The following is a 230,686-nucleotide window of genomic DNA, read 5'->3' as shown; positions in this document are numbered from 1 at the left end:
ATTTAAAAAAGCTTCCACCGCAATTTCATTGGCGGCATTCATGGCTGTAGTGGCATATTGCCCCGCGGCAAAAGCATCTATGGCTAATTTCAAATTCGGATAGCGGTTAAAATCTGGCGCTAAAAAGGTTAGACCATTAAGCTGATAAAAATCCAACGGTGCGACACCTGACACAATACGATTTGGATATGCCATGGTTTCTGCAATCGGCGTACGCATATCGGGATTACCCATTTGTGCAATCACCGAGCCATCAATATAACGTACCATCGAATGAATAATGGATTGCGGGTGAATAATCACTTCCATTTCATCCCCACTGGCATTAAACAACCAGCGGGCTTCAATGTATTCCAGCCCTTTGTTCATCATGGTAGCACTATCCACCGAGATCTTTTTACCCATAGACCAATTGGGGTGTGCCACCGCTTGAGCAGGCGTAATGCCATCAAATTCACTTAAATCTGTATAACGGAACGGACCGCCAGACCCCGTCAGCACAATTTTGCTCACCCCCAATTCTTGCAACGGACAAAAACCAATTTTTTGCTGGGCTTCGGGCGGTAAAGATTGGAAAATGGCATTATGCTCACTATCCACGGGCAATAATCGAGCCTGTGATTTTTTCACCGCGTCAATAAAAATCTGTCCACAAGTGACTAAACTTTCTTTATTGGCTAACAACACTTTTTTACTGGCTTGCACCGCAGAAAGCGTTGGTAACAGTCCTACCGCCCCTACAATCGCCGCCATTACTTGATCCGCATCAGGATGAGCTGCCAATTCACAAATCGCTTTTTGTCCGCTTAATACTTGCGTTTTACTACCCAGTGCAGTTAATTTTTCTCGTAATTTTTTCGCCGCACGATCATCATCTAAGGCGGCAAACTGCGGTTGAAATTTCACGCATTGTTGAACCATTAAATCCACATTACGTCCACCTACTAGGGCAAATGCCTGATATTGTTCGGGATTATGTTCGATGACAGAAAGCGTACTAGTACCGATTGAGCCTGTTGAGCCGAGAATGGTGAGGTTTTGTTTTTTCATGGTAAAATCTGCTTATTAAAATAAAGTAAGCAGATTATACAACAAAAAAGCAGATTGTTAAGGTTAGATCACTTCATTCAATGCTTGATAAAAGTTTTCCTGTTCAGCTTGCACAAAAAACGGCAAGCCGATGACCCGATAATTGGCAAAATCATCCCTTATTGGTTTCGCTTTACCATATTTTTCGGTGATCGCTAACAAAAAATCTTGTTTCCATTGATCGTTATCTTTAATATGTTCGCCTTTCGGTTCAATCAAAATTTGATAACATAAATATTGTTCCCGCCCATCAATTGGTTGTTTTTGCTTAGATTTGAGCAACAACAAAAAATCAGGTTGAAAACCTTGCCCATCGTTAAAATCATAAATTTTATAAATTTCTTCATTGCGTAATAAATGCACATCAAATTGTGCGGTTAAATTCGCCATATTTTGCTCAATCAGCTCAATCAAGGCTTGTTCAGAACTGGTTCCAGCAAAATTATCTAACATAAACCAATCATATTGCTCTGCCAGTTGTGGATTGAGTGCATTTTTTTCCACATATTTTTGTTTTGGAGTAAAAATATCCCCTAAACTTTTTGGATTAAAAGTTTGGCTACCAATAAAAGGCGTATCGGTTTGGGCTAACAAGGTTTCCATACGATCTAAGACTTTAAGACAAGCCTGCAATTTATCATCCGCTTGCGGTGCTTTATTGCCTTGCCATAAGATTTTCCAATTTGCTAACACGTCTTGTTGTAATTGATTGCGGCGGGTTAGCCCCAATTTTTGTTGTAAATTGCAAAAATGAAATAACGAATTCACTGCCTTGCCTTTAATATGCAATGCTTTATCAAAAATATGTTTTTCCATATTAGCGATAAGTTGACTTGGTACATAAGTTGCCATTTGCTCATTAATCCGAAGATCCTGATCTTGCTCGGTTTGCCAATCTAAATGGGTTTCGGTAATTTGCTGACTGCATATTTGATAACTAATCATTTCATTGGCTTGTTGCAAACTTTCCACATTATGCTGTTTGGCATTTGGATTGGGGATTTTTCGATTGCCCCAAATTAACCAATTTTGCAAAACTTGGCTATTTTTCACCGCACTTTTTAACGCAAAGGTTGCCAATACTTTATTTTCATTTTCAGTCAAAAAGCCTGATTTACGCAATTCGACTTTAAGCTCAGAAATATAACGGCTTTTTTCATCAAAAGTATAATAAAACAATTCTTCTAAAATCCGTAATTCGTGATTAAGTTCATTATCAAATTTACGTTGATATTTAGGTTTATCTGCAAACTCAAAGGGATAATAACGCACCCCACGCCCAATCAGCTGTTTTTCTTTAATGGTGGTTTCAGGTGTTTTTTTAGTAGAACCACCACTATTTTGCCCTTCATACAATCGCACAATATCAAATAAATTCAACACATCCCAACCTTCGGTCAGCCTATCTACGGTAAAAATCGCTCGCACTGGATTATTGGCGGCTTCTAAATTATTTAATAATCGTTCGGTATCCGCATCGGTTTGTTCCGACTTTTTAGTATTCGTTTTTGAATTGGTAATAATCACATTGCGATCTTGATAATTATTTTTCACCCACTCCGCAATATGCCAACTGGATAAATTTTCTCGCTGCATAAATTGCAAGGCTTGTTCGGTTCGGGTTTTGCCCTGCACATAAATATCATCATTATGTTGTGTCAAACTGTCTTGTAAATGATTTAAAAAATCAAAATCTTGAGCCGAACAATCTTTAACTAACTGCATAAAAAACGCATAATCTTGCCAAGAACTGGCAATGTCTTTACTGCGAAATAACATCACGGGTTTAAAATTGGCAATGTCATATTTCAACGCTACTTGATGACGATACCACGCAAATAATAAGGCGTGTAAAATACGCTCTTTCTTATTCAGTGTAGATGAAATTAAATTAATCTCTTTGGTATGTTTTTTCAAAATAAAAGCTTTTAAATCAAATTGGGTAATGATTTTATCGGCATATTTGGCTTGTACTTCGGCATTTTCTGGAATCGTGGCGGTAAATTCTAATAAGATATTTTGATTATCTTTGCCATTTTTGTGTAATAGCTGATTGATAACCATATATTCCCAGCCTTTCGCTTCAATTTCGCTTTCTTTGGTTTTCCCTGTAATTTCGGTTAAATTAACTTGCTGTCCTTTTTTAGTTTGACTATTTAAATGATGAGCTTCATCTGCCAACATAACCAAATTCAGTTTTTGCAAATCGTTCAATGTGGTTTGGTTTTCTTTTTCGATACGCACATCATTATACAATTTTTGAATAGTGGTAAATTTAATTTCAATACCTTGCGGATTTGGGCTAAAGGCTTCCACTTTTTTAATAGGAATCACCGTTTCACCTTGCATAATTTTCGGTTGAAATAAATATTTCGGGTGCATACTCTCCACAAAATTGCTTTCGGTTTTATCCACAATATTGTTTTGATTCACAAAAAACAGAAAATGGCGATAGCCTTTTTGATAGTAATATAAAATCAAAGCTGCCATAACCAAGGTTTTCCCTGCCCCCGTTGCCATTTGGAACAGTAAATGCGTAGGCTGATTTTTGAGTTCAGGAAATGCTGAAATTTTATTGATCCGCTCAAAAATTAAAAAATTTTGCACCGCACTTTGTTGCCATTCAAACAACGGATATTTTAAATTCTGACTGATAAATTCAGGAATGGCGAATTTCTCATTATCGCCATCATCAATATATACGGTTTTACGATTTTCAATTTCACTCAATAGGGTTTTCATTATTTACTCTCCCCATAAAATGAACGACTAAATGCCTGTTCTGCTTCGCTTAATCCATTGTTTTCATCTGTCATATCGCTATAAGATAAATACAACTGATTTAAATCTAACATCGCCAGCATCATTGATTTTTGCTCATTCAAATCTAACGCTTTAAATTCATCACTTGGTAAAATATTATTGACAAAGTCTTTCACATTGACATTGTATTTTAAGAAATAACGCCGACTAATTTCCATAAAAAGTGCGGTTAAATTCTCAACATTTTTTGTCGCCAAGATTTGTTGTTTTGCTGTTTCGTTTAGACTTGCTAGTTCGCAATACACCAACTCGCCACCGCCTTGCCAGTTTACCGCTTTTGAAATCCCGCCTTGCTCACCAGCGATGACTTTTTTCATTCGATCAAGAGCAATAGTTTCAATATAATCCATTTGTTCAATACCGATATATTGACGTTTCATTTTATGGGCGACTGCGGCGGTTGTGCCAGATCCTAGATGGAAGTCTAGGACGATGTCATTTGGCTCTGTTACCATATCAATTATTCGATATAGCAATGCTTCAGGCTTTTTACCAGTTGGAAAACTCACTCCACCTTCATTTTGCGTATTCTGGAAATCAATATCTTGCCAAAAATCACAGACTAACATTGACCAGTATTCCTTTAAGTTTTTTCCTACAATGATTTCTTTTAATCCTTGTGAAATGGGAGATACCATTTGACCATTAAAGTAAAGTCTTTCCACGCCATTATCTAGCACATTTATGAATATTCTATCTTTAAATTTAGTTCTACTTATTAAATCTATTTCTTTATCTTTGTGCGATGTTAATCGGCAAATGTTATCCTTATATTTAACAATGAATTGTCTTACTTTTTCATTTCTAGGATCTATTTGCTCTAATTTAGAATAAGGAAAACCATTTTCATTTAAAACATCTAATAATTTCAAAAAACAATATTCACCATTTTTATTATCTAAAAATAAACTGTAATGACTATCCCAATTCTCTCTAGCCATATATTGCGGTTTTAAAATTAAATTTTCTTTTTTATAAACTAAGATTGTATCTTTTTGCTTGATAATCTTTTTATCTTTATGAGCTGTTTTTGTTCCACTTGGTGTAGAAGATCGCACGGCAATATTTGCAATAAAACTATCCGTTCCAAAAATTTCATCAGCTAACACTCTCAAATAAGCATCTTCGTTGTAATCGCAATGAATAAAAATCGCCCCATTGTCTGATAATAATTCTTTCGCTATTTCCAAACGATTTTTCATAAATGTTAGCCAAGTTGAACGTAAAAATCTGTCGTTATATTTAAATTCATCACTCCCCGTATTAAATGGAGGGTCAATATAAATCAATTTCACCTTGCCTTTAAATTGTGTCGCCAACGTATGCAAGGCAATTAAATTATTGCCCTTGATAATCAAATTGTCAGTAATATCACCATTTTCATTACGGTTTAATTCAGTTACCACCGTTTCACCGTTAGCATTAATCCGTTTGGCATTGGCGAAGGCTTTCGGGTCTAATAAACGATCTATTTCATCAAAAGCCAGTACTTGATTAAAGAAAATTTCCTGGCGTTTTTGCGTAGATTGTTTAATTTCACCATTTTCTAAATGAAATACGGTGTCCGTGCCTTCTTCTGTGCTTTGTCCACCTGATAAAACACAATCTTTAAAGGGAAAATCCAGCACGACATCTGCGTTTTCTCGCAATAATTTTTGATTGATGCTTAAACCGATACGGTTGGCAAAACGGGTATAAGAATTGTCAATTTTTTGGCTATCTAAAAAGAAGCGGAAATCTTGGCTTTTGAATACGAAAACATCGTTAATTGGCGTGAAAAAATGGCGTTGAAGTTCGGCATCACTTAATAATAATGCCATCACTTTCGGATCGGCTTTGTCGATCAGCTCCCAAAGTGCGGTGCGATTGAGTTCGGTTTTATTCTCATCCGTCCAAAGTCTATCATCAGATTGTAAGGCTTGATAAAGATGAATTTCTAGCGTCTGTCTGTCTGTCTGTCTGTCTGTCTGTCTGTCTGTCTGTCTGTCTGTCTGTCTGTCTGTCTGTCTGTCTGTCTGTCTGTCTGTCTGTCTGTCTGTCTGTCTGTCATTATTAGCCCCTTATTTTAAATGTCAAGTCTCCCTGACAAAATTTAGGGCAATATGATACCTGATTTGCCACCAACAAAAAAGTGGGCATTTCGCCCACTCTACAATAAATTATATCAGATTACAACCCTGCTGCCTTTCTCAATTCCGCCGCCCGATCGGTTTTTTCCCACGGGAATTGCTCACGTCCGAAGTGTCCATAAGCGGCGGTTTGGCGATAAATCGGCTGAATTAAATCAAGCATTTTAATCAATCCATAAGGGCGTAAATCAAAAAATTCACGCACTAGATTAACCAATAATTCATTACTCACTTTGCCTGTGCCAAAGGTTTCCACCATAATAGATGTCGGATCCGCCACGCCAATGGCATAAGAAAGCTGGATTTCGCAACGATCCGCAAGACCCGCTGCCACGATATTTTTTGCCACATAACGGGCAGCATAAGCGGCTGAACGATCTACTTTTGACGGATCTTTACCTGAAAAGGCACCGCCACCGTGACGGGCGGCACCACCGTAGGTGTCCACGATGATTTTACGCCCTGTTAAACCGCAATCCCCCATTGGACCGCCGATCACAAAGCGTCCTGTTGGATTGATGAAATATTTGGTGTCTTTGTTTAACCATTGAGCGGGTAAAACAGGCTTAATAATTTCTTCCATTACTGCTTCAATTAATTGATTTTGTTCAATATCTTCACGATGTTGGGTTGACAATACCACCGCATCCACACCGATAATTTTGTTGTTATCATATTTCAAGGTGACTTGGCTTTTCGCATCGGGACGCAACCAATCTAAGGTACCATTTTTACGCACTTGGGCTTGGCGTTCCATTAAACGGTGAGCATAAGTAATCGCCGCAGGCATTAACACATCGGTTTCGTTAGTGGCATAACCAAACATAATACCTTGGTCGCCCGCCCCTTGATCGAGTGGATTCGCACGGTCAACCCCTTGATTAATATCAGAAGATTGTTTACCAATGGCATTTAATACTGCACAAGATTTTCCGTCAAATCCCATATCTGAATGTTCGTAACCAATTTCACAAATCACTTGGCGTGTAAGGTTTTCAATATCCACCCAAGCGGAAGTGGTAATTTCACCGCCGACCAATGCCATCCCTGTTTTTACATAGGTTTCACACGCCACACGCGCTTTTGGATCTTGTTTTAAAATTTCATCTAACACCGCATCTGAAATTTGATCGGCAATTTTATCTGGGTGTCCTTCGGACACACTTTCAGAGGTAAATAAATAGCTTGACATAATGTTCCTTAATTTTTTCATTTAGAAGTATAGACGGCTATAATACGTATTTTTGCCTAAAAGGCAAGCATTTTATTCTGCTTTCAACTGAAAATAAAAACAGGTAATACACAATTTATCATGCGTATTACCTGTTTTTCATAACGACTAATTTGTTGCAGCCGTAATCACTATTTCCACTTTCCAACTTTCATTGGCTAATTTCGCTTCAATACAAGCTCGAGCTGGAGAATTATTTTCAGCCACCCACTCATCCCAAGCACGGTTCATTTCGGCATAATCATTCATATCCGCCAGCACCACTTCAGCACGTAAAATACGGGTTTTGTCGGAATTGACTTCCGCCAATAAACGATCAATTTCAGCTAATACATCTTTCGTTTGCTCATAGATGGGCTGATTTGGGGTATTGGCTGGAATTTGCCCCGCCAAATAGGCTACGCCATTGTACACGGTTACTTCTGATAAACGCTTGCTAATGTGAAAACGTTGAATTGTCATTTTTACTTCCTTTGATTTGTGTTTTAAATAAAGCACGGCTAAAATAAACGAAAATTTCTTATTTTGTCAATCAATTATTTAACCATGAAATTATTAATCTCTAATCAACATGGTGCCATTGTGATGGCGTTAATGCCATTTTTATATGGTATGTTGCTTTCTCAGCCGATTTGGTTACATGTCTTTCTACTGCTTGCTTGGTTTTCGTTATATTTAATGAGCTACCCTTTTCTTAATTTGTTTAAGGGAAGAAATCTCGCATTATATAAAAAATGGACCATGATTTACGCTGTAGCCTGTTTCATTTTTGTCATTCCAGCACTTTGCTATAACTGGAGAATTTTATATTTTGCTATATTGTTTATTCCATTAAGTGCTGTCAGTATCTATTATGCAAAACAAAAAAATGAACGTGCTTTATTAAATGATCTCAATGCGATTGTTATTTTTGCGATTGCTGGCATGGCAGCCTATTATTTTGCGGAAAACCAATTTGATCAACGGATTTGCTGGGTTGCCATATTACCTAGTCTATTTTTTATCGGCGTGACACTCTATGTCAAATCGGTCTTACGTGAGCGGAAAAACCCTGTTTATTTCATTGCTTCTATTCTTTACCATACAGTATGCGTGATGATTTTTCTGCCTTTTCAACACATTTTATTAGCACTAGCGTTTGTTATGCCATTAATCAGAGCGATTATATTGCCGACTAAAAAACTCTCCACCAAACAGGTAGGGTTAGCCGAAATGGCGATTTCGTTGATCTTTTTTATCCAACTTCTGATTGCCACATTATAGATAGATAAAAAAACCACCCTGATTTAGGGTGGTAGGAAAGTAGTTTAGCTATTATTTATTATATTTCTTTAGGAACTTTATGAATTATCAAGCATTTATCTTGATATTTGAATCATACCTAAAAACATTATAAATAAAAAGCCTAATCCACTTATTTATTGATTAATATCAATTTTTTGGCATAAATTTTAACAATCTATTCGCATTTGTCACTACGGTAATAGATGAACAAGCCATGGCTGCACCACCCACCATTGGGTTTAATAAGGCTCCTAACAAAGGATAGAATACACCGGCTGCCAACGGAATACCCAAACAATTATACACAAAGGCAAAAAATAAATTTTGTTTCATATTACGTAATGTCGCTTTAGCCAGCTGTAACCCATCTGCTACACTGTGAATACTATGTCGCATTAAAGTAAGTTCAGCGGTTTCAATCGCAATATCCGAACCGCTTGCCATTGCCATACTCACATCCGCTTGAGCTAACGCTGGTGCGTCATTAATACCGTCCCCTACCATCACGACTTTACGTCCTTGAGCCTGTAATTGCTGAATGACTTGTGCTTTATCTTCTGGCAATACACCCGCAATAACCTGTTCAATACCAATTTCATCGGCAATCGCTTGTGCCGTTTTTTGTTGATCACCTGTCAACATCACTAAATGATAACCCTGTTGCTGTAAATGTTGTACGGCAGTGACTGTGTCATCTCGCAATGGATCTCGAATCGCAAATATGGCGATAAGTTGATTTTGCTCCGCCAAAAAGATCACCGTTGCCCCTTTTTCGCTTTCTGTCAAAAAATCGGCTTCTGCAATGTCTGTATCTATATTCTGTTGCTGTAATAAAGTGCGATTGCCTAACCACAATTTTTTGCCATGAATGACACCACTAACTCCCAGTCCTTTTAACGTGCTAAATTGGCTGGGTTCAATTAATGTGATATTTTGGGCGTAAGCTAATAAGGCTTTGGCTAAGGGATGATTCGCTCCCTGCTCTAAACTTGCTGCAAATTGCACCGCACTTTTTTGCTCAACACTACCAAAGGTATAAACCGCTGTCACCGTTGGCTCACCTTGTGTCAAGGTACCTGTTTTATCAAACACAATCGTGTCTGCACTCGCCGCTTTTTGCAAGGCATCTGCATCACGAACTAACACGCCTAATTCTGCTGCTCGTCCAATCCCAGCAATAATTGACATCGGTGTTGCCAAACCTAATGCACAAGGGCAAGCAATAATCAGTACGGTTGTTAATACCACGAAAGCATAAGAAATCTGTTGCGTGACCACATACCAAATCAATGCAGAAATGAATGCAATCATGATCACCACTGGCACAAATACACTCGCAATCTTATCGGCTAATTGCCCGATTTTTGGTTTGCTACTTTGAGCTTGTCGCACTAATTTAATGATATTCGCTAAGCGGGTGTGATTGCCAATTTGTTCTGCTTGAAAAAGCAACGTGCCATCTGTCACTAATGTTCCTGCGTTCACCCTGTCACCTTTTTCTTTTTGAACTGGAATCGGTTCACCCGTGAGCATACTTTCATCTACCCACCCATAACCTTGTGTCACAACGCCATCAACACAAACCCGATCGCCCGTTTGTAAACGTAGTCGCATTGCAGTTTGAACTTGACTTAAAGGCAATTCTATTTCACCGTTTTCCGTCACGACTTTAGCGGTTTGCGGGGTAAGATCGAATAACCGTTCCAAGGCTTGTGATGATTGCTGTTTGGCTTTCAGTTCAAGCATTTTTCCAATATTGATTAATCCAATAATCATGGCACTGCTTTCAAAGTAAAGATGACGAGTATTTTCAGGGAAAAAATCAGGAAATAGCACTACCATAAAAGAATAAAGCCATGCGGTCCCTGTTCCTAACGCCACTAAGGTATCCATGGTCGTGGATTGATTACGCAAGTTAAGCCAAGCTCGTTGATAGAAATGCTGACCTGTAAACCAAATCACCGCTAATACTAGCAAGCCAACCACCATCCAATTGAGTTGATTGTCGGCTGTCACTTGCATTTGACCGCCAAAGATTCCCCAAAAGAATAAACCAAAACCGACCACTAACGCCACCGTGGCTTGCCAACGGCGTTGTTGAATTTCCTGTTGCTGTTGAGCTTGCTGTTTGACACGACGCTGGTTTTCATCTTCAACTAATTCTGCCCCATAACCAATATCCAGTACAGCCTGTACTAAATCCTGTGGCTCAACCACCCCTGTCACTAAAGCCGTATTATCGGCTAAATTGACTTGAGCAGAACTCACCCCGGTCAAATTTAATAAGGCTTTTTGCACTTTAGCGACACAAGCCACACAACTTAATCCGTCCAGTAACAAGGTAAACTGCGGTGTATTTTGGGCGATTTTTGCCTGATCATGACAACTTTCTACCACCACAGGATCAGGCTGATGATGTTGTTGTGTTGGTAGATCTATTTTGGGTCGGCAAGTTGGGCTTGATAACCCGCCTCGACAATGGCATCAATTAAGGTTTGAGCAGGAACGTCCCCAATCACCGTTGCTTGTGTTAGGCTCACGTCAGCACGTTCTACTCCAGATATTTTTTCTAAGGTTTGTTTCACGTTTTTTACGCAATGTTGGCAAGAAAGATCTTGCAGATTGAGATTTATACTTGTCATGTTTTTTCTCCATAATAAATAAAAATATCCTACTAGAATACTCTCTTTTAGACGAAAAAATCCAATAAAAAAGCAAATTCACCCCGCACCTTATAAAAAATGTTTAAACTTTCAACTTTTTTTGATAAAGATGACATTTTTCTACGCTTAATAATTTATTTTATCACCAAAAAAGTGTATTCTATAACATATTATGACTTTAAAAACGTCTATTCAGTGCTTACTGAATATCTTCTAACTTCAACCCTTAATATAGGTTAATTTATGTCAAAATTAGTTCTTATCTTAAACTGTGGTAGCTCATCTTTAAAATTTGCTATCTTAGATCCTGTTTCTGGTGACGAAAAATTATCAGGTTTAGCCGAAGCATTCTATCTTCCAGAAGCTCGTATTAAATGGAAAATTCACGGTGAGAAAGGCAACGCAGATTTAGGTGCGGGTGCAGCACACAGTGAAGCCTTAAAATTTATTGTTGAAAATGTATTAACCCAAGAATTAAAAGACAGCATTGTCGCAATCGGTCACCGCATTGTTCATGGTGGTGAGAAATTTACTTCATCAGTTATCGTCACAGATGAAGTGGTGAAAGGTATTGAAGACGCCATTCAATTTGCCCCATTACACAACCCTGCTCACTTAATCGGTATTAAAGAAGCGTTCAACATTTTCCCACATTTAAAAGACAAAAATGTCGTGGTATTTGACACCGCATTCCATACTACCATGCCTGAAGAAGCCTACTTATACGCCTTGCCATACTCACTTTACAAAGAACATGGTATTCGCCGTTATGGTGCGCATGGTACTAGCCATTATTTTGTTAGCCGCGAAGCAGCAAAACGTTTAGGTGTTGCCGAAGATAAAGTGAATGTTATCACTTGCCATTTAGGTAATGGTGGTTCTGTGTCTGCTGTCCGTCATGGTGAATGTATTGATACTTCCATGGGCTTAACGCCATTAGAAGGTTTAGTGATGGGAACTCGTTCTGGTGATATCGATCCAGCTATCGTGTTCTATCTATACAGAAACTTAGGTATGTCAATGGATGAAGTCGAAGAAACCTTAGTGAAAAAATCAGGTTTATTAGGCTTAACTGAAGTGACGAGCGACTGCCGTTATGCAGAAGATAACTATGAGAAAGAAGAACCTGCCAGACGTGCGTTAGATGTTTATTGCTACCGTTTAGCCAAATACATTGGTTCATACATGGCAGTAATTGGTGAACGTTTAGATGCTATCGTGTTTACCGGCGGTATCGGCGAGAACTCTGCTCACGTCCGTGAGATCACCTTAAACCACTTAAAATTATTTGGTTATAACATAGATACTGAGAAAAACTTAGCAGCTCGTTTCGGTAATGAAGGTATTATCACTAAAGATAATACGCCGATCGCCATGGTGATTCCAACCAATGAAGAATTAGTCATTGCACGAGATACTGCTCGTCTTTGTATCTAATTCAACGTACTGCCGATCTCCATCGGCAGTTTGTTTTTGTATGCGATAAAAATTAGGAAATACTATGTCAAGAACCATTATTCTTATTCCCGTCAGTGGCGGTGTAGGCTTAACCAGTGTTAGCCTTGGCTTAATTCAAGCCCTGGAACAAAAAGGGGCAAAAATTGGCTTTATGAAACCCATCTCGCAACCAAGTTCAGGGGAAGATAAACTCGATCGTACTACATCCATAGTGCGTACTAGCACCGGACTAGAAACTGCCGAACCTTTTATGTTGAGCGTAGCAGAAAATCTGATTGGGCAAAACCAAACCAACATATTGTTGGAAAAAATCGTTGAACAACATCAAATCCTAAGCCACAATAATGAAATTGTGATTGTGGAAGGTTTAGTCCCCAATCGCAAACATTCCTATGCTAACAGCATCAACTATTACGTAGCCAAAGCCTTGGACGCGGACATTATTTTAGTTGCTGCCCCGGGCACAGACAGCCCAGCGGAATTAAAAGAACTGGTAGAAGCCTCATCTGCCTCTTTTGGTGGCAAAAATAACCCGAACTTACTCGGTGTAGTTATTAACAAATTTAATGCACCAGTGGATGAAAGCGGGCGCACTCGTCCTGATCTCACGGAGATTTTCGATTCCTATCAACACAGCAAAAACCAAGAAGGTGAGGTTTACCGTCTCTTCGCCACCAGTCCAATTAAAGTTTTAGCCTGTATTCCTTGGTCAGCTGAACTGATTGCCACCCGTGCCATTGATTTGGTGAAACATTTAAACGCTACCATTATCAACGAAGGGGAAATCTCCACTCGTCGTATTCGTGGTATCACTTTCTGTGCTCGTGGTCTGCAAAATATGGTGGAACATTTCCGCACTGGCAGCTTGTTAGTGACCTCTGCAGATCGTCCTGACGTATTAGCTGCGGCAGCCCTTGCCACCACAAACGGCATTGAACTTGGCGGTATGTTGCTTACTGGCGGTTATAAAATTGACAGTCAAATTAACAAACTTTGTCAACGAGCCTTTGAAACCACCGGCTTACCGATTTTCCGTACCGAAGGTAACACGTGGCAAACAGCATTAAACTTACAAAGTTTCAGTCTTGAAGTACCAGTGGATGACAAAGAACGTATTGAAAATATCAAACAATACACCAGCCAACAATTTGATAATGATTTTATTCAAGATTTAGCTGGTGCCTCTGCTCGTGCTCGCCGCATGTCTCCACCAGCTTTCCGTTTCCAATTAACAGAATTAGCCCGAGCTGCGAAAAAACGCATTGTGTTACCTGAAGGAAACGAACCACGAACCATCAAAGCAGCAACTATCTGTGCCGAACGTGGCATCGCCGAATGTGTGTTACTGGCCAACCCAGCGGACGTAGAACGCATTGCCGAGGCCCAAGGTGTTACTCTTGGCAAAGGTATAACGATTATTGACCCAGCCACTGTGCGTTATAACTATGTGGATCGTTTAGTAGAATTACGTAAAGCCAAAGGCATGACAGAAACTTCTGCTCGTGAGCAGTTAGAAGATAATGTTGTGTTAGGTACCATGATGTTAGAAGCTAATGAAGTAGATGGTTTAGTATCTGGTGCTGTGCACACCACAGCAAACACCATCCGCCCACCAATGCAAATCATCAAAACCGCACCAGGTAGCTCAATCGTCTCTTCGATTTTCTTTATGTTACTCCCTGATCAAGTGTTGGTTTACGGTGACTGTGCGGTGAACCCAGATCCAAATGCGGAACAATTAGCCGAAATTGCGATTCAATCTGCCGATTCCGCCAAAGCCTTTGGTATCGATCCGAAAGTGGCAATGATTTCTTACTCAACAGGTACATCAGGCTCAGGTGCTGATGTGGAAAAAGTGAAAGAAGCCACTCGCATTGCCAAAGAAAAACGCCCAGATTTAATCATTGATGGCCCATTACAATATGACGCCGCCGTGATGGAAGATGTGGCGAAATCTAAAGCGCCAAATTCCCCAGTTGCGGGTAAAGCCACCGTGTTCGTGTTCCCTGATTTGAACACCGGTAACACCACCTACAAAGCGGTACAACGCTCTGCGGATTTAGTATCTATTGGTCCAATGTTACAAGGTATGCGTAAACCCGTGAACGACTTATCTCGTGGTGCGTTAGTGGACGATATTGTGTATACCATCGCATTAACAGCGATTCAAGCGACACAATAATGAAAAATTGACAAAATTTAAACCGCATTTTTGGAAAAAAGTGCGGTTTATTTTTATAAAAATTTTCAAAATACGCAAGGAAACCCTATGATCTATTTTTCTGAACAAGAACTCGATAATTTTTTACTTGAAGATATTTATCGTGGTGATTTAACCACACATTGCTTAGATATTGGAAAAAAATCTGCTCGTATGTCATTTACACGTAAAAAAGCAGGTGTGGTAGCGGGTATTAATGTCGCATTACGTTTATTAACCAAACTGCATATTCAAGCTAATGCTTTTGTTCAAGATGGCGATGAAGTAACAGCGGGAACGCTACTTATTCAAGCAGAAGCCCAAGCCGATCAACTTCATCAAGCATGGAAAGTAGTACAACTGGTATTAGAGTGGAGTTGTGGTGTGGCACAATATACCGCAGAAATGGTGCAAAATGCCAAAGCGATAAACCCTAATGCCGTGGTGGCTTGTACGCGAAAAAGCATCCCTAACACCAGAAAATTAGCCACTGCTGCCGTGCTAGCTGGCGGTGGACATATTCACCGTCAAGGACTCAGTGAAACCCTTTTAGTCTTTACCAATCACCGTAATTTATTGGACGAACCAGAGAATTACATTGATATTGTGGCAACATTACGCCAACAAGCCCCTGAAAATAAAATCACCCTTGAAGCGGATAATTTAGCCCAGTGTCAAGCCATGTTATTGGCTAATCCTGATATTATTCAATTAGATAAATTTAGTTCAGATGATGTCAAAGCGGCTTTAGAGCTTAAGCAACAACTCAAATCTAATGTGATGTTATCCGTAGCAGGTGGGGTAAATAAAAATAATGTTGCGGATTTTGCTAAATTAGGTATTGACTTATTTATTACTTCTGCCCCTTATTATGCGATGCCAGAAGATATAAAAGTCATGATTGAGAAAAGATAAAAAAATGTTGTTATTTTATACCGCACTTTTATCAAAAATCGTTAAAAAAGTGCGGTATTTTTTTATGACGTTTACTGACTAACTTGTTCTGCTGCCTGTTCTTCTGTTGCTAATTTATTGTCATACACCTTAACAAACGGCAGATAAATTAACCAAGATACTAAAACACAAGATAATGCCAATGCTGCGGCACGCCAATCACCTGCTGTACCAATAAATGCACCAATACCAGCTGGAGATGGCCAAGGTACATTAGCAATTATTGGATTCACCCAATGTAATTTAATTGACCAATATGCCATAGACGCAGTCACCATTGGCGAAAGGAAAAATGGTATAGCTAAATATGGGTTATATACGATTGGTAAGCCAAAGATAATTGGCTCATTAATATTAAATATGCCTGGTGCAATAGACGCTTTGCCTAAAATCCGTAATTGTTGTGAACGAGCAAGAAAGGCTATAAATAAAGTTAGTCCCAATGTACCACCAGATCCACCAAGGAACACAAAACTATTGTAAAATTCACCAGCAAAAGGAATATTCGCTCCGTTTGCATTAGCTTGCAAATTACTTAATACAATTGGCACTAAAAAGGAACTAATAATATTGGCTCCATGAATCCCCACAATCCATAAGGCATGAATTAAGAAGAAAATCACCATCAACCCTAGCCAACTGTTAGCGATGTCGGTAACAAAAGCAAATGGAATGGCAATCACTTTAAAAATATCTGTACCAAATGCGATAAAGCCACCGTTAATCACTAATACCACTACTGCTACCGCAAAGGCTGGAATTAATGCCGTGAATGAGCGAGCAACACCTTCAGGTACAGCTTCTGGCATCTTAATTACCCAATTACGTTTCACGCAAAAACAGTAAATTTTCACCGTCAACAAAGACATAATAATTGCCGTAAAAATCCCTACCGTTCCCATACGATCAGGTCCACTGCCACCAATTACCCAACCATTAATGGTGGTGGCATCGGAAAATAACTGAATCCGACCATCTGCATAAAAAAGTTCTGGAATACATAAAAAGAAAGCAAATAAAGCAAGTAAGGCACCATTTAACGGTGAAACGTTGATCTCATCTTCCTGTTCATGAATTTTGGTATGGACTCACTTACCACAGTATTCGCTCCCCCTATCTGTGAGAACACGTAACATTGGCAAGCCATGCGAAACAAAGAATGGTAAGATTTTATCATTCAGCATATCAGCCACTTCAATTTCACCATAAGTAATATCATCTTCTTTCTTGCGTTCTAGTGCTTCAACCTGACTTTCAAATAAGATAATTCCTTTCTCTGCAACCAGTTTTTCTAGAGTGGTTAATCGCTGTTTAAAGTTAGCCACATTATGTCTTAACCAAATAAAACACTCGCCACCAGCAGAAACGAAAACGCCTTGTTTACGCAATTCATTACTGACTTGAACTTGCCCAAAGGCTGGATTATCGAGAGCAATTTGAACAACTGCTTATTCAATTTTTTCATCTACTCGATTTTTAAGATTAAGAACACGTCTGCTTTGGTTAAGCAACGCCTCAACACCACCATTTTCAACTGCTTGTTGATAACGATAAAATGTATCTCGACTCATACCCATCATTTTACATGCTTGAGAAATATTTCTTAATTCTTGAGCTAAATTAAGTAAACCAGTCTTTATTCAAACACAATCTCTTCACTCAATTTATTGTAAATTTCAACCTGCGTTTCCACTTGTAATTGATTCACTAACCAACCACGTAATTGTGCTAGTTTAATAAAATCATCAATGCGATTAACGCCATTTATTTCCTTTAAGGTAACCACCACGCCAAACCGAATACCTTCACCATCTCGCTTTCTCAATCGCTCAATGGTTCTTACGCTCATTCCCCATTGCGGATTGTCTGTATTTAAAATAGTTTTAGCTTGTTTCCTTGGTGTAAAAGTTTCGCTAATATGTTTCACATTGTCCCATTTTCTAAATATATTTCTTGCTGAATCTTCTCTAATATAACCCGGAGCATCATCAAAATGTTGAGCATCATTATTAATGGCTTTAATAGTTTCTCCTTTTTTGTTAGATAGCCGCCCAAATACAAGATTGAGTTCTGTATTAGTATAATCAACCCCTTGATTTCTAGAGCATTTTGGAAAATAACACATTGTCGCCTTTGCCACATAAGGATGTTTACCATTGCTAATAGGGACGGGGAAATCATAATTATAGGAATGATATTTTTCCGACACATCAAAGACAATAAATTTAATTTCGTCATCACTTGTTGATAAAATATCTTTAATATTGATTGGCACAATGCCATTCCCAATTAATGTTCTATTATCAAAGGATTTTTGACGATGCCAACCAATCGCAGAATCAATCAGTAATGCTTTCGCTTCTTCACGACTTAATCCCATAATGTGAATAAGATAAGCCATTTTTCTTGCAATCAACGGAGCAGCAAAACTGGTTCCAGCTACTTGCCCTAAACCTAATGGCTCACACACATTAATAAACTTTCCATTACCACCGCCATAATAAGCAACATCTGGTTTCATAAAGAAAGATAAAACAATGCCTTGGCGAGAATAACTTGCTGCTTGATTTTCAAAATCAACCGAATTCACGATAATAGAATTTAACGAATCTGCTGGGGTACCGATTTTCTTTCTACCAGTCGATGAATTAGTTCCTGCCACAATAAAAATCACATCATTTTCAAATTGAATTTCATCTAAAACTGCGGCTTCTGCAGAAATAAAGTTTTCTCGAATTTCATCATTTGACCCCAAAGATAAATTCCAGACTTTAATATCCGTATTTTGAGATACAATTTCTTTAATCTGTTTGATGATCGTAAATGAATTAAAACCACTTTGGAGTGCTACACCAAAATGTCTGACCTGAAATCGCCCACAACCATCATCTAAATTCCGATTTAAATTTGGAGCATCGACAATTAAAGATGATACCGCTGTTCCGTGATTATAATCTCTGGATTCTTTAGGAATATCATCAGAAATCATATCGTGATATTCAACCCATTCGCTAAAATAAACATCTCGTTCAAATAAGGTATCAATCACGCCAATAACAGGTTCATTGGTAGGTGAAGGAATTGGAATTTCGATTTTTTCCACCGCGATTTTGAAATCATCCGGCGATAACATAGAGAAATCTTCCACCGCCATCGCCACTAAATAAGGAATTTTAGTATAGACAAGATTTAAATACTTTTCATCTAACAACACAGTCGTATTATCTAAAATATTCGCTGTAGAAATATCAATCCCAACCTTTTCAAGTAAAACACGAATATTGGTATTGACATCATAAAAAGTAACAATGGCATTTTTAATTTCCGATTGAGAAACTTCTTCTACATCAAACTTCTCAATAAATACAGAATCCCTTAAGATCGCTCTAAAAGCGGTTTTTGAAAGATGATATTTTTCATAAGGTAATGAATTAAATAGTTGTTTATCATCAAATTCTTTATCAGTGAGTTCACCATTAGGAAAAGTATCATTAAATAAATGAATTACATTTTCAGATAATACGATAGTATTATCTAATAATTCTCTAGATACATAATGGGTAATAATATGCTTATCTTTATCTGCATTAAATTTAGCTCCCACAATAGAATCATTAGGTATTTCTTTTGTAGAACTTAAATAACCACTGATTCGATTACTTTTAGCAATGATTTTATTGTAATAAGCACTAAGCAATACGCCATCTAAAAGATTAATTTCTTGCCAAAACGTTCTAACTTTAAGTAATGATTGATGAATGGCTTTTAAATGAGATAGCTCAATTAGCGAATTTGCAGGGACTTTTACTCCGCTTATTCCATTTTTTCGTGGTTCTTGAGTAAATCTTTTTCCCCGTAAGGTTAAAATATTATTCATCTTTAGCTCCATTCAATTCTCGTGAAACACTACTTTTTGATATGCCAGTTAAAATTTCAATTTCTCTTACTGTAAAACCTAATTGGCTTAATTTATCTATGCTTAATGTTTTCCCATGGTGCATTGCTCTTAAAAACCGTTTGAGATAATCACTAGGTTCAGAAGGATCGCTAAATGCCAAAGATGTGCGTATTAAGTTTCTTAAGTCCCCTGGGTTTGGAATTTTCTTAGCCGTTTTTAAGATTTTCTTGAATAATCTTGAATCTTTTGTGGCATTTTTAAATTGTTTTAAGAAATCATTTAAAATAACTTCAGCAACTTCAATCTTGTCATCATCAGAATAACGATCGAAATCAATCGTGGCATCAAATCGTCTAACTAATGCTTTATCCAAATTATCGTAAAGATTAGTTGTGGCAATAATAATAGCTTCTGGATTTAGATTATCTAAAGATTTTAAAAAGGTAGAAGTCACTCTCCCCATTTCTCGAATATCATTTTGATTGATACGATCTAAAGCAATAGTATCGATTTCATCAAATAAAATAACGTAATTATTGAGAAATGGTAACTGATTGATTTCATTAAAAACCATAATGATATTTTTAGCCGTTTGCCCTAATTTGCTATCTATTAAATGGCTAAAATCAACCAATAACAATTCTCTATTGAGTAATCGAGCAACATGCTTAGCACTTTCTGTTTTCCCTGTACCAGGTGAACCAATAAATAAAAATTTATTAATACCAATATGATGATTTATAGCATTAATAATGCCTTTTAAATCATTCATTATCATAGTCGGTAAAGGTAAAGAACCAAGATTTAACTTAACAGGAATGAGATTTGAATTTTCACTTTCTGCTTGTGGAATAAAACGATTGGTTTGAGAAATCAATCCCATAATATACTGAGCAAGTTGTGAATCTCCTGATTTATCAAAATCACGAGCAATATCAACCGTTTGATTTCTAAATTCGATTTCTTTGTTTTCATAGTGATACTTGATTAAATCAAGCACATCTGACTTTTTCATAATAACTTGCCCTATTGTGTATAGGGTACAAGTTTACAATCAAATAGGGACAAGATCAATATATTTTGGGACAAAATTAATTTTAATAAAAGATGATTAAGTGGTGAATTGAAAGCTAATAGATTGGTGAATATTTAAAAATCGGGCAACATTCCATTGCCCGACTATCGTTTCTCTTAAACCATTTCTTTAATGCTTAACATTGCATATTTCCCTATTAAGTGATAGAAATACAGCTATCTCATTTTTAATAAGGAAAACCCTATGAAACCTATCATTTACTTCGCTCCTTGGTATCCCTTTCTTTGCTGAACTTGAGCGTTTAAATGTGGAATATCAAGCGTTAGATATGATTAATGATCGTTTAAATTTTAAAGCTTTTTTGAAGCTACGTGATCATTTCCAGCGTTTGAAAATGCCAAAGCTAACGACTATATTGGCATTCCTGCGTTAGTGTTGGGTGAGCAAGTGATTTTGGATATTGATGAATTGAAAAGGTGTTTGCAAAATAGGTAACAATATGAAAAAACTTGGAATTATTGGCGGTATGTCTCCTGCGAGTACGGCGACTTATTACAGCGACATTAACTGCATTGTTAATCAAACTAAAGGCGGCAATACCACTGCTCCAATCTTACTTTATAGTGTGGATTTTAGTGAAATCATGGCATGCCAAAAATCTGGTGATAGGCAAAAAGCGGGAGCAGGGGGAATTTTAGCTCAAGTGGCTACAGATTTAGAGAAAATTGGTGCTGATGCGGTAATGATTACGACAAATACCATGCACAAGGTGGCAGAGATCAAATTTCCGTGCCATTGATTAATGTGATTGAAGTTACCGCTAAAGCTATTGAGCAACAAGGCTTAAATAAAGTTACGTTACTTGGTACAGCGTTTGTGATGCAACAAGATTTTTATAAATCAGGCTTATCCAAACAAGGCATCACCGCTGTTGTGCCAACGGAACAAGAGCAAGCGGAAATTCATCGTATTATTTTTGATGAATTATGTGTCGGCAAAATCCTGCCTCAATCTAAAGCCTTTTATTTGCAAGTCATCGAAAACCTAAAACAGCAAGGCATTCAAAGCGTGATTTTAGGTTGTACAGAAATAGGTTTGTTAATTCAAAATGATGCCAAATGGTTTCCTGTATGTTTAGTGCTTGCACCCACTCTCAAAATCAAGGACAATACAGCATTAATTTTATCTATTCAAAAACAGACAAAAAATGACCTATCCACAACAAGTAAACAAACGCCGCACTTTTGCGATTATCTCTCACCCCGATGCGGGGAAAACCACGATTACAGAAAAAGTGTTACTGTACGGCAATGCCATTCAAACCGCAGGATCGGTAAAAGGCAAAGGATCGCAGCAACATGCGAAATCCGACTGGATGGAAATGGAAAAGCAACGGGGGATTTCGATTACGACTTCTGTGATGCAATTTCCTTACAACGATTGTTTGGTGAATTTGCTCGATACCCCTGGACACGAAGATTTCTCGGAAGATACCTACCGCACTTTAACCGCGGTGGATAGCTGTTTAATGGTGATCGACAGCTCAAAAGGGGTGGAAGAACGCACCATTAAATTAATGGAAGTGACCCGTTTGCGTGACACGCCGATTATCACTTTTATGAACAAGCTGGATCGTGATATTCGCGACCCGATGGAATTATTAGACGAAGTGGAAAACGTGTTAAAAATCCATTGTGCGCCGATTACTTGGCCTATCGGTTGCGGCAAGCTGTTTAAAGGGGTGTATCATTTATATAAAGATGAAACCTACTTATACCAAACCGGCCTTGGACATACCATTCAAGACGTCCGCATTATCAAGGGATTAAATAATCCTGAATTAGATCAAACCGTGGGCGATGATTTGGCACAACAGCTACGTGATGAATTAGAGCTTGTGCAAGGGGCAAGTAATGAATTTAATCACGACTTATTTATTAATGGCGAATTAACCCCAGTTTATTTTGGTACGGCGTTAGGTAATTTTGGCGTGGATCATTTCTTAGACGGGCTAACCCAATGGTCGCCCGCTCCGCAAGCTCGTCAAGCGGATACCCGCTTAGTAGAAAGTAGCGAACAAAAATTCAGCGGTTTTGTGTTTAAAATTCAAGCCAATATGGATCCAAAACACCGTGATCGCGTGGCATTTATGCGAGTGGTATCGGGTAAGTATGAAAAAGGCATGAAACTTCGCCACGTGCGTCTCGGTAAAGATATGGTGATTTCTGATGCCTTAACCTTTATGGCAGGCGATCGCACCCACGCTGAAGAAGCCTACGCAGGGGATATTATCGGCTTGCACAATCACGGCACCATTCAAATTGGTGATACCTTTACCCAAGGGGAAGATCTGAAATTTACAGGGATTCCGAACTTCGCCCCTGAATTATTCCGCCGTATTCGTTTGAAAGATCCGCTCAAACAAAAGCAATTACTCAAAGGCTTGGTACAACTTTCCGAAGAAGGAGCGGTGCAAGTGTTTCGTCCGTTAATAAACAACGATTTAATTGTTGGTGCAGTGGGTGTGTTACAGTTTGATGTGGTAGTTTCTCGGTTGAAATCCGAATATAACGTAGAAGCCATTTACGAAAATGTGAATGTGGCAACAGCTCGTTGGGTGGAATGTGCTGATGTGAAAAAATTTGAAGAATTTAAATGCAAAAATGAGCAAAATTTAGCCTTAGACGGCGGCGATAACTTAACCTATATTGCCCCAACCATGGTAAATTTAAATTTGGCTCAAGAGCGTTATCCTGATGTGACATTTTTTAAAACAAGGGAACATTAATTTGCAAACGACACCATCGTTAATACAATCAGAACAACTCGCTGAAATAAGAGAGCAAATGTTGAAATTTGCCTTACTTCAACTGCGAGATATGACCATTGCAGAAGATATGGTGCAAGAAGCCTTATTAAGCGCGCTGAAAAATATTGATAGTTTTCAACGTCAATCTGCATTGAAAACATGGATTTTTGCTATTCTGAAAAATAAAATTATTGATTATTTACGTCAAAAAGATCGTTTTGTACTTGAAAGTGACCTTGTGGATGATGATGAAGAAAATAACCCATTTTTCGATCAAAATGGTCATTGGAAAACAGAATATTATCCTGAAAGCTGGCAAGAAAATGCGGTTTATTCAGATGAATTCTGGCTATTATTTGAAACCTGTTTAACCCATTTGCCAGCTAAGCAAAGCCGTGTTTTTATGATGCGAGAATATTTAGACTTTTCTGCGAATGAAATTTGTCAGGAAGTCGATATTACTAGCGGTAATCTGCATATTTTACTGTACCGTGCAAGACTGCAATTACAACATTGTTTAACCAACAAATTAGCGTAAAAATAAAAATGAACTGCTTACAAACTACAAAACTGATTTCTGATGCTCATGAACGAGAGCTTAAATTCAATGAAAAAATCGGTGTAAAAACGCATTTAATTTTGTGTCCCCATTGTCGCAAATTTCAATTGCAATGTGAACAAATGCACCATTTGATGAAAAAATTTGCTAAAAATAAAGCCTGATTCACATTGTCAAAAAAGATAATAGATTTATACTATTCAAAACATTAATAGAAGGAAAAAATAATGGCAATTTTAGTCACTGGTGGAGCGGGTTATATCGGCTCACATACTGTCGTTGAATTATTCAATGCCGACAAAGAAGTGGTTGTATTAGACAATCTGTGCAATTCTTCAGCAAAATCCCTTGCACGGGTTGCTCAAATTACAGGTAAACAAGCCAAATTTTACCAAGGTGATATTTTAGATAGTGCATTATTACAACAAATCTTTGCTGAAAATCACATTGAATCGGTTATCCATTTTGCTGGTTTAAAAGCTGTCGGTGAAAGTGTACAAAAACCCATTGAGTATTATCACAATAACGTAGTGGGTTCATTAAATTTAATTGAACAAATGCGTAAAGCAGGCGTATGGAATTTTGTATTTAGCTCATCTTCTACGGTTTATGGCGATCCTGACGTTATTCCAGTGACGGAAGATTGCAAAGTAGGTGGTACAACTAACCCTTATGGCACATCAAAATTAATGGTAGAACAAATGCTAACCGATATTGCTAAAGCGGAACCGAAATTTAGCATTACGCTCTTGCGTTATTTTAACCCTGTTGGCGCACACGAAAGTGGTTTAATCGGTGAAGATCCGAATGGTATTCCCAATAATTTAATGCCTTATATTGCTCAAGTGGCGGTGGGTAAATTAAAAGAATTATCTATTTTTGGTAATGATTACAATACGCCTGATGGCACCGGTGTACGTGATTATATTCACGTTGTTGACCTTGCCATTGGACACGTTAAAGCGCTTGCTCGTCATGAAAATGATGGTGGATTACATATTTATAATTTAGGTACGGGTGTAGGTTATTCTGTATTAGATATGGTGAAAGCCTTTGAACAAGCGAATAATATCGTTGTTCCATATAAATTTACCCCTCGCCGTGCGGGTGATATTGCCGAAAATTACGCTGATGCAAGCCGTGCTTTAAAAGAATTAGGCTGGAAAGCAGAACGTGACTTGAATGCCATGATGCGAGATACGTGGAATTGGCAGAAAAATAATCCGCAAGGCTATAAAGACTAATTAATCATAAAAGTGCGGTAAAAAACACCGCACTTTTCCATTCGAATTTCATTATATTTTAACTATGCCAAATAAATCTTCCGTTTTCTCACAAATTTTTAGTCGCAATATGCTGATCTGTATTTTTACAGGTTTCAGCTCGGGGCTGCCTTTTTATATTCTAATTTCCTTATTACCGATTTGGCTACGCTCCGAACAGGTGGATTTAAAAACCCTTGGTTATTTCACCGCAGTTACTCTTCCTTTTACATGGAAATTTTTATGGTCGCCTTTGCTTGACCGTTATTCAATGCCTTTTCTGGGTCGTCGTCGTGGTTGGATTTTGGTTTCACAAATTCTGTTATTAATCTCAATGGCTTTATTTGGTTTTATTTCACCCCAGACGAATCAAGGATTAACCTTAATCGCAGGGCTTGCTACTCTTTGTGCTTTTTTCTCCGCCAATCAAGATGTGGTGCTTGATGCTTACCGTCGAGAAATTTTATCGGATGAAGAATTAGGGCTAGGCAATTCCATTCACGTCAATGCTTATCGAATTGCAGGTTTAGTACCGGGGTCACTTTCCTTAATTTTGTCCGATTATCTCCCATGGCAAACTGTCTTTATCATTACTGCTCTGTTTATGTTACCCGGTATTTTTATGACCTTATTTATTAGCCAAGAACCCAAAATTGAGCTAAATTCGCACCGCACTTTAAAAGATAATGTGATTGAACCGTTTAAAGAATTTTTTGGTCGCAAAGGCATTTGGTCAGCATTGGCTATTTTAGCGTTTATTTTTCTCTATAAACTGGGTGATAGTATGGCAACAGCACTGATTTCACCATTCTATTTAGATATGGGTTTCAGCAATAGCCAAATCGGTCTTGTAGCGAAAAATGCTTCACTTTGGCCAATGGTGATCGCCAGTATTATTGGTGGCATTGTTATGCTAAAAATTGGGATTAATAAAGCATTATGGTTATTTGGTATAGTGCAGCTCATTACGATTCTGGGTTTTGCATGGCTCGCCAAACAAGGTCCTTTTGCACAAATTGGTACTTATGAACTATTCGCTCTTAGCTTAGTCATTGCGGCAGAATATATCGGTATTGGGTTAGGAACATCTGCTTTTGTTGCATTTATGGCGAGAGAAACCAATCCGCTTTATACAGCAACACAACTTGCCTTATTCACCAGTTTATCAGCGTTGCCAAGAGCCACCTTAAATACCCAAGCAGGCAGTCTAATTGATTGGCTTGGCTATTACGATTATTTCTGGCTGTGTTTTTGGTTAGCCATTCCGGGTATGGTTTGCTTGATTTGGATTGCGCCTTGGCAACAAAAATCTGCCAATACTCTTTCTTAAAATAAATATCTCACCTGGATTATAGATACCGATAAACAACAGCTAAAAATATTTTTAATATACCTATTCCGCGATGCCAATTTCATTCACAAACTGCGGTACTAATTCGCTGGCTTTTCCCACTCTCACATCAGCAAAATGCGAACGAATCTGACTGGGTTCTAAATTGATTTCAATAGTCTTACATTGAGGGCTGACTTCTTGCACAAAACCTGCGGCAGGATAAACATTGCCCGATGTACCAATGGAAACAAAATAATCACATTCATTTAAAGCCTGATAAATCCGTTCCATTTGTAACGGCATTTCGCCAAACCACACAATATGCGGACGCAAACGGCGTGGCGGTTGGCAACAGGTACAACGATCCTGCTCGGTAACATCCCTTGTCCAATCGTAAATTTCCCCCGACCAATTACACCGTACTTTTAATAATTCACCGTGCATGTGAATCAGATTTCTGGTGCCTGCACGTTCGTGCAAGTTATCTACATTCTGCGTAACAACTAATACATTATCGCCGAATTTCTGTTCTAATTTAGCTAAGGCAATATGTGCCGCATTAGGTTGAATGTCAGGGTTAAATAGCTGACGGCGGCGTTGATTATAAAAACGTTGCACCAATTCGGGATGACGTTCAAAGCCTTCTGGTGTGGCGACATCTTCAATGCGATGTTCTTCCCACAGCCCATCACTGGCACGGAATGTACGAATACCAGATTCGGCGGAAATGCCTGCACCGGTTAGAATAACGATTTTGGGTGGTTTCATTTTCTTTCCTTATGGCTTTGTTTATAGTGAATAAATTATGCAGCCAATAACTCAGGTAAACGATACACCGCGTACACAAAAATCGCTAAAATCACCACTAAAATGACTTTTTCAGCCCCTGTTAAGGTGATTTTACCGTGGAATTTTCGGTTGGAATACAGGAATAATAAAATCCCTGGCACATACAACACCACCGACAATAACAAATATTCCAAGCCTGCTGCATAGACGATCCATAGCCCGTAAACTGATGCCATAAAGCCCGTGAGTTTGATGTACCATTTGGCGTTGGTTTGGATTGCCAACTTGAATAAATATGCCCCAATTAAGAAATAGGGGATTAAAATCATGGAGGTGGAAATCATCAATAAATTGGTGTAACTTTGTTCAAAGGCTAACACCAAAATCAAGCAAAATTGCACCACAAAGCCCGTAAACCACAGGGAGTTAATCGGCGTGCCGTTTTGGTTGAGTTTGTCTAAAATTTTCGGAAATGCGCCGTTTTTTGCGCCACTGTATGGCACTTCGGCGGAGTACATTGTCCAGCTGATATAAGAGGCTAGCACTGACACAATCAAGCAAGCGGTGATAATAATTTTGCCTGTCTGTCCCATCATCACATCAAGCAATGGGCCCATGGACGGATTCGGCATATTGGCGATAACCTCACGGGGTAAAATCCCCAAAGATAAAATGGTGATTGCCACATAAAGCACCAAGGCAATCACAATCCCGAGTACCGTTGCCAAGCCCACATCCGAGCGTTTTTTGGCGTGCGCGGAAAGCACTGCTGCCCCCTCAACGCCCGTAAACACCCAAAGGGTAATCAACATGGTGTCTTTTACCTGATCGCCGACACTATTATTTAAGCTAGTGGCTTGCACGTCTGTGTTAAATAATTCCACATCAAAATACCATAGACCTAAGGCAATAAACAAAATTAACGGGGCGACTTTCACAAAGGTGGCGACCAAATTCACTAAGGCGGCTTCTTTCACCCCGCCTGCAATCAAGACGTGAACCAGCCACACGATAATTGATGAACCAATAAAGGCGGCAATGGTGTTGCCTTGCCCGAACAGCACAAAATTTTCGCTGTCGGTAAACACGCCCAAGCCCTCAAATGCCACAGTTAAATAGCCCACGATCCCAATTGTCGCACACAGCCAATAACCCCAAGCGGACATAAAGCCCATAAGTTCACCAAAGCCTTCACGGGCGTAGGTGTAAATACCGCCGTCTAATTCGGGGCGTAGGCGAGAGATAAAAAAGAATGACAGCCCGAGAAAAATAATCCCCACGCCTGTAATCAGCCAGCCGATAGAAATGGCTTCTGCCCCAGCGACGGCTGCCATATTTTGCGGAAGACTAAAAATCCCCGAGCCAATCATAGAGCTTAGTACCAATGCCGTTAGCGACACTAAGCCGATTTTTTTGTTTGACATAATTGCTTTCCTTTTAGGTTAAATTAGGCTTTTTGATAGCCTTCATAATAATAAGATTGTTCAATTCCTTTAAAAATAATTTCACGATTATCCACATCATCCGTTAAATTGGTTTGCAATAAATACCGCAGTTCCAAATCATTCACAGGGCTACGTTCCATCGCTTGTAAATACAAAATTTTATCCACATTTTGCCAATTTACCACCTTGCCTAAATTTTTCCGCAAGATCAAATCCAACCAAATTCTTGTGCTACGTCCATTGCCTTCCATAAAGGGGTGAGCAATATTCATTTCCACATATTTTTCAATGATTTGCTCAAAGGTGACTTCGGGCATTTGCTCAATTTTGGCTAACACTTCCTTTAAATAAAGCACATTGGCAAAACGAAAATAGCCTTTGGAAATATTATATTGACGGATTTGCCCAGCAAAATCATACAGCCCCGTAAATAAGGTGTGATGAATTTGTTGCAAACCTTTGACTGTGCCAACTTCAAATTGATAGACTTCGCCCGTGTCAAACATTCGATAGGCGTTTTCAAGGCTTTGTTGATCAAGAGATTTCATTATATTTCCTATTTCAAATTCTTCGCTAATACTGCAATATAGTCCACCCCAATGCCACAGCAACCACCGATAATGGTTGCACCGTAATCTGTCCATTTTTTCGCCCATTGCAAATAGGCAAGTGGGGTAAGATCTTGGCGTACTTCATCTAGCCCGTCATTGGCGGTGGCATCTTCAGGTTGCGGTGCAAATGCGTTGGCATAGGCTCCAGTTTTAATATGAAGTGCGGTGTGTTTTTCTAGGGTTTTTCGGGTAACGATTAACGCCTGTTCAATCACTTCGGGTTGGCAACAATTAAACAAAATCGCCTGTACGCCAATTTCGATCATTTTTTCCACCGCACTTTGCACGCTTTCGCCTGAACGTAGTTGCGGTTCGGAAGTCGGTTTGTCATCGGTTAAGGTGAATGACACCCATAGCGGACGTTCATCTTTTGGTAAGAGTTTTTGCACGGAAACAGGCTCAATAATCGCACTTTGGGTTTCACATAGCCAGATATCCACATAAGGAGAAAGCCCATCGATAATGGGTTGAGCAATTTCCGCAAAGCGATCAGGTTGGATTAAATCTGCTCGATACGAGCCGAACATTGGCGGTAAAGATCCTGCGATTTTGGTGGTCAAAACACCTGAATTTTGCACCGCAGTTTGTGCCAGTCGCCCAGCCCGTTCAGCAAGCATTTTGCCATCGGCGTGAAAACGTTGTTCGCCAATATGAAACGGTACCACGGCATAGCTGTTGGTGGTGATCACTTCCGCCCCTGCCTTAATAAATTCTTCATGCACCTGTTGCACAGCGGACGGTTTTTCAATTAACGATAACGCTGACCATTCGGGTTGGCGAAATGGGGCGTTTAATCGCATAAGTTCACGGCTCATACCGCCGTCTAAAATGGTGATAGTCATCATATTTCCTTAAATTTTGTTAAATCCAACGTCTTACCTTTTGTTGATATTGTAAAAAATCTTGCCCGAATTTTTGTTCTAATATACGTTCTTCGGGTTGAATTTGAAAGCGATTTAAATAAGCCATAAAGCCAATAATTACTAAAAAGCCTAAGGCTTGTTGTTGCCAAAAAGTAAAAGCGAGTAAAAAGCAAACTAAACTTAAATACATAGGATTACGGCTAAATCGGTAAATCCCGTAAGTAATCAGATGAACACTTTGCTCAGGGCGATGTGGGTTAATTGTAGTTTTATGTTGATAAAATGGATACAAGCTCGCTATAGCAATCATAATACCCATAAAAATAAAGAGATAACTCAACCAATTAGCTAAAGGCAACGCTATTTTAGGTAGCCCGTAGATAAATACGACTGCCAATAAAAATAAAATAGGTGGGGGAAGTTTAAGTTCCATAAGCATCATTGATACATAAATGTAGGGACGGACCGATGTGTCCGCCTGAAAACTACGCTTCGTACTCAATGGACGGGCACATCGGTCCACCCCTACGAATGGGTTTACACATTAAATCTAAAGTGCATGACATCACCATCTTGTACGATATACTCTTTTCCTTCCAATCGCCATTTGCCCGCTTCTTTCGCTCCGTTTTCGCCTTTGAATTGGATGAAATCATCATAAGCGATCACTTCCGCACGAATAAAGCCTTTTTCAAAATCGGTGTGAATCACAGCGGCGGCTTTTGGTGCGGTTGCCCCCACAGAAACTGTCCACGCCCGTACTTCTTTTACGCCCGCAGTGAAATAGGTTTGTAAATTTAATAAGGCATAACCTGCACGAATGACCCGGTTTAAACCAGGTTCTTCAATGCCTAAGTCTTGTAAAAATTCGACTTTTTCATCATCTTCTAATTCAGCAATTTCTGCTTCAATCGCCGCACACACAGGCACAACGACAGCCCCCTCTTTTTCCGCAATAGCACGCACTTGATCTAAATACGGGTTATGTTCAAAACCGTCTTCATTCACATTGGCAATGTACATTGTCGGTTTTAAGGTTAAAAAATTATAGCCTTTAATCGCAAAAAGTTCGTCTTTATCTAAATTAACTTCACGAATCATTCCCGCATTTTCTAACACAGGCAGGATTTTTTCCATAATGGATAATTCAAATTTAGCCTCTTTATCACCGCCTTTGGCGCGTTTTTGCAAGCGTTGAATGGCACGTTCACAGCTGTCTAAATCCGCTAACGCCAATTCCGTATTGATAATCTCAATATCGTCCGCAGGGTTGATTTTACCTGCCACGTGAACAATATCATCATTCTCAAAACAACGTACAACATGTCCGATCGCATCGGTTTCACGGATATTGGCTAAGAATTTATTGCCTAAGCCTTCGCCTTTACTTGCACCTGCCACTAAACCAGCAATATCCACAAATTCCATAGTAGTCGGTAACACCCGTTCAGGTTTAACAATTTCTGCCAACACATCTAAACGTGGATCAGGCATGGGTACTACGCCCGTATTCGGTTCAATAGTACAAAACGGATAGTTTGCCGCTTCAATACCTGCTTTGGTTAATGCGTTGAAAAGGGTTGATTTTCCAACATTGGGTAAACCCACGATACCACATTTAAATCCCATTTTTTATTCCTTACTCTGCTTTAAAACTGTTTAATCGGTTAGTGGCTTTTACCACACCGTCTTTGAATAATACATCCACACAACGACTGGCTTCGTCAATGGCGGTGTTGATTTTTTCCTGATCTTTAGAGGCGGCTTTGCTTAATACATAACCTGCCACCAATTCTTTACTGCCTGGGTGATCAATGCCAATGCGAATCCGATAGAAATTTTTGTTATTACCTAATACCGCAATAATATCTTTCAGCCCGTTATGCCCCCCATGTCCGCCGCCTTGCTTGATTTTCGCCACGCCACAAGGCAAATCTAGCTCATCGTGTGCCACGAGAATTTCTTCAGGCTTAATCCGAAAAAAATTCGCCAACGCCCCCACCGCTTTACCGCTTAAATTCATAAACGTGGTTGGCACAAGCAACCAGACATCACCAAGTGCGGTGGAAATCTTGGCAGTTTTACCAAAATATTTGTGGTCGTCTTTCAGGCTGACATTATATGAACGGGCAATTTCATTGACCAGCCATTCCCCAGCGTTATGACGAGTTCCCTCATATTTTGCCCCGGGATTGCCTAATCCAACAATTAATTTGATTTCAGACATAGATGATTCCATTAGTCAAAAATAAGGGCATATTATAGCGGAAAATTTACGTTTTTACACGGTATTCTATTTGCCTTAACAAAAAGCCTGACCCGATATGATGAAAGCCCCTAAAAATATTCATTTCTAGGGACCCTCATATTATACTTAATTTAGAATCTCGCGATCTGTTATCTGAACTCAGGACGAACACCCAACGTATGACAAATCGCATAAGTCAATTCGCTACGATTCAAGGTATAAAAATGGAAGTCATTTACCCCCTCGCGAGAAAGTACACGAACCATATCAATGGCAACACTTGATGCGACTAAATTACGGGTAGTTTGATCCTCATCTAAACTATCATACATCTTAGCCAACCAAGTTGGAATTTTCACATTAGTGACACTTGACATTTTCTGTAACTGTTTGAAATTTGTCACAGGCAAAATGCCCGGTACAATTTCTGCATCAATCCCAATCGATGCACAACGATCACGGAAACGTAAATAACTTTCTACATCAAAGAAAAATTGCGTAATCACATGATTCGCTCCAGCATCAATTTTACGTTTTAAATTAATCAAGTCTGCTTGAGCGGATTTGGCTTCAGGATGAACTTCCGGATAAGCCGCCACCGAAATATCAAAATCTGCGACATCACGCAATAATGTGACTAAATCTGATGCATAAAACGGCTTTTTGGCATAACCTTTTGGCTCATCGCCACGCAATGCCACAATACGGCGAATACCACTATCCCAGTAATCTTTAGCAATTTGGCGGAGTTGTTCAGGAGTGGCATCAATCCCCGTTAAATGGGGAGCGGCCTCTAAACCTGTTTGTTGTTTAATACTTTTCACAATGCTATGCGTCCGATCTCGTTCGCCAGAATTTGCCCCATAAGTCACTGATACAAATTTCGGTTTTAAGGTCTTTAAGCGATGAATGGATGTCCACAGAGTTTCCTCCATTTTCTCGGTTTTCGGTGGAAAAAACTCAAATGAAATGTTAATCTTTCCGTCTAAATCTGCAATATGTTGGTTTAGTGTATCAATTTCTTTGGCGTAGCTCATATATTTACTCCATATTATCTGAATTCAATTAATGTATTGAGTTAAAGATAAATTAAAGCAATCACGATTATGCGTCAATTTCAAAAAATTCACATTTTTCATGAATTAAATTCATAAAAAGTCATATTTGTAGTCATCTGGTAAATTCGCTATACTTTTACCTAATTATCCGTACATTTTGGGGAAATAATGAACAAAAAATTTAAATTCTTATTACGTCTTTCGGCACTCGCTTTAGTCGCGGGGGTTGCGGCCCAGTTTTATACCAACTATCAAATCGATCAGACTATTAGTAAATTTCCTTATCAATTAAAGGATCAATTTAATATCACTATTACAGAAAAAAATAGCGATTTTTTTACTCGCGATCTCACTTTTAGCATAGAAGAACAAAATGGCGATAACACGGATTTTATGCACACAAAATTAACCGCACTTCCGTTAATGATTAGTGCGGAATCTATATTTAATTCAAATTTAATTAAGCAGCTCAATGAACAACTTAATATCACTATTGACAAAAATACCATTACTAGTCAATTTTCTGTCTTTAGTGATAGTTTAAGTTCTCGTGTACTTACCGAATTTCGTGATAGCACAAATCAATCGCAAACTTTAGAAAGCCAATTGTCTTACCATACTCAATCCAAATCCATTGAATTACAAACCGAGCTTTCTGCTTTTAACTACGATAAATTATTAAAAATCAGCGAATTAAAAGGTGAATTTTTATTAACCACGGTGGGAGATAATTTATATGATTTAATTAAAGCGGATTTTAAAACCAAGAAAATTGATATAAATTTACTTGATGGTGACGATACGCATTTTGGTTTGGTTAAAGGACATTATATGCTGGATAAAAAAATCAATGATCAACAATATGATTTAAATCAGCAAATTAATCAACAAGGGATTTATGTGTCGAATAAAAATACCAAATCCGATCAAGATAAACCTAGAGCGGAAGATGTAAAGTTAACCTTAAAACGACAAAACATACCGTCCCATGTTACCTTTCCTGAACAATTAAGAAAATTGCAAGCCGAGCAATTTAATTTAACCGAGATGATTAAACAGTTTATTGATTTTGTGTTTAATAATCAGCAAATTGAAACCGAGCTTTCGATAAACCATGTTGTTTATCCTAAGGATGAAACAAACCTTATTGATGCACAAAATATACAGATTGTGTTTTCGTCAAATCATCAAGATAGAAAAAATGCAGCGCAAACGCTTAATCTAAAAGCCAAAAATATCCTATTCAAGCAAGATGATGAATATGCATTTACGGATGTCTCTGGCGAAAATAAGATTTCACATTTAAATTTAGAAAATCATTTGGCTTTTTTAACAACTTATTTACCAAAAAGCTTACAGACGAAAGAAGTTCCACAAAAAGATACACCAACATTCTTAGCCGATTTAGAAAAACTCGCCGAAAATTTCCAAACCCGCCTAGAAAGTGCGGTGAAAATTCAGAAAGTTTCTATCGAAGACAAAGGGCTAGCAGAAAATGTGCAGTGGAATTATGTCGGTCAACCAACAAAAGATGTTTTTTACAGCAAAAATAATCTTTCTTTGGATAAAATAGCTATCAATCAACAACAAATGCAATTTGGTCAATTAAAATGGGATTTTCCACTAGAATACTCATCTTCTCAAGGACGATTTTACCAAGCCTATTTATGTAAATTATATCATGCCATTTGCAGCACAAATTTAATGGCAGATAGTTATATCAATCTTGCGATTAAACAATATTCCAGTACACCAATAACCATTCCTAAAGCTACGCTAGTTGCTAATGTGGACACCTATCCCAGCGCAACTCAAGCATTGCCAATTAGCCTAGATTTAACTGCCGAAATACCGAATAATAATGATAATATATCAATAGATGATATTTTAGAACAAGCGAATAACACTCTTGAACAAGGCACTCTCCAAATTAATGGGACAGTACCGCTTGATTTTGTTAAAGCAGAGAAACCAAACACTGAATTTTGGCAATCTGCCGTACTTGCTGTGAAAATGTTTTTTGCTGAAAAAGAAGATAAATATCAGCTTGATGCCAATATCCATCAAGGTAAGTTAATTTTAAATGGTGAATCTTTTGCGCCAGCATCGGAGACCCCATTACAGAACCAATCAGAACCAAACCATCAAGAATAGATAAGGAAGTGGCTTATGCCATTTCCTTATCTATTTCATCAACTTTTCCAAGCCAAAATGCCGATAAGTATGATTGGTCGCGATTCGTCCTCTTGGAGTACGTTGTAAAAAGCCTTGTTGGATCAAATAAGGTTCTAGCACATCTTCAATGGTATCCCGTTCTTCCCCGATGGCAGCCGCAATATTATCTAACCCCACGGGGCCACCGTCAAACCGTTCAATAATCGATGTTAGGAATTTGCGATCTAAATAATCAAAACCAGCCTGATCAATATCTAACATAGACAATGCCGCATTGGCAATTTGTGCGGAAATCACACCGCGGTTTTTCACATCTGCATAATCACGTACACGGCGTAATAATCGGTTGGCAATCCGTGGTGTGCCACGAGAACGGCGAGCAATTTCAATGGCAGCCGCTTCAGATAATTGTAAATTTAAGCAGTTGGCACTACGTGAAACAATGAACGTTAAATCATCCACCGAATAAAATTCTAGGCGTTGTACAATACCAAAACGATCGCGTAACGGTGAAGTTAGTGAACCTGCCCTTGTGGTTGCTCCGATTAAAGTAAATGGTGGCAGATCGAGTTTAATCGAGCGAGCGGCTGGACCTTCGCCAATCATAATATCCAGTTGATAATCTTCCATCGCAGGATAAAGCACTTCTTCAATAGCGGGCGAAAGACGATGAATTTCATCTATAAACAACACATCATGGGGTTCAAGATTGGTCAGCATAGCCGCAAGATCCCCAGCTTTTTCTAACACTGGACCTGAAGTGGTGCGAATATTCACCCCCATTTCATTCGCCACAATATTGGCTAAAGTGGTTTTACCCAATCCAGGGGGACCGAAAACCAGTAGATGATCCAAGGCATCTTGACGTAATTTCGCCGCTTGAATAAAAATCTCCATTTGCGACCGCACTTGTGGTTGTCCCACATAATCCGCCAATAATTTAGGGCGAATAGCACGATCAACGATTTCATCATCTAATTTTGCCGTAGCACTAATAATGCGATCTGCTTCAATCATTTTTATCTCACTTATAAAGCTGCTTTTAAGGCTGCTCGAATTAGTTGTTCAGAAGACAGATCTTGTTTTGCCACTTTCTTCACCATTTTCTCTGCATCCATCGGTTTATAACCTAAAGCAATCAAGGCTGAAACTGCATCATCTGTAGCTACATTTTCCGTTGCAGATATCCGTTCAACCGCTGGCAAATGGTTACTTTTCACAAAGAAATCCCCTTGCCCCACACCTTTGAATTTGCCTTTTAATTCGACCAACAACCGCTCCGCCGTTTTCTTACCCACACCTGGAATTTTCACTAACTTAGATAATTCTTCGTGTTCAATCGCATAAGCAAATTCCGATACTGACATGGCGGATAAAATCGCTAAGGCTAATTTGGGTCCTACCCCATTGGTTTTGATTAACTCACGGAATAAACTGCGATCTTGTTTATGGGAAAATCCAAACAGTAAATGTGCATCTTCTCGTACCACCAAATGGGTAAATAAAGTACAGTCTTGCTCAATTTCAGGTAGATTATAAAAACTTGTCATAGGTAATAACAATTCATAGCCCACACCTTGTACATCAAGCAAAATTTCAGGCGGGTGTTTTTCGATAAGTTTACCTTGTAAGCGACCGATCATAGCGTTAAATTATCCTTGCAAAAATTTTTGCTTACTATAACCAAAGACTGAACAAAAATCCAGTTAAATTTTTAAGCGAAAACGCCCACGACTATAACGAGTGCGTAAAAGTGCGGTGTATTTTTCTCGAGTTTCTGTTGGAATTGCCGTGTGAGAAACCTGCAAACTATGTTGAATGGTGTGAGCATGAGTAATCGCAATCGCTAAGGCATCTGCTGCATCAGCTTGGGGTTTATCAGAGAGTTTAAGAATACGAGTAACCATATCTTGTACTTGTATTTTATCCGCCGAGCCAATGCCTGTCACCGTTTGTTTCACCAAACGAGCAGCATATTCAAACACGGGTAAATCACTATTTACCGCTGCTACAATGGCTGTACCACGAGCTTGTCCGAGTTTTAAAGCGGAACTTGGGTTTTTGGCTAAAAATACTTCTTCAATAGCAAACATATCAGGCTGAAATTGCATGATAATTTCCGTTACACCAGCATAAATCCGCTTTAAACGTGTAGGCATATCCTCTACTTGGGTACGAATGGCACCACTGCCGAGATATGCTAATGTACGTCCTGTTTGACGAATAACCCCATAACCAGTCACTCTTGATCCGGGGTCTATTCCTAAAATGATTGCCATGTTGCCCTACAACTCTACAAAAATAAAATGGGTGGAGCTCTATCTCCACCCAATCATCATAACTGATTTTAATTATTTATTTAATCGTTTTGTCGCTGTTTTATTAACATTACAAAGTTTCGCTAAGATTTGATCGGATTCAGTACCTTTTTCCACTAAATGAATGGCATCAACACCATTAAAGTTATCTAAGGTTAAACCTGTATCTACATTCCATTCGTATTTATCAGACACAAATGAAACGGTATCTTTGCTGTTATCATCACGCGCCAATAAAATGTTTAACGCTTTTTGACCTTTACCTAAACGCACATTAGCCGCACGCGGATCATTATTTTCGAAAGCATAGGTTGCTGTGACCACTTTGCCTGATTGACAACGATAAACTACCGATTTATTTACAGTTGGTACTTTTTGTACTTTTACTTGCGCTGTACCGTCAATATTTTTTGCCATTTCAGTCGCTTGCACATTCGCTGTATTAGCAGCTTGCTCCATAACTTGAGCTTGTTTTTCAGCTTGCGCAGCAGCTATTTCTTGCTTGCTAGGAGCAGAAGAACAAGCAGCCAATACTACTGTGGCACAGATTGCAGGAATAAATTTGACTAATTTCATAAAAATCTCCTTAATAAAGATAAAAGTAGGTCTGGTCAAAAAGACAATTTCATCCTAGCATAACAAAACTTAGAATACAAATTATATTAAAGTAAGGCAGCCACTTCGTCACTGATTTCGCCGTTGTGATAGACGTTTTGCACGTCATCACAATCTTCCAGCATATCAATTAAACGTAATAGTTTTGGTGCATTTTCTGCATCAAGATCGACACTGGTTGATGGGATCATCGTCACTTCTGCACTTTCAATTTTGAAACCCGCTTTTTCAATCGCTTCTCGCACATCGCTTAAATCTTCCCATGCGGTATAGATTTCAAATGAACCATCTTCTTGCGGTTGAATATCGTCTGCCCCCGCTTCGATTGCCGCTTCGGTCAAAGCATCTTCATCGGCTTCAAGAATTAAAATTAAGCCTTTTTTACTGAATAAATAACCGACCGAACCCTCAGTCCCTAAGTTACCGCCACATTTGGTAAAACTCGGGCGAACTTGTGAAATCGTACGATTGGCGTTGTCACTTAAACATTCCACCATCACCGCGGTGCCACCCGGTCCGTAGCCTTCGTAAACACGAGTTTCCATATTGGTGTCATCGCCACCGCCCACACCACGCTCAATCGCACGATTGATGGTATCACGGGTCATATTGCTGGAAAGGGCTTTGTCCACTGCCGCACGCAAACGCGGATTAGTGCCGACATCGCCGCCGCCGATTTTTGCAGCGGTGACTAACTCACGGATTAATTTGGTAAAAACTTTGCCACGTTGTGCATCTTGTGCGGCTTTGCGGTGTTTGATGTTAGCCCATTTACTGTGTCCTGCCATGTTGTTTTTCCTTTCTCTTTTTTGTTTAATTTTAAATTTGGTTTATTTATTACTTTTTTCTTCGCCAATGTTCTTGTTACTTTTTTGCTTCGCCAAAAAAGTAACCAAAAAAGGCGACCCTGCTTTGCCTTGTTTCCTAAAAATCCTTTCATTTGCTTGACGGAAAATGGCTGAACTCGCTTCGCTCAGACAGACGCCATTTTCCTACAAATGAAAGGATTTTTAGGCGGCAAAGAAGGGGAAACCTTTCTTTGCGTTGTTAAAAGTGCGGTGAAAAAATTCCGTAGGAATTTTCAACGTTGCGTAGCAACGGGAGCAAAGCTCCGAACAATCCTATCAAGGATTGTGAGTAAAATTTTTGGGGTTTTTTATCGCACTTTGAATGTTTTTCAGTTGCCCTCCCCATCCCGTTGGGATAGGTTTGGGGGTGAGTTTTATTTTATTAAATATTTTTCTATCGCCTGTCGATTATTCGGCGATTTTGTTAGCATTGCCGCTTGTTTAGGTTCTAACCATTGATAAGCAAGATGTTCCGTTAATTGGGGAACTCGCTCATCTGGCAATGCCAACAAAAACCAATGTTCTTTGCAATGTGTTACATTCGGGGCATATTTATACCGAAAATGCGGGAAAATTTCAAATGTTATCCATTCATTGCAGTCAAAAAGTGCTAAATTTTCCGTTTTTATATCGATGCCGATTTCTTCTAAAACTTCTCGTGTAGCCGTTTGTTCGGGCGTTTCGTCTTTAGCTAAAGATCCCGTTACCGATTGCCAAAAATCTATGTCGTCTTGCCGTTGGAGCATTAAGACTTTATTACTGTTTTTGGCATAGATGACCACTAAAACGGAGTTAGGATTTTTATATTTCATCTTGATAAAAAGGGCGTATGCAATACGCCCCTACAAATCTACTCTGCTTTCACCACAGCCACCGCTAATTCCGCCAACGCCTGCGGATTGGCAAAACTAGGGGCATCCGTCATCAAGCAAGCTGCTGCAGTGGTTTTCGGGAATGCAATCACATCACGGATATTTTCGGTGCCTGTCAATAACATGGTTAAACGGTCTAAACCGAACGCAAGACCTGCGTGTGGTGGGGTGCCGAATTTTAAGGCGTCGAGTAAGAAGCCGAATTTTTCACGTTGATCTTGTTCATTAATACCTAAAATACGGAACACAGTTTGTTGCATTTTCGGGTCGAAAATCCGTACCGAGCCGCCGCCCACTTCGTAACCGTTGATCACCATATCATAAGCGTTTGCTACGGCACTGGTTGGATCGGCTTCAAGCTGTTCTGGGCTGAAATCTTTTGGTGAGGTGAATGGGTGGTGCATGGCGGCTAAATTGCCCTCATCATCACGCTCAAACATTGGGAAATCGATCACCCATAGCGGTTGCCACTCGTTTAGGCGAGTTAAACCGAGATCACGACCGAGTTTTAAGCGTAACGCACCCAATGCGTCAGTGGTGGTTTGCCATTTGTCGGCACCAAAGAAAATAATATCGCCTGTTTCGGCTTTGACTCTCTCAAGAATCGCTTTTAACACGTCTTCCGATAAAAATTTGGCAATCGGGCTTTGTACGCCGTCAAGTCCTCCGTTCACATCATTGACTTTTAACCACGCCAAGCCTTTCGCACCATAAATGCCGACAAATTGGGTGTATTCGTCAATTTGTTTGCGAGTAATGGTGGATCCGTTTGGTACACGAATTGCTGCCACACGTCCGCCTTTGTCATTGGCTGGAGTTTTGAATACGCTAAATTCCACCTCACGCACAAGGTCAGAAATGGTGACCATTTCTAATGGGTTACGCAAATCAGGTTTGTCTGAACCGAAACGTTCCATGGCTTCAGCCCACGTCATCACAGGGAATTTGCCTAAATCCACATTGATGGTGTTAAGCCATAAACCATGGATCAACTCTTCCATAATGGCACGCACTTCTGGTGCTGTTAAAAAGCTGGTTTCCACATCGATTTGGGTAAATTCAGGTTGACGATCAGCACGCAAATCTTCATCACGGAAACATTTCACAATTTGATAATAACGGTCAAACCCTGACATCATCAGTAACTGTTTGAATAATTGCGGTGATTGTGGCAACGCATAGAATTTGCCTTTATGCACACGGCTTGGCACGAGATAATCCCTTGCCCCTTCTGGTGTCGCTTTGGTGAGCATTGGGGTTTCAATATCCAAAAAGCCGTGTTCATCCATAAAACGACGCACAAAACTAGTAATCTTGGCACGAGTTTTTAAACGTTCCGCCATTTCAGGGCGGCGTAAGTCTAAATAACGGTATTTTAAGCGTTGTTCTTCGGTGTTGTTTTGGTTGAAATCTAACGGCAACACGTCAGAGGCATTGTAAATCGCCAATTCGTGTGCCAAAATTTCCACTTCACCCGTTGCCATATTTTTATTAACTTGATTATCAGGGCGAGCAATCACTTCGCCTTTGATTTGAATACAAAATTCGTTACGCAGACTTGCGGCTTGCTCTAAGGCTTGCGGATATTTCGGGTCAAAGCACACTTGCACAATGCCTTTCACATCACGCATATCAATAAAAATCAATCCACCTAAATCACGGCGTTTATTCACCCAACCGCTTAATATTACTTGCTGTCCGATATTTTCACGGTTTAATGCTCCGCAATAATGAGTTCGCATCATATTAAAATCCTTTGTTCTATAAAGTATGAGAAAAAAATTGTGTCAATTATAGCGGAAAATGTCTGCGGAGAAAAAGATTATTTAAATCTAATAACACAATAGAATTTAGCTATTAACCTATTCATTTTTATGATATTAGATCAAAAGTTAGTGCATTACAAATTCATTTTTGTTATATTGTGCAACCTTATTTTATGGATTTAATACAAGTCAAAGGATTGTCATGTTATTTATCAATATTATATTTACAGTTATTCTGGCTATTCGTTTTTATAGCCTATCCATTTCCATTCGTAATGAAAAAGCATTGATAGCTCAAGGTGCCATTCAATATGGTAAAGCTAACTCTAGCTTGCTTTCTGCTGCTCATATCCTGTATTATGCTTCAGCAATTATAGAAGCAAATTACCGCCATATAGTATTCAATACAACGTCACTCATCGGTTTAATGATCCTTATCACTGCCATTGCAATGTTGTTTTACATCATTTACGAATTAAAAGAGATTTGGACGGTTAAAATCTATATTCTGCCAAATCATAAAATCAATAGGTCATTTTTGTTTAAATATATCCGCCACCCAAATTATTTCTTAAATATTGTGCCTGAATTAGTCGGATTAGCTTTATTTTGTCAGGCATCCGTTACTGCCCTTATCGGTTTACCAATTTATCTTATTATTTTAGTGATACGTATTAAACAAGAAGAAAACGCCATGGCACATCTGCTAAAAAAATAACAATTTATTTGTAGTGGGATAAAACTTCTTCTAAAATAACCGCACTTTTTTGGTTAAACGTAGCAACTATATGAATAAAGATACAATTTTTTCAACCCCTATTGAAAAACTAGGGGATTTTACCTTTGATGAAAATGTGGCAGAAGTGTTTCCCGATATGATCCAACGTTCCGTCCCCGGTTATTCCAATATCATCACGGCAATCGGCATGTTGGCAAATCGTTTTGTCACCGCCAATAGCCATGTTTACGATCTCGGTTGTTCACGTGGTGCCGCTACTCTTTCTGCTCGGCGGAATATCCAACAACCGAATGTCAAAATTATCGGTGTTGATAATTCACAACCGATGGTGGAACGTTGTCGTCAGCATATTAATGCGTATCATAGTGATGTACCCGTAGAAATTTTATGCGATGATATTCGCCATGTAAAAATTGAAAATGCATCTATGGTGATTTTAAATTTCACCTTGCAATTTTTACCTCCCGAAGATCGCCAAATCTTGTTAGAAAAAATTTATCAAGGCTTAAATCCAAACGGCGTATTAGTGCTATCGGAAAAATTCCGGTTTGAAGACGGAAAAATTGATGAATTACTGATCGATCTACACCATCAATTTAAACGAGCCAATGGCTACAGCGAACTGGAAGTCAGCCAAAAACGCACCGCACTTGAAAATGTCATGCGTCCAGATGCAGTAAATACGCATAAAGTTCGGTTAATAAATATCGGATTTTCCCATGTTGAACTGTGGTTTCAATGCTTTAATTTTGGATCGATGGTAGCGGTGAAGTGACCCCGCACTAACGTACGGGGCTAAGCATAGTCACGCCACTCCGTGGCTAATGCTAGATAAGATGCGGAGCATCGTCACAATCGTAGCCCTGTACGTCAGTGCAGGGCAAACAAAAACGCCGAATAACCAATTATTCAGCGTTTTTCTTATTTATCGACATTGACTATTCGTCAAATGAACCTTTATTTTCAAGTTTAATCACTATTTTGACACTCAGCCAAACCGCGAATAAAACGCCAACTACCCAAGCTACATATACCATAGTAATTCTCCTTCTTAGTATGCTGTCGTTTTGTTTTCTTCGATGTATTTAGCATCGATTCGACCAAACATTTTGTAGTATGACCAAATTGTATAAGACAAGGCAATCACGACAAATACTAATGCACAGAACAACATTATTTGTAAAGTTAATTGACTTGAAGTCGCATCCCACATTAATAAACTCATATCAGGGTGTGTAATTGATGGCATAACAAATGGGAACATGGATACACCACAAGTTACGATAATACCCAACATGGTTAATGATGAGAAAAAGAATGCAAAACCGGAACGGTTCGCTTTAGATGCTGCGATATTTAATAACGCACCAATCACGGCTAATGCAGGGAAAATATATAACAACGGAATGTCATTATAATTATTAAACCAGGCGCCCGTTTCAAGTATTACCGTTTTACCTAGTGGTGAAGATACAGCGTGATGATCAACAACGCTAGTGACTACAAAACCATCTTTAAATAATAACCATACGCCAGCAAGCACAAAAGTTACTAAGGTTGCAAATGCCCCCACTTGTGAAATAGTTCTGGCACGATTACGTAATTCTGCAGTCGTTTTCATTTGTAACCATGTCGCACCTTGTGTGGTTAACATAGATAAGCTAATTAAACCACAAAGTAACCCAAATGGATTTAATAATTCAAAGAATCCACCTGTATATTTGATTTGCATAATATCGTTGAATTCAAATGGTACGCCTTGTAATAAGTTACCAAATGCGACACCAAATACTAATGACGGCACAAAGCCACCAATGAACAAACCAATATCCCATGCTTTACGCCAAGTTGCATCTTCAATTTTAGCACGATATTCCAAACCTACTGGACGGAAAAATAATGCAGCTAAAACTAAAATCATGGCAATATAAAAGCCAGAGAAAGATACCGCATAAACAATCGGCCATGCGGCAAACATTGCACCACCAGCGGTTAATAGCCATACTTGGTTACCGTCCCAGTGTGGCGCGATGGTGTTGAGCATGACACGTTTTTCAACTTCTTTCTTACCCGCAAAAGGTAATAACGTTAATACGCCCATATCAAAACCGTCTGTTACACAGAAACCGATTAACAAGACAAGAACTAGAATCCACCAAATAAAGCGTAGAATTTCATAATCAATCATAGTCTAACTCCTACTTATTTAGTTGATTGCTCGAAATAATAGCGACCTGTTTTTAATGCGCTTGGTCCAAGCCGACCATATTTAAACATTAAATACATTTCTGCTACTAAGAATATTGTATATAAGGCACAGAGTAAGCCAATGGAGAACCAAAGATCGCCTGTGGTTAACGAAGAATTTGCCACGCCAACAGGTAATACATCTTGGATCGCCCAAGGTTGACGTCCGTATTCAGCCAAGAACCAACCACATTCAATGCCAATCCAAGGTAATGGTAATCCCCACAAGATACCTTTAAGCAACCATGGACTTTGTTGAACTTTGTTGCGTAAACTTTGTACAAAGGCACCAAAAATCAATAAGGCAATTAAACCAGCGACACCACCCATCACACGGAATGACCAGAATACTGGTGCAACATTAGGAATAGTATCTTGAGCAGCGGCTCTAATTTGACTTTCAGTAGCATCAACCACTTTATCAGTATAGCGTTTTAATAATAAACCATAACCTAAGTCATCACGCACTTCGAGGAATTGTGCTTTAGTCGCCTCGTCAACTTGACCTGTTTTTTTCTGAGCACGTAATTCTTCAAGCAAGCCATAAGCCACAATACCTTTACGCACACGTTCAATATTGCGAGCTTCTAACTCTCTCAAACCAGGATAAGTGCCATCCAGTGAACGGGTTGCAATCATACCACCCATAAAAGGAATAGAAATTTCAAAATCATTTTTACGTTCAGCTTGATTTGGAATTGCAAATAAATGCCAAGATGCTGGTGCTGGTTGGGTTTCCCAATCTGCCTCCATTGCTGCTAATTTAACTGGCTGAGTTTGACCCACTTCATAGCCCGATTCATCACCCATGATAATAACACCTGCAGTTGAAATCAAACCAAATGTAGCAGCAATAACGAAAGAACGTTTAGCAAAGGCAAGATCACGACCTTTTAAGATGTAGAATGCACTAATTGATAATACAAACATCGCCCCAGCTACATAGCCTGCAGATAATGTGTGTAATAATTTATTTTGTGCCGCTGGGTTTAACCATAAATCTAAAAAGCTGGTCATTTCCATACGCATGGTTTCAAAATTAAATTCTGATCCTGTAGGAAATTGCATCCAACCATTTGCCACCAAAATCCACATTGCAGAAAGGTTTGAACCAAAGGCTACGCAATAAGTAGCAATTAAGTGTTGTTTTTTAGATAAACGATCCCAACCAAATAGAAATAAACCTACAAAGGTTGACTCTAAGAAAAAGGCTAATAATGCCTCGATAGCTAAAGGAGCACCGAAGATATCGCCCACATAATGAGAATAATATGACCAGTTAGTACCAAATTGGAATTCCATGGTGATACCAGTGGTAACCCCAAGAGCGAAGTTAATGGCAAATAACTTACCCCAGAATTTAGTCATATCTTTATAAACTTCTTTGCCTGTTACCACATAAGTCGTTTCCATAATGACAAGAATAAAGGAAAGCCCTAATGTTAAAGGAACAAACAAGAAGTGATATAACGCAGTTAACGCAAACTGCAAACGAGAGAGTTCAACAATGTCTAACATCTCACAACTCCTTGTAAATATGCTACAAGATTATATTTATAGATTACTTTACCAACAAAATAAGTAATCACCCCGATTTTTCTTTTAACGATCCCCACACGGCTCACACTAAAAGCAACCTTTTATACCAATTATTTTAACAACGTTCTTTCATTTACCATAAAAAAGCCACTAAAATAATCCAAGATCGCGAGCTATTCTACTACTTTTTATGCGGATAAAAAATAGGAAAAATGTTATGTAGATCACATTTCTAGATCTAAATCAAAAAAATAGCAAATTTATTTGATATTATACAATTGATCTATCGCAAAGTAGATTTATTCTTAACAAGAATTTAACATATGAAATCGTAGAAATAACGTAAAAAAATAAAAGATAAAAATAAATAAATTATTGCCGAAAAAAAGATAGACTTTTCTCTCAATCTCTGATATTTTCACCGCAATTGTGGGTATCGCGTACTAATTTACACCTACGCTGACTTAATGAATCAAAGGATCAACCATAGTATGATTACAATAACAACAAAATTAGCTAGCCTATGCTTAGTGCTTACAGTCGCCTTAATATCTAGTTTTCCCGTTTCCGCTGCTGATGGCAATAAAATACCAGAACAGTGTGAAAAACTTTTTCAAGAAACTGAAAAATTGTTTAACGAAGCACAACGTCAACCGGGTACACACACTCAGTTAAACAAAATTCAAAATAAACTGAATCAAAGCAAGAAACAAATTCTAGAAATGGAAATTGCTACTCAAATCAAAAGTTGTGATCAAGGTTTAGCAAAACTCAGCCAGTTACATAAACCAACGGAAGAAAATGTAAATTAATTTTACCCTGCATTCTCGTGTAGGGCTAATCAATAACGATGCTCTGCATCTCTCTTCGATCTATCAAGCTACGGTGTAGCAATACCATGCGTAACCCCGTACGCAGTGCGGGGGAAATATGATAATAACGACGCAAGCTCAAGAAAAACTACAAGATCTAGTACAAACCCATTTTCCCGTCAAAAACGCCCCCAAAAACACCGCAGTTTTTAAAGAATTAAGCTATGCGGTAGCTATGTCAGATTTTGTATTAGATGTTTTTCAAAAACAACCGCAGTTTTTGGCAGATTGTTTAGAAAAAGTGCCTGAATTACCTGATGGCAATCAATATTTCTCCCGCTTAAATCATGAATTAAATCAAACGAATAACCAAGAACGGTGTTATCAAATTTTGCGTCAATTCCGCAACCGTGAAATGGCGCTGTTGAGTATTTGCCAAAGCCTGAATTTAGGCACCGTGGAACAAATTTTTATCCTCCTTTCGCAATTGGCAGAAAGTCTCATTATCGGTGCGAGAAACTGGCTTTATCAACAAGCCTGTGATGAAATGGGCACACCCACAGATGCTCAAGGTAACCCACAATTGCTTTATATTTTAGGTATGGGTAAACTTGGTGGTTTTGAGCTGAATTTTTCTTCCGATATTGATCTTATTTTCACTTACCCAGCGTCGGGCGAGACCGTTGGTGGACGCAAAGCTATTGATAATCAACAATTCTTCGTGCGACTGGGGCAACGTTTAGTCAATGCGTTAGATCAATTCACCGCCGACGGCTTTGTCTATCGCACAGATATGCGACTCCGCCCTTTTGGTGATAGCGGTGCATTAGCTTTAAGTTTTTCCGCTATGGAAAGTTATTATCAAGAACAAGGGCGAGACTGGGAACGCTATGCCATGATTAAAGGACGAATTTTAGGGTACGATCCACAAGATCCCAATATAATTGCCTTACGCCAACTACTCCGTCCTTTTGTTTATCGCCGCTATATTGATTTTAGCGTCATTCAGTCTTTACGTGAAATGAAAGGTAAAATTGAGCGTGAAGTTCGTCGTCGTGGTTTAGTGGATAATATTAAGCTCGGAGCAGGAGGCATCCGTGAAATAGAATTTATTGTGCAAGTGTTTCAGCTCATTCGTGGCGGACGAGAAATTAGTTTACAACAACATTCTTTACTTAACCTATTACCCGAGCTAGAACGACTAAAACTGCTACCGACACAACAACGACAAGATTTAACTCAAGCCTATTTGTTTTTACGCCGTGTGGAAAATGTACTACAAGCGATTAATGACAAACAAACTCAGTTATTACCAACCGTATCAGAAGATCGTCAACGCTTAGTCTCTGCCTGTGCAAAATTTACACAATTTAATAGTACTCAACAAGCGCAAACTATTTACTACCCAATTTATGACTGGAACAGTTTTTATACAGTTTTACAACAACATCAACAAAAAGTGCGGTGTGTTTTTGATGAATTAATCGGCGATAGCAAAGAAAATAAACCACAATCCAATGAAAATGGTTGGCAAGATTTGCTCGAAATGAGTGATGCGGAAATTGAAAAATTATTGACGGAACAACAAATTCCCGAATCCCATTTTGACGAAATTTTAGACCACTTACACAAATTCCGTCACGAGCTTCAACATCGTGTCATTGGCACCCGGGGACAAGAAACACTGAATCAGTTATTACCACAATTATTTAGTCAAATTTTCGCTCATTCGGCTTATTTAACTCTGTTACCACGTATGTTAAACATTGTGGAGCAAATTCTGTCGCGCACCACTTATTTAGAACTATTATTAGAAAATCCGCAAGTACTAACTCAACTACTGACACTCTGTTCACAATCAAATATGATCGCCGAACAAGTGGCTCGTCATCCGATTTTACTGGATGAATTACTCGATCAAAAAAGTCTGCAAAATCCACCGCACTTTGAGCAATATCCAACAGAATTACAGCAATATTTGCTCCGTTTACCACCTGATGACGAAGAACAAATTATTTACGCCCTACGCCAATTTAAGCAAGCCACCTTACTCCGCATTGCGGCAGCAGATATTTTAGGCGTATTGCCAATTATGAAAGTGAGCGATCATCTCACCTATTTAGCCGAAGCCATTATCACCGCAGTGGTAAATTTAGCGTGGCAACAAGTGACGGCTCGCTTTGGTCGTCCAGCTCATTTAAGTGACAATGAAAAAGGCTTTATCGTGGTGGGCTACGGCAAATTAGGCGGTATTGAATTAGGCTATAAATCCGATTTAGATTTGGTATTCCTGTATGACGGCATACAAGGGCAAACGGAAGGCGGCAAAAAATCCGTGGATAATTTCCAATTTTATTTACGCCTTGCGCAGAAAATTGTCAGTATTTTCAGTATGAACACCAGTGCTGGCGTATTGTATGAAGTGGATCTACGCTTACGTCCGTCCGGCGATGCGGGTCTATTGTGTAACTCTTTCGCTGCGTTCAAGAAATACCAACAAAACGATGCTTGGACGTGGGAACATCAATCTTTAGTGCGCACCAGAGCCGTGTATGGCGAGCCGAAACTGCGCCAACAATTTGAGCAAATTCGTACGGACATTCTTGCCACCCCAAGAGATTTGCAAAAATTAAAAACCGATGTATTGGAAATGCGTGCTAAAATGTATCAACATTTAGCCAATCATAATCCAGCGAAATTTAGTATTAAAACCGATCAAGGTGGTATTACCGATATTGAATTTATCGCCCAATATTTGGTGTTAGCCAATGCTCCAAACAATGCAGCATTAGCTTATTGGTCGGATAATGTACGAATTTTTGAACGCATGGCAGAATTTCAGGTTATCAGCCTAGAAACGGCGGAACAGCTCAAACATTGCTATACTAGCTTACGTAACCGTATTCATCATCTCAATTTACTTGGCGAGAAAACTGTTGTAGATGGCAGTGAATTTAGCGAAGTGCGGTTATTTATTCAACAGATTTGGAAAGAACTATTTAAACAATGACAACCACCGAACAAATAGAAATTGAAATCGCCTACGCCTACCCGAAATCCTATTTTTTAAAAAAATTACAGGTAGAAAAAGGCACCACCGTACAAGCCGCCATTTTGCAATCCGGTATTTTGCAACAATACACCGACATTGATTTGCGTGAAAACAAAGTGGGCGTATTCGCCCGCCCCGTCAAACTAACCGACCCCGTCAACGCTGGCGACCGCATTGAAATCTACCGCCCCTTACTCGCCGATCCAAAAGAAATCCGCCGTAAACGGGCAGAAGAACAGGCGAAAGAGGCAGCGGAGAAGAAGAAATTGGAGAAAGAAGCAAAAGCAGCCAATAGTAATGAGCATTATTTATGATTTGTGAAAATAGCAAGATCGAGTAAAGGGCGTATGCAATACGCCCCTACAATTTTATTACCATAAACATCAACGGTAAAAATAACAAAAATATAACGGTACATTGCATACACTCCAAAAACACAATTAAACCATAAAAAACGTAGGGGCGTATTGCATACGCCCAAAAACACAATTAAATCATAAAAACGTAGGGACGGTATTACATACACCCCAAAAACACAATTAAATCATAAAAACGTAGGGACGGTATTACATACACCCCAAAAACACAATTAAACCATAAAAAACGTAAGGGTGTATTGCATACGCCCAAAAACGCAATTAAACTACAAAAACGTAGGGACATATTGCATACACCCCAAAAACACAATTAAACCATAAAAAACGTAGGGGCGTATTGCATACGCCCAAAAAACACAATTAAATCATAAAAACATAGGGACATATTACATACGCCCTAAAAACGCAATTAAACTACAAAAACGTAGGGCGTATATTGCATACGCCCTAAAACACAATGAAATCACAAAAACGTAGGGGCGTATTGCATACGCCCAAAAACTACGGAGAACAATATGCAATACAACCCCAATATCCATCACCGAAAAACCATTAGATTACAACATTATAATTACGCTGCTGCTGGTTCATATTTCATCACTATTTGTTGTTTTGAAAACCAACCTATCTTTGGCAAAATCATTAATGGCGAAATGATACTCAATGAAAATGGAAAAATTGCACAGCAAGAATGGTTAAATACAGTCAATAAAAGGAAAGGTATTGAAATTGGTGAGTTTATCATTATGCCTAACCATATGCACGGCATATTAAATTTTATCAATGAATTATCAGAATTTGATGATATGATCAAACCACGATTTAATAGCCCTAAAAATAATCTAGGTTCAATCATCCGTGGTTATAAATCCAGCGTTAGCAGTAAAATTGGACTAGGCTATTCCGTATGGCAGCGGAATTATCATGAGCATATCATCAGAAATGAACAATCCTATAACCAAATTGAAGAATACATCATCTGTAATCCTATATTCTGGAAAAAAGATTGTTTTTACATTGAACGATAAAAATCCCCGTCTAAGCAAAACTATCCAAAAATACCAGCAAACTACGCCGTTTATCCGCTGTTAAATGATCCAATAGTAGCTGACACTTTCCCGAATTTCATCTTCCATAATGGGGATAAAATTACGCCGTTTTGTTGGTTGTTCATCGATTCGTCTTAAACCATTTTATCCAACACTTCAAAGGTTGCCGTAGGAAAATGCTGTTGTAAATATTGCTGTAAATAACGTTCTGTTTCTCGATTAATCATTTCATCGCCGAGCGGATAACGATTATAAATAAGCCCTTGCAACTGAATATGATATTGCCGACACACCATTAAATTTAATAAAGTATGATTAATACTGCCTAGTTTACCTGATGTCACTAATAACAGCGGATAATTTTGTTGCTGAATATAATCCAATGTTGTCTCGCTTTGATTATAAGGTACACATAACCCACCCGCGCCTTCTAACAACACATAATCATATTTTTGTGCCAATTTTTCGGTGGCTTGCTGAATAAGTGCGGTAGAAATTTGACAATTTTCTAATTCAGCCGCCAAGTGAGGGGAGCAAGGATAAGCAAATAAGTAGGGGCAAGTCGTACCAACCAAATCATCTTCAGTTAAATCAATACCTTGGATTTTTCGATGTTGCACAATATCATCTGCGATTTTTTCACAACCTGTTTGAATCATTTTTTGCGTAATAACTCGAAAACCTTGCGCTGCTAATTTTTTAGCATACCAACCCGTTGCGATAGTTTTACCCACATCGGTATCAATGCCTGTGACAAATAAAATTTTAGCGGTCATTTTTATTTCCTTTTTTCATCACTAATCATAAAATCGGCTGATAGCTTAATTTCACTTCGCCGTTTTCTAAACTAAAATATTGCTGATAAGATTCACAAAATGCTTGTTACTGTAACTGATTATCAAAGTATGGTTCAATATCACTAATGGCCGGATTCATGATAAATTTCTCTGAGTGTATCTAATAATGCACTGGTTAATTGGGATAGCTGTGATGAACTGATAATAAAAGGCGGCATAATGTAAACCAAGCGACCAAAAGGACGCACCCAAATGCCTTTTTCGACCAATTTAGGCTGTAATTTAGCCAAATCAACAGGCTGTTTCATTTCAATCACTCCTATCGCACCTAATACTCGGACTTGTTGAACACTAGCAAAATCAGCCGCTGGAGCCAGTTCACGAGATAATTGCTGCTCAATTTGCTGAATCTTTGTCTGCCAATCATTGGCTAACAAGAGATCGATTGAAGCACTCGCAATAGCACAAGCCAAAGGATTTGCCATAAAGGTTGGACCGTGCATAAAACAACGGGCTTCACCTTGGCAAATGGTTTGCGCGATATGTTCTGTCGTAATGGTTGCCGATAAAGTCAAGTAGCCGCCTGTGAGTGCTTTGCCTAAACAAATAATATCGGGTAAAATCTGCGTATATTCGGTCGCGAATAACTTACCTGTTCGTCCAAAACCTGTCGCAATCTCATCAAAAATCAGCACAACGCCATATTGATCACACAATTCACGGGCACGCTCTAAATAAGTCGGCGAATAAAAATACATCCCTCCTGCGCCTTGTACCACGGGTTCTAAAATTAAGCCCGCAATTTCACTATGCTTTTCAGACAATAAATCCGCTAAAGGTTGAATATCCGTTTCATCCCAAATCTCATTAAAAGCCGTTTTAGGTTGTGGCAGAAAATACTGCAATGGCAAACTGTTCGCAAATAAGCCATGCATCCCCGTAACGGGATCACAAACAGACATCGCATGCCAAGTGTCGCCATGATAACCTGAACGAATAGTCGCAAATTTATGGCGAGTTTTCTCACCCTTAGCATGTTGATATTGCACCGCCATTTTCATGGCGACTTCCACCGCTACTGAGCCACTATCCGCAAAGAAAATCTTATCTAACGCAGGATAATTGGGATTTTTGGGTAAAATTTTTAATAAACGTTGCGTAAGTTCGCCCGCCGCATCGTGCGTAAATCCACCAAACATAATATGGCTCATTTTCGCTAATTGTGCTTGTGCCACCTGATTGAGTTGCGGGTGATTATAACCGTGCAATGCTGCCCACCAAGAAGACATGCCATCAATTAATTGTTTGCCATTTTTTAATTGAATCATCACACCGTTCGCCTTTTCTACCGCATACATTGGCATATCACTATAAATAGTCGCATAAGGATGCCAAATATGTTGATGATCAATAGCAAGTAATTCATTTTCTATCATATTTAATTTACAAATGTTGTTAGCTTTACATAACATAATGAGAATATTACCATTTTCTTCAGGGCAATCGCACTACAAATTTTGACCCAATAACAACTTTTACGAAACACTGTATTTTACGAATGTAAATAGCCCAATGCATAAAACAACTAAAAAGCAGAGGATTTAGTTAAATTTAAGTATTAATTTATATAGTCTCTGATTGTGATTGTTGAATAATTTCCAATTTTATAACCAGCCTGTTGCAAGCCCAGTCTAAAAAAAGTAACATTCTTAACTAACATAAAATTAAGGAAAGACAAAATGACTAACTATTGCTTACCAAAAGACATCACGCCCGAGATTTTCCTACGGGATTATTGGCAGAAAAAACCGTTAATTATTCGTAATGGCTTGCCACAAATTGTGGGGCAATTTGAGCCAGATGATATTATTGAATTGGCACAAAATGAAGATGCCACGGCACGGCTGGTGAAAACTTATGCCGATGATGATTGGAAAGTGAGTTTTAGTCCGCTTTCAGAACAGGATTTTGACAATTTGCCTGCACGCTGGTCAGTGCTAGTGCAAAATTTAGAACAATGGTCAACGGAACTCGGTGATCTTTGGAATGCCTTTGGCTTTATTCCCCAATGGCAACGGGACGATATTATGGTATCTTACGCCCCAAAAGGTGGATCAGTAGGGAAACATTATGATGAATATGATGTGTTTCTGGTGCAAGGTTACGGGCAGCGCCGTTGGCAATTGGGGAAATGGTGCAATCCGAGTACCGAATTTAAGCCCAATCAGCCGATCCGTATTTTTGATGATATGGGCGAGTTGGTGATTGATGAAGTGATGAACCCCGGCGATATTCTTTATGTGCCAGCCAGAATGTCACATTTTGGCGTAGCAGAAAGCGATTGTTTAACTTTTTCTTTCGGCTTACGTTACCCCAATTTAAGCGATATTTTAGACAATGTGAACAAAGGCTTTTGCCATAACAATCCTGATATTGATTTGTCCGCGTTTTTATTGCCGTTACGTTTAGCTCAAATGCCACAATCTACGGGTAAACTTGGACAGCCTGAAATTCAAGCCATAAAAGCACAATTCATTGAAAAATTCACCCAGTCGCTAGAATTTGATCGTTTATTCCAACAGGCACTGGCTCAAACCGTCACGTCACGCCGTTATGAAATGTTGGTGTCTGATGATATGGCGGATCCAGATGAAATTTTGGATTTATTGCAAAATGAAAGTGTAGTACTGACACAAGATAATAATTGTAAACTGGCTTATCTAGAACAACCAGAACTTGAAATTTACGCCAATGGTGAATGGTTAGATGAGTTAAATCCGTTGGAAAAATCAATACTGAAAGCACTTTCTGACGGCGAAAGTCTTGACTTGTCTGCTATTCAACAGTTGGTAGATGAAGATATTGATATGGATTTGCTGTTAGATAGTATTTGTAATTGGGTAGATGATGGTTGGGTAGTGCTTAGATAAGCGTATAGCTGGATATTTTAGTCATAGTAGATAAAATTATCATGCTGTAGATTCCCTTATTTTAGTTCTAACCGTTGATATTTTATACAAACACCCCATATTATAGATTGATAAGATCGAAATACTTTGACTTTTCATTCATTTAACATTAATTTAACGGTAGTTATTTTTATTACTTTAGAAGGAAAACAGCCTATGCAACAGCAATCCCAAATTGTTTTAGGTGGTCGCGAGCAAAGCGAATCACTACTTCAGACGCATAAAGTGTTACGCAACACTTACTTTTTATTAAGCCTAACCTTAGCCTTTTCTGCGGTAGTGGCTTATATTTCCATGTCATTAAATTTACCCTATCCGGGTATTATTGTGATGTTAGTGGGCTTTTATGGTTTATTATTCTTAACTAATGCGCTAGCCAATAGTGCGGCGGGAATTTTGGCAGTTTTTGCCTTTACAGGATTTTTAGGCTATACCATTGGACCTATTCTTAATGCCTATGTGGGTGCAGGTTTAGGGGATGCGATTGTGTTAGCACTAGGCGGAACAGCTGCCACTTTCTTTGCTTGCTCAGCTTATGTGTTAACAACTAAGAAAGATATGTCTTTCTTATCGGGTATGATGTTTGCTTTATTTATCGTGTTATTAATCGGTATGGTAGCTAACATTTTCCTAAAAATGCCCGCATTGCAAGTAGCGATGAGTGGTTTATTTGTGTTGTTCTCGGCAGCAGGAATTTTATTTGAAACCAGCAATATTATTCACGGTGGCGAAACCAATTATATTCGTGCAACAGTGAGCTTATTCGTTTCAATTTATAACTTATTCATTAGTCTATTAAATTTACTTGGTATTTTCCGTGGTGATGATTAGTTTAACCAATTGGTAAAATAATGATGAAACGTCCCTATTGTGGGGCGTTTTTTTGTTATAATCACAAAAAAAGTAGGGAAATAGTATGCTTGAAGTAAACCAAATTCAAATTGAAACCGATTCAGCGGGTTATCTATTAGACTTAAATCAGTGGAATGAAGATGTGGCGATGGCACTAGCAAAACAAGAAAATTTATTGCTCACCGATGCTCACTGGGAAGTTATTTACTTTGTGCGGTCTTTTTATCAAGAATATAAAACCTCCCCCGCCATCCGCATGTTAGTCAAAGCGATGGCGGAAAAACTCGGGATAGACAAGGGTAATAGCCGCTACTTACAGCGTTTATTTCCTGACGGTCCGGCTAAACAAGCGACTAAATTAGCTGGTTTGCCCAAGCCAGCAAAATGCTTATAAGCTAAACGGCTATTAGTTAAATGAGAATCAATATGATAATGAGAATGATTATCGCTTGACAATATAAAATATATACTTATAATTCGTAGGGCAATTTGGTTCTATGGAACCATGTTGTACATAAATCATGCAAAAGTTTAATTTCATTTATTTAAGGAGAAGCTATGAAAAAACTTGCCAAACTGATGTTAGTTACCCTACTTACCGCGGCTGCAACAAGTAGCTATGCGAAATTTAAAGTAGCCACCACCTTTACGGTGATTCAAGATATTGCGCAAAATGTTGCTGGAGATGCCGCAGAGGTGTATTCTATCACCAAACCAGGAGCGGAAATTCATGAATATCAGCCCACCCCAAAAGATTTGGCTCAAGCACAATCGGCGGATTTGATCCTATGGAATGGGTTAAATCTTGAACGTTGGTTTGAGAAATTTTTTCAGAATATGAAAAATGTCCCGGCTGTGGTAGTGACAGAGGGCATTACTCCTCTTTCCATTTATGAGGGAGAATATCAAGGCAAGCCTAATCCTCATTCTTGGATGTCCACATCTAATGCGTTAATTTATATTGAAAATATTAAAAATGCGTTGATTAAATATGACCCCGCAAACGCCGAGACCTACAATAAAAATGCAGCTACATATATGGAAAAAATTAAAGCTTTAGATGCGCCGTTACGTGAGAAATTAATGCAAGTGCCCGCCGAAAAACGTTGGCTCGTTACGAGTGAGGGGGCATTTAGTTATCTCGCAAAAGATTATGGTTATAATGAACTTTATCTTTGGGCAGTTAATGCAGAACAACAAGGCACACCAAAACAGGTGCGTAAAGTGATTGATGAAGTACGCCAACATAATATCCCTGTAGTTTTTAGTGAAAGCACGATTTCAGATAAACCAATGAAACAAGTAGCCAAAGAAACAGGGGCAAAATACGGTGGTGTACTTTATGTGGATTCCCTTTCCACCGCTGATGGTCCTGTACCAACTTATATTGATTTATTAAAAACAACAGTATCCACCGTTGTACAAGGATTTGAAAAATAATGCAAAATATTACCGCTGCTATTCATGTTGAAGATGTCACCGTTCGTTATAATAATGGACATATTGCGATTCAAAATGTATCGTTCCAACTGGAGGGTGGGACGATCTGTGCCTTACTCGGCGTTAATGGGGGCGGTAAATCCACGTTGTTTAAAAGTATCATGGGCTTGATCCGCTATCAACAAGGTAATATTCAACTTTGCCATTTGCCGGTAGAAAAAGCCCTCAAACAAAACTTGATTTCCTATGTGCCACAAAGTGAAGATGTGGATTGGCAATTTCCGGTGTCAGTGTATGATGTGGTAATGCAAGGTCGCTATGGTTATATGAATTTTCTACGCATTCCCACCGCCCTTGATAAACAAAAAGTCCAGCAAGCGATGGAACGTGTGGATATTCAACATTTGGCAGATCGCCAAATCGGTGAACTGTCCGGCGGTCAGAAAAAACGGGTCTTTTTAGCCCGTGCCTTAGCCCAACAAAGTAAGGTGATTTTGCTTGATGAACCCTTTACCGGCGTGGATGTTAAAACCGAAAATGCCATTGTGGATTTACTCGGTCAATTGCGTCAAGAAGGGCATCTCATTTTAGTGTCTACCCACAATTTAGGATCCGTGCCTGATTTCTGTGATCAGGTGGTGATGATTAACCGGACGGTAATCGCTGCCGGTTCCACCGAAAGTACTTTCAATCAGCACAATTTAGAAACATTATTTGGTGGTGTACTACGTCACGTTAAATTAGCTAACCAAGATTTACATGATGATGAAGATGAACGGGCGGTTACCGTATTAACTGATGATGAACGTCCTGCCGTGTTCTATGGCCAAACTAAAATTGATCCCCCTGCACCGATTCGCAAGAAAGACAAACAGGAACCACCATCATGTTAGAAATATTACTTGAACCCTTTAGCTATAATTATATGGTGAAAGCCATTTGGGTCAGTGCGGGTGTCGGAGGAATCTGTGCATTTTTGTCCGCTTATTTAATGCTAAAAGGTTGGTCATTGATCGGTGATGCACTTTCTCACTCAGTGGTTCCCGGGGTGGCGATTGCCTATTCTTTATCTTTACCTTATTCAGTTGGCGCATTTTTTTCCGGTATTTTAGCCGCACTTTCGATTCTTTGGGTCAAATCCATTACCAAATTAAAAGAAGATGCGATTATCGGCTTTATATTTACTACGTTTTTTGCCATAGGCTTATTAATTGTTTCACTCAACCCGACTTCTGTGAATGTAGAAAGTATTGTGTTAGGTAATATTTTAGGCATTTCGGATGAAGATGCAGTACAAATCGCGATCATTACAGTGATTAGCACGATCTTATTACTGTTATTTTGGAAAAATCTATTGTTGGTTTTCTTTGATGAAATCCAAGCTATTTCGGTAGGCTTATCCCCTTATCGTTATAAAGTATTATTTTTCAGTTTGTTAAGTGCGTGTATTGTGGCGGCATTACAAACCGTTGGCGCAATTTTGGTGATTGCAATGGTGGTAACACCCGGTGCAACGGCTTACTTACTCACGGATAAATTCCATAAACTGATTATTATTGCCGTTTGCCTAGGCATTAGTACCAGTATCATTGGCGCCTATATTAGCTATTTCTTAGATGGTGCTACTGGTGGCATCATTATTTGCTTACAAACGTTGTTATTTTTATTAGCGTTCTTTTTCTCACCAAAATACGGCGTATTGATGCGAAATAAACGACCAAATATACAGGAGAATGCCTAATGGATATGCTTATCAACTGGTTTGCTGAACCTCTTTCTTACCCTTTTATGCAAATGGCATTATTCACCGCTATTATAGTGGCTATTGTGTGTGCTATTTTATCTTGTTATTTGGTATTAAAAGGTTGGTCATTAATGGGCGATGCCATTTCCCATGCCGTCTTGCCGGGTATTGTTGTCGCCTATATAAGTGGTTTGCCATTAATGTTTGGTGCGTTTCTCTCTGGCTTATTTTGTTCTTTAGCCATTGGTTATTTAAAAGAAAACAGCCGAATTAAAGAAGATACCGTGATGGGTATTGTGTTTTCGGGAATGTTTGCCTTTGGTTTAGTGTTATTTGTGAAAGTCGAAAGTGATCAACATTTAACCCATGTTTTATTTGGTAATTTACTCGGTGTTGGATTTAATGACTTTCTACAAATTATGATTATTTCAATTATGATCTTCATGATTATGCTGTTAAAACGCCGTGATTTTTTACTTTTCTGTTTCGATCCAAGCCATGCTCGAGTAGTTGGTTTATCACCACGTGTTTTACATTATGGCTTACTTATTTTATTAGCACTCACTATTGTTGCCGCCATGCAAGTAGTCGGCGTCATTTTAGTGGTCGCCATGTTAATTTCGCCGGGTATCACCGCCTTTATGCTGACCAAAAAATTTGACACGATGATTGCGATTGCCATGCTCAGTTCAGTATTATCAAGCTTCTTAGGCACCTTAATTAGCTTTCATCTTAATGCAGATATTGGTCCTTGTATAATCCTGTTACAAGCGGTTATTTTTGTGTTAGCATTGTTGTATTCCAAATTTAAAATACAACAAATTCAACCTCTGAAAAAGCTAAAAAGTGCGGTGTAAAAAATGCAAAATTTTCAACTCGAACAACTCATTAATCAAAAACTTAATGCTCAAGCCATTTCCGACTATGCACCAAATGGCTTACAAGTGGAAGGCAAAAGCGAGATAAAAAAAATGATCACTGGCGTAACCGCAAGTCTTGCTTTGATCGATCACGCTATTCAACAAAAAGCCGACGCTATTTTAGTTCATCATGGTTATTTTTGGAAAAGCGAAAATCCTTGTATTCGGGGTATGAAAGGTGAACGAATTAAACGTTTGCTAGTCAATGATATTAATTTATACGGCTATCATTTACCGTTGGATATTCATCCTGAACTGGGTAACAATGCCCTACTCGCTCAATTGCTCGGTATTGAAAATTTACAACCATTGGAACAAGGCTCAAACAGTATTCCGATGTGGGGAATGTTGAGAGAATCTGTTGCTGCGCAGGATTTTAGTCAACAAATTGCACAAGTATTAGGCAAAACACCGATAACCTGTGATGTAGAAAAATTTAACCCAAACGCACCGCGGTTAATTCACAAAGTTGGGATTTGTACTGGTGGTGGTCAAGGCTATATTGATCTCGCCTACTCGCAAGGCTGTGATGCCTTTATCAGCGGTGAAATTTCCGAACAAACCACCCATTCTGCTCGAGAACAAGGGATTCATTATTTCGCTTGTGGACATCATGTCACCGAACGTTACGGTATTAAAGCTTTAGGCGAATGGCTTGCAAACGAATATGGTTTTGATGTGGAATTTATAGATATTGATAATCCGGCTTAACACAATCTATCTGATCAGTAAATTCTATCAACCGCACTTACCGATACCGATGTCAAATACAATGATTTGGCAACTCTGTTTTATGTCACAAAAAACGTATAATATTCAATCTATTGAGTATTAACTTAAAGAAATTTCCCTGATAAATCAAAATATTATTTCTCGATAAAATTTGACTTTCGGATAAAAGTATGTTTATTATGAAAACATCTAGTAATTAATAAGCTAATTTCTAGGTAGTTATATTTCAATAAACAATAAACTATACAGAAAAAATAAAAAATAAGGAGAGCATTGTGAGTCAATTCGATAAAAAACGTGAAGAGTTATTAGATGAAATCCGCGATATTTTAATTAATGCGGAAGAACTGTTTGACGAAAAAAGTAAATCTGGCGAAGCTGAGTTGAAAAAACTAAAAGAGAAGTTAAATTCTCGTGTTAGTAATGCAAAAGAAAAATTTGCGAGTTTACAAGAAGATGCTATTGCCAGTGCTAAAGATGCAGTGGCAAGTGCAAAACAAGTAGTAAAACAAACCGATTCTATCGTACAAGACAATCCATATAAAGCGATTGGTGTAGCGGGGGTGATCGGATTATTACTTGGCGTTTTAGTTAGCAAAAAATAATCACGAGATGTTATCATTAGATCTGAGTTGCTTGGCTTCAAGCAACTCAATTTATATTATTTTCTAAGGAGATCTGATGCAAGCCATTCAAAATATCAAAACCGGTGTAAAGAATATTTTCATTACGATGCTTGAATTAGCTCAAGTTCGCTTAGAGATGGCACGTATCGAACTAAGCCAACATACTCGACACTTAGTGTCGGTGCTGATCTCAGTATTAATATTGATCGTATTATTATTTATAGCATTAATGAGTGGACTATTTGCGATCAATACCTATTTCGATGACCCTAGCCAACGCCTGATTGCCTTTTCTAGTATTAGTGGAATTGCGTTATTATTTATTATTATCTCTATTTTTGTGATTTTTAATGGACTAAAAAAACAACGTAGTTTTATGCAAAGCACGCTTAAAGAAGTGAAATTAGATATTGCCACCCTTAAACAACTAGCAAACCATTCTAATTCAAATCAATAGGTGGGAAAAATGAAAGATCAATTAACCGAAGAAAAAGAACTGCTCATCATAAAAGGCGACGCATTGAGAATGAAATTATTAGCGCAGGGGCAACGTACTCAGCAAAATATCGTCTATCCTCTCGCTCAAATTAAACATATGGGCTCCACACTAGCACAACCTGCAATCCGGGCCTTATTTCTTTCGTTACTCAATCGAAAACTGTTATCCATAAAAGGGTTAACTTACTCCGCCCTAGGATTAAGCACCTTATATCTATTAAATAAAAAGAAATAATATTCAGGTCAGCTTTGCGTTCTTGTGTTTTTGTCTTATACTAGACAAGTTTTTCAATCACATTTTAAACATCAATTAGGATAGATTATGAGTTTCTTAACAGGTAAACGAATTTTAGTCACTGGTCTTGCTAGCAACCGCTCCATTGCTTACGGTATTGCAAAAGCGATGAAAGCGCAAGGTGCTGAATTAGCTTTCACTTATTTAAACGATAAATTACAACCACGGGTGGAAGAATTTGCCAAAGAATTTGGTTCAAGTATCGTTCTACCATTAGACGTAGCGACCGATGAAAGTATTCAACACTGTTTTGCTGAGTTGAGTAAAAGTTGGGAGAAATTTGACGGTTTTGTGCATGCTATTGCTTTCGCACCGGGTGACCAATTAGATGGTGACTATGTGAATGCTGCTACTCGTGAAGGCTATCGCATTGCTCATGACATTAGTGCATACAGCTTTGTAGCAATGGCACAAGCGGCTCGTCCTTTGTTAAATAAAAATGCCGCTCTTTTAACCCTATCTTATTTAGGGGCGGAACGTGCGATTCCAAATTATAACGTCATGTGTTTAGCCAAAGCCTCGCTTGAAGCCGCAACACGTGTCATGGCAGCAGATTTAGGTAAAGACGGTATTCGTGTAAACGCTATTTCCGCAGGTCCAATCCGTACGCTTGCAGCATCTGGTATTAAAAACTTCAAGAAAATGTTAGCGACATTTGAAAACACTGCCGCATTACGTCGTACCGTGACCATTGATGACGTAGGCAATTCTGCGGCATTCTTATGTTCTGATTTAGCCTCTGGCGTAACAGGCGAAATCTTGCACGTTGATGCAGGCTTTAGTATCACCGCAATGGGCGAATTAGGCGAAGAATAAACCTAGTTTTTCGTATTTTTGTATGGGCGAACCGATGTGTTCGCCCGTATATTATTTTATAAGACAATAAAAATGTTTCAAAACAATCCTCTACTCTCTCAACTCAAACAACAACTGCACGATAGCAAAGTACGTGTGGAAGGCACGGTAAAAGGTACAGATAAAGCCTATGGTTTCCTCGAAACTGATAAAGAAACCTTTTTTATCTCTCCACCAGATATGAAAAAAGTGGTACACGGCGACAAGATTAAAGCCGTGATCGAAGAAGTGGGTGACAAAAAACAAGCCGTTCCCGAAGAATTAGTCGAAACCCTGTTAACCCGTTTTATCGCTAAAGTGCGGTTTAATAAAGACAATAAATTACAAGTGTTAGTGGATCACCCTAATATTAATCAGCCGATCGGTGCCGTTCAATTAAAAACTGTACCCGAACAATTAAAAGAAGGCGACTGGGTAGTGGCAACCCTTAAAACACACCCACTACGTGATGATCGTTTTTTATTTGCTCAGGTCAGCGAATTTATTTGCCGTGCAGAGGATGAATTTGCGCCATGGTGGGTTACTTTGGCTCGTCATCAACAATCTCGCTATCCCGTGCAAGGACAGGATAGCTATGCTATGCTCGATCAACAAACTCGTGAAGATTTAACCGCACTTCATTTTGTCACCATTGACAGCGAAAGCACGCAGGATATGGACGATGCATTATATATTGAGAAAATCGAGCAAAACGGCGAGCAAACAGGTTGGCGTTTAGTGGTGGCGATTGCTGATCCGACTGCTTATATTGATATTCATTCACAAATTGAACAAGATGCCAAACAACGCTGTTTCACCAATTATTTACCGGGCTTTAACATTCCCATGCTGCCACGGGAATTATCAGACGATCTTTGTTCTTTAATGCCAAATAAAATTCGCCCAGCCTTAGTTTGTTATATTGAAACCGATCTCAAAGGAGAAATCACTAACCAACCTTATTTTGTTTCCGCTTATGTGCAATCCAAAGCGAAACTGGCTTATAACAAGGTGTCCGATTATTTGGAGCAACAACCTAATGCGTGGCAACCTGAAACAACGGAAATAGCTGAGCAGGTCAATAATTTACACCAATTTGCGTTGGCTCGTATGCAATGGCGTAAAACTCACGGTTTATTATTTAAAGAAAAACCAGATTATAGTTTTGTGCTTGCAGAAAATGGTCATATTTTAGACATCAAAGCCGAACATCGCCGTATTGCTAATCAAATCGTGGAAGAATCTATGATTATCGCCAATATTTGTGCGGCACATTATCTTGATGAACAAGCTAAAACAGGTATTTTCAACGTCCATAAAGGTTTTGATAATAAATTTCTGACTAACGCTCACCATTTCTTAATGGCGAATTTTGCTAATGATGATAATCGAGCAGAATTAGCACAACGTTATTCCGTAGAAAACTTAACTACCCTCAACGGCTATTGCCAAATGCGACACGACATTGAGCCATTTGCAGGCGATTATTACGAATTTCGCCTACGCCGTTTCTTAACCTTTGCCGAATTTAAAGCAGAATTAGCACCGCACTTTGGTTTAGGATTAACAGGTTATGCCACATGGACATCACCCATTCGCAAATATTCCGATATGGTCAATCATCGCTTAATCAAAACCGCGATAGCCAACCAACATGGAGCGAACTTACCTTTCATTAAACCATCAGATGACATTTTAGCACGCCTGCAAGAATCACGCCGTCAAAATCGCTTAGTGGAACGAGATATTGCCGACTGGTTATATTGCCGTTATCTGAACGAAAAGGTAGCCGAAAAACCACAATTTGAGGCGGAAATACAAGATGTGATGCGTGGCGGTTTACGTGTGCAACTGTTAGAAAATGGAGCAAGCGTATTTATTCCAGCATCTACCATTCACCCGAATAAAGACGAAGTAGAACTGAATTCTGATGAAATTGCGTTATATATCAAGGGTGAACGCTGTTATAAAATCGGTGATATTGTTAAAATTCAGTTAAATGAAGTCAAACTTGAAACTCGAAGTTTGATCGGAGAAGTGGTGATTTAAATAAAAAGTCTGCCCCAGTGTAAGTTAGATTTAGTATCCATAGGGGCAGCGCATACGAATCTATGCCTTGGTAGGCTTAATGATCTCACTTGGGTAACACCCTAACACTTTCAAAAAAGTACTATACTCTTTTAATTCTTGCAAGACCTGTTGGGTATTGGGATGATGAATATTGGCTTCGATTTCCAAATAAAACATTTCTTCCCACGGCGTACCATAAATCGGGCGAGATTCGAGTTTGGTCATATTAATTTGATGTTTCTTAAACACATACAACGCATCAACCAACGCACCGGCCTGTTGTCGAGTAGTCATTAATAACAGGGTTTTACTGGCTATTTGCGGTGAAACAGATAAAGGTTCTTTCGCAAGAACAATAAAACGGGTGATATTATTGGGTTGATTGGCAATATCCGTTTTTAATACTCGCAAACCATATAAATGACCACCATCTTCATTACCTAAGGCGGCAATATTCGGTTTATTCAAACTGGCGACTAATTCCATGGCATGCGAGCTACTTTCACAGTATTCAATATGCACGCGATCCAAACTACGAATGAATTGGCTACATTGTTGAATGACTTGGGGATGACTATACAACGTATCAATTTGACCAAGATCCTGCTGTTGGTTGACTAGCACACAATGTTTAATGGGATAAGCTAATTCCCCCACCAAAGAGAGATCGGTATGTTGTAATAAATCATATACATCATTAATAGAACCTGACGTGGTATTTTCTAACGGCACCACCCCAACATCCGCTTCACCCGATTTGACTTTGTCAAAAATTTGTTCAAAGGAACTACAACTTAATTCTACTAATTGTTCTTGATAACGTGTGGCATAATTACGAGCGGCTAAATGCGAATAAGAGCCTCGTTTGCCTAAAAAGGCAATATGAATATTCTGTTCACGTTGTTGGTTGAGTTTTTTCTGTAAATAAACCTGTTGTGTTACTACCGAATCTTCAATAATCCGTTGAAAAATTTGGGTAATATATTGTGGTTCAAGTTGATAATTCTGGCTTTCTGCAAAATTGACTAATTCTTGTAATAAGATTTGCTCACGTTCTTCATCACGTAAGGGTTTTTGGGTAATTTCTTTGCTCCGCACCACATCAAACGCCAAACGATGACGTTCAGATAATAATTTTAGTAAACTGCGGTCAATTTGAGTAATTTGCTGACGAATTTCAGTTAAATCCTGTGCCATAAAATAAAAATATCCTGTAATAAAAATGAGGGTCTGATGAACTTTCAACAGACCCGATTATAGCATAGGGCTAACATTAACGATAAATAATCTCGCCTTTTGGCTCAAATTTGCTGGCATCCAATGGTGAATGCTTTTGTAAATATTGTTTCATTACATCTGCATCAATAAAGCCAGAATCCACATAGGTTGGATGATTTTTCAATACTGGATAGCCGTCACCACCTGAGGCACTATAATTTGGCAAAGATAAACGATATTTTTTGCTCAAATCTAATGGCTCGCCTTTGACTTTAATCTCCGTAACAGTTTTATTGGCATAATCTACCACCATGGAAATTCCAACAAATTGCGGATAGCCACCAGAATCAGTTTCTTTTAATGCCACCACGTTTAAGTAGTCTTGTAGTTCTTGTCCCGTTAAATCAGCGTAACTTACTGCATTACCAAAAGGTAATACTTTCAACACATCACGATAAGTCACTTCGCCTTCATTAATTGAATCACGTACTATACCGGAATTGACCAACCCAATATCTGCATTCACTTTGTCACGCTCAACTTCTGCCACTAAACGCCCTAAATTAGTTTGTTTAAAGCGAACCACCGAACGTTCCCCTTCTAATTTACCTTTGACAGTACCGACTTTTTCACCCAATAATTCATTACCTTTTGCTTGGTAAGATTCAACTAATTTTGCTACTTCTGGATCTTGTGGAATTTCTTCTGTATAAAATTGATATTCGGTTTTACCATCTGCCGTTTGTACTTTTTTCTTTAAATTTACTGGAATTAATTGATAATGTTCAAGTTTTAATTCACCATTTTTAAAACTGAAATCTGCACGCCCAACATATTTACCCCATTCATGAGCTTGCATAATCCAACTACCATTTTGGTAATCTGGTTTACAAGGATCTGTTGGTTTGTAGTCCTCAATCCATACTCCCTTTTCATCCACACAAACAGGATCATGGGTATGTGCCCCAATAATCATATCAAACGCCCCCTTATCCAATTTACGAGCCATGGATACATCACCCGGAGCATTTGAACCAAATTTACCATCATAGTAATAACCCATATGGGTCAGAGCAATTTTCACATCTGGCTTTTCATTTTGCGCTAACTCCGCCAACACTTTTTTAGCAGTTTCTGTTGGATCATCAAAACGAATCAAATTCATATATTCAGGATTACCTAATATTGCCGTGTCTTCTGTGGTTAATCCTACCACCGCAATTTTTAAATCCTGCTTATTCAAAATAGTATAAGGTTTTACCAAATGTTTACCGCTTTTTTTCAAATAAATATTCGCTGATAAGAACGGGAATTCCGCCCATTTTTCTTGCATATCCAACAATTGCAATGGATTATCAAATTCATGATTACCTAATGTCATCGCTTCATAACCGACCATATTCATCGTCTTAAAATCAGGCTCGGCATTCTGAGAATCTGACTCAGGTACACCAGTATTAACATCCCCAGCATTTAACAAGATCACTGATCCACCTTGTTTTTCAACTTCTGTTTTGATCTGATCAACTAATGTTTTTTGTGCGGCTAAACCAAATTCGCCTTTATCATTTGGGGCAAAGTGTCCATGTAAATCATTAGTATGTAATACAGTAAAATGGTAAACCTTATCTTGTTGGTATGCCATGGCAGAAGCAGTGAGTAATGCCATAGAAAGCGCGGTCATTTTTGGTAAAATTTTCATAATAAGTCCTTCTAGATGGAATGATAAAGACAAAAAAAGCCACACTCAGAAAAGTATAGCTTTTTGATAAATTTTATTAAATTAACACTTGCTGTGTTATTACATAACCTTTTGGTACAGCTTGTTTATCTCCAAAGGTGACGAATTCCCATGCTTCTTGATTATCTAATAAGGCTCGTAACAATTTGTTATTTAAGCCGTGACCAGATTTATATGCACTAAACTCACCAATAAGGTTGTAACCACACATATATAAATCACCGATAGAATCCAACATTTTATGGCGAACTAATTCATCTTTAAAACGTAGTCCATCTTCGTTGAGCACACGGTAATTATCTAATACGATAGCATTATCCAAACTACCACCTAAAGCCAATCCTTGTGACTGGAGATATTCAATATCTTTCATAAACGCAAAGGTTCTTGCACGGCTAATTTGTTGTACAAAATTTTGTGCAGAAAAATCCAATTTGTAATGGCTTAATTTTTTAGGAATCGCTGGATGATTAAAATCAATCGTGAAATTTAAACGGAAACCGCTATAAGGCTTAATTTCTGCCCATTTATCACCGTCTTCTACTCGTACAGTTTTCTTCACACGAATAAATTTTTTCGCCGCATCTTGTTCTTCAATGCCCGCATCAAGCAATAAATAAATAAACGGGCTAGCACTACCATCCATAATCGGAATTTCCGGCGCATCTACTTCAATAATTACATTATCAATGCCTAAGCCTGCTAACGCGGCATTAAGATGTTCAACGGTAGAAATACGCACACCTTGATCATTCACTAAACAAGTACAAAGCATGGTATCACGTACAGCTTTTGCCTCTGCAGAGAAACTGACGGGCGGATTAAGATCGGTACGACAATAAATCACCCCTGTATTCACTGCAGCTGGGCGTAAATGCAAAGTCACTTTATTACCGCTGTGCAATCCCACACCGGTCACTTTAATGCTTTGTTTTAATGTTCTTTGTTTAATCATATTTTTTCTCAACTTTTTACAAAATGATTAACATTTTATTTTAGCTATTATTACCACGTAAAAAAGCAGGCTTAAACACATCATTATTTAATGGTGTTGGTCGTGTTGTTTCAAGTGGCTTTTGATATGTTGAAGTTTGTTGCTCTGGTAATCCAGACGGTTGTCTTACCTGACCAACTGTTTGTGTGACTGCCGCCACAGGCTCTTCCACATCACCAATCCCCGTAGCAACAATGGTCACACGAATTTCATCTGACATTTCTGGTACTAAGCTGGTACCCACCACTACGGTTGCCTCATCCGAAGCGAAAGAACGAATAATATCACCTACCGCATAAAATTCATCTAAACCCAAATCTAAACCAGCGGTAATATTAACTAATACCCCTTTAGCACCAGATAAATCAACATCTTCTAACAATGGACTGGCCACAGCATCTTGAGCAGCTTTTTCAGCACGTCCATCACTTGATGCACCTTTGGCGATACCAGAACCCATCATAGCACGTCCCATTTCTGACATAACAGTACGCACATCAGCAAAGTCAACGTTAATTAATCCCGGTGCAGTAATCATATCAGAAATACCCGTCACAGCATTACGAAGAATATCATTTACCGTAGAAAATGCTTGAACTAAAGTAGTATTTTTACCTAATACCTTTAATAATTTTTCATTCGGAATACTAATTAAAGAATCCACATGCTTGGATAGCTCTTTAATACCCAATTCCGCAAACGCCATGCGTTTTTTACCTTCAAAAGAAAATGGTTTAGTCACCACCGCAACGGTAAGAATGCCTAACTCTTTTGCGACTTGTGCAACAATAGGCGCAGCACCAGTACCGGTACCACCTCCCATACCTGCTGCAATAAACACCATATCCGCGCCCTCAAGCATCGCTCGAATCGCTTCTTGATCGTCTTCGGCAGCTTTACGCCCTACATTTGGATTCGCGCCAGCCCCTAAACCACGAGTGGTTTCTGCACCGATTTGTACTGTTTGCTGAACCTTACTTTTGCGTAAAGCCTGCGCATCCGTATTTACTGCATAGAAGATAATCTCACCATGTTCATCACTCGCAAGAGAATCTTCTCCCACAAGTGAGCCACCATTATTCAGTAAACTATCTACCATATGGTTGACGGCATTACCTCCACCGCCACCAACACCAACTACTTTAATCAGCGTGCGACCGACTTCATCATCAAAATCATATTGTACCGGGTCAAACATTTATATTCTCCGTGGGTGCTACCAAAAGAGCCTAGCACATAAATTATTCTAAAATTCTTCCTATTGTAGATGAAAAATGCAAAATTATCAAAACTCAGAGCCAACTTTCTTCAAAATTTCTTTCATTCCACCCCAAATTGAGCCTAAAAAACTGCCTTCGGATGTAAAACTTTCTATTAATCGAGTATTTTCTTCATCATTATGATGACTATATTGTAACAAACCGAGTACAGTCGCATATTGTGGTTTATTCACATAATCCGTTAATCCTGTGATATTCAATGGATGACCAACACGAACATGAAAGCCAAAAATTTCCGTGGCACATTTTGCAATATCTTCCATATTTGCCCCACCACCAGTTAACACAACACCTGCAATTAAATCCGCTTTAATATCTTTCTTAATTAGCTCTTGGCGTAAATTATCTAACTCATTTTTTACCACAAACAACAAATCAGCATAACATTTTGATGTCACATCTACAATTTGCGCTTTGCTAAAGGTACGTGCAGTCGTTCCGCCAAGTCCTGCTACTTCGACCTTTTTCTTGGCAAAATGTTCAATTAAATCTTGGCTAGGATTCACCGCACTTCCGTAGTTAATTTTAATATTTTCGGCTTCATGACGAGATGTGGTTAAACTCTGAGCCACAAAATCAGTAATATCATTCCCCCCATAAGGGATCACCTTGCTGTAACGTAATGCTCCATTGGTATATACCATAATATCCATGGAACCTGCCCCAAAATCCACCAAGCAAACGCCTAAATCTTTCTCATCTTCAGTTAACACCGAATAACTTGATGCCAAGCCAGAAAAGACGACTTTATCTACTTTTAAACCACACTGCTCTACCGCTTTTTGTAGATTACTTAACCAAGCTTGATGACAACCAATTAAATGCGCCTGTGCTTTTAAACGCATGCCTTGTAAACCTAATGGATTCTTAATATTTTGTTGCTGATCGACGGCATATTCTTGTGGAATAACGTGTAATAAAGACAAGCCTTCGGGCAATTTAACCGAACTCGCAGTGTGCATGGCGGCATCTATTTCATCTTGCGTCACTTCGTTGTTGGCAATGGGTTCAAGACCGCTATCATTTAGGCTTTGAATATGTTTTCCAGTAATTGCAAGGGTGACGGATATAATTTGACAATCTGCGACTGCTTCCGCACTTTCAATGGCTCGTTGAATAGATTTCACCACCGCAGATAAATCTGTAATGCTACCTTTATCAATGCCTTTAGATGGACAACTGCCATAACCCAGCACATTCACTACGCCATCAGGTAATATCTCGCCTACCACCGCCACCACTTTTGATGTGCCGACTTCTAATCCTACAATGGTTTTTGATTCTACAATTTTTGCCATATTCATCACTTCGCTATTTATTTAATAATATCAGTGAAATTCACTGCCGCACCCACTTTATATCTTAGATCAACATAATTAATTTTTTTATTTTCCGGCACTTCAATTTGTGGATAAATCGTCACAAAACGATCAATTTTGCTTTTCCACTCACCACGTCCTAATTTTAAGGTAATGTCGTTATCTAACATAATCTCCCAAGAACCTCGTTCGTTTACTGCTAAGGTTTTTAGGCTTAAATTTTTTGCTTTTAAGTCTTTATAAATTTTATACCACGCTTCTAGTACTTCCTTACTTTGGTAATCTAAGCCAAATAACCGTGGCATATCAGTATTTTTTAGTTTATCAAAGGGTAAGCTAAACACGGTACCATCACTGGCAACAAATTCATTCTCATTCCAATAAGCTACTGGCGTATATTCTATAACTAAAATACTTAACCGATCAGGCCAAATTTTACGAACTAGCGCTCCTTTTATCCAAGGCATACTCTGAATTTGGTCTCGCACCGCATTCACATCTTGCCCGAAAAAACCTTTTAATTCACCCATTTGTAAAATTTGATCGCGTACATCTGAATAGGTTGTATATTGTGGCGAACCTAACAACGCAAAAGCACTAATCGGTTTGTCATCCAATTTCTCTAACCATGCTTGCCAGTTGGTATAAGTATAATATAGCAAACCTAAGCACAATAGCAAAAGCAATGGTTTGATCTGAATTAAACTTTTCAGATCAAACTCTGGCATTTTGGCTGTTTTCTGCTTCGATTTACGTTTAATCACGGACATTAAACACTTAACTCCAAGATTTTTTCTACTAACTGCGCAAAAGAATAACCCACCGTTTTAGCTGATTTTGGAAATAAACTATGGCTCGTCATCCCTGGTGTGGTATTCACTTCTACTAAACGGAAATTCCCTTTGCTATCGGTCATCACATCAATCCGGCTCCAACCACGACAGCCAACCACGTCATAAGCACGTTTCACCAAACTACGCAACTCTTGCCAACGTTCATCACTTAATGGCATCGGACAAATATATTGTGTATTATCGGAAATATATTTCGCCTCATAATCATAAAATTCCCCCTCGGGGACAATTTGTACCGCTGGCAACACTTCATCACCTAAGACTGGCACGGTTAATTCATCACCAGACAACCATTCTTCAATTAATACCGTATCATCATGTTGTAGGGCTAACTCTACTGCGGCTTTTAAATCTTCTGCCGCTTTGACTTTAGTCAACCCAACGCTGGAGCCTTCACGTGAAGGTTTTACCATTAATGGCAAGCCTAAGCGCGCTACCACCGCTTGTGGATCGAGTGAAAGTGCGGTGTTTTTAGTGACAATTTCCATATCAGCAATCGGTAAACCAAAGCCTTTCCATAACATTTTAGTTCGCATTTTATCCATGGTTAATGCAGATGTCATGACGCCACAACCCGTATATGGCAAACCAATTTGTTCCAATACACCTTGAATCACACCGTCTTCGCCACCCCGTCCGTGCAAAATATTAAAGGCACGATCAAAGCCTTGTTCGCTTAATTCAGCTACGCTAATTTCTTTTGGATCGAGTGGGTGAGCATCATAGCCTTGTGAGCGTAACGCTTGCAGTACAGCAGCCCCTGAATTTAAGGAAACTTCACGTTCTGCTGATGTGCCACCTAATAATACGGCGATTTTTTGTTGTTTTAATGGTTTCATTGAATTATCTCTTTACTTTTATTCTGCTTATTTCGTCCACAATTCCACAAGATTGCGAGAAAGTTTACTCACATTGCCCGCCCCTTGTGCCAAAATTAAATCACCATCTTGTAGGATTTGATCCATAATTTCAGGTAACTGACTATGATCCGCCACAAAAATCGGGTCAACTTTACCCAAATTACGAATAGAACGCGCTAACGAACGGCTATCTGCTCCAGCAATCGGTTGTTCTCCTGCGGCGTACACATCAAGTAAGACTAATACATCTACTTGCGACAATACCTGCACAAAATCATCAAATAAATCCCGCGTACGAGAATAGCGGTGCGGTTGGAAAATCATCACGACCCGTTTATTTTGCCAGCCTGAACGAGCCGCTTGAATGGTCACGCCGACTTCAGTAGGATGATGACCATAATCATCTATCAACATCACTTTACCATTCGGACGAATAAACTCACCCAGTTGATCGAAACGACGACCAGCCCCTTGAAAATCGGCAAGGGCGGCTAAAATCGCATCATTGTTAATACTTTCTTCTTTGGCAACCACTAAAGCGGCAGTGGCATTTAATGCATTGTGTTTACCCGGTACATTTAATAGCACATTAATTCGCTCACCCGTTGGGGTAATCACATCATAATGTCCTTGAAAACCCGTTTGCTCATAATTTTCAATACGATAATCCGCTTTTTCACTAAAACCATAAGTCATCACTTGGCGACCCACTTGCGGGACTAATTCCATTAGCACAGCATCGTCCGCACACATCACGGCTAAACCATAGAACGGTAAATTGTGTAAGAAATTCACATACGTCCGTTTCATTTCTTCAAAATCACCATGATAGGTTTCCATGTGGTCTGGTTCAATATTTGTCACCACCGATACCATAGGTTGTAAATGTAAAAATGAAGCATCACTTTCATCTGCCTCGGCAATTAAATAACGGCTTGCCCCTAAATAGGCATTGGTACCAGCAGATTTCACTAATCCTCCATTAACAAAGGTCGGATCTAAACCTGCTTGCGTATAAATCATCGAAATCATCGCCGTTGTAGTGGTTTTTCCGTGCGTTCCTGCAATCGCAATACCATGACGGAAACGCATAATTTCAGCTAACATTTGCGCCCGTTGAATCACTGGAATCCGTTTTTCATGGGCAGCCACCACTTCCACATTATCTGACTTAATCGCACTGGAAACTACCACCACGCTGGCATCTTGCACATTTTCTGCTTGATGAGAAAAATAAATTTTTGCCCCTAAAGAAATTAAGCGATTTGTCACCGCACTTTCTGCAATATCGGATCCTGTGACAGCATAGCCCTCATTTAACAATACTTCCGCAATACCGCCCATACCGGCACCACCAATACCAACAAAATGAATTTGTTTTACTCGTCGCATACTTGGCACGGATTGTCTAATTTTTGCTTGTCTAATTGCTTCTTGTGATTGCGTCATTTTTATTAACTCACTTCCTTATTTTTCATTCGCGTTTTGTATAATCACTTCTGCTACACGTTGAGCAGACAACGGCGTTGCCATGGATTTTGCATTAATTGCCATTTGCTGTAATTTATTTAAATCTAATTCATTGATTAACTTCACCAAAACATCCACATTCAAATCTGCTTGCTCAACGATATAAGCAGCCTTTGCATCTGCCAAATATTTCGCATTTAAATATTGTTGACGATCCTTATGTTGGAACGGCACAAAAATCGCTGGCGTTCCCACTGCGGCTAATTCACATACTGTCAACGCACCCGAACGACAAATCACTAAATCCGCCCAAGCGTAGGCTTCTGCCATATTATCAATAAATTCACTAATTTTCACCGCACTTCGCACATTTTCTGGATAAAGTGCAGTAACATTTTCTACCGAACCTGCCCCAACTTGATGACGAACATCCAATTTATCAGCTAACCGAGCCACCACTTGCGGAATGGTTTGATTTAACACTCTCGCCCCTTGGCTTCCCCCCACCACAAGGATTCTTAATTTACCATTATTATGGGCTAAACGTTGCGTAAAACGTTGTTCTGGACTTGCCATTTGAAACAAATCCGCACGTACTGGATTACCCACCACTTCGGCATCAGGAAAAGCGGTTGGAAAGGCTTGCAATACCGCTCTGGCAATTTTAGCTAACCATTTATTGGTGAGTCCTGCCACGGCATTTTGTTCATGTAAAATCACTGGCACACCACAAAGTTTAGCCGCAATACCACCTGGACCCGACACATAACCGCCCATACCTAACACCGCATGGGGTTGATACTGTTGGATAATTTTACGAGCTTGCAATATCGCTTTGGTGATCGAAAAAGGTGCTTTCAATAACGCTGCGATACCTTTACCACGCAAGCCAGAAATTTGAATAAATTTAATTGAAATACCATGTTTAGGGACAAGTTGGGCTTCCATACGGTCAGCGGTGCCTAACCAGCAAATTTGCCAACCTTGTTGCTGTAAATATTGTGCTACTGCAATGGCTGGAAAAACATGACCGCCAGTGCCACCTGCCATCACTAATAATCGTTTTTTTTCTCTATTCTGTTGCACCTAATTTATCCCCGAAATTTTTAATCATCTCGTAATCTCGCATGACCACCACGCATAAGCCTATTTTCATGATCAATCCGTAATAAAATGGCAATACTAATGGACATAATAATCACACTCGAACCACCATAACTGACTAACGGAAAGGTTAACCCTTTGGTCGGTAATAAGCCTAACGCCATACCTAAATTCACAAAACCTTGGAAGAAAATCCAAAAGCTAATGCCAAACGCAAAAAAGCCTTTAAAACGTTGTTCTAATAATAAAGACTCTTTACCAATTTTCATGGCTCGGAAAACCAAAGCAGCTAATAGGAAAACCATTAACAATATGCCTAAAAAGCCAAATTCTTCGCCCATTACCGCCATCACAAAGTCAGTATGTGCTTCGGGTAAATATTCTAATTTTTGAATAGAATTGCCTAAGCCCTCACCAAAAAATTCACCCCGTCCAAATGCCATTAATGAGTTAGACAGCTGAAACCCTGTACCGTAAGGGTCTTGGAAAGGATCCATAAACCCCGTTAAACGTTTTAAACGATAGGCGGAAGTTAATACTAACCACACAAATAATACGACCCCTAAGCCCATTAATAACACGAATTGTAAAAAATGCGCCCCGACAATAAACAACAATCCAAAGGTAATCACGAATAATACCACCGTACTACCTAAATCGGGTTGTAATAATAAAAACGCCCCCATTACCCCCACTACAAGGAAAGGTTTTACCGCACTGAGTTTACGACTACGCACTTCATCGTAACGGCGAGTAAAATAGCTGGCTAAAAAACAAATTAAAGCTAACTTAGCAAATTCCGCAGGCTGGAAACTAAATAAAGGAAAAGGCAGCCAACGTCTAGCTCCATTGACTGATTTACCAATACCGGGAATCGCCACCGCCACCAATAAAATAATGGAAATAAAGAAAACCCACATATAGTATTTTTCCCATTTATCCATCGGAATTTTTAAGAAAAAATAACAGACAATAAAAGACAATACCACATTCATGGCATCACGTTTAGCATAATAAAAAGGATCTAATTCATTACGAGTACCCACTGGAATAGATGCTGATGTAACCATAATAAAACCAATAAACAGCAAGATCACAAATAACCACAACAGTGTGCGGTCATACAGTACATTACTTGGCGTAATGGTTGTCCAGCGTTGATAACTCTCTTTTAAATTACTCCAAAACCCCATGACATATCCTATTCAACTGACTGTGCTAGACGGGTAAATTGTTCACCCCGTTGTTCAAAGGAACTAAATTGATCTAGGCTCGCACAAGCGGGTGATAATAACACCATATCACCTGACTTTAACAATGGACGCAAGGCTTGAATAGCTTGTTCCATGGTATCAAATAATTGACTTTGCACCGATAATTTGGCTAATTCGGCACCGTCTTGACCAAAGCAATAACATAAAATTTCAGGCTTATTAATCAGCTTTTCTAACTCGCTAAAATCCGCCCCTTTGCCGTCACCACCTAATAATAAATGCAATTTACCCTTTAAATGTAATCCCGTTAACGCCGCCACCGTACTACCGACATTGGTCGCTTTGCTATCATTAATCCAACGCACACCATGGGCAAAATGGGCTAATTGGAAACGGTGATCGAGTCCAGTGAAAGTACGAAGTGCGGTGCAAATTCCCTGATTTTTTACGCCTACCGCACGCGCCAAAGCAATGGATGCCAAGGCATTCATATAATTATGACGACCGCTGATTTTCACGTCATCACAAGGTAAAATCACTTCATCACCCGCCATTAAATATTGTTTACCGTTTTCGGTTTTTAACCAATAATCTGCATTATGTTCCGCAAAACTGACTTGTTGTTTCGCACTTTGCTTACCGTCTTCTTTAGACAACAAATCTTCACCATTTATCACCGCCGTTTCGGCATTCACATAAATCTTCAATTTTGCTTGGCGATAATCTTCTAAATCCACATAACGGTTCATGTGATCTTCGGTGACATTTAACACGGTCGCTGCCGCCGCTTTTAGGCTGTAAGTGGTTTCTAATTGGAAACTGGAAAGTTCCAATACATAAAGATCATAATCATCATCTAACAACGATAACGCCGGAATCCCAATATTGCCTCCCATACCTACTCGCAAACCATCAGCTTTTGCCATTTCTGCTACCAGTGTCGTCACCGTGCTTTTACCGTTTGAACCGGTAATCGCAATAATCGGTTTCTTGGCTTCACGGCAGAATAATTCAATATCTCCCACCACTTCGACCCCAGCAGAAAGTGCGGTCTGAATTTCAGGGGTTTTTACCGCTAATCCTGGACTAATCACAATTAAATCACTGTCTAATAACCATTGTTGATTTAATCCGCCCTTATGTAACGGAATATCCGCCCCTAATTGTTCCGCACCTGTAGGGTTAGCACGCGTATCGATCACACGTACTTGAGCTTGTTTTCTGACTAAAAAATCTACGCAGGATAGACCCGTTTTACCTAAGCCGATCACGGTGACGTTTTTATTTTTATAATCTGTCATAGCATAATCCTTTTTTATCTAACGTAGCTTCAAGGTCACTAAGCCCATCAATACCAACATCAACGAAATAATCCAAAAGCGGATAATCACACGGGGTTCGGGCCAACCTTTAAGTTCGTAGTGATGATGAATCGGTGCCATACGGAAAATCCGTTTTTTGCGTAATTTATAGGAACCCACTTGTAAAATCACCGAAATGGTTTCCATCACAAATACACCACCCATAATCACTAATAAAAATTCTTGACGCACTAACACTGCAATCACGCCTAATGCACCGCCTAATGCAAGAGAACCCACATCCCCCATAAATACCTGAGCAGGGTAAGTGTTAAACCAAAGGAAACCTAAACCAGCCCCCACAATAGCAGTACAGAAAATCACCAGTTCAGCACTGTATTTTACATAGGGAATATACAAATATTTTGACCATTCAATATTCCCTGTCGCCCATGCAATTAATGCAAATGCTCCTGCCACAAACACGGTTGGCATGATCGCTAAACCATCTAAACCATCGGTTAAATTCACCGCATTACTGGTTCCTACAATCACGAAATAAGCCAAAATAATATAGAACACACCCAATTGTGGCATAATATTTTTGAAAAATGGTACCACTAAACGAGTAGCATCCGTATCTTTACCGATTAAATACATTCCCACGACCGCAATTAAGGCAATAGCAGATAACCAGAAATACTTCCAACGAGCAATTAAACCATCGCTATTTTTATATTTAATTTTACGATAATCATCCACAAAACCAACTGCACCATAACCGAGTAATACGAATAAACTGAACCAAATATACGGATTAGATAAATCGCCCCACAACAAGGTACTCACGGTAATCGTGAATAAAATCATAATACCGCCCATGGTTGGCGTGCCACGTTTTTGGAAATGACTTTCAGGTCCATCATTACGGACTTCTTGCCCGAATTTAAAGATTTGTAAACGACGGATCATTTTCGGTCCAATCCATAAAGACAACAACAACGCCGTTAATAACGCAAAAATTGAGCGAACGGTAAGATAAGAAATAACGTGAAAATCGCTAAAATATTGCTGTAAATAAGATGCAAGCCAAACTAACATGAAATATTACCCTTTGAAATTTTCTGTTAAAATATCGATCACGTCTTCCATTTTTTGACTGCGTGATCCTTTTGCTAATAACACAACAGGTTGATTATTTGCTAATTTTTGTTTAATTATTGGTGTTAAATAATTTGCCATCACTGCTTTATCAGTAAAATGCTGACCTGCGGATTGATGCGAAATCACCGCACTATGCAAACCAAAGCTAACCACACATTCTAATTGTGCTTGTGCCGTATAATCGGCAATTTGCTGATGACAAAGTTGTGTATTTTCGCCTAATTCTGCCATATCTCCAACAACAAAAATGCGAAATGCAGCATATTTTTGCAAAACATCAATGGCAGACTTTAATGATCCCACATTGGCATTATAAGTATCGTCTAACAATAAAAGGTTTTCACAAGGCTGAATCGGAAATAAACGTCCTTTCACCAAAGATGGTTGCTCAAGTCCTAATTTTACCTCTTGTAATGTGGCTCCGACATTTACCGCCAAGGCTGTCGCTGCTAACGCATTGGCTACATTATGTTCGCCTAAATAGGGTAAATTAATCTCAATTTCACCCTGTGGACTATGTAAAATAAAGATCGAACCCGTTTCTGTTGCCTTGACATTGCTAGCATAAAAATCCGCTTGCTTATTATGAGCGGAAAAAGATTGTAATTTATGTGTCCCAATTTCTTTTTTCCACATATCTAAATAATGACAATCTAAATTCACAATAGCGACCCCCTTTTCACTCAAACCACGAAAAATCTCGCCTTTGGCTTGAGCCACCCCCTCAATAGAACCAAATCCCTCTAAATGAGCTGGTGCGATATTATTGATCAATGCTACATTTGGTTTCACCAAATGCGTTGTATAATCAATTTCGCCTTGATGATTCGCTCCAAGCTCAATCACCGCAAATTGATGTTTCTCGGTTAAACGTAATAAAGTTAAAGGCACGCCAATATCATTATTAAAATTGCCATGGGTAAATAAAACTTGATTTTTTTCCACCGCACTTTCCGTTGTCATTCGGCTGGCAGTTTGAGCTAAAATAGAAGCTGTCATCTCTTTCACCGTGGTTTTGCCCGAAGATCCTGTCATTGCCACGGTTAATGGATTTAATTTGGCTTTAAGCCATTGTGCTAATTGTCCTAAGGCTAAACGGGTATCAGGGACTATAATTTGTGGTATGTTGACAGTACATTCATGATCAACAATAACGGCGACATTGCCTTGTGCCATGGCTTGTTCAAGATAATAATGAGCATCAAAACGTTCACCTTTTAAGGCAAAGAATAAGCCGTTTTGCGTTTGTTGGCGGGTATCGGTGCTGATGTTTTCAATTTGCGTTTCAGCATTTCCGATGAGTTTGCCGTTTAAAATTTCAGCGATTTTTTTTGTTGTTAGTTTTATCATTTTGGTTTTTAATTTCAAATTGTGATTTTTGAGATCGGGTTTCGCCACGTTCTTTACTTTTCTTTGCTTGTGCAAAGAAAAGTAACAAAAGAAACACACCCCAACTTTGCCTTGTTTCCTGAAAATGCTTTAATTTGCTTAACAGAAAATGGCTGAACTCGCTACGCTCAGACAGACGCCATTTTCCTACAAATTAAAGCATTTTCAGGCGGCAAACATGGGTCCCCGTCTAAACCGCCTTTGCGACTTGAAATTTTTAGGCAAAATCGCCTTGTCTGAGCGTAGCGAGTTGCGATTTTACCGTGAAAAAAATTTCAACTAAGCAAAGATAAGCGGTGAAGTCGGGGTGTGCTTTTCTTTGCCTACTTTCTTTTGCACAAGCACAAAATTCGTAGAATTTTGAACGTTGGCTTTGCCAACGGCACGAAGTGCGAGCGTAGCGAGTAAAAGAAAGTATGGTCGCCCATCGGGCGAAACCCGATTTAAATTAATCAATATATTTCCTTACCACTTCCTGATCCGAAAAATGATGTTTTACTTTCCGAATAATCTGATAATCTTCATGCCCCTTACCCGCAATCAAAATCACATCATTTTCCACCGCACTTTGTATGGCAGTTTTAATTGCTTGCTCACGGTCATGGATAATTTGCACAGCATTGGCGTGTTCAAATCCTGCCACAATATCTGCCATAATTTTTGTTGGCTCTTCCGTGCGTGGATTATCATCAGTGGCAATTACTACATCTGCAAACTGTTCTGCTATTTTTGCCATCAGTGGACGTTTACCATTATCTCTGTCGCCACCACAACCAAAAATACACCACAATTTACCGTTACAATGAATACGTGCTGCTTGTAGTGCTTTTTCTAAGGCATCTGGGGTATGAGCATAGTCCACAATTGCTGTTGGTTTATGTGGCGTATGCAACATTTCCATGCGACCACACACTCCCGTTAATTGTGAAACGGTTTTAACCAAATCCGTAAGGCAGTAACCTAAGGATAATAAAGTAGCTAATACCAGCAATAAATTGCTCACATTAAATGCCCCAATTAAATGGCTTTCTAATTTACCATTGCCCCAACTAGAACAAAATTCAATGCTCGCCCCTTTGTTATTAAAAGAAACTGCGGTGCATTTTAACCAATTTTTTTGCATTGGCTGGAAATCAGCTTGACAACTCACTGCCACTGCGTTTGGCAATGCTTTTAACCAACCTGCACCAATCTGATCATCGGCATTAATCACTTGTTGTTGCGTGACTAATTCAGTAAATAAGCGTTTTTTGGCATTGGCATATTCTTGCATGCTACCATGATAATCCAAATGATCACGGCTTAAATTAGTAAAAATCGCTACCGCAAAATGCAAAGCCTCAATTCGTTTTTGCACTAATCCATGGGAAGATACTTCAATCGCGGCAAAATCCGCCCCTTGAGCCACAAAATTGGCTAAAGATGATTGTACTTCTAGAGCTGAACCTGTGGTATTTTCGGCTGGTTTAACCTGACCTAATAACCCATTACCAATGGTTCCCATCACTGCTGGGTTATGCCCTAAAATTTGCGTCCATTGAGCCAATAATTGAGCAATAGTGGTTTTACCATTGGTGCCTGTTACCCCAACTAAAGTTAATTCTTGCGATGGACTATCGTAGAAAATATCAGCAATTTCAGAAAGATGAGCGGATAAATCAAAATACGCAATAATAGAGACATTATTTTCAAAACGAACGGTTAAATGTTCGTTTAAGTGGTCGGCATCTGCCAATACAGCAACGGCTCCGTTTTCAATGGCTTGTGGAATAAAACGACGACCATCAACAGTATGCCCTTTTATCGCAACGAAAAGACAGCCGCTCTTTACAGAACGACTGTCTAGGGTCATATCTTCCACTAAAATGTCTAAAATTTCACCAGATAATAAACAATTCCCCAAAAGTGCGGTCAATTTTTTCATTTTTTCTCACTTAATTTGTTTGTTTTCTGTCTATTTTATCGGTTAATCGTACCACACGTTTAATATTTCTGATATTTGCCGTACTTTCTTCGGAATCTGGCGTAACATTATAAGTACGTAACGCATAGCCCATAATACTTGAGAATACAGGTGCAGAGATAGCACCACCATAATATTGTCCCGCCTTAGGATCATCAATTAAAATCACTAAAGCAAAACGTGGATCCGTCACGGGTGCAAGCCCTGCGGTATAGGCCATATATTTATCCACATAATGCCCTTTTTCTAATTTTTTCGCCGTCCCTGTTTTAATCGCGACCCGATAGCCTTCTACCATGGCTCGTTTATTTTTAATCGCCACTTTTTCCATCATATGCACCACATCTTTGGTAATTTTTTCGGAAAAAACACGATTGCCAATTACCGGTGGATCCACTTTAGTAATTGATAATGGACGATAAATACCAAAACTACCTAGCGTAATATAAGCTCGAGCAATTTGTAAGGGTGTGGCATTGATACCATAACCAAACGCCACGTTAGCACGTTCAATCTCAGACCAACGTTGACGATTCGCACCTAGCATACCTGCCTGTTCTCCCCCTAAACCTAAATTGGTTAATTTACCTAAACCTGCATTTTGATAGGTTTCCATTAAGGCTGATGGTGGCATACGCAAGGCAAGACGACTTACCCCACGGTTAGATGAATTTTCTAAAATTTCATCTAAAGTTTGTTGATTACGTGGAGCCACGTCTCTGACCTCTTTACCATTTAATACTAAAGGTCCAGTATTAATAATTTCATTACGTTTCACAGCTCCCCGTTGCAATGCGGTTAACACCACAAAAGGTTTTACTGTTGAACCCGGTTCAAAAGTATCAGTTACCGCACGGTTACGCATTAACTCATTAGAGATGCCCGCACGTTTATTTGGATTATAAGATGGTGCGTTAGCCATAGCTAATACTTCGCCAGTACGCACATCAACTAACACGGCCGTACCGGAATTCGCCTTATTTTCTTCTACGGCTTTAGCAATTTCACGATACACCATGGATTGTAATTTTTCATCAATACTCAACACCACATCATGCGCTGCATATTTTTTCACATCGGCAATTTCTTCCACAATATTGCCTTTTTTATCTTTACGATAAGATCGCAAACCAGCTTTACCGATTAAATCGTTATTTAAACTTTTCTCAATCCCTTCAATGCCATTATTATCAATATCAGTAAAACCGATTAAATGCGCCGTTTCTTCCGCTCTTGGATAAAAACGACGGAAATCATTTTCAAACACAATACCGGGGATTTTTAATTGATGCACATAATCCGCCACATTTTTTGTCACTTGGCGACCTAAAATAATATCTCGAGATTTCGGTTTATTCTCAATTTTTGCCACCAAATCTTGATATTTCATATTAAGTGACGAGGCTAAAGCTTTCCAACGTTCTTGATCGGCTAAATAATTGCCTTCTAAAATAAATTTCGGATCCGCTTTAATGTTATACATCGGCACACTGACCGACAACATTTGTCCATTACGATCTAAAATAGAACCACGAGCGGATAACACTTTTTGCTCACGCAAAGAGCGTTTATCCGCTTCATCATTAAAGGTTTCCACATTAATGGTTTGCACAAACGCAGCACGAGCGACTAAAGCAAACAATCCAAAACAGACAAAACCCATCGCCCAACGATAACGCCCTTTTAAGAAACTTTTTTCATAAATGTTCACTGGCTTGTTAGACTTGACACGGGTAGAATTAACGGATTTTTTCACCGCACTTTTTGATTTCGCTTGATGGCGTGTTGAATTAAATTTCACTTTCATTCTAAAATCACCACTTCTTGTTCTGGTTTAACACGATTCATCCCTAAGCTATTAATGGCAATGGATTCAATGCGACTATTATTACTTAAGGTGGTTTCTTCTAATCTTAAATTCACATATTCATTCTCAAGATCTTCTTTTTGTACTGTTAACGCACTTTTCTGAGAAATTAAGGCTCGAGTTTGGTAAGTAATCCACACCGTACCAATGGCCGTAATCACAATGGCGAACAATAAACAAAAAGCGAATTTATTCGCAGCAAAAATATCCTGAATTAAAATATGTTGTAATGGATAGCGTTGACTATTTAGTAATGGCTCATTCACATTCATTTACAGTTTCTCCGCTATACGTAATACTGCACTACGTGAACGTGGATTTAATGCAATTTCTTGTTCACTGGCTTGAATCGCCTTACCGATAGTTTTTAAAGTTTGATTACGCTGAATCTGATCTTCACGCAACGGCAAGCCTTTTGGAATATCTTCACCCTTGCTTTGCTTACGCATAAAATGTTTAACCATTCTATCTTCAAGGGAATGGAAACTAATAATGGATAAACGTCCTTGTGGTGCGAGCAATTTCACTGCTGAGTTTAGCACGCTTTCCAGTTCATCTAATTCCGCATTAATAAAAATCCGAATCGCTTGAAAACTACGTGTAGCTGGATGTTTATATTTATCTTTAAATGGCACAGCACTCGCAATAAGTTCCGCTAATTGCAAAGTGCGGTGTAAAATTGGTTGATTATTTTGTATCGCGTTTTTGTTGTAATTCACAATAGCACCAGCAATCCGTTTGGCAAAACGTTCTTCGCCAAAGGTCTTCAGCACCCAAGCTAAATCGCTTTCACTGACGTTAGCCAACCATTCTGTAGCTGATTGTCCTTTACTGGTATCCATTCGCATATCTAATGGACCGTCTTTCATAAAGCTAAAACCCCGTTCAGCGTCATCTAGCTGTGGGGAGGATACGCCAAGATCGAGTAAAATACCGTCAATCTTGCCAACTAAACCTAATTTTTCGCAAATGTTAGGCATCGCAGAAAAACTGTTATGTTCAATCTGAAAACGAGCATCTTGAATTTTATTAGCTTCGGCAATAGCTTGCGGATCACGATCAATCGCAATTAAGCGACCATTGTTTGCCAGTTGAGAAAGGATTAAACGAGAATGACCACCACGACCAAATGTACCGTCAATATAAATACCTTTTTCTTTTAATGCCAAACCGTCCACTGCTTCATGAAGTAAAACAGTGGTATGGGCTGGACATAAGGTATTTTGCGAGTTCATAAAAATTATCCCAAAAATTAAAATTAATTACAAAAAGAAAGGAATTCGCTAGGGACTGTTTCTCTTTAAGTTAAGGTTTGCAGAGCTAAAAAACCGAAATTAGCATCCTAGCTCGCTTACCTTTTTATTATCTCGCTATACGATCTTTGTCGTTTATACGAGTTTGCTAGTGCTACTATTTTTATAATTTTATAAAGAGAGCATTTTTAATGCTTCTGACAAGGCAAATTGTCCGCTTGAACCTAATGCAATGTCTTGTTCAATTTGTGCATTCCATTCCGTTTCAGACCAAATCTCAAATTTATTAAGCTGTCCTACCAACATAATATTTTTTTCCAATTTTGCATGTTGACGTAATGGCGCACTAACTAAAATTCTTCCTGCATTGTCTAATTCACATTCCGTGGCATACCCTAACATGACACGTTGCAAACTGCGTTGAACTGGATCAAAATTTGACAACGCCAATAACTTTTGCTCAATGATCTCCCATTCGCTCAAAGGATATAACAATAAACAAGGCTGGCGAATATCTACCGTACAGACTAATTGTCCTTGGTTTTGCTCAATAATTTCGGCACGATAGCGAGTTGGGATCGCAAGGCGTCCCTTTGTATCTAAATTAACCGCTGATGCACCACGAAACATATTTTGCCTTTACATAAGCCTTATTTCATTAATAATGCCGTATCAAGTGAAATTATTCAACACAAAACTCCACTTTTTCCCACATTTTTTCCAATTCTATACTTAGATAGATTAATTGACAAGCGCTTTATACAGTAAAATAAATTTTTCTTACAAAAAACCGCACTTTGATTTTTCAATCAAAGTGCGGTTAAATTTGATAAATTTGCTGTGCTATTCAGTCACTAATGCTTCTGGATCACCATCACCTAACGGTTTAAGGAATGCAAAGAACAAGATCACACAAAACACGGTTAAACCTAAACCAATATAACAAGAGAGTTCATAATCTAAACCGAAACCAATTTTATTATAGGCTAAATAGGTAAAACAAACACTACTCATGAACCAAGCAGGAATGGAGGCAACCCAATGGAATTTATTGTAACGATACAAATAACCCGCTGCTGTCCATAACATTACCATAGCTGTCATTTGGTTCGCCCAAGTGAAATAACGCCATAATACGCTAAAGTCTAATTTAGACACCACAAAACCAAGTGCAAATAACGGCACTGCAATTATCAACCGTTTGGTTAATGAATGCTGTTCAAGTTTGAAAATTTCTGCTATTTGTAAACGCGCAGCCCGGAATGCGGTATCACCAGAAGTAATCGGCAACACCACCACACCTAGCACGGCGAAAATACCGCCGATAAAGCCTAAGAAATGTAATGAACTGTCATACACCACTTTAGACGGTGAACCGGCAGAAATCGCATCTTGTAAGGCTTGTGGATTTTCATAGAAAGCTAATCCTACCATACACCACACTAAGGCAATCACCCCTTCAGCAATCATCGCACCGTAGAAAATAAAACGACCTTCTTTTTCATTTTCTGCACAACGTGCCATTAATGGGGTTTGTGTAGCGTGGAAACCAGATAGTGCACCACAAGAAATGGTTAAGAATAATAATGGCCAAATCGGCACATCACCTTTCACTTGGAAATTCTGGGTGAATTTTTCCCAAGTTAACCCCGCTCCATCAGCGTTTACCGTGCGGAAAAATTCAATAGGATCGGCAGCACTCAAATGTGAACTCACTAACCCATAAACCATCCCCACTGACATAAAGAGTAACAACGCTCCAAATAATGGATATACACGACCAATAATTTTATCAATCGGTAATAAGGTCGCAAAAATATAATATGCAAAAATAATGAGCGTCCAAACTGAAATTACCGTAGCTTTATCCATCCCCCAAACAGTGAGATCTTTTGCTGTTTCCACGACGCGATGAATTTCTTCCGGATTACCTAAATTGATTGCAGACGAACTTGAACCTAGCACATCAAAAGTAATTGTACTCAATAATTGTGCGGGACTTGCCACAAATACCACCCCCACCAACAACAAGAGTATCAATGCCATCACATTAATAAATACTTTAACGGGTTTTCCTAAAAATTTACCCGCTAAATACGGCATGGTTGCTCCGCCATTACGAATACTCAACATACCACAAAAATAATCATGTACCGCCCCGGCAAAAATACAACCAATCACAATCCAAAGCATTGCTACTGGCCCATATAATGCCCCTAGAATCGGACCAAAAATAGGACCTGTACCCGCAATATTTAATAATTGAATTAACCAGATCTTGGTTTTTGACATCGGCATATAATCCACGCCATCTTGATCAGAATAAGCCGGCGTAGTACGATTTGGATTGATAACAAAAATTTTTTCAATAAATTTGCCATAAGTAAAATAGCCAAATACTAAAATGGCTACACAGAAAAAGAACCACAACATAGGAAAAACCCTCAACAAAAATGAAATTAAATAGTCAGTGTGCGGATTGTAGGGAGTTGTTAAAATAAAGTAAACTAAGATTTCATATTACCCTTAAAAATATACTAAAAGTGTGATAATGATCACACTTTTTCGTTATTATTTTGCTTTTTTTGTTCAGGCTCTGGATCAAATTTTACCACCGGCACACAACCACGGCAGGTACCTTGATTAACTCCTAATTCATCGCAAAATTTATTATATTTATCTAAGGCGTTACGCAACCAACTTTTGGGTTTTGTTTGTTCGGTCATACTTTACTCCCTTTTTCTCTGTTTGTTACCATAAATAAAAAAACAGCCTGCAAGCTGTTTTTTATTGTATAACGAATTAAGGCGTATAGAAAGTAGCAGAACCAGGACCTACAGGCAAACCGAATACAAACACCCAAATATAAAACAGCAATATCCAACCCACTAAAAAAATAATGGAATACGGTAACATCATTGCCATTAAGGTTCCGATACCTGTATCTCGTTTATAACGAATTGCCATTGCCATAATTAAACCAAAATAACTCATCATTGGTGTAATAATATTCGTGGTACTGTCTCCAATTCGATAAGCAGCTTGGATCATTTCTGGTGCATAGCCAGTTAACATGAGCATAGGCACAAAAATAGGTGCTGTAATTGCCCATTGTGCTGATGCAGAACCTAACATAAGATTAATAAATGCACAGACAAAAATAAACCCAACTAATAGCAATGGACCAGTTAAACCGATATGTTGTAAGAACTCCGCCCCTTTTACTGCGGTGACAGAGCCTAGGTTTGTCCAGTTAAAAAAAGCTACAAATTGTGCTGCAAAGAAGACCAATACGACATACATAGAAAGAGATGACATCGCTTTACTCATAGCATTAATCGCATCTTTACTCTCTTTCATTGAACCTGTAATGCGCCCATAAATATAACCAGGTACAGAGAAAAATACAAAAATAAATACCACAATACCGTGCAAAAAAGGTGAACCTGCCACCTCACCCGTTTTCGGGTTACGTAGAATACCACTTTCAGGCACAATAGTCCAAGCAAGCAATAAACAGAAAATTAACATGCTAATACCCGCCCAAAGCAAGCCTTTTTTCTCAAGAGCCGTTAAAGGTTCAATTTTGGATTCTAACACTGTCGAATCATCGGCATCATTTGGATTATATTTACCTAAATTTGGTTCGACAATTTTTTCGGTAACAAAATAACCTAATCCACTAATCAAGAACGTACTCACAAACATGAAATACCAGTTTGCTTCCGCCCCTACTACATAATCAGGTGAAATAATACGAGCTGCTTCTTGACTAATCCCAGATAATAGCGGATCTACTGTACCTAATAATAAATTTGCACTATAACCGCCCGAAACACCAGCAAAGGCTGCCGCTAGCCCAGCTAAGGGATGACGACCTAAAGAATGAAAAACCATGGCGGCTAAAGGAATCAACACTACATACCCAAGCTCTGCTGCGGTGTTTGACATAATACCTGCAAATACAACAACTAACGTAACTAATTTGCGTGGGGCATTTATCACCAAACCACGTAAACCAGCAGAAATCATACCTGAATGCTCTGCAATACCTACCCCTAATAAGGCGACTAACACAGTACCTAAAGGCACAAAACTCGTGAAATTTTTCACTAAATTATCAACGATACGAGCAAGTCCTTCACCGTTTAATAAATTAACGACATAAATCATACCTTCAGCACTACGTCCTTTCGCGCCTTCAGGACGTGGATCAATCACTGATACATTAAAATAAGATAATACTGCCGATAAAATCAATAACAATACGCACATCCAAATAAATAACATCACGGGATGCGGTAACAGATTACCTAGCCATTCAACACCTTTTAAAAAGCGTTGCATCTTATTACCTTTGATAATAGGTTGATATTGGTTATTTTGCATAAATATCCCCTTTAGATCGATATATAATTAAACTCTGCCTGATTAAACCATAATTCAACAATAAAGCAAATATTTTATTACATAGGAATAACATGATATCTACACAACATTCTAACTAAACGATATTATTTTGAGTAAGCAAATGAGCCACCTCTAAACGGCACTGCTTTAACCAATTTTTTTTCCCCCCCATTAATTGGACATCTTTTTCTTTGCGTTGGCAATAATCCATTAACAATGGACAATGCTGCACATCAGAAATTGCCATTAAACGCCGAATTGCCCCTATACTTGAAAATAAAGTGCGGTGAAAAAAAGCAAAATTTTTCAAAATATGTATATCATCATCGGTTAATTGACAATCTAATGGAAAAGTAAATTTTTTCTTTAAAGGATGAAAAGAAAACGGAAAATTTCGCTGAAAATAGACTTGAGCTTTTTTAACTACGCATTCCCCTGCGACAGAAATCGGGCGTAACATTATCATCGAATAACAACCACTACTGGCTTCTTTATAACTGCTTATTTGCACCAACACAAAACCGCACTTTCGCCAAAAATGAAATAATGCTTCGGTGTAACCAAAACTTACTGAAATAAAATCCACATCATTTTGCTCAATTAAGGTCTGAATTAATTGTTGCCCTAAACCATGCTGTTGCCATTTAGGCTGCACCGCAATACGCGAAATCCGTAAGGAGTGCAATTGACAAGCCTGTGGTAAATTTGCCTGAAAAGCCAAAGATTGCACCACAAGATTACCTTGTGGACGACGTTCGCCACGGCAAATTTTTTCAATTAACGCCATTGATTGAAAACCACCTTCTTGCATTAACCATAGTCCACCCAGCAAATATTCTTCATTCTCAGCAAGATAAAAACGCTGTTGTGGTGCATCAAATAAACGGCGTAAATCAAGAGGGGTTGTGCGGTAATGTGCTAAACTAAGTAAGCCGTAAAAATCAACAATCTTTTTTACAATTTCACTTTGCGAAATTTGACGAATTTGCATTGCAGTTTGTGGATCATATTCAGGTTGAATAAAATTATCTTCCGCTTCCAGCAATAACAATGCTTCAATAAATTTCTCAAGCTTATCCCCTTTCGCCCAACGTAGAGGTTCAATTAATTCAAACTGTTGAAAAGTGCGGTGTAAATTAGCTAAAAATTTAAGTAAAAATCCCCGACCAGTGCCTTCATAGCTATGCATGGTAGTGCTAATCACAATACGCTCGAAAGTGCTAACTAACTGATGCAATACAGGCAAGGGTAACATTGCGGCTTCGTCAATTAAAAGCCAATCTTGTTGATATTGTGTTGGATCTTGTTGAATTTGTTGGCAAAGATCATCTGGCGCGATAAAAATTATGGGTTGTTTGGCAAAATCTTGCAAGGTTTTCACCGCACTTTTATTCGGTGCAGTCAACCAACATTTTTTGTGTTTAATTTCATCACTCAACATGCCTAATAAAGCAGATTTTCCCCGCCCACGCTTGGCTGTGAGAATGGCTACATCGGCAGGTGATGTCAGTATTTTTTGAATGATATTTTGTTGTTCTATTGTAGGGGATTGATGATGGTTACGTAGTGGCGGACCGATGCGTCCGCCTATAAAAGACGGAGTAGAATGTTCAGATAGAAATAAAAAGGATTGCAATAATCGATAAAAATGTCGATTAAAATTAGGGGTTATAATCCCCTTTTCCACCCCTGACCAGCGACGACTATCTAAATCAATATGATCCTTAGAATCTAACCATAAAACTAAAGTACCACCAGCCTTTAATGTGCCAATAGCAATGGCTAACGCATCTAAATTTAATGTGGTTCTTGCATCAAAAAGAATGTGCTCAAATTCTTGCCCGAGTAAGTTTCTTGCATGCAAAAAATTTTGTGAATTTAATATTAATGGTGTATTTTCGGACGGACACATAAGCCCGCTTCCACGGTTTTGGAATAGGAAAAACGGTTTTTCTTTGTCAAAATAAGGAATTAACTGACGTTCACGCATTATTCTTCATCATAAGAATATGGATCTTCAAAACCTAGTCCGAGCATAATTTCCGTTTCTAGGCTTTCCATTTCCTCGGCTTCATCTTGTTCAATATGGTCATAACCTAACAAATGCAAGCTACCATGCACGACCAGATGTGCCCAATGTGCGATCAGTGGTTTACCTTGCTCAACTGCTTCTTTTTCTACCACCTGACGACAAATCACCAAATCGCCCAATAACGGCAGTTCTACTTCATCAGGACATTCAAAAGGAAAGGACAACACATTAGTCGGGCGGTCTTTGCCACGATAACGCAAATTTAGCTCGTGACTTTCCGCTTCATCGACAATGCGAATTGTCATTTCTGGCTCAAGGCTTTCGGCTCGCACGGCACAGGTTGCCCAATGAGTAAATTGCGCTAAGGTGGGTAAATTATCTTGATTTTCACTGGCAATTTGTAAATCAAGGATCACATTATTCATTTTCTACACTCGTTTTTAATTGTTCACGTGCTAAACGTTTTTGTTCAGCGAATTTTTGTTTACGAATTTCATCTTCTGCTTCCCATTTTTCATAAGCCTGTACGACTTTTGCCACTACTGGGTGTCGCACAATATCTTGGCTATCAAAATAGTTAAAGCTCAATTCAGGTACGCCAGATAATACTTCAATGGCATGTTTTAAGCCTGACTTTTGCGAATGTGGTAAATCCACTTGAGTTACATCGCCTGTAATTACTGCTTTAGAATTAAAACCAATGCGCGTTAAAAACATTTTCATCTGTTCAACCGTCGTATTTTGACTTTCGTCTAAAATAATAAAGCTATCGTTTAACGTCCGTCCACGCATATAAGCCAACGGTGCAATTTCAATCACATTGCGTTCCATCAATTTTTCTACTCGCTCAAAGCCGAGCATTTCGTATAGCGCATCATAAAGTGGGCGTAAATATGGCTCAATTTTCGACCCCAGATCACCGGGTAAAAAGCCCAATTTTTCCCCGGCTTCCACGGCAGGGCGAGTAAGTAAAATACGGCGAATTTCTTGTCGTTCAAGGGCTTCCACTGCCGCGGCAACCGCTAAAAAGGTTTTCCCTGTGCCTGCGGGTCCAATGCCAAAACTAATATCGTGAGTTAAAATATGATGCAAATATTCCGTTTGATTTTTTCCACGGGGTTTAATTAAACCTCTTTTAGTTTTAATCGTGGTCGCATACACCTTACTTTCCATTCGTTCATCCGGATCCCTTTGAGATAACATTCGGCTTTCTTGAATCGCAAGATGCACATCTTCTAAATCTAGCTCTTTGATTTTACCTTTGATCGGAGCCGTTTCCAGATATAAATTTTGAATTAATTGCCCCGCACGTTGGAGAAGACTAGCGTGATGTGGTTTAGCTTGTTCATCATTAGATTGGATGGTAAAGTCGAAATCACGGCGAGCAATAGAAAGATTAAATTCTTTTTCAATCAGTTTTAAATTGTCATCAAATGCACCACACAAAGATTGCAAACGAGCATTATCTGTTGGAGATAAGGTTAAGTATTGGGTTAATTTTTCGGTCATAGTTTTATATAAAATAGGATCTAGTTGCCTAGATCCTATCAAGATTATGGTGTTAATGCTAGATTTTCAACTCTGGAAACAACATTTTAATCACATTTAAGGTCAAGCGTCTAGACTTTCCTTGATAAGGGAAAATGTGCATCATCATCATCGGATTAAAATTCGCTTCAATCACACCCCATGATTGCAAATTCAGCTCGGCAGGTTTGGTTAAATCGGGAATAATTAAATCCACACCGCATACAGATGCGCCCATTGCTTTAGCTATGCCAACCGCTAACGCCTTGTAACTAGGGTGCATTTCATCGGTCACATCAATGCTATCCCCCCCCGTACTGATATTAGAATTAGCACGCAATTGTACAATCTGACCTTGAGCTGGTGTACTGAAAATATCCATGCCTTGCTCTTTTAATTGCAACTGTTCAATTTCGCCCAACGCAATACGTTTTAGCGGTGTACGGCTACCATCACCACGCAAGGGATGATTATTTTTATGTGCCACTAATTCCGCAACAGTACGCTCGCCATCACCGACTACATTGGCTGGCACGCGCAATAATACCGCCAATGTTTCATCACCTAACACAAAGAAACGATATTCCGTACCAACCAAATAATCTTCCACCATGACTTCTTTATCTTCCCGAAACGCAATTTCCAACGCCTTAGCGAAATCATCAGGATTCTGTACCCCCTGTTGGAAAATAGTGATACCTAAGCCGTAGTTAGTGGATTTTGGTTTAATGACGACAGCACGATTCTCAAATAAAGCATAACTTGCTATAGCTTGCTCAAGACTGGTAAATTCAAGGCTTTGTGGCACATTAAAGCCTGCTTTTGCCAACACTTTTTTAGTGACCACTTTGTTTTCCATAATCAATGGCGAAATATAACTATCATGGCTGGTCATATTACCATTTTTCACATATTCAATATGCTCACCATGTTGTAAACAAAGGAACTGATCGTTTTCATCTAAAATTTCAGTTTTAATCCCTTTTTGAATGACATCAAATAATAAAGCCTGCGTAGATAATTCCATATTATCAAAAGCAGACAACGCATAAAAACGTTCAAAGGCTTGAGCCTTATATTGTTTGGCTAATTTTGCCCCAAGCTGTTGATAGCCACCAAATTTGATAATTTCATCGACCAATCTAGCACAAAGTGTTTTGTTCGGTTGAGCAAATTGAGTTAATTTTTCTTGCACAATTTCTATTACTGTTTGCTCTACCCCCAGTTCTTTGAGCATATCCAACAAAGCAATCAACAATAATTCCCCTTCTTCCGCATAGGCGGTGGAGGTAAACGGATCCTCTAATGCTACTTCATATAAACGGGCTTTACCCAATTCCGCGTCATCTTGTGTCGCAGTTTCATCCAGCCACGCCATTAACAAAATAAAATAGTGAATAAATTTTGCGTCGTTTAAGCTAATGCCATAGGGATCAAAAGGATTTAAATCAAACAAACGGAATTCTAAATACTGAATTCCTGTTTGCAAGAAGTCACGGGCTTTTTTTGCCCCTTTTAAACGTACGTTGGAATAAAATTCCTTCTCCGCAATCAGTTTACCTGTACTAACACAATGTTCAAGACTTTCCACATAAGTATTTATGTTGTCAAAAGAAACGTTTACATCAGGAGCATTAACATAGCCATATTCGCTTGAGCGCAAACTCCGCACAATCGGACTTAAATCTTCTGGTACACCATGTTTAAAATAATCATCATCCACCATAGGGCTAGCAGACAACAAATACAACAATACCCATTGATAACGCAAAAAGTTTTTGGCAATTTTCAAATATAAATTATTTTGAAATTCCACCTCACTTTGTATCTCATTTTGAGCGTTAAACAAGGTTTTTACTAATTCAGCATCTAATTGAAAATTATAGTGGATTCCACTCACCATCTGTTTATTTTTGCCATAAGACTTAACTAAATGTTCACGATAAGCCACATCTTCAGGATTATCTAATTGCGCCACTTTAATTTGAGCAGCTGATGGCAACCCTGCTGGCATACTCATAGGGAATATATATTCATTGTCGGGAATTGTGCGTAATACCACTTCGTGAATGGCGGACAACCAACGCAAACTGTCTTCTATTTTTTTATTCGGTGGGGTAATCAGTTCTAATTGACTTTCGGCAAAATCTGTCTGAATATAAGGGTGATAAGAACGGTTACCAAAGGTTTTTGGGTGTTCGGTTATCACTACCGAACCATCGGCGTACACTCGTTGGCTTTCTTTTTCAAACCCAAACAAACCTTGTTGAAACAGTAATTCTAAGCGATGTTGTTTAATAATTTGTTGTAATTTCATCGTATCTCCTTATTTATTCAGGAATTAATTAATTTAAATATTCTGTTAAAATGCCAGTGTGTTACCCGCCATAATAAAAAATAGTTGCTAACCTCATGATGACTAGCAACTATTTTAAATTAATTTAAATTAGTCAATCAAATATAATATAGTTATTTATTATAACGTTTAAATACTAAACTGGCATTGGTACCACCAAAACCAAAGCTGTTTGACATCACAGTTTGTAAACCTGCATTTTCTTTAGTTTCAGTCACAATATTTAACCCTCCCGCCTGTTCGTCTAGCGTTTCAATATTAATACTTGGTGCAATAAAATCATTATGCAACATTAATAACGTATAAATCGCTTCATGCGCACCTGCTGCCCCTAATGAATGACCAGTCATTGATTTAGTGGAAGAAATGGCTGGTTTTTGTTCACCAAACACATTACGTATCGCACCCAACTCTTTCACATCGCCCACCGGAGTTGATGTACCATGTACATTGATATAATCTACTGGTGTATCCACCGTTGCTAATGCTTGTTTCATACAACGCTCCGCCCCTTCACCGCTTGGAGCCACCATATCATAACCATCAGAAGTCGCCCCATAACCTACGATTTCAGCATAGATTTTGGCACCACGCGCTAATGCATGTTCTAATTCTTCCACGACGACAACTCCGCCACCACCAGCAATCACAAAGCCATCACGATTCGCATCATAGGCACGAGAGGCTTTAGTTGGCGTAGCATTATATTTGGTTGAAACTGCACCCATCGCATCAAATTCGGTTGCACATTCCCAAGAAAGTTCTTCTGCGCCACCAGCGAAAACCACATCTTGTTTACCCAACTGAATAAGTTCTAAGGCATGTCCAATACAATGTGCAGAAGTGGCACAAGCAGAACTAATGGAATAGTTCACGCCACGAATTTTATACGGCGTAGCCAAACAAGCGGATACACTAGATGCCATGGTTTTAGTGACTGCATAAGGACCTACCGCTTTTACACCACGCGGACCACGCACTGCATCACAAGCAATTAATTGGCTGTGAGCAGAACCGGTACCCGCACCAATCACTAAACCAGTACGATCATTGGAAACTTGATCTTCGGCTAAACCAGAATCTTCAATCGCTTCTTTCATTGAAAGATAAGCATAAGCCGCAGCATCTCCCATAAAGCGATAAACTTTACGATCAATTAACTCTGCCGGATTTAATTTAACCGTACCAGCCACCTGACTACGCATTCCTATTTCGGCAAACTCAGGCACAAATTCAATACCTGACTTACCCGCTTTTAATGACGCTAATACTTCTTCTTTATTGTTTCCAATACTAGAAACAATACCGAACCCAGTGATAACCGCTCTTCTCATTGCTTATTTTCCCTTATGAATGAAATTTTTAAAGTTTTTGGCTAACTTACTACGAAATGAAATTTTTTCAAGTAAAAATTGATTTGTTCGACCAGTGAGATATTATAGCAAAATAACCATTTGCTAAAAAGGAATAAAATCATGCTACAAGTTGAATCGGCAGAAATTCACTTTAATCAAGATAATACCCCTGTTTCTGAACAATTTGATGACATTTATTTTTGCAATCAAGATGGTTTAGCCGAAAGCCGTTATGTATTTCAACAAGGCAATCAACTTTGGCAACGCTGGCTAGAATCAGAACAACACCATTTTGTCATTGCCGAAACAGGCTTTGGCACCGGTTTAAATTTTCTTATTACCACCGATTTATTCCGCCAATTTCGTCAACAACATCCACAAGCCCCATTAAAACGCCTATTTTTTATTTCCTTTGAAAAATACCCAATTCCCCTTGAACAACTAAAACAAGCCCAACAAATTTATCCAGAATTTATCAATATTGCTCAACAATTACAAGCTCAATGGCAACAACCTATTGTTGCTGGCTGTTACCGTTTTCATTTTGAAGAAACAACGTTAGATCTCTGGTTTGGCGACATTAATGAGCAATTGCCGCAACTCGGCGACTATATGCAAAGTCGCATTGATGCATGGTTTTTAGACGGTTTTGCACCCAGTAAAAATCCCGAAATGTGGAACGAGCAACTTTATACGCAAATGTATCGTTACAGCAAACCTAACGGTACTCTTGCCACTTTCACCGCAGCAAGTGCGGTGCGAAAAGGCTTAGAAAAGGCTGGTTTTGCCGTGCAAAAACGCAAAGGTTTTGGCAAAAAACGAGAATGTTTGACTGGTCAAAAACTCACGAAAAATACACCGCAGTTTGCCTTTCCTTGGTATCATTTCAACCCCGCTCAATTTGAACGACAAGCGGAAATAGTGATTATCGGCGGTGGCATTGCGTCACTTTTTACTGCACTTGCCCTGTTACAACGTGGCGCAAAAGTCACCTTATATTGTGAAGATGAACAACCTGCCTTAAACGCATCAGGCAACAAACAAGGCGCATTTTATCCCCAGTTAAGCGATGACGATCTTCGTAACATTCGTTTCTACATTCATGCTTTTGCCTACGGTCAACAACAACTGCGTCATCTTTCTCAACAGATTGATTTTGAACATCAATTTTGTGGTGTAGCATTGTGTGGTTACGATCAAAAAAGTGCGGTGAAATTAGCCAAAATTTCGCAACAGCAATGGCATGAAAGCCTATATCAATCGCTCAACCAACAACAATTATCCGATATTGTCGGCTTGCCTTTACCCTTTGGTGGCGGTTTTATTCCACAAGGGGCATGGCTCAATCCACGCCAATTTGTACAAAACGGCTTTGCCTACTTGAAAAAATTAGGTTTAACCCTAAAAACATCGCAAAAAATTACCGCACTTCAGAGACAAAAAGATAGCTGGATGTTAACCAACCAACAAAATGAACAATTTCAACATCAAATCGTCGTGCTGGCGAACGGACACAAAATCAGCGACTTTACTCAAACCCAACCGCTTCCCACCTATCCCGTGCGTGGACAAGTGGGTCAAATTCCCACTAGTAAGAATTTACTCAAATTAAACACCGTGCTTTGCTATGATGGTTATTTAACGCCAGTGGATCAGGCGAAAACGAACCACTGTATCGGTGCTAGCCACGTTAGGGACAATGCTACTCGCCATTTTAGCCTTGAAGAACAGCAACAAAACCAACAAAAAATTCAACAAAATATCACTGCACTTTGGACAAAAGACGTGGACACATCGGATAATCTCGCCCGAGTAGGCGTTCGCTGTGCTATGCGAGATCGCATGCCTTTAATCGGCAATGTACCCAATTTTGAACAGCAATGTATTGATTACAAAAATATCTATAACTTGCGTCGTAGAAAACAACCCATTGTACCCGCAGCTAACCACCTGAATTTATATTTCATCGGTGCTTTAGGTTCTCGAGGTTTAACCTCCGCACCTTTGCTTGGAGAACTACTCGGTTCATTAATTTACGGCGAACCTTTGCCATTAAGTGAAGATATTTTACATAATTTAGTGGGAAATCGAAGTTGGATGCGACGATTATTAAAAGGGGGCGTAGTGTAGGGTTCTTATATCAATTTTAAATTCAAGACTGAAAAACCGCGCTGAACAAATTGATCTGCACCCCAAAAGTTGGACTATAACCAACTAAGTAAGGTGCAGATTTTTATGACTAAATACAACCAAGCATTTAAACAACAAGTCGTTGATTTTTACTTCACAAATCACGAAAGCCTATCTATAACACGAAAACATTTTAACCTACCCCCTGAAACGGTTAGACAATGGATTGTGCAATTCAAACATTCAGGCAGTAGTGGATTAGCTGTTCGACATCACAAACAAACGTATTCTCCAGAGTTCAAATTTAACGTTGTTCAAAGCGTACTCTTAGGTCAATTTTCAGGTCGTGGTGCGGCGTTACATTTTGGTTTAAGTAGTTCCAAAATGATTAGCCAATGGTTGAAACTCTTTGAAAAACAAGGTATAAATGGCTTATTATCTAAATCAAAGGGTCGCCAAACGATGAAACCAAAATATCCTAAAATGCCTCCAAAACCCAAGAATCGGCTAGAAGAACTTGAGCTTGAAAACCTGAGATTGAGAGCGGAGAACGACTTTCTAAAAAAGTTGGACGAGATTATCAAACGAGAAGACAGGAAACGGCAGAAGCCATCCAAGCCTTAAGATTACGCTATCCATTGACGTTGTTGCTTGAAACTGCAGGGATTCCCCGTAGTGTATTTTTCTATCATATCAAGCCTAAAACGGATAAAGATGAAGTGCTTAGAGCGGAAATTCGGAAGATAAAAGCAAAACACCCTGAATATGGTTATCGCCGTGTAAAAGAAGTGTTGAAAGGTGTAAATCACAAGAAAATTCAACGTCTTATGCGAGAAATGGGCTTGCAAGTGAAAAGCAAAAAATGCCGAAAATATAATGCCTATCGTGGTGAAGTTGGAAGAATTGCCGAAAATCGGTTTAAACGTGATTTTACCGCCAGCAAACCGAATGAGAAATGGTTAACAGATATTAGGGAGTTCAAGGCAGAAGATGGCAATAAACTCTACTTTTCGCCGATGTTAGATACATTTAACAATGAACTCATCGCACATCATGCAAGCCAAAGTCCAAACTGGGCATTAGTGGAAACGATGTTGCAAAAAGCATTGAAAAAGCGTTCAAAAGGCGAGAAAACGATCTCCTCCATTCGGATCAAGGTTGGCATTATCAAATGCGAGCTTATCGGCGAATATTGCAAGAAAATGGGATAGTGCAAAGCATGTCCCGAAAAGGGAACTGCTTAGATAATGCGGCAATGGAAAGTTTTTCGGTCGAATGAAAACGGAACGTTTTTACGGAAGATCTTTTAAGACCGTTGATGAAATTAAAATCATGATTGATGAGTATGTTCACTATTACAATGAAGAACGTATTCAGTTAAAATTAAAAGGACTGAGTCCGATACAATATCGTCGTCAGTCCTTGATGTAAGTGTCTAACTTTTTGGGGTGCAGATCAAATCTACAAAAATTTTCACCGCGGTTTAGATTATATTTCATTTATATGATTAACTTAACAATGCCTTAATCCGTGAAGTGACCCCTGTCAAATTATAACATTCCACATAATCTCGCATTGGGCGTTTTAAGAAATCAATCACATAACGTTTACCGTCAATATGATGTTCAGCTAAATTTTGATAAAGTTGCTCAATTTCGCCTTTCACTCGGTCATTGTTGTAATTGTAATGCCCTGCAATATCTAAAATTTCTTCGGCAATGTCAGGATTATCCGCAATCTCTGCAAGGGTTAATTTGGTTTGGTCGCCAATCATCCATTTCCGCCAACGTTCACAGCGTACCGCTTCTTCCAGCAACACTTGGCGAGTATTGGACGGCTGTTTGATTAGTCCTTGTTGCACCAATTTTTGTTCCACTTCTGCTAAATTCAAATAAGCTCGAGTTTCTACGCTGCCATATTGTGGTGCCACATTAGTAGCAGTGATTTGCGATGGAATGTGTTCTAACAACGATTTATCATCCAGATAATCGCCATTATGTTCTTTTAATCCCACATTGTATTTTTTCGCCATTTTTGCCAAATTATAGGCATTGTCAAAATTGAAACTACCCACTTGTTCGGTTTTTCGCACTAGTGTGCCAGTTTGTCCCACAATAAAGGTTGGCATTGGCAATTGGCGAGCAGTGAGTTCTTTTTGTAGCCGTAAAATAAATTCTTCATAGGTTTCTGTGGACGTTAAACCGCCGTTGGTTTCTTCTGTTCCCACTTCGTAACCAATTTCGCCAATGCCACGTTGTTTGCGAGCTTTTTCGCAGAAATCAATGAGTTCCACGGTTCTTTCCAATACGGTATCCAGCGGAATGACTTTGCCTACTTCAAACGGGTCTTTGGTGGGGTCAATCATCAGCAAATCAAAACCTGCTTCAATATCGCCAATGTAAGATTGTTGTCCTAACGCTATGGCTTGGTCAACAGGCAAATGATCGTTACGTTCTTTATCTCGTTGCCAAGGGCCACCATGATCTCGGCAAAGATAATATAAATTGTCGTATTGAATCTCATCTGCCACGTCTTTTACAGCTTTGGCAAAGCTAAATTGATTCCAGCCGTTGACATAGCCACCGCCAAGTTCGTCCAAATCCACTTGATTACGACTGGCGATAAACATTACGGGATAATCATATTCTTTGGATAACTCTAATGCGGCTTGCACACAGTTTTTGGACATCGGTCCGATACCGAGCAAGGTAGCACTGTCGCCTGTTTGTTGTAGTTTTAACAAGGATTCGACGACGGTTTTAATCGGTAATTTTTTCATTTTTATTTCTCCATATTTTCTTCAAGATTAGGTTTAGTAAAGTGTAGAATGGCAACGGAAACGAGTGTACCGATAAGCATGGCAAGGAAGTACCACAGTTTGCCATTGACGGCTGGCAACACAATTAAACCACCGTGCGGAACAAGGGTTTCAACGTTATTAATCATGCCCAATGCACCACCGACCGCACTGCCAATAATGATCGCAGGCAAGACTCGTTTCATGTCTTTTACCGCAAAAGGAATTGCCCCTTCAGTGATCCCAATTAAGCCCATAAAGAACGCTGAAATACCGAGATCTCTATCTTCTGAACTGTATTTTTTGCGATCAATGAACGTGGAAATCGCCATAGCAAGTGGCGGAATTGCGACCGCAATGCGATGAGCGCCATTGGGTGCAAAAACACCTTCTGCCATCAAAGCCAAGGTAAATGCCGTAGCCGTTTTATTAATTGGTCCGCCCATATCTACAGCAGTCATTGCCCCGATAATTAAACCAAGGAGAATGGCACTGCTACCTTGTAAATTACCCAGTTGCACCACCAACCATTGCATGGCATAACCAATGGGGACAGCGATCACGTAAATATAAAGCATGCCAAGGGTTAATGTGGTTACAATAGGAATAATCAGAATGGGCATAATGGTTTTTATGGTGTTGGACACTTTCCAGGTTTTACACCATTTCACAAAATAACCCACGGCAACGCCCATAATCATCGCCCCTAGGAAACCCGTTTTAATACCATCATCACCGACAGGTGTGTTGGCGAGATAACCCAAAATCATGGCAGGAGCAAGAGCAGGTTTGCCACTGATGGAATTAGCGATAAAACCCGATAGCAATGGAATCATAATGGTGAAACCTGCAATCCCTAAATCACCAAGATTTTTCATAAAGGAATTGGTGACATTCATCCCTGTATCGGTGGCTTCCCCTGTGGATAAAGAGAGTGCAAGAAAAATCCCACCGACGACTACCGAAGGCAACATAAATGACACGCCAGTGTTAAAGGATTTTTGTAATTCTTTCATTACATCATTAAATTTTGACATAGTCCGCTCCTGTTATAGGTTTTCCGCTTTGTTAATCAAGCCAGCAGGATCTTTAATGGCTGCACCTGGCTCAATATTGATCACTTTGCCTAACTCACGTTTTTGTTCAAAACGTTCATCGCCTTCAATGGCAATGGCGACCGCTAAAATCACCACATCGGCTTGATCAATTTCATCTTGCTCTAGTTCATTTTCAATTCCCATACTGCCTTGGGTTTCAACCTTGATTGTATAGCCTCTTTTACTTGCTTCTTTTTCTATGGCAGCCTGTGCCATATAGGTATGCGCAATGCCTGTCGGACAAGCGGTAACAGCCACAATGTTCATGTTTAAATCTCCTTATTGGGTAGTTTAATTTGGCTTAAATAGTGTTCAATTTTATGAATGTCATTTTCATTGATTAGGCGTTGACGATAATCATCATCGAGTAAGGCTTTACTCAATTCCTGAATAAATCTCAAATGCAGCACCACATCTTGTGTTGGTACACCAATTAAGAAAATCAATCTCACTAGCTCGTCATCATCGCCATCTTCCCCCCAACGAAATTGATTTTTTAACCGCACAAAAGCAATAAAAGGATGTAACACTGCATCAGATTTACCATGTGGCATGGCGATTTCATATCCCACAGCGGTTGCAGATTCTTGCTCTCGTTTTTGCACATCAAGTAAAAACTGCTGTTTATCTGAAATGTAGTGATTATCTAAGGCTAGATTAATTACTCGCTCAAACAGCTCATCTTTGTTGTCAATTTCTAAATCTAACTGAATCAGTTGCTTAGAAATTATTGGTTTACTCATTAATACCCCCTACATTTGTTTGTTCTGGTGTACACCATTCTATCTATGAAAAATACGCTGCATACCACAAAATATTGCAACAACTTGTTGCAATATTTTGTAATACCTAAAATGGAGAGAAATGCGTAGAATAAAGTTGAGATGATCTATAAATGGAGAGAATACGATGAAATCTTTAACCTTTTATCTTATTAGGCACAGAAAAACCCAATGGAATGAACAAGGTTTATTACAAGGAAGTCAAGATAGCCCATTAACAAAAACTGGTTGCGAACAAGCAAAATTAACGGGGCAAACATTAAGCAAGATTCCTTTTGTCGCAGCTTACTCAAGTGGATTAAAACGAGCAATAGATACTGCAAAATATATTTTGAATGGAAGAAATATCCCTCTTTTTCAACATATAGGACTTAATGAACAAGATTTTGGCAAATGGGAAGGAAAACCCGTAAATGGACTTAAGGAATTGGAAGAATATCAATTATTGTCAAACTTCCCATTAAAGTATAAAGCATTAATTAGCCAAGGTGAAACCTATGATAAATTTGCTCAACGAGTAAAACAATCCATTGATCATATTATTCAAATACATCAAACAGGAAATATTCTAATAGTTTCTCATGGAAATACATTAAGATTATTATTAGCATTATTTTCAGGGGCAACATGGCAAAACCACAGAGAACCCAAATATCTCAAAATGCCGACCAATTCCTCCATCAGTACCGTGCATATTTTACAGGAAAAAGAGAGTACAACCAAATTTATCCTAGGTAATATAAATAATACCGACCATCTTAAATAGAAGTAAGAGGAATAATATGTTATTAACTAAGCGTCAGTCTTTTTTAGTTCAATTATTGGAGAAGAGTCATAGCTACATCACAGTAAAAGAACTTGCACAAAAATGTGGTTGTTCAGAGCGAACTATTCATTATGAATTAAATAATCTTGCTGACTACTTAGCTGAAAATAGTAAAGTAATAGAAAAAAGATCTGGTGTGGGTGTCATGCTAACAGAGCATGTTGCTAAAAACAATTTAACAAAAACATCAAACAAAACCAGTTTACATAAAAGACGAGTAGAAATAGCCTATCAGTTATTATTCCAAGAAAAAATATTGAGTTATAACTTATTATCTGAGAAATATTTTGTAAGCAAAACATCCATCAAAAGAGATCTTGATTATATTAATAATAATATTGTATCATTAAACAGTAATTATCAAGGTACTTTTATTGAACAACAACCAGAGGCATTATTTTTAGCTTTTTTTCGCTTTAATGAATTTATATTATCTCACGAAAATAAAGATCATGTGGTTTTATTAAAGCAATATTATTCATCAGAAATAGTAGATTTTTGTTTGCAAGAACTCGCTTTTTTCTTAGATAAAAATCAAAATGCTTTTGCTTATAATGATAGCAAAAATATATTAAATCACTTAGTTATCTTCTTTTTCAATCTAAATAAAGGGATACATTACACTACTACACAAATTTTATCCAAAAACATAAGAACTAAAACATTATTTAGTTTTATGAAAATGATTCTTTCAGTGGCTAAAAATCTTTCAATAGAATTAGAAAATTCAGATGTTGATTTCTTAGTACAATATATTGTATTTAATAAATCCAGTTTAATTCAGGAAAATGAAAACTATTATCATGCTATCATTAAAAATCTCATTAATAAAATGAGCCTTATTATTAATGTGGATTTTTCTAAAAATCAATTTTTAATTGAGCGATTATCTAGCCATATTCCAAGCATGCTAGAAAGATTAAAAAACAAAATAATGGTGAAGAATGAATTTAGTCATGAATTAAAACTAAATTATCCAGAAATGTTTAACGCTGTGATTATGGCAACTGAAGATGTATTTCCTAATATTGATTTAAATGAAAATGAAGTTGCCTTTATTACCATTTATTTTCAAGCTGCTTTAGAAAATATACTCACCGACAAACGAAAAATATTACTAGTCTGTTCACTTGGCAATGCAGCATTAGCCTTTTTACAACACCGATTTAATCACGCCATAAAAAACACTGATGAATTAACCGCAGTTTCTTATGAAAACATTAACAATTTGGCACTAGAAGATTATCAGTATGTTTTTTCCACATTAGAACTGAATACTAATTATCCATATCATAAGATTTCTTTATTAGTGAGTGAACAAGAAATTATTTCTATAATAAATAGTCATGATAAAGTTAAATCAATAAAGTTTGATAATTACTTTAAACTAATCACTGATTTTAATAATAAAGAACAAATTTTAACCTATGCAACAAATTTCCTTGCTCAAAGAAATAGAGTTTCAACGGATTTTTTAGAATCCATTTTAAATAGAGAAAAAATCGGTAGTACAGATTTTCCAACGGGTGTTGCCACCCCACATGGTGCAGTAGATAGAGTTTATCAAACCAGTATTGTATTTATTAAAAATAATCGGAAAATAAAATGGCAAGATTATTATGTGGACTTGATTATTTTGATCTGTATTAGCCAACAAGATCTTAAGAGAAGCAGGGTAATAATTTCGGATATTTACAATATTATTAATAACCAGGATATTCTTAATGAAATCAGAAAGGACATGGAAAATATGAATAACAACAATTATTAAGTATTTATCTTGATAGAGACTGTTCAAAATAAAACACCCTGACCAAAGATCAGGGTGTTGAATATTGTTTTAGAAAAACAAATTATAGGCTTTCAGTGAAAGTACGAGTGATAACATCACGTTGTTGTTCTGGAGTTAATGAGTTAAAACGTACTGCATAACCTGAAACACGGATAGTTAATTGTGGGTATTTTTCAGGGTTTTTAACTGCGTCTTCCAAGGTTTCACGACGTAAAACGTTTACATTTAAGTGTTGACCACCTTCCACTTTTACTGTTGGAGCAACGTCAACTGGTAACTCACGATATTCGATTTTACCTAATTCGTTTACTGCCACGATTTGGTCTTCAGCGAAACCACCTTTTGCACATAAACAACGGGCTTCACCTTTGTCACTGTCTAATAACCAGAATGAATTTAATAAATTGTCATTCGCTGCTTGAGTAATTTGAATACCTTTAATCATAAAGTGCCTCCATTTGGCTGTTTATTTAAATAATTGAATTTTTAAATGATGTACAAATTTTATCAAAAAATTTGATGAATTCAACTATTTTTGACATTTATCAAGCTAATCTTATATTAAAATCAAGATAACTTGATCTGCTTCAATATTATTAAGTTAAATAAAATATATTAAAACTTTTTATTAACATTTTTTAAATTATATTTAACAAAATAGGCGCATATAATAATAAAGACCAATCCTAAACACAGAACTGGTCTTTAAAAATCAAATTTACATATTGATTAATTGGAATTATTGATATTCAACCAAAATATCTTTCTCACTAATCGTATCACCATAAACCGGTAACAAGGTTTTTTCATAAGCACGTTTTAATGAACCGTCTTTAGATAATTTTTCCGTTTCAGCATTTAACCATTCCAACAGATCTTTATCCTCCTTACGCACCGCACCGGCAATACTGTCTTGCTCACCTAAGGTTTTAATACCCACGGTAAATCCGGGATTTTCTTTCGCCCAAGCAAATAACAACGTATTATCGTGAGCTAACGCATCACCACGCCCATCCACTAACGCTTGGAAAGTTTCAGTATTTTGTTCAAATTTTAACAATTTGATATTTGGATAATTCTTAGTAAAGAATGCATCTGCTGTCGTCCCTTTATTTACTAACAGGGTTTTGTCTTCAAGTTCTTTGATATCGGTAATGACCGCACCGTCTTTTGATGCCACACCTAATGCCACTTTCATATAAGGTTTGGCGAAATCCACTACTTCTTGACGAGCAGGGGTCACAGTAAAGTTGGCTAAAATAATATCAACTTTATTTGATGTCAGATATTCTACACGGTTAGCCGCTTCTACCAATACAAATTCTACTTTGTTTTCATCGCCCAGCAAATCTTTACTTAAATCTTTGGCAATTTCCACATCAAAGCCTTGGCTTTGACCATTTTGATCCACATAGCCAAATGGCGGTTTGTCGCTAAATACGCCAATGCGAACTTTGCCTGCTTGTTTAATACGATCTACCGCAGAAACTTTGGTTGGTTCAGCTTTAGCAGCTTCTTTACTATTATTATCGCAAGCGGTGATACCCACAGCTAATAATAATGTAGCTAAAAGCGCGGTGATTTTTTTGAAATTTTTCATAGATGATCCTTTATAAGAGTTATTTGGTGAGCTGATTATAAAAAAATTTCCCACAAAAACGGAAAGAATTAAAGATTATTTGATATAAGGTTTTGGAATAACGTACATTCTTAGTAAACGTAAATGGTTTTGTGACAAGAATTATATTTATAGCGTTGGATATTATTTTGAGTACCATATTTCTGAATAGACAGATTTTGACCAAAAGAGCAGTTTTTTATTCATAATTCAAAAAAGTTGGTTAAATCCAGTTACTATAAGGCTTTAATCAACTTTTTACCAACTATTTTGTCTACTTTGCCGAAATTAACTTAATAGGTATTGACAGTATTTTAAACTAAGATCTTTGATCTTTATAATGCATATTTTTATTAATCATACAATAATCAGATTTTATAAAACTTACTTTAAATTTCCCCAATAATCTTCAACAATATTTGGGACTGCTGTACTAGATAACTAGAAAAAATTCTCTTTAACAAATTGTTTTAAAATAGAAATTTGTTCTTTTAAATTAGAGTGATTAAAATGCTTCTTACTTTCCTTTAAATACAGCTCAAAAATGAGCTTTAGGAATTTCGCTAAATTTACGTAAATGTCCCTTTGTTTGATCCCAAAATTCTCTATTCCATTAATGTAATTTTGCTTTTCAGCAAAGTATGTGTCGTGATTTATACGAAAATGACAAAATTCACTGACATCTAGTACATCATAACCACGATAATAATCTGTGTAAACAATACTATTAGGTTATACTTTTTTCGGATTATTGGCAATAACGTTGCGGTCTGAATATTATTCGACACGACAACAGTATAAACCCTACTGTTACGCTTTAAAAACTCGAATACAGCGGTCTTAACCCGCAGCTCTCCACGTTTATCTTTACGAGTTCCACAAAAATAGCTCTCATCAATTTCTATTTTGCCATCAAATATTTCAAAGTAGGTACTATGTTGATAAATAAGTAATCATGAACGATGAAATAATAGGCTGCTATGTTTTTGTTTACATTAACCAACTCAGAAGCTGTTTAAAATGTAACCTCTGCTACGAACGACTCAATGAGTTTAATTTGTTTATGCTGAATTAGATAAATCTTTCTCATTTCGGTAGTGTACTCTAAAATAGGAAAATTTTCAGTTATATAGTACAATTCTTTCAAAGTTTATCAATAGAAATGTCCATTATGTCTCTCTAATAAAGTAACTATGTAGTAAGAAGAAATAATGAGAATATTAACTATCTATTTTTATAAATGTACTAAATTACTCCTTTATCTAATTACAAATTAATCAACTTATCTGATTACCAATTTATGCATATGCACATATATCTATCTTTATTTTCTTTATTTTTTGTTAATATTTCCAATACATATTATAAAAAAACATACTAAATTTAGCATGATTTATACATAACTAGTTAAATGGAGTAAAATATGAAGATTGTCATTGCACCAGATTCATACAAAGAAAGTGTTTCAGCAATGCAAGTAGCGAATTCTATTGAAAAAGGATTCAAACAAGTTTTTTCTAATGCAAATTATATAAAAATACCTGTTGCCGATGGAGGTGAAGGTACCGTAGAAACCATGGTTGAAGCAACTCAAGGTAAAGTAATTAAATTAGATGTGACTGATGCATTAGGAAAAAAACAACCCGCATTTTGGGGTATTTCTGCAGATCATTCTTTTGCCTTTATAGAAATAGCTGCCGCCTGTGGTCTTGAGAAAGTTCCCATTGAACAGCGTAACCCACTAATTACGACTACATTTGGTGTCGGTGAATTAATTTTATCTGCTCTAGATTTTGGTGTACGTCATTTCATGATTGGATTAGGTGGTAGTGCAACCAATGATGGCGGAGCTGGGATGCTACAAGCATTAGGTGTACAACTACTAGATAAACAAGAAAAACCTATAGGTTATGGTGGTGCGGAACTAGCACGTTTAGATAAAATTGATTTATCAAAATTGGATTCTCGGTTAAAACAATGCCGTTTTGAAGTGGCATGTGACGTAACAAACCCCTTAACAGGTGAACAAGGGGCTTCCGCTATTTTTGGTCCACAGAAAGGGGCAACCCCTGACATGGTGAAACAACTGGATAATGCCTTATCGCACTTTGCCAAAATTATTCAGCGTGATCTGAATATGGATACACGATATGTGGCAGGGGCGGGGGCGGCTGGCGGTTTAGGCATGGCGTTTGCGTCCTTTTTGCAAGCGGAATTGAAAAACGGTATCGGCATTATCACCGATCTTTTGAAACTCGAAGACAAAATGAAAGATGCCGACTTAGTCATTACGGGCGAAGGACGCTTGGATCATCAAAGCATTAAAGGGAAAGTCCCTATTGGCGTGGCGGCGATAGCGAAAAAATTGAATATCCCCGTGATTGCCATTGCAGGCAGTCTTGGAAAAGATATTCAGGTTGTCTATGATTATGGTTTGGATGCGGTATTTAGCGTGCTGAATACGGTTTGCACCTTGCCAGAAGCGTTGCAACATGCCGAAAACAATCTTGAAATCACGGCGAGAAATGTGGCAGCGACGTTGAAAATCAATCTTTCTTAGGGTATTTCATTATGTCTGTTTACCGATTAGATGTAAAACTTGCTCAAAAAATTGTACAGCGTACCATGGATATTATTGATTGTAATATCAATATTATGGATGCAAAAGGCAGAATTATTGCCAGCGGTGATGCGGATAGAATCGGCGAAATCCATGACGGTGCATTATTGGCGTTATCGCAAGGCAGAATTGTGGATATTCATGATGCTGTTACGCATAGCTTACATGGTGTACGCCCGGGCATTAATCTTCCTTTGCGGTTAGATGGTCAAATCATCGGTGTGATTGGTTTAACAGGCGAACCCACCAGTTTAAAAGAATTTGGTAAACTGGTTTGTATGGCCGCTGAAATGATGTTGGAGCAAGCTCGTTTATCCGAATTACTGGCACAAGATTCACGCTTAAAAGAAGAGCTTATTTTAGATCTTATTCACTCCAATGGCATCTCAACCAACTCTCGAGAATGGGCGAATCGACTAAGTATAGATTTGTCTATCCCTAGAATCGCTTGTATTATTGAAATTGATAGTGATCAATTAGGATTAGAAAATACAAACGTCGAATTACAAAATCTACAACAATTACTAAAAACACCAAGAAAAAATGATTTAGTCGCTGTTCTTTCTTTAACTGAATTGGTTATATTAAAATCTGCGTTAAATCACTATGGACGGTGGGATATAAAAGATCACATCAAACAACTGGAACAACTCATTACACATATAAATAAAAATACTCGTTTACATGTTCGCATCGCCATTGGCCATTATTTCCCTAAAGAGAATAACAATATATTTTTATCTTTCCATACTGCAAAAACTACATTACAAATTGGTAAATCTCGTTTGCCTAATCAACAGATATATAATTACCAAGATTTAGTTTTACCAGTACTACTAGATCAATTGAAAGATGGATGGCAAAAACAAGAACTTGAACGTCCTTTAAAGAAACTGTATTTAATGGATAATAATGGCTTGTTAATCAAAACATTATCAAGTTGGTTTGAACACAATATGCAAACCATTACTACAGCTAAAGCACTTTATATTCATCGCAATACTCTTGAATATAGATTGAATAAGATTTGCGAACTAACTGGGTTAAATTTAAATAAAACTGATGATTTATTTTTACTTTATTTAGCATTAAATGTTATTGGTTAAATATTATCACCACACTTTGATTATTTTAAAAGTGTGGTGTTTTAACTATTTTCTAATTACACAATTCAAATAAAACAGCGATTCCTTGCCCCCCACCAACACACATAGCCGCAACTCCTCGTTTCGCTTGTCGTCTTTTTAATTCATACATCAATTTAACAGTAATGATTGTGCCACTTGCACCAACTGGATGTCCTAAGGCTATTGCCCCACCATTTACATTTACTTTATTTTCATCAATCTTTAAATCTCTAATTACTGCAAATGATTGTGATGCAAAGGCTTCATTAAGTTCAAATAGATCAATATCCTCTATATTTAGATTATATTTTTTCAAAAGTTTTTCTATTGCGAATTTGGGTGCGTACCCCATTAATTCAGGTTCATTACCGGCAATTGCATAACCAACAATTTTTATAAATGGCTTAACACCCAATTCATCAGCTTTTTTGGCGCTCATAAGAACAACTGCTGCTGCTCCATCATTTATACCTGAAGAATTGGCCGCTGTAACCGTTCCATCAGATTTAAAAGCAGGTTTTAATTTAGATAATTTTTCAATCGAAACATCTTCACGAACATGCTCATCTTGCTTAAAAAAAGAGACACTTCCTTTTTTGTCTTTTAATTCAACAGGAACAATTTGTTCTTCAAATAAACTATTTTTTATTGCATAAATTGCTTTTTGCTGGCTATTGAAAGCAAATTGATCTTGCTGCGCTCTATTTACACTATATTTTTCCGCAACATATTCAGCTGTCATTCCATTATGATAAGGTCCACCTGGCCAAGTTAAAATACTCAATAATCCATCTTCAAGCTGTGCATGCCCCATCTTATATCCATAACGACATCCTCTATCATAGTAAGGGAGACTAGACATATTTTCTGTTCCACAGGCAACTACAATATTAGAATTACCCGATTGTATTTCTAACATACCATTTACAATAGCTTGCAAGCCTGAACCACACTGCCTATTAACTGAATATGCGGTTGTTTCCTTGGACAAACCCGCATTTAAAGAAACCATTCTTGCAATAAAACCATTTTCTGCTATTTGACCAACATTACCAACAATTACCTCATCAACTAAATTTTCTGCTAATTTGGCTCGATTAATCGCTTCTCTAATCACTATAGCGCCTAGATCAATTGCAGAAACATCTTTAAAACTACCGCCAAACTTTCCTATTGCCGTTCTCACACCTGAAACAATAACAACATCATCTAATTTACTCATCACATTCACCATTTATGTTTAGTTATAAAATCATTCCACCACCAACATTAATAACTTCACCCGTAATATAAGAAGCCTCATCTGATGCCAAAAATGCTACTGCACAACCAATATCAGAGGGTTGTCCAGCTTTCCCCATAGGAATTTTACTTAACATCAAATCCCAATTTTCTTTAGGTAAAGATTTTGTCATATTTGTGTCAATAAATCCCGGACAAACAACATTACAAGTTATGTTTTTTCTAGCGCCTTCTCGAGCCATTGTCTTTGTTAACCCAACCACCCCAGCTTTTGCTGCGGCATAATTAGCCTGACCAAAGTTACCTAACCAACTTGCAGAGGATATATTTATAATTCGCCCATAGGATTGCTCTCTCATAATTTGCATAGCTTTTCTGGATGTATAAAAAACACTGGTTAAATCCACTTTGATCACAACATCCCACTGTTCATTTGTCATTTTATGCAAAGTAGAATCTCTGTTGATCCCTGCATTATTGACTAATATATCAATTCGTCCATATTCATCAATAATACTCGCAAACAATTTATTCACAGCTTGCTCATCACTAACATTACAAGCCACAGGCTCGGCTTGGTATCCTAACGCTTTTAATTCTTGAGCTGTATTAGCTAATTCTTTCTCAATAATATCTGATAAAATAACCAAGCATCCTTTCTCACATAATTTCTGAGCGATACCTTTCCCCAAACCGCGAGCAGCTCCAGTTACAATAGCAATTTTGTTGTTTAACATAATGAATTCCCCTTATTCATGATTATATATTTAAGTCCAAACGGTTTATCTATAAAAAGATTCGGATTCATCATCTTGATATTTTTACTTATGATAGGACTAAATTCCATTAAATCTAAAATATCTTTTTGTAAATCAATTCCTGGTGCAATCTCTATTAGTTCAACACCTTGTGCAACTAATTTAAATAATGCTCTTTCTGTTGCAATATAAACTTGCTGATGTTTCTTCCTAGCAAGTCTTCCACTAAATGAGATTTGAGACACTTGCTTAACCATTTTTTTAATTACCCCTTCTTTTATAATAGATAGTTTGGAATTTTCACAACTGATTTCTAGACCTTTTGCAGTGAATTGTGATAAAAACACTACTTTTTTAGCATTTTGAGTAATATCAATAAAACCGCCAGCTCCAGTACAACGATTACCCATTTTTGTAGAATTAACATTACCTTGTTCATCCAATTCACCTAACCCCATAAAAGTAACATCAATACCAGCTCCATTATAATAATCCATTTGCTCATGGTGAGTTATCATTGCATCTAAGTTTTGACCAATTCCAAAATCGATACCACCTGCAGGTATTCCACCATAAATACCAGACTCAACTGTAATCATAATATCTTTACTCACATTTTCTTCTTGTAAGATTTTCCCAATAACATCATTAGGAATACCTGTACCAAGATTAATCACATTACCTTGTTCCAATAAGGTACTTCCAATTCTCCCAATCAACTTTCTAATGTCTAATTTTAAAGGTGTTATTGTCACTTCTGGTACGATAAGATCTCCCGAATAAGATGGATCATAATACCAAGAAGAAGTCTGTCTGTGATCTAATAAAGGCTCTTCTGATATAACAATGGCATCTACAAAATTACCGGGTACAACTATATTTTTAGGATGAAGTGAACCAGATTTAGCTATTCTTTTTACCTGGACAATCACTTTTCCCCCATATCTTTTGGTCGCTAATACCGCAGGTAATATTTCCAGCTTCATTGCTTCTTCATCTGTTGATATATTGCCATTTTCATCAGCAACAGTTCCTCGGAATATACAAACATCTAATTCTATTGGTTTATAATGAATATATTCTTCATTATCAATAGTTACTATTGAAGTAATATCAGGCATAGATTTTGTAAGTTGATTCATTTTCCCGCCCTCAATTCTAGGATCAATAAAAGTACCAATTCCGACTTTACTGAACTTACCTGGGGAAGCACAAGCCATTTCTCTATAAAGATGCGCGATTTGCCCTTGTGGGAGACAATAAGCAATAACTTTATTATTGGAAATTAATTCCATCCATCTTGGTTGCAGCCCCCAATGAGAACCAATAATTGTTGTAACAAAATGTTCATGAGCATAATGTTGAATACCATCTTTCCGATCACTTTGTCCAGCAGAATGTACTAATGTCAAATGATTAGGATGACCAGTTGTTAAAAATTTACATTCCAACGCTTTTAATATTGATTCACATGCTCCTGATAATGTCATTCCAACGCTACATATTGTGTTATTATCACGAATAAGTTTTATTGCTTCATTTGCAGTCATAAATTTATGCTTCATAACTATAACCCCATTACTTAATATTATCCGAAACACAATTAACTAAATCCCTTAATGCTTTTTTATCAATCTTATTATTTTTTGTTTTTTTTAATTCTTTAATAAAATAGTAATCAACTGGTATCTTATATTTAGCTAATCTAGTCTCTAGAAAATTAACAATCATATTTATATTAATTTTTTCATTATCGTATGTAGAAATGACAGCAACCGGTACTTCTCCATAAATCTCATCATGTTTAGCTACTACAGCAACTTCTTTAACTTGTTTTATATTATACAAACACTCTTCTACTTCCAATCCAAATATTTTCTCTCCTCCTCTGTTTATAATATCTTTCTTTCTATCTTTAACAAACAAAAAACCGTCATTATCCACATAACCCAAATCACCTGTTCTCAACAACCCATCTTCATTAATAAGTTCATTATTATCAGGAATATACCTTGTTATTACATTTGTACCTTTTATACCTATTTCCCCAATAGTGTTGAATCCCACATCTCTAAAATAATCATCAATTATTTTTATTTCCAATCCGGGAATTGCAATTCCTGATGAATTAATTTTATTATGCTTATATATATCTACTGGGAATATTGCTCCGGGGGAGGAACTCTCTGTCAATCCATAAATTACTCTAATACTGGCATTAGGCATAATAGCTTTAATCCTATTGATATCATTAGAAGATAACATGCTAGAACCACAAGCGACCAGTCTTATATTATTAAATACTTTAGATTTAGATGATTCTATTATTTTCTTTAAGACTACGGAAGATGAATGAAAATACGTTATTTTAAATCTTTTCAAACCATCCACTAAATTATCAATATTGAACTTACTATGTAAATATATTATTCCACCACAAGACATTATAGTAGAAAAAATTCCTACTATACCAGTAATGTTATAGATAGGTGTAGCAAGCAAAGTACTGTCATATTTGCTTAACTGAAATATATTTTTATACGTTTCTATAGCATGAACTAAGTTAAAATTTTTTATAACACTTGCTTTAGAATGTGATGTTGTACCTGAAGTAAACATAATAATTGCATCTTTCTCTAAAGTCTCAATATCTAAAAAATTATAATATCTTTCACTTGTTGCTTTAATCACACACAAGTCGCATTCTAATAAACAATCTTTGAAATTAAGACATTCTACATCTTTATCCAAACCATCAATAACATCATTAAAGTTTGTTTCTGATATTAAAAGGTCTATATCTATAATTTTTATTAAATCATTAATTTCATAAGATCCATATTTTGTTGGATAAAGTATAGATATCCAACCCATTTTATTTATAGCTAACAAAAAACATATATAATAAACTGAGCTATCTAATAATACACCAACATTTAATGGTTTATTATTCCCATATCTTCTTTCTAGGTTAGAGCATATTGTTTCAATTAAAATATAAATATTGCCATAAGTGAAATCCTCATTATCATATACAACAAACAATTCATCTTTTTGTTCTAAATATATTTTATAAAAACATTCATATAAATTATTATAACCATCAAATAATAGTTCGTAGTGTCTATTTACCAAATCTACTGATAATAATTTATCCTTGATATAATCCCAAATCATATTCCCTCCAGACTTTCCGATAAACTGGAAACTATATCTATAAAAAATAATTTATTTGCATCAAAATTAGTTGTTCTAGAACTAATAATTGCCATTAATATTCTTTTAGTTTTAACCGAGAAGTACACCCCTTGAATCATGGTTATTGATTCACTTTTTTTGAATATATTTAAAATAGAATGATTAGCATATATTTCAGATATTGAGATGTATACTTGATCTCTATGATTAGTAACTTCTATCGTATCTTTAATTTTGTACTTATCTTTGCCTTTGCTTCTTTTTTCTTGCAAAAGAAAGGTTTTCTCTAATTCAGAAAGATAATCCTGCTCTGAAATAATATTTTTCATTGTCGCCCATCTCAATGATAGCGATATCTCTGATTCTGATGTAATAGTTATATTTTCTAATTTTATTTCTCCTTCTTGAAAACTGCATCTAGAATTAGGTGTCGATACGATCTTCCAGCCTATGGGGTGGTACAGACTCACCCCATAAAATTTTAATTCACACAATTCATTCATATTTAAAACTCTTATTTTGAATTCAAACGAGTTAACGTATTATCAATACTAGATTTCACCTCGCTACCAGAGTATATAATTGAATCAATTCGAGTAACATATCTAGATACTATTTCACTCGGAACTTTTGTTACTATACTCACCACATAATATAAAATACTATTAATAAGTAACGCCCAGATAATAGGAGAAAATCCAAAAGGTGCTTTAATAAAGAATGTGAATAAAATAGTTACCAATAATCCAGCAACTGTACCTGCCCAAGCGCCTTCTTTTGTACCTTTTTTCCAATATAATCCACCTAAGGTTGCTGGTAAAATTTGAGCAAAGAAAGGACTGGAAAGTTTATAGGCATAATCAGTTATAACTGCAGGTTTTAGGGCTACCACAATTAAAACTAATACCATTAGAACTAATAATAGAATTCTACCAAATGTAACCACTTTTCTTGGTTCAATCGCTAGATTTCTTAGCTCATATTTATGGCGGACATATAAATCTCGCGATCCAATAGCACTTGCTGACAATAACATTGAGTCAGCGGTTGATACACCAAATGCAAATAAGCATAATAATGAAATAAATGATATAAACGGTGATGCATATTGCGTTGATATGACAGATACCACATTATCCATACCATATTGGGTAATATCCTGACTACTTAAAATAGCAGGGATAATCAATGCCCCTAATACAACAATAAAACCATAGACCACAACGTAAGCAAGTGGCATTGCCCATGCCATCATTTTAAAGTTATCCTTACTTGAAGCGATAAAAGTTCTCATAAAAATATGTGGCCATACCACTGTTGCTACTGCACCGGCTAAGGCGTTATTAAGAGTACCTTTCCAATTATAGATCTCTCTCGGACCTGGATGGGAAAGTATCGGCGATAATTCAGGATTTGAATTGATTTTTTGCACCGCTTCTGCTAATCCTCCATTTGGGAAATAAGTTGTTACCAAATAAACACATAACACAATTAATGTTCCCGTTCCAAGAATAAAATGAAATGTATCCATCCAAGCAACAGATTTCATACCCCCACCAATGATGTGAAGTGAGACAACCAATGTACCTAATGCAACAGCGACAATGTAGGGGACCATTCCTTTGGTTGTAATTTCCGTTGCATCCCCAATTGCGACCAATTGCATTGCAACATAAGGAACAATAAACAAAATTAGAACGATAGCAATTAGAACACCATAGGATTCAGAATAGTATCTAGTCCGTAAAAAATCTACTGGTGTAGTGAAACCATATTCTTTCCCTAGAAGCCAGAGTCTGTAACCAATAGAAGCAAACATTAAACCAGCAATCATTCCCCCTGTATTAGAGAAAAAGCCTATACCATCCCTGTAAATACTAGCTGGAACACCATAAAAGGCTAAAGCTGAAAACACAGAAATAGCTGTTGTACAAAGTAACACAAAAGGATTTACACCCCGACCTGCCATAAAAAATGATTCAGAATCTTTGCTTGTACTCTTAAAAGAACCAAATCCGTGAGCTATAATAAAAATAGCATAAATCCCTATCCCAATTATAATCCAAATACTTGAACTCATTTGATACCTCACTTAGTCATAATTAACATGTGACTGTGTTTTAAAGAAATTGTTATAGTACAATCCCCACACAACAGCAGCTAAAACTGGTAAACCTAGCATCAGAAACAATTGTAATGGTATAGTACCAAATAATATTTTATTTGGTACTATCGGTATAATTATCCAATCAATGAAGAAATAGATAACATTAAATAGAATAAATAACCATTTTTTACTCATATATGTATCTCCTTTAGTAAAGTGAACTAAATTTAGAATTGTTGGAAAGTATAAAATGAGATTAAACAATACTCATTGTAAAAAGATACAAAATTTAGAGTCTATTTATTATAATTTTAGGCAATTGCACTACGTAATATGATATTGATCACATTTTAGTAAAACTTACATTTTTCCCTAAAGTTCGGACGTGAGAACCTGATATCAACAGCGAAAATATGGCGAGATTGTGGCGAATTAAATCATTTTTATAAAAACTACAGTGTAAAAATTTAATATTTTGATCTGCTTCCTAAAAGTTGGACTAATAACCGAACTAGTAATGATCAATTTTTATGACTAAATATAATCAAATCTTTAAACAACAAATCGTTGATTTTTACTTCGTAAATCACGAAAAGTTACCAATAACACTCAAACATTTTAACCTACCCAATAAAACAGTTAGACAATGGGTTGTACAATTCAAACATTTAAGTAGTAATGACTTAGCGGTGTGATATAGCAAACAAAAATATTCTAAAATACCACCCAAACCTAAAACTTGAGAAGAAGAGATTAAACTTGAGAATCTTCAATTGAGAGCAGAGAACGACTTGCTAAAAAAGTGAGGCAAGATTATTAAGAGAGAAGACAAGAAACGGCAGAAGCCATCTAAGTCTTAAGATGGCGTTATCCATTGAAGTTATTACTTAAATTGTCCAAGTTTTTGTGGTCAGATCAATTTTTTACACCGCACTACTCGGTTTTAACTTCGCTAAATATTAGCTTCATAATCTACCGCACTTTTCTCATAATTAAGAATATTCAAAAAGGCTTTTGCCCGATCTGTGGTGGGATTAGCAAAGAAAAATTCAGGTTTAGATTGCTCAATAATTTCGCCTTTATCCATAAAAATAATACGATCTGCAACCTGTTTGGCAAAGCCCATTTCGTGAGTCACAATCAGCATAGTCATACCATCTTTAGCTAATCCTAAAATTACGTCCAACACTTCTCGCACCATTTCAGGGTCAAGGGCGGCAGTAACTTCGTCAAATAGCATAATTTCTGGATTCATACAAAGGGAACGCACAATAGCAATACGTTGTTTTTGTCCGCCTGATAATTCGCGTGGAAAGGCATTTTTGCGGTCGAATAAGCCAACCCGTTTTAACAGTTTATCTGCTTGTCTTTCCACGTCTTCCCGTTTGCGTTTTTGTACTTTCATTGGACCAAGCAAAATATTGTCGATCACTGATATATGTGAAAATAATTCATAGCTCTGGAACACCATACCAATTTTTTGACGGGCTTTAACCCACGAAATATCTTTGCCTAATATACCATTATTTTCTAATCGAATTTCACCACTTTTAATTTCTTCTAAACCGTTAATACAGCGTAGTAGCGTACTCTTACCACAGCCCGAAGGTCCAAGAATTACCACGACTTCGCCTTTTTGCACGGAAAGATCTATGCCGTGAAGTGCGGTGACTTCAGCGTAATTTTTGACGAGTTGTTTAATATCTAATAATGCCATAATTTAAAATTCCTAATTGCTCCATTTTGTTTCTAAATATTTGGAAAACAATGACAATGGATAACAAATAATAAAATACAAAAAGAAAATCACGCCGTAAATCCACAAAGCAGCGGACGGATCAGTAAATAGTGATGTTTCAATAATCTGTTGCCCCACTTTAATCACTTCCAACACACCGATTAACATAGCAAGGGAGCTAGTTTTTACCATTCGGGTAAATAAATTTATCGCCCCTGGTGTCACTCGTTTTAAACTTTGTGGCAACAAAATATACACAAAAGTTTGCAGTTTGTTCAAACCCAAAGCATAGGCAGATTCGATCTGATGTTTTTCAATGGAAGTTAATGCTCCACGCACCAAATCCCCCATTTCAGCTACCCCCCAGAAAATAAACACTACAATACACACCCAAACGCCACTCCAGTGAATATTAAACCATTTAGCAAACCCAAAATAGACTAAAAAGAGTAATACTAACAAGGGGATAATGCGTACTATCTCTAAATATAGCTGGCAAAAAAAATGCACGGCTTTGTTTTTACTGGTCATCACTACACCCAAAATTACGCCTAAAATACACGCAAAAAACACTGACACAAAGGCAATTTCAGCGGTGATCCATAATCCACCGAGCAAACGTTCTAAATTACTGCCTTGAAATAAAATACCCAACCCCATGACTATGCTCCATATTTAGCTTGACGCAAACGGCGTTCTAAATAACGAATATACAGTGACACGGGCAATAAAATAATCAAATAAAATACCACGAGCAAAAATAAAGATTCGTTAGTTTTATAATCCATTCCGATAATATCTTTTGCCAAAAACATTAATTCCGCCACCGCAACGGCACTAATTACCGATGTTTCTTTCATTAAAAATAAACAGTTTGCTCCCACCGCTGGTGTGGCAATGGCAAAGGCTTGCGGAAAAATCACATAGCGAAAGGCTTGTAAAGGCGTTAGCCCGATACTTAACGCACTTTCAATTTGCCCTTTGGATACGGCTTCCAATCCGCCCCGAATGGCTTCCGCCATATAGCTCCCCCCGAGAAAAGCCAAACCGATAATCCCACAGGTAAAACCATCTAATTTAATGCCTACTTTGGATAAACCAAAATACAGAAAAAAGACTTGAATTAACAACGGGGTATTACGAGAGAGTTCAATGTAGCTTTTGACCAGACATTGCAAGCCACGAATTTTGTAGGTTAACACCACGGCACAAAGCAACCCGACTAACACCGACAACACAATAGCCCAAAAGGACAAATGCAAGGTAAGTAAAGTTGCATCAATAAAACGAGGAACGGCGTTCCAAATATATTGCCAGTTCATAGAAAATAAGAAATGAATTTAAAATAGCTAAAATTATAATGGCTTAATTAGGCAGATAAAAGAACGATTTGATATGACTTAGATACATTTGATATAAAAACACCGCACTTTGGTTAAAAAAGTGCGGTCTAAATCTGAAGAATTTTTAGAATTAAGCAGCGTACAACCCAACCCCTAACTCATCTTCTTTACGAGTTCGATTAATCACTGCTTGTGGCGATTGAATCACGCGTAAGCCCATTTGATCTTCAGTGCGAACCACATCACCACGTAAGGAATTAGTATATACATCAGTGATTTTAATATCCACAAATTTACCAATCATATCTGGTGTACCTTTGAAATTCACAATACGGTTGGTTTCCGTTCTGCCAGTGAGTTCCATAATGTCTTTTTTGGATGGACCTTCTACTAACACACGTTGCTCTGTGCCAAGCATGGCTCGGCTAAATTGTGCCGCTTGATTGTTGATACGTTGTTGCAATAGATACAGGCGTTGTTTTTTCTCATCTTCACTCACATCATCAGGTAAATCTGCCGCTGGTGTGCCTGGGCGAGCAGAATAAATAAAGCTGAAGCTCATATCAAAATTCACTTGTGCAATCAGGTTCATCGTGTCTTCAAAATCCTGATCGGTTTCGCCAGGGAAGCCCACGATAAAATCCGAGCTGATTTGAATATTTGGGCGAATTTTACGCAATTTGCGGATAATGGATTTGTATTCTAACGCCGTATGGTTGCGTTTCATCATGGTCAATACCCGATCCGAACCGCTTTGCACAGGCAAATGCAGGAAGCTCACGAGTTCTGGCGTGTCGCTGTAAACCTCAATAATATCGTCTGTAAATTCAATCGGGTGGCTGGTGGTGAAACGTAATCGGTCAATACCGTCAATGGCTGCCACCAAACGCAATAATTCAGCAAAAGAACAAATTTCACCATCAAAGGTTGCACCACGATAGGCATTGACGTTTTGTCCTAGCAGGTTCACTTCACGTACACCTTGCTCGGCGAGTTGAGCAATTTCAAATAGAACATCGTCCACTGGACGGCTTACTTCTTCTCCACGAGTATAAGGCACAACACAAAAAGAACAATATTTATTACAACCTTCCATAATCGATACAAACGCCGTTGGACCTTCGGCTCTCGGTTCAGGCAAACGGTCAAATTTCTCAATTTCAGGGAAACTCACGTCCACCACAGAGCTTTTGCCACCACGAATTTGGTTAATCATTTCAGGCAAGCGATGCAAGGTTTGTGGTCCGAAAATAATATCCACAAAAGGCGCACGATCACGAATATGCGCCCCTTCTTGCGAAGCCACGCAACCGCCCACGCCGATCACTAAATTCGGATTATGTTTTTTCAGCTGTTTCCAACGCCCGAGCTGGTGGAATACTTTTTCTTGGGCTTTTTCACGAATGGAGCAAGTGTTTAACAACAACACGTCCGCTTCTTCCGCTTCTTCGGTGAGTTCCAGACCGTGCGTGCTGAGCAATAAATCCGCCATTTTTGAACTGTCATACTCATTCATTTGACAGCCCCAAGTTTTAATATGTAATTTTTGAGTCATCTTTATAATCTGTATAAATTAAATTCGTTAATAAAGCCATAAAATTGATTGGCAATTAACTGGCTATTGTACTGTTTTAATCGCATTTTATCAAATTAATGCTTTCAGAATAAGCAACAAAATAGTATAATCCGCACGTTTTTTGTATTTATTTTAGAAAAAAGGATTAATCAATTAATGTCTAAAGAAGATTGCATTGAGATGCAAGGTACCATTTTGGAAACCTTGCCGAACACGATGTTTCGTGTAGAACTTGAAAATGGTCACGTGGTTACTGCTCACATTTCAGGCAAAATGCGTAAAAACTACATTCGCATTTTAACTGGCGATAAAGTTACTGTGGAAATGACCCCTTATGATTTAAGCAAAGGGCGGATTATTTTCCGTGCGAGATAATATCACGCAAGCCAACAAAGCTCGAAAATTTCGAGCTTTTGTTTTTTTGCCAAAACACTCACAAAAAATTACTTACAATCCTTGATAGAATTGTTCGGGGCTTTGCCCTTGTTGCTACGCAACGTTGAAAATTCCTACGCAATTTTTGCACCGCACTTTTCTTTGCATGCAAAATATGCTAATTTCAATACGTCAAATTCCAACCCAATAAAAAAACTATGGACGAACACTCGAATAACGCAACACAAATAGATAGCTATCAAAAAAAATCGTTCTTTCAATCCCTGTTTGATCGCTTTTTTCAAGGCGAACTGAAAAACCGTGAAGAATTAGTCGAAGTCATTCGCGATTCTGAACAAAATGATCTGATCGACCAAGATACTCGTGAAATGATCGAAGGGGTGATGGAAATCGCCGAACTTCGAGTGCGAGATATTATGATCCCTCGAGCTCAAATCGTGTTTATTGAAAACGATCAAGCTCTCGAAAGTTGCCTTGACACCATTATTGACACGGCTCACTCTCGCTTTCCCGTCATCACTAACGAACGAGATAATGTCGTTGGGATTTTGCACGCTAAAGATCTGTTGCAATTTCTACGAGAACAGCCAGATCAATTCAATATGCAAGTAATTTTACGTCCAGCTGTGATTGTACCAGAAAGTAAACGTGTGGATCGAATGCTGAAAGATTTCCGTACAGAACGTTTTCACATGGCAATCGTAGTAGACGAATTTGGTGCCATTTCAGGTTTAGTGACGATTGAAGATATTTTAGAGCAAATTGTCGGCGATATTGAAGATGAATTTGATGAAGAAGAAGTGATTGCCAATATCCGCCAACTTTCTCGCCATACTTATGCAGTGCTGGCTTTAACTGATGTTGATGATTTTAATCAAAAATTTGGCACAAATTTTGCCGATGAAGAAGTGGATACTATCGGTGGCGTAATCATGCAAGCCTTTGGTTATTTACCAAAACGAGGCGAAGAAATTACGCTGAATAATATTCATTTTAAAGTGACATCAGCGGATAGTCGTCGTATTATTCAGTTACGAGTAACCGTAACTGATGAACAGCTTGAAAGCATCAATGCTCACCAAAATGAAACAGAAGAATAACCCCTTATGATACACAGATTTTTACCTTATCTAATAGCTTTCATCACAGGCTCAATCGGTGTATTTGCCTTTTCCCCTTTTGATTACTGGGGAATTGCCTACATCTCAATGCTAGGTTTACTCTATGTGGCAAAAAATCCCCATAAAAAAACTGCACTTCGAGCCAGCTTTTTATGGGGAGTGAGTTTTTTTAGCATTGCGACCAGCTGGTTACACGTCAGTATTCATCAATTTGGTGGCTCGCCCCTATGGTTAAGTTATTTTTTAGTCTTCGTTCTCGCCTGTTATTTATCGCTTTTTCCCTTATTATTCACCTATCTAGTTCAACATTTTAAAGTCGTAAGCCCTGTTATTTTTGGCACAATTTGGACATTTAGCGAATTTCTACGAGGTTGGTTATTTACAGGTTTCCCATGGCTACTGTTTGGCTATACGCAAATTGATACACCCTTTGCAGGAATTGCCCCCATTTTTGGTGTCACTGGCTTAACCTTTTTTGTAGTATGGCTAAGTGCGGTAATTTTTAATGCTATTTCTGCTATCACTCAGCAACCACAAAAAATCAAGTTTGCTTTATTCAATATTCTACTGGGTATCAGCGTTACTGGCGTAGTTTCCTTTGCCAAAACCAATTATGCCACATCGCTGGAAAATAAAGCCATTACAATTACACTGGCACAAGGCAATATTGAACAATCGTTAAAGTGGGATCCTGATTATCTGCAATCTACCTTACAAATTTATGCCAATTTAATTCGTCCTAATTTAGCTAAATCTGATTTAATTATCTTGCCAGAAAGTGCGTTACCTGCCTTAGAAGAAAGCATTCAACCATTTTTTGATGAACTCAATCAAGCCAGCCAACACTCAAAAACAGATATTATGATTGGCACGGTTCACCGTGATGAAAGCAGCGGAAAATTATTTAACTCTATCGCATTAGTTGATGGCAATTATTCATCTACTACGGCTCAACGTTATAATAAACATCATCTGGTTCCCTTTGGCGAATATGTGCCTTTAGAAAGTCTATTACGACCACTTGGCTCAGTGTTTAATTTACCCATGTCGGCATTTCAAAGTGGTGATAACATTCAACCTGATTTAATCAGCAAAGATCGCCGTTTTATGGGAGCTATTTGCTACGAAATTATCGAAAGTAGTCAATTACAGACAAATTTAAAAGATGATACTGATTTTATTTTAACCATTTCTAATGATGCGTGGTTTGGCGACAGCTATGGTCCTTGGCAACATTTTCAAATGGCAAGAATGCGAGCGTTAGAATTAGCTAAACCAGTGATTCGAGCAACAAATACGGGGGTTACTGCGTTTATTGATGCTCAAGGAAAAGTCATTCGCCAAGCACCACAGTTTGTGCAAACTACGTTGACTGAAAAAATCGCACCAACAATAGGAAAAACACCCTATGCTGTTTTTGGCAATAAACCTTTATACGCATTGTTAGTATTATTTGTTTTATTGCGAGTTATAGGTAATTTTATTCAGAAAAGAATAGCATCACGACTAAATCATGGCTGAAGTTACATGACATACCATTATATTATGGTAAAAGTAAAAACCCGTATCAAGGAATTGATACGGGTTTTTAAATTTTGGTGGAGATAATCGGGATCGAACCGACGACCTCTTGAATGCCATTCAAGCGCTCTCCCAACTGAGCTATATCCCCGAAAGTGGCGTTATGATAAATTCCGCCACGTGTTATGTCAATAGAAAATTAACCTTTATTTTGAATAAATTCAATCGCTTTTTGAATTCTGGCTAAAGTGCGGTCTTTTCCAACAAGTTTTGCTGTAATATCCATCGACGGTGACTGCCCTGAACCAGTGACCGCTAAACGGAATGGCATACCCACTTTACCCATACCGATGTCTAATTCTGTTGCCGTGTCATTCATTGCTTGATGAATATTTTCCACTGTCCAATCCTCCGGAACAGAAAGTGCGGTTAATTTTTCCAATAATTTTGTTAACGGTACAATCGCTTCTGGTTTAAAGTTTTTTGCCACCGCTTTTTCATCATAGCTGTCAAATTCTTGATAAAAATAACGACTTTGTGCGGCTAATTCTTTCAACGTTTTCGCTCGTTCCCCTAATACAGGAATAAGCTCGGCTAAGGCTACGCCATTTTCATAAGGAATACCTTGATCTTTCATGTGCCATGCAAGATGTTTTGCCACATAATTAGGATCTAAACTACGAATATAATGCTGATTTAACCATTGCAATTTTTCTGTATTAAAAGCACTAGCGGATTTACTGACCGAATGAAGATCGAATAATTCGATCATTTCTTCACGTGAAAAAATTTCTTGATCACCATGTCCCCAACCTAAACGTACTAAATAGTTAATTAATGCTTCGGGTAAATAGCCATCATCACGATATTGCATCACACTCACCGCACCATGACGTTTAGACAATTTTTGACCGTCATCACCATTAATCATGGAAACATGAGCATAGGTCGGCACGGGGGCATTTAAAGCTTTTAAGATATTAATTTGACGTGGTGTATTGTTAATATGATCTTCACCACGAACTACGTGGGTAATTCCCATATCCCAGTCATCGACTACTACGCAGAAATTATAAGTTGGTGAGCCATCTGTGCGGCGAATAATCAAGTCGTCTAACTCGCTATTACTAATTTCAATACGACCACGCACCGCATCATCAAAAATCACTGAACCCTCTTGTGGATTTTTAAAACGAATCACATGCGGTTCATCAGGGGAATGGCTATGATCATGCAAACAATGACGATCATACTTAGCCTTTTCTTTGTTGTTTTCTTGCTGAGTACGCAATTCATCTAAACGTTCTTTTGAACAGTAACAACGGTAAGCCGTCCCCTCTTCTAACATCTGATCAATCACTTGATTGTAACGGTCAAAACGTTTGGTTTGGAAGTAAGGGCCATGATCCCAAGCTAAATTTAACCATTCCATCCCCTCCAAAATAGCTTGTGTAGCCTCTGGGGTCGAACGTTCTAAATCGGTATCTTCAATACGCAACACAAATTCACCGTTATTATGTTTAGCGTATAACCATGAATAAAGTGCCGTTCTCGCCCCGCCTACATGTAAATAGCCGGTTGGACTAGGTGCAAAACGAGTACGAACCTTTACATTAGGATCTAAAGGAAATAAATTTTCAATCTTCATTTGTTGACCTTTCTTATTCTTATAAAATTTGCGGACTATTGTACCTTCTTTTCTTATTTTGCTTAACTGAATTTTTGGTTTTATGCCTATTTTTAAGACAATTAAACCATTTTTTGCAGAAATAGATTGACTGAAATTCAAGAATACTTATAATGCAATCCACAACGCAAACAGCGAAGCAAGGGCGATTAGCTCAGTTGGGAGAGCACCTCCCTTACAAGGAGGGGGTCACTGGTTCGAGACCGGTATCGCCCACCACTTTTCAACTAAATTAAGATAGTGATTAGTACCTTGCTTTCGTTTATGTGTTCTCCTGTTGTTTAAGTGGGCGATTAGCTCAGTTGGGAGAGCACCTCCCTTACAAGGAGGGGGTCACTGGTTCGAGACCGGTATCGCCCACCACTTAAACAAACCAATCTACAAACAGACTATTTATAGCTGTTGTCGTAGGGCGATTAGCTCAGTTGGGAGAGCACCTCCCTTACAAGGAGGGGGTCACTGGTTCGAGACCGGTATCGCCCACCACTTATTTTCATTTAATATAATAGATATTTTTTGAGAATAATCTTGTTATTTAAACGTGAAATGATAAAGTACACTATCCTTTATATTTTATGGTAATTTCAAATGAATAAACCTGTGAAAAATGAAACTCTAATTGTAATAACCAATGGTTTACTCCGTTTAACCGGCAATATAGTAAAAGTATTAAGTTATCCATTTCATTTTATCTTTCCTAAAAAACGTTTTACCATTCCAGAATTTAGCCCTGCTAAAGCTCATCCCCAAAATTCACAAAAAATCAACCGCACTATTTGGCAAACTAATTATAGTAACCGTGTTACTTTGCCGATCTATTGTAATTACTTAGTTAATCGCTTACTTTCACGTGATTATGATTATCGTTATGTGAGTACCGAAGCTCGAGAAGAATATATCAAAACGCATGCTGATGAACGTACCTTTAATGCTTATAGCAAACTGACTGACGGCGCTGCTCAAGCAGATTTTTGGCGAATCTTTACGCTATACAATGAAGGCGGTATCTATATGGATATTGATGGTCATTTGGTCTGGAACTTAGATAATATTATTCATGAAAATGATAGTGAAGTATTAATTACTCGTCGCCAGCTTTACACCAATTTCTTTATGGCGAGTGAAAAAGGGAATATTTTTTTAAAAGATACTTTAGATATTATTATCAATAATATTGAACAACGAAAAATTGAAGGAGGCGTATTTTCTTTAACCGGACCAACTTGTTTAAACCAAGCACTAGAAGGTAAAACCGTGAATACTCGTCGAGATAAAATTACCTGTGCGCAAGGAACATTTTCCAACGAATATTTCCAATATATGGATAAAAAAATGGGCAAATGGAATCACGCTAAAAATGAGAATTTGCTCAAATAAAAATATTTATAATAAAAAATTTACTAAGGATCAGTAATGAATAAAAACACCTTTATCGTCGGCTTTATGCTTTTTGCCATCTTTTTTGGCGCCGGCAATTTAATTTTCCCACCTAAATTAGGATTAGAAAGTGGGGAACATATTTGGCTTAGTGCATTAGGTTTCATCGTCACTGGCGTAGGCTTACCGTTGTTAGGAATTATCGTTAGTGCATTCTATTCTGGTGGTTATAGCAAAGCCCTAAAACAAATCCATCCTTGGTTTTCCTTATTCTTTTTAAGTGCGATTTACCTCAGTATTGGTCCGTTTTTAGCTATTCCACGTACTGCCGCAACATCCTTTGAAATTGCACTCCAACCCTTTTTACAAGGTGAAACAGAAATCCCACAGCTAATTTTCACCTCACTATTCTTTATTTTATCTTTATGGTTAGCGCTAAGCCCATCCAAAATGGTAGCGCGAGTGGGTTCCATTCTAACACCAGCTTTACTTATTTCAATCGCTGCCTTAGTGATTAAAGTGTTTTTTGCTTTATCCGATGTTGACTATGTCTCCGCCACTACTACTGAATCCATGTTTTTTAAAGGTTTTGTATCAGGCTATTTAACCATGGATGCGTTAGCATCTGTGGCTTTTTCAGTCATCGTTATCTCAGCGATTCAATCAAAGGGCGTCAACCAAAAACAACTGGTACAACAAACTATCTATGCGGGAATCATCGCAGCAGGAGCGTTAGCATTAATTTATCTTTCATTAGCTTGGATCGGTAGTAAATCCCATTTGAGTGAACAAGCCTTAGCTTATGTACAAGAAAGAAACCTAGATATGGGAACTTATCTACTGAACGATATTGCACAACAAACCTTTGGTGAGCTTGGTCGCATGATTTTAGGTATTATTGTCACTTTGGCTTGTTTAACTACATCGATTGGCTTAATTGTATCGGTAAGCGAATATTTTTATGAAATTTACCATAAAATTTCGTATAAAATTTATGCATTATTTTTTACTGTCATTAGCTTTATTATTGCCAATCAAGGACTCAGTACAGTACTTAGTAAATCGGTTCCTGTATTATTAGTATTATATCCGATTGCTATCACCGTAATTTTGCTCATGTTCATCAATATTTTCATTAACTTGCCATTACTTGCTCAACGTCTATCTATTGGATTAGTCTCCATTATTTCTTTATGCTCCGTATTAGGGGTAAATTTTACCGCGCAATTACCATTAAAAGCCTATTCTATGGAATGGGTTATCTTTTCTATTATCGGATTAATATTTGGATATTTTCTGGATATAATTGTTAGAAAAAGAGCATAACATACAAAAATATTGATACTCCATAAAAGTAGGTTAAAGATAATTACTATAAGACGTTAACTTACTTTTATCTAGGATTCTGATTAGCCGAATTCCAACTCTACCGAACTCTGCCCTAACATTTCCACCAATGCCATCAATAAATCATCCGTCGGTTTTATGCACCATTGCACACCTAATTTCAACAGCACTCGACCTTGTGGACTATCGTAATACACATGAACAGGAATTGTCCCACCACTATAAGGCTCAAGTATGCTTTTAAATTGCTTCACAAATTGTGGTGTAATTTGTGCTTGTTTTAAAATAATAGCTAGACTTTTTACATAACGACTACGGGCTTCATCAAGGGTCATCAGCTCACGCACCGACATTCGTAATCCTTGGCTATATTCGTCTTCACTTACCTGTCCTGATACAATCACAATATTATCTTGTTGTAAATGATCTCCGTATTTTTCTAATGCATCAGAAAATAAGGTAATATCTAATTTACCTGAGCGATCATCAAGGGTAGCAATACCAAGTCGATTACCTTTTTTCGTCACTGCAAAACGAGAAGATATAATTAAACCACAAGCCGTACTCACCGCCCCACGTTGATTTGCTGGATTTGGCACTAAATCTTTTAAACGAAAACGACAATAATGGGACAGTTCTTTAAGGTAACGGCTAATCGGGTGGCTACTTAAATAAAGTCCTAAAGTCTCACGTTCACCATCTAAAATCTGTTTTTCCGTCCAAGGTGGTGTATTAGCATATTTGCGTTCCACATCTTCATGGCTTTCGGTTAATACACCAAACATATCCACTTGTCCAATTTCTTCATCTTTGGCAAATTGATTCGATGATTGCAGCGCATCTTCTAAATTTTTGGCAAGTGCCGCTCGGTGAGGTCCTAATTTATCGAATGCACCGGACTTAATCAGGCTTTCAAAGGTACGGCGATTAACTTGTTTGAGATCCACTCTGGCACATAAATCAAATAAATCTTTGAAAATACCGCCTTTTTCTCGAGCTAAAACTAAGGCTTCAATCGGTGCTTCGCCTACCCCTTTAATCGCCCCAATACCATAGACAATTTCGCCCTGTTCATTGACACTAAAATGATATTTACCGGTGTTAATATCTGGCGGTGTGACTTTTAACCCCATACGCAAACATTCATCATACAACCCCACGATTTTATCGGTATTATCCATTTCTGAGGTCATCACCGCCGCCATAAACTCGGCTGGGAAATGAGCTTTCAACCATAAGGTTTGATAGGACACCAATGCATAGGCTGCTGAGTGCGATTTATTAAACCCATAGCCGGCAAATTTTTCCACCAAGTCGAAAATCTTCATCGCCAACTCGCCATCTACGCCGTTTTTAATCGCCCCAGCTTCAAACACCGAACGCTGTTTTGCCATTTCTTCGGGCTTTTTCTTCCCCATGGCTCGGCGTAATAAATCTGCACCACCCAGCGTATAACCTGCCAAGGCTTGTGCGATTTGCATCACCTGTTCTTGATACACAATCACGCCGTAAGTGGGTTCTAAAATCGGTTTAAGGCAATCGTGTTGATATTGCGAATCTGGATAAGACACTTCTTCTCGCCCATGTTTACGGTCAATAAAGTTTTGCACCATGCCTGATTCCAACGGACCCGGACGGAACAATGCCACCAACGCAATAATATCTTCAAAACAGTCAGGTTGCAGGCGTTTAATCAAATCTTTCATGCCACGCGATTCTAACTGGAACACCGCCGTGGTTTCCGCCGCCAACAAAATTTTAAATGCATCAGGATCATCAAGTGGAATACTTTCAATGCGGACTGGCGGTTTATTCTCTTTTGCCATCCGGGCATTAATCATATCCAACGCCCATTTAATAATGGTCAATGTCCGCAAGCCTAAAAAGTCGAATTTCACCAGGCCCGCATATTCCACATCATTTTTATCAAAATGGGTGACGGGATGCAACCCCTCACTGTCACAATATAGAGGCGAAAAATCTGTAATTAGCGTTGGTGAAATAACCACACCACCTGCGTGCTTACCTGCATTTCGGGTCACTCCCTCGAGCTTGCGAGCCATATCAATTAACGCTTTAACTTCTTCATCGGCTTCATAAATCTCAGCTAATTTAGGTTCCGCTTCAAAGGCTTTGGCTAAGGTCATACCGGGATCGGGTGGCACTAATTTGGAAATCCGATCCACGAAACCGTAAGGGTGCCCCAACACACGCCCCACATCACGGATTACCGCTTTTGCCGCCATCGTACCAAAGGTAATAATCTGCGACACCGCCCCACGTCCATACATTTCTGCCACATGATCAATCACCCGATCTCGCCCGTCCATACAAAAATCCACGTCAAAGTCAGGCATTGACACCCGTTCAGGATTTAAAAAACGTTCAAATAGTAAATCAAAGGCGAGCGGATCCAAATCGGTGATTTTTAATGCATACGCCACTAAGGATCCTGCCCCAGAGCCACGCCCCGGTCCAACTGGAATACCGTTATCTTTCGACCATTGAATAAATTCCATCACGATCAAGAAATAGCCCGGGAAACCCATTTGGTTAATTACATCCAGTTCCACCTGCAAGCGTTCATCATATTGCGGACGTTTTTCCAACCGCACTTTTTCATCAGAAAACAAAAACGCCAGCCGTTCTTCCAATCCCTCTTTGGCTTTTTTCACCAAAAAATCTTCGGTGCTGAGATTACCTGTGGGAAACTGCGGTAAAAAATATTCGCCTAATCGAATCGTCACATTACAGCGTTGAGCAATTAATAAGGTATTTTCTAAGGCAGATGGAATATCCGCAAACAACTCGCACATTTCCTGTTCAGAACGAAAATATTGTTGATTAGTATAAAGTTTTGGGCGTTTCGGATCGTCCAAGGTATAACCGTCATGAATCGCTACCCGAATTTCGTGCGCTTCAAAATCATCTGCTTTTAAAAAGCACACATCATTTACGGCAACCACGGGCAACTGATATTGCCGAGCTAAATCTAATGCAGCACGAATATAGCGTTCTTCTTCATTATGCCCTGTGCGAGCCAGACTTAAATAAAAATGGTTCGGAAAAAATTGTTGATAAAATTTCACCGCACTTTCCACATCGGCTTGATTATCTTTCAATAATTTCAAGCCAATATCACCCTTGCGACCACCCGACAGCACAATCACACCGTCATTATGTTCGGTCAACCATGCTTGATCAATATAAGGCAAATCATCATAACCACGCTGATAAGCCTTTGATAATAAAAGGGTAATATTTTTATAGCCATCATTATTTTTAGCTAGCAAAGTTAATTCAAAGTATTCATCACCACAAAGCTCACTTTTCACCAACACATCCGCCCCAATAATCGGCTTAATCCCCACGCCTAAAGCCTCGCCATAAAATTTCACCAATCCACAAAAATTAGCAAAATCCGTCAACGCCATTGCCACCATATTTTCAGCAACACAGGCTTTCACCAAAGGTTTCACTTTGGCAATGCCGTCAATCATCGAAAAATCACTATGGGTACGCAGATGAACAAAACGTGGCTCAGAACATGGGGTTGACATGGGTTATCCTTGTAATGATAAAAGTGCGGTCTATTTTACGTTAATTTTTGGGAAAATAAAAATACCGAGCGACAAATTAATCGCGTTATCTTGCACCTGCTAACCTTGTTTTTTGTTCTTTTAGTCTGTCTAATGCATTGATAAAATTGTTTTAGTTTTTTCTCGTTCTTTATCATAAAGATTATCAATGAATTGCTCCATGTATTCCCAGTCAGGAACATCATTTTTTACAGGGAGTTTAATTTTTTCTTTTCTAATGGAAGCAGAACTTCCCATATCATTATATTGATAAAATCTACTTAATGTTTTACCAATAACGGCACTAATAAATAACCCATTCTTTTCATTGAGCTTTTCGTTATATAACAAAATAATTGAACTGCCACCACCTCCTCGACCTAGAAAATCAATAGCTTGATAAAAACAACTACCATCAACAGGGCTAATAGTAATGCAGTTACCCTTGTCCAATATTTCATTATCCATAGGCGTCACAAATTTATCTATACCATTATTAAAATTTCCTGATGATACAAAAGGAATAGAGCCAGTTTCGTACTGCTTAATTGTTCGACTTACAGGTCTTTTAATGTTGAACAATTCATCAATAGAATATTCTCTCCAACTTGCTGAATCTACTTTTTGCACTAGGGTATTTTTTATATAACAATCAATATAATACTGACTGTCTCTCTCTTTTACATAAATATTGTCAATAAAATTTTCCATATACTCCCAGTCTGGAATATCATTTCTAATTGGAAGTCGTATAGATAAGGTCGGCAAAACCGTACTAGAAAGCTGATCGTCATAAGCAAAAGAATATAAATGTTTTTTAATAACGCCAATTAAAAACAATGCAATATTAGCGTTTAATTCTTTATTTCTTAATTTTAAACAATGTACTTTCATATCAAGACTGGCTTTATATGGATGATAGAAAATCGTACCCAAAAATGAAATAGATATAAAATTCTCAAAAACTCTATAATTAGGCTCACTCATCTCTTTGTAGTGACCAATAATACCATTATTCACACCTGTCACTGTGATCCTTGGTAAACCACCATTTTCTTGTTCTATTAATGATACTTTTGGAATAGATGCACCTGTTGGTACCTGTATTTTATTTTTGGTAGATTCTGTAATAAACAATTCACTAATAGTAAAAGATTGCCATTGAGAAACATTTAATTTATTCATCATTTCCCCTTTGTAAATCTAAAACTAACTTATCATCACTAATTTCAGCTTGATATAAAACTCTATTGAGCAACTTATCATTAAATTCTTTAACATCAATTTTATTTTCAAAAAATATATAATCTAAAATCACCTTTTTAAAATCTTCTTCATAAATTTCAAATTCTTGCTGTGGTTTTTGGTAAGACAAATGTTCTTTTGGATCAAGCCATTGATGTGTTTGATACTGTTCGTCAACCTTTCTTGTCACTACATCTAGCCAGTAACGTTCAATATCCGACCAACGGTTTTTAATGTCGTGACGACCTTGATTTTTGACTCGTTCCAAACCGTCATCTTCCATGTAGCAAGCAAATACTTTTTTATCCTTTTGTGGCTTACCTGCTTCAAATACAAAAATACTCGTGGTAATCCCCGCATCAAAAAGATTTTCAGGGAGCTTAATAATCATTTCTAATGTGTGTTTTTTTAACAGACTGTGCATTTTATCTTTTTCTAGTTTTTTATCAGGTAAGATAAATGCACATTTTGTACCAACAGAAACATTGTTTAGTACATTTTCCACAATTTTTTTACAGCCATATTTTCGCTCATAAGGGGGATTCATCAATACTTTGGTAATCGGTTTGGATTTTATCCATTCACAGGCTTTGGCTTCTCTTGTGTCTAAGTGTTCTAGGTTGGTTTTACCATCTTTGTGAATAAGCATATTGGCACAGGCAAGGGCAAAAATTTCACGATCAAACTCAATACCAAATAGTTTATTTTGTTTAATATTTTCTGCTTCTTTGGTATTGTTTCCGCCTACTTCTTGAAGCATATTTGCCATTGTTTTGACCAAAAAAGAACCACTACCACAAGTGGCATCTAATACATTATCTGCATAACTTACCTCTAACAAATCATACATAAAAGATGAGATATGCTCTGGCGTAAATACTTGTCCACTTTCAGATTTCTTTTTATAACGATTAAATTCGTTAAAGAAAATCCCCATCACATCTTCTCCATTCCAGTTATCAGAATTAACCGAGTGAGAAATGCCAATGATGCCATCAATAAATTCATTAATATCATCTTGATTCTCAACAACATTCATTCTAATTTCACTGTAAACCTCTAACAAAATATCAATTTTTAAATTCTGTTGTCTGTGTTCTTCTAGTGACTTGGCAAGAGTATCATATATTTTATTTCTAAATGGTCTAAACCCATTATTCTTGATGGCTTCTAAATTACCTCCAAAGCGTTCTACTACCAATGCTGAAGCAGTAAAAATCATACGGTGATATAAATTTTTGATGCCGAATTTAAAATGTAAGAGATCATTAATTCTTTTGGTTAAAGAATATATTTTGTTCTTATCAATATTATTATCCTTAAATAAATCCAGATAATATTGTTTAGGTTGTAGTGTTTTTGCTGTCTTAATTAATTGTTTATTTTTATAAATAGCAATATCTTGACCATTATATAAAATACCAATCGTCTTATTATATTTTGAACTGATAATATCAATATTTTTAAATAGTTCATCAATAAATTCTTGTTTGGCAATATCCTTATCTTCGGATTTTGTTTCAAGAATAATGGCAACATCAAATGTACTATCGGGTAAATACCAACCATCAGGTTTATCGTTAAATCCTTTAAAACCTAATTGGTTAAATGTAGTAATTTGCCCAGTACCTTGCTGGACATTCTTTTCTTTCTTATCAAATTGTAAGATGATTTTTGCACTATCTCTTACTTCGTCCTCAGTTTTAAAAATTGACACTCTAGATCTCCAAATTTATACAAGAATTACAAGATATTTACTTAGTTAACTTATTGTTATGTAGTTTTGATTTATATTTTTTATTCCTAACGATATTGCATTACTGATTGGCAAGCCTTTATCACGCATCACCATATCAATCATGGCATTGACTTCTGGTGGGCGAGTAAACACTTCATCGTAATTGGTGACACATTGGCGAGATTTGATTTGTTGGGTTATTTTGAATGTAACTTTCAAAGAAACCAATGAAATTTTAAATGAAACTATAATAATAGTTAAGCAACTTTTGATCAAGTTTCATTTTGCTTTAAGATCGTTCGTAAAGTGGATTTTATGAATGAGAATGAAAAATTTACCCAAAAATTAACCGCACTTTTAATTGAAAAGGGCTATGAACCGAAACCATCCGTATTGGAACGTGAATTTAATTTGCGTTACTATGGTACTCCTTTGACTCAACAAGCCGTTGGCAAATGGCTCAAGGGAAAATCAATTCCGCATAGCGATAAACTTTGCACGCTTGCAGAATGGTTGGGCGTGGAATTAACGAATTTAGTATCAGAAGAAAGAGCCTATCAGGCTCAAAAAGCCAAGAAAAAGAAAGAGAATAAAGCCAACTTAAGTCAAGCTATCTCAAACTATTATGATGAAGATTATTTATTCCGCCTTTTTCTCAATCTTCCGCAAGAACAAAAAAAAGCCGTACGTGAAGTGATTATGGCTATGCACAAAGCCTATCGGGCAAAGTAAAGCGATCTATTTAGCTCTAATTTTAGTAAAAATTTTTGCACTGCTTGAAAAACCTATGCAACAGGGATTATAATGTAATCACTTTATGTAATTACATTCTTGAATAATTATTAAGGAATAAGTTATGCCGACTATCCAAACAAAGCCTTTTGTTGCTGGTAATAGCCAAGCGATTCGGTTACCCAAAGACTTCGCTTATCCTGACAATACGCCGTTAATTTTAACTAAACACAACGGTGTTATCACGATACGCCCCGTAGAAAATTTATCTACTGTACCTGAAATTTTTGCTCAAATTGGGAAACAAATGGGTGAATTTGAACGCATCGAATTAGACGAGACGGAGCGAAATTGGTAATGAAATATTTACTTGATACCAATATCTGCATTTATTTGCTCAAACATCAACCCCAGTCAGTTATTGATAAATTTACTGCTTGTAAGGTGGGCGATGTCGGGATTAGTAGTATCACGTGGGCGGAACTGTTGCGTGGTTGCGATGTATATCAACCCAAATCTGTTTTTGATAAGTTACGAGCTTTAGTGCCAGTGGTCGATTTTGATGAAAAAGCCGCAGTATGTTTTGCTCAAATCCTTAAAGATTATCCACATAAACCCAAATTTGACACGTTGATTGCTGCTCATGCCAAAAGCCTTAATATCGTTTTGGTTAGTAATAATACCCAAGATTTTGAACACTTTAATGTGAAATTAGAAAATTGGATCACCATGAATTAAAATCCGTATTCCATCTCCATTTTTCTTAGAGTGAAATAAAATAGCCTAATAAATAGGCTATTTTTTGTATTTTCAAGAAAAGTAGATCGAAGAACTAATCTTCCCCCCAAACTTCTCTCGCTATCTCTTCCACGTGTCGCACTTTCGCCCATTGCTGTGCTTCGGTCATCACGTTACCTTCTTCAGTGGATGCAAAACCACATTGTGGGCTTAAGCAAAGTTGCTCCAACGGCACATATTTAGCGGCTTCCGCAATGCGAGCTTTGATTTGATCTTTATCTTCTAATTCAGGGAATTTTGAGCTAATCAAACCCAACACCACACGCCCTTTATTGCCCGCAAAGTGTTTTAACGGCTCAAAACCGCCAGAACGCTCATCATCATATTCTAAGAAATAACCGTCATAATTAGTTTGAGCGAATAAACCATCTGCAATCGGATCGTAAGCTCCGGTTAATAAATAAGATGATTTATAGTTACCCCGACAAACATGCGTAGTAATTGCCATATCCGCTGGTTTATCGGCAAGAATGGCTTGAATATTTGCCACCGCTTGGGCTTTATCCGCCGCAAAAGTCGGTTGATCATGGTTATTACACAGCGATCCCCAATACACATCATCAATTTGCAAATAACGACAACCCAGATCATAAAAGGCTTGAATGGCTTGTTTATACGCCTGTTGCACGTCTTTGGCAAATTCTTCACGATTGGCATAAACGCCGTGATCCCACTGAGCTGGATACATTAATTGATTCGGGCTAGGAATAGTAAATTTTGCCACCGCACGACCACCTACAATGGCATTGAATTTTTTGAAGTGTTCTAAGAACGGGTGATTTTCATTCCACGCCACCTTACCACAACAACGAGTATTATAAGGTCGCACTTCCACCCCTTTGAAAGCATAGGCTTTTTCTGGCACATAACCTTCAATGCCATTTAGATTTTCTAAGAAATCAATATGCCACCAAGAACGGTGATATTCGCCGTCCGTGACCACTTGAATCCCTGCATCTAATTGTGCTTGCACAAGTTTTTTCACCTCCTGTTCAACGATGTCATTACGCTGTTCAAGGGAAATTTTACCCGCTTTAAAATCGGCATGAGCTTGTTTCCACGCATCTGAGCGTAAATAAGAACCAACGGTGTCGGCGTGCAATGGTAAGGTTTTGTTTTTCATAATCTGTCCTTTTTCATGGTAATAAATTTAGTTTCATTATTTGTTTATATTCATCAAGTGTTTTTATATGATCTAGAAATAAATTATGTAATATCTCATCTTTTTGATTATTTAGCTGATAATGATAAAACCATTGGTAATAATTTATACCCTGTTGTTTAAATTTATTCATTGCATTTTCCACATTGAGAATAAATCCATTCTTTTCTGCTAACTGACGTATAAACTCATTTTGTGTTCTGCCATTCCCCTCTCTAAAAGCGTGAATATCATTAATAAACATCACATAACTCTTTAGCAAAAACCAGTTTATCTTTAATGCCTGAAAGATAATTTTTTGATTTGATATAATGATTGAAATGAGCGATGTGATAAGGCAGTTCTGTGTAGTCAAGGAACATTGAATTTTTATTACCTTGATAATACACTTCACCCTGAATCGTTTTTCCCATATTGGCTTGTCTTAGTTCACCAGCAAAAGGGTAAATATTACCAAATAATGCCTGATGAATAGCTATAATATGTTCAAAGTCATAAGTTTTATTGACATTAATCGCTTTAGCATAATTTAACAAAACTAGCCGTTGTTCATAAGCTCTTAATTTTTTACTATTAGTAATATTTAGGAAATTTCTTAATACTTTTGTACCGGGAATATAATATTGATTAAAACGTTCTTCATTATCATCACCTATATTTTTAAAGGATAAATAACAATCATTCATAGTATTCCCGCTTTAACTAAATGATGATATGCTATTTGCTTATTATTCACTGCGACGAAATCAACTTCCGACAGACCATCTGCTCGTTGCATATTATTAAATGCAGTTTCACTATCCACCTTATTTAATATCGCATAAATGGCATAATTTTTCTCATCTTCGGAATAGTGACATTGCTCATACATACCAAATAAAATACCTGCCAGTTGCGTACGATACAAATAATCTTTTTCTTCAGTAGTCAAACTATTCTCAACACTGGTATTTTGCATATAAGAATAATACGGACTATTTTTGTTTAATTCATAATATTTCATCTGTAATCCTTACTGTTTAATGACCGTTTAAGTTTCAAATATTATACCTTAAATTCACATAAATCACACGACTAACTTTCCGCAATAGCCCTAGCACAAGCATAAGCCGAACTCCACGCCCATTGGAAATTATAACCACCAAGCCAGCCTGTGACGTCCAACACTTCGCCGATAAAATATAGACCTAGCACATTATTTGCTTGCATGGTTTTAGATGAAATATATTGCGTATCCACCCCACCTAACGTTACTTCTGCCGTGCGATAACCTTCCGTGCCGTTGGGTTGAAATTGCCATTGATGAATCAGTAAATCAAGTATTTGCAAATCGGCTTTGCTTATTTGAGCGAGGGCTTTATTGCCGATAGCCAAGCGTTGATATTCAATCCATAAATCCACTAACCGCTTAGGCAATAGCTGACTTAAGACTGTTTTTAACAGCATATTTGGCGAAGTTGCTTTAAGTTCCATAATAAAATCAACAATAGACTGGTTTGGTAATAAATCAATCCTGATGCTTTCATTTGGTTGCCAATAATTAGAAATTTGCAAAATAGCAGGTCCCGATAGTCCTCGATGGGTAAATAGCATATCGCCCCGAAACGCTTGATTGCCAAAACCCACATTCACATCAAGCGAAATACCCGAAAGTGCGGTGAAAATTTTGTCATTTTCTAGGTAAGTAAAAGGCACAAGGCTGGCTCTTGGCGGAATGATGGGAATGGCAAATTGTTCAGCAACTTTATAACCAAAAGGTGATGCCCCTAAGGCTGGCATGGAAAGCCCACCTGTGGCAATCACTAAATTTTGGCACGCCCAATCTGCGCCGTTAGCACGCACTTTAAAACGAACTCTTGAATCATTTTCAACTCGTTCTACCCCATCTATTTGCTGGCGTAACTGGATATTGACGTTACCCTTTTTACATTGATCTTCGAGTAAATCGACAATATCTTGTGCCGAATTATCACAAAAAAGCTGTCCGTCAGCTTTTTCATGATAGGCAATGCCATATTCATTGACTAAACTAATAAAATCCCATTGAGTGAATCTTGCCAAAGCAGATTTCACAAAATGGGGATTTTGCGAAAGATAATGGCTTGGTCGAACATCAAGGTTGGTAAAATTACAAAATCCACCTCCCGACATCAAAATCTTGCGCCCAGTTTTTTTACCACTGTCTAAAATTGTCACATTTTGACCGCACTTCTTCGCAAGTTCAGCCGCACAAAACAGCCCAGCAGCACCGGCACCGATAACAATAGTTCTACTATAATGATTCATTAAATATTTATTTAAATTTTGTCTAGTTAAAATAGATATTACACGTTTTCCTACGAAAAAATGCTAAAAATCACATTTTTCCAAAGAAAAAAGTGTAAACAGATTATTTAATAACCTATTTTGTCTTTAATAACTTTTCCGCCATTTGCATACTCTCAATCGTTTTTCGCCGATCGACTTCGCTTCGTCCACTGTCTAACAAGCGTTGCCAATATTTTAGCGCATTCGCGTAATCGGTTTTCAAAAAAGCATCCGATGCCAATAGGGAAAGGCTAGCAGTTTCGTTGGGATCTTGTTGTAACGCTGTTTCAATCAACTGCTGGGTTTTAGGCGTGATTTTTTGCCCGGCTTGATAATAAAGGGCGGTAGCGGCTTGTCCTAAAATATTGGCTTTACTACCTACTAATTGCTCCGCATTGCCATAAGCAATTAACGCATTCTCAAATTCGTTATTTAACAGATAGGCTTGCCCGAGTTCAAACCAACGGTCGCTATCATTGGGATCTTGACGTAATTTTTGTTGAATGGAAATAATATAATCATCATTTTTACGATTCACTGTTGCGGTACTTAATTGATGTTGCTTTTGTTTGAAATCTTGTTTACCTTGTTGCACATCATTCAAGCGATCCAATGAAAAATAATAAGCTAACGGCAACGTAAATAGCACCAACCATAAAATGGGAGTAAAAATCGGCGAAAAATACACCGCACTGTTTACTTGAGAATCAGCTTGTTGTTGTAAAATTTGCTCATCTGCTAATAATCGTTGACTAAATTCATTGGTGAGTGCTGTGTTGGGATTTGATGCCATTTGTTGTTGATATAATTCAATATTTTTTTGTTGGCGGTAATTTCTGTGCCAATCTATTTTTCGTCCCAAAGGGACAAATAACAGTAAGCCAATTAAGGCAAAAATAGCAATACCAATCCATAAAAATGACAAATCTGTATTCATTGTTTTTTCTCTAATAACTGTTGTAAGACTTGCTGTTGTTTATCAGAAAGTACGGTGTTTTTGATCTGAATTTGGCTACGTTTTCGCACATAGTGAAACATTAACCCCATGCCTAAAATCAGTAATACTATCGGCGCCCCCCATAATAAGGCGGTCGTCCATTGTAATGGCGGTTTATACAACACAAAATTGCCAAAACGAGAGGTCATTACATCAATAATCTGCTGATCGGTTTTGCCATCATCCACCATTTTATACACTTCAAGGCGTAAATCGTACGCAATTGGTGAATTAGATTCCACCAGATTTTGATTTTGGCATTGTGGACAACGCAAGGATTTCGCCAATGCCACCGCTCGGGTGCGATCTTGCTGATTTTTAAACTGGAAAGTATCTACCATTTCGGCGCGAGCAAAACTGATAAGAAAAAGTAAAAATAGCATTAAATATCGCATCTTATTATTTCCATTTTTCTAATTCGGGCAAAATCACTTTTTGCATAATCTCATCATCAAATGCTCCTGAATGACGATAACGGATAATGCCGTGTTTATCCACAATGTAGGTTTCAGGGGCACCGTCCACACCTAATTGCATGGCTAATTTGCCCTGACTATCATTAATATTTAATACAAAAGGATTGCCAAATTTTCGTAAATATTCCACCGCACTTTGTGGCTTATCGCGGTAATTTAGCCCGACAATATTGATATTTTGTTCGGCTAAGGCTAAAAGATGTTTGTGTTCTAAACGACAAAAATAACACCAACTGCCCCACACATTGATTAAATAAGGTGCTTTTGGTAAATCCTTGTTGTTTAAAATACGATTATTATCATCTAGACTTGCTTGAAAAAATTCTGGCACCGGACGATCAATTAAAGCGGATGCAATTTTTTTTGGATCTTGTTGTAAGCCTTGAAATAACAACATGCAGATTGCTAACACAAGCAATAAGGGTATAAAAAATAAGATTTTTTTGTTGTTCATTTTGGCGTAATCCTAAAGCGTTCCCCACGCCATTAATAGTCAGTGAATACATGTAAACCAATTTTACACGGGATAGAAACAAAAGCAAAATTTACCTAACAAAAAAGCGTTCATTAACATCAAACATTATTGTTCAATAGTAAAGCCCGCCCCAATTTTGTATTTTGATATGAAATTTGGACGGATATTTTGAATAAGCTATTTAAAAAACTGCCAAAACGGCACGACTTCAATCATTTTATCCCCAACGATCAGCTTATCTTGCTGATCAAAGCTGATAATCACGCCTTGATCTAACTTGAAATAGCCCATCGCATCAAGCAACCCATTTTGCTCTCGCTCACGATTTTCGGCATTTAACTGCCAACAAACTTGAATAAGCAAAATAGGCTGACTATTCTTACACACTACAAAGTCACACTCTTTATTATTTTCATTGTAATAATAAATTTCTTTATATTGTCGGCGTAATTCCCAAAATACCGCATTTTCTAATTTTCTCCTTTTATCTTGGCTAAATGACGGTGAAATAGCTTGCTGTAATCCATTATCAATAAAATACACTTTTCTTGGATTAACCAACTGATTTTTATAGGAATACGAAAATTTAGGTACAAGCTGAATGAAATAGGCTTGTTCTAAATAATTTAAATATTCCTGTACCGTTGATGTGCTTTTTACTTCCAAACTTTGTTTTAATTTATTTGCAGAAATTAAATTACCGATATTGCCTGCCAAGAATAATGTTAAACGTTTCATTGAACGATCATCACGAATACCAAAACGCACTATAATATCGCGATAAAGAATATCATTAAGCAAGGTATTTAAAATCTCTTCATCGCGTAACTTTAAATATTGTGGAAATCCTCCTACCATTAAATATTCATCAAGTGCTTGGCTATTTAGGGCAAAATCTAAATATTCACAAAATTCCACAAAAGAGAATGGAAATAATTCTTTACTAATATATCGCCCAGTGAGTTTTGTGCCTAATTCTCGGCTTAACAAAGATGCATTTGAGCCAGTAACGACCACTTGATACCCCTGATCGAGCTTACCACGCACATACACTTCCCAACCTTCAACCACTTGAATTTCATCAAAATACAATGTAATTAAATCGGACTTTTCTTGAATAATCTCATCAAGCAATGCAAAATCATTAAACTCAAAATCAAATAGCTGTGGCGTGTCAAAATTCAAAAAAAGGTAATCATTTTTTGTATGTTTCGCAATCAACTGCATTAAAAGCGTACTTTTCCCACTGCGGCGAATACCCGATACTATCAATGCAAAATCAGGCAACTGACGAATTTGTGCCAACATTTTACGTGGATAACTCTCCAAGCCCTGTAACCGCTCGCTTTGACTTGCAATACATTCAAGCAAATCAGACTTTAAAATCATAGCCATTTCCCCAACTTTCCCAACAGTGTTTGATACCATCAAACAATAGTATTCATTAATAATGGAAACTATTTTAACTCAAATACGACATAGACGCAAAAAGTGTTCATTACTATCAAACACTATTGTTTGATAATAATGAACATTTTAATAATTTGTGCTTTCACAAAAGCTTAGAAAAAATCAGCTATTTTCTACCTCACTTTGCGTAAACCAACGGTGGCGAATAATGCCCCTAATGCCATTAATATACCACCAAACCAAAGCCAACGGATAAACGGTTTATAATGTAAGCGAAAAGTAAACTCACCATCAATACCGCTTTGTGACGTGAGTTTATCGCCCATTACAATATAAATATCACCTAAAAAACCCCACTCGATCCCTACCTCTGACATATTCATGGCACGGACATCATAATAACGGCGTTCGGGATAAAGTGCGGTGATTTTTTTACCGTTTTTTAACATCTCAAAATGGGCTTTTTCACTGGTGTAATTGGCTCCGATTTCGTTGCGAAAACCCAGATAATGAAATTCGTAACCATTGAGCATTTGGCTTTGCTTCGGGGCAAGTCGTACCCCTATTTCCGTCGCAAAATAACTGGACATCACTGCCCCAATCACCGCAACGGCGACGCCACTATGTGCGAAAATCATCCCTAAACGTTGTAGGCTGATATTTTTTCCAAGTAAAGATAAGGTAGATAACAATAACCACATTGCCAAACTCATTAATATAAAGGCGGTAAAATTAAAATTTAAGCTGTCATCTTGTGCGATCGTATATTCAATAAGAAGGTAGCCAATAATTAAAGAGGGCAAAAATAACAGCAGATATTTACCTAATTTAGTGCGGGAAAAACGCTGCCAATGTGTCGCTAACACCAGCACCATGCTGATCATTGCCAAAACAATTAACGGCAAGAAAATACTGTTAAAATAAGGGGAGCCAACGGAAATAGATCCCCAACCAAGTACGCTAAATAGTATCGGGTAAAATGTGCCAATAAACACGCTAACGGTGGCAATGGTTAACAGGATATTGAGTAAAAGCAATAAACTTTCTTTAGAAAAAAAGGAAAAATACACCGCACTTTGCTGTAATTTGGTTTTAAAAGCGAATAACGTGAGCGAGCTCATGGTGAGTAAGAAAAATAAAATTAATAGCACCGCGCCACGTTCGCCATCAATAGCAAAAGCATGCACAGAAGTCAGCACGCCTGAACGGACGATAAACGTACCTAATACACTGAATGCAAAGGTCAATAATGAAAATAAAATGCTCCAATAACTAAAAATGCCCCGTTGTTCGGTAATGGATAAACTATGTAATAAAGCGAGTCCTAATAACCATGGCATTAAGGACGCATTTTCCACGGGATCCCAAAACCACCAGCCTCCCCAGCCCAGTTCATAATATGCCCACCAAGATCCAAGCATAATACCGAGTGTTAAAAAAAGCCACGAAACCAATACCCACGGACGAATCCAACGTGCCATCGCAGCATCTAAATATCCGCTGATTAAAGCAGCAAGCATTAACGCAAAATTGACAGCAAAACCCACATAACCTAAATAAAGTAACGGTGGATGAAAAATCAAACCAATATCTTGTAACATCGGATTGAGATCTCGTCCTTCAGGAGGTAGGGGAAATTGGCGAATAAATGGATTGGAGAAATACACCACAAAAATCGCTAACCCCAAGAAAATTAACCCCAAAATGGCAAGGGTTCGACTGGCAATAATGGGGTCAATATGACGGCTAAAATAGGCAAATAACATCACCCATAAACTTAAGGCAAAAAGCCAAAATAGCATTGACCCCTCGTGTCCGCCCCACACTGCCACGAGTTTATAAAAAATTGGTAATTGCGTATTGGAATGGGCGACGACATAGCTTAGGGAAAAATCATCAACGGCGAAAGAATAGGCTAATACCCCCAGTGAAATACTGGTAAAAATGCCTAACAAGTAGCTTAAATTCCACGAACTGCGGATCAAAATAGCATGATTTTTGGCAATACCGATTTGCGGAAGTATCGCTAAAAGTAAAGATGTGAAAAAAGCCAATAATAAGGCGATAAAACCGAGTTCAGGAATCATATCATTTGTAGGTTAGAACCAAAATGTCGTTAATCAACGGGCGGATACATTGATCCGCCCCGACCATAAAACATTAAGCCACGGTTAATTGTCCAGCGTATAAAATAAAATAGCGCAGACACAATACGCCGATTAAATCAAAAATCGACACCAATATAATAAAGTTTCGATTATATTTCCACTTATCATTGACAAACAGATTGGCAATCAGTGGAATAATAATCCCGATTAAGAATACCCCCAACCAAAATACCACGCCCCAAAAGCCTGTGAGTGCATTTTTTAACGCCACAACTTTAATCCCACCACCGAAATAAAGTCCGGCCAAAAAACACACCAATAACCCCAATTCAGTCACCATAATTGGCACTTCAAATTTATGGATAAAATGGATTTCGTGACTATCACCGGCTAATTTCCCTGCCAGTAAAATCATTAAAAAGGTTGCCGCAATCCCCGATGATGTGCCTGATGCTAAAAATAATGCCGGCAAGACGGGATTATTTAACATAGGATAACTAATCAATGCCGAGAGCAAGAAACCGGTATAAGCACCCAATACAGCAGCTAACACAAACAGCACCACTTCCACAGGTTTTAGCCATTTTTGTATTACTCCAATCCATTTGATCAGGAAATTTAACACAGGTATAAAACGATCAATCAACAAGGATAATTCATCTTTAAAAATAATGGCTGACCATATCGCTAAGATCAACAAATAAACTTGGAATAACATCACCCCCATCGACATCACGGAATGGAATTGATAATGAAACATGAGTTTCCAAAATGTCCAAGGACGAGCTAAGTGGAAAATCAGCAAGGTTAAGCCAATTAATACTGGCACAAAGCCTAAAATAACGCCACTGCGAATAACCCAGTTTTGGCTCGGTTTCTCTAATTTCACTGCACTCGTGTTGCGGAAAGCAATGGCTAATTGCACGGCACCGGATGAAATGCCTAACAAAAATAAATAAATGGCAATACTGCTATCCCAGACTAAATTTGGGGTTTGAAAATGTTCAGTCATGATCGATGTTCCCCTTTGCCAAATGGAATATGATATAAATTCGGTTCTGTACCTAACTGCACCTTGGTGCGATAAACCGGATTAGCCCGCACTTTTTGAACCACCGCACTGGTTGGATCATTCATATCACCAAAGGTTAAGGCGTTGGTCGGGCAACTTTCCACACAAGCCGGTTGTTTACCCTGTGCTAAATTAGTATCACGACAGAAATTGCATTTATCCGCAGTTTTATGAATAGGGTGAATAAAACGTACCCGATACGGACAGACTGCCACACAATATTGACAACCCACACAAAGATCCTTATGCACATCCACAATACCTGTTTTGCGATCAATAAAAGACGCACCGGTTGGGCAAACCGATACACAAGGGGCATTAGTACAATGTTGGCAAGATTGGCGGAAAAATTCATATTCCACATTAGGAAATTCACCCATCGGTTCACTACGGATAATTTCCAAACGTGAAACTCCTTCCGGCACTTGGTTCACTTCACGACAAGCATCCATACAAGCGGTGCAACCAATACAAGCGGTTTCATCATGCACCATGGCATAGCGAATGGTTTTGTCGGCATAATTGGTGCCACCTTGTGCCATTAAACTGACTGTTGTTCCTGTAGTAAGGATTAACGCTCCCATTCCAGAAACAAAGTTTCGGCGTGAGCAAGCGGTCATTTTTTATCCTTTTCAGTGCTATGTTGATCTTGTTGTTTCAATTTTTGTTGTTTACTGTGGCAATCCACACAAAGTTTTACTCGGGCTTTCGGTTGGATGTCTTTCATCGCATCTTGTTTCGGATGTAAAGTATGACAACTGGCACAAGCTAACTTAATGGAGTGAACATCATGAGCCCAAAATTTCTCTTGTAATTTTTCGGGCTGATGACAAGAAAAACACACTTCATTTTGTTCTGCTGGGGTATATTTAATCACTTGATCGTTATCCCACAATCCGTGAAAACGCATGACATCTTTTACGCCACGACGGTGATTTTCACTGATATTACCGTGACAGGTGACGCAAGTAATCGGCTTACCTGTCGTTGGATTTTTCTGATCTAAATGGATACCATGAAATTTGCCCGCATGAAATTCACCTTTGGCTTGCGCCGATGTCGTATCAAAACTGTGGCACTTAGCACAATATTCATTTGGGTTACGATCATTTTCTAGGCTCGGTTCATAGCTGGCTGAATTCACTTCTGTCGGCGTGGTTAGCGTTTCGGCTTGAGCAATAGATATTGCCCCAACAGACAGCATCAACAATGTAGAGATTTTGGCAAATTTAATTATTGAGTTCATCTTTATTACCTTAAAATTTAGCTTGAAACACACCGCACTTTTTCATTTTGTTTGGAAAGTGCGGTGGATTTTCAGGTTATTTCACCGGTGGTTCATCATTAATTAGCAAGCCTTTGGCTTTCGCTTCTTTATTCCACTCTGGCACAATTGTTTTTATGAACTCGTCTTTCGCTTGACGTTCTTTTTCAATATCAATTCCCATCACTTTCCACGCTTTCTCTGCGCTAGAAATATCTGGATAATCAATAGGTTGTTTAACTTCATGGCGGGATAAAATGATGGCTAATTCTCGGCGCGCATCGGCAGCACGATCCAAACCAGAGGCTATCACTTTCAACATAACATCCGGCGCGTGCATATGCCCTCCGTGACTGGCAGCGGAATAATCCCAACGCCATTGAGCATGGCGGATAGCTTGTAAGGCGTCTTTCATTTCGTCTTGTGTCGCACCGGCATCCCAAGCCGCTTTAGCTTCAAAATGAGCGCTGACTAATTGATCTTCCAATTTAATCATCACTTCTTTTATGTCTTTTTTATGATTGGCTACGGTTTGTTTTAAGGTTTGTTTACTTTGATCATGACATTTCGCACAAGTACTTTCAAAGGCATCAAATGGGTTGCCAATTTGGTGATTAGTATAGACTTTGCCGTCTTCCCCTTGTACTTTTGGCATATGGCAGTCAATACAGGTCACGCCATTTTTACCGTGCGTACCCATTGACCAAGTTTCAAAATCAGGATGCTGGGTTTTTAACATAGGGGCTTTAGATAAGCTATGTTCCCAATCTTTAAAGCCGATTTCGTCATAGTATTTTTCCATACTATCCACATCCACCCCTTTATACCATGGGAAAACTACGTTATTCGCATTGGTTTTATCAAAGTAATATTCTACATGACAGTTAGCACATACCGCCGCACGTTGGTCAGTACGATCTGATTGTTCAAAAGGCTTATCAATGGCTTCTAAAGCACGTAAAACGTGCGGACGAGCAATGCGTAATGCCGGTTTTCCATCAGCAAAGTCTTTTGAACCAGTATCGTGGCAATCTGCACAACCAATAGAATTAACCACTTCCGCCCCGGCTTTCGCCCATTTGCCAGTAAAATAGCCCTCTTCTCCCCATTCAGCAATTAAACGCGGTACATCCGGTCCTTTACAGGTCCAACACGCCATGGGTTGTGGTCCCGTATTCGCATCGGTTGGTGCGCCTGTACGTAAAATATTACGTACATCTGTGATGGCATAGTAATGACCGCGTGGTTTATTATAATCTTTAGCAAAAGCATAACCGCCCCACAATACAATCATGCGTGGATCCTGTTCTATCGCCGAATCTGCTGCGGTTGATTTATTGGTAGATTTCCAACTGTCATATTGACGTGGATATTTCTCTGCAAATTTTTCATTCACAGAGTCAATTTTAAGATCAGGATTGGGTGTAGCAAGCTCCCCTTTTTTCGGGGCATATTTGATTTCTGCTTGAGTATCCACTTTTGAAGCATCAATCGGTTGAGTATCTGCTAAGGTACCTTGTGCCATCAATAAACTCAAAAATGAAAATATTAGCAAAGAGAGCGTTTTTTTGAAGATGTCCACGGTAATCACTCCATATAAAATTAACCATATAAGGTATGAAGAAATATCTTAGCCACTCATCTTTAAATAATAATATTTATCATTTAAAACAATGGGATAAGATAATAAAATATAAAAATGCTAGGGTAAAATAACAAATTCCCACACTTTTTACATAGGTTTTCTACTTTTTATTGCGTTAGATCAAGTAAAATACACCTAAATGGGTAGGAGAAAGAAAGTAAGCTGAAAAATAAATAAACAATGTGCAGTGAAAATTTAGACAATACCGGGTGCCGTCATGCACCCAGTTATTTTTTAAGGAAATTAGATACTATTTGTTTAACTAAACTGAAATTTAGTCCAATGATGATATGTTTCTCCCGCTTTCAGCATTCCGCCATATTGCCACCATTCAGGGTGATTTGGGGTATCTGGTAAGGCTTGGGTTTCTAGGGCGATGCCTGTGTAATCAGCATATTCGCCACCACAACGAGTCGGTGTACCTTGGAGATAATTGCCTGTGTAAACCTGTAATGCTGCTTGACTGGTACTAACGGTTAAACACAAAGATCGATCAGGTGCGGTTAAAATAGCACAAGTTTTTTCTCGTTGTTGATCTAACAGAAAAGCATGGTCATAACCTTTGGTGAGCTGTTGTTCAGCTTGTAAAAAATCCTGTTTAATAGCTTTTGCTTGGCGAAAATCAAAGCTGCTATTTTGCACCGATTTTAAAGGAGCATTGGGAATACCTTGGCTATCTACGGGTAAAAATTGCGCGGCATTCAGTTGTAAAAAATGTTCACGAATATCACAACCTTGTGCTGCGTTATTTAAATTAAAATAAGCATGATTGGTTAAATTTAATGGCGTGTCTTTATCCGAAACGGCTTTAAATTCAACGATCAGGGCATTATCATCGGTTAAACGATAAATAGCTTGCACCTTTACATTACCTTGAAAACCTTGCTCACCATCAGGTGAAATTAACGAAAAAATCACAAAATTTTCACCGCACTTTTCGCCTGTTTGCTCGATTTTCCAACGTTGTTTATCAAAGCCAATTAAACCACCATGTAACTGATGCTCATTTTGATTAGCGGTTAATTTGATGGTTTCACCTTGATATGCAAATTGACTGTTGGCAATTCGGTTAGCATAACGTCCGATAGTTGCGCCTAAATAAACGCCTTGTTTGGCATAGTCTGCTAATTGACAACCGAGTAACACTTCACGCTTTTCATTTTCTACTGGCACAACACAAGACACCCAAGTCGCTCCCCAGTCGATAAATTGTACTTGCATACCTTGCTGATTGGTTAAGGTAACGAGCTGTAAGACTTGTTTATCGAGCGCCAAAGTCTTTGTAGCTTCAATGGTTACGCCCATACTTGTACTCCTTGCGAGGCGGTACACACATAAAAATCTTCTTTAATTCCCGTCTGTTTTTGATAATTATCGGCAATCAGTTGACGTACAGCATCCACTTTTTCCACCGGCGCTACCGCCACAATACAACCGCCAAAACCACCACCTGTCATTCTCGCCCCGCCTGTATTACCTACAGCGACTTGAGCTAATTCGACTAAATAATCAATTTCAGGCGTGGTGATCTCAAAATCATCACGCATGGAATCATGGGATTGCCCCATTAATTTGCCTAGGGTTTGAATATCCCCTTGATTTAAAGCTTGTACCGCATCTAGCACACGTTGATTTTCGGTGACAATATGTCTGGCACGTTTAGCGGTATCTTCATCTATAGCAGTGAGCTCCGCTTCACGTTGTTTAAACTGTTCAATCGACACATCTCGCAAGGCTTTCACCCCAAAGAATTCAGCAGCTCGTTCACATTGTTGACGGCGAGTATTATATTCGCCCGTGACTAAATCGTGTTTAACATGGGAATTCACGATCATCACCGCAATATTTTCTGGCACTGGCACAGCAACGGTTGCAAGGCTACGGCAATCAATCATGAGTAAATGACCTTGTTCGCCTAAGGCTGAAATAAGCTGATCCATATTGCCACAATTTGCCCCGACAAATTTATTTTCTGCCATTTGTCCGATTAACGCAATCTGCGTATCGGTTAAGGCAAGGTTTCCTAACTGTTGACAAAATTTACCTACTGCCACTTCAAGGGAAGCGGAAGAACTTAACCCCGCAGATAAGGGCACATTACCCGTGATGACTAAATCAGCCCCTTGCTTGAAATCAGGGCAATGTTGCTGAATAAACTTCACCACCCCACGCACATAACCCGTCCATTTTTTATTAGCCACTGGGGTAATTTCGGTGGTTAATGAAAATTGATCGGTATCCTCTAAATCGGCGGCATAGACATTAAAAATATGATCATCACGTTTTGCGCCACTCACTGCCGTACCATAATTAATCGCACAAGGCATCACAAAGCCATCATTGTAATCGGTATGTTCGCCGATAATGTTCACTCGCCCCGGAGCATATACATTTAATTCGGAAGTGCGGTGAAATTTTTGCTCAAATAATTGGTTAGCTTGTTGTAAAGGGGTCATGTTATTTTCCTTCTTTATAATGTACTTCGCTTAAATCACGTAATCTTGTCGCCGCTTGTTCAGCGGTTAAATCCCGTTGGCTTTCGCCTAACATTTCGTAGCCCACCATAAATTTTCGCACCGTAGCAGAGCGCAACAATGGCGGATAAAAATGGGCGTGTAATTGCCAGTGATCGTTTGGTTCACCGTTAAATGGTGCGGCATGAAAACCCATTGAATAAGGGAATGATGTGTTAAATAAATTATCGTATTTGGTGGTTAATTTTTTTAGCATTAACGCTAAATCTTCCGCCTGTTCAGGGTTTAATTCCGTTAAGCGTTTAATGTGTGCTTTTTTCGGCATTAATAGGGTTTCAAACGGCCATACCGCCCAATACGGCACCACGGCTAACCAATGTTCGGTTTGCACCACAATGCGTTCTTTTAATTGTAATTCACGTTGAGCATAGTCAAGCAACATTGGCGAATGCTGTTCAACAAAATAACGGCGTTGAGTTTGATCTTCTCGAGCGACTTCGTTCGGTAAAAAGCTATTTGCCCAAATTTGACCATGTGGATGTGGATTGGAACAGCCCATCGCCGCCCCTTTATTTTCAAAAATTTGTACCCATTGATACTTTTGCCCCAACTCACTAAGTTGTTGCTGCCAAACCTTAATCACTTGGCTAATTTCCGCCACGCTTAATAATGGCAAGGTTTTACTATGATCAGGCGAAAAACAAATTACCCGACTTTCGCCTTGAGCTTGAGCCGATTGAAATAGCGGATCAGTGGATTTTTCAGGGGCAGGCGTATCTTCTAGCAATGCCGAAAAATCATTTTTAAACACATAAGGCTGTTGATAATCTGGATTGAGTTCCCCTGTAATGCGTTTATTGCGTGGACAGAGATAACAATTTGGATCATGATTTGGCTTTTGTTCTTCATTAACTTTTTCCTGTTGCCCTTGCCACGGACGTTTAGCACGGTGCGGTGAAACGAGTACCCATTGATCAATGAGTGGATTGTAACGGCGATGTGGGTGTTCGGTTGGATCAAAAATAATGCTCATAGAATATCCTTACGCTTGATAAAAACGAAAACGGTTACATTTGACTTGGTATAAGATAGCAGATTTTTTGAAATAATCTGTGACGTAGATCATATTTTTGAAAAAAAATTGAAAAATTTATTGTATTTTTGGGTTGAAATGGCAAAAATGAAGTGGTAACGTTTTCATTATGTATCTTTGAATGTAGGGGCGTATTGCATACGCCCAGATTACGCTGTATTAATCACAAGAGTGTATACAATACGCCCCTACATCATTGTTATATTGGGAGAAAAATATGATTACCATTCGTGATGTTGCCAAACAAGCTGGTGTCTCCGTCGCCACGGTATCCCGTGTACTGAATAACGCATCTTGTAGTGAAACTGCTCGCCTTGCGGTAGAAAGTGCGGTGCAAAATTTGGGATATTCACCCAATGCCAATGCGCAAGCCTTAGCCTTACAAAATACTGATACATTAGGTGTTGTTGTCACTGATGTGACCGATCCATTTTTTGCGATTTTGGTGAAATCCGTGGATCAGGTTGCCCATGAATATGGCAAAACGATTTTAATCGGGATAGGTTATCACAATGCAGAAAAAGAACGTAATGCAATTGAAACGCTGTTACGTAAGCGTTGTAGCTGTTTAGTCGTACATTCTAAGGCATTGACCGATCAAGAGTTAATCAATTATTTAGAACAAGCGAAAGGAATGGTGATTATTAACCGCTGTATTGCTGGTTATGAACATCGTTGTGTCAGCTTAGATAATCAACGTGGCACATTTCTAGCGACAGAATTATTGATTAAATTAGGTCATCGTAAAATCGGTTATATCGGCTCAAATCATCAAATTAATGATGAAGTAGAAAGAAAACAAGGCTATTTAACCGCACTTCAACAATATGGCTTACCCGTGATTGAAAATACCAGCGTACAAAATAGCCCTGATTTCGAAGGGGGTGAAGCCGCAATGATTGATTTATTGAGCTATCATTCCGATTTAACGGCTGTAGTAACGTACAATGACAGCATGGCGGCTGGCGCATTATCAGTCTTAACTGAAAATAATATCAATGTACCACGTCAATTTTCGTTGATCGGTTTTGATGATATGCCGATTGCTAGCCATTTAGTACCAAAACTCTCAACTATTCGTTATCCAATTGATTTAATGGCAACTTATGCATCAAAATTAGCCTTAAGTTTGATTAATGAAAACATCGAAACGCCGATTCATACACAATTTAATCCAACGGTAGTGCGACGTTTTTCAACGGATAGCTGTTATCAGCGATAATTTTTTGTAACCGCTTACAGTTTTTTATCAAAAATGTGAGAATGATCACAGTATTGTAAAAAGAAATAGTGTATCTTAGTCATATTACAACAAGGTTGTTACAGTTTTTTAGACAATTTTGTGGTAATTTCATCATTTTAGTTAATCAATTAACGAGGACATTGTTATGAAAAAAGCAGTATTAAGTGCAGTCGCATTATCTATCGGTTTAGGCTTGGCAAGCAGTGCCGCCCAAGCAGCCAATCGTATCGGTGTAACCATTTACAAATATGATGACAACTTTATGGCATTAATGCGTCAAGAAATTGATAAAGAAGCCAAAAACTTAACCGGTATTGAGCTATTAATGAACGACTCACAAAATGCACAATCTATTCAAAATGACCAAGTGGATGTGTTAATTTCTAAAGGGGTAAAAGCCCTTGCGATTAACTTAGTTGACCCATCTGCGGCGCCGACTATTATTAAAAAAGCAAAAGCAGAAGATATTCCAGTGGTATTCTTCAATAAAGACCCGGGTGCTAAAGCCATTGAGAGTTACGAAAATGCTTACTATGTGGGTACCGATCCAAAAGAATCTGGGGAAATCCAAGGGGAATTAATTGCCAAACAATGGAAAGCGAATTCAGCCCTTGATTTAAATAAAGACGGCAAGATTCAATATGTGTTATTAAAAGGCGAACCGGGACACCCTGATGCGGAAGCACGTACCAAATATGTGATCGAAAAATTAAATGCACAAGGTATTGAAACTGAACAATTATTTATCGACACTGGAATGTGGGATGCGGCATTAGCGAAAGATAAAATTGATGCATGGCTTTCAAGTAGTAAAGCAAATCAAATTGAAGTGATTATTTCCAATAATGATGGCATGGCAATGGGTGCTTTAGAAGCGGTGAAAGCCCATGGTAAAAAATTACCGGTATTCGGTGTCGATGCCCTACCTGAAGTGTTGCAATTAATCAAAAAAGGCGATATTGCCGGTACCGTATTAAATGACGGCGTAAACCAAGGTAAAGCAGTTGTGCAACTTGCCAATAACCTTGCCAATGGTAAACCGGCCACCGAAGGTACTAACTGGAAATTAGAAAATCGTGTTGTACGTGTTCCTTATGTCGGTGTTGACAAAGATAACTTAGATACATTCTTAAAATAATTCCTATTATCTTGTCGTTAGGGCTTGTGATGGTCATACTTGTGTCTATCTCATAAGAAACACAAGCCCTATTGTTTCTTTAATGATTTAATGTGAGGTGAGATATGTTAACACAAGAAGTGCTACTCACAATGACCAACGTTAGTAAATCTTTCCCGGGGGTAAAAGCGTTAGACGGTGCTAATCTCACGGTCAAATCCCACTCTGTGCATGCCTTAATGGGGGAAAATGGAGCGGGGAAATCTACCCTATTGAAATGTTTATTTGGGATCTATGCTAAAGATGAGGGTGAAATTCTGTTCTTAGGCAAACCAGTAAACTTCAAAACCTCGAAAGAAGCCCTCGAAAATGGGATTTCGATGGTGCATCAAGAATTAAATTTAGTACGTCAACGTAGTGTAATGGATAACCTTTGGTTAGGACGTTATCCACTAAAAGGTATTTTTGTGGATCACACTAAAATGTATCACGATACCAAAGCCATTTTTGACGAACTTGATATTGCTATTGATCCAAAAGAAAAAGTGGCAAATTTATCGGTTTCACAAATGCAGATGATCGAAATTGCTAAGGCGTTCTCTTACAATGCAAAAATTGTAATTATGGACGAACCAACATCTTCCTTATCAGAAAAAGAAGTAGATCATCTGTTTAAAATCATTCAGACATTAAAAGATCGTGGCTGTGGCATTATTTATATTTCCCACAAAATGGACGAAATTTTCAAAATTTGTGATGAAGTTACGGTTCTGCGTGACGGTAAATGGATTAATACGGTGCCGGTTGAAGAAGCAACCATGGATGGTATTGTCGCCATGATGGTTGGACGTGAATTAACCCAACGTTTCCCTCCGAAAACTAACCAACCCAAAGAAGTGATTCTACAAGTGGAACATTTGACGGCAAAAAATCAACCATCCATTCAAGATGTCAGTTTTGAATTACGCAAAGGCGAAATTCTCGGCATAGCAGGCTTAGTTGGGGCAAAACGAACAGATATTGTGGAAACCATTTTTGGTGTGCGGGAACAAAAAAACGGTACGGTAAAACTGCATGGAAAAATTATGAAAAATCGCACCGCACTTGAATCCATTAATAATGGTTTTGCCCTAGTAACCGAAGAACGTCGTTCTACGGGAATTTATGCCAACCTGAATATTGAGTTTAATTCTTTGATTTCGAATATGAAATCCTATATCAGCAAATGGGGCTTATTAAGCAACAAAAAAATGAGCAGTGATACCCAATGGGTGATTGATGCCATGAATGTAAAAACTCCGTCCCATAAAACGAATATTGGTTCACTTTCTGGCGGTAATCAGCAAAAAGTGGTTATCGGCCGTTGGTTATTAACTCAACCAGAAATTTTGATGCTGGATGAGCCCACTCGTGGGATTGATGTAGGTGCAAAATTTGAGATTTATCAACTCATTATGCAACTTGCTCAAAAAGACAAAGGGATCATTATGATTTCATCTGAAATGCCAGAGTTACTGGGCGTCACTGACCGTATTTTAGTGATGAGCAATGGTAAAGTGGCAGGTATTGTAGAAACAAGTAAAACATCGCAACAAGAAATTTTACAACTTGCGGCGAAATATTTATAACCTATGTAATAAAGGAAGGTTGTTATGGTTATTAAAGACAATAAAACGTGGGATTTTTTCAAACAAAATGCCATTTACTTTGTGTTATTAATTTTACTTTTAATAATTATTGCTCAAGATCCCAGCTTTTTAAGCTTGCGAAATTTTAGTAATATCCTCACCCAATCATCAGTGCGGTTAGTAATTGCTTTAGGCGTTGCTGGGCTTTTGGTAGTACAAGGTACCGACTTATCTGCCGGTCGTCAAGTAGGTTTAGCGGCAGTGATTTCTGCGACTATGCTACAAGGTATGGACAATCTCAATCGTGTTTTTCCAGATTTACCTGAAATGCCAATTATTGCCGTCATCTTGCTGGTTTGTGCCATCGGTGCATTAATCGGTTTACTAAACGGTTTCGTGATTGCAGTATTAAATGTGACACCATTTATTGCCACCATGGGAACCATGATTATCGTCTATGGGATCAACTCCCTCTATTATGACGCAGTAGGCTCATCACCAATTGCCGGCTTTACCGAAAATTTCTCTGACTTCACACAAGGCTTTTTCCTACTGGGTTCGTTTAAGCTCTCCTATATTACCATTTATGCCATTATCGCCACCATTATTATGTGGACCCTCTGGAACAAAACTCGCTTTGGTAAAAACATCTTTGCTATCGGAGGCAACCCAGAAGCGGCTAAAGTATCTGGGGTGAATGTGGTGACCAATTTATTAGTGATCTATACTCTTGCCGGTGCATTCTACGCTTTCGGCGGTATGCTTGAGGCAGGTCGTATTGGTTCCGCCACCAACAACCTTGGTTTTATGTATGAAATGGACGCTATCGCTGCGTGCGTAGTTGGTGGTGTATCATTCGCTGGTGGTGTGGGGACCATTATCGGTGTGGTAACAGGGGTATTAATCTTTACGGTGATTAACTATGGTTTAACCTATATCGGGGTCAATCCTTACTGGCAATACATTATCAAAGGTTCGATTATTATTTTAGCGGTAGCGATTGATAGTTTGAAATATGCGAAGAAAAAATAGCTAAAAAAATACCGCACTTCAATAATCAAAATAAAAAACCGAGCATTGCTCGGTTTTTTATCTGATAACTCTCCATATCTAAGTTAATTATGTTGTTTCTAATAAAACAATAATGACAACTCATCATTTTATGCTATATTTTATCCTTTAAACCATAAAAATAACCAAAGGAAACAAAATATGTCTGAAAATAAAATAAACCAAAAGGCTTTTCAGCCCACCGCTGAAAAATCCACCTTAAAAAGTAAACTTAACGCCTTAGGACCCGGCATTCTCATGGCGTCTGCTGCCGTTGGTGGCTCACACATTGTTGCGTCCACCCAATCAGGGGCGATTTACGGCTGGCAATTAGCGATTATCATTATCTTGGCTAACCTATTTAAATATCCGTTTTTCCGCTTTGGATCCCAATATACCTTAGATACGGGTAATACCTTATTAGAAGGTTATTTAGAAAAAGGTAAACTCTATTTATGGGTCTTCTTCTTGCTTAATGTGTTTGCCACCATTATTAACACCGCTGGGGTTGGCTTATTATGTGCTGCTATTTTGACTTTCGTGTTACCCTTTCCAGTGCCACTCCCGACCCTAAGCCTGATTGTTATCGGAGGTTGTACAACAATTTTATTATTGGGTAAATATCGTCTGTTAGATAGTTTATCTAAACTGATTATGATTGCCTTAACCATCACCACTGTTGCTGCTGTCGTGATTGCTTTAATGCGTAATGGTATCCAAGGTGTTGCCCCTGAGGATTATATTGCACCAAGTCCTTGGAATTTAACCGCACTTGGTTTTATTGTAGCGTTAATGGGCTGGATGCCTGCACCGATTGAAATTTCTGCGATTAACTCTATGTGGGTGGTAGCAAAACGTCGTTTTACCAAAATTTCTTACCAAGATGGCATTCTCGACTTTAACATTGGCTTTATTGGCACCGCTATTTTAGCCCTCGTGTTCTTAGCCTTAGGTGCATTAGTCCAATTTGGTTCAGGCGACACCGTAGAAATAGTCAGCGGTAAATATATTGCCCAATTGATCAATATGTACGCTTCTACCATCGGCGACTGGGCAAGAGGGTTAATTGCCTTTATTGCATTTATGTGTATGCTCGGTACCACGCTTACCGTGATTGATGGCTATTCTCGTGCCAATGTAGAAAGTTTACGTCTGATTTTAGGTAAGCAAGAAAGTCGCCCAAGCATTTTAAATAGCGCAATTTTATTGGCGGCGCTTTCTGGATTAGCGGTAATTTTCTATTTTAACAATGCAGTCGGTCCAATGTTAAAATTCGCCATGATTGCGTCTTTTGTATCAACGCCAATCTTTGCTTATTTAAATCTTTCGTTGGTTTTAAAAGGCGAACATAAAGTTAGAGGTGGGTTATTCTGGCTATCAATTATCGGATTAATTTATTTAACTGGCTTTACGCTACTCTTTATCGCCAACCAAGCCGGTTTGTTTAACTAGACTTCATTAAAAGTGCAGTGAAATTTATAAAGGTTTATCTGCACCCCAAAAGTTGGACGCATAACCAACAAATTAAGGTGCAGATTTTTATGACTAAGTTCGATACAATATCGTCTTCAATCCTTGAAATAGGTGTCTAACTCTTTGGGTTAGAACACTATTATTCGTCCCTATTTATATTTACCGCTAATAAGCTAACACTTCATCCAACGCCATATCTTTGGTTTCTTTAGAAAGCCATAATGCCACAAGAGTCAATGCTGAATTTACCGCAAGATAGATACCAACGCCTAAAATACCATAATTAGCATTAATCTGAACAGCAAAAGTTGCCGCAACAGTCGCCCCCACAATAGAAGCAAAATTATAAGCTAAAGACGAACCTGAATAACGCACTTCTGTTGGGAATAATTCGGGTAATAACGCTGCCATCGGACCAAAAGTAAAGCCCATTAATGCCATGCCGACCACTAAAAATGCAAATACTGTCCAAGGTGTACCATTAGATAAGAACATTGGCATACATAAACCAAAAACAATCATCGCAAAGGTGACATATAATAAGAATTTACGGCGTCCCATTTTATCCGCATAAATACCTGAAATACTAGTAAAGATACCAAATACAATGGCACTTAGTAACAATAATCCTGTAAATACATTAGGTTCAATACCTAATCCCATCGGATGACCCGCATCCGATAATTTAGCTGGACTTCTTGAATACACTTGAGCAAAAGCGGTCATAATGTAGAACAACACATAGGTCGCTGTCATAATCAACGTTCCTAAAATCAAAGGTTTCAAATGCTGTGTAAATACCGTACTAACAGGCGCTTTTTGAAGTTTCCCTTGTTGCTCAGTGTCACGGAAAACTTGGCTTTCATGTAAACTTAAACGCACGTATAAACCAATTACCACCATCACAATCGATGAAATAAACGGAATACGCCACGCCCATTCCACCAAGCCTTGATGCCCCCAGAGATAACTCACGGTAAAGAACGCACTATTGGCTAAAAATAAACCAATAGGTGCCCCTAATTGCGGAAATGTACCATACCAAGCACGTTTACCGTCGGGAGCATTTTCTGTCGCCACTAAGGCAGCACCTCCCCATTCGCCTCCTAATCCTAAACCTTGACCGATGCGGCATAAACAAAGCAAGATCGGCGCCCAAATACCGATAGATTCATAATTTGGCAATAACCCAATAGTTACCGTAGATCCACCCATTAATAATAATGAAGCGACAAGGGTTTTCTTACGTCCGATTTTATCCCCAAAGTGACCAAATAATGCTGAACCAATAGGACGTGCAAAAAACGCTAAGGCTAAGGTAGAAAGAGAAAGTAATTCATTTGATAATGGATCACCACTGTGAAAGAATTGTGTATTAAAAACTAATACCGCTGCCGCCGCATAGATATAATAATCAAAAAACTCGATAGCGGTTCCGACCATCGAAGCAATAGCCACTTTACGTGGATCATTTCTTAATGTTGTCATAATAATGGTTCCTAAAAATAAATAACATTTGAAAATCTTGATATTTTAACACAAAGATGCCAAACACATTCAAGAGAAATATACTAAAATAGGCATGGATAACGTCATATTTTCGATATAAAAATCTAAAAACAATAGACCAAACCGATTATTAGACTTAAAATAAGAAAAAATTACAACACCCTCACTAAAAAAACAAATTTCTATAAAATAATCTCTTTTTTATCATGATGATTATTTTTTGCTTAAAATGTCAGCATAAAAATAAAAAACGGTGAAAATCATCAGAATTTCACCGCACTTTAATCTATCTCAATCTTAACCATTCCACCACATTGCTACCGCAATCACTAACACAAATACCACCAACCAAAACAACTGTACTTTCACATTTTGGCGATTTAATTGCTGATTGTGTAATCGACGTTGTTCCAGTTTTTGACGGTAAATTTCTAAATCTTCCTCTTTAAAAGAAAAGCCACAATGGGGACAACTTTCCACACTTTCACTGATTTTTCGCCGACATTCGGGGCAACGTTGTAATGCCATTATTTTTTCCCTTTTAGCGTTCTATAGGTTAAGAAATAATAAGTTAACACCGCAATAATCACACAAGCTACCATGGAAAATAACATTGGTTTTGCGCTTTCCAGTTTAAGTAAGGCGACTAATGAACCTATCGTTGCGCCCAAACCAAAACGCACCGTCCCAGCAATAGAATTTGCTGTCCCGGCAATGGTCGGAAATTTTCCCAGAATCGATGCCATCGCATTTGATGAAATTAACGCATTTTGTCCCACAAACACCGCTACACCGATTGCCATAGGCCAAAATCCGAGATCCAACATCGCCACCAAAAGTAACCACATACCAGCAATGAATTGTACCAACAAGCCGCCTTGCAATAATTTTTCAGCCCCTAATTTACTCACAAAACGTCCGTTAATAAGCGAACCAATACTCATCACACCCACATTCAACATAAAGAAATAACCAAAGTTTTCCACTGACACACCATATAAATCAATATACACAATGGAGCCAAGGGTTAAGAATACAAACATCCCGCCGAAACCAAAGCCAGATGAAATCATATAACCCAGCACTTCTTTTTGTTTCCATATCGTCGCAAAATTACGTGCAATAGTATTCAAACGTAACGGTACTCTATTCTCTTTTTTATGAGTTTCAGGTAATACAAAAAATACCAACAAGATACTAAGTACACCGGCAAAAGCAATAATATAAAAAATCATCGTCCAATGAAAATAGGTAACAATATAGCCCCCTAAAATCGGAGCAATTAAAGGTGCTACCATGACGATTAACATAATCAACGACATCATTTTCGATAGTTCATTTTTATCAAACAGATCTCGCAACAAAGCACCGACTAATACCACAGGAGAGGCACCGAAAAAGCCTTGCACAAAACGAAGTGCGGTAAAATGTTGAATAGAATCTACCGCCGTCAACGCAAAAGCAGAAATGGCACCCACTATGATACCTAATAAAATGATCGGCTTACGCCCATAACTATCACCGATAGGTCCCCAAAACAATTGCCCCATCGCCATACCGAAAGTAAACAACGTTAAAGTATAAGGCACCTGCTCAGGGTTCACCTTTAAATCCTGTGCAATATTCAAAAAAGCTGGCAAATACATATCAATACCCAACGGCGGTAACATGGACAAAATTCCCAATGTTAAGGTAAACAGTATGCTAGCTTTATAGGTTTTAGTCATTTATCACTCCTGAAATTTCTTCTTTGGTTAAGGCACGAAACTCGCCTTCTTCTAAACACTCATCTAATATAATATTCCCAATACGCCAACGGTGTAACCCCACCACTTTATTACCTAATGCCGCAAACATCCGTTTCACCTGATGATAACGTCCCTCGCTAATGGTGAGATTCACATTATAATCATCAATAATATCTAACTGTGCGGACTTGGTCGGTTCTTTTTCACCACGTAATAAAATTCCCTGTTCGCAAATTTGTTGATAATAGTTTTCCACAGGATCCGCAAGGGTGACTAAATAGGTTTTCTCGCAATGATGTTTTGGTGAGGTAATATGATGCGACCATTGACCATCATCAGTCAACAACACCAACCCCGTGGTATCCACATCCAACCGCCCTGCACTGTGCAATCTCCCTGCTAAAGGATAATCGAAAAATTGATAAATAGTCGGATACGTACCATCATCATTAGAACAGACTACGCCTTGTGGTTTATTCAACATAAAATACTGATTCCCCACCAACCATTCAAGACGTTCGCCATCAAATAAAATCTCATCTTCAGGCGACACTTTCACCGCCCCCGATTTTTCAATTTTTCCGTTAAGTTGCACCGCACTTTGTTTTAATGCCTTACTGGCTTGCGAACGGGTTAAGCCGGTCTGTTCGCTCAAAAATTTATCTAGTCTCATATTATATCCAATCATCTTGTCATATTGTTATGGTAAGGGGAAAAAGCGGTAAAAGAAAGAAGAATATCAAAAAAACAAAACCGCCATTTGACTGACGGTTTATGCTATAATTCATCTTGGTTGGTCAGGCAAGCAATTGCCTGAGCCGTCAGGTAATTGCGAGCCTTGATCTTGTTATGTAAACCACTAACAATAGGGGGCGATTATGCCAAACTGGTTAAAATGGCTTATAGTCATTGCGATCTCTATGATGTTATCTGGCGACACCGTGCAAAGTTTAGTCAGATAGCACCCAACCCCTAAAGGGCGAGCCGAAAGGTTCGCTCTTTTTGTATTATATGCCTTTAAGCCGATTTTTCAAGTGATACTGGTTATAATCCGCTTGCATTTAGTCGCTTTTTGCGTTAATCACGTTTATAATTCTGAAAAAAATATTAAATCTTACTTTTTTGTATAAATATTGTACAATATTCAGAATAATAAGGCTTCAAAATGCAACAACCCAATAATCGTCAAGGATCGGATCGGATCGGATCGGATCGCCAAGATTTTGCTTTTAATCTAACCCGATTACAACAACTTAAATCACTTTTACCCGAAATTTTTTGCGAAAATGAAATAGACTTTGACAAGTTCAAAGCCCTTTTTTCCGAGCAAATTGCCACCACACCCGATCGCTATATGCTCAACTGGGCAGGCAAATCGGAAGCCTATCACACCTTACAATCCCCAAGTTTTAAAACGCTCACGCCTTGTCCGCAGGAAAGTGTCAATTTTGAAAACTCCGACAATATTTTTATTGAAGGCGAAAATCTGGACGTGCTGAAAATTCTGCAAAAATCCTATTTTAACAGCGTAAAGATGATCTACATCGATCCGCCTTACAACACGGGCAATGATTTTGTGTATCACGATAATTTCGCCAGTCGTCTTGATGATTATCAGCAACAAAGCGGCGAGAAAGACGAAAATGGCTTGCTAAAAAAAGCCTTTGTGCGTAACAGCAAGGAAAACGGGCATTATCACAGCAACTGGCTGAATATGATGTTGCCACGATTGCATTTGGCGAAAAATCTGCTGAAAGATGACGGCGTGATTTTTATTTCCATTGACGATAATGAACAGGCTCAACTGAAATTACTGTGTGATGAAGTGTTTGGGGAAGAGAATTTTGTGGCTTGCGTATCAAGATCTACAGGAACGCCTACAGGTGGTGGTGGATTATCGCAAATAGTCAATGAACTTGATTATCTACTTGTTTATTCAAAATCATCAGAAGTAACCCTATCAGGTTTAGAAATGACCGAAGAAGAAGCATCTATTTATGACAGAGCAGACGAAAAAGGAAAATATTTAATCAGACCATTGAGACGAACTGGTGGTGAAGATAGAAGAGAAGATCGTCCAACAATGTACTATGCTTTACAAGCCCCCGATAATTCACTAGTTTATCCTATCGCTCCTGCTGGTTATGAAAGCCGTTGGATATGCGGTCAAGAAAAATATAATGAATTATTAAAAAATGAACTAATTGAATGGAAAAATAATCAAGGTAAATGGACTGTTTACCAAAAATTCTATTTAGAAGGAAGATTAAAGCAAGCTGGTAATCTATGGGCAGATGTAGAAGGCAACAAAAAAGCAACTAGAGATGTAAAAAATCTATTTAATAATACTAAAGTTTTTGACTTCCCTAAACCCATTGGATTTCTATCTAAAATATTAAAAATAAGCACAAACTCAGATGACCTAATTCTAGATTTTTTCGCTGGTAGTTGCACCACTGCTCACGCCGTCATGCAGCTAAACGCTAAAGATAACGGTAATCGCCGTTTTATTTGTGTACAAATGCCTGAATTGACCGATGAAAAATCGGAAGCCTTTAAAGCAGGGTTTAAAAATATCGCCGAAATCAGCAAAGAACGTATCCGCCGTGCGGGTAAACAAATTGCGGAAAATAACCCCGATAAACCACTGGATACAGGCTTTAAAGTGTTTAAACTCAGCGACAGCCATTTTAAACAATGGCAATCACCAAATATGGAAAATTTAGCACAACAGTTAGAATTTTTTATTGACCCTGTGGCGGATTTCGCTGAACCGCAAGCGATGTTATATGAAATTTTATTGCGTTTAGGCTTGAAATTAAGCATAAAAGTGCGGTTAGAAAATGATGTTTTTTGGCTGGATGATGAAAACGGCAAACGCTATGCCATTTTATTAAGCGAAGCCAACGAAGCCTTGTTTAATCAGATTATTGAGCAACAACCGCTGAAAGTGGTGATGTTAGATCGCTTGTTTAATGGCAATGATGCCTTAAAGAAAAATACCGAATTGCAATTTGCCGATCACCATATTCAATTTTTGGTGATTTAGGGAGCGATAATGGAAATTCAATTTGAAAACCTAAATTATCAATTGCAAGCCGTGCAAGCGGCGGTCAATTTATTTATCGGACAGCCCAATCAGCAGACCGAATTTTTGTTGCAAGGGCAAAATGATGTGCGTTTTGTCTCCAATCTGGATCTGAAAATTGATGATGAACAGTTGCAACAAAATCTGCAAATACAACAAAATTCACAAAAAATTGACCGCACTTTATTAAGCGAACAAGGCAAACATTTCACCGTGGAAATGGAAACTGGCACAGGCAAAACCTATGTTTATTTACGCACCATTTTTGAATTAAATCGTCAATACGGTTGGCAAAAATTTGTGATTGTGGTGCCGAGTGTGGCAATTCGTGAAGGCGTGTTGCATACCTTGAAAATGACGCAATCTCATTTTGCCAATCTGTTTGATAAACCTGCGGTAAATCCGAAATTTGAATATAAAAGCAATCAGCTTTCACGCTTAAAAACCTTTGCCACCAGCAATCATATTGAAATTTTGGTTATTAATATTGATGCGTTTGCCAAAGACAGCAACGTGATTAATACCCTAAATGAAACAGGCGTTGCCCCGATTAGTTATATTCAACAAGCTAATCCCATTGTGATTATTGACGAACCGCAAAATATGGAAACAGACATTCGCCGTAATGCCATTGAAAGCCTGAATCCGTTGTTTACTTTGCGTTATTCTGCTACGCATAAAAATGCTTATAACCCAATTTTCAGCCTAAATCCTGTGCAAGCCTATCAATTAGGTTTGGTCAAACAAATTGAAGTGGATAGCGTGCTGGCAGAAAATGATGTCAACGGTGCTTATTTAAATTTAACCGAAATTAAGGTTGCCAAACAAAGTTGGTCGGCGAAAATTGAATTGCTGTTTAACGATAAAAAAGCGATGAAGAAAAAAGTCGTCAACATTAAACCGAATCAAGATTTATTTGAACTATCGCAACAAAATGAAATGTATCGTGCTGGCTTTATTTTAAGCGGAATGGATTTGGATAGCCAAATGGTAGAATTTGCCAATGGTCAGCAAATTTTTGTGGGAACAGATCATTCTGCATTAAAAGACGATATTCAAAAAATGCAAATCCGCCGTACTATTGATGAGCATTTGAAAAAAGAACAAAAATTAAAACCGCTTGGCATTAAAGTGCTGTCGCTGTTTTTTATTGATAAAGTGGAAAATTACCGTAATAACGGCAAATTCTATCAATGGTTTGAGCAAATTTATCAGGAACTTACAAAAGAATCCGCTCAAGGCGTGCATAACGGTTATTTTTCGCAAGATAAAAAAGGCGTGGCAAAAGATACTAACGGCACAACGCAGGCAGATTACGACACTTATGCCTTGATTATGCGGGATAAAGAAACGCTGTTATCGCTGGATAATCCATTGCGTTTTATATTCTCCCATTCAGCGTTGCGTGAAGGCTGGGACAATCCGAATGTGTTTCAAATTTGCACCCTAAATGACACCGCATCGGAAATGAAAAAACGGCAGGAAATCGGGCGTGGCTTGCGTTTGCCTGTGAATCAACAAGGTGAACGAAACTATGAACGCAATCAGAATATTTTGACCGTGATTGCTAATGAAAGCTATGACAGTTTTGCGTCTAAATTACAACTGGAAATTGAGCAAGATTGTGGCGTGCAGTTTGATAAAAGCCAAATCAAAAAACGAGAAGATAAAAAAGCCGTTCGCTATCGCAAAGACTTCAGCCAACACCCTGAATTTCAAGCCATTTGGGAGCGGATTAAACAGCAAACCACTTATCGGGTAAATTTCACACAAGCGGAGTTGATTAAAAGTGCGGTGGAAAATATTCAAAAAATGGAGACAGTGCGTGCGACCAAAATTAAACACGAGAAAAACCGATTAAATATCAACAATTCAGGGATTACGGGCGAATATAAAAGCAGCAATCAAGCGGATACATCAGCCCAATGGGCGATTCCTGATTTGCTGGCGGAATTGCAAAAGAAAACAGGCTTAACACGCTTAACCCTTTGCCAAATTTTACAACAATCCAATCGTTTGCACGAAGTCAAAAATAATCCGCAACGTTTTATTGATTTAACCGCTGAAAAAATCAATGAAACATTACAACAAATTATGGCGGACGGCGTGGAATATCACAGAATTAATGGCAAAACCTATGAAATGACGCTGTTTAAGGATTTTGAATTTTATTTGAATCAATATAGCTTTAAGGTCAAGGATTCCAGCAAGACAATTTATGATGATTATATTGCCTTAGATTCGCAAACTGAATACCGTTTTGCCCAACATTGCGAAAGTAGCGATGATGTGCAGTTTTATTTTAAATTGCCCGAACGTTTTAAAATTCCAACACCGTTAGGCAATTATAATCCCGATTGGGCGGTGGTGTTTAAAGGACAAAATAAAATTTATTTTGTGGCAGAAACCAAAAATACAGGCAAAGGGATTCAAGCTGGAATCGATCGCAGCAAATTGCGTTCAACCGAAGATCTCAAAATCACCTATGCAGAACATAATTTTGCTGCGTTGAAAGTGGATTATCCTGATTTGGAATATAAGGCTGTGGATAGCGTGGAAGAATTAGCCGCAAGTTACAAAATTTCTTAAAAAATCACCGCACTTTTGCTATGGATTCTCGCAGAACCAAGCTCGGCTCCAACATCAAAGTGCGGTAATTTTTATCCGCATTTTTTATCCGTTGCAAAAGCGTATCCACCGCCATTTCTGCCAAGCGATTTTTTGGCTGATGAATGGTGGTGAGCGGTGGGCTAAGATATTGGGCAAGGGCGATATTATCATAACCAATAATAGACATATCCTGTGGCACAGATAACCCAGCTCTCCACAAGGCTTGATAAGCACCAAGGGCGATGGTATCACTACAACAAAACACCGCCGTTGGGCGTTCCTTTTGGCTGAGCAACTGCTCCATTCCCCAAATGCCGCCATTAAAATCAAAATGGCTTTCAATAACCCATTTTTCATTCAATGGCAAATTATATTCTGTTAACGCCTGTTTAAAGCCTTTTAAACGGTTTTGTGCCAACGGTTTTTTTAGGCTTCCTGTGATAATGCCAATTTTTTGATGATGATGTTCAATTAAGGTTTTTGTCGCAAGATAGCCACCAAATTCGGCATTTTCAAGGATTTTATCTGCATTGAGTTCTGTCGGCCACCAGTCCATAATCACGCAAGGCAAAGTTAAATTTAAGGGGTTTGCTTGAAAGTGGCTTTCGGTACACATTAACAATAAACCATCTACTTGCTTTTGAATCAAGGTTTGGATATTTTTTTCTAGGCGTCGTGGATCATCATCAGTATTGCATAAAATCAGATTGTAATTCAATCGATTACAATAACGCTCTACATTCGCCACAACTTCTGCAAAGAATGGGTTATCACTGGTAGTGACGAGCATGCCAATGGTGCGAGTTTCTTTGACTTTTAGGCTACGAGCAAGGGCTGACGGTTTGTAATTCAGATCGTTTACCACCGCCATTATTTTAGATCGCATTGCTGGGCTGACATTAGGGGCGTTGTTAATGACTAATGACACAGTAGATGTGGAAACCTGCGCAATGCGAGCGATGTCTTTCATTGTTGCCATAACATTTAATCTTTTAGAATGGCTTCAACAATATCTTGCACTTCAGATAAGACATAATCTGGCACTGTTTCAACTTTCTTTGCTCCCCTGTTTCTAAAATCAATCACCCTAGCTTGATAAGCCACCACAACCCCTTGCGTTTTGCAACCTGTTCCACTTAGGGTAACGGCAAATCCATTTTCACGAGCAAGTTCAGCGTTTCCTTGTGTAATCGGTGCAATCATCATAAAGCCTAATTGATGAAAATCACGGCTACTCAACACCAACGCTGGGCGATATTCTCCTTGTATTTCTTTACCGATCACGGGATTTAAACAAACCATAATAATATCCCCACGCTGAAATAAACTCGCTCTTGGCATTTAAATCTCTCCCCCAACTTGTTCAATAGTATCCCATTCTGCACAAACAGGTAAGCTGTCTAAAGCGGTCATCGCAATACGTTCAGCTAAAGTTAATCTTTTTTGCTTAGGTTTATTTGGCACCACAACAAATTTTATGGTTTGATCATCAATTTTCGCTAATTCGAGAAAATCCCCTGTTTCTAAATTCATTGCTTGGGTAAAATCTTTAGGCAGTCGAATAGCTTTACTATTTCCCCAGTTTTTCACTTGTAATCTCATCTTCCTATCCCCTTATGTATCATTAAATGATATTCTACAACGATAATGGAAAGATAAACAAGCCCTAAATCGATTTTAAAAAATCCAACGTTTCTGCTCTCGTCGGAATAGACGGCTGTGCCCCTTCCCTGGTAACACTAATCGCTGCTGCTACGTGAGCAAAACGAATGGCATCTTGTAACGGTTTGCCGTCTAGTAACGCAATTAAAAATGCCCCATTGAAGGTATCCCCAGCGGCGGTGGTATCAACGGCGTTGACTTTAAAACCTGCTACGATTTCTTGTTGTCCTTGATGGCTGACGAATACGCCTTTTGACCCTAGCGTAATCAATACGGTTTCAATGCCTTTTTGATGAAAAATTTCGGCAGATTTCACCGCACTTTCAAGGTCGGTGACTTTCACCCCAGTCAGAATTTCTGCTTCAGTTTCGTTGGGGGTAATCATATTTAAATTTGCCAATAATTCATCAGGCAATTTTTGTGCTGGAGCAGGGTTTAGCACCACTTTTACGCCGTTATTTTTAGCGATTTGAGCAGCTTTGATCACGGCTGGCAACGGTGTTTCCAGTTGCATTAATAGAAGATCGGCTTGCTCAATTTGGCTGCGGCTTTGCTCGACAATATTTTCATCTAAACAACCGTTCGCTCCAGCAGAAATCACAATACTATTTTCGCCACTCGCTGCCACTTGAATCATCGCAATCCCTGTGGTTTGGTGGGCGATTTGATGAATAAATTGGGTGTTAATGCCGTCTTGTTCAAAGGCATTTTTCATTGTGCGACCAAGGTCGTCATCACCAATACAGCCGATAAAATTCACTTGGGTATGTTCATCACTTAACCTTGCCGCTGCCACCGCTTGATTTGCCCCCTTGCCACCGTAAGCAATGTGGTAGTGATGTCCTGTAAGGGTTTCACCAGGTTTGGCGAAGTGGGGAACAGAAATAACATGATCGGCGTTGATGCTGCCTAGGATAGTGAGTGTTTTTTTCATAAATAACCTTAAATGATAATATTATTTAATTTTTCTACGATATAGATCAGATCCTTGCATAATATGATCAAGCAATTCTTCCACCGCCCAATATTTTTCTTTAATATCTGCTGGAATCACTCGAGAGCCATAATGTTTGAATGTGCCAATTTTAACGTGCATTAATTTAGCAAAATTTGGATAACCAAAACTTTCGGCTGCCCCACAAATCGCAAGGAAATGGGCTAATTCCTGAATGATAGGATCTTGGCTTTCTTTATTTTTATACAAATAAGCATATAAATCAGGGTGAATATTATTAAATACCCCTGAAAATCCTTGAGAACCTGCTTTCATTGCATCAAATGCAATCGCCGCATTCGCATTCACAATTTTTAATTTACTGTTTTTGGTTAATTCAAGTCGGCGTTTAACAGTGGCTAAATCACAAGAAACATCTTTTAGCACCACTATATTATTAAAACCAGCAAAATATGTAATTTCTTCATCGGTTAATAAACGGCGATAAGGTACAGGACATTCGTATAATCCTAAAGTTATATCTTTTGGTAACGCAGATAATAATTTTTCAAAATTTGCTTTTAAAATCGCAGTTCCTTCATTATTTGGATCTAAACGATTAGTAATTAATATCACCGCATCCGCACCTGTATCATACATTGCCTGCAATTCTGCCACTTGTTCATCAAACGTTGCACCAGTATGCCCTGAAGTGACCACAGGAATACGACCTTTAGTTTGATCGATAACAGTTTGCGTTATTTTGATTTTTTCTTCCAGTGAAAGATAAAGGATTTCACTGGATTGACAAGTGGCAAATAATGTATCTGCTCCATTATCAATATACCAATCTGTCAGTTTTCTTAAGCCATCATAATCTACTTCATTGTTTGTAGTAAATGGGGTAAGCATAACAGGGATAATGCCTTGAATTTCCATAATTTTCTCCAAATTAATTATTTTTCACTAAAATTTTTCACAATGCCTTTAATTTGTAAAATCACCACTAATAAGAAACAGCAAGCTAAAACGGCTGAAACGGGTCTTTCTACAAAAGCAAGCAAACTACCATCTGATTTTGTTAAAGAAGATAATAAATTTCTCTCTAACATTGGTCCTAAAATCATACCTAAAATAATCGGTGAAATTGGATAATGATTTTTTTGTAAGAAATATCCAATAACGCCCATAAGCAACATAACGACTACGGCTTCAGGGGAATTATTAATTGCATAAGATCCTACAATGCTAAATATAATTACTATTGGATAAAGAATATCTTTATTGATTTGAATAATTTTCTTTAAGAAATTAACCACAATTAATGCCAAAGGAATTAATGCAATATTGGCAATGAAAAATAAAATAAACACCGCATATAATTTATCTGGTTGGAACAAAAATAATGATGGACCTGGTTGCATATCTTTCATATAAAGTACGCCAATAATAATCGCCGCTGCTGAGTCGCCAGGAATACCGAAAACTAATGACGGTATCCAACTACCAGCAAGACTCGCATTATTACTACTTGATGCGTCAATAATCGCATCTTGTGAACCTTTTCCGTATAACTCGGGCGTTTTTGATGTTTTTTTAGAAATAGCATAAGAAATCCATGCGGCAATATCCGCTCCCGCACCTGGTAATGCACCAATAGTCGTTCCAATGATACTACTGCGTAAAATACTCCATTTTCTCTGACTTAAGGGGTTGGCAAGTCCCTTAAATAGATTTAATGAGCTTTTATTATTTTCTAACTCAGAAATATCTACATTAGATGTTAATTTATATCTATTCGCATAATATTCAATGGCTCCTGAAATAGCAAATAAACCTATCATTGCAGGAATAAAACTTACTCCCTCATATAATGAAACTAGACCAAAAGTAAAACGTGCCTGCCCTGTAAATTCATCAAAACCAATGGTTGAGATCAATATACCAAATAACAACGTCAACAAACTTTTAGTGACAAATTTGCCAGCAATCAACGTTGCACAACTTAATCCTAATAATGACAACCAAGTGTATTCAAAGGAACTAAATTTCAAAGCGAATTTTGCTAAATAAGGGGCACTCACAGCCAAAATTATTGAACCAATCACACCACCAATTACCGAACTTAATAGACCAAGTCCTAAAACAAAATTCACTTTTCCTTGTTTAACTAAACGATAACTATCATCCACATAAGCGGCAGAAGCTGGTGTACCTGGTATTCTTAACAATGCCCCTGGAATATCACCAGCATAGATTGATGACGCTCCAACAGAAATCATTAAGGCTAAAGCTGGAATAGGATCCATAAAGAAAGTGAAAGGCACCATTAAAGCAACTGCCATTGTAGCCGTCAAACCAGGGATTGCTCCAACAAACAACCCAAATAGACCAGCACCTAAAATAGCTAAAATAGCATTGAGATCAATGTAAGAAAAAGCATTTATTAAAATATCCATAGCTACCTACTATTCAAATAACATTCCGCTAGGAAGTCCCACTAACAACACTTTTGCAAATAAGAAATAGATACCGATTGACAAAAGAAAGAGTAAACTGCCAATAAATAGCCTATTCTTTTCTAAAAATGGTTGTGTTAATACATTCAAAATTATTGCCACACTTAGAATAAAACCTACATATTCTGAAGAAAATAAGTAAAACAATACAATAACAGAAATAGCAAGAATCACTTTACCATCTTGTAACCAATCAAAACTCTGAAAAATATATTTATCTCGTAGTTTTACTTCCATAATAAAATCAATCAGACCAAAGAAAGAAACTAAAAACCCAATAATTGTTGGATAAAATGCTGCTCCATAATCAGAAAAATCACCATAAGTATAATAACTATATCCTGATATGATTAATCCAAAAATAAGCAATATAACAGGGGTAAGTAATCTAATCATATATTTCAATAGCCCCTAAAGGGGCTATTCTCCACATTATTCAGCAGACAATAATTCACCGAATTTTTTATCTTCATCTGCCATAAATTGCTCTAATTCAGCACCATATAACGCACTCGCTTCAAAGCCTTGTTTATTAGCAAATTTTTGCAATTCCCCTGAAGCATAAACTTTTTCCATAGCTTTAGTTAAGGCTTGTTTTACATCATCAGGTAATCCTTGTGGTGCTGTTAATACATTCCATCCATTTAAACTCCATTTATATGATGTTGCCTCTTGATATACAGGAATATCTGAATAAAGCTCACTTTTAGTCGGTGTCGTAATCGCTAAATGTCTTACCATTCCAGCATCGGTCATACTTTGAGCTTCACCTGGTGATGAAGTAACAAAATCAATACCACCAGAAACAAGTTCTTGTAACGCAGCACTCGCCCCTTGTGATGGTACAAATTTCACTGCATCCGTTGGTAAATTAGCACTTCTTAATATGCCCAATAAATTTAAATGCCAAATGGAATTTAACCCACTACCCGATGCTTTTAATTTACCTGGGTTTTCTTTAATCGCTGTCAAGAGTTCATTAATATCTTTATATGGAGAATCTTTACCTACTTGCACACCACCAGGCACAACGCCCAAACGAACAATTGGTGTATAGTTTTTATAGTTTAAATCTGTCATTTTTTGATGATGCATTAATGCAATCTCAACTGTCACAACCCCTAAAGTATAGCCATCAGGTTTTGCTGTTTTAATGGCATTATGTCCGACAACGCCACTACCACCAGTACGATTAATAACATTAACATTAGTTTCTAATTCTTCCTGCAATCCTTTTGCAACAAGACGAGCAATAGTATCTGTATTACCACCAGCTGCCCAAGGAACAATGATTGTGATTGGTTTTTCAGGATAATTAGCGAAAGCACTTGCAGAAAACAGAACGGAAGTGGCTAAGACTATTTTGATTAGATTTTTACTCATTTTGTACGCTCCAATATGAGAGATTATGTGACACAAATTAAATCGAAACGTTTCGATTTAATTTAAAAAGACAATACAAGAAAACATCAACTAAAAAAAGCACTTTTTGTTGAATTTGTGAGCTGGATCACAAATTTTCTTTTTTACAATAAAAGCGTTGAATATTTCTCTTGTAAAATTTATCTAATAGATTAAAATATAGCAAATAGATAAATTACTTCTAAACCAAATGGAAAAACGAACGCCACATTGTAAACTTGAAAAAGTCAAAGAGCTTATTGCTCAAGGTAAATACACACAAACCCAGTCTGCTTTGGTTGGTGCAGCTCAAATGGGAATTGACCATAATACAATGATCGAGATTGTGAATGCGTTAACGCCTGCCGATTTTTATAAAAGTATGACGACCTATGCTAATCATACTATTTGGCAAGATGTTTATCGCCCCAATACGGAATATGGCAATATTTATCTCAAGTTAACTGTAATTGATGAAGTATTAATTGTTTCATTTAAGGAGCTATAAGGATGAAATGTATAGAATGTAACACAGGTGAGTATATTCAAGATGTACGTGATATGTCTTATACTTACAAAGGACAAAAAACCGTTATTCCTGCGGTTTCAGGTAAATATTGTAGTCATTGCGATTCAGTATTAGTTGACCCTATTGATGCTCAACGTGTTTCAGAAACGATGATTGAATTTAATAAACAGGTTAATGCGACATTAGCCGATCCGCTTTATATTCAACGTGTTCGTAAAAAATTAAAATTAGATCAACGGCAAGCTGGTGCTATTTTTGGTGGTGGCGTAACTGCATTTTCTCGTTATGAAACAGGAAAAGCCACACCACCAGTAGCATTAATTAAATTATTAAAAATTTTGGATAAACATCCAGATTTATTGACAGAAATGGCTTAACTTCTATTTAGGTTAGGGGTATTCCCCTAGCCCAAATAACAAATTCTCCCCCCGAGCTTTTCTATTACCTCATTTCCCCCTGACAATTTATTGCAAAAATTTGCCTTATATCACATTTTTTTATTTGATTTTGTTTTATAATGGCAAATTATTTGTTTCATTAATCACAATAAAAAGGATCAAAACTATGTCAGATTTACGTCAAGCTGCTTTAGATTTTCACGAATTTCCAAAACCTGGAAAAATTGAAGTTACTCCAACCAAATCACTAGCCACTCAACGAGATTTAGCGCTTGCCTATTCACCAGGTGTTGCGGAACCATGTTTAGATATTCAAGCGGATCCCGCCAAAGCCTATCGTTATACGTCTAAAGGCAATTTAGTTGCGGTGATTTCTAACGGGTCGGCGGTACTTGGGTTAGGTAATATCGGGGCGTTAGCAGGTAAGCCTGTAATGGAAGGGAAAGGCGTGTTATTTAAAAAATTCGCTGGTGTAGATGTGTTTGATATTGAGATTGATGAAAAAGATCCCGATAAATTAGTGGAAATCATTGCCTCCCTTGAGCCAACTTTTGGGGGGATTAACCTTGAAGATATTAAAGCCCCTGAATGTTTCTATATAGAGCAAAAATTACGTGAACGTATGCACATTCCTGTCTTCCATGATGACCAACACGGTACAGCGATTATCAGCTCGGCGGCTGTGTTAAACGGTTTACGTATTGTGGGTAAAAAAATTGAAGACGTGCGTTTAGTCGCATCAGGTGCAGGTGCCGCCTCTATTGCGTGTTTGAATTTATTGGTTTCACTTGGCATGAAACGGGAAAATATCGTGGTTTGCGACTCTAAAGGGGTAATCTACAAAAACCGTGATGACCGTATGGACGACACTAAAAAACTCTATGCCATTGATGATAACGGCACACGTTCATTAGGCGATGTGATTGAAAATGCGGACATTTTCTTAGGCTGTTCCGCCAAAGGCTTATTGACTGCTGAAATGGTAAAATCCATGGCAGCCAGTCCATTGATTTTGGCATTAGCAAACCCTGATCCTGAAATCACTCCACCTGAAGCCAAAGCGGCTCGTGCCGATGCGATTGTATGTACAGGTCGTTCTGACTATCCTAACCAAGTCAACAATGTGCTTTGTTTCCCATTCATTTTCCGTGGTGCATTAGATGTAAGTGCGACCACCATTAATGAAGAAATGAAAATGGCGGCAGTGCATGCTATTGCAGATCTTGCTCTTGCAGAACAAAATGAAGTCGTTACTTCGGCTTATGGTGGCAACGAAGTGTCTTTCGGTCCTGATTATATTATTCCAAAACCATTCGATCCACGCTTAATCGTGCGTATTGCTCCAGCGGTAGCGAAAGCGGCAATGGATAGCGGTGTGGCAACTCGTCCAATTACTGATTGGGACGCTTATTTAGAAACATTAACGCAATTCGTTTACAAAACCAATTTGTTTATGAAACCTGTGTTTGACCAAGCGAAAAAAGACAAAAAACGGGTCTTATTAGCGGATGGTGAAGAAACTCGTATTTTACACGCAGTACAAGAAATTTCTGGTCTTGGTATTGCTTACCCAGTGTTAGTGGGTCGTAATGATGTTATCCAACAAAAAATCAAAAAACTGGGTTTAAAAATTGAAGTAGGTAAAGATTTTGATGTGTTAAGTACCGATAATCCAGAAATCTTTGAAAAATGCTGGAGCTTGTATCATAACAAAATGAAACGCAATGGCGTTACCGCTGCCATGGCAAAACGCCGTATGATGAATAACTCAGCAGCTATCGGTTCAGCATTATTAGAATTAGATTATGCAGATGCTATGTTATGTGGATTAGTTGGTACTTATTCATCCAGTTTGAGTTTATTAACCGAAATTGTAGGTGTTAAAGATAATGTAAAAGTACCTGCTACAGTAAATGGTTTAGTGCTTGCTGATCGTAACTTATTCTTAGCTGATACCTTCGTAAATACAGATCCAGATGTAGAAGAATTGGCAGAAATTACCTTAATGGCCGCTGAAGAAGTTCGCCGCTTTGGTATTGAACCCCAAGTGGCATTAATTTCACATTCTAACTATGGTTCATCTGATCACCCAAGTGCGGTGAAAATGCGTCAAGTTTTACGATTAGTTAATCAATTAGATCCAACTCTAATCATTGATGGCGAAATGCATTGTGATGTGGCATTAACCGAAAGTTTACGTAACGAAATAATGCCAGACAGTCCATTAAAAGGAGCGGCAAATCTATTAATTATGCCAAATATGGAATCGGCTCGTATTAGTTTAAACTTATTGCAAGGTACGCATACCCCGATTACTATCGGTCCAATTTTAATGGGTATCAAAAAACCGGCTCATATTTTGACATCAAAATCTTCTGTTCGTCGCATTATTAATATGGTGGCAGTAGCTGCGGTGAAAGCCCAACAAGCATAGTAAAATAGTTGCTTTCAAAACTGCCTTGTTTAACAGGGCAGTTTATTATATTTTATTATTTATACACAGGTAATTTATCTTCTTTTAATTCCGCAAAAGGTACTTCTTTTTCAAAATTAAAGACCTTAATATCTGTATCATTTTTCTCCGAAAAGAAATCATAATCTGTATTCAGTTCTTGGGCTTGAATGCCTAACCATTGTGCAAAACCATACATAAAATGCATTGCACTACGTTGCACATTCACTATTTTTCTGTGCGTATCATCACTGGATAATTTAAAGAATGGCACTTCGTAATTCTGTTTAAACTCACTTCCATGGGTTAAACTTAATTCATTTTTGTCTTCTTTATTAATATAAGATAAACCATGATCAGAAAAATAAATCAATGAATAACGTTGCTGTTGCTGTTTCAATAAGGCAACCACATTTTCAATCAGAGCATCCGTTTTTAATATACTACTAGCATAACAGGAAAGGGACTTATTAACAAAATCAATAGTTACTTTATCATTCACCCGATCGCAGAATTTTGCATGGGATCCCATAAGATGTAATACAAACAATCGATTTCCTTCTGTGGCTGTTTGATTCATTTGTGCGGCAAACATTTCAAGTAACTTATCGTCATCGACATAACTTGTATTAAATGCTCCTTTTTTAGTAAAAAGATGTACATCCGCTGAAGCACCAATGCGACTAGCAATAGTATCATATTTTCCCATACTACCTTGGTTTGATAGCCAAATAGTTTTAAAATTTGCCGCTTTCGCTAAGGTAATAATATTATACGCATAATTGACTTTTTTAGTTTTTTGATCTTTCAAATATAAAGAATAAAGTAAAGAATGATAAGTCGCTGGGGCGGCAGAAATATAACCACTATTAATATACCCCTTAGTTTGATCTAAAAATGGCGTGGTTGGTAAATGAAAACCATAGGTTGATACCCAATCTCGTCGGACACTTTCACCAATAATCAGAACATAATTTTTATATTTAGGTTGTACGGAAGATAGCTGCCATGGGGAAGGTATGTTTATTAAATTTTCTAGTTCATTTTTCTCATTATAATAGCTATTAATACTTTCATAAATATTAGTATAGAAAGCAATAACATTTACGGGAGTATTGGTTAAACTCCAAGCGGTATCTTCTAATCCATCTAGTTGCTTAACATATAATTTTGTCGGCAACCAAAGAATACTAAATAATAATATTAAAAATAAAATGCTATGCAATATTTTTTTATTATCAGTGGGTTTATTATATTTCTCCACTCTAAATAAAATAAATGCAGAAAAAACAAATATTAGTGGTATAAAAAAATTTGATATTTTCAACTGTTGAAGAAACGATAAAGACTCATCCATATTGGTTTCAATAAAGGCAGCAACAATTCCTGAATTTAATGATCCATAACGTAAATCTACCGGGTAATATAAAAATAATGTAATAGTGATAAAACCTACCAGCCAAAAGAATAACTTTCTATTTACGGCATAAACTAAATAATAAACAAGATAAGTACTAACAATCGCATAATGAATGGTACTTTCTGGAGAAATAAAGACTGTTAAAGCAGAAAAGAAAAGTAACCAAATATAGAATAATCTAGCTTCTAAATAACAACGAATTTTTTTTAACATAATACACAATAAAGAATAAGAAAATAAAAAAGTTTCCCAAAGACTACTGTGTTTTTGGGAAACAAAAATAATTTTTAGTTCTTGTTAAAGGTAGGTTTCTCACTCAATGAATGTCCCACTTCTTCTTCTATACCCACAATTTGACGGAAAGTATTAAGAAGTTGTTGTTTATTGCTCGCTTCGTAATAATCAGCACCAACACATTTTTTCCATGCTGTTTTCTGATCGGGTAAAAGTTCATAGCCAAAAGCGACAAAAGCAATTCTTGTTGGACGTGTGGTATAACTAGCATCTTGTAAAGAATCCAATTTTTGTCTCACTTTCTCACAAAGTCCGTGATTAATAAGATCTATGGTTGTTGTGATTGAAGTTTCGGCATAAGATGTAATTTCATCTCTCCCATCAGATAATACTAAGAGAATACGTTGTGTATTCGTTTTTAATTTTGCTGGCTGTGCTTCTGGATCATTATTTTTATCCATTAAATAATTCGCCCCTATCAATAAGCCTGAACTACTTAATGTCGCACCATTAGCTTTTAAACTACGAAACTTATCATTCAAAGTAGAATGCTGTTCCTTAGTAAACCAAAAATCTGTTGTAGAATGATTGTCATTATCTTTTAAACAAAAGTCATTTTTTGAAAAACTAACCGAATATGAAATATCAGTACCGTTAAAAGAAGCAATTTTATTAATTGTTGCAGATAAATCCACATTATTATTAATATAAGAAACAAGCTCATAAAAGTTTGTTCGATTTGAAAGAGGTAATTTACTAGAGCGCCCCTTAAAAGAGAAAGGTAAATAACAATAACCTGTATTGTTTTTTTGTTGTGCTCCCAAAGCAAAGGCTGTAAAACCTATACGATTAAACGGACTAATATTTCGATTTTCTCTTTCGGCTTTTGATACATCTAATAAATCATTACCAATAGATTCTACCACATCTTTAAGAATCGCTAACTTAGAATTATTATATAGATATGTTTCTCTATTATTAACATCAGAATTCATAGAACCACTAAAGTCACTCACCAACATTAAATCCAATGGCGCAACTTCATCAAGATTTTTCTGTGCATAAATTGCACCAGAAGAAATATTGTTTACTTTTGCAAAAGATAAAGGTTGATCTTTTAAATAGATCCAAGATGGGCGGTCAAAATTACCACTCACATAACAAGCTACGGTTTTAGAATTCGCCCCTAAATCGTTATTAATCGTGCCACAATAATAATCATATTGATCTTTAACTTCTTGATTATTCGGACGGTAAGTATTACCTAAATAATAACTACGTACAATCCCCGAAACTAATTCTTTATTACGCTTATCTTGCTGCTCCATTAATTTTTCTTTAGGATCAAGACTATCACTTGGCTGACGTGTAACATCGTAATGTTTTGGATTTTGTCTATTAGCATTATTTTCTGTCACCAAAGCTAAACTTGCCTGTTCCATACCTTGCACAAAACGGGCTTTATCTAATAAGAGACCTGAGCCATCTACCGCAAAAGCAATTAACCCAAGTAAAACAAAAGAAAGTATTCCCATCATAACGGTATAAACACCACTTTCATTTTTATAAAACTGAAACAAGGTGTTATACCCTGGTTTAGCAAAATAAAATATCTTTTTCATCATAAAATCTCTTATATAATTATTAACGAGACACGCCTAAAGAACTAGAACGTAACATTCCGTCTAATTTAGTACTATCTTTCGCTAATAAGGCTCTAAATAAACCACTACCAATATTCATACAAACCGTTACTTGATACAGTGGAATTTTCCGTTCACCGTTAATCTCTGAACGAGGTGATAAGTCTTTTAACTTATCTAATGATGTAGCTGGAGGACATTTGCTATCATCTCCTAATTTTGTATGCGGTAAAATTGGTGTTTCCCCCGTAAAAGTTAGCTGTTCCAAAACAATTATCACATCATTGTCATGGCTATTATCTCCATACAGAATTTGTGATGCTAATTTCCGAAAAGTAACTAGATCGCTATTTGTTATTGTTTTACTACCTGAAATTGTCTCATCATACAATTGCCGGCGTTCGCGCAATACATTCACTAATGAATAAGAAGCATTATCTAATTTACCTAGACTTGAACGCATAAAAACTAAATCTGCCATAAAAGCAAAGATAAAAGCCAACACGATCATGATAAGAACAAACTCAATAGCGACCGAGCCTTTTTCATTGCTAGAAAAAAATTTAATTCGTGTAGTCAAATTTCGATCTTTCATATTCTTGTACCATTACAATTTTTCTTTCTAATAAATGATTCGTCCAACTTGTCGGCAAAAACGGCAGTGGCACAATAGGACTATAATTATATTTCAATATGTATAATGCCAATGCTGCATTGCGACCTATCGAAGTAGATGTCTGTTTATTTTGTGTAACTTCTGATTGTATAAAATTTTGATTAGCTAAATGCTCAACACTATCTACATATTTCACTTCTACTTCTAATGAATTACGATGTTCCGCTAATAAACCGATGGTTGCACTTTCTAAACTTTGACGTTGCTCCAATAACGTCTTTTTAAACAAGGTCGCATAATCATTATTGGGTGCCTGTTGGTTTTTAACTATTCTCACACTCTCCGCAATGGCTAAATCCCAATAGGCAGAAATAACTGCTAAGCGACACAATTCAAAAATCATAAACACCACAAAAAAGAAAACACCAATTGTGATCGAAAATTCTATACTAGAAACCCCATTAGGGTTTACTAGCATTCTCTTTAAATTCTTTATCATAAATTAACCTTTTTATCATTTTGATTATTCATGTGCGGTGATTTTTTCTGCCTTTTTTAATGCTGCAATCAGATCATCCGGCGATGTATTTAAACGCTCTTTACGAATAATATCTAAAGCATAATCTGTATCATTGTTTTTAACTAAAGCAAAAACGAGATTATGAATTAATCGTTGATTTTTCACTCCATTTAAATATTGCGGAAGTAAGAGATCCACTGCATTACGGTAATCATTATTAATAATGCTTAACATTGCTATATTATTAATTGCTGTAACATCGTTAAGAAAAAATTCTCTTGCTTTTCCCATATCCTCTTGAGCATCAGATAAACGCCCCATATGTGCGAAAGCAATACCACGTAAATTATAAGTTTCCGCATTTCTCGAATCTTGCTGAAGCATCGCATTGGCAATCGAAATCGCTTGAGGATATTGTTGTAGTTGAATTAAATTTTTAATCTGTAAAATACTCGCTTGAGTGGCTAAAGGACTTTGCGAGTTTAATAAAGGTGTTAAATATAATATAGAAGATTGATTATCCCCTTTTATGTAATAACTATTTGCTAATTTATAGCGCACATTTGGATCATCGTTTATTTTTAATGAATCACGGTAAAGCGAAATTAATCCACCATAATTTCTTGTGCTTTCATAAAGTTTTTCTTTTGCATCAAAATTCTCTGCAGTTAACGGTTTATTGAAGTTTGCACAAGCCGTTAAAGAAACAACGAAACCTAAAAATAATACTTTTTTAATTAAATTAAAATACATTTGGAAATACCCTCATTGCACCTGGTGCTAAAATTAAAATAACGATTGGAAACATAATAAAAACAATTAATGGAATACTCATTTTGGCAGCTAGTGTGCCTAATTTTTCTTCTATTTCTAACAATTGCATCTCTCGAATATCGGCAGATAATTGCGTTAAATGCGAATAAATTGAAGAACCAAAATTAAGACTTTGCTGCAATACAGTACAAAACATACGAATTTCTTTAGTCGGTAAAGAAATTGCTAGATCTTGTAAAGCTGCACTAAGACCGGTAATTTCAGATTTCCGAATAATACGTAACATCACATAAGTAAGATCAGGATTTAATACTTCAAAATCGCTTGCAACACGTTTTAGCGCTGCATCAATACTTATCCCCGTCTGTACACAGACAGCCACAAGGTCAACAAATCCCGGCAAATCTGCCATGATTTTCTTTACTTTTCTTTTTAATACTGAACTGGTTGTCATCCCTGGAATAAGAATAACAAAAACAAATATCCCTGCTCCTGCCAATACTAATGTAATTAAATCATCTTGTAGGTTAAAAAGATAATAAACACCGAATAAAAAGAATGTTAATAATAACTTAAGTTTTAAATTCTTATCAAAAATCCCTAATATCTTAAGCAGCGTATTATTATTTATTAATAATAGTTCTAGCTCAAGTTGTTGTTTATTTTGACCTTGCTGAGTTTCTGTATTATCTTTCTCTTTTGGTTTTTCACCTGAAATATATTCTTTATTTCGTTCTAATTTCTTCTTAGTAGAAAAGGCAACGAATAATAAAATCATTCCAAATAATGTTAATGCGAAATAGTATAAAAATACGTTCAATGTCATGTTGACTTCCTCATTAACCACCAAATAATGGACATACCAAAAATTTCACTGCCAAGTACGTAATAAAGAATAATACGACCGTTTGGATCATCAATCACATAATCAAAATTATCCGGCATAGTAAATTTCATAATAATAAAAAATATTACTGGGAAAGCGCCTACAATCATAGCTGACATACGAGCTTCCGATGTCATTGCTTTCTTTTTCTTTTCCATTTTTTTACTGTCTGCAATCACTCGACCTAATCGAGAAATAACTTCCCGCATTTGACCTCCTTTATCAAGATTAATACGAATAATCGTAATAAAAAAATAGAACTCTTTATAGGGATAACGGTTATAGCTATCGTTAAAAACTGAATAAGCATCTTCACCAATCGACAAACGTTTATGAATAATTTTAAATTCATCACCTAATTGTCCCGGAATATCTCTGCCACAATGTCCTAATGCTTGCAATAAACCCGCTCCTGAAGACGTTGCTGAGTTCATTATTTGTATTACCTCAGGAAACATTTCTTCAAACACTTTTCTATTATGACGTTGTCCTTTTTTCCAAATAAAAAGAATAAAAAGGATTAAGAAAAGTCCAACAAAAACAAGTCTATCCAATTTAATAAATTCATAATTTAAGTAATAAATAATAAAAAATACACTGAATGTAATTAGAATATTTCTAGTTAGATTCTTATTATTGCCAGAGACAAAATAATATTTCCATAATACTAATTTTGATTTCACTGTTTGAATAAAATTAATAAATGTCTTAAATGAAATATTACGTTGATTAATTTTCTTGCGCGCAGAAAAGAAAATTGTTGCGGTATAAATAAATAATAATATACCAAAGGCTAGTATTAAGTAATATAGAATACTCATTCCATTTCCCCAAAAATACCCGCCAACTCTGAACTTAAATTGAATATCTGTGCATTTTGTGCAACAATTGATCGCTTCAATAAGCCATGACAAATAAATTTTCCGATAATTTTACCGTCTTTATCACGGTATTGACTTGGTTCAAAGTTGAAAATGTCCTGCAATATAATTTGCCCATTTTCCATACCCATTATTTCAGTAATATTAACAATCTTTCTTGAACCGTCATTTAAACGAGTGGCTTGAATAATAATATTCACCGCAGAAGCTATATTACGGCGAATTGCTTCAAGTGGAAGTGAAGCATTCGACATCATCACCATACTTTCTAAACGGGCTAAAGCATCTCTCGGGCTGTTTGCGTGCAAAGTTGACATGGAACCATCGTGTCCAGTATTCATCGCTTGTAACATCTGAAATGCTTCACCACCACGACATTCCCCCACAATGATACGTTCTGGTCGCATACGCAGCGCATTAATCACCAAATCTTGCATCGTGATCTCTCCAGTATGTTCAACACCTGCTAAACGTGTTTCTAAACGAACAACGTGCGGTTGTTCTAAACGTAATTCAGCAGTATCTTCCAATGTAATAACACGTTCTTGCGGTGAAATATAATTAGACAGGGCATTCAACAACGTCGTTTTACCCGATCCCGTACCACCTGACACAATAATATTCACTCGAGATCTTGCAGCGATAATCAAAAAATTAGCCATTTCTCGTGACATGGAACCGAAATTTACTAATTCTTGCAGTGATTTTTTCGATTTACTAAATTTACGAATAGAAATAGATGTCCCATCTAATGCAATTGGTTGAACAACCACATTTAAACGACTTCCATCAGGCAAACGTGAATCTACCAAGGGAGAAGAATCATCAATACGACGCCCTACTCTTGCTACTAAACGTTTTGCAATATCCGTTAATTGATCGTTATCAATAAAGGATTTATCGGTTTTTTCCAACAAACCTGCACGTTCTATCCAAATATCGTTGGGACCATTAACTAAAATATCATTAACCGTGTCATCAGCCATTAATTCTCGCATTGGTCCATAACCATCAATTTCATCAGCAATGATTTCCGCCATAAAACGGGCATCTACTGACGTAATATAAAGGTGATGAACATCAGAAACTTGATATACAATTTGCATGAGTTCATCAATCACTTTATCTCTTTCATCTTGTATTTGATCAAGCTTCTCAATATCTAAATTACTGAGTAACTCATTCCTAAAAAAGACTTGCTGTTTTTTTGTTAACATCGAAATTCACCTCCTTATTTAGTCAAAGAATGAATAATGGAAGACAGCAAACTTTTATTTTTATTACTACGGAATGAGACACGTGAAATCGTACCAAGCACTTTCATCACCAAAGTATGCATTTCTTTTTGTCCAATTCGTTTTAAATTTACAGATAAAATATTGCGACTTTCGGTTTTCTTTAAAAATGGTATAACTGCATCAACAGGACAACCTAATAAAGATTCAATATCTGACTTTGCCATTAATTTAGATATTTCTAAAGACGTATCTGAAACACAAATAAACGTACGAATTGATTTTCCAGTGGTATTACGAATACGTTCACATTGTTCTAAGAATTGTTTAGCCACTCGCAATGAACTAATACGGCGCTCAACCACCAACACAAAATTATGGCTATACTCAAAAAAACCAGAAAATTGCTCTGGATGTACATTGAAAATAGGTTGATCATAAACAATAAAATTATATTTTTCGCTTAGTGTACTGTCTAAACTTAGTGGTTCACCTTTAAATAAATGCAAATTTGATTCATATTCAACAATATCGCCTTGCACTTTTTTATCAAATAAGAGATCTAAATCTTGTGATCCATTGCAACCCTGTGCCAGTAAAATAGGAACTTTTTTGGTTGCCACAATATTACTTGCTATATGTGAACTAATAAAACTGGCGCCAATCCCGCCTTTACAGCCTAATACACAAATTTTAATCGTATTTCTAATCTGAGGAATATTAACACCGGCAGAAATAATCTTTTCTGCCATCTGAATTAATTGCGAATCAGTATTAAAATAAAGAATACTTTTATTCAATAATTTCTGTGCAATAGAAATAGAATCACATGTCCCAATTAAGCAACACCATATATTTTGTGGCACAATAGCATTAACACGTTCAGAAAGAATAGCAACATCAGATTCATTTTGGATATCAGCGATAACCCCTACGGTTTCTTCTACCGTAAAAGTAATTTTATCGTCAGTTAAAAAATCTTTGTCAATAATCTCAATTCGTTCTAAACCACGAGTACGCAGTAATTGTGCAACATAAGTCTGTATATTTTCTCTTTCAGATAGAATAACAATTTTTCGTGCACTATCTGTAACAACATTTTCTTTATCAAGTAACAACATAAATTGACCCGTAATAAATTTCCCAATTAGTTTTTCAATTGAATACGATAATTATTTTTCGTAGCACAAGGCTTATAAGGATCAAAACTCATATGATCTTCTGCCGTATCAAAACGGCAATTTGTTTTCTTTATTCCTTTATGTTCAACTTCAACATATAACGGATAAAGTAACTGATCCTTGCTAACACTCTTTATATGAATATTATTTTTTTTAATGCCTTTCGCAATTAATGCTTTTTGAATATGTTCAGCACTAAGTTTTGCCGATGAATCCGACCAAATAATATTGACATTTTTACTTTTATCGCTCCCAACATCTCGAACTACATCACGAATGACGTTGTGTATTGCCAAATCAGTATTAGTCGCTAATATATGGCGATTAACTAATTGAGATTGCATCGCATATTGACTTTGCGTTGGCTGTACTATTGCCATATCTTTTGCCAATTCATTCATCTGTCCGAATGCAGCTTGATAGAAAACGCTTACAAATAATCCGGCTAAAATTCTTTTCATTGGATAAATCCTCCATCTTTTAAGAAATTAGTGATAAGTGTTTGGTGGTAAACTTTTTTCAACGGGGTAACATGGAAAAAACGTTCCATGGTGCCAGTTTGTTCAAACGTTGGATAAACAATTTGCTCACTGTTAACCGCCTTAACTAAATTTACCGTTGCTACAATCACTAACTCTCGGCTTTCACGCTGTGTTGATGCACTACGGAAAAAAGATCCTAAAATAGGAATATCACCTAGCACAGGAATTTTAGATAAACCTTCAATATCATCTTGGCTGAGTAAACCACCAATAATAAAACTTTCTCCGTCCGCAATTTCAAAGGTAGATTTAGAACGACGTGTATTAAAGAATGGTATCGCACCAATCCCATCATACTGATAGTTACCTGCTAACGTACTGACTTCTTGAGCTAATGCCAAACGAATGCGATTATCTTTTTGTAATTTTGCACCGACCCCTAATTTAATCCCGAAATCTTTGTAAATAATGGTTGGATTACCATCACGATCTCGTTGCGCAAAAGGAAGTTCTCCCCCAACTAAAATATCCGCTGTCTCACCCGATAACATGGAAACATTCGGTTCAGCTAAAATTTTGCCATTGTTCTGATTATCTAACGCATTAATAAAAATACTTAACCCATCAGCATTAAGGGATAAGGTTCCACCATTTGTCCCATTAAAACCGCCACTGCCAGAGAAACTTTTACCCAAGTTGTTGAGAAGATTACCGTGTAGATTATTCCAATTAATTCCTAACGCGTCAGAAAACTTTTTATTGACTTCCACCACGGTTAATTTCACATTGATTTGTACATTATCCGCAACTTGAGAATTATTGATTACATCGTCATAGCTATATTTATCTAAAAACGAAACTTTATCATCACCACCAGTAGCATGTTGCAATTTATATTCGGTAACTTTTGGACTTGATCCCAATGAAGCCCCCACAATACGATTAATCTCATCACGTTCATTTTCTGAAATAGCTTCTCCTTCAATTATATAAGCCTTACCGACTTTCTTAACGGAAAGTTTGCTATTAGGAAAGCGTGCTTTAATTTGTCTATTTGTATCTGCAATATTATTTAATGCGTCATTGACATTGATGGTATCTGATTTAATTTGATTACCCTGCTCATCAAATGCAACAACTTCTGATTTACCTTCTTCCTTGGTATAAATCATGAAACTATGATCATCTAAAATTTCATAATCTGCTACATTAGGCGAAGAAACAAATACCGTATCAATTTTTTGATCTGATTTAATTAACCGAGATTGTCCTTTTTCCAAATTAAATGTTTGTGAAAATGTGTTATACGATAAACCGATTAATACTAAACCAATAAATTTAGTGATCCATTTTTTTCTAGTTGTCAACATCCTTATTGTCCTCTTAATTTTCTAATAAACATACCCCGATGATTAATCGTAGAGGCTTCTGTATTGGTTGGCAAAATAATTAACTTACTTTCTTTTGCAACGGCATAAATTTTCTGAACTTGGTTAGCATCAGCTTTTACCGTAATATACCCAATCACACCTTGGCTACCAGAATTTTTAATTTCCTCATCGGAAAATTTTTTGCTATATAACACTAATAGATTATCTATTATTTTGATTAATTCATTTCTATCTGCACTATCAAATCCTTTTGCAGTTTGTTGTGCAAAAACAGACACTGAACTACCTGCCAAAACAGTATCTAAAAGATAAGCTTCTGGTGATTTAATATAAACACGATAAGCAACTTCATGCTCACTATCGACAGTAGAAAGTAAGAATTTAGCATCATCAGGTGAAATAATATTATTTTTAGATAAAAAAGAATCCTTAGATAAATTTTCACTCACTAAAAAACCTTGTAATGAATGATTAGCCGAACTATCAAGCCAATCTTTCAAATCCTTCTCAACTAAAGGGCTATCTACATCAACAGTTAAATCAGAAAGAGTATAATCTTCCGCTTGAAGCAATGTTCCTTTCGCCACATCACGAACTAATACTGCCGTGGTAATTAATTTCTGTTCTTTATCTTCCTTGATTGTGGTCGCTTGTTCGCCTTGTGTGACAGCAGAATCAGCATCATTTGATGATGGAATAAAAAATAATCCACCTAACCCAACAGCAAGAATAAGAAATGAAATTAGAAAAAGAACTCTATAATTCATTTTTAATCCTTAATTTATAAATTTAATAAAGTTAATAATAGTAATTATGCTAAAGGTTATCAGCTATACAGACACATATTGACTAAATAACCTAAGCTAATTGCAACACCGTAAGGCACACCATTGTCCGTAATGGCTTTTCTGTAAAACAGAAAACCTACAATAATAACAAGTAGTCCAGAGAATGTAATAAAAAAGAAAAGTGATGGAATTTGATCATTTGGTAAAGATAATGTTAATGCGGCAATGAGTTTAACATCTCCACCCCCTATTATCCTCAGGGTAAATAATAAAAATCCAATCAGCAATACAAACAAGGGGGTTAAAATAAAAAGCGTTTCATATTTTAATCCAGTTAAAATAATGAATACCAAACATAAACCAATAACTATTTTATTCGCAATAATTCTATATTTAATATCAGACCAAGAAATATTGATTAATAAAACAATAGTGATGATGTTAAGAAATATAATTAACCCTTCTCTAAACATAACTCTGCTACTGTTAAAATTTTTGCAACAAGAACAATTTAAAAATATTATAAGAACGTATAATTAATGAGAAGAATTGGAAAATCCATTTTCCTTAATTTATCCAACTGGCTAAAGAATATTTAGCCATAACACAAGTTATTTATCTACGACGGCATCAGAAATGGTGTCAGATAAAACAGCTAATTTATCTGATAATTTAACGATAAAGCTATTAGGGCTATACAACATCGCAATTAAAAAAAGTCCAATCACAAAAATGATTAATCCATATTCAATGGTCGTGACACCTGTTTGATCTTTTTTTATATCATGCAACCATTCAGTTACTAGAAAATAAATTTTACTTGATAAATTGGATAACATCCTTAAATTCCTAGCTTGGCACTAGCAGCCAATAATTTAGCTACTAGTACCTAGTATTTTATCACTTACCTGCTGGTGTACTAAAACTTGCAGAACTAATAGCAGAAGCTAACTCACTGAATTTAGATGATAGTTTAGCAACAAACCCGTTATCACCATAGAATACCGCAATAATAAATACTGCAATAACAATAGCAATTAAACCGTATTCAATCGCTGTTACACCTTTTTGATCATTTTTGAAATGACGTAACCCTTCAGTTACTGAAATATAAGCTTTTGTTGAAATGTTAGACAACATTTTAAAATCTCCATTTTTATTTTTACAACAATCCGTATCTAACGGGCGTTAGATAGCGCTATTTACCGTATTTATCTTGTTTAGAAATAATGCAGCTGATAAAAGAGTTAGACTCAACACTTTACTGGATTATTAATACAAAAATACTGATAGATTGAAATTCCACTTCAATCTGGGATGCGTATTGTCCACAAAAAATGCTTTAAGTACAGTTAATTTTTTAAAAACAAATACTGGTCGGATCTGCTTGAGTTAAATTGGTTGCATATTAGACTAAGCAACCGTTTGCATATTGAACAAACATTACTTTTTATTATATTTCAATATGTTAATAAAATTATATTTTGCTGAATGGTTTCAACAAATAAATAGCAATAAAAAAATCTTAATTATGTTAAATGAAAATAGGTGATGCAGATCGTCTTAGACAAAAAACAGGATATTGACATTTCATTAAAATTATGTTAACAAAATAAATTATACCAATTTAAACTGTATGCGATCTAACTTCATAATAAAATATGATTTATCTGATTGATCTTAATAAAATTCATATCCCTATTGTGATACACGGCATCATTAAATTTAGTTAATATAAATAAATTTTGTTACGAAGTTGTAGGCAAATGATGACTCAGATTTCAATACCCGGTTTAATCACCGGGCATTGATTTTTCTCAACCTGTATTAATGCGCTTTTTTCATCGCTTCCGCAATAAATTCTGCTTCTAGCCCTAAAATCACTTGTAAACCATTATTTCCCATTTTCACTAGACCTTTCGAACCGAGTGCTTTGAGTTTGGCTTCATTGATTTTATTCATATCTTGTACGGTTAAACGTAATCTTGTGGTGCAATAATCAACATTGCTGAGATTTTGTTTACCACCGAGAGCTTGCGTAAATTGCATCGCTCGTTCAGCGTAATTAGTATTTTCAGCGACTGTTTCGATCACATCGTCATCTTCACGCCCCGGCGTTTTCAAATTAAACATTTTGATTACCGCACGGAACAATACATAGTAAATGCCGGCAAAGATTAAACCTTGTACAATCAGCATATACCAATTCACGGCCAATGGATTACGAGAAGAAAGCACCATATCCACTAACCCTGCACTAAACCCAAAACCAGCGATCCAATGCATGGTTGCTGCTATATAGACAGAAAGTGCGGTTAACAGTGCATGTACTACATAAAGCACTGGTGCCACAAACATAAAGGCAAATTCAAGTGGTTCAGTGATACCAGTGAAGAATGATGCCAATGCAGCGGCAAACATAATAGATGCAATTTGGGCTTTTTTGGCAGGTTTGGCACTGTGATAAATCGCCAGTGCAGCGGCTGGTAAACCAAACATCATGACAGGGAAGAAACCGGCTTGATACATACCGGTTACACCTAAAACAGCTTTACCATCGGCAAGAGATTGAGCACCACCTAAGAAATTTGGAATATCATTGATACCCGCTACATCAAACCAGAATACAGAGTTCAACGCGTGATGTAAACCAACAGGGATCAATAAACGGTTAAAGAAAGCATAAATACCCGCACCAGTCGCCCCTAAATCTTTAATGGATTCCCCGAAAGACACCAAGCCACCAAAAATCACTGGCCAAACATAAAGTAACACAAAGGCAACAATAATCATCACCAAAGACACCACAATTGGTACTAGCCGTTTACCACTAAAGAAAGCCAAGGCTTTAGGTAGTTCAACGGTATGGAAACGGTTATACAATTCTGCGGAAATTACCCCAACTAAAATACCGATAAACTGATTGTTAATTTTATTAAAGGCAGCTGGCACTTGATCCGCCGCAATGCCTTGTAATTGAGCGACTGCACCGGGGGAAAGTAAGGTAGTCACCACTAAATAGCCAACTAAACCGGAAAGTGCGGCGGAACCATGTTTATCTTCTGACATCCCAAACGCTACACCAATAGCAAATAGAAACGGCATTTGATCGATAATCGCACCACCCGATTTAATTAATAATGCCGCCAATTGGCTATTTGCTCCCCAACCATCAGGGTCAAGCCAATAACCTACGCCCATTAATAGTGCCGCTGCTGGCAATGCCGCCACCGGCACCATCAGTGCACGCCCTATTTTTTGTAAATAATTAAGAGTGCTCATAATGTTCTCCTTAAGATTTGAAGTTTTTGTTTATTTCCATACAGCGGAAGAAAGTCTACTCCAATTTTTGTAAAAAAAATGTGATCTCCGTCATAAATTAAAAAAATATTTTTTATTATAACCAATAGACTTTATGTCAGGTTTATCTATAATGAAATTGAGTCTGGAATTTTCCACCTTTTATGATTGAATATACGGGAAATTGCTATGCTAAAAATTACTAAGATCTTTAACAACAACGCTATCTTGGCAGAAAATGAACATGGCACAGAATTAGTTATTTTGGGCAAAGGCATTTCCTTTAACAAAAAAGTGGGAGATTTGGTTAATGAGCAAGCTATTGAGAAGACCTTTAGTTTAAATAAAAGTATTTTTGCGACTCATTTAACTGAAATTTTAAGTGAAATTCCACCACAATATTTTCGTTTAACCCATCGTATTATCAACCACGCCAATCATCTGTTAGGGACGGAATTGTCCAATAATATTTATGTCAGTTTAACCGATCATATTTATCATGCAGTAGAACGACTTCGTCATCAACAACCGATCCAAAATGGCTTGTCCTATGAAATTCAACGCCTCTATAAAAAGGAATTTGCCATTGGACAGTATGCGGTGCAATTAATTAATCGTGAAATGAAGGTGGAAATGAGCGATGATGAAGCAGGATTTATCGCTTTACATATTTTTAATGCCCGTACAGACAGTGAAATGCCTGAAACTTATCGTACTATGCAAATCATTAAAGATATTTTAGCGATTGTCGGTTATCATTTTAATCTGGTATTAGATCCTAATGATTTTGATTGCGGACGATTTATCACCCATTTACAACATTTTTCGCAACGCTTATTCTCCAATCAGGAAATACCCAATTTTGGTGATGATTTTCTCTATCAACAAACCCGAAAAGCCTATCCTGATGTGTATCAATGTGTGGAAAAAATTAATAAATACTTAGTTAAAAATTTTGATAAAACCTTAAATCAAGATGAACAGTTATATTTAGCTATTCATATTCAACGCATTATTCGTAAATGAAAGTGCTATCGCACAAAAGCAAAAAAGTGCGGTGTAAAAAATGCTGATTTTTTTCACCGCACTTGAAAGGTTGTGAAGACCTAAGGTTAGCCTAAATCTTCCCCATTGCTGGCAATGACTTTTTTATACCAATAGAATGAATCCTTGCGAATACGTTCGCCCGTGCCGTTGCCGTCATCGTCAATATCCACATAAATAAAGCCGTAGCGTTTACTCATTTCGGAGGTTGACATACTGACTAAATCAATCGGTCCCCATTCTAAATAACCCCAAAGATCCACACCGTCCGCAATGGCTTCTGCCATTTGTTCGATATGCGCTTTAAGATAATCAATACGGTAGCTATCGTGAATTTTACCGTTTTCAACTTGGTCATAAGCACCTAGCCCGTTTTCCACAATAAATAACGGTTTTTGGTAGCGGTCGTACATATCGTTTAAGGTAATCCGCAAACCTACTGGGTCAATTTGCCAGCCCCAATCAGAGGCTTTTAAGTACGGATTTTTCACCCCGTGTAAAAGATTACCGCCAATATCGCCATCTTCTTGCGGATGGGTCGTTACCGCTAAACTCATATAATAACTGAATGAAATATAGTCCACCGTATGCTGTTTCAAAATCTCATCATCGCCCACTTCCTTTTGGATCTGCACATTATTTTCCGCCCAATGACGTAACATATATTTCGGATATTCACCACGAGCATGAACATCGGTAAAGAATAAGTTTTGTTGATTGCCCCATTGTGCTTGGCGTTGATCGGCAGGATCGGCGGTTAACGCATAATGATGTAAGCGTGCCAGCATACAACCGATTTTGGCATTCGGATCAATTTCATGCAAGGCTTTAGTGGCAAGGCTACTCGCCAAAAATTGATGATGTAACGCTTGATATTTGGCACTTTCCTGTTGGGAGGCTTCTACCCGATCTAACACAACACCTGCCCCACAATAAGCACTGTGCATCGTCACCATATTGATCTCATTGAACGTTAGCCAATATTTCACTTTGCCTTTATAGCGGTTAAAGACAGTTTTCGCATAACGCACAAAGTGTGCTATCACTTCCCGCCCTAACCAGCCGTTGTATTTTTGGGTTAAACCCAACGGCGTTTCATAGTGCGAAAGCGTAACCATGGGTTCAATGCCATGTTTGTGCATTTCATCAAACATATCATCATAATATTTCAACCCTGCTTCATTGGGTTGCTCATCATAACCGTTCGGGAAAATTCTCGCCCAATGAATAGAAATACGAAAACATTTAAACCCCATTTCACCGAACAAGGCAATATCATCTTTATATTTATGATAAAAATCAATACCATGACGTTTAGGGAAACGCCCCTCAAATTTGCCCGATAAAATCTCATCAATGCGGTCGGAAGAGACATCAATCGCTGCCGATTTTAGCCCGCGGATTTCTTTTGGCACATAAGCCACCATATCCGACCCTGCTAAACCTTTGCCGTCTTCGTCCCAACCGCCCTCAATTTGATTGGCTGCGGTGGCACCGCCCCATAAAAAGTCTTTTGGAAATTTACTCATTATATTGTCCTCTGTTGATAAAATTTAATTGAAACTGTAGCCATAAGGATAAAGCGGATTTTCACTATCATCTGGCAAAGCAGGATGTTGTTTTTCCACTGCCTGCATTGAACGTGGCAATTCAAACGGCAATTTGCCTTGAGCTTTAGCTTTGCCTGTGACAACATCAAATAAAGCATTATCATCCGCGCCGAAATTTACCATCAGTACAGCGGCTTTATCCTTAATATTGGTTAAAATTGCTGGTCTGTCCATATATACCGAAACAATGGTCGGTACATGAGTTTTGGCAAGACTTTGCACTACTTGATAATCTTTATCGGAAGCTAAAAAATTAAGCCGTCCCTCATGTTGCAAATTGCCAAAGAAATATTGACTATGCGGATATTCAAACGGCGTTTCAAGTCGAACAATGGCAAAATCCGCCTGTGAACGTTTTTTCACTACGGTAAAACCATATTGTTTGGCAATCATTGCATCCACATTATGCAAATAGACTTTTTTGCCACTTTGCACAGGCATTAAGCCATTATTTTCCAATAATACTTGGGCTTGTTGTTGAGCCTGATGAGCCAAGGCTTTAGTTTCAGCATTATTAAACACTGTTGCCGTTGCGGTGACATCAACATAAGGATTTTCAAATAAACCTAGTGCAAATTTTTGTTCAAGAATCCGCTGTACCGATTGAGCAAGGCGTTGTTCAGAAATCTCGCCATTTTTCACCGCACTTTGTAACGGTTCAACGTTATCCGTGCCGCCAAATTGATCCAATCCTGCATTGAGTGCTTTCACATAGCGTTGTTGCACCGTTAAATTTTCCACGCCCCAAGGCATTGCCACTTGCTTTAAGGTTTGTGGATTAGCCTTAGTCGGGTTGGTACATTGGCTGGTACAATCACGAGTAATACCCCAATCGGACAAAATAATGCCTTTAAAGCTTTTTTCATTACGTAACAAATCCGTGAGTAATTGTTTGCTATAACCCGCCCCCACTTTTTCCAACGGTTGACCATTGACTGTTGCACCATTCAAAATCGGATAGGTTGGCATCACGCCAGCGGTGCTGGCAATAAATGCTCCGTCAAAGGCTTTGACATGCAAAGCGAAACTGTCTGCTGTATGTTGGGCGTTACGTCCGTAATAATTATGTCCGTCATAACCGTTCGGCTCGGCTCCATAGCCCACCCAGTGTTTCACAATGGTTGCCACACTCTGTGGATTTACCCCTTGATTGCCTTGTTGAAAGCCTTCAATATATGCACCGACCTGTTGGCTCACTACGTCAGGATTAGAACCAAAAGTAGAAGTCACTCTCGACCAACGGGGTTCAGTCGCAAGATCCGCTTGCGGAGAAAGAGCTACTTGAATCCCTACCGCACGATATTCTTTGCCAGCAATTTGCCCGAATTGTTGCGTCAACTGTGGATCATTTAAGGCGGCAAAACCTAAGGTTTCTGGCCATTTAGAAAAACCCTCGTTAACTGGTGTACCTGCTACACGCAAGAAATGATGACGCGGATCGGAACTGACCGAAAGCGGAATCGCAAATTCAGTTTGCTCCGCCACTTGTTGAGCCAGATTATTTTGTTCAGCGAAGTTGGCTGGCGTAGTGGCAAGGCGTGTGATCAAATGGTTGACATGTTTAGTTTGCACCAAATTTTTTAGCTCAACTAAATCATATTCAGTAGTCGAATCCTTTTTATTTGGCAAAGTAGAATGAAACATCAATCCCACTTTCTGCTCAATGGAAAGACGGGTAGTTAAATCTTTGGCTCGTTGCTCAGGGCTATTTCGCCAGTCTTCAAAAGGTTCTAATTTACCGTTTCGGTTGAAATCTTTAAAACGTAAGCCGTTTAGCTCAAGAATGGGTAAAATTTTTGCCCCCAACTCTGGTTGTTGTACGGATTGACTGACACAAGCAGCAAGCACTAAGGTTGCTACAGGTAATAATTTGAAAATAGTTTTCATGCTTTTCTCCTTATTTTCGTTGATCATTCAACCAAGTAAATAAATTGGAATAGCTTTTTCCATTAAATTTAGCTTGGAAGTTACCGCCAAAGTTGGCGTTACTTGGTTCAAAGCCATAATTTGGTGCTGTTGCGGATAAAATCTTGGTGGGGTTTTGTACGCCACCCACTTGATCATTTAGCACATAAATCCACGAAAAATGCCCAGAATATCGGGTATTTGGAGTATCTGTACCTTGCACCGTTTCAAAATAGGAAAACCACACATTTTTTGCACCTGCTTTGAGTAAGGCTTGATAGGTCGGTTGCGAATATTTGTGCGGATTCACGACAGGATCATCGTTTGATGCCACAAACCAAATGGGTATATGTTTAATTTTATTGGCTTTTGCGGTGCTAAACCAACGGCTATCGGTTGTTACAAAGGCTTCCGTACCCGTGCCTTGTTGGGTGACATATTGCCCTTGATTATCTTTTTTATGTTGGAAATAAGCGTAAGCCTCACAAATTGGATAAGCCGCAGCAAAATAGCGCGGATAATTAACCAGCATATTCACCGTCATATAGCCACCGTTGGAATCACCGCCTAAATAAATACGGCGACTATCTACATCAGGATTGGATTTTACATAGGCTTTAATGGTATCCATTAAAATTTGCGTATAACGAGATGGGTTCGCTCCACCGCCATTTTTGCCGTCCCCCTCATCCATCCAATAGGTTGGCGTTTGCACGACCAACACATAAGCACCAGTTTGTTTACCCGCATGGAAATAATGCTGAATCGGTGATTTGGCTAAGGCTGAGGCTTCATTACCTAAAATCGCAATATCAGGATCGGTGCCGCCCTCGCCTTGTCCGTGTAACCAAATAATCAACGGATTCTTTTCACCTTGTTTTAAATTCTCAGGTTCAAAAGCGGCAGTTTGTAGGGTTAATTTTTCAATTTTCCGATTGTATGGATTTCGATAATTGCCCGAAAACGCACTGCGCACGTTAAACAATGCGGTGTCTGGCACAAGGCGGTTGTTGATTGCATCTTGATCGAGATTTAAGGAATAATTTTTACCATTAATCGTCAATGACTGAATAGCGGTTTGAACCCGATACTCTGTCGCCCATTCATTCATAAATTTTTGTATATTATAAACAAACGGCGATGCCACATAGCTATGGTCTTGATAAGGCACGGTTAGCTCCAACGTGATGAACCTTGATTTAGCTTGCGGATTACCTTGAGCATCTGAAATATAAGCATTTTTCAGCTCACGTTGCACGCCTGCGGTAGTAATGCTGATATGCTGGTTGTCAAGACTCGTTACTTCATCGTTTAATGCAATAATCACTTTCGGCACATTCGGTCCACCCTCTTGCCCTTGCACCAAAATCGTCGTTTTAGCTTGTTGAGAATAAGGCGGATTGACTGCTTGGCATCCGCTTAACAAGGCAGTAGCAGCGAAAGTTAACATCAATAATTTTTTCATTGTGAATTTCTCCTCAAAAGTGCGGTGATTTTTAGCAAAATTTTTTATTTTTTGCACCGCACTTTTTAAATTTAAACTATATTCTCTACGCTTAAACGGAGAGAAAAGCCGTTATGCCGTGGTGGTTTGTAATACTTTTATTAACGGTTCATTTTGCGCAATATGTGGTTCGGTGGTAACAATCACATCAAGATAACGCTCGCTATTGGCAATAATTACTGGAGTCATGACAGAATAGCCGGCTTGAGTAATTGCCTCAATATCAAATCTACCTAATAGCTGCCCTGCAGAAATATGCTCACCGTCTGTTACCAAGGCTTCAAAATATTTACCACCTAGCTGTACGGTATCCATACCAATATGAATCAGAATTTCCAAGCCATCATCGGACACAATATTGTAAGCGTGTTTAGTCGGGAAAATTGAGCTAACGATGCCGTTAACCGGTGAAGTCAATTCGCCTTTAGTCGGCAAAATCGCAACGCCTTTGCCAAGTGCTTCGGAGGAAAACATTGGATCTTCAATGCTGGTTAATTTATGCACCTCTCCCTGTAACGGGCTGATTAAACTGAATTTTTCTAATGGAATAGCGTGAACGACAGTATTTGCTGATGTGTCAGTCGGCTCTACATTATCAGCGGATTTTGGCAACATCTTATCGTTATAGCCGAAAAGATAGGTTAATAAACAGCCTACGATAAAAGCGGTGGCTAAACCGAAAGAATAGGATAACAAAGAACTTTCTGGTCCAATTAATACAGGATAAAGCAATAATCCGCTGAAACCAAAAGCAAAACATTTCACCGTACTCAATGTCATTACCGCCCCGCCAATCGCACCACCGACAACACCATAAATAAACGGTTTTTTAAAGCGTAAGGTAATCCCGTAAATTAATGGCTCGGTAATCCCCAAAACACCTGAAAAAGCGGTTGAGCCAGCTAGGGATTTAATCTCTTTATTGCGTGATTTTAAAAATACCGCAAAAGTCGCTCCCGCTTGCCCAAGTACGGCGGCCCCTGTTAATGGCGCAATCACATCAAAGCCAATCACTGCCATATTGTTAATCATAATCGGCACCACACTCCAGTGAATACCAAAAATCACCAACACTTGCCAAATACCGCCCACAAATAAACCTGTTAGCACGGGGCTGACTTCCATCATCCAAGACAGCGCAGAAGCCAAAGCCTGTCCAATACCTGAACCGATGGGACCGATCACGAGCAACGTTAATGGTACAACCACAGCTAAGGTACAAGCTGGTGCAAAGAAATTCCGCACCGATTCATGCCAGATTTTTTCAAAAAAGCGTTGTACATAAGATTGAGCCCACACCGCCAGTAAAATTGGAATCACGCTGTAAGTGTAAGTCATGACTGCCACATCAAAACCAAATAATACCAAGCCTTGACCTTGGCTGGCTATTTCTACCAAAGAAGGGTAAAGCAAGGCAGTGGCAACACCAACCGCAATATAAGGACTGGTTTTTAATTTTTGTGAACTTGAAAAAGCCAAAAAGACGGGTAAGAAATAAAAGGTGGCACTGGCAGTGGCATCTAACACCAAATAAGTCCCCGATTGCGGATCGATCCAACCTGCCACAGAAAGAATAGCTAATACCCCTTTAAGAATCCCTGAACCTGCCATGACCCCAATCATTGGCGTAAAGGAGCCGGCTAAGAAATCAATCGCCCGATTAATCACACTAGCCTTCGGTAAATCTTTTGCATTGCCTGCTTCAATATTGGCAATATTCATTATTTCCGCATAGACTTTCGGTACATTATTACCAATCACCACCTGAAATTGTCCGCCACTTTCTACCACACTAATCACCCCAGCGGTCTGATTGAGTGCTTCTTTATCCGCTTTGGTACGGTCTTTTAACACAAAACGTAATCTTGTTGCACAATGTACTAAGGAATGTACATTTTGCTCACCGCCCACTAAGCGGAGAATGTCCTGTGCGAGTTTGCCAAAATCTTTTGCCATAATGAATTCCTCTTAAAATTTAAAATTGCTAGGCAATAAAAAAGCCTAAGCAAAATAACACTTTCACTTTCATAGGAAAGAATCATTTTGCTTAGGCTTGCCGAATTAACGTAACACCCTAAGTGCTAATGTGGGTTAGTATAGTTAGCAAAAGAATAAATTGTAAAGAAACAATTTATAAAAATGTGATCATGATCACAAAATTTTATTGAAATAGTACAAAAGTGCAGTTTTTTACCGCACTTTGCCGTTTTTAGCATAGGTTAATCACGGAAATTATTAAATTGGAATGGCTGCCCCAATTCCGCACCTTTAACTAATTGAATTGCAGCTTGTAAATCATCACGAGATTTGCCCGTCACACGCACTTGTTCCCCTTGAATTTGGGTTTGTACTTTGATTTTGCTGTCTTTAATCAATTTAACCAGCTTTTTCGCCATGTCGGTTTCAATCCCTTGTTTTAATTTGATTTCTTTGGAATACAATTTGCCGTGATGTTCGCTTTCGGACGGAACATCTAAAGATGTGCTATCAATATCACGTTTAATACAAGAGCCGATTAAAATTTCTAACAGTTGTTCTAATTGGAAATCTGATTCAGAAGTGATTTTTATGCTTTCATTTTTTTCGTTCAGTTCAATCACCGCTTCTACGCCACGAAAATCATAACGTGAGCTTAATACTCGGTTGGCGTTTTCCACCGCATTACGCACTTCGTGCATGGTGAGTTCAGATACAATATCAAATGATGGCATTTTGTTCTCCTATTTAGTTAAATTGTTAATTCGATCACTGGCACTTAGCAAGCACAGCAATCCTGTTAAATCCGCAAAGTTTACCACAACTTGAGCCTGTTGTTGTACTTTTGGTTTAGCATGGAATGCCGCACCAAGATTGGCAACACTCATCATGGCGAGATCATTCGCACCGTCACCAATCGCCACCGTATTTTTAGGATCAATATTAAACTGCTCGGCTAACTGCTGTAATACCTTAGCTTTATATTGTGCATGTACAATATCGCCTTTCACTTTGCCAGTCAGTATTCCATCCACAATATCAAATTGGTTAGACACCGCATAATCTAAACCGAGCATGTCTTTCAAATAATCTGCAAAATAGGTAAATCCCCCCGATGCAATGGCTATTTTCCAACCATATTTTTGCAATTCGCTGACAGTTTGGGTTAAACCCTCCATTAAGGGTAAATTCCGGCGAACATCGCCTAAAATACTTTCTTTTGCCCCTTTTAAAGTACCTACCCGACGGCGTAAACTTTGTTCAAAATCTAATTCCCCTCGCATGGCGGCAGCGGTGATCGCAGACACTTCTTCACCAGTTCCCGCTAGTTTGGCAATTTCATCAATACACTCAATTTTAATCGCGGTGCTGTCCATATCCATTACAAGCAAACCAGCTTGGCTTAATTTCGCATGAAAATTAATCACCGCTGCATCTACTTGTAATTCGTGTGCATAAGCAATAAATTCAGGATTAAATTCCCCTTGGATTAACAGCACTATATTGTTGGCAATTTCCCAACCATCCAAAACCTGAAAATTTTCACCGCACTTTTGTTGAAACAGCATTAATTTTTCAAGATTTAATTGTGAACTAAATAAAATAGAATATCCGTTTTTTTCGACTACTTTTTGTTCGCTTAAAAGTGCGGTGGGAAAATGGGGAAATTTTTGTAAAATAGTTTGCATAAGAAATCCTGTTAATTTTTTATTGTAGTGCTACAATCATACCTTATTTACAAAATATTTGGGTAAACAACTTGCAAATAATCAAAGAAAAATTAGTAAAATTCAGTATGATATTGATCATCTGCGGACTTTGTTTAGCTGTGGTTGGAGTAATTTTATTTGGTGTTAAACAATTCCAAATCGGATCACAATTAGCCAGCATAAACCAAGTGGCAAATTTGTCTCATTTATTGGTGCAACAACAAACTAATTTCCTTTCTACTCTATTGGTGAATAATGCTAAAACCGAAAAATTTAATGAAAATTTAGATAATCTGACCAAAGAAAGTTTTATACTCGATGCTTCTTTATATGCAAGTAATGGTCAACTATTAGCCCAAAGTAGCAATCACTTAAACTGGCAACAACAGCTAGATCCAGTAAAAAATAATGAGATGGTCACGCAGCAAATTGTGGAACCCATTTATTCCGCAAATGGACTGGAAGGCTTTTTACGCGTCACGTTTGATGCCAAGTATGGACAAACTACACAAAGCAAAATCAATCAGATTTTTCATCAACTCTATGGAGAATTGTTAATTATCTTTTTAGCAGGGGTTATTTTAGCTAGTTCTGTACATTACTTTTTAAGCCATTTCCGCCGAGTGAGACGGCTTGAACTTTCCACAATAAGTGTTTCTCCCCCAAAAAGCAAAAACACTGCAAGTAAGAATTTTCACCGTCGCCGTAGAAGAATTTAATATTAAGAAATAGCTAGGATTCAATACAATATCTTAACTTTATCTTAACAAATAGTGATTAATCTCATAATTTGTGATCAAGTTCATATTAATTTCCTTTCCGACCATGTATAATATTATTTAGATGTTAATTAATGATTACATCCTCACATCTTATCTTTATTATTCACATCCCTTTCAGGAGGAAATTATGATTATAGGTTGTCCAAAAGAAGTTAAAGTTCAAGAATATCGTGTTGGTTTAACCCCGGCAAATGTGTTGGCTTATGTGGAAGCTGGTCATACGGTTTATATTGAACATGATGCTGGAACTGAAATTGGTTTTAGTGATGCAGAGTATCAAGCTGCCGGTGCCACATTAACAGATAAAGCTACTTTATTTGCCAAAAGTGAAATGATTATTAAGGTCAAAGAACCTATTGAAAGCGAATACCATTATTTCCGTGAAAATCAAATTCTCTATACTTATCTTCATCTTGCCGCTGATAAACCACTTACTGAAATGCTGTTAGCGAAAAAAATTCAAGCCATTGCCTATGAAACCATCAAAACGCCAACCGGCTTACCTTGTTTGGCGCCGATGAGTTCTATTGCTGGTCGCTTAGCAACATTAGAAGCAGCAAAATATATTCAAAAAACCTTTGGTGGTAAAGGTGTCTTATTAAGTGGTACGGCCGGTACCCCCAAAGCGAAAGTGGTGATCTTAGGAGGAGGAGTGGTTGGTTTGAATGCTGCACAAATTGCCATGGGAATTGGTGCAGATGTAACCATTTTAGATATAAATGCTGCTCGTTTAGCCTACATTGATCAAATTTTTGCTATGAAAATTAAAACATTAACCAGTTCTCGTGGTAATATTCTCCACTTGCTACCTGATGCGGATGTGGTGATTGGCGCGGTATTAATCCCCGGAGCAAAAACACCGCACTTATTAACCCGTGAAGATCTAAAACTCATGAAAAAAGGTTCAATACTCGTGGATGTAGCTATCGACCAAGGTGGTTGTTTTGAAACATCAAAAGCCACTACTCATGTTGATCCGATTTATGAGGTGGAAGGTATCATTCATTATTGTGTAGCGAATATGCCGGGTTGTGTGGCAAGAACTTCTACCCTAGGGTTAACCGATTCCACCTTACAATATGGACTAGACATCGCAAAATTAGGCGTAACAAAAGCCTGTCTTGCCGATCCTGCGTTATTACAAGGATTAAATACTTACGCAGGTCATTGTACGTTCAAAGGTGTGGCAGATGCTTTAGATATTGAATATATGGAGCCTAAAACTGCATTAACCCATTAATTTTATTAAATTTTAACCGCACTTTCCGTTATTTTGAGATAGCGGAGAGTGTGTTTTGTGGATAAGAAAGAGGAATCTTATGTCAGTGAATGGAACAGAAAAACGCCAAACGTGGTCAAGTCGTTTAACCTATGTTCTGACGGTAGCAGGTGCAACTGTTGGATTTGGTGCAACTTGGCGTTTTCCCTATTTAGTCGGGGAAAATGGGGGCGGTGCTTATGTGATGTTGTTTTGCATTGCCATGATTGTAATTGGTATTCCGATGATTTTAGTAGAAAATGTGATCGGTCGTCGCATGCACAAAAATGCGATTGATGCTTTTAGTGGGACAGCAAATGGTAAAAAAATTCATCCGGCATGGAAAATTTTAGGTTACATGGGATTGCTTGGGGCATTTGGTATCTTAGCTTATTATATGGTACTAGGTGGCTGGGTGCTAACTTATATTGGTAGCATTATTAGCGGTACACTGGATTTATCTGCGCCTGTAAGTCCTGAAACCACATCAAGTTTCTTTACTACTTATATTCATAACAGCCCATTAACGATTTTAGCTTATACCGCACTGTTTGTATTAGCAAACTACGTTATTTTGGCAAAGGGTATTATGGATGGTATTGAACGTTCGGTAAAATTCTTAATGCCGTTACTCTTTATTTTCTTGTTAGTGATGATTGTACGAAATGTTACTTTACCGGGTGCAGTACAAGGTATTGAATTCTATTTGATCCCTGATTTTTCCAAAATCACCAAAGAGTTATTTGTCTTTGTGTTGGGACAAGTTTTCTTTGCATTAAGTCTTGGTTTTGGTGTACTGATTACGCTATCAAGCTATTTAGATAAAAAAGAAAACCTAGTCAAAACGGCATCAATTACCGCCGTGATGAACACATTGATTGCGCTTGCTGCTGGATTTATGATTTTCCCATCCTTATTTACTTTTAATGTACCTCCAAATTCAGGACCAACCTTGGTATTCCAAAGTTTGCCGATCGTATTTTCACATATGTGGCAAGGTTCAATTTTCGCGGTGATTTTCTTTAGTTTATTGATCATTGCGGCATTAACCACTTCATTAACCATTTATGAAGTGCTGATTACCGCTGTACAAGAAAAAACTCGCTTAGGTCGTAAAGTATCAATTGCTTTAGTATTAGGCGGTATTTTTCTATTAGGTAATATTCCTTCCGTATTAGGTGATAATGAATGGCAAAATGTAACCATTATCGGGCGCAGTATTTTTGATGCCTTTGATTACATTAGTGGCAATATTCTGTTTATTTTAACCGCTCTTGGTTGTGCCGTATTCGTTGGATTTGTGTTAAAAGATGAAGCTAAACAAGAATTAAATGCTGGCGAGAAGTTCACTGCGATTTGGTTTAATTATGTAAAATATGTGATTCCCGTGTTGATTTTGGTAATTTTTGTCTATTCTTTATAAAATAAACCTGTTACATAAAGCCCTACCCTGCTCCCCGATTACAAAATTGGGGAGTATTTTTTAGGGCCTTTTTTGTTTGAAATACCCTATAGCAAACGTTTACCTAAATTCGCAAAGTCGGTATAATAGCTCCAATTTTTGAACACAAAAGGACAACATCGTGAGCAAACCCTCATTAAGTTATAAAGACGCTGGCGTGGATATTAACGCTGGTAATGAATTAGTTGAACGGATTAAACCGCACGTAAAACGCACTACTCGCCCTGAAGTGATTGGCGGTTTAGGTGGTTTCGGTGCATTATGTGCGTTGCCAAGCAAATATAAAGAGCCGATTTTAGTTTCAGGCACAGACGGTGTGGGTACCAAATTACGTTTAGCCATTGATTTGAAAAAACACGATACGATTGGGATTGACTTGGTGGCAATGTGCGTCAATGATTTAGTGGTGCAAGGTGCAGAACCGTTGTTCTTCTTGGATTATTATGCCACAGGAAAATTGCAAGTGGATGTCGCATCCGATGTGGTGAAAGGCATTGCGGAAGGTTGTGTACAATCAGGTTGTGCCTTAGTTGGCGGTGAAACAGCGGAAATGCCAGGGATGTATCATGCTGGTGACTATGATTTAGCTGGCTTCTGTGTTGGCGTGGTGGAAAAATCTAAAATTATTGACGGTTCGCAAGTACAAGCGGGAGATGCGTTAATTGCGTTAGCTTCAAGTGGTCCACATTCCAATGGTTATTCTTTAGTGCGTAAGGTGATTGAAGTATCCGGCGTAAACCCTGCCACAGAACAATTAGCAGGTCGTCCGTTAAGCGAACAAGTGCTTGCACCGACTAAAATTTATGTCAAATCGGTGTTAGCATTGATTGAAAATGTTGATGTGCATGCGATTGCTCATTTAACCGGTGGCGGTTTCTGGGAAAATATTCCACGCGTTTTACCACAGAATCTGAAAGCGGTCATTAATGAAAAAAGCTGGCAATGGCAGCCTGTGTTTAAATGGTTGCAAGAAAAAGGCAATATTGAAACCTATGAAATGTACCGCACCTTTAACTGCGGTGTAGGCATGGTGATTGCATTACCACAAGCAGATGTAGAAAAAGCCTTGACAGTATTGCGTGCAGCAGGTGAAGACGCTTGGTTAATTGGTCAAATTGAACCGTTACAAGCAGGCGAACAACAAGTGATTATTCAATAATATTCGGGGCGGATCGATATGTCCGCCCTTAACTTTTCAATTTAATACCTATCTTTATGAAAAAAATCGTTATTCTTATTTCAGGTTCAGGCACCAATTTACAAGCGATGATAGAGGCTTGTGAAAATAAAATGATTAATGGGCAAATTATGGCTGTGATTAGCAATCAAGCCAATGCTTACGGTTTAGAACGTGCCAAAATTGCCCATATTCCCACCGCACTTTTTGAACGTAAACATTATCCAAATAATCTGGCAATGGATTTAGCTATTGGGGATTTTATTGCTGATCTTGAAGCGGATTTGATAGTGTTAGCTGGCTATATGAAAATTCTCACCGCTGAATTTACCCAACGCTTTGCTGGCAAGATTTTAAATATTCATCCGTCATTATTGCCAAAATTCCGTGGCTTAAATACCTATCAACAGGCTTTAGAGGCTGGCGAAACGGAACATGGTACAACGGTGCATTTTGTGAATGAGCAAGTAGATGGCGGTGCCGTGATTTTACAAGCTAAAGTGCCGATTTTCCCTGACGATAGCATAGAAGATATTCAACAACGAGTGAAAACACAAGAATTACAAATTTATCCTTTGGTGGTGAAATGGTTTGTTGATGATCGCTTGAAAGAAATTGACGGAAAAGCCTATTTAGATGGTCAATTACTTTCACCACAAGGGTATGCCATAGATTAACATTTAAAATAGTTCGGCGTGTGTGCCTAGTCTCACCAGTTGAATATAATCATTCCCCTTTGTCATAAATCAATAATAAATCAGGTTTTATATGACATTCACGAAAACCATTCCACTCTCCTTTAAGTGCGTGATCTTGGTATTTTTCAGGTAGTTCTTTATCATAAATAAGATGGTAAGCAACAACCGTCCATTCCGCACTTAATAACTCAGCCCAAAGTCTTTTAGCATCTCGTTTGAATTGCGTTGTTGGAATTAGTGGAATTGGGTTCATTCTTGCTCCTGTAAAATATCTTTCATCATTTGATCCATATTGGTATAACCTTTTAGATTTTTACCATTTTTACGATTTTCAATCGCTTCTAACATCGCCAATCTGGTCACTGCATTGGGCGTATCAGCATGATGATCAAATGATAATGGCACCGATTTAGTATCTGCAATTTGATTTAAGAATAGCTTAATCGCTTGTGACGGTGTTAATCCGTAGCTTTCGATCACCGAAAATGCACGTTCTTTTAAGCGAGAGTCCAGACGAATATTAAAGTTAATGCTAGTCATTTTTTTATCCTTTCAGTTTCTGATATAAAGTACCGAAATTGTAAAGCCATTGCCATGACATTGCAATGACTTTTATTTAATGATTGGCGAATAACTAGAAAATAATCCGATCTTTATTTTTATCTAAAGTGGATTGACCAATGCCCTGTACTTCTAATAATTGCTCTATAGAGGTGAAAGCACCGTGTTTTTCACGATATTGCACAATGGCTTCCGCTTTTTTAGCTCCGATACCCGTTAAGACTTTTTGAATTTCTGCTGCGGACGCAGTGTTTATATTTAATTTATCACCGACTACCGCAACTTGTGCTGGTGTTTCAGTTGTAACCGTTTGTACTGTTACTTGCTGAGCGGGTGTTGTGACTGCTTGTGTGGTCTCTGCTAATACATTTGTACTGCCTAATAATGACCCTACCAATGTTATTGTACCTAATAATGCTTTAATAGATTTCATAAGATTTCCTTGTTGAAAATGAATATTGATTTTTGTGTTGAGCATATTGGGAACAAACTCAACAGAGCATAATTTCAAGGAAAACATAAAAAGTCTCAAGAAATTCACTGCAGTTTTGGAATACATATCACAAAAATAACAAAAAATGAGGATAAAACTGCGGTGAAAAAATTCCACAGAATTGATGAGTAAAAAATGATGAATTTTGTATAATTAAATTAATTAGTACGAGTGTTGTCATAATAGGGAAATATAAATGGCGGTAAGGAAGGGATTTGAACCCTTGATGCAGTTTCCCACATACACGCTTTCCAGGCGTGCTCCTTCAACCACTCGGACACCTTACCATTCTGGACACTCAATGAATTCATTAAGTAAGCGGGCGTGATTATAAGAATTAACTTACCGTTAGTCTAGTCTTTTTTCGCTTTTCTTGCGAAAACGCAAAGTTTTTTGCGGAAATTTTAGTTAAAATAGCGTGGGTTTGGAATTTCTATAGAACATAGTGGTAGAAAAATGTTAAATAAATGGTTTTTGACTAAAAATGCTTTTTTGGCGGTTAAGCCGTTCAGTGCATTACAAGATGCGTTTCGCTTAGGTTATGGAAAAACGCAACTCATTAAAGATATTATTGCTGGATTGACGGTTGGGGTTATTGCCATTCCGTTGTCAATGGCATTGGCGATTGCCAGTGGCGTGCCACCGCAACATGGTTTATATACGGCAATTGTAGCAGGCATTGTGATTGCTTTATTGGGTGGCTCTCGTTTTAATATTTCAGGACCAACCGCCGCTTTTGTAGTCATTTTATATCCCGTGACGCAACAATTTGGCTTGGGCGGATTACTCATGGCGACCCTGTTATCAGGGATAATTTTAGTGCTAATGGCGTTGTTTCGTCTAGGACGGTTAATTGAATATATTCCTCTGCCTGTCACTTTAGGCTTTACCTGTGGCATCGGGATTACAATAGCAACTTTGCAAATTAAAGATTTTCTCGGTTTACATATTGATGTCATGCCAGCCCATTATTTAGAAAAAGTTTATACTATTTTCACCGCACTTCCGACTATTAACTGGGCGGATACGGCAGTTGGTGTTGTTACTTTATTAACTTTATCCCAATGGCATCGTTTTCGTTTACCTTTTCCAGGACATTTACCCGCAGTCATCATAGGTACGGTTTTATCGCTGGTTTTAATTATGGTTGGTTATGATGTGCAGACCATTGGTTCTGCTTTCCAATATCAACTGGCAGATGGTTCAGTCGGACAAGGTATTCCCAATGTATTACCTGAATTTGCTTTACCGTGGAATATTCCGAATGCGCAAGGGAAGTTAGTGGAATGGAATTTTGATACGATTCAATCTTTGCTACCTGCAGCATTTTCAATGGCGGTTTTAGGGGCGATTGAATCTTTATTATGTGCGGTGGTATTAGATAATATGACCAATACTAAACACCATTCTAATAACGAATTATTAGCCCAAGGGATCGGCAATATTATTACGCCGTTTCTTGGTGGTATCACGGCAACCGCGGCTATCGCACGTTCAGCTGCTAATGTGAAATCAGGGGCGTTTTCGCCGATTTCCAGTATGGTACATGGCTTGTTAGTATTGTTTTCTCTGTTATTATTTGCTCAGGCTTTATCTTATTTGCCTTTAGCTTCCATGGCGGCATTGCTGTTAATGGTGGCGTGGAATATGGCAGATCTACGTAATATCATTCATTTAGTTCGCCGTTCGGGAGCCAATGAAATCGCGGTGTTATTAATCTGTATTTTGTTAACCGTGATTTTTGATATGGTGATTGCTATTACAGTGGGTGTGTTATTGGCGAGTTTATTGTTTATTCGTACCATTGCAGAAATGACCAAATCCATTGAACAATCGCATCCCCAAGATTTAGATGATGTATTGGTTTATCGCATTAGTGGCCCGTTGTTTTTTGCCGCAGCGGATAATCTATTCGCAGATTTACACGAGAAAACCGTGCATACTGATCACGAAGTCAAGCATATTGTGTTGCAATGTGATGCGGTAACGGTGCTAGATACGGGGGGAATTCATGCGTTAACCCGTTTTGTGCAACATATGTTACCCCATCAACAGCTTTATATGTGTAATATGCAATTTCAACCGTTGCGGATGATTGTAAAATCTAACACTGTACTCGAATTGAAAAAAATTAATTTTAGTTCAGGATTAGAAGATACTTATCAAAAAATCCGTGATTTTGATAAGTTATCTGTTAATTAATCATTGAATTAAATCGCTTTTGCTGTTACAAATAAAGTCTAAATAAGAAGCGAGTTCCTGATGGGGAACTTGCTTATAAAACAATTTAAGCTCCAAGGAAAAGATGATGACAGCACAACCTACCTTATTTATCGACCGTGACGGTACATTAATAGACGAACCAAAAACCGATTTTCAGATTGATAGTTTGGAAAAATTAAAACTGGAAAAAAATGTTATTCCTGCCTTACTTAAACTGAAAGATCGTTATCGTTTTGTGATGGTGAGTAATCAAGATGGGTTGGGTACGGATTCTTTTCCGCAAGACACTTTTGATAAACCGCATAATGCGATGATGGAAATTTTTCGTTCACAAGGTATTGAATTTGATGACGTGCTGATTTGCCCGCATAAGCCAGAAGATCATTGTGATTGCCGTAAACCGCAAACCAAATTATTAGAAAAATATATTGTCAGACAGCTTTTTGATCCTGCCAGTAGTTTTGTGATTGGCGACCGTGCCACGGATGTACAGTTAGCCGAAAATTTAGGTATTCGAGCTTTGCAATATCACCCTGAAAAGCTCAACTGGGATTTAATTAGCGAAAAATTACTCGGTGAACCTGTAACCAATATCGGTGAACGTCCACCACGCTATGCCGAAGTGGTGCGTAAAACGAAAGAAACCGATATTAACGTACAGGTTTGGTTAGATGAAACTGGGGTGAATCAGATTAAAACAGGCATCGGCTTTTTTGATCACATGTTAGATCAAATTGCAACGCACGGTGGTTTTCGCATGAATGTGTCTTGCCAAGGCGATTTATGGATTGACGAACATCACAGTGTGGAAGACACCGCACTTGCCTTAGGCACGGCGTTAAAACAAGCCATTGGCGACAAGCGTGGTATCGCTCGTTTTGGCTTTGTATTGCCGATGGACGAATGTAAGGCAGAATGTGCCTTGGATTTATCGGGTCGCCCCTTTATTAAATTTAACGCTGAGTTTAAACGAGATAAAGTAGGTGATTTCAGCACCGAACTCACCGAACATTTTTTCCAGTCCATTGCGTTTACTATGCTGGCGACTTTACATTTAAGTGTGCAAGGTGATAATGATCATCATAAAATTGAGAGTTTGTTTAAAGTGTTTGGGCGAACGTTAAGACAGGCGATTCGGATTGAAAGTGATGTGTTGCCGAGTAGTAAAGGGGTGTTGTAGTTCTCATATTAGTTGAATATATCAATATATTTATATATACTTTTAATATATACAAACAAGAATTGGGAGTAAACAATGACAACAGCAAAATTATTTTGGACGGGTAATTCTCAGGCTTTACGCCTACCCAAAGCATTTCGCTTTAATAGTAAAGAAGTGAGCATTCGAAAACAAGGTCAAAAGGTGATCCTTGAGCCGATTGTCAATGATTGGTCGTGGTTAGACGAACTGGCTGAAATGGGTAAACTAGATGAAAGTTTTGTACAGGCGATTGAAGAGGGTCGTTTATCTACCGCACAAGAAAGAGATTGGGGCAGTTTTGAATGAAATATTTGTTAGATACCAATGCCGTTATTGCCATTTTAAATAACAATATGGATTTTATTACTCGCTTGAAACGTTACGCTCCAACTGACTTTGCTTTATCGAGTATTGTTATGTTTGAACTTTATTATGGGGCAGAAAAAAGCCAGCGTAAAACAGAAAATTTAGCTAAATTGGATAAATTACCGTTTACTATTTTGCCCTTTGAATTAGAGGATGCCAAACAAGCTGGTAAAATTAGAGCAGAATTAACGAAACAAGGGACACCTATTGGTACTTATGATATACAGATTGCAGGACAAGCAATTAATCGTCATTTAATCTTGATTACCCATAATACTAAAGAATTTGCACGTGTAAATAAATTACGCGTTGAAGATTGGCAATAACTTACAGTTGAACTATAAATTATGAAAAATATTATTATCATCGACACTGGCTGTGCCAACCTGTCATCCGTCAAATTTGCTTTTGACCGTTTGGGTTACACTGCCGAGATCTCCCGAGATCTGAATAAAATCCAATCCGCCAATAAACTGATTTTACCCGGTGTTGGCACCGCTATTGCTGCAATGCAAAATTTAGAACAACGCCAACTTATCGCAACTATTCAAAACGCTACCCAACCGATGTTAGGCATTTGCTTAGGCATGCAGTTAATGACGGAATATTCCGCCGAAGGCAATGTATCAACCTTAAATCTCATGACAGGGCATACGGAATTAATTCCTAATACGGGTTTGCCGTTGCCACATACGGGTTGGAATAAGGTGCATTATGCCGACAATCATCCGTTATTCGTCAATATTGAGCAAGATAGCCATTTTTATTTTGTGCATAGTTATGCGGTATTGCCGAATGAAAATACCATTGCAACCAGTCAATATGGGGTAAAATTCTCGGCTGCTATTGCGAGTAAAAATTTTTATGGCGTACAATTTCATCCTGAACGTTCAGGTAAAAACGGTGCACAATTATTGCAAAATTTTGTGGAAAATATCTAATCATTCGTCAGGGTAACTTATTACACTCATGACAAATCTATGCTAGGCTTAGCATAACCTTTTTAAAGGTAAATTATTTTATATTTTGTCTAAATAGGATTATCAAATGAAAAAATCACTTTTTGTATTGCCTTTAGTCGCTTTTGCATTAGTCGGTTGTACTAATAGTTCAACTACAGACGCCACTTCAAGTTATGAAGTGGTTGATGTGAGTGAGCCTTATGCAAATGTCCAACCAACCGAAATGCCAAACACCATGGAACAGCCAGATGGTCAATATCAACAACCGACCTATAGCCAACCGGCTTATAACCAAACGACTTATAACCAACAAACCAGTTCCAGCTATAATACAAGCGGAAATGCTGAACAAGTCGGTAATTGTACGGTGGTGCGTGATGGCACAAATACGCCTGTATATAGCCAAATTCAAAAAGGCTGCTATACAGGCTCAACTTATACCGTGGGTAAATACGATACCCTTTATTTAATCAGCTATTTAAGCGGTAAAAGTATTAATGAAATTGCTGACTTGAATGGTATTTCATCAATGGCAAAATTGAGTGTCGGTTCCACTTTACGTTTACGTTAAAAAATACTTTAGGAAAACCCAATGAAGAAATCTATTATTATCCCAGCGCTTGACCTAATTGATAGTCAAGTGGTGCGATTACATCAGGGTGATTACGCCAAACAAACTACATATAGTGATAATCCGGTTGAGCAGTTTGCCAGCTATCTCGCACAAGGGGCGGAACAGTTGCATCTGGTGGATTTAACTGGCGCAAAAGATCCTGCCAAACGCCAAACCAAGCTAATTGGTAACATCATAGAAACCACGCAATGTAAAATTCAAGTGGGTGGCGGTATTCGCAGCGAACAAGATGTAGCAGATTTATTAGCCGTCGGGGCAAATCGTGTGGTGATCGGTTCAACTGCAGTGAAAAATCCAGACCTTGTGAAAGGTTGGTTTGAAAAATATGGTGCGGAAAAGTTTGTCTTGGCGTTAGATGTCAACATTGATGAAAAAGGCAATAAAATCATTGCCATCAGTGGTTGGCAAGAAGCCAGTGGGGTGTTGCTTGAAACATTAATTGAAGATTATCAATCCGTGGGTTTACAACATGTTTTATGTACCGATATTTCCAGAGATGGCACCTTAGCGGGTTCCAATGTGGATTTATATCGTGAAATTTGTGCCAAATACCCCACAATCCATTTTCAATCTTCTGGCGGTATTGGTTCATTGGCGGATATTCAAGCATTAAAAGGGACTGGCGTAGCGGGTGTGATTGTTGGACGTGCCTTATTAGAGGGCAAATTTAATGTAGCTGAGGCGATCGAATGTTGGCAAAACGGATAATTCCTTGTTTGGATGTAAAAGATGGTCAAGTGGTGAAAGGCGTACAATTTCGTAACCATGAAACCATCGGTGATATTGTGCCACTGGCGAAACGTTATGCCGAAGAAGGGGCGGACGAATTGGTATTTTATGATATTACCGCATCATCAGACGGTCGCACCGTGGATAAAAGTTGGGTGGAACGTGTTGCCAAAGTGATTGATATTCCCTTTTGCGTGGCAGGTGGCATTAAAACCATTGCCGATGCAGAACAGCTTTTCGCCTTTGGGGCAGATAAAATTTCAATTAATTCGCCTGCGTTGGAAAATCCCGAATTAATCACCGCACTTTCTCAACGCTTTGGTGTGCAAGCCATTGTGGTGGGCATTGACAGTTGGTTTGAACAGGAAACGGGGAAATATTGGGTTAATCAATATACGGGCGATGAACATCGTACTCGCCAAACTAACTGGCAATTATTGGACTGGGTCGCTGAAGTGCAACAACGTGGTGCAGGCGAAATCGTGTTGAATATGATGAATCAAGACGGCGTGCGTAACGGCTATGATTTGGTGCAGTTAAAAAAAGTGCGTGAGATTTGTCATGTGCCATTAATCGCATCAGGCGGTGCAGGCGAAATGGTGCATTTTCGTGATGCCTTTGTGGAAGCCAATGTAGATGGAGCTTTAGCGGCAAGTGTGTTTCATAAACGGATTATTGATATTGGGGAATTGAAAGAGTACTTACAACAAGAAAAAGTGGAAGTGAGAAAATAATGATTAATATACAAACCATCAACTGGCAAAAAGTTGATAACCTGCTCCCTGTTATCGTACAAAACGCCCAAACTTGCGAAGTATTAATGCTGGGCTATATGGATGCAGAAGCATTAAATAAAACGCTGGTTGAAAAGAAAGTGACGTTTTATTCCCGCACCAAACAACGGCTATGGACAAAGGGTGAAACTTCGGGGCATTTTTTGAACGTGGTGGATATGGCGTTGGATTGTGATAATGATACGTTGTTAATTTTAGTTAATCCTATTGGACCCACTTGCCATAAAGGGACAGAAAGTTGTTTTAGTGAATTGCAAACGTTGCCCGATTGGGTATTTTTCAGCAAATTAGAAAACCTGATTAAATCACGCAAAAATGCCGATCCTGACAGTTCTTATACTGCTAAACTATATGCTAAAGGGACAAAGAAGATTGCTCAGAAAGTCGGTGAAGAAGGGGTGGAAACTGCCTTAGCGGCAATGGCGAAAGATCCTGATGAAGTGGTGTCTGAAACAGCAGATCTGCTTTATCATTTAACGGTGTTATTGCAAGATGCCAACTTAAATTGGACGGATGTGATGGATAAATTAAAACAACGCCACGCAGGAATTGGTTTACACCCTGAGGGTTCAAATAAGTAGTACATTATTCGCAACTATTTCACCGATTATAAACAACAAAACCGCACTTTTTAAACAAAAGTGCGGTTTATTTTTTATTAATTTTTAAATTAACAATTACGCTAATTTTTTAATTTGAGCGCTCAATTTAGATTTGTGGTTAGCTGCTTTGTTAGCGTGAATTAAGCCTTTAGATGCCATACGATCCACGACTTTTTGCATCTCAACGAAAGCGGCTTCTGAAGCTGCTTTATCGCCAGTTGCGACTGCTGCATAAGTTTTTTTGATGTAAGTACGCATCATTGAGCGTTGACTTGCATTGTGTTGACGGCGTTTTTCAGATTGAACCGCACGTTTTTTTGCTGACTTGATATTAGCCAAGGTCAAACTCCTAAGAATTTCTGTTAATTAATCAATATTGCTCTTTCATTCAACATTAGAATGAGCTGTCTGTAAATTTGTTGTTTTCGGTGAGACACAACCGAATCTTGCCACCGTTTTTCGGTTGCTATAAGCCGTTAAGCAACGCTTTAAACAATGTAGGGCGAGATTTTATCAGTTTTTTTTGTTTTAATATAGCATTAAAATGAAATTTCTATAAAATTAAGCTAATTTTTTCCGATTTCCAGATTGAGAACAAGCATTTTGAGTAAACGACTTTTAAAATCAGGCATTATCGTCAGCAGCATGACATTACTTTCACGGGTACTCGGTTTAGTGCGAGATGTAGTGATTGCGAATATTATTGGGGCTGGAGCTGCTGCTGACGTGTTTTTATTTGCTAACCGTATTCCGAATTTTTTACGCCGTTTATTCGCAGAAGGGGCTTTTTCGCAAGCCTTTGTGCCAGTTTTAGCGGAATATCAAAAATCAGGCGACATCAGTAAAACTCGGGAATTTATCGCCAAAGTATCGGGTACTTTAGGCGGTTTAGTGACGATTGTCACGGCGTTAGCCATGGTAGGCTCCCCTGTTGTAGCGGCAATTTTCGGGACAGGTTGGTTTGTGGATTGGCTTAACGATGGACCCAATGCGGAAAAATTTAACCAAGCGTCATTGTTGCTCAAAATCACCTTTCCTTATTTGTGGTTTATTACGTTTGTCGCCTTATCTGGGGCGATTTTAAACACCATTGGCAAATTCGGCGTGATGTCTTTTTCGCCAGTATTACTGAATATTGCCATGATTTGTACCGCACTTTTATTAGCGCCACATTTAGATAGCCCCGATCTTGCTTTGGCAATCGGTATTTTTATCGGTGGCTTGCTACAATTTCTGTTTCAACTTCCCTTTTTACGCCAAGCTGGCTTATTAGTTAAACCCAAATGGGCGTGGCATGATATAGGCGTGAAAAAAATCCGTACCCTGATGATTCCCGCTTTATTCGGCGTTTCCGTCAGTCAAATTAATTTATTACTTGATACCTTTATTGCCAGTTTTTTAATGACCGGATCGATTAGCTGGCTGTATTATTCCGACCGTTTACTGGAATTTCCGCTTGGTTTATTTGGCATTGCAATTTCCACCGTGATTTTGCCAACATTAGCTCGTCATCATGTGAATCGTAGTGATGATACACAAAAAAGTGCGGTGGATTTTCGGCAAACTATGGACTGGGGCGTTCGCATGATTTTATTACTTGGCGTGCCAGCTATGATCGGTATTGCGGTATTAGCTGAACCCATGTTACTCACTTTATTTATGCGGGGACAATTTTTACTCCATGACGTACAAGCCGCTGCCCTTTCCCTTTGGGGGTTTAATGCAGGTTTATTAAGTTTTATGCTAATCAAAATTCTGGCCAACGGTTACTACGCCAGACAAGACACCAAAACACCCGTGAAAATTGGGATTATTGCCATGGTCAGCAATATGGGCTTTAACCTATTAGCCATTCCGTTTAGTTATGTGGGTTTAGCCATTGCTTCCGCCATGTCCGCTACGCTCAATGCTTATTTGCTCTATCGTGGTTTAGCCCAAGCAGATATTTATCATTTTTCGAAAAAAAGTGCGGTATTTTTTAGCAAAGTTTTGCTTTCTGCCCTAATAATGGGTACATTGGTATGGTATTTTAGTCCTGATTTAATCACGTGGAATGCAATGCATTTATTAACGCGAATACATTGGTTAGCTTGGCTAATATCTCTTGCCGCAATGAGCTATTTTGTTATGTTAATCTTACTCGGTATCCGCAAACAGGATTTATTAGCCAAAAACTAAGGATAACCATGATTTATCTCTTATTAGCTGCCCTCATTTGGGGAAGTTCATTTATTGCAGGAAAGTACAGTTATGCTATGTTTGACCCTGCTATTACCGTACAATTACGTTTAGCCATTGCAGCAATCTTCTCTGTACCAAGTTTCTTGCCAGCTTATCGCAAAATTCCTACACGTTTAGTCAAAAAAATGTGGTTGATTGCGTGGTTGGTATTCCCTGCGGTGTTTATGCTACAGTTTATCGGCTTATCATTCACCTCTGCCGCCAGTGCTGTGACGATGTTAGGGGCAGAACCTTTAATTACCGTGCTAGTCGGTGTGTTATTCTTCAAACAACGGCTTAAATTAATCGACATTCTGTTTGGTATCGTTGCCTTTATCGGAGTCGCCTTAGTGGTATTAGGTTCTGAAGAACAGGGTGATGTCAGCTTATTAGGTTGCTTAATGGTACTATCCGGAGGTTTCATTTTTGCTTTTTGTTTATATATGAGCAAAGATGTCATGAAAGAACTTAAGCCGGTTGAATTTACTAATATTTTAATTGTATTAGGTACCGTGACTTGTGTTCCGATGACCTTATTATTTACCCAAAATTGGCAGATTAATCCAAGCAGTGAAGGTATTTGGGGTATTCTCTATTTATCCGTGGGTTGCACGTGGTTAGCCTATATTTTATGGAACAAAGGTTTACAAGATGTCAGTGCCAATATTTCTGCTATTTTCAGTGCGTTAGAACCTGTGTTTGGTGTTTTTCTCGCTTTGTTGATTTTAGGCGAACAGCTTTCTTTGGTCACGGCAATCGGTGTAGCTTTGGTTATTTTCTCCGCCATGGGATCGACGTTATTACCGATTTGGTTTAGAAAATGGACACGTCCGAAGTTGAACTAATGAAGTTGAACTAATTTTGTCTGATTAACAACCCCAACACTTCATAATGACTAGTATGGGGAAACATATCAAACAGTTGGATTTTGCGAAGTTGATAATGGCTTAATTCGGCTAAATCTTTTCCCATGCTCACCGCATTACAGCTAGAATAAAGCATAAACGGGGGGCACATTTGATTGAGAAATTGGGCTAACACCTTGCCTATGCCCCGTCTTGGGGGATTGACGATCACTAAATCAGGTTTAGCTTGTTGATCCTTTAGGGCAAAATTAGCCGCATCTAGGGATTGAAAATTAACATTTTTTAGACCGCACTTTTCCGCCGATTTTTTAGCGGCTTGAATAGCGGATGGTGAAATTTCAATGCCCGTTAATTTGACATCAGGATTTTTTTCGCTGAGTGCTTTCGCACAATGTAAACCAAATCCTCCCACGCCACAAAATAAATCCCATAGCGAATCAATGGGGAGATCTTTTATCCACTGTTGAGCCGTCGCATAGAGACTTTCTGCCACGGTTGGATTGGTTTGGAAAAAACCTTGTGGGCGAATAAACAGAGGAATTTGGTTGAATTGTTCTTCTAACACTTGCTGTTTAGTCAAAAAGATTTCTTTTTCTCCCTCTAGAATGGCAGCATGTTGTGGTTGGATATTCACGGTAATCACGGTTAATTGCGGTAATTTTGCTTGTAACTTCGCTAATTCTCGTTGGATTAATGGAATTTTGTTTTCGGAGCGTAGTACAAAACGTAACATCAGTTCGTGGTTGTAACGGCTTTCGGTCAGCAAAATAAATTTGAGTTCACCCTTTTGTTTTGCCACATTATAGGGGACTAAACCTGCTCGACCGATAAAGTCTTTGAGAACAAGAAAAACCTCTGCAAAATGTCGCGGATAAAGCTCGCAATCGGTTAAATCTACTGCTTGATTTTGTTCGTTGACAATACCTAAAATCGGGCGTTCCACTGCCCCAGACACCACCATTTTGGCTTTATTGCGAAAAGCTGTCAACGGTGAGCGAAAAGGTTCAAACCAAGCGAGTTGCGACAGATCTAATTTAGCCAGCTGTTGTTTTAAATGCGTTTCTTTCTGTTGTAACTGTAACGGATAGTCTGTTTCAATCCATTGGCAAGATTGGCATTGCTGAGATTGGTAATGATCGCAATATATCATGGTTATGCTTTACATTCTAACCATTGCTGTTGAAGTGTAGTCAATGCTTTGTGATTTTTTAACCAACGTTCTGTTTTAGTCAGTTCATTCCAACGAAAAGATTTTTGCTTAAATAGTGAACGTAAACGTCGTTGACGTTGCTCAAGGTGCGGTGCATTTTCTGGCAATTTTAGGTTATCCAACACTTGTACCACGCCATCAGGTTCGTTGCATAACAATAATAAATCACACCCTGCTTGTAAGGCTTTTTCGCAGCGTTGGACAAAATTCCCCATAAATCCAGCCCCTTTCATGCCAAGATCATCGGAGAAAATTGCTCCATTAAAGCCAAATTCTTGGCGAAGAATGGTTTGTAACCAGTAGCTTGACCCACTCGCTGGTTGGTCATCACATTGGCTATAAATCACATGAGCAGGCATAATCGCATTAAGCAAATTGTTGGCAATCAACTGTTGAAAAGGCTGAATATCTTGCTCAAAAATCACCGCACTTGGACGTTTATCATAAGGGGTTTCTAAATGACTATCGGCGATGACATGACCATGTCCGGGGAAATGTTTGCCTGTAGTTGCCATGCCGGCTTGCTTCATACCTGTAATAAAAGCGGTAGCTAAACGAATAACTGGCTCAATATCAGCGTGAAAACTACGATCGCCGATAGCTTTACATTGATGTCCCAAATCCAACACCGGCGCAAAACTTAAATCAATATCCAGTGCCGTCATTTCTGCTGCCATTTGCCAACCGCTTTCTAAAGCCAGATGTTGTTGCGTTTGCTGATCGAAACCGATTTCCGCAAAAGACTGCATGGCTGGCAGCTGGGTAAAACCATCTCGGAAACGCTGTACCCGACCGCCCTCTTGATCCACGGTGACTAATAATGGCTTTTTCACACGTTGCCGAACCTCTTTAATCAGGGCTTGAATTTGTTCACGGTCGTAAAAATTGCGACTGAATAAAATTAAGCCTGCAACTAGAGGATGTGCTAGTTTTTCGATTTCTTCTTGCTCAAGTTGTTGACCTTTGAGATCGATTAATAGGGTTGACATAATTTGCCTTGTTCGTATGTGTAGGGGCGTATTGCATACGCCCTTAGTATTAACCTTTGAGTGTGACAGGGCGTATGCAATACGCCTCTACGATAGTTTATTGTTTCAACTGCAAATACAACCGATAATTCACACTTTCAGGCGTTGGCTTGCTCAAATTAATGGCTTGCTTTTGTTCAGGTGCAAGCCATAAATTCGCACGATATTGTTCTTGTTGTAAGCTCACAGGTTGTGTCACGCCATTTTTATCATACCAAAATACGTCATACTGTAGGTTAATATTCTGATTTGATTTATTTTTTACCCATGCGGATTGAGCCGTTGCATTAGCATCAATCAATGGGTTAAGTTCTGCCGTAATATTTAAAATCGGGGCATGCGTATAAACTAATGATGGCTGGCTTGAACCACAGGCGACTAAAAAAAGTGCGGTGCAAACTAACAAAATTTTTTTCATTCACGCGTCCTATTTTGCCAACATTCTACCGAGCGGTTCACCGCCTACCAAGTGCATATGAAGATGAAAAACTTCTTGTCCGCCATGCTTATTGCAATTTACAATTAAACGATAGCCGTCTTCCGCAATGCCTTCTTGTTGCGCAATTTTGGCAGCCACAGTGAATAGACGACCGAGTATTTGTTCATCTTCGGCAGTGACATCATTGACGGTAGGAATCAGTTTATTGGGAATAATTAAAATATGGGTTTTCGCTTGCGGAGCAATATCACGGAAAGCAGTAACGAGTTCATCTTGATAAACAATATCTGCTGGAATTTCTTTGCGAATAATTTTGCTGAAAATGGTTTCTTGTGGCATGGTGCTGTCCTTTTAAAATTTGAAGAAATATCACCGCACTTTTTAGCAGAAAATGGCAAAAATTGCAATTTTTAAAGGTGTTTGTTAAAACCTTGTTACAACCCTATTATGCTTTTTGATCTAAAACAAGTTTTCTTCTGACTTTGATTAAATTTCTTTGCTTTTGAATGGGATTTATCCGTATAATTAACAAAATTTATAAATTTTCAAAAAATGTTTAGATTTTTGAATCTCCTAGTAATATAAATAAAAATATGATGAAATCTGAAGAAAATATCTCAACCGTGATGGCAAGCCCAACTCAAATGGCTCAAATAGGCGAAGATGCCGGAGCATATAAAGCCAGTAAAAATCAATTCTATTCTTTCTTATCTGCTATTTCTGCAGGTGCATTCATTGCACTGGCATTCGTTTTTTATACCACCACACAAACTGGCAATGTCGGCACATCTTGGGGCTTAACCAAATTAGTCGGTGGTCTGGTATTCTCTGTCGGCGTTATTATGGTAGTGGTATGTGGTTCTGAATTATTTACATCATCTACCATGACTATGGTCGCTCGAGTCGGTGGCAGAATTAATACCTTACAAATGCTACGTAACTGGATTGTAGTCTATTGTGGTAATTTTGTGGGGGCAATTTTTATTGTTTGCTTGATTTGGTTTGGCGGTCAATTAATGGCGGCGAACGGTCAATGGGGCTTAACCATTTTACAAACCGCCCAACATAAAATTCATCATACTTGGAGTGAGGCTTTCTGCTTAGGTATCTTGTGTAACATTATGGTGTGTATTGCCATTTGGATGGCGTATGCCGGAAAAACCTTGACCGATAAAGCCTTTATTATGATTTTACCGATCGGTTTATTTGTCGCATCAGGTTTCGAACATAGTGTCGCGAATATGTTTATGATTCCAATGGGTATTTTAACAGCACATTATACTTCGCCTGAATTTTGGCAAATGATTAACATTGATCCGGCACTATTTGCCGATTTAGATGTCTATCATTTTATAGTGAAAAATTTAATTCCTGTTACCTTAGGTAACATTGTGGGTGGTGGTGTTTGTATTGCATTGATGCAGTGGTTTACTAATCGACCGCATGCACATTAGGTTAGTCGTAAAAACAAGTTAACTTGTTTTTATATCGTGAAAAGTTTATTTATTAAAGAGGGAAATTATCCAAATGACTCAATTAACAGAAAATCAACAAAAAGCGTGGCAAGGTTTTGCCGCAGGTGACTGGCAAACTGAAGTAAATGTACGTGATTTTATCCAAAAAAACTATACGCCATATGAAGGTGACGAATCTTTCTTAGCTGAAGTTACCCCAGCAACAGCTACCCTATGGGCAGATGTGATGGAAAAAATCAAAGTGGAAAATGCCACTCACGAACCGTATGACATTGATTGTGACACCCCGTCAACCATCACTTCTCACAAACCCGGTTACATTGACCAAAAATTAGAGAAAATCGTCGGTTTACAAACCGATGCTCCATTAAAACGGGCGATTATCCCTTACGGTGGGATTAAAATGGTAAAAGGTTCATGCCAAGTTTACCGTCGTGAATTAAAACCAGAAGTAGAACATATTTTTACTGAATATCGTAAAACCCATAACCAAGGGGTATTTGATGTTTATACACCGGATATTTTACGTTGCCGTAAATCAGGTGTTATCACTGGTCTTCCAGATGCTTATGGACGTGGTCGTATTATCGGTGACTATCGTCGTGTTGCCTTATATGGTATTGATTTCTTAATGAAAGATAAATTTAAACAATTTACTTCATTGCAACCACGTTTAGAAGCCGGCGAAGACATTCAAGCCACCATTCAATTACGTGAAGAAATTGCAGAACAACACCGTGCTTTAGGTAAAATCAAAGAAATGGCAGCAAGCTATGGTTTTGATATTTCAAACCCAGCGACTAATGCTCAAGAAGCGGTGCAATGGACTTATTTCGGCTATTTGGCTGCAGTGAAATCCCAAAACGGTGCAGCAATGTCATTCGGTCGTGTGTCTTCATTCTTAGATATTTATATTGAACGTGATTTACAAGCCGGTAAAATTACGGAACAAGAAGCACAAGAACTCATTGACCACTTAGTGATGAAATTGCGTATGGTGCGTTTCTTACGTACTCCTGAATATGATCAATTATTCTCAGGCGACCCAATGTGGGCGACAGAAACCTTAGCGGGTATGGGTTTAGACGGTCGTACTTTAGTGACTAAAAACAGTTTCCGTATGTTACATACCCTTTACACCATGGGTCCATCACCAGAACCAAACTTAACCATTCTTTGGTCTGAACAATTACCTGAAGGCTTCAAACGTTATTGTGCCAAAGTATCTATTGATACTTCATCTGTACAGTACGAAAACGACGATTTGATGCGTCCTGACTTCAATAATGATGACTACGCTATTGCTTGCTGTGTAAGCCCAATGGTGGTGGGTAAACAAATGCAATTCTTCGGCGCTCGTGCAAACTTGGCGAAAACCATGCTTTATGCGATCAACGGCGGTATTGATGAAAAATCAGGTATGCAAGTGGGTCCTAAAACTGCACCAATTACCTCTGAATACTTAGAATTCAATGAAGTAATGGATCGTATGGATCACTTTATGGATTGGTTAGCCACTCAATATGTGACTGCGTTAAATATCATTCACTTTATGCACGACAAATATGCTTATGAAGCCTCATTAATGGCATTACATGATCGTGATGTCTATCGTACCATGGCTTGTGGTATTGCGGGACTTTCTGTGGCAGCGGACTCATTATCTGCGATT

Annotated in this window: 207 protein-coding genes, 5 tRNA genes and 5 pseudogenes (2 of these 217 running past the window's edge); 77 read left to right on the top strand and 140 right to left on the bottom strand. The window is 38.0% G+C overall.

Annotated elements, in window-relative coordinates; genetic code table 11:
* The 5 genes from ispC to E0709_RS04275 all read right to left on the bottom strand — a co-directional run.
* Positions 1-1,050, bottom strand: partial view of a 1-deoxy-D-xylulose-5-phosphate reductoisomerase gene (ispC, locus tag E0709_RS04300; protein WP_132301225.1) — the 5' portion only. The gene continues 153 nt to the left of window position 1, outside the view; 1,050 of the gene's 1,203 nt are visible here — the first part of the coding sequence; its start codon is at positions 1,048-1,050; its stop codon lies off the left edge, out of view.
* Positions 1,051-1,113: 63 nt separating this feature from the next.
* Entirely contained in the window at positions 1,114-3,831 is a 2,718-nt protein-coding gene (locus E0709_RS04295) for a DEAD/DEAH box helicase family protein (RefSeq protein WP_132301227.1), read from the bottom strand.
* Positions 3,831-5,732, bottom strand: coding sequence for a site-specific DNA-methyltransferase (locus tag E0709_RS04290; RefSeq protein ID WP_135107928.1), 1,902 nt, complete (start codon positions 5,730-5,732; stop codon positions 3,831-3,833). The genes E0709_RS04295 and E0709_RS04290 overlap by 1 nt, the downstream gene beginning before the upstream one ends.
* Positions 5,733-6,081: 349 nt before the next feature.
* Positions 6,082-7,233 carry a methionine adenosyltransferase gene (gene metK / locus E0709_RS04280; RefSeq protein ID WP_132301230.1) on the bottom strand — a complete coding sequence of 384 codons (1,152 nt, stop codon included), beginning with the start codon at positions 7,231-7,233 and terminating at the stop codon, positions 6,082-6,084.
* A gap of 147 nt (positions 7,234-7,380) precedes the next feature.
* Positions 7,381-7,734 carry a RidA family protein gene (locus E0709_RS04275; RefSeq protein ID WP_132301232.1) on the bottom strand — a complete coding sequence of 118 codons (354 nt, stop codon included), beginning with the start codon at positions 7,732-7,734 and terminating at the stop codon, positions 7,381-7,383.
* Positions 7,735-7,818: 84 nt separating this feature from the next.
* Between E0709_RS04275 and E0709_RS04270 the strand changes: the two genes are divergently transcribed.
* A complete protein-coding gene (locus E0709_RS04270) occupies positions 7,819-8,535 on the top strand; it encodes a YwiC-like family protein (RefSeq protein WP_132301234.1) in 717 nt (238 codons plus the stop codon).
* Between the two features lie 168 nt (positions 8,536-8,703).
* Here E0709_RS04270 and E0709_RS04265 read toward each other — a convergent pair whose 3' ends face one another.
* Together E0709_RS04265 and E0709_RS12405 are read right to left on the bottom strand one after the other, a co-directional pair.
* Complete coding sequence (locus tag E0709_RS04265; protein ID WP_243640856.1) at positions 8,704-10,953, bottom strand: copper-translocating P-type ATPase; 2,250 nt, start codon at positions 10,951-10,953, stop codon at positions 8,704-8,706.
* Positions 10,954-10,991: 38 nt separating this feature from the next.
* The gene (locus E0709_RS12405) at positions 10,992-11,198 is read right to left on the bottom strand and encodes a cation transporter (RefSeq protein WP_207905228.1); all 207 of its coding nucleotides are present in this window, start codon (positions 11,196-11,198) and stop codon (positions 10,992-10,994) included.
* 264 nt (positions 11,199-11,462) lie between these two features.
* Here E0709_RS12405 and E0709_RS04260 point away from each other — a divergent pair, with 264 nt between their 5' ends.
* From E0709_RS04260 to modD, 3 genes are all read left to right on the top strand, one after another.
* A complete protein-coding gene (locus E0709_RS04260) occupies positions 11,463-12,656 on the top strand; it encodes an acetate kinase (protein ID WP_132301236.1) in 1,194 nt (397 codons plus the stop codon).
* Between the two features lie 64 nt (positions 12,657-12,720).
* Positions 12,721-14,859 (top strand): phosphate acetyltransferase, encoded by a 2,139-nt coding sequence (gene pta, locus E0709_RS04255; protein ID WP_132301238.1) that lies wholly within the window; start codon positions 12,721-12,723, stop codon positions 14,857-14,859.
* 87 nt (positions 14,860-14,946) lie between these two features.
* On the top strand, positions 14,947-15,792 hold the full coding sequence (gene modD, locus E0709_RS04250) for a ModD protein (RefSeq protein ID WP_132301240.1): 846 nt from the start codon (positions 14,947-14,949) through the stop codon (positions 15,790-15,792).
* Between the two features lie 71 nt (positions 15,793-15,863).
* Here the strand turns inward: modD and celB are convergent, their stop codons facing one another.
* From celB to E0709_RS04230, 4 genes and pseudogenes are all read right to left on the bottom strand, one after another.
* Positions 15,864-16,907: a PTS cellobiose transporter subunit IIC gene (gene celB / locus E0709_RS04245; protein ID WP_132301242.1), complete on the bottom strand. Its 1,044-nt coding sequence runs from the start codon at positions 16,905-16,907 to the stop codon at positions 15,864-15,866.
* A 15-nt stretch (positions 16,908-16,922) separates the two neighbouring features.
* A pseudogene (locus E0709_RS04240) lies at positions 16,923-17,471 on the bottom strand (helix-turn-helix domain-containing protein); the annotation flags it as partial.
* Positions 17,468-19,708: a S8 family peptidase gene (locus E0709_RS04235; RefSeq protein ID WP_132301244.1), complete on the bottom strand. Its 2,241-nt coding sequence runs from the start codon at positions 19,706-19,708 to the stop codon at positions 17,468-17,470. The gene E0709_RS04235 and the pseudogene E0709_RS04240, both read right to left, overlap by 4 nt.
* Complete coding sequence (locus tag E0709_RS04230) at positions 19,701-20,744, bottom strand: ATP-binding protein (protein ID WP_132301246.1); 1,044 nt, start codon at positions 20,742-20,744, stop codon at positions 19,701-19,703. The genes E0709_RS04235 and E0709_RS04230 overlap by 8 nt, the downstream gene beginning before the upstream one ends.
* Before the next feature lie 264 nt (positions 20,745-21,008).
* Between E0709_RS04230 and E0709_RS12500 the strand changes: the two are divergent.
* The 7 genes and pseudogenes from E0709_RS12500 to E0709_RS04195 all read left to right on the top strand — a co-directional run bounded on the left by E0709_RS12500 (position 21,009) and on the right by E0709_RS04195 (position 26,725).
* Positions 21,009-21,260, top strand: a pseudogene (locus E0709_RS12500) (hypothetical protein).
* Between the two features lie 4 nt (positions 21,261-21,264).
* Positions 21,265-21,893: pseudogene (locus E0709_RS04220) on the top strand (aspartate/glutamate racemase family protein); the annotation flags it as partial.
* A 79-nt stretch (positions 21,894-21,972) separates the two neighbouring features.
* Positions 21,973-23,553 carry a peptide chain release factor 3 gene (gene prfC / locus E0709_RS04215; protein ID WP_132301248.1) on the top strand — a complete coding sequence of 527 codons (1,581 nt, stop codon included), beginning with the start codon at positions 21,973-21,975 and terminating at the stop codon, positions 23,551-23,553.
* Positions 23,554-23,575: 22 nt separating this feature from the next.
* Positions 23,576-24,112 carry a sigma-70 family RNA polymerase sigma factor gene (locus E0709_RS04210; RefSeq protein WP_391540697.1) on the top strand — a complete coding sequence of 179 codons (537 nt, stop codon included), beginning with the start codon at positions 23,576-23,578 and terminating at the stop codon, positions 24,110-24,112.
* Positions 24,113-24,120: 8 nt separating this feature from the next.
* Positions 24,121-24,297 (top strand): zf-HC2 domain-containing protein, encoded by a 177-nt coding sequence (locus E0709_RS12610; protein WP_132301252.1) that lies wholly within the window; start codon positions 24,121-24,123, stop codon positions 24,295-24,297.
* A gap of 63 nt (positions 24,298-24,360) precedes the next feature.
* Entirely contained in the window at positions 24,361-25,377 is a 1,017-nt protein-coding gene (gene galE, locus E0709_RS04200) for a UDP-glucose 4-epimerase GalE (RefSeq protein ID WP_132301254.1), read from the top strand.
* Positions 25,378-25,441: 64 nt separating this feature from the next.
* Positions 25,442-26,725 carry an AmpG family muropeptide MFS transporter gene (locus tag E0709_RS04195; protein ID WP_132301256.1) on the top strand — a complete coding sequence of 428 codons (1,284 nt, stop codon included), beginning with the start codon at positions 25,442-25,444 and terminating at the stop codon, positions 26,723-26,725.
* Between the two features lie 63 nt (positions 26,726-26,788).
* On the opposite strand, the gene cobB is transcribed toward E0709_RS04195, so the two are convergent.
* The 8 genes from cobB to metF form a co-directional block, all read right to left on the bottom strand.
* Positions 26,789-27,496, bottom strand: coding sequence for a Sir2 family NAD+-dependent deacetylase (cobB, locus tag E0709_RS04190; protein ID WP_132301258.1), 708 nt, complete (start codon positions 27,494-27,496; stop codon positions 26,789-26,791).
* A gap of 35 nt (positions 27,497-27,531) precedes the next feature.
* Positions 27,532-28,941, bottom strand: coding sequence for a basic amino acid/polyamine antiporter (locus tag E0709_RS04185; RefSeq protein ID WP_132301260.1), 1,410 nt, complete (start codon positions 28,939-28,941; stop codon positions 27,532-27,534).
* Positions 28,942-28,964: 23 nt separating this feature from the next.
* Positions 28,965-29,510, bottom strand: a complete 546-nt coding sequence (gene fic / locus E0709_RS04180) for a protein adenylyltransferase Fic (RefSeq protein ID WP_132301262.1) — start codon at positions 29,508-29,510, stop codon at positions 28,965-28,967.
* An 8-nt stretch (positions 29,511-29,518) separates the two neighbouring features.
* Positions 29,519-30,415, bottom strand: coding sequence for a homocysteine S-methyltransferase family protein (locus tag E0709_RS04175; RefSeq protein ID WP_132301264.1), 897 nt, complete (start codon positions 30,413-30,415; stop codon positions 29,519-29,521).
* Positions 30,416-30,434: 19 nt separating this feature from the next.
* Entirely contained in the window at positions 30,435-30,869 is a 435-nt protein-coding gene (locus E0709_RS04170; protein ID WP_132301266.1) for a methyltransferase family protein, read from the bottom strand.
* Between the two features lie 104 nt (positions 30,870-30,973).
* Positions 30,974-32,065 carry a redox-regulated ATPase YchF gene (ychF, locus tag E0709_RS04165; protein WP_132301268.1) on the bottom strand — a complete coding sequence of 364 codons (1,092 nt, stop codon included), beginning with the start codon at positions 32,063-32,065 and terminating at the stop codon, positions 30,974-30,976.
* A 10-nt stretch (positions 32,066-32,075) separates the two neighbouring features.
* Positions 32,076-32,663 carry an aminoacyl-tRNA hydrolase gene (gene pth / locus E0709_RS04160; RefSeq protein WP_132301270.1) on the bottom strand — a complete coding sequence of 196 codons (588 nt, stop codon included), beginning with the start codon at positions 32,661-32,663 and terminating at the stop codon, positions 32,076-32,078.
* Between the two features lie 170 nt (positions 32,664-32,833).
* Positions 32,834-33,721, bottom strand: a complete 888-nt coding sequence (gene metF / locus E0709_RS04155) for a methylenetetrahydrofolate reductase (protein ID WP_132301272.1) — start codon at positions 33,719-33,721, stop codon at positions 32,834-32,836.
* Positions 33,722-33,910: 189 nt separating this feature from the next.
* Here metF and E0709_RS04150 point away from each other — a divergent pair, with 189 nt between their 5' ends.
* On the top strand, positions 33,911-35,896 hold the full coding sequence (locus E0709_RS04150; RefSeq protein WP_132301274.1) for a hypothetical protein: 1,986 nt from the start codon (positions 33,911-33,913) through the stop codon (positions 35,894-35,896).
* 30 nt (positions 35,897-35,926) lie between these two features.
* Here the strand turns inward: E0709_RS04150 and ruvB are convergent, their stop codons facing one another.
* From ruvB to aspS, 7 genes are all read right to left on the bottom strand, one after another.
* Positions 35,927-36,934, bottom strand: coding sequence for a Holliday junction branch migration DNA helicase RuvB (ruvB, locus tag E0709_RS04145; RefSeq protein ID WP_132301276.1), 1,008 nt, complete (start codon positions 36,932-36,934; stop codon positions 35,927-35,929).
* Between the two features lie 11 nt (positions 36,935-36,945).
* On the bottom strand, positions 36,946-37,560 hold the full coding sequence (ruvA, locus tag E0709_RS04140) for a Holliday junction branch migration protein RuvA (protein ID WP_132301278.1): 615 nt from the start codon (positions 37,558-37,560) through the stop codon (positions 36,946-36,948).
* A gap of 63 nt (positions 37,561-37,623) precedes the next feature.
* Entirely contained in the window at positions 37,624-38,196 is a 573-nt protein-coding gene (gene ruvC, locus E0709_RS04135; protein ID WP_132301280.1) for a crossover junction endodeoxyribonuclease RuvC, read from the bottom strand.
* 72 nt (positions 38,197-38,268) lie between these two features.
* Positions 38,269-38,811, bottom strand: a complete 543-nt coding sequence (locus E0709_RS04130) for an ACP-like domain-containing protein (protein WP_132301282.1) — start codon at positions 38,809-38,811, stop codon at positions 38,269-38,271.
* An 86-nt stretch (positions 38,812-38,897) separates the two neighbouring features.
* Positions 38,898-39,638 carry a YebC/PmpR family DNA-binding transcriptional regulator gene (locus E0709_RS04125; protein ID WP_132301284.1) on the bottom strand — a complete coding sequence of 247 codons (741 nt, stop codon included), beginning with the start codon at positions 39,636-39,638 and terminating at the stop codon, positions 38,898-38,900.
* Between the two features lie 434 nt (positions 39,639-40,072).
* On the bottom strand, positions 40,073-40,510 hold the full coding sequence (gene nudB / locus E0709_RS04120; RefSeq protein ID WP_132301286.1) for a dihydroneopterin triphosphate diphosphatase: 438 nt from the start codon (positions 40,508-40,510) through the stop codon (positions 40,073-40,075).
* Between the two features lie 38 nt (positions 40,511-40,548).
* Positions 40,549-42,315, bottom strand: coding sequence for an aspartate--tRNA ligase (aspS, locus tag E0709_RS04115; protein WP_132301288.1), 1,767 nt, complete (start codon positions 42,313-42,315; stop codon positions 40,549-40,551).
* Positions 42,316-42,538: 223 nt separating this feature from the next.
* On the opposite strand from aspS, the gene E0709_RS04110 reads away from it, so the two are divergent.
* Positions 42,539-43,054, top strand: a complete 516-nt coding sequence (locus E0709_RS04110; RefSeq protein WP_132301290.1) for an isoprenylcysteine carboxyl methyltransferase family protein — start codon at positions 42,539-42,541, stop codon at positions 43,052-43,054.
* 70 nt (positions 43,055-43,124) lie between these two features.
* The gene (gene cmoA, locus E0709_RS04105; RefSeq protein ID WP_132301292.1) at positions 43,125-43,850 is read left to right on the top strand and encodes a carboxy-S-adenosyl-L-methionine synthase CmoA; all 726 of its coding nucleotides are present in this window, start codon (positions 43,125-43,127) and stop codon (positions 43,848-43,850) included.
* Positions 43,851-44,126: 276 nt separating this feature from the next.
* Here the strand turns inward: cmoA and cydB are convergent, their stop codons facing one another.
* Together cydB and E0709_RS04090 are read right to left on the bottom strand one after the other, a co-directional pair.
* Complete coding sequence (cydB, locus tag E0709_RS04095; RefSeq protein WP_132301296.1) at positions 44,127-45,263, bottom strand: cytochrome d ubiquinol oxidase subunit II; 1,137 nt, start codon at positions 45,261-45,263, stop codon at positions 44,127-44,129.
* A 14-nt stretch (positions 45,264-45,277) separates the two neighbouring features.
* Positions 45,278-46,840 carry a cytochrome ubiquinol oxidase subunit I gene (locus E0709_RS04090; protein WP_132301298.1) on the bottom strand — a complete coding sequence of 521 codons (1,563 nt, stop codon included), beginning with the start codon at positions 46,838-46,840 and terminating at the stop codon, positions 45,278-45,280.
* A gap of 512 nt (positions 46,841-47,352) precedes the next feature.
* Here E0709_RS04090 and E0709_RS04085 point away from each other — a divergent pair.
* From E0709_RS04085 to E0709_RS04070, 4 genes are all read left to right on the top strand, one after another.
* A complete protein-coding gene (locus E0709_RS04085; RefSeq protein ID WP_132301300.1) occupies positions 47,353-47,673 on the top strand; it encodes a DUF5339 domain-containing protein in 321 nt (106 codons plus the stop codon).
* 118 nt (positions 47,674-47,791) lie between these two features.
* The gene (gene glnE, locus E0709_RS04080) at positions 47,792-50,683 is read left to right on the top strand and encodes a bifunctional [glutamate--ammonia ligase]-adenylyl-L-tyrosine phosphorylase/[glutamate--ammonia-ligase] adenylyltransferase (RefSeq protein ID WP_132301302.1); all 2,892 of its coding nucleotides are present in this window, start codon (positions 47,792-47,794) and stop codon (positions 50,681-50,683) included.
* On the top strand, positions 50,680-51,039 hold the full coding sequence (locus E0709_RS04075; RefSeq protein WP_132301304.1) for an RnfH family protein: 360 nt from the start codon (positions 50,680-50,682) through the stop codon (positions 51,037-51,039). The genes glnE and E0709_RS04075 overlap by 4 nt, the downstream gene beginning before the upstream one ends.
* Before the next feature lie 578 nt (positions 51,040-51,617).
* Positions 51,618-52,130: a transposase gene (locus tag E0709_RS04070; protein WP_132301306.1), complete on the top strand. Its 513-nt coding sequence runs from the start codon at positions 51,618-51,620 to the stop codon at positions 52,128-52,130.
* A gap of 155 nt (positions 52,131-52,285) precedes the next feature.
* Here E0709_RS04070 and bioD read toward each other — a convergent pair whose 3' ends face one another.
* Positions 52,286-52,927, bottom strand: coding sequence for a dethiobiotin synthase (gene bioD / locus E0709_RS04065; RefSeq protein ID WP_132301308.1), 642 nt, complete (start codon positions 52,925-52,927; stop codon positions 52,286-52,288).
* Positions 52,928-53,070: 143 nt separating this feature from the next.
* Entirely contained in the window at positions 53,071-54,384 is a 1,314-nt protein-coding gene (gene bioA, locus E0709_RS04060) for an adenosylmethionine--8-amino-7-oxononanoate transaminase (protein ID WP_132301310.1), read from the bottom strand.
* A gap of 303 nt (positions 54,385-54,687) precedes the next feature.
* Between bioA and E0709_RS04055 the strand changes: the two genes are divergently transcribed.
* From E0709_RS04055 to rnb, 13 genes are all read left to right on the top strand, one after another.
* Positions 54,688-55,878 carry a ribosomal protein uL16 3-hydroxylase gene (locus E0709_RS04055; protein ID WP_132301312.1) on the top strand — a complete coding sequence of 397 codons (1,191 nt, stop codon included), beginning with the start codon at positions 54,688-54,690 and terminating at the stop codon, positions 55,876-55,878.
* 195 nt (positions 55,879-56,073) lie between these two features.
* The gene (locus E0709_RS04050) at positions 56,074-56,748 is read left to right on the top strand and encodes a Bax inhibitor-1 family protein (RefSeq protein WP_132301314.1); all 675 of its coding nucleotides are present in this window, start codon (positions 56,074-56,076) and stop codon (positions 56,746-56,748) included.
* An 85-nt stretch (positions 56,749-56,833) separates the two neighbouring features.
* Positions 56,834-57,163, top strand: a complete 330-nt coding sequence (locus E0709_RS04045) for a TusE/DsrC/DsvC family sulfur relay protein (RefSeq protein ID WP_132301316.1) — start codon at positions 56,834-56,836, stop codon at positions 57,161-57,163.
* A gap of 164 nt (positions 57,164-57,327) precedes the next feature.
* Positions 57,328-58,209 carry a metal ABC transporter substrate-binding protein gene (locus E0709_RS04040; RefSeq protein WP_132301318.1) on the top strand — a complete coding sequence of 294 codons (882 nt, stop codon included), beginning with the start codon at positions 57,328-57,330 and terminating at the stop codon, positions 58,207-58,209.
* Positions 58,209-59,102: an ATP-binding cassette domain-containing protein gene (locus E0709_RS04035; protein ID WP_132301320.1), complete on the top strand. Its 894-nt coding sequence runs from the start codon at positions 58,209-58,211 to the stop codon at positions 59,100-59,102. The genes E0709_RS04040 and E0709_RS04035 overlap by 1 nt, the downstream gene beginning before the upstream one ends.
* A complete protein-coding gene (locus E0709_RS04030; protein WP_132301322.1) occupies positions 59,096-59,950 on the top strand; it encodes a metal ABC transporter permease in 855 nt (284 codons plus the stop codon). The genes E0709_RS04035 and E0709_RS04030 overlap by 7 nt, the downstream gene beginning before the upstream one ends.
* Positions 59,950-60,810, top strand: coding sequence for a metal ABC transporter permease (locus E0709_RS04025; protein ID WP_132301324.1), 861 nt, complete (start codon positions 59,950-59,952; stop codon positions 60,808-60,810). Before E0709_RS04030 ends, E0709_RS04025 begins: the two co-directional genes overlap by 1 nt.
* 3 nt (positions 60,811-60,813) lie before the next feature.
* The gene (locus E0709_RS04020) at positions 60,814-61,584 is read left to right on the top strand and encodes a Nif3-like dinuclear metal center hexameric protein (RefSeq protein WP_132301326.1); all 771 of its coding nucleotides are present in this window, start codon (positions 60,814-60,816) and stop codon (positions 61,582-61,584) included.
* A gap of 293 nt (positions 61,585-61,877) precedes the next feature.
* Positions 61,878-62,210, top strand: coding sequence for an ElaB/YgaM/YqjD family protein (locus E0709_RS04015; RefSeq protein ID WP_132301328.1), 333 nt, complete (start codon positions 61,878-61,880; stop codon positions 62,208-62,210).
* 76 nt (positions 62,211-62,286) lie between these two features.
* Positions 62,287-62,688 (top strand): phage holin family protein, encoded by a 402-nt coding sequence (locus E0709_RS04010; RefSeq protein ID WP_132301330.1) that lies wholly within the window; start codon positions 62,287-62,289, stop codon positions 62,686-62,688.
* A gap of 9 nt (positions 62,689-62,697) precedes the next feature.
* A complete protein-coding gene (locus tag E0709_RS04005) occupies positions 62,698-62,964 on the top strand; it encodes a hypothetical protein (protein WP_132301332.1) in 267 nt (88 codons plus the stop codon).
* Between the two features lie 87 nt (positions 62,965-63,051).
* Positions 63,052-63,840 (top strand): SDR family oxidoreductase, encoded by a 789-nt coding sequence (locus tag E0709_RS04000; RefSeq protein ID WP_132301334.1) that lies wholly within the window; start codon positions 63,052-63,054, stop codon positions 63,838-63,840.
* Positions 63,841-63,912: 72 nt separating this feature from the next.
* Positions 63,913-65,907, top strand: a complete 1,995-nt coding sequence (gene rnb, locus E0709_RS03995; RefSeq protein WP_132301336.1) for an exoribonuclease II — start codon at positions 63,913-63,915, stop codon at positions 65,905-65,907.
* Between the two features lie 60 nt (positions 65,908-65,967).
* On the opposite strand, the gene pheA is transcribed toward rnb, so the two are convergent.
* The 27 genes from pheA to fabB all read right to left on the bottom strand — a co-directional run bounded on the left by pheA (position 65,968) and on the right by fabB (position 98,578).
* Complete coding sequence (gene pheA / locus E0709_RS03990) at positions 65,968-67,125, bottom strand: prephenate dehydratase (protein WP_132301338.1); 1,158 nt, start codon at positions 67,123-67,125, stop codon at positions 65,968-65,970.
* Between the two features lie 76 nt (positions 67,126-67,201).
* Positions 67,202-68,848 carry a bifunctional UDP-sugar hydrolase/5'-nucleotidase UshA gene (gene ushA, locus E0709_RS03985; protein ID WP_132301340.1) on the bottom strand — a complete coding sequence of 549 codons (1,647 nt, stop codon included), beginning with the start codon at positions 68,846-68,848 and terminating at the stop codon, positions 67,202-67,204.
* 76 nt (positions 68,849-68,924) lie between these two features.
* Positions 68,925-69,842, bottom strand: a complete 918-nt coding sequence (gene lpxC, locus E0709_RS03980) for a UDP-3-O-acyl-N-acetylglucosamine deacetylase (protein WP_132301342.1) — start codon at positions 69,840-69,842, stop codon at positions 68,925-68,927.
* Between the two features lie 40 nt (positions 69,843-69,882).
* The gene (gene ftsZ / locus E0709_RS03975) at positions 69,883-71,079 is read right to left on the bottom strand and encodes a cell division protein FtsZ (RefSeq protein WP_132301344.1); all 1,197 of its coding nucleotides are present in this window, start codon (positions 71,077-71,079) and stop codon (positions 69,883-69,885) included.
* Positions 71,080-71,166: 87 nt separating this feature from the next.
* Entirely contained in the window at positions 71,167-72,459 is a 1,293-nt protein-coding gene (gene ftsA / locus E0709_RS03970; protein ID WP_132301346.1) for a cell division protein FtsA, read from the bottom strand.
* A gap of 17 nt (positions 72,460-72,476) precedes the next feature.
* On the bottom strand, positions 72,477-73,250 hold the full coding sequence (locus tag E0709_RS03965; protein ID WP_132301348.1) for a cell division protein FtsQ/DivIB: 774 nt from the start codon (positions 73,248-73,250) through the stop codon (positions 72,477-72,479).
* Entirely contained in the window at positions 73,250-74,173 is a 924-nt protein-coding gene (locus E0709_RS03960; protein WP_132301350.1) for a D-alanine--D-alanine ligase, read from the bottom strand. Before E0709_RS03960 ends, E0709_RS03965 begins: the two co-directional genes overlap by 1 nt.
* A gap of 27 nt (positions 74,174-74,200) precedes the next feature.
* Positions 74,201-75,643 (bottom strand): UDP-N-acetylmuramate--L-alanine ligase, encoded by a 1,443-nt coding sequence (gene murC, locus E0709_RS03955; RefSeq protein WP_132301352.1) that lies wholly within the window; start codon positions 75,641-75,643, stop codon positions 74,201-74,203.
* 18 nt (positions 75,644-75,661) lie between these two features.
* Positions 75,662-76,750 carry an undecaprenyldiphospho-muramoylpentapeptide beta-N-acetylglucosaminyltransferase gene (murG, locus tag E0709_RS03950; protein WP_267463703.1) on the bottom strand — a complete coding sequence of 363 codons (1,089 nt, stop codon included), beginning with the start codon at positions 76,748-76,750 and terminating at the stop codon, positions 75,662-75,664.
* 20 nt (positions 76,751-76,770) lie between these two features.
* Positions 76,771-77,961 (bottom strand): putative lipid II flippase FtsW, encoded by a 1,191-nt coding sequence (ftsW, locus tag E0709_RS03945; RefSeq protein WP_132301354.1) that lies wholly within the window; start codon positions 77,959-77,961, stop codon positions 76,771-76,773.
* Between the two features lie 8 nt (positions 77,962-77,969).
* Positions 77,970-79,283, bottom strand: coding sequence for a UDP-N-acetylmuramoyl-L-alanine--D-glutamate ligase (murD, locus tag E0709_RS03940; protein WP_132301356.1), 1,314 nt, complete (start codon positions 79,281-79,283; stop codon positions 77,970-77,972).
* An 18-nt stretch (positions 79,284-79,301) separates the two neighbouring features.
* A complete protein-coding gene (gene mraY / locus E0709_RS03935; protein ID WP_132301358.1) occupies positions 79,302-80,384 on the bottom strand; it encodes a phospho-N-acetylmuramoyl-pentapeptide-transferase in 1,083 nt (360 codons plus the stop codon).
* A 6-nt stretch (positions 80,385-80,390) separates the two neighbouring features.
* On the bottom strand, positions 80,391-81,797 hold the full coding sequence (gene murF / locus E0709_RS03930; RefSeq protein WP_132301360.1) for a UDP-N-acetylmuramoyl-tripeptide--D-alanyl-D-alanine ligase: 1,407 nt from the start codon (positions 81,795-81,797) through the stop codon (positions 80,391-80,393).
* Between the two features lie 318 nt (positions 81,798-82,115).
* Complete coding sequence (locus tag E0709_RS12280; RefSeq protein WP_165867208.1) at positions 82,116-82,292, bottom strand: hypothetical protein; 177 nt, start codon at positions 82,290-82,292, stop codon at positions 82,116-82,118.
* On the bottom strand, positions 82,285-83,760 hold the full coding sequence (gene murE / locus E0709_RS03925; RefSeq protein ID WP_132301362.1) for a UDP-N-acetylmuramoyl-L-alanyl-D-glutamate--2,6-diaminopimelate ligase: 1,476 nt from the start codon (positions 83,758-83,760) through the stop codon (positions 82,285-82,287). The genes E0709_RS12280 and murE overlap by 8 nt, the downstream gene beginning before the upstream one ends.
* Positions 83,761-83,770: 10 nt before the next feature.
* Complete coding sequence (locus E0709_RS03920) at positions 83,771-85,606, bottom strand: penicillin-binding transpeptidase domain-containing protein (protein ID WP_132301364.1); 1,836 nt, start codon at positions 85,604-85,606, stop codon at positions 83,771-83,773.
* Positions 85,603-85,938, bottom strand: coding sequence for a cell division protein FtsL (gene ftsL / locus E0709_RS03915; RefSeq protein WP_132301366.1), 336 nt, complete (start codon positions 85,936-85,938; stop codon positions 85,603-85,605). The genes E0709_RS03920 and ftsL overlap by 4 nt, the downstream gene beginning before the upstream one ends.
* Positions 85,939-86,901, bottom strand: coding sequence for a 16S rRNA (cytosine(1402)-N(4))-methyltransferase RsmH (gene rsmH / locus E0709_RS03910; protein ID WP_132301368.1), 963 nt, complete (start codon positions 86,899-86,901; stop codon positions 85,939-85,941).
* A gap of 189 nt (positions 86,902-87,090) precedes the next feature.
* Positions 87,091-87,549, bottom strand: a complete 459-nt coding sequence (gene mraZ, locus E0709_RS03905) for a division/cell wall cluster transcriptional repressor MraZ (protein WP_132301370.1) — start codon at positions 87,547-87,549, stop codon at positions 87,091-87,093.
* A 213-nt stretch (positions 87,550-87,762) separates the two neighbouring features.
* The gene (locus E0709_RS03900) at positions 87,763-89,352 is read right to left on the bottom strand and encodes a carbon starvation CstA family protein (protein ID WP_132301372.1); all 1,590 of its coding nucleotides are present in this window, start codon (positions 89,350-89,352) and stop codon (positions 87,763-87,765) included.
* Positions 89,353-89,474: 122 nt separating this feature from the next.
* The gene (locus E0709_RS12275; protein ID WP_165867209.1) at positions 89,475-89,645 is read right to left on the bottom strand and encodes a DUF5363 domain-containing protein; all 171 of its coding nucleotides are present in this window, start codon (positions 89,643-89,645) and stop codon (positions 89,475-89,477) included.
* A 76-nt stretch (positions 89,646-89,721) separates the two neighbouring features.
* Positions 89,722-91,308, bottom strand: coding sequence for an AbgT family transporter (locus E0709_RS03895; protein WP_132301374.1), 1,587 nt, complete (start codon positions 91,306-91,308; stop codon positions 89,722-89,724).
* Between the two features lie 115 nt (positions 91,309-91,423).
* Positions 91,424-93,241 (bottom strand): tRNA(Met) cytidine acetyltransferase TmcA, encoded by a 1,818-nt coding sequence (locus tag E0709_RS03890; RefSeq protein WP_132301835.1) that lies wholly within the window; start codon positions 93,239-93,241, stop codon positions 91,424-91,426.
* Positions 93,242-93,318: 77 nt separating this feature from the next.
* The gene (gene ybeY / locus E0709_RS03885) at positions 93,319-93,786 is read right to left on the bottom strand and encodes an rRNA maturation RNase YbeY (protein ID WP_132301376.1); all 468 of its coding nucleotides are present in this window, start codon (positions 93,784-93,786) and stop codon (positions 93,319-93,321) included.
* Complete coding sequence (locus E0709_RS03880; protein ID WP_132301378.1) at positions 93,779-94,870, bottom strand: PhoH family protein; 1,092 nt, start codon at positions 94,868-94,870, stop codon at positions 93,779-93,781. Before E0709_RS03880 ends, ybeY begins: the two co-directional genes overlap by 8 nt.
* Before the next feature lie 58 nt (positions 94,871-94,928).
* On the bottom strand, positions 94,929-97,205 hold the full coding sequence (gene gshAB / locus E0709_RS03875; RefSeq protein ID WP_132301380.1) for a bifunctional glutamate--cysteine ligase GshA/glutathione synthetase GshB: 2,277 nt from the start codon (positions 97,203-97,205) through the stop codon (positions 94,929-94,931).
* Between the two features lie 152 nt (positions 97,206-97,357).
* A complete protein-coding gene (gene fabB, locus E0709_RS03870; RefSeq protein WP_132301382.1) occupies positions 97,358-98,578 on the bottom strand; it encodes a beta-ketoacyl-ACP synthase I in 1,221 nt (406 codons plus the stop codon).
* Positions 98,579-98,719: 141 nt separating this feature from the next.
* On the opposite strand from fabB, the gene mnmC reads away from it, so the two are divergent.
* Both mnmC and E0709_RS03860 read left to right on the top strand, forming a co-directional pair.
* Entirely contained in the window at positions 98,720-100,729 is a 2,010-nt protein-coding gene (mnmC, locus tag E0709_RS03865) for a bifunctional tRNA (5-methylaminomethyl-2-thiouridine)(34)-methyltransferase MnmC2/FAD-dependent 5-carboxymethylaminomethyl-2-thiouridine(34) oxidoreductase MnmC1 (RefSeq protein WP_132301384.1), read from the top strand.
* 105 nt (positions 100,730-100,834) lie between these two features.
* A pseudogene (locus E0709_RS03860) lies at positions 100,835-102,160 on the top strand (IS3 family transposase).
* Positions 102,161-102,236: 76 nt separating this feature from the next.
* Here E0709_RS03860 and E0709_RS03855 read toward each other — a convergent pair.
* From E0709_RS03855 to E0709_RS03840, 4 genes are read right to left on the bottom strand one after another with little or no spacing between them, the layout of a single operon-like run.
* Complete coding sequence (locus E0709_RS03855; protein WP_132301386.1) at positions 102,237-103,508, bottom strand: class II D-tagatose-bisphosphate aldolase non-catalytic subunit; 1,272 nt, start codon at positions 103,506-103,508, stop codon at positions 102,237-102,239.
* 2 nt (positions 103,509-103,510) lie between these two features.
* The gene (locus tag E0709_RS03850; RefSeq protein WP_132301388.1) at positions 103,511-104,563 is read right to left on the bottom strand and encodes a PTS fructose transporter subunit IIC; all 1,053 of its coding nucleotides are present in this window, start codon (positions 104,561-104,563) and stop codon (positions 103,511-103,513) included.
* A gap of 12 nt (positions 104,564-104,575) precedes the next feature.
* Positions 104,576-104,890, bottom strand: a complete 315-nt coding sequence (locus E0709_RS03845) for a PTS fructose transporter subunit IIB (protein WP_132301390.1) — start codon at positions 104,888-104,890, stop codon at positions 104,576-104,578.
* Positions 104,891-104,892: 2 nt separating this feature from the next.
* Positions 104,893-105,366 carry a PTS sugar transporter subunit IIA gene (locus E0709_RS03840; RefSeq protein WP_132301392.1) on the bottom strand — a complete coding sequence of 158 codons (474 nt, stop codon included), beginning with the start codon at positions 105,364-105,366 and terminating at the stop codon, positions 104,893-104,895.
* A 166-nt stretch (positions 105,367-105,532) separates the two neighbouring features.
* Here E0709_RS03840 and E0709_RS03835 point away from each other — a divergent pair, with 166 nt between their 5' ends.
* Both E0709_RS03835 and E0709_RS03830 read left to right on the top strand, forming a co-directional pair.
* Positions 105,533-106,171 (top strand): histidine phosphatase family protein, encoded by a 639-nt coding sequence (locus E0709_RS03835; protein WP_132301394.1) that lies wholly within the window; start codon positions 105,533-105,535, stop codon positions 106,169-106,171.
* A 16-nt stretch (positions 106,172-106,187) separates the two neighbouring features.
* The gene (locus E0709_RS03830) at positions 106,188-108,002 is read left to right on the top strand and encodes a BglG family transcription antiterminator (RefSeq protein ID WP_132301396.1); all 1,815 of its coding nucleotides are present in this window, start codon (positions 106,188-106,190) and stop codon (positions 108,000-108,002) included.
* Between the two features lie 82 nt (positions 108,003-108,084).
* Here the strand turns inward: E0709_RS03830 and grcA are convergent, their stop codons facing one another.
* The 3 genes and pseudogenes from grcA to E0709_RS03815 form a co-directional block, all read right to left on the bottom strand.
* Complete coding sequence (gene grcA, locus E0709_RS03825) at positions 108,085-108,468, bottom strand: autonomous glycyl radical cofactor GrcA (RefSeq protein ID WP_132301398.1); 384 nt, start codon at positions 108,466-108,468, stop codon at positions 108,085-108,087.
* 294 nt (positions 108,469-108,762) lie between these two features.
* A complete protein-coding gene (locus E0709_RS03820) occupies positions 108,763-109,623 on the bottom strand; it encodes a cysteine ABC transporter substrate-binding protein (protein WP_132301400.1) in 861 nt (286 codons plus the stop codon).
* A gap of 459 nt (positions 109,624-110,082) precedes the next feature.
* Positions 110,083-110,731, bottom strand: a pseudogene (locus tag E0709_RS03815) (IS1595 family transposase).
* Positions 110,732-111,064: 333 nt separating this feature from the next.
* Here E0709_RS03815 and E0709_RS03810 point away from each other — a divergent pair.
* Together E0709_RS03810 and E0709_RS03805 are read left to right on the top strand one after the other, a co-directional pair.
* Positions 111,065-112,201, top strand: coding sequence for a glycerate kinase (locus E0709_RS03810; RefSeq protein WP_132301402.1), 1,137 nt, complete (start codon positions 111,065-111,067; stop codon positions 112,199-112,201).
* A gap of 11 nt (positions 112,202-112,212) precedes the next feature.
* Positions 112,213-113,367 (top strand): CdaR family transcriptional regulator, encoded by a 1,155-nt coding sequence (locus E0709_RS03805; protein WP_132301404.1) that lies wholly within the window; start codon positions 112,213-112,215, stop codon positions 113,365-113,367.
* 52 nt (positions 113,368-113,419) lie between these two features.
* On the opposite strand, the gene E0709_RS03800 is transcribed toward E0709_RS03805, so the two are convergent.
* The 10 genes from E0709_RS03800 to miaB all read right to left on the bottom strand — a co-directional run bounded on the left by E0709_RS03800 (position 113,420) and on the right by miaB (position 125,329).
* Positions 113,420-114,610 (bottom strand): thiolase family protein, encoded by a 1,191-nt coding sequence (locus E0709_RS03800; protein ID WP_132301406.1) that lies wholly within the window; start codon positions 114,608-114,610, stop codon positions 113,420-113,422.
* A 22-nt stretch (positions 114,611-114,632) separates the two neighbouring features.
* Positions 114,633-115,367 (bottom strand): 3-oxoacyl-ACP reductase FabG, encoded by a 735-nt coding sequence (gene fabG / locus E0709_RS03795; RefSeq protein ID WP_132301407.1) that lies wholly within the window; start codon positions 115,365-115,367, stop codon positions 114,633-114,635.
* A complete protein-coding gene (locus tag E0709_RS03790; protein ID WP_207905229.1) occupies positions 115,361-116,938 on the bottom strand; it encodes an acyl CoA:acetate/3-ketoacid CoA transferase in 1,578 nt (525 codons plus the stop codon). Before E0709_RS03790 ends, fabG begins: the two co-directional genes overlap by 7 nt.
* Positions 116,939-116,966: 28 nt before the next feature.
* Entirely contained in the window at positions 116,967-118,565 is a 1,599-nt protein-coding gene (locus tag E0709_RS03785; RefSeq protein ID WP_132301411.1) for a class I adenylate-forming enzyme family protein, read from the bottom strand.
* Complete coding sequence (locus E0709_RS03780; RefSeq protein WP_132301413.1) at positions 118,562-119,089, bottom strand: hypothetical protein; 528 nt, start codon at positions 119,087-119,089, stop codon at positions 118,562-118,564. The genes E0709_RS03785 and E0709_RS03780 overlap by 4 nt, the downstream gene beginning before the upstream one ends.
* 11 nt (positions 119,090-119,100) lie before the next feature.
* Positions 119,101-120,666 carry a sodium:solute symporter family protein gene (locus E0709_RS03775; protein ID WP_132301415.1) on the bottom strand — a complete coding sequence of 522 codons (1,566 nt, stop codon included), beginning with the start codon at positions 120,664-120,666 and terminating at the stop codon, positions 119,101-119,103.
* Between the two features lie 979 nt (positions 120,667-121,645).
* On the bottom strand, positions 121,646-122,410 hold the full coding sequence (locus E0709_RS03765; protein ID WP_132301419.1) for an amino acid ABC transporter ATP-binding protein: 765 nt from the start codon (positions 122,408-122,410) through the stop codon (positions 121,646-121,648).
* Positions 122,411-122,422: 12 nt separating this feature from the next.
* On the bottom strand, positions 122,423-123,091 hold the full coding sequence (locus E0709_RS03760) for an amino acid ABC transporter permease (RefSeq protein WP_132301421.1): 669 nt from the start codon (positions 123,089-123,091) through the stop codon (positions 122,423-122,425).
* A gap of 2 nt (positions 123,092-123,093) precedes the next feature.
* A complete protein-coding gene (locus E0709_RS03755; RefSeq protein WP_132301423.1) occupies positions 123,094-123,753 on the bottom strand; it encodes an amino acid ABC transporter permease in 660 nt (219 codons plus the stop codon).
* A 151-nt stretch (positions 123,754-123,904) separates the two neighbouring features.
* Positions 123,905-125,329 (bottom strand): tRNA (N6-isopentenyl adenosine(37)-C2)-methylthiotransferase MiaB, encoded by a 1,425-nt coding sequence (gene miaB / locus E0709_RS03750; RefSeq protein ID WP_132301425.1) that lies wholly within the window; start codon positions 125,327-125,329, stop codon positions 123,905-123,907.
* A 177-nt stretch (positions 125,330-125,506) separates the two neighbouring features.
* On the opposite strand from miaB, the gene infA reads away from it, so the two are divergent.
* The 3 genes from infA to lnt all read left to right on the top strand — a co-directional run bounded on the left by infA (position 125,507) and on the right by lnt (position 128,388).
* Positions 125,507-125,725, top strand: a complete 219-nt coding sequence (gene infA, locus E0709_RS03745) for a translation initiation factor IF-1 (protein WP_132301427.1) — start codon at positions 125,507-125,509, stop codon at positions 125,723-125,725.
* 218 nt (positions 125,726-125,943) lie between these two features.
* On the top strand, positions 125,944-126,846 hold the full coding sequence (gene corC / locus E0709_RS03740; RefSeq protein ID WP_132301429.1) for a CNNM family magnesium/cobalt transport protein CorC: 903 nt from the start codon (positions 125,944-125,946) through the stop codon (positions 126,844-126,846).
* Between the two features lie 9 nt (positions 126,847-126,855).
* Positions 126,856-128,388 carry an apolipoprotein N-acyltransferase gene (gene lnt, locus E0709_RS03735; RefSeq protein WP_132301837.1) on the top strand — a complete coding sequence of 511 codons (1,533 nt, stop codon included), beginning with the start codon at positions 126,856-126,858 and terminating at the stop codon, positions 128,386-128,388.
* Positions 128,389-128,463: 75 nt separating this feature from the next.
* On the opposite strand, the gene E0709_RS03730 is transcribed toward lnt, so the two are convergent.
* Both E0709_RS03730 and gltX read right to left on the bottom strand, forming a co-directional pair.
* Positions 128,464-128,539 (bottom strand) — tRNA-Ala (locus E0709_RS03730).
* Positions 128,540-128,587: 48 nt separating this feature from the next.
* Positions 128,588-130,036: a glutamate--tRNA ligase gene (gltX, locus tag E0709_RS03725; protein ID WP_132301431.1), complete on the bottom strand. Its 1,449-nt coding sequence runs from the start codon at positions 130,034-130,036 to the stop codon at positions 128,588-128,590.
* 182 nt (positions 130,037-130,218) lie between these two features.
* Here gltX and E0709_RS03720 point away from each other — a divergent pair.
* The 5 genes from E0709_RS03720 to brnQ all read left to right on the top strand — a co-directional run bounded on the left by E0709_RS03720 (position 130,219) and on the right by brnQ (position 132,778).
* Positions 130,219-130,294, top strand: a tRNA-Val gene (locus E0709_RS03720).
* Positions 130,295-130,362: 68 nt separating this feature from the next.
* Positions 130,363-130,438, top strand: a tRNA-Val gene (locus E0709_RS03715).
* Between the two features lie 47 nt (positions 130,439-130,485).
* A tRNA-Val gene (locus E0709_RS03710) sits at positions 130,486-130,561 on the top strand.
* A 102-nt stretch (positions 130,562-130,663) separates the two neighbouring features.
* The gene (locus tag E0709_RS03705) at positions 130,664-131,452 is read left to right on the top strand and encodes a glycosyltransferase family 32 protein (RefSeq protein ID WP_132301433.1); all 789 of its coding nucleotides are present in this window, start codon (positions 130,664-130,666) and stop codon (positions 131,450-131,452) included.
* Between the two features lie 36 nt (positions 131,453-131,488).
* The gene (gene brnQ / locus E0709_RS03700; RefSeq protein ID WP_132301435.1) at positions 131,489-132,778 is read left to right on the top strand and encodes a branched-chain amino acid transport system II carrier protein; all 1,290 of its coding nucleotides are present in this window, start codon (positions 131,489-131,491) and stop codon (positions 132,776-132,778) included.
* Positions 132,779-132,861: 83 nt separating this feature from the next.
* On the opposite strand, the gene dnaE is transcribed toward brnQ, so the two are convergent.
* The 4 genes from dnaE to E0709_RS12270 all read right to left on the bottom strand — a co-directional run bounded on the left by dnaE (position 132,862) and on the right by E0709_RS12270 (position 139,579).
* Positions 132,862-136,359, bottom strand: coding sequence for a DNA polymerase III subunit alpha (dnaE, locus tag E0709_RS03695; protein WP_132301447.1), 3,498 nt, complete (start codon positions 136,357-136,359; stop codon positions 132,862-132,864).
* Between the two features lie 129 nt (positions 136,360-136,488).
* Positions 136,489-137,562, bottom strand: coding sequence for a restriction endonuclease subunit S (locus E0709_RS03690; protein ID WP_165867211.1), 1,074 nt, complete (start codon positions 137,560-137,562; stop codon positions 136,489-136,491).
* On the bottom strand, positions 137,555-139,339 hold the full coding sequence (locus E0709_RS03685; RefSeq protein ID WP_132301451.1) for an HsdM family class I SAM-dependent methyltransferase: 1,785 nt from the start codon (positions 139,337-139,339) through the stop codon (positions 137,555-137,557). Before E0709_RS03685 ends, E0709_RS03690 begins: the two co-directional genes overlap by 8 nt.
* A gap of 45 nt (positions 139,340-139,384) precedes the next feature.
* Positions 139,385-139,579, bottom strand: a complete 195-nt coding sequence (locus tag E0709_RS12270) for a hypothetical protein (RefSeq protein WP_132301453.1) — start codon at positions 139,577-139,579, stop codon at positions 139,385-139,387.
* A 96-nt stretch (positions 139,580-139,675) separates the two neighbouring features.
* On the opposite strand from E0709_RS12270, the gene E0709_RS03680 reads away from it, so the two are divergent.
* The 3 genes from E0709_RS03680 (at position 139,676) to E0709_RS03670 (ending at position 140,830) form a co-directional block, all read left to right on the top strand.
* Positions 139,676-140,092 (top strand): hypothetical protein, encoded by a 417-nt coding sequence (locus tag E0709_RS03680; protein WP_132301455.1) that lies wholly within the window; start codon positions 139,676-139,678, stop codon positions 140,090-140,092.
* Between the two features lie 124 nt (positions 140,093-140,216).
* Complete coding sequence (locus tag E0709_RS03675; RefSeq protein WP_132301457.1) at positions 140,217-140,450, top strand: antitoxin; 234 nt, start codon at positions 140,217-140,219, stop codon at positions 140,448-140,450.
* Positions 140,450-140,830: a type II toxin-antitoxin system VapC family toxin gene (locus tag E0709_RS03670; RefSeq protein ID WP_132301459.1), complete on the top strand. Its 381-nt coding sequence runs from the start codon at positions 140,450-140,452 to the stop codon at positions 140,828-140,830. Before E0709_RS03675 ends, E0709_RS03670 begins: the two co-directional genes overlap by 1 nt.
* 94 nt (positions 140,831-140,924) lie before the next feature.
* Here E0709_RS03670 and E0709_RS03665 read toward each other — a convergent pair whose 3' ends face one another.
* From E0709_RS03665 to galT, 17 genes are all read right to left on the bottom strand, one after another.
* A complete protein-coding gene (locus tag E0709_RS03665) occupies positions 140,925-142,013 on the bottom strand; it encodes a 5-methyltetrahydropteroyltriglutamate--homocysteine S-methyltransferase (RefSeq protein ID WP_132301461.1) in 1,089 nt (362 codons plus the stop codon).
* Between the two features lie 13 nt (positions 142,014-142,026).
* Positions 142,027-142,296 carry a hypothetical protein gene (locus E0709_RS03660; protein ID WP_132301463.1) on the bottom strand — a complete coding sequence of 90 codons (270 nt, stop codon included), beginning with the start codon at positions 142,294-142,296 and terminating at the stop codon, positions 142,027-142,029.
* Positions 142,286-142,738 (bottom strand): Fic family protein, encoded by a 453-nt coding sequence (locus tag E0709_RS03655; RefSeq protein ID WP_132301465.1) that lies wholly within the window; start codon positions 142,736-142,738, stop codon positions 142,286-142,288. Before E0709_RS03655 ends, E0709_RS03660 begins: the two co-directional genes overlap by 11 nt.
* The gene (locus E0709_RS03650; RefSeq protein ID WP_132301467.1) at positions 142,735-143,055 is read right to left on the bottom strand and encodes a hypothetical protein; all 321 of its coding nucleotides are present in this window, start codon (positions 143,053-143,055) and stop codon (positions 142,735-142,737) included. The genes E0709_RS03655 and E0709_RS03650 overlap by 4 nt, the downstream gene beginning before the upstream one ends.
* Positions 143,056-143,126: 71 nt before the next feature.
* A complete protein-coding gene (locus E0709_RS03645; protein ID WP_132301469.1) occupies positions 143,127-144,338 on the bottom strand; it encodes a BaiN/RdsA family NAD(P)/FAD-dependent oxidoreductase in 1,212 nt (403 codons plus the stop codon).
* A gap of 115 nt (positions 144,339-144,453) precedes the next feature.
* Positions 144,454-145,296 carry a tetratricopeptide repeat protein gene (locus E0709_RS03640; protein ID WP_132301471.1) on the bottom strand — a complete coding sequence of 281 codons (843 nt, stop codon included), beginning with the start codon at positions 145,294-145,296 and terminating at the stop codon, positions 144,454-144,456.
* Complete coding sequence (gene nrfF, locus E0709_RS03635) at positions 145,293-145,751, bottom strand: heme lyase NrfEFG subunit NrfF (RefSeq protein WP_132301473.1); 459 nt, start codon at positions 145,749-145,751, stop codon at positions 145,293-145,295. Before nrfF ends, E0709_RS03640 begins: the two co-directional genes overlap by 4 nt.
* Positions 145,752-145,755: 4 nt before the next feature.
* Positions 145,756-146,286, bottom strand: coding sequence for a DsbE family thiol:disulfide interchange protein (locus E0709_RS03630; protein WP_132301474.1), 531 nt, complete (start codon positions 146,284-146,286; stop codon positions 145,756-145,758).
* Positions 146,287-146,484: 198 nt separating this feature from the next.
* Entirely contained in the window at positions 146,485-147,702 is a 1,218-nt protein-coding gene (locus E0709_RS03625) for an ATP-binding protein (RefSeq protein ID WP_243640858.1), read from the bottom strand.
* A 188-nt stretch (positions 147,703-147,890) separates the two neighbouring features.
* On the bottom strand, positions 147,891-149,804 hold the full coding sequence (gene nrfE, locus E0709_RS03620; RefSeq protein ID WP_132301475.1) for a heme lyase NrfEFG subunit NrfE: 1,914 nt from the start codon (positions 149,802-149,804) through the stop codon (positions 147,891-147,893).
* Positions 149,805-149,877: 73 nt separating this feature from the next.
* Entirely contained in the window at positions 149,878-150,837 is a 960-nt protein-coding gene (nrfD, locus tag E0709_RS03615) for a cytochrome c nitrite reductase subunit NrfD (protein ID WP_132301476.1), read from the bottom strand.
* Positions 150,834-151,517, bottom strand: a complete 684-nt coding sequence (gene nrfC, locus E0709_RS03610) for a cytochrome c nitrite reductase Fe-S protein (protein WP_132301477.1) — start codon at positions 151,515-151,517, stop codon at positions 150,834-150,836. Before nrfC ends, nrfD begins: the two co-directional genes overlap by 4 nt.
* Entirely contained in the window at positions 151,514-152,149 is a 636-nt protein-coding gene (nrfB, locus tag E0709_RS03605) for a cytochrome c nitrite reductase pentaheme subunit (protein ID WP_132301841.1), read from the bottom strand. Before nrfB ends, nrfC begins: the two co-directional genes overlap by 4 nt.
* Before the next feature lie 70 nt (positions 152,150-152,219).
* The gene (gene nrfA / locus E0709_RS03600) at positions 152,220-153,743 is read right to left on the bottom strand and encodes an ammonia-forming nitrite reductase cytochrome c552 subunit (protein ID WP_391540657.1); all 1,524 of its coding nucleotides are present in this window, start codon (positions 153,741-153,743) and stop codon (positions 152,220-152,222) included.
* A 321-nt stretch (positions 153,744-154,064) separates the two neighbouring features.
* Complete coding sequence (galM, locus tag E0709_RS03595) at positions 154,065-155,111, bottom strand: galactose-1-epimerase (RefSeq protein WP_132301479.1); 1,047 nt, start codon at positions 155,109-155,111, stop codon at positions 154,065-154,067.
* Positions 155,102-156,262: a galactokinase gene (gene galK, locus E0709_RS03590; protein WP_132301480.1), complete on the bottom strand. Its 1,161-nt coding sequence runs from the start codon at positions 156,260-156,262 to the stop codon at positions 155,102-155,104. Before galK ends, galM begins: the two co-directional genes overlap by 10 nt.
* Before the next feature lies 1 nt (position 156,263).
* Positions 156,264-157,313: a galactose-1-phosphate uridylyltransferase gene (gene galT, locus E0709_RS03585; RefSeq protein WP_132301481.1), complete on the bottom strand. Its 1,050-nt coding sequence runs from the start codon at positions 157,311-157,313 to the stop codon at positions 156,264-156,266.
* 277 nt (positions 157,314-157,590) lie between these two features.
* On the opposite strand from galT, the gene E0709_RS03580 reads away from it, so the two are divergent.
* The 5 genes from E0709_RS03580 (at position 157,591) to E0709_RS03560 (ending at position 163,863) form a co-directional block, all read left to right on the top strand.
* Complete coding sequence (locus E0709_RS03580) at positions 157,591-158,595, top strand: substrate-binding domain-containing protein (protein WP_132301483.1); 1,005 nt, start codon at positions 157,591-157,593, stop codon at positions 158,593-158,595.
* A 166-nt stretch (positions 158,596-158,761) separates the two neighbouring features.
* Positions 158,762-159,754 (top strand): galactose/glucose ABC transporter substrate-binding protein MglB, encoded by a 993-nt coding sequence (mglB, locus tag E0709_RS03575; protein ID WP_132301485.1) that lies wholly within the window; start codon positions 158,762-158,764, stop codon positions 159,752-159,754.
* Positions 159,755-159,858: 104 nt separating this feature from the next.
* Positions 159,859-161,361 (top strand): galactose/methyl galactoside ABC transporter ATP-binding protein MglA, encoded by a 1,503-nt coding sequence (gene mglA, locus E0709_RS03570; protein WP_132301487.1) that lies wholly within the window; start codon positions 159,859-159,861, stop codon positions 161,359-161,361.
* Between the two features lie 24 nt (positions 161,362-161,385).
* The gene (gene mglC / locus E0709_RS03565) at positions 161,386-162,393 is read left to right on the top strand and encodes a galactose/methyl galactoside ABC transporter permease MglC (RefSeq protein WP_132301489.1); all 1,008 of its coding nucleotides are present in this window, start codon (positions 161,386-161,388) and stop codon (positions 162,391-162,393) included.
* A gap of 180 nt (positions 162,394-162,573) precedes the next feature.
* A complete protein-coding gene (locus E0709_RS03560) occupies positions 162,574-163,863 on the top strand; it encodes an NRAMP family divalent metal transporter (protein ID WP_228777440.1) in 1,290 nt (429 codons plus the stop codon).
* A 186-nt stretch (positions 163,864-164,049) separates the two neighbouring features.
* Here the strand turns inward: E0709_RS03560 and E0709_RS03555 are convergent, their stop codons facing one another.
* From E0709_RS03555 to rsuA, 4 genes are all read right to left on the bottom strand, one after another.
* Positions 164,050-165,375 carry an MFS transporter gene (locus tag E0709_RS03555; RefSeq protein ID WP_132301491.1) on the bottom strand — a complete coding sequence of 442 codons (1,326 nt, stop codon included), beginning with the start codon at positions 165,373-165,375 and terminating at the stop codon, positions 164,050-164,052.
* Positions 165,376-165,690: 315 nt separating this feature from the next.
* The gene (locus E0709_RS03550) at positions 165,691-165,921 is read right to left on the bottom strand and encodes a zinc ribbon domain-containing protein (protein WP_132301493.1); all 231 of its coding nucleotides are present in this window, start codon (positions 165,919-165,921) and stop codon (positions 165,691-165,693) included.
* The gene (locus tag E0709_RS03545) at positions 165,921-167,120 is read right to left on the bottom strand and encodes a Bcr/CflA family multidrug efflux MFS transporter (RefSeq protein WP_132301494.1); all 1,200 of its coding nucleotides are present in this window, start codon (positions 167,118-167,120) and stop codon (positions 165,921-165,923) included. Before E0709_RS03545 ends, E0709_RS03550 begins: the two co-directional genes overlap by 1 nt.
* Entirely contained in the window at positions 167,113-167,814 is a 702-nt protein-coding gene (rsuA, locus tag E0709_RS03540; RefSeq protein ID WP_132301496.1) for a 16S rRNA pseudouridine(516) synthase RsuA, read from the bottom strand. Before rsuA ends, E0709_RS03545 begins: the two co-directional genes overlap by 8 nt.
* Before the next feature lie 681 nt (positions 167,815-168,495).
* Between rsuA and E0709_RS03535 the strand changes: the two genes are divergently transcribed.
* Both E0709_RS03535 and E0709_RS03530 read left to right on the top strand, forming a co-directional pair.
* Complete coding sequence (locus tag E0709_RS03535; RefSeq protein ID WP_207905236.1) at positions 168,496-170,190, top strand: site-specific DNA-methyltransferase; 1,695 nt, start codon at positions 168,496-168,498, stop codon at positions 170,188-170,190.
* A 9-nt stretch (positions 170,191-170,199) separates the two neighbouring features.
* Positions 170,200-172,818: a restriction endonuclease gene (locus tag E0709_RS03530; RefSeq protein WP_132301500.1), complete on the top strand. Its 2,619-nt coding sequence runs from the start codon at positions 170,200-170,202 to the stop codon at positions 172,816-172,818.
* Between the two features lie 4 nt (positions 172,819-172,822).
* Here the strand turns inward: E0709_RS03530 and E0709_RS03525 are convergent, their stop codons facing one another.
* From E0709_RS03525 to E0709_RS03490, 8 genes are all read right to left on the bottom strand, one after another.
* Positions 172,823-173,818 (bottom strand): substrate-binding domain-containing protein, encoded by a 996-nt coding sequence (locus E0709_RS03525; protein ID WP_132301502.1) that lies wholly within the window; start codon positions 173,816-173,818, stop codon positions 172,823-172,825.
* Between the two features lie 5 nt (positions 173,819-173,823).
* Positions 173,824-174,180, bottom strand: a complete 357-nt coding sequence (locus tag E0709_RS03520) for a type II toxin-antitoxin system PemK/MazF family toxin (RefSeq protein ID WP_132301504.1) — start codon at positions 174,178-174,180, stop codon at positions 173,824-173,826.
* Positions 174,181-174,441 carry an AbrB/MazE/SpoVT family DNA-binding domain-containing protein gene (locus E0709_RS03515; RefSeq protein ID WP_132301506.1) on the bottom strand — a complete coding sequence of 87 codons (261 nt, stop codon included), beginning with the start codon at positions 174,439-174,441 and terminating at the stop codon, positions 174,181-174,183. It lies immediately after the preceding gene.
* Between the two features lie 64 nt (positions 174,442-174,505).
* Positions 174,506-175,435 carry a ribokinase gene (gene rbsK, locus E0709_RS03510; RefSeq protein WP_132301508.1) on the bottom strand — a complete coding sequence of 310 codons (930 nt, stop codon included), beginning with the start codon at positions 175,433-175,435 and terminating at the stop codon, positions 174,506-174,508.
* Between the two features lie 21 nt (positions 175,436-175,456).
* Complete coding sequence (locus tag E0709_RS03505; RefSeq protein ID WP_132301510.1) at positions 175,457-176,374, bottom strand: dihydrodipicolinate synthase family protein; 918 nt, start codon at positions 176,372-176,374, stop codon at positions 175,457-175,459.
* A gap of 17 nt (positions 176,375-176,391) precedes the next feature.
* On the bottom strand, positions 176,392-177,894 hold the full coding sequence (locus tag E0709_RS03500; RefSeq protein ID WP_132301512.1) for a tripartite tricarboxylate transporter permease: 1,503 nt from the start codon (positions 177,892-177,894) through the stop codon (positions 176,392-176,394).
* Between the two features lie 9 nt (positions 177,895-177,903).
* Positions 177,904-178,350: a tripartite tricarboxylate transporter TctB family protein gene (locus tag E0709_RS03495; RefSeq protein WP_132301514.1), complete on the bottom strand. Its 447-nt coding sequence runs from the start codon at positions 178,348-178,350 to the stop codon at positions 177,904-177,906.
* A 36-nt stretch (positions 178,351-178,386) separates the two neighbouring features.
* On the bottom strand, positions 178,387-179,337 hold the full coding sequence (locus E0709_RS03490) for a tripartite tricarboxylate transporter substrate binding protein (RefSeq protein WP_132301516.1): 951 nt from the start codon (positions 179,335-179,337) through the stop codon (positions 178,387-178,389).
* 229 nt (positions 179,338-179,566) lie between these two features.
* Between E0709_RS03490 and E0709_RS03485 the strand changes: the two genes are divergently transcribed.
* The 3 genes from E0709_RS03485 (at position 179,567) to E0709_RS03475 (ending at position 182,716) form a co-directional block, all read left to right on the top strand.
* Positions 179,567-179,863 carry a type II toxin-antitoxin system MqsR family toxin gene (locus E0709_RS03485; protein ID WP_132301518.1) on the top strand — a complete coding sequence of 99 codons (297 nt, stop codon included), beginning with the start codon at positions 179,567-179,569 and terminating at the stop codon, positions 179,861-179,863.
* A 2-nt stretch (positions 179,864-179,865) separates the two neighbouring features.
* On the top strand, positions 179,866-180,261 hold the full coding sequence (locus E0709_RS03480) for a type II TA system antitoxin MqsA family protein (protein WP_132301520.1): 396 nt from the start codon (positions 179,866-179,868) through the stop codon (positions 180,259-180,261).
* Between the two features lie 187 nt (positions 180,262-180,448).
* Positions 180,449-182,716, top strand: a complete 2,268-nt coding sequence (locus tag E0709_RS03475) for an NADP-dependent malic enzyme (protein ID WP_132301522.1) — start codon at positions 180,449-180,451, stop codon at positions 182,714-182,716.
* A gap of 55 nt (positions 182,717-182,771) precedes the next feature.
* Here the strand turns inward: E0709_RS03475 and E0709_RS03470 are convergent, their stop codons facing one another.
* The 16 genes from E0709_RS03470 to nagE all read right to left on the bottom strand — a co-directional run bounded on the left by E0709_RS03470 (position 182,772) and on the right by nagE (position 198,067).
* Positions 182,772-184,367: a phosphoethanolamine transferase family protein gene (locus tag E0709_RS03470; RefSeq protein ID WP_132301524.1), complete on the bottom strand. Its 1,596-nt coding sequence runs from the start codon at positions 184,365-184,367 to the stop codon at positions 182,772-182,774.
* Positions 184,368-184,441: 74 nt separating this feature from the next.
* The gene (locus E0709_RS03465; protein ID WP_132301526.1) at positions 184,442-186,013 is read right to left on the bottom strand and encodes a TadE/TadG family type IV pilus assembly protein; all 1,572 of its coding nucleotides are present in this window, start codon (positions 186,011-186,013) and stop codon (positions 184,442-184,444) included.
* Positions 186,014-186,032: 19 nt separating this feature from the next.
* Complete coding sequence (gene tadF, locus E0709_RS03460) at positions 186,033-186,611, bottom strand: tight adherence pilus pseudopilin TadF (RefSeq protein ID WP_243640859.1); 579 nt, start codon at positions 186,609-186,611, stop codon at positions 186,033-186,035.
* The gene (locus E0709_RS03455) at positions 186,595-187,125 is read right to left on the bottom strand and encodes a TadE/TadG family type IV pilus assembly protein (protein ID WP_132301530.1); all 531 of its coding nucleotides are present in this window, start codon (positions 187,123-187,125) and stop codon (positions 186,595-186,597) included. The genes tadF and E0709_RS03455 overlap by 17 nt, the downstream gene beginning before the upstream one ends.
* A gap of 45 nt (positions 187,126-187,170) precedes the next feature.
* Positions 187,171-187,920 (bottom strand): tetratricopeptide repeat protein, encoded by a 750-nt coding sequence (locus tag E0709_RS03450; RefSeq protein WP_132301532.1) that lies wholly within the window; start codon positions 187,918-187,920, stop codon positions 187,171-187,173.
* A complete protein-coding gene (locus E0709_RS03445) occupies positions 187,910-188,767 on the bottom strand; it encodes a type II secretion system F family protein (RefSeq protein WP_132301534.1) in 858 nt (285 codons plus the stop codon). Before E0709_RS03445 ends, E0709_RS03450 begins: the two co-directional genes overlap by 11 nt.
* Positions 188,764-189,648: a type II secretion system F family protein gene (locus E0709_RS03440; protein ID WP_132301536.1), complete on the bottom strand. Its 885-nt coding sequence runs from the start codon at positions 189,646-189,648 to the stop codon at positions 188,764-188,766. Before E0709_RS03440 ends, E0709_RS03445 begins: the two co-directional genes overlap by 4 nt.
* Positions 189,645-190,925 (bottom strand): TadA family conjugal transfer-associated ATPase, encoded by a 1,281-nt coding sequence (locus E0709_RS03435; protein ID WP_132301538.1) that lies wholly within the window; start codon positions 190,923-190,925, stop codon positions 189,645-189,647. The genes E0709_RS03440 and E0709_RS03435 overlap by 4 nt, the downstream gene beginning before the upstream one ends.
* Positions 190,926-190,939: 14 nt before the next feature.
* Positions 190,940-192,064 (bottom strand): CpaE/TadZ family protein, encoded by a 1,125-nt coding sequence (locus E0709_RS03430; protein WP_132301540.1) that lies wholly within the window; start codon positions 192,062-192,064, stop codon positions 190,940-190,942.
* Between the two features lie 26 nt (positions 192,065-192,090).
* Positions 192,091-192,585 (bottom strand): protein RcpB, encoded by a 495-nt coding sequence (locus E0709_RS03425; protein WP_132301542.1) that lies wholly within the window; start codon positions 192,583-192,585, stop codon positions 192,091-192,093.
* Positions 192,582-193,976: a type II and III secretion system protein family protein gene (locus tag E0709_RS03420; protein WP_132301544.1), complete on the bottom strand. Its 1,395-nt coding sequence runs from the start codon at positions 193,974-193,976 to the stop codon at positions 192,582-192,584. The genes E0709_RS03425 and E0709_RS03420 overlap by 4 nt, the downstream gene beginning before the upstream one ends.
* Before the next feature lie 2 nt (positions 193,977-193,978).
* Complete coding sequence (locus E0709_RS03415) at positions 193,979-194,764, bottom strand: SAF domain-containing protein (protein ID WP_132301546.1); 786 nt, start codon at positions 194,762-194,764, stop codon at positions 193,979-193,981.
* Positions 194,765-194,823: 59 nt separating this feature from the next.
* Positions 194,824-195,258, bottom strand: coding sequence for an A24 family peptidase (locus tag E0709_RS03410; protein WP_132301548.1), 435 nt, complete (start codon positions 195,256-195,258; stop codon positions 194,824-194,826).
* Positions 195,259-195,396: 138 nt separating this feature from the next.
* Positions 195,397-195,624, bottom strand: coding sequence for a Flp family type IVb pilin (locus tag E0709_RS03405; protein WP_132301550.1), 228 nt, complete (start codon positions 195,622-195,624; stop codon positions 195,397-195,399).
* Between the two features lie 61 nt (positions 195,625-195,685).
* On the bottom strand, positions 195,686-195,925 hold the full coding sequence (locus E0709_RS03400) for a Flp family type IVb pilin (protein WP_132301552.1): 240 nt from the start codon (positions 195,923-195,925) through the stop codon (positions 195,686-195,688).
* A 687-nt stretch (positions 195,926-196,612) separates the two neighbouring features.
* Positions 196,613-198,067, bottom strand: a complete 1,455-nt coding sequence (nagE, locus tag E0709_RS03395) for an N-acetylglucosamine-specific PTS transporter subunit IIBC (RefSeq protein WP_132301554.1) — start codon at positions 198,065-198,067, stop codon at positions 196,613-196,615.
* 207 nt (positions 198,068-198,274) lie between these two features.
* Between nagE and licT the strand changes: the two genes are divergently transcribed.
* On the top strand, positions 198,275-199,111 hold the full coding sequence (licT, locus tag E0709_RS03390) for a BglG family transcription antiterminator LicT (RefSeq protein ID WP_132301556.1): 837 nt from the start codon (positions 198,275-198,277) through the stop codon (positions 199,109-199,111).
* An 86-nt stretch (positions 199,112-199,197) separates the two neighbouring features.
* Here licT and E0709_RS03385 read toward each other — a convergent pair whose 3' ends face one another.
* From E0709_RS03385 to serB, 6 genes are all read right to left on the bottom strand, one after another.
* Complete coding sequence (locus tag E0709_RS03385) at positions 199,198-200,658, bottom strand: glycoside hydrolase family 1 protein (protein ID WP_132301558.1); 1,461 nt, start codon at positions 200,656-200,658, stop codon at positions 199,198-199,200.
* Positions 200,659-200,682: 24 nt separating this feature from the next.
* On the bottom strand, positions 200,683-202,626 hold the full coding sequence (locus tag E0709_RS03380; protein WP_132301560.1) for a glycoside hydrolase family 3 protein: 1,944 nt from the start codon (positions 202,624-202,626) through the stop codon (positions 200,683-200,685).
* 10 nt (positions 202,627-202,636) lie between these two features.
* Positions 202,637-204,109: a prolyl oligopeptidase family serine peptidase gene (locus E0709_RS03375; protein ID WP_207905230.1), complete on the bottom strand. Its 1,473-nt coding sequence runs from the start codon at positions 204,107-204,109 to the stop codon at positions 202,637-202,639.
* Between the two features lie 111 nt (positions 204,110-204,220).
* Positions 204,221-206,104, bottom strand: coding sequence for a beta-glucoside-specific PTS transporter subunit IIABC (locus E0709_RS03370; protein WP_132301562.1), 1,884 nt, complete (start codon positions 206,102-206,104; stop codon positions 204,221-204,223).
* A gap of 263 nt (positions 206,105-206,367) precedes the next feature.
* Entirely contained in the window at positions 206,368-206,859 is a 492-nt protein-coding gene (locus tag E0709_RS03365; RefSeq protein WP_132301564.1) for a YajQ family cyclic di-GMP-binding protein, read from the bottom strand.
* Positions 206,860-206,868: 9 nt separating this feature from the next.
* Entirely contained in the window at positions 206,869-207,813 is a 945-nt protein-coding gene (gene serB / locus E0709_RS03360) for a phosphoserine phosphatase (protein WP_132301566.1), read from the bottom strand.
* A gap of 71 nt (positions 207,814-207,884) precedes the next feature.
* On the opposite strand from serB, the gene E0709_RS03355 reads away from it, so the two are divergent.
* The 5 genes from E0709_RS03355 to purN all read left to right on the top strand — a co-directional run bounded on the left by E0709_RS03355 (position 207,885) and on the right by purN (position 213,190).
* Positions 207,885-208,553 (top strand): YtjB family periplasmic protein, encoded by a 669-nt coding sequence (locus E0709_RS03355; protein WP_132301568.1) that lies wholly within the window; start codon positions 207,885-207,887, stop codon positions 208,551-208,553.
* A gap of 190 nt (positions 208,554-208,743) precedes the next feature.
* Positions 208,744-209,856 (top strand): alanine dehydrogenase, encoded by a 1,113-nt coding sequence (gene ald / locus E0709_RS03350; protein ID WP_132301570.1) that lies wholly within the window; start codon positions 208,744-208,746, stop codon positions 209,854-209,856.
* Between the two features lie 79 nt (positions 209,857-209,935).
* The gene (locus tag E0709_RS03345; protein WP_132301572.1) at positions 209,936-211,297 is read left to right on the top strand and encodes a sodium-dependent transporter; all 1,362 of its coding nucleotides are present in this window, start codon (positions 209,936-209,938) and stop codon (positions 211,295-211,297) included.
* A gap of 160 nt (positions 211,298-211,457) precedes the next feature.
* Entirely contained in the window at positions 211,458-212,495 is a 1,038-nt protein-coding gene (gene purM, locus E0709_RS03340) for a phosphoribosylformylglycinamidine cyclo-ligase (RefSeq protein WP_132301574.1), read from the top strand.
* Positions 212,496-212,551: 56 nt separating this feature from the next.
* Positions 212,552-213,190, top strand: a complete 639-nt coding sequence (purN, locus tag E0709_RS03335; protein WP_132301576.1) for a phosphoribosylglycinamide formyltransferase — start codon at positions 212,552-212,554, stop codon at positions 213,188-213,190.
* Positions 213,191-213,239: 49 nt separating this feature from the next.
* Here purN and E0709_RS03330 read toward each other — a convergent pair whose 3' ends face one another.
* From E0709_RS03330 to E0709_RS03315, 4 genes are all read right to left on the bottom strand, one after another.
* On the bottom strand, positions 213,240-213,464 hold the full coding sequence (locus E0709_RS03330; protein WP_391540658.1) for a type II toxin-antitoxin system YafQ family toxin: 225 nt from the start codon (positions 213,462-213,464) through the stop codon (positions 213,240-213,242).
* A complete protein-coding gene (locus E0709_RS03325) occupies positions 213,461-213,751 on the bottom strand; it encodes a type II toxin-antitoxin system RelB/DinJ family antitoxin (protein ID WP_132301578.1) in 291 nt (96 codons plus the stop codon). The genes E0709_RS03330 and E0709_RS03325 overlap by 4 nt, the downstream gene beginning before the upstream one ends.
* Before the next feature lie 94 nt (positions 213,752-213,845).
* Positions 213,846-214,205: a ComEA family DNA-binding protein gene (locus E0709_RS03320; protein ID WP_132301580.1), complete on the bottom strand. Its 360-nt coding sequence runs from the start codon at positions 214,203-214,205 to the stop codon at positions 213,846-213,848.
* Positions 214,206-214,462: 257 nt separating this feature from the next.
* Positions 214,463-214,552: transfer RNA gene (locus tag E0709_RS03315), tRNA-Ser, on the bottom strand.
* Between the two features lie 169 nt (positions 214,553-214,721).
* Here E0709_RS03315 and dauA point away from each other — a divergent pair.
* From dauA to hisIE, 9 genes are all read left to right on the top strand, one after another.
* Positions 214,722-216,467, top strand: coding sequence for a C4-dicarboxylic acid transporter DauA (gene dauA, locus E0709_RS03310; RefSeq protein WP_132301582.1), 1,746 nt, complete (start codon positions 214,722-214,724; stop codon positions 216,465-216,467).
* A gap of 106 nt (positions 216,468-216,573) precedes the next feature.
* Positions 216,574-217,668, top strand: a complete 1,095-nt coding sequence (hisB, locus tag E0709_RS03305; RefSeq protein ID WP_132301584.1) for a bifunctional histidinol-phosphatase/imidazoleglycerol-phosphate dehydratase HisB — start codon at positions 216,574-216,576, stop codon at positions 217,666-217,668.
* A gap of 75 nt (positions 217,669-217,743) precedes the next feature.
* On the top strand, positions 217,744-217,995 hold the full coding sequence (locus E0709_RS03300) for an antitoxin (RefSeq protein ID WP_132301586.1): 252 nt from the start codon (positions 217,744-217,746) through the stop codon (positions 217,993-217,995).
* Positions 217,992-218,381, top strand: a complete 390-nt coding sequence (locus E0709_RS03295) for a type II toxin-antitoxin system VapC family toxin (protein WP_132301588.1) — start codon at positions 217,992-217,994, stop codon at positions 218,379-218,381. The genes E0709_RS03300 and E0709_RS03295 overlap by 4 nt, the downstream gene beginning before the upstream one ends.
* 21 nt (positions 218,382-218,402) lie before the next feature.
* Positions 218,403-218,996, top strand: coding sequence for an imidazole glycerol phosphate synthase subunit HisH (gene hisH, locus E0709_RS03290; RefSeq protein ID WP_132301590.1), 594 nt, complete (start codon positions 218,403-218,405; stop codon positions 218,994-218,996).
* Positions 218,997-219,102: 106 nt separating this feature from the next.
* Positions 219,103-219,588: a LysM peptidoglycan-binding domain-containing protein gene (locus E0709_RS03285; RefSeq protein ID WP_132301592.1), complete on the top strand. Its 486-nt coding sequence runs from the start codon at positions 219,103-219,105 to the stop codon at positions 219,586-219,588.
* A gap of 21 nt (positions 219,589-219,609) precedes the next feature.
* Positions 219,610-220,359 (top strand): 1-(5-phosphoribosyl)-5-[(5-phosphoribosylamino)methylideneamino]imidazole-4-carboxamide isomerase, encoded by a 750-nt coding sequence (hisA, locus tag E0709_RS03280; RefSeq protein WP_132301594.1) that lies wholly within the window; start codon positions 219,610-219,612, stop codon positions 220,357-220,359.
* A complete protein-coding gene (hisF, locus tag E0709_RS03275; RefSeq protein ID WP_132301596.1) occupies positions 220,341-221,114 on the top strand; it encodes an imidazole glycerol phosphate synthase subunit HisF in 774 nt (257 codons plus the stop codon). The genes hisA and hisF overlap by 19 nt, the downstream gene beginning before the upstream one ends.
* Positions 221,114-221,755 (top strand): bifunctional phosphoribosyl-AMP cyclohydrolase/phosphoribosyl-ATP diphosphatase HisIE, encoded by a 642-nt coding sequence (hisIE, locus tag E0709_RS03270; RefSeq protein WP_132301598.1) that lies wholly within the window; start codon positions 221,114-221,116, stop codon positions 221,753-221,755. The genes hisF and hisIE overlap by 1 nt, the downstream gene beginning before the upstream one ends.
* A gap of 96 nt (positions 221,756-221,851) precedes the next feature.
* Here the strand turns inward: hisIE and rpsT are convergent, their stop codons facing one another.
* Positions 221,852-222,115, bottom strand: coding sequence for a 30S ribosomal protein S20 (gene rpsT, locus E0709_RS03265; RefSeq protein WP_132301600.1), 264 nt, complete (start codon positions 222,113-222,115; stop codon positions 221,852-221,854).
* A gap of 264 nt (positions 222,116-222,379) precedes the next feature.
* Between rpsT and murJ the strand changes: the two genes are divergently transcribed.
* Together murJ and E0709_RS03255 are read left to right on the top strand one after the other, a co-directional pair.
* Positions 222,380-223,954, top strand: a complete 1,575-nt coding sequence (gene murJ / locus E0709_RS03260; RefSeq protein ID WP_132301602.1) for a murein biosynthesis integral membrane protein MurJ — start codon at positions 222,380-222,382, stop codon at positions 223,952-223,954.
* An 8-nt stretch (positions 223,955-223,962) separates the two neighbouring features.
* Complete coding sequence (locus E0709_RS03255) at positions 223,963-224,841, top strand: DMT family transporter (protein ID WP_132301604.1); 879 nt, start codon at positions 223,963-223,965, stop codon at positions 224,839-224,841.
* 10 nt (positions 224,842-224,851) lie between these two features.
* On the opposite strand, the gene rlmC is transcribed toward E0709_RS03255, so the two are convergent.
* The 4 genes from rlmC to hinT all read right to left on the bottom strand — a co-directional run bounded on the left by rlmC (position 224,852) and on the right by hinT (position 227,878).
* Positions 224,852-226,012 carry a 23S rRNA (uracil(747)-C(5))-methyltransferase RlmC gene (rlmC, locus tag E0709_RS03250; RefSeq protein WP_132301606.1) on the bottom strand — a complete coding sequence of 387 codons (1,161 nt, stop codon included), beginning with the start codon at positions 226,010-226,012 and terminating at the stop codon, positions 224,852-224,854.
* A 2-nt stretch (positions 226,013-226,014) separates the two neighbouring features.
* Complete coding sequence (gene nagZ, locus E0709_RS03245) at positions 226,015-227,061, bottom strand: beta-N-acetylhexosaminidase (protein WP_132301608.1); 1,047 nt, start codon at positions 227,059-227,061, stop codon at positions 226,015-226,017.
* A gap of 97 nt (positions 227,062-227,158) precedes the next feature.
* A complete protein-coding gene (locus tag E0709_RS03240) occupies positions 227,159-227,518 on the bottom strand; it encodes a YcfL family putative periplasmic lipoprotein (RefSeq protein ID WP_132301610.1) in 360 nt (119 codons plus the stop codon).
* 9 nt (positions 227,519-227,527) lie between these two features.
* Positions 227,528-227,878, bottom strand: coding sequence for a purine nucleoside phosphoramidase (hinT, locus tag E0709_RS03235; protein ID WP_132301612.1), 351 nt, complete (start codon positions 227,876-227,878; stop codon positions 227,528-227,530).
* Between the two features lie 257 nt (positions 227,879-228,135).
* Between hinT and focA the strand changes: the two genes are divergently transcribed.
* Entirely contained in the window at positions 228,136-228,993 is an 858-nt protein-coding gene (gene focA, locus E0709_RS03230; protein WP_132301847.1) for a formate transporter FocA, read from the top strand.
* A gap of 73 nt (positions 228,994-229,066) precedes the next feature.
* Positions 229,067-230,686, top strand: partial view of a formate C-acetyltransferase gene (gene pflB / locus E0709_RS03225; protein ID WP_132301614.1) — the 5' portion only. The gene runs 693 nt beyond the window's last position; 1,620 of the gene's 2,313 nt are visible here — the first part of the coding sequence; its start codon is at positions 229,067-229,069; its stop codon lies off the right edge, out of view.

The sequence above is a fragment of the Lonepinella koalarum genome (assembly GCF_004565475.1).
In the GTDB taxonomy this organism is placed as follows: domain Bacteria; phylum Pseudomonadota; class Gammaproteobacteria; order Enterobacterales; family Pasteurellaceae; genus Lonepinella; species Lonepinella koalarum.
Note: the sequence above shows the minus strand (reverse complement) of the source record. Positions and strands in the feature narration are given on the sequence as shown.

Bases quoted from the DNA above. Each gene is read 5' to 3' on its own strand.
- E0709_RS04295 (WP_132301227.1), bottom strand. From the start codon at position 3,831: ATGAAAACCCTATTGAGTGAAATTGAAAATCGTAAAACCGTATATATT.
- E0709_RS04290 (WP_135107928.1), bottom strand. From the start codon at position 5,732: ATGGCATTATTATTAAGTGATGCCGAACTTCAACGCCATTTTTTCACG.
- metK (WP_132301230.1), bottom strand. From the start codon at position 7,233: ATGTCAAGCTATTTATTTACCTCTGAAAGTGTGTCCGAAGGACACCCA.
- E0709_RS04275 (WP_132301232.1), bottom strand. From the start codon at position 7,734: ATGACAATTCAACGTTTTCACATTAGCAAGCGTTTATCAGAAGTAACC.
- E0709_RS04270 (WP_132301234.1), top strand. From the start codon at position 7,819: ATGAAATTATTAATCTCTAATCAACATGGTGCCATTGTGATGGCGTTA.
- E0709_RS12405 (WP_207905228.1), bottom strand. From the start codon at position 11,198: ATGACAAGTATAAATCTCAATCTGCAAGATCTTTCTTGCCAACATTGC.
- E0709_RS04260 (WP_132301236.1), top strand. From the start codon at position 11,463: ATGTCAAAATTAGTTCTTATCTTAAACTGTGGTAGCTCATCTTTAAAA.
- pta (WP_132301238.1), top strand. From the start codon at position 12,721: ATGTCAAGAACCATTATTCTTATTCCCGTCAGTGGCGGTGTAGGCTTA.
- modD (WP_132301240.1), top strand. From the start codon at position 14,947: ATGATCTATTTTTCTGAACAAGAACTCGATAATTTTTTACTTGAAGAT.
- E0709_RS04235 (WP_132301244.1), bottom strand. From the start codon at position 19,708: ATGAATAATATTTTAACCTTACGGGGAAAAAGATTTACTCAAGAACCA.
- E0709_RS04230 (WP_132301246.1), bottom strand. From the start codon at position 20,744: ATGAAAAAGTCAGATGTGCTTGATTTAATCAAGTATCACTATGAAAAC.
- prfC (WP_132301248.1), top strand. From the start codon at position 21,973: ATGACCTATCCACAACAAGTAAACAAACGCCGCACTTTTGCGATTATC.
- E0709_RS12610 (WP_132301252.1), top strand. From the start codon at position 24,121: ATGAACTGCTTACAAACTACAAAACTGATTTCTGATGCTCATGAACGA.
- galE (WP_132301254.1), top strand. From the start codon at position 24,361: ATGGCAATTTTAGTCACTGGTGGAGCGGGTTATATCGGCTCACATACT.
- E0709_RS04195 (WP_132301256.1), top strand. From the start codon at position 25,442: ATGCCAAATAAATCTTCCGTTTTCTCACAAATTTTTAGTCGCAATATG.
- cobB (WP_132301258.1), bottom strand. From the start codon at position 27,496: ATGAAACCACCCAAAATCGTTATTCTAACCGGTGCAGGCATTTCCGCC.
- E0709_RS04185 (WP_132301260.1), bottom strand. From the start codon at position 28,941: ATGTCAAACAAAAAAATCGGCTTAGTGTCGCTAACGGCATTGGTACTA.
- fic (WP_132301262.1), bottom strand. From the start codon at position 29,510: ATGAAATCTCTTGATCAACAAAGCCTTGAAAACGCCTATCGAATGTTT.
- E0709_RS04175 (WP_132301264.1), bottom strand. From the start codon at position 30,415: ATGACTATCACCATTTTAGACGGCGGTATGAGCCGTGAACTTATGCGA.
- E0709_RS04170 (WP_132301266.1), bottom strand. From the start codon at position 30,869: ATGGAACTTAAACTTCCCCCACCTATTTTATTTTTATTGGCAGTCGTA.
- ychF (WP_132301268.1), bottom strand. From the start codon at position 32,065: ATGGGATTTAAATGTGGTATCGTGGGTTTACCCAATGTTGGAAAATCA.
- pth (WP_132301270.1), bottom strand. From the start codon at position 32,663: ATGTCTGAAATCAAATTAATTGTTGGATTAGGCAATCCCGGGGCAAAA.
- metF (WP_132301272.1), bottom strand. From the start codon at position 33,721: ATGAGCTACGCCAAAGAAATTGATACACTAAACCAACATATTGCAGAT.
- E0709_RS04150 (WP_132301274.1), top strand. From the start codon at position 33,911: ATGAACAAAAAATTTAAATTCTTATTACGTCTTTCGGCACTCGCTTTA.
- ruvB (WP_132301276.1), bottom strand. From the start codon at position 36,934: ATGATTGAAGCAGATCGCATTATTAGTGCTACGGCAAAATTAGATGAT.
- ruvA (WP_132301278.1), bottom strand. From the start codon at position 37,560: ATGATCGGTCGCTTACAAGGTAAACTTATCGAAAAACACCCGCCTGAA.
- ruvC (WP_132301280.1), bottom strand. From the start codon at position 38,196: ATGGCAATCATTTTAGGAATAGACCCCGGATCAAGAGTGACTGGTTAT.
- E0709_RS04130 (WP_132301282.1), bottom strand. From the start codon at position 38,811: ATGAAATTAGTCAAATTTATTCCTGCAATCTGTGCCACAGTAGTATTG.
- E0709_RS04125 (WP_132301284.1), bottom strand. From the start codon at position 39,638: ATGGCAGGACACAGTAAATGGGCTAACATCAAACACCGCAAAGCCGCA.
- nudB (WP_132301286.1), bottom strand. From the start codon at position 40,510: ATGAAATATAAAAATCCTAACTCCGTTTTAGTGGTCATCTATGCCAAA.
- aspS (WP_132301288.1), bottom strand. From the start codon at position 42,315: ATGATGCGAACTCATTATTGCGGAGCATTAAACCGTGAAAATATCGGA.
- E0709_RS04110 (WP_132301290.1), top strand. From the start codon at position 42,539: ATGTTATTTATCAATATTATATTTACAGTTATTCTGGCTATTCGTTTT.
- cmoA (WP_132301292.1), top strand. From the start codon at position 43,125: ATGAATAAAGATACAATTTTTTCAACCCCTATTGAAAAACTAGGGGAT.
- cydB (WP_132301296.1), bottom strand. From the start codon at position 45,263: ATGATTGATTATGAAATTCTACGCTTTATTTGGTGGATTCTAGTTCTT.
- E0709_RS04090 (WP_132301298.1), bottom strand. From the start codon at position 46,840: ATGTTAGACATTGTTGAACTCTCTCGTTTGCAGTTTGCGTTAACTGCG.
- E0709_RS04085 (WP_132301300.1), top strand. From the start codon at position 47,353: ATGATTACAATAACAACAAAATTAGCTAGCCTATGCTTAGTGCTTACA.
- glnE (WP_132301302.1), top strand. From the start codon at position 47,792: ATGATAATAACGACGCAAGCTCAAGAAAAACTACAAGATCTAGTACAA.
- E0709_RS04075 (WP_132301304.1), top strand. From the start codon at position 50,680: ATGACAACCACCGAACAAATAGAAATTGAAATCGCCTACGCCTACCCG.
- E0709_RS04070 (WP_132301306.1), top strand. From the start codon at position 51,618: ATGCAATACAACCCCAATATCCATCACCGAAAAACCATTAGATTACAA.
- bioD (WP_132301308.1), bottom strand. From the start codon at position 52,927: ATGACCGCTAAAATTTTATTTGTCACAGGCATTGATACCGATGTGGGT.
- bioA (WP_132301310.1), bottom strand. From the start codon at position 54,384: ATGATAGAAAATGAATTACTTGCTATTGATCATCAACATATTTGGCAT.
- E0709_RS04055 (WP_132301312.1), top strand. From the start codon at position 54,688: ATGACTAACTATTGCTTACCAAAAGACATCACGCCCGAGATTTTCCTA.
- E0709_RS04050 (WP_132301314.1), top strand. From the start codon at position 56,074: ATGCAACAGCAATCCCAAATTGTTTTAGGTGGTCGCGAGCAAAGCGAA.
- E0709_RS04045 (WP_132301316.1), top strand. From the start codon at position 56,834: ATGCTTGAAGTAAACCAAATTCAAATTGAAACCGATTCAGCGGGTTAT.
- E0709_RS04040 (WP_132301318.1), top strand. From the start codon at position 57,328: ATGAAAAAACTTGCCAAACTGATGTTAGTTACCCTACTTACCGCGGCT.
- E0709_RS04035 (WP_132301320.1), top strand. From the start codon at position 58,209: ATGCAAAATATTACCGCTGCTATTCATGTTGAAGATGTCACCGTTCGT.
- E0709_RS04030 (WP_132301322.1), top strand. From the start codon at position 59,096: ATGTTAGAAATATTACTTGAACCCTTTAGCTATAATTATATGGTGAAA.
- E0709_RS04025 (WP_132301324.1), top strand. From the start codon at position 59,950: ATGGATATGCTTATCAACTGGTTTGCTGAACCTCTTTCTTACCCTTTT.
- E0709_RS04020 (WP_132301326.1), top strand. From the start codon at position 60,814: ATGCAAAATTTTCAACTCGAACAACTCATTAATCAAAAACTTAATGCT.
- E0709_RS04010 (WP_132301330.1), top strand. From the start codon at position 62,287: ATGCAAGCCATTCAAAATATCAAAACCGGTGTAAAGAATATTTTCATT.
- E0709_RS04005 (WP_132301332.1), top strand. From the start codon at position 62,698: ATGAAAGATCAATTAACCGAAGAAAAAGAACTGCTCATCATAAAAGGC.
- E0709_RS04000 (WP_132301334.1), top strand. From the start codon at position 63,052: ATGAGTTTCTTAACAGGTAAACGAATTTTAGTCACTGGTCTTGCTAGC.
- rnb (WP_132301336.1), top strand. From the start codon at position 63,913: ATGTTTCAAAACAATCCTCTACTCTCTCAACTCAAACAACAACTGCAC.
- pheA (WP_132301338.1), bottom strand. From the start codon at position 67,125: ATGGCACAGGATTTAACTGAAATTCGTCAGCAAATTACTCAAATTGAC.
- ushA (WP_132301340.1), bottom strand. From the start codon at position 68,848: ATGAAAATTTTACCAAAAATGACCGCGCTTTCTATGGCATTACTCACT.
- lpxC (WP_132301342.1), bottom strand. From the start codon at position 69,842: ATGATTAAACAAAGAACATTAAAACAAAGCATTAAAGTGACCGGTGTG.
- ftsZ (WP_132301344.1), bottom strand. From the start codon at position 71,079: ATGTTTGACCCGGTACAATATGATTTTGATGATGAAGTCGGTCGCACG.
- ftsA (WP_132301346.1), bottom strand. From the start codon at position 72,459: ATGGCAAAAATTGTAGAATCAAAAACCATTGTAGGATTAGAAGTCGGC.
- E0709_RS03965 (WP_132301348.1), bottom strand. From the start codon at position 73,250: ATGTCCGTGATTAAACGTAAATCGAAGCAGAAAACAGCCAAAATGCCA.
- E0709_RS03960 (WP_132301350.1), bottom strand. From the start codon at position 74,173: ATGAAACCATTAAAACAACAAAAAATCGCCGTATTATTAGGTGGCACA.
- murC (WP_132301352.1), bottom strand. From the start codon at position 75,643: ATGACGCAATCACAAGAAGCAATTAGACAAGCAAAAATTAGACAATCC.
- ftsW (WP_132301354.1), bottom strand. From the start codon at position 77,961: ATGGGGTTTTGGAGTAATTTAAAAGAGAGTTATCAACGCTGGACAACC.
- murD (WP_132301356.1), bottom strand. From the start codon at position 79,283: ATGACAGATTATAAAAATAAAAACGTCACCGTGATCGGCTTAGGTAAA.
- mraY (WP_132301358.1), bottom strand. From the start codon at position 80,384: ATGTTAGTTTGGCTTGCATCTTATTTACAGCAATATTTTAGCGATTTT.
- murF (WP_132301360.1), bottom strand. From the start codon at position 81,797: ATGATAAAACTAACAACAAAAAAAATCGCTGAAATTTTAAACGGCAAA.
- murE (WP_132301362.1), bottom strand. From the start codon at position 83,760: ATGAAAAAATTGACCGCACTTTTGGGGAATTGTTTATTATCTGGTGAA.
- E0709_RS03920 (WP_132301364.1), bottom strand. From the start codon at position 85,606: ATGAAAGTGAAATTTAATTCAACACGCCATCAAGCGAAATCAAAAAGT.
- ftsL (WP_132301366.1), bottom strand. From the start codon at position 85,938: ATGAATGTGAATGAGCCATTACTAAATAGTCAACGCTATCCATTACAA.
- rsmH (WP_132301368.1), bottom strand. From the start codon at position 86,901: ATGAACTCGCAAAATACCTTATGTCCAGCCCATACCACTGTTTTACTT.
- mraZ (WP_132301370.1), bottom strand. From the start codon at position 87,549: ATGTTTCGTGGTGCATCAGCGGTTAATTTAGATACAAAGGGACGCCTT.
- E0709_RS03900 (WP_132301372.1), bottom strand. From the start codon at position 89,352: ATGTTGTGGTTCTTTTTCTGTGTAGCCATTTTAGTATTTGGCTATTTT.
- E0709_RS12275 (WP_165867209.1), bottom strand. From the start codon at position 89,645: ATGACCGAACAAACAAAACCCAAAAGTTGGTTGCGTAACGCCTTAGAT.
- E0709_RS03895 (WP_132301374.1), bottom strand. From the start codon at position 91,308: ATGCAAAATAACCAATATCAACCTATTATCAAAGGTAATAAGATGCAA.
- E0709_RS03890 (WP_132301835.1), bottom strand. From the start codon at position 93,241: ATGTGTCCGTCCGAAAATACACCATTAATATTAAATTCACAAAATTTT.
- ybeY (WP_132301376.1), bottom strand. From the start codon at position 93,786: ATGAATAATGTGATCCTTGATTTACAAATTGCCAGTGAAAATCAAGAT.
- E0709_RS03880 (WP_132301378.1), bottom strand. From the start codon at position 94,870: ATGACCGAAAAATTAACCCAATACTTAACCTTATCTCCAACAGATAAT.
- gshAB (WP_132301380.1), bottom strand. From the start codon at position 97,205: ATGAAATTACAACAAATTATTAAACAACATCGCTTAGAATTACTGTTT.
- fabB (WP_132301382.1), bottom strand. From the start codon at position 98,578: ATGAGAAGAGCGGTTATCACTGGGTTCGGTATTGTTTCTAGTATTGGA.
- mnmC (WP_132301384.1), top strand. From the start codon at position 98,720: ATGCTACAAGTTGAATCGGCAGAAATTCACTTTAATCAAGATAATACC.
- E0709_RS03855 (WP_132301386.1), bottom strand. From the start codon at position 103,508: ATGAAAAAATTACCGATTAAAACCGTCGTCGAATCCTTGTTAAAACTA.
- E0709_RS03850 (WP_132301388.1), bottom strand. From the start codon at position 104,563: ATGTCAAAATTTAATGATGTAATGAAAGAATTACAAAAATCCTTTAAC.
- E0709_RS03845 (WP_132301390.1), bottom strand. From the start codon at position 104,890: ATGAACATTGTGGCTGTTACCGCTTGTCCGACAGGCATTGCGCATACC.
- E0709_RS03840 (WP_132301392.1), bottom strand. From the start codon at position 105,366: ATGAGTAAACCAATAATTTCTAAGCAACTGATTCAGTTAGATTTAGAA.
- E0709_RS03835 (WP_132301394.1), top strand. From the start codon at position 105,533: ATGAAATCTTTAACCTTTTATCTTATTAGGCACAGAAAAACCCAATGG.
- E0709_RS03830 (WP_132301396.1), top strand. From the start codon at position 106,188: ATGTTATTAACTAAGCGTCAGTCTTTTTTAGTTCAATTATTGGAGAAG.
- grcA (WP_132301398.1), bottom strand. From the start codon at position 108,468: ATGATTAAAGGTATTCAAATTACTCAAGCAGCGAATGACAATTTATTA.
- E0709_RS03820 (WP_132301400.1), bottom strand. From the start codon at position 109,623: ATGAAAAATTTCAAAAAAATCACCGCGCTTTTAGCTACATTATTATTA.
- E0709_RS03810 (WP_132301402.1), top strand. From the start codon at position 111,065: ATGAAGATTGTCATTGCACCAGATTCATACAAAGAAAGTGTTTCAGCA.
- E0709_RS03805 (WP_132301404.1), top strand. From the start codon at position 112,213: ATGTCTGTTTACCGATTAGATGTAAAACTTGCTCAAAAAATTGTACAG.
- E0709_RS03800 (WP_132301406.1), bottom strand. From the start codon at position 114,610: ATGAGTAAATTAGATGATGTTGTTATTGTTTCAGGTGTGAGAACGGCA.
- fabG (WP_132301407.1), bottom strand. From the start codon at position 115,367: ATGTTAAACAACAAAATTGCTATTGTAACTGGAGCTGCTCGCGGTTTG.
- E0709_RS03790 (WP_207905229.1), bottom strand. From the start codon at position 116,938: ATGACTGCAAATGAAGCAATAAAACTTATTCGTGATAATAACACAATA.
- E0709_RS03785 (WP_132301411.1), bottom strand. From the start codon at position 118,565: ATGATTTGGGATTATATCAAGGATAAATTATTATCAGTAGATTTGGTA.
- E0709_RS03780 (WP_132301413.1), bottom strand. From the start codon at position 119,089: ATGAATGAATTGTGTGAATTAAAATTTTATGGGGTGAGTCTGTACCAC.
- E0709_RS03775 (WP_132301415.1), bottom strand. From the start codon at position 120,666: ATGAGTTCAAGTATTTGGATTATAATTGGGATAGGGATTTATGCTATT.
- E0709_RS03765 (WP_132301419.1), bottom strand. From the start codon at position 122,410: ATGGCATTATTAGATATTAAACAACTCGTCAAAAATTACGCTGAAGTC.
- E0709_RS03760 (WP_132301421.1), bottom strand. From the start codon at position 123,091: ATGGGGTTGGGTATTTTATTTCAAGGCAGTAATTTAGAACGTTTGCTC.
- E0709_RS03755 (WP_132301423.1), bottom strand. From the start codon at position 123,753: ATGAACTGGCAATATATTTGGAACGCCGTTCCTCGTTTTATTGATGCA.
- miaB (WP_132301425.1), bottom strand. From the start codon at position 125,329: ATGACTCAAAAATTACATATTAAAACTTGGGGCTGTCAAATGAATGAG.
- infA (WP_132301427.1), top strand. From the start codon at position 125,507: ATGTCTAAAGAAGATTGCATTGAGATGCAAGGTACCATTTTGGAAACC.
- corC (WP_132301429.1), top strand. From the start codon at position 125,944: ATGGACGAACACTCGAATAACGCAACACAAATAGATAGCTATCAAAAA.
- gltX (WP_132301431.1), bottom strand. From the start codon at position 130,036: ATGAAGATTGAAAATTTATTTCCTTTAGATCCTAATGTAAAGGTTCGT.
- E0709_RS03705 (WP_132301433.1), top strand. From the start codon at position 130,664: ATGAATAAACCTGTGAAAAATGAAACTCTAATTGTAATAACCAATGGT.
- brnQ (WP_132301435.1), top strand. From the start codon at position 131,489: ATGAATAAAAACACCTTTATCGTCGGCTTTATGCTTTTTGCCATCTTT.
- dnaE (WP_132301447.1), bottom strand. From the start codon at position 136,359: ATGTCAACCCCATGTTCTGAGCCACGTTTTGTTCATCTGCGTACCCAT.
- E0709_RS03690 (WP_165867211.1), bottom strand. From the start codon at position 137,562: ATGAATAAATTAAATGTTTCTCAATGGCAATCTTTTACTATTAGTGAA.
- E0709_RS03680 (WP_132301455.1), top strand. From the start codon at position 139,676: ATGAATGAGAATGAAAAATTTACCCAAAAATTAACCGCACTTTTAATT.
- E0709_RS03675 (WP_132301457.1), top strand. From the start codon at position 140,217: ATGCCGACTATCCAAACAAAGCCTTTTGTTGCTGGTAATAGCCAAGCG.
- E0709_RS03670 (WP_132301459.1), top strand. From the start codon at position 140,450: ATGAAATATTTACTTGATACCAATATCTGCATTTATTTGCTCAAACAT.
- E0709_RS03665 (WP_132301461.1), bottom strand. From the start codon at position 142,013: ATGAAAAACAAAACCTTACCATTGCACGCCGACACCGTTGGTTCTTAT.
- E0709_RS03660 (WP_132301463.1), bottom strand. From the start codon at position 142,296: ATGTTTATTAATGATATTCACGCTTTTAGAGAGGGGAATGGCAGAACA.
- E0709_RS03655 (WP_132301465.1), bottom strand. From the start codon at position 142,738: ATGAATGATTGTTATTTATCCTTTAAAAATATAGGTGATGATAATGAA.
- E0709_RS03650 (WP_132301467.1), bottom strand. From the start codon at position 143,055: ATGAAATATTATGAATTAAACAAAAATAGTCCGTATTATTCTTATATG.
- E0709_RS03645 (WP_132301469.1), bottom strand. From the start codon at position 144,338: ATGAATCATTATAGTAGAACTATTGTTATCGGTGCCGGTGCTGCTGGG.
- E0709_RS03640 (WP_132301471.1), bottom strand. From the start codon at position 145,296: ATGAATACAGATTTGTCATTTTTATGGATTGGTATTGCTATTTTTGCC.
- nrfF (WP_132301473.1), bottom strand. From the start codon at position 145,751: ATGCGATATTTAATGCTATTTTTACTTTTTCTTATCAGTTTTGCTCGC.
- E0709_RS03630 (WP_132301474.1), bottom strand. From the start codon at position 146,286: ATGAACAACAAAAAAATCTTATTTTTTATACCCTTATTGCTTGTGTTA.
- E0709_RS03625 (WP_243640858.1), bottom strand. From the start codon at position 147,702: ATGGCTATGATTTTAAAGTCTGATTTGCTTGAATGTATTGCAAGTCAA.
- nrfE (WP_132301475.1), bottom strand. From the start codon at position 149,804: ATGATTCCTGAACTCGGTTTTATCGCCTTATTATTGGCTTTTTTCACA.
- nrfD (WP_132301476.1), bottom strand. From the start codon at position 150,837: ATGACTGAACATTTTCAAACCCCAAATTTAGTCTGGGATAGCAGTATT.
- nrfC (WP_132301477.1), bottom strand. From the start codon at position 151,517: ATGACCGCTTGCTCACGCCGAAACTTTGTTTCTGGAATGGGAGCGTTA.
- galM (WP_132301479.1), bottom strand. From the start codon at position 155,111: ATGGGCGTAACCATTGAAGCTACAAAGACTTTGGCGCTCGATAAACAA.
- galK (WP_132301480.1), bottom strand. From the start codon at position 156,262: ATGACCCCTTTACAACAAGCTAACCAATTATTTGAGCAAAAATTTCAC.
- galT (WP_132301481.1), bottom strand. From the start codon at position 157,313: ATGAGCATTATTTTTGATCCAACCGAACACCCACATCGCCGTTACAAT.
- E0709_RS03580 (WP_132301483.1), top strand. From the start codon at position 157,591: ATGATTACCATTCGTGATGTTGCCAAACAAGCTGGTGTCTCCGTCGCC.
- mglB (WP_132301485.1), top strand. From the start codon at position 158,762: ATGAAAAAAGCAGTATTAAGTGCAGTCGCATTATCTATCGGTTTAGGC.
- mglA (WP_132301487.1), top strand. From the start codon at position 159,859: ATGTTAACACAAGAAGTGCTACTCACAATGACCAACGTTAGTAAATCT.
- mglC (WP_132301489.1), top strand. From the start codon at position 161,386: ATGGTTATTAAAGACAATAAAACGTGGGATTTTTTCAAACAAAATGCC.
- E0709_RS03560 (WP_228777440.1), top strand. From the start codon at position 162,574: ATGTCTGAAAATAAAATAAACCAAAAGGCTTTTCAGCCCACCGCTGAA.
- E0709_RS03550 (WP_132301493.1), bottom strand. From the start codon at position 165,921: ATGGCATTACAACGTTGCCCCGAATGTCGGCGAAAAATCAGTGAAAGT.
- E0709_RS03545 (WP_132301494.1), bottom strand. From the start codon at position 167,120: ATGACTAAAACCTATAAAGCTAGCATACTGTTTACCTTAACATTGGGA.
- rsuA (WP_132301496.1), bottom strand. From the start codon at position 167,814: ATGAGACTAGATAAATTTTTGAGCGAACAGACCGGCTTAACCCGTTCG.
- E0709_RS03535 (WP_207905236.1), top strand. From the start codon at position 168,496: ATGCTCAACTGGGCAGGCAAATCGGAAGCCTATCACACCTTACAATCC.
- E0709_RS03530 (WP_132301500.1), top strand. From the start codon at position 170,200: ATGGAAATTCAATTTGAAAACCTAAATTATCAATTGCAAGCCGTGCAA.
- E0709_RS03525 (WP_132301502.1), bottom strand. From the start codon at position 173,818: ATGGCAACAATGAAAGACATCGCTCGCATTGCGCAGGTTTCCACATCT.
- E0709_RS03520 (WP_132301504.1), bottom strand. From the start codon at position 174,180: ATGCCAAGAGCGAGTTTATTTCAGCGTGGGGATATTATTATGGTTTGT.
- E0709_RS03515 (WP_132301506.1), bottom strand. From the start codon at position 174,441: ATGAGATTACAAGTGAAAAACTGGGGAAATAGTAAAGCTATTCGACTG.
- rbsK (WP_132301508.1), bottom strand. From the start codon at position 175,435: ATGAAAAAAACACTCACTATCCTAGGCAGCATCAACGCCGATCATGTT.
- E0709_RS03505 (WP_132301510.1), bottom strand. From the start codon at position 176,374: ATGGAAATTCAAGGCATTATCCCTGTTATGCTTACCCCATTTACTACA.
- E0709_RS03500 (WP_132301512.1), bottom strand. From the start codon at position 177,894: ATGGATATTTTAATAAATGCTTTTTCTTACATTGATCTCAATGCTATT.
- E0709_RS03495 (WP_132301514.1), bottom strand. From the start codon at position 178,350: ATGATTAGATTACTTACCCCTGTTATATTGCTTATTTTTGGATTAATC.
- E0709_RS03490 (WP_132301516.1), bottom strand. From the start codon at position 179,337: ATGAGTAAAAATCTAATCAAAATAGTCTTAGCCACTTCCGTTCTGTTT.
- E0709_RS03485 (WP_132301518.1), top strand. From the start codon at position 179,567: ATGGAAAAACGAACGCCACATTGTAAACTTGAAAAAGTCAAAGAGCTT.
- E0709_RS03480 (WP_132301520.1), top strand. From the start codon at position 179,866: ATGAAATGTATAGAATGTAACACAGGTGAGTATATTCAAGATGTACGT.
- E0709_RS03475 (WP_132301522.1), top strand. From the start codon at position 180,449: ATGTCAGATTTACGTCAAGCTGCTTTAGATTTTCACGAATTTCCAAAA.
- E0709_RS03470 (WP_132301524.1), bottom strand. From the start codon at position 184,367: ATGTTAAAAAAAATTCGTTGTTATTTAGAAGCTAGATTATTCTATATT.
- E0709_RS03465 (WP_132301526.1), bottom strand. From the start codon at position 186,013: ATGATGAAAAAGATATTTTATTTTGCTAAACCAGGGTATAACACCTTG.
- E0709_RS03455 (WP_132301530.1), bottom strand. From the start codon at position 187,125: ATGCTAGTAAACCCTAATGGGGTTTCTAGTATAGAATTTTCGATCACA.
- E0709_RS03450 (WP_132301532.1), bottom strand. From the start codon at position 187,920: ATGTATTTTAATTTAATTAAAAAAGTATTATTTTTAGGTTTCGTTGTT.
- E0709_RS03445 (WP_132301534.1), bottom strand. From the start codon at position 188,767: ATGACATTGAACGTATTTTTATACTATTTCGCATTAACATTATTTGGA.
- E0709_RS03440 (WP_132301536.1), bottom strand. From the start codon at position 189,648: ATGAGTATTCTATATTACTTAATACTAGCCTTTGGTATATTATTATTT.
- E0709_RS03435 (WP_132301538.1), bottom strand. From the start codon at position 190,925: ATGTTAACAAAAAAACAGCAAGTCTTTTTTAGGAATGAGTTACTCAGT.
- E0709_RS03430 (WP_132301540.1), bottom strand. From the start codon at position 192,064: ATGTTGTTACTTGATAAAGAAAATGTTGTTACAGATAGTGCACGAAAA.
- E0709_RS03425 (WP_132301542.1), bottom strand. From the start codon at position 192,585: ATGAAAAGAATTTTAGCCGGATTATTTGTAAGCGTTTTCTATCAAGCT.
- E0709_RS03420 (WP_132301544.1), bottom strand. From the start codon at position 193,976: ATGTTGACAACTAGAAAAAAATGGATCACTAAATTTATTGGTTTAGTA.
- E0709_RS03415 (WP_132301546.1), bottom strand. From the start codon at position 194,764: ATGAATTATAGAGTTCTTTTTCTAATTTCATTTCTTATTCTTGCTGTT.
- E0709_RS03410 (WP_132301548.1), bottom strand. From the start codon at position 195,258: ATGTTTAGAGAAGGGTTAATTATATTTCTTAACATCATCACTATTGTT.
- E0709_RS03405 (WP_132301550.1), bottom strand. From the start codon at position 195,624: ATGTTATCCAATTTATCAAGTAAAATTTATTTTCTAGTAACTGAATGG.
- E0709_RS03400 (WP_132301552.1), bottom strand. From the start codon at position 195,925: ATGTTGTCTAACATTTCAACAAAAGCTTATATTTCAGTAACTGAAGGG.
- nagE (WP_132301554.1), bottom strand. From the start codon at position 198,067: ATGAGCACTCTTAATTATTTACAAAAAATAGGGCGTGCACTGATGGTG.
- licT (WP_132301556.1), top strand. From the start codon at position 198,275: ATGCTAAAAATTACTAAGATCTTTAACAACAACGCTATCTTGGCAGAA.
- E0709_RS03385 (WP_132301558.1), bottom strand. From the start codon at position 200,658: ATGAGTAAATTTCCAAAAGACTTTTTATGGGGCGGTGCCACCGCAGCC.
- E0709_RS03380 (WP_132301560.1), bottom strand. From the start codon at position 202,626: ATGAAAACTATTTTCAAATTATTACCTGTAGCAACCTTAGTGCTTGCT.
- E0709_RS03375 (WP_207905230.1), bottom strand. From the start codon at position 204,109: ATGAAAAAATTATTGATGTTAACTTTCGCTGCTACTGCCTTGTTAAGC.
- E0709_RS03370 (WP_132301562.1), bottom strand. From the start codon at position 206,104: ATGGCAAAAGATTTTGGCAAACTCGCACAGGACATTCTCCGCTTAGTG.
- E0709_RS03365 (WP_132301564.1), bottom strand. From the start codon at position 206,859: ATGCCATCATTTGATATTGTATCTGAACTCACCATGCACGAAGTGCGT.
- serB (WP_132301566.1), bottom strand. From the start codon at position 207,813: ATGCAAACTATTTTACAAAAATTTCCCCATTTTCCCACCGCACTTTTA.
- ald (WP_132301570.1), top strand. From the start codon at position 208,744: ATGATTATAGGTTGTCCAAAAGAAGTTAAAGTTCAAGAATATCGTGTT.
- E0709_RS03345 (WP_132301572.1), top strand. From the start codon at position 209,936: ATGTCAGTGAATGGAACAGAAAAACGCCAAACGTGGTCAAGTCGTTTA.
- purN (WP_132301576.1), top strand. From the start codon at position 212,552: ATGAAAAAAATCGTTATTCTTATTTCAGGTTCAGGCACCAATTTACAA.
- E0709_RS03330 (WP_391540658.1), bottom strand. From the start codon at position 213,464: ATGAACCCAATTCCACTAATTCCAACAACGCAATTCAAACGAGATGCT.
- E0709_RS03325 (WP_132301578.1), bottom strand. From the start codon at position 213,751: ATGACTAGCATTAACTTTAATATTCGTCTGGACTCTCGCTTAAAAGAA.
- E0709_RS03320 (WP_132301580.1), bottom strand. From the start codon at position 214,205: ATGAAATCTATTAAAGCATTATTAGGTACAATAACATTGGTAGGGTCA.
- dauA (WP_132301582.1), top strand. From the start codon at position 214,722: ATGTTAAATAAATGGTTTTTGACTAAAAATGCTTTTTTGGCGGTTAAG.
- hisB (WP_132301584.1), top strand. From the start codon at position 216,574: ATGACAGCACAACCTACCTTATTTATCGACCGTGACGGTACATTAATA.
- E0709_RS03300 (WP_132301586.1), top strand. From the start codon at position 217,744: ATGACAACAGCAAAATTATTTTGGACGGGTAATTCTCAGGCTTTACGC.
- E0709_RS03295 (WP_132301588.1), top strand. From the start codon at position 217,992: ATGAAATATTTGTTAGATACCAATGCCGTTATTGCCATTTTAAATAAC.
- hisH (WP_132301590.1), top strand. From the start codon at position 218,403: ATGAAAAATATTATTATCATCGACACTGGCTGTGCCAACCTGTCATCC.
- E0709_RS03285 (WP_132301592.1), top strand. From the start codon at position 219,103: ATGAAAAAATCACTTTTTGTATTGCCTTTAGTCGCTTTTGCATTAGTC.
- hisA (WP_132301594.1), top strand. From the start codon at position 219,610: ATGAAGAAATCTATTATTATCCCAGCGCTTGACCTAATTGATAGTCAA.
- hisF (WP_132301596.1), top strand. From the start codon at position 220,341: ATGTTGGCAAAACGGATAATTCCTTGTTTGGATGTAAAAGATGGTCAA.
- hisIE (WP_132301598.1), top strand. From the start codon at position 221,114: ATGATTAATATACAAACCATCAACTGGCAAAAAGTTGATAACCTGCTC.
- E0709_RS03255 (WP_132301604.1), top strand. From the start codon at position 223,963: ATGATTTATCTCTTATTAGCTGCCCTCATTTGGGGAAGTTCATTTATT.
- rlmC (WP_132301606.1), bottom strand. From the start codon at position 226,012: ATGATATATTGCGATCATTACCAATCTCAGCAATGCCAATCTTGCCAA.
- nagZ (WP_132301608.1), bottom strand. From the start codon at position 227,061: ATGTCAACCCTATTAATCGATCTCAAAGGTCAACAACTTGAGCAAGAA.
- E0709_RS03240 (WP_132301610.1), bottom strand. From the start codon at position 227,518: ATGAAAAAAATTTTGTTAGTTTGCACCGCACTTTTTTTAGTCGCCTGT.
- hinT (WP_132301612.1), bottom strand. From the start codon at position 227,878: ATGCCACAAGAAACCATTTTCAGCAAAATTATTCGCAAAGAAATTCCA.
- focA (WP_132301847.1), top strand. From the start codon at position 228,136: ATGAAATCTGAAGAAAATATCTCAACCGTGATGGCAAGCCCAACTCAA.